The sequence below is a fragment of the Phyllobacterium sp. LjRoot231 genome (genome assembly GCF_964253365.1).
Taxonomy (GTDB): domain Bacteria; phylum Pseudomonadota; class Alphaproteobacteria; order Rhizobiales; family Rhizobiaceae; genus Phyllobacterium.
Genome location: NZ_CAXUQT020000002.1, coordinates 307,501 through 505,308, shown reverse-complemented (window position 1 = coordinate 505,308; position 197,808 = coordinate 307,501). Strand labels below are relative to the sequence as shown.

Below are 197,808 nucleotides of genomic sequence, written 5' to 3'. Positions count from 1 at the left end.
GGTGGCGACCTCAAGATCGAGGTGCTGCCGGCAGGCGCCGTGGTGCCTGCATTTGGCCTGCTTGATGCGGTGTCGCAAGGCACGCTTGACGGCGGCCACGGCGTACTTGTCTACCATTACGGGAAGCAAACAGCGCTGGCGCTGTGGGGATCCGGACCAGGCTTCGCCATGGATGCCAACATGCTGCTCGCGTGGCACAAATACGGCGGCGGGAAGGAGCTTCTCGCAAAGCTGTATGACTCCATAGGCGCCAATGTCGTTTCATTCCCCTATGGACCGATGCCGACACAGCCGCTCGGCTGGTTCAAAAAACCCATTGGCAAGGTCGAGGATCTCAATGGCTTGAAGTTCCGTACCGTTGGCATCTCCATTGATGTCTTCACTGGTCTAGGTGCAGCGGTCAACGCGTTGCCGGGCGGCGAAATCGTCTCGGCATTGGACCGCGGATTGCTTGACGCGGCCGAATTCAACAATGCCTCATCTGACCGGACGCTTGGTTTTCCGGACGTATCCAAGATCTGCATGTTGCAGAGCTATCACCAGAATGCAGAGCAGTTCGAGATCTTGTTCAACAAGACGAAATACGACGCTCTGCCCGAACAAATGAAGGCCATCATCGGCAATGCGGTCGAAGCGGCTTCGCAGGACATGCACTGGAAGGCGATTGACCGCTATTCGAAAGACTATGTGGAGATGCAGACGACTGACAAAGTCAAATTCTACAAGACGCCGGACGCAATCCTCAAGAGACAATTGGAGGTTTACGACGAGGTCGTGAAGAAAAAGGCGGCGGAAAACCCGCTTTTCAAGGAGATCCTCGAATCGCAGATCACCTTTGCCGAGCGGGCGACGCGATGGGAACAGGACACCGTTGTCGGCCGACGGATGGCGTTCGATCACTATTTCGGACAGAACGCGGCGGCGAAGAAGATCTGACGCGTAATTCGGGCAAAGCATCATTGAGATCATGATCTGGGGTGCTTTGTCCGCCTAAAATATCCTCTCGCCATCGGGGGCTTGCGTGAACGTTCAGCATTTTCTGCATACGGTCGATGCCATCAGCGTGTGGGTCGGAAAGGCCGCAGCGTGGCTCATCGTCGGACTGATGACGCTCGTCTGCATCGAGGTCTTCAAGCGCTATATCATGAACATGCCAACGGCGTGGATATTCGACGCCAGCAGCATGTTTTACGGCACGTTATTCATGCTCGCGGGAGCGTACACGCTGGCGCAAAACGCCCATGTGCGAGGCGATTTTCTCTACAGCTCGATGCGGCCCCGGACGCAAGCGGCGCTTGATCTGGTATTGTACATCGTCTTCTTCCTGCCGGGGATCGCCGCCCTCGTTTACGCAGGCTACGACTACGCAGCGCTCTCATGGCGGATCGGGGAGCACTCAACTGTGACGGCAGAAGGCCCGCCGATTTACTACTTCAAGTCGGTCATTCCGTTGGCTGGTGCCTTTGTGATGCTTCAGGGCGTAGCCGAAATCACGCGCTGTATCGTCTGTCTCAAGACCGGGGAATGGCCCAGCCGGCTCAAGGATGTCGCGGAGATCGACGTCGTCGAGGAGCAGCTCGCGCACAGCGAGCATGTGGATGAGGAAACGCGCAAAGTTGCGATCGAGCGCGCGCAGCAAATTGATGAGACCGCGCGCAAACGTGGTTCGGGGGGAGACCTGCAAACATGAGCGATCCTGTCCTCGGACTAACGATGCTTATGCTCATCGTGGTCGTTATCATGATGGGTTTCCCGACGGCCTTCACGCTGATGGGCCTTGGCATGTTTTTCGGCTTCTACGCGTTCTACAACCCAGCGGAGCACTGGATAGATAATCGCATCTTCGATCTGATGGTCCAACGCACCTATGGGGCCATGACCAACGACGTTCTGATCTCCATCCCGCTGTTCGTGCTCATGGGGTATGTGATGGAACGCGGAGCCTTGGTCGACAAGATGTTCTACAGCATCCAGCTTTCGTTCCGGCGCGTGCCGGCGTCACTCGCCGTTGCGACACTCATCGTCTGCACGTTCTGGGGCATCGCCAGCGGCCTCGTCGGCGCAGTGGTGGTCTTGATGGGGGTGATTGCCTTCAACCCGATGCTGCGTGCCGGATACGATGTGAAGCTCGCTTCCGGTGTAATCACTGCGGGTGGCACGCTGGGTATTCTGATCCCGCCGTCTGTCATGATCATCGTCTATGCGGCGGTCGCGGGGCAGTCCGTCGTGAAGCTCTACGCCGCTGCGATGTTCCCCGGCTTTTTCCTCGCCTTCCTTTATCTCGTCTACATTCTTGCCTGGGCGACCATCAATCCGAAGATTGCTCCACCCTTGCCGGAGGAACAGACAAAAGTCCCGGTGCCTACATGGATGCGAAGCTTTCAGGCAGTCTACTCACGCAACATGCTTGTCGGGCTTTTTTCAGCGTTGTTCGCACCATCCAGGGCTATGGCGCTGATGGCTGAGGATGGACCTCTTACGTATTGGAAGCTGCTCAGGAATTTCTGTGCCGCGCTGGTACCGTTCGCCTTGACAGCACTCACCCTTTTGCTGGTGTGGTGGTATGTCGTCATCCATCCGCAAGCCTCAGCCGACACCGAAGCAGCTGCTGGATTGGAGCAGCTTGGCTCACCGGTGGTGGAAGCTGGGCCGGCAACGCCTGTTGGGCCAGCGACCGGTTTCTATGTTTCGTTCGGGATCATTGCCGCGCTCGCCGCAATAGTGCTCGTTCGTTACTACCGGAATATGAATGCCGAGCGGCTAGAGGTCGTGAAGCTTCTGACCTCATCCGTGATGCCACTGGGTATTCTCACCGCCGTCGTGCTCGCCGTCATCCTGTTTGGAATCACGACGGCCACCGAGTCCGCGGCAGTCGGTGCCGCCGGTGCCTTTCTGCTGGCATTCCACGCCCGAACACTCAACTGGAAGCGCACCAAGGAAGCAGTGTTCCTCACCGCAAAGACCACGGCGATGGTGTGCTGGCTCTTTGTCGGCTCGGCGCTGTTCTCCGCCGTTTTCGCAATCCTCGGCGGTCAGGCGCTGCTCGAGCAATGGGTGCTGTCGCTTGACCTGACGCCAGTACAGTTCATGATCCTGTCGCAAGCGATCATCTTCATTCTCGGCTGGCCGCTCGAATGGACCGAGATCATCATCATTTTCGTGCCGATCTTTCTACCGATGTTGAAGCACTTCAACATAGACCCGGTTCTTTGGGGAGTACTCGTCTTCGTGAACTTGCAAGCGGCGTTCTTGTCACCCCCGGTCGCGATGTCGGCGTTCTATCTCAAAGGCGTCTCTCCGCCGCATGTCACACTCAACCAGATCTTCGCAGGCATGATGCCTTACATGCTGATCGTCATCGTTTGCATGATCATCATGTACATCTGGCCCGGCATAACGCTCTGGCTTCCGAACTACCTTTATGGCGGCTGATGGCGCCGTTCTTGAGACAGCCGCAGACCCGGTTTATTGTCAGGCAAATTGATCTGTGCAATACTTCTTGGTGTTGATTAAGACTTGCAAAGTCTACGCCCGGTGCGGAAAATTTCAAACAAAAACAAACTGCCCGCAGCGTAGTATCTGGTCCCTTGGGAGGATACCGTGATCAAGAAACTCGCTTTCGTTTTATCATGCGCAGCCGTCTTTTGTTTAACGTCCGCCTTTGCGCAGGACGCCAATCTCGAGAAACTTGGCGGCTTCAAGACCACCGGCACACCGATGATGGAGCCAATCCCGCAGACTGGGGAAAACGCTGAAGCCCTCAAAGCAATCGCGGCGAAAATCAAAGTTCCCGATGGCTTCAAGGTCAGTCTCTATGCCATCGTTCCCGACGCCCGTCATATGGCCGTGGGACCACAAGGTGTGGTGACTTTCGTTGGTACCCGCAAGGAATTGGTCTACTCGATGACCGACCGCGACAAGAACCGCGTCGCCGACGATGTGAAGGTGTTCGCGCCTTCGATCAAGATGGCGGTGCCGAACGGCGTTTGTTTCTCCAAGGATGGCCACCTTTATCTCGCGGAACAGAACCGCGTGCTGTGGTTTCCGGCGGCCGAGTTTTTCTATGAAGGTCCGGATGTCGCGGCGTTCGCCATCGTCAAGCAAGGTGAACTGATTCCCGCGTCCGATGAGAGCTACAACCACACCGCCCGCACCTGCCGCGTCGGGCCTGATGGCCGGCTCTATATCACTATCGGCCAGCCCTTCAATGTGCCAGCGCCCGAAGTACTCCCGGAGTTTCAGAGACTGGGCATCGGCGGTATCATAAGCATGAAACAGGACGGTTCCGACCGCAAGATCTACTCGCGCGGTATGCGCAATCCCCTCGGCATCGACTTCAATCCAAAGGACAAGACAATTTGGGTGAATGACAATCAGGTCGACGGCATGGGTGACACCATCCCCCCGGGTGAAATGAACCATGTTACCGGGCCAGACCAGAATTTTGGCTTCCCATGGTATGGCGGCGGCAAGACCCGCACCAATGAGTACAAGGACACCACAGTGCCCGAAGGCGTGATCTTCCCGGCGGTCGAGCAAGACGCTCACGCGGCCGACCTCGGCCTGTCGTTCTACACAGGCAAGCAGTTCCCCGAAAAATACCGAAGTGGCATTTTCTCGACCCAGCACGGTTCCTGGAACCGCGTAGATCCCGTAGGTGCTCGGGTACTGTTCACCTCGCTCAAGGCAGACGGCTCGGCGGACAAGACGGAAGTGTTCGCTGAAGGCTGGCTGAACGAGAACGGCGAGTATCTTGGCCGTCCGGTCGATGTTCAGGTGCTTAACGACGGTTCGCTGCTGGTGTCCGACGATTTGGCCGGAGCAGTCTGGCGGATTTCCTACGGCACTTAAGTGAACTTCGCCGGTTACACCTGCGGTCTGACTCATTCCCCTATCTGGGCATAGGAGGTTGATATTTACGGTTTGTTGGTGAGTCTTGCTGTTCTCATTACCTGTTCGACTGTTGCAAAGGCCGCAGGTGATGCGGCTTCGGGCAAAAAGGTCATGTTGAAGTGCCAAGTTTGCCATGGCAAGGATGGCCTTGCCAAGCTGCCTGAGGCGCCGAATATAGCTGGCCAAAAGGAGGCTTATCTCGTGAAGGCGCTAACAGCCTTCAAGGCAGGCGAGCGCAAGAACGAGCAGATGACGGTCGTAGTCAAGGGCTTGAGCGATGAGGATATAGCGAATGTCGCCGCCTATTATTCATCGATCAAGATCATCGTTCAAAATCCGCCATAAGACGAAGGAACCAATGGGTTGGCTTTCAAGCTCTGGGCCGCTCGATATCGCGGCGCAGCGTTCCGGCTGGTTTAGTCTGACATTCGGTCGAAATGATAGACTGACATCAATACCGATGGATCATGCAGCGCTGTGCCCTCATTCCCGTGTTGGGTTTGAGAATTCATACCAGACTCATACCAGACCGCGGACGACATGCCATTCGTGGATCCAGCGGCCGCTGTAATCCGCGATTTGTTCGTGTTCATCGAGCCCTGGCAGAATCATCACCCAGCCAACCGTGTCATCGGGCCTGCCGCCATCACGGATCAGGACGTTGATTTCCTTGTAGGCCTTGATCGCGGCGATGGTCTTGTCAACATCGCGCCCCCAATAGACCGGGTCGTTCAAGTCTTCGCTATAGACGATGACTGTGTAATCTTTCACGGCGTCCGTGATCATCGCTCGCAGAATTCTCATTGTTCGGCTCTGTTGCTGTGGCTTCGCGATAGAATTTGAATCTTGAATGTCGTCATCTGCGCGGCCAGCTGCGACGATGGAAGTGGCGCCTCGCGGCGAAACGTGCGACCACCGTCACCGCTCCTGCATGGCTTGCGACGAAATCTCCGCAAGCGGCGAAAATAGATATTCTAAGATCCGCCGCTTACCGGTTTTGACTTCTACCGTCACAGACATTCCCGGCGACAGGAGCAGAGAGCATCAGGGTTTCCCTGCTCTGCCGCTTTCCGATACCACTTGATTGCTTGGTTTTCATCCTGAGAAACACCCCACCCATTGTCATACAATACACCAAGTCCCGTTCTGCGCCTTCGCCTCCCGGTCCTCCGCGAGAGACTTCCACTCCCGAAAGGCTTCTGTGTAGTTTTTGGCTTGGAATGCTGCATCCCCTTCGGCCTGTCCCGCTAGACCTGCGGTTAATCGCATGACGGTAATAGCTGCAACAAGCGCATAGAGAACCAACTTCATGTTGAGATTCCAGTTTCATGAATAACGGGCCTTGTCGTCTAAAAAGTTCTCGAAGGCCTGGCGATCATGTGACAGCTTTGTGAGGTTTAGCAAGTCAGTATTTCTCAGTGCTAACAAAGAAAAGGCGTTAATGGTAACTGCTCTCTTGCCGATCTCATTAAGATAACGAAATAGACTTGGTCGGCTTTCTCTATGCGTATGCGTTCGTGTGATCCGGCGGCTGCGTTAAACGTTGGACGAAATCCCCGGGGCGCGACATCAAGACGGGCCATGCGTATTGGCAGGTGACGGCTGTCGATGGCACAACCCGCGCCACGATCGGCAATGGCCCGAACGGGTAGAAGTCAGATTGAAAGGCGATATGCTCTGTTTCTCTGTTGAGGATATTTGCTGATCAAAATCTGGTTCGCGCACGAATCTCACACCTAAGTATAATAGAGCTTCGATCGCTGCCTCGCTAAAAACTGGGACGAGTTGTGCACGGAGGCCCGGGAATGCGGAACTGGAATACACAGAAGGAGGTTCTCGCACTGCGGCGCGATGCCGGCCAGCGCTACGCCTGCGGCAAGAGCGTCGCCTTGGATGACCTCCCCCGATTCCTGGAAGCAGTCCTCCGGCCAGGTGATCGCGTCTGCCTGGAGGGCGATAACCAGAAGCAAGCCGATGTACTCGCCAAGGCCCTTGCCGATCTCGATCCCGGCAAAATCCATGATCTCCACATGGTGCAATCGGGCGTCGTGCTTCCGGAGCATCTCGATGTGTTCGAGAAGGGCATCGCCAAGCGGCTGGACTTCTCCTATTCGGGCCCGCAATCGGCGCGCATCGCGCGCATGCTGTTCGGCAGCAAGATCGAGCTCGGCGCCGTCCATACCTATCTGGAGCTCTTCGCCCGCTATTTCATCGATCTGACGCCGCAGGTGGCGTTGATCGCCGCGGTCAGTGCCGATCGGGACGGCAACCTCTACACCGGCCCCAACACCGAGGACACGCCGACCGTCGTGGAAGCCACCAGCTTCAAGAGCGGCCTGGTTGTGGCGCAAGTGGCCGAGATCGTCGACAAGGTGCCGCGCGTCGATATCCCCGGCGACCTCGTCCATTTCGTCGTCGACGCAAAGAAACCGTTCTATGTAGAACCGCTGTTCACCCGCGATCCGGCCGCGATCACGGAGACGCAGATCTTGACGGCGATGCTCGCCATCAAGGGGCTCTATGCGCCCTACGGTGTCCGCCGTCTCAACCATGGCATCGGCTTCAACACCGCCGCCATCGAGCTGCTATTGCCCACCTATGGCGAAAAACTCGGTCTGAGGGGCAAGATCTGCACGCATTTTGCGCTCAATCCGCATCCCTCCCTCATTCCGGCGATCGAGGCCGGCTGGGTGGAGCAGATCCACAGCTTCGGCTCCGAAGTCGGCATGGAGGATTATCTCTCGGCGCGCTCCGACATCTTCTTTACTGGTCCGGATGGATCGCTCCGCTCCAATCGCGCCTATTGCCAGGTCGCGGGGCTCTATGCCTGCGACATGTTCATCGGCTCCACTCTACAGATCGATCTCCAGGGCCATAGTTCGACGGTCACGACCAACCGCATCGCCGGCTTTGGCGGCGCCCCCAACATGGGGTCTGATTCGCGCGGGCGTCGCCATCCGAGCGAACCCTGGCTGAAGGCGGGCGCCGATGCCGATCCCGACGCCGCACCCGGCCTGCGCCGCGGGCGTAAGCTGGTGGTACAGATCGGCGAGACCTTTGGCGAAAAGAACGTGCCGCTGTTTGTAGAACAGCTCGACGCGCTGGAACTTGCGGACAAGCTCGACCTCGATCTCGCGCCGGTCATGATCTACGGCGATGACGTCAGCCACATCGTCACCGAGGATGGCATCGCCAACCTCCTGCTCTGCCGCGACAATGACGAGCGCGAACAGGCAATCCGCGGTGTTGCCGGTTACACCGATGTCGGCCGGGCACGTGATCGCAAGATGGTCGAACGGCTGCGCGCGCGCGGCGTCATCCGCCGCCCGGAGGATCTCGGCATCGATCCGCTCGATGCGGACCGCCGCATGCTGGCAGCGCGCTCGATCAAGGATCTCATGCTCACCTCGGGTGGTCTCTACCAGCCTCCGAGCCGCTTCCGAAATTGGTGATGAGGAGGATCAGCCCTTGGAAAAGCTCAGTTTCACAATGAAGCCGTCAACCGCCGCCGCCGGTACCCGTGCAAGAGCCATCGTCGGCGTCGTCGCCTCGGGCAATCTGGAGGTCCTTCTCGAGCGTGGTTTGCCAGCGAACGTCTGCGTAATCGATATCGCCACAGCAGCGCACGGTTTTGCAGCCGTGTGGGAAGCGGTGATCGACGACTTCGTGACGCGGCGGCCGGCGGGCGGCCTGCACATCTCCATCAATGACGGCGGGGCACGGCCAGATATGGTCTCCCTGCGTCTCGCCCAAGGTGTCCGTCTGATCGAGGAGCTTTGAAGCATGACATCCGCAACCAGTTGGTATGAGGCGGACGCTCGCCAGCGTGTCGCGGCTCTTCTCGACCTCGGCAGCTTCGTAGAATTCATCGGCCCCGAGCAGCGCGAGATCAGCCCGCATCTGGCGATCTTCGATCTGCCGGAACAATTCGATGATGGCATCATCGTCGGCCGCGGCACTCTCAAAGGACGCCGCATATTGGTAGCGTCTCAGGAGGGACGCTTCATGGGCGGTGCTTTCGGCGAAGTGCATGGCGCCAAGCTCACCGGCCTTCTCCGGGCCGCCCGATCGCTCGGAGAACCTGTGCTGATCCTGTTCGACACCGGCGGTGTCAGGCTGCAGGAGGCCAATGCGGGCGAGATCGCCATCGCCGAAATCATACGCGCACTCGTCGAGGCGCGGATAGCTGGCGTGCAGGTCGTCGGCCTGATCGGCGGCCGCGCCGGATGCTATGGCGGTGGCGGTCTGATTGCCGGTTGCTGCTCCGCCTTGATCGTTTCGGAACAGGGTCGCATCAGCGTCAGCGGTCCGGAAGTGATCGAGACAAACAAGGGGGTTGAGGAATTCGACTCGCGTGACCGCGCCCTCGTCTGGCGAACGATGGGCGGTAAGCACCGCTATCTGATCGGCGGGGCCGATGCCTTCGTCGATGACGATGTCCTGGCCTTCCGCGAAGCTGCGCTCATGGCGTTTGCCGGCAACGGCCGGCTTGATGCCGACGTGCTAGAGGCCGAGCAGCAACGTCTCGAACGCCGCCTCCACCGTTTCGGCAAGGCGCATGATGCCGTTGATATCTGGACAGACCTTGGCGTCAGCGAGCCGGCCGAAATACCGGGCCTTGCAACCGACGAATTTCTGCGACGCATCACGGGCAAGAGGGAGACGGCCAATGGCGCTCGATAATATCTTGGCTTCGCTGTTCCCGGGTGGCCATGAGGTGACTGTCACGGACAATCTGATCGCCGGTATCGGGATCATCAACGCAATCAAGGTTCATGTCATTGGCATCGTCGGTCAAAGCCCGCTCGGCTGCGACGGCGCGCTCATCCTAGCCGGCCATGTGCTGGAAATTACGCGCAAAGGGAACACTGCGCCCATTCTCGTGCTGATCGATTCCTCCAGTCAACGGATGAGCCGGCGCGACGAACTGCTCGGCCTCAGCGAATGCCTGGCCCACTTGGCCAAGACGCTGCTGCTGGCGGAGGTGCGAGGTCATAGGACCATCGGCCTGCTCTATGGCGGTAGCGCTGCCGGCGCCTTCATTGCCACCGCACTGGCCACCGGAACGCTTGTCGCGCTCCCGGGTGCGCACCCGGCTGTGATGGATCTGCCTTCGATGGCGCGTGTCACCAAACTGCCGATCGAGGTGCTGAAGGCGAAGGCCGAGAAGACGCCGGTGTTCGCGCCGGGTCTGGAAAACCTGGCGCAGACCGGCGCCATCCACAGCGTATGGAATGCCGATCAATCGCTTGCCGAACAATTTCTAGCACTCCTGGCCGAGCAGACCGGCCGCGACGCACGCGATCGCTTGGGAGAAGGCCGCGGCGGGCGCCCAAAGGCAGCCTCCATTGCTGAGCGCGTCGAAAAGGAGGCATCCCATGCCTGAGATTTTCCCGCGCCACACCATGGTAAAACCCTCGCCACGCGCATGGGCCGCATTGATGGCGCAGCGCCCCGACCTGGCGAATGAGCCCTTCGTCGCGGGATGGGCCGATGCGGACTATCCGCTTGTCGTCAGACGGCCCCTATGCAGCGACGACCCGCGAACGGTGCCCCTCGGCCTCCCCCTGCCACCTGCACAGGGCAAACACCGCATCGCGGTGACGCTCGATCCGGACGATATCCTGCGCGCGGATCCGCCGCCCTTGCTGTCCGCCGCCGCCGTATCGGCACCCGCCTGCTGGCGCCGATGCATCGACCAATTGATCCGCCTCGATCCGACTGCCCGGGTCTTCGGCAGCCTGGCTTGGCAGCACCTTACGGCGTTGCCCTATCTTTCCGCTGGTTCGGACCTCGATCTACTGTGGTATTTGCCGCCCGGTGGCGACGTCGACACCCTGCTTGAAGGCATCACGGCCATTGACGAGATCGCGCCGATGCGCATCGACGGCGAGGTACATAACGCCGCGGGCGCCGTGCAGTGGCGCGAACTGCGGGATGCCGGCGCTGACGGCGTCGTCGTCAAAGGACTGCGCGAGGTGCGGGCTGTCTCCCGAACAGATCTCTTCGCGGGAGGCATGCAATGATCGCCACAAACTTGCTTGCCTACACGCCCGAACCGAACTTCAGGAGTGAAGATGTCGGCAGTCTCGCAGCGCTCTGCCTGATGCTGGAAGTCGAGACCCATCCCAAGCCCGGCCTGGTCAGTCACATCGACAATGGCGCGCATTGTGACATGGACGCCGCGCTGCTGATCCGCAGCGCGGAAACGCTCGCCCCCTTTTTTGCCGACCTCGCGGCGGCGGGTGCCGCAGGCGCTGCCATGGATCGCCTGCGTGCCATCGGCATCGCCGCCGAACGTGCCATGCTTGCTGCGACCGGCGGCGTGAACACCCATCGCGGCGCAATCTTCGGCTTGGGGCTTCTTGCCGCCGCCGCAGGCTTTCGACATGTTTACGGCATCCGCCGCTCTCTGGGAGCGATCATCGCCGAGCGATGGGGGCAGGCCATCCTGACAGGCCCGGTTTCTTTGCACAGCCACGGCGCCGATGCGGCACGATGCTATGGCGCTGGTGGCGCTCGCGCCGAGGCCGTACAGGGCCTACCGTCGGTCTACGAGATCGCCCTGCCCACACTGCGAGCCGGCCGTGCTTTTGCTCGCGGCGACGAGGCAGCGCGCGTCCATGCCTGCATGGCTCTGATCGCTTCGGTCGAAGACACCAATCTCCTGCATCGGGGTGGATCGGACGGGCTGGCTTTCGCACAGGCGCAGGCGTCAACCTTCCTGGCGGAAGGCGGTGTTGCGCAGACGGACTGGCAAGCCCGGGCCGCTGCCATTCATAGAGCTTTCACGGTCCGCAATCTTAGCCCGGGCGGGTGCGCGGACCTCTTGGCCATGACGCTGTTTGTCGATCATTTGGAGGCATCATGTTAGCTCTGCTTTGCGGCGGGCAAGGCTTGCTGTCCGCGGATATGTTCGACCTCGTTGCCGACCGGCCGGAAGCGGCGACGATCTTCGAGGTAGCGACGCGCCTCCTCGGCGAAGACCCGCGCCATCTGGTGCAAAGCACCGGAAGCGATCGACTGGCCACCAACCGCACCAGCCAGATCCTCTCCGTGACAGCGGCGTTGACGATGCATGCCTGCATTCAGGATGCGCTGCCGGAGCAGCTCGCTGTCACCGGCTATAGTGTCGGCGAGATGGCCGCCTGGAGCGTCGCGGGAATCTGGACCGCCGCGACTGCCTTGAGGCTTACTGACGAACGTGCACGCGCGATGGACGTCGCAGGAGGCGTCGGCGGACGGCTAGGTTATGTCCGCGGGCTGCGCCGGCTGGCGATCGAGCGCTTGACAGAACGTCATCATTGCGCGATCGCGATCACCAATCCCGGCGATCTGTTCGTAATAGGCGGCCGTGAACCCGATGTCATCGCGGTCTGCGCCGCGGCCCTGGCGGCTGGCGCGGTGCGCGCCGATCTTCTCGCCGTGAAAATCGCCTCTCACACGACTCATCTCGCAACTGCAGTTGCCCCCCTTCGCGCGGCGCTGGCAGCCGAGACATCGGCTGGGCCGGTAGCCGGTCGCCTGCTGCTGGCCGGCGGCGACGGCGAACGCGTCGTCGCAGCAGCGACGGCAGCGGCGAAGCTGGCTGCCCAAGTCGCAACCCCAGTCGATTGGGCCACAACCCTTGAGGTTCTTTCCGAATCGGGCGTCGACCGCGCCCTGGATCTCGGGCCTGGACACGCGCTTGCCGAGATGGCGCGCGCAGAGCTTCCCGAAGTCCAATGCTACGCCGCCGACGCTTTCCATTCCATCGGAGGAATCCGCAAGTGGCTCACATCCGGATGAGCCACAAAAGCCTTGCATGCCAATCGATTTCTACCTCTCCGGGCAACCCTGAGCTGCATGCCCTCGCATTCGATCCATCAAACTCTTCAACGCAAGGAAACCAGATCATGACGATGAACAGACGCACTTTCTCAGCCGCCCTTGTTGCCGGCGCCGCCGCCCTCGTCTCGACCCGCAGCATGGCCACGACTTCCGCGCCGGCGAAGGCGAGCAACGTCGTCCTCGCGCACGGACTTTTCGCCGACGGATCATGCTGGTCCGAGGTGATCGCACGATTGCAGGCGGCGGGCCTCAATGCCACCGCGGTACAAAATCCCCTAACGACGCTGCCCGAAGCGGTTGCCTCCGTCCAGCGAGTACTGGCACGGCAGGATGGCCCGACGGTTCTAGTCGGACATTCTTTTTCCGGGATGATTGTCACCGAAGCCGGTGTGCATCCCAATGTCTCGGCGCTTGTCTACATCGCGGCGCGGGCGCCGGACGCAGGCGAGGATTACACGGCGCTGGCCAAGACATTTCCCACGCCACCAGCATCCGCTGGCATCGTTTTCGACGGCGATGAAGGACGCCTCAGCGAGACTGCGTTCCTGCGCGACTTCGCGGGCGACCTGCCGGAAGCAAAGGCCAAGGTGCTCTATGCAGTCCAGGAGCCGTTCCAAAAGGCTCTTCTCACCGGCAAGACCACGCAGGCGGCCTGGCGCTCGAAGCCGAGTTTCTATGCCGTTTCGACGGAAGACCGGACTATCAACCCGGACCTCGAACGCTTCATGGCCAAGCGCATGGGCGCCAAGACGATCGAAGTGAAGGCAAGCCATCTCTCGCTGATCTCCCATCCCGATGAGATCACCCAATTGATCCTGGAAGCAGCAGGGCTGCGTCCGTGATACTGCGACAATCGCGACATCGGCGGAGTTCCCGCCGCCCAGGCACTGCTCGACGACGAGCAATGCTTCGGCTCCTGGCACCTCTTAAAATAGATCAGTAATGAGTAGCCTAGGCTAATTCGCTCGGCTCGGGTCGTGCGTCTGAGAATCTCCACCCGAGCCTGTTTGACGTGTCGAATTGCGGTCGACCGGAGTGTTCGTGATAGGCTGGATCGTCGGCGGCGCTGCTGGGGGGACGTTTTTTGTGTTCCCGCTACTCTGAACTTGTGGAGCGTTGTCGGCTGCTCGCTATACAATTCAACCGTATCCCGTCGCTTAAACCGGCGTTGTACAATGTCGCCGGATACTGGAAATCGTTCCTTTGAAAAAGCCGATAAGGGCAGATTTCGATGGTGCCAAAATGTCTACAGTTGCGCTTGGACGCAAGGTTTCAAACTACGAATCGGGGGGCAGAGGTTCGAATCCTTTCGGGCGCGCCAAATCTTCGCGTTGAAAAACAAAGCTGGGGACCGACGTCCACTTTTTGGCCCAAAGACAAAGTTCGGGTCTCGCGCCCATGAGGTAGCTATGGTGGAGACCGGCCTTTCAGCGTGCCCGCAAACTCGGTCGCAGAAGTCAGGCTATTGTGACGATCGAAAGATGGCTTTCTGGAAGATCGCTCATACGGTGGATTACTCGGGATAAGATTCAACGCCCTCCGGCGTCGCCTTGTGGTAGAGGATAAATGCCAAGGGGTTGCCGGGCTCGGACGTTACATCGCTGCGCAGGCCCGCCACCTCTCCAGCCACGCTGCTGGTGTACTCCGCAACCACCTCGCCGAAGCTATTGCGCTGGACGGCCACCTTCTGTCCGGGCTCGACCTTGTCGTTGAGCTTGACCAGATGCTCGACGAATCCGCCCTCCGTAGCCAGAATCGGGAATGCGCTGTTGCCGACAAAGACATTCTCGTCCTTGCTTGTACGTCCCATTGGTCCGGCAAGGATGCCATGATGCTTCAGGACGTTCATCGTGCCTTCCACGAACAGGGAGATCATCTCGAGGTCCAGGACACGCGCAGCGCCGACCTCCGGGCAAAAGGACGGAATGCCGGCGTCGATAAACGCGTTATGCAGGACGCTGGGATATGTGTGATTGTCGAAAATCTGCCCGACGGGATAAAGATCCACGATTGCCTTGATCTCGGGCACATCCATGCTGGCAATATTGAATGCAGAGACATCGAAACCAGTTGTCCCGGTGTGGAAGTCGATCGCGACGTCGGCGTTTGGCCGGAAAAGCCGATTGAACAGCAGCCCGGCGTGTCGGCTAGTCGCGGTGGCACCGTTCTCGTTTCCGGGCCAGACCCGATTCATGTCGATGAGATCAATGCCCCTGCCCGAATTGGGCCATCTCCGCTGCATGGCTTCCATGGCCGGGCCAGACACGTCCGTGACCGCCATCACCATGCCGGACATCTCCGCCGGATCGAGTTGGTTCATGACGGTCTGGACCGTATGCACTGAACTCATCTCGTCGCCATGCACGCCGCTGACCAGAGTGACGCGCTTGCCCGGCCTTGCCCCCTTGGCGACAATCACAGACGCGTACCAGTGCTGCCCCGTGGGCATCTGCACACCCTGAAAATACAAGAAGTGCTTCTGTCCCGGCTCCAGATCATTGATGTCAAGCGCGGTGACGACCTTTTTCCCTTGGATGACATCGCCGGTATAGGCCGTTCCCGATGCCGGAGAGGGTGCCGCTGCGTCTTGGGCATTCGCAGCGCCAGCGTTGACGGCGAGGGCAGCCGACGCGCCGACCGTGGCAATGGATGCGATCATGAAGTCGCGGCGATCGAGGCCTTCTTTAGGCTTGTCCGACATGATGGAGGTCCTTTGTGATTTGAAAAGCTAGGTTAGAACAACGGCATGCACATCGGTCGCAAAAATCCCGCGCGACTTGAGCCACAACCATGTTCCTAACCTCGCAAAGTTGCAAGATTTCAGCGGAGCTATGTTGGGGCTTGCGATCTTGCGGCGTCGTTCGGCAAGGTCCGGAGATGGTGTAGACTGCGTGGAAACACGTTGATTTGGTGGAGTGATTCCCGATCAGCGGGGGTCCGGGATGAAGCGGTTCGTCGAGGGTGCGGATCGGTGGCAAGCGGCATTCCCGATAGCCTGGAAGACTACGTGACGCAGGACAATCCGGTCCGCGTCATCGAGGTTTTACGCGCACGTTGCGGCGAGGGTTCTTCTCTATTCGGCGTGTTGAGGTCAAGCGCTTTCGAGCTTTCCGTTTCACCGGCATCCGGCGTTCTTCGCGGGTCCTTGCTTCTCTTCGGGATCGGCTGCCTGGCCCTCCCAGCATGGGATCAGTAGAATGAGGCGGCCCAATCTGTCGCACGTTTCGATCGTGATGATGCGATTGAAACAAGAACCCTAAGCGAGCTCACCTCATCCATCGTCCCGCAAAGGACGTCTTTCCACCGGTAGGCGGAACTTTGTTGTCTCCTTTCCAACACTCCGTTCAGCTGGCTGCGGACATGCTTTCCTTTGTCCAGTGGAATTCCGTGCCGTCGCTCCACATGCGATGCATAATCACGGCCAGCCGGCGTGCAAGTGCGACGATGGCTTTCTGCCGGCCGCGCCGCTTGGCGACGTTCATCGCCCAGGCTTTCAACCAGGACCATTTCTTCACACGAGACAGCATCACCTGAGCCGCTTCATAGAGAAGAGCCCGCATCATTGCGTCGCCGCACAGCGAGATACGGCCTACGCGATGGCTTTCGCCAGACTGATTGAGGACCGGAGTCAATCCCAGCGCCGGACCGACAGCGCGTGAGCTCCTGAAGCGGGCCGGGACGTCGATGGTGCTGATGAACGCGAGCGCGCTGACAGGGCCAATGCCAGGGATCGTCATCAATCGTTGGCAAGCTTCATCCTTGCGCACGATTGACAGCAGTTTGCGGTGGAGAGTCATGAATGTCTCACGAAGTTTTTGCCGGGCCGCCAGCAAAGGTTCCATGATCCCGCCAAGTTCCGGCAGATCATCAATCAGCTCGCGGATACGATGATCGAATCCAACTGTTCCAACGACGCCAACCTTGAGACCGAAGTTGCGTAACAGACCACGAATATCGTTCTCGATTGCGATCGCCTTCTCCTGCAGCAACTTGCGCGCAGTCAGCAGGGCACGGCGTCGTTGGCTCGCCAGCGTCTTGACGTGTACTGGCCGGAATAGATTGACCCGCATCATCTGCGCGATACCGCGCGCATCATTGCGATCGGTCTTGTTCACCCGAGCTTTGAGAAATGCCTTCGTATGCCGGGTCTCGATACAAATGGTTGGCAAGTCGGCTTCGACGAGACCGCTGAACAGCCATTGCGACAATGGCCCGGCCTCTAGCCCGATCCGCACCAGCTGCCATGCGGGATCCTTCAATGTCTGGACAAGGTCTTCCGGGTGGCTGGTAACTTTGATCTCGCAACAGATCGCACCCGTTTCGTCCACGATACACACCGATGTCTCTTTCAACGAGACGTCCAATCCGGCATAATGTTTCATGCTGCGCTTCCTTCCCTGATGTTTGTGGCTGTTCGATCAGACCACGTTCTATCATCAGCCCGAAGCGCAGCACCTCAGCATCCCGTTCTCAGGGATGGGCTCAAGCCGAATATCCCATCTGTCGCAACTTTTTGGTTGCCCGCAGCATGGCAATAAACCCGTCGATCATTTTAGGGGGATCGTCAGAGAAACGGAGAAACCTGATCAAATCCGCACGCCAAAACGATTTTTTCACAGGTCGTTAACCGCTGGGCCGTTCGTTATTCGCCGTTGTTGCTGGAGCGCTTCAACCGGCACAAGCGTTGCGTCACCGGCAAATGGCACGTGGATGTGACCTACATCAAGGTCCGCGGGTGGTATGAACAGTGCGGAACCGGGTGCACAGTAGGCGTTCCGGATCAATTCAATTTTCTCGAAGCTTCGGAAAACAGTTGGCGAAATGTTGCAAGCTCCTCGGAACTAACATCGGAAACCGCCCAAAATGCCAGACCCTTGGCAGACCATTTGACAAGATTGTAACCGTCGTAAGAAGCGTTGTTGAGATCCGCCTTTTCCGTAGGCCAGATGAAAAGATTGATTACATGTGCGTGCCGACGATATATGAGAACCGCTACCACTTTGCCCTCAATATAATCCACACGCCCACCCACAAGTGGGAATCCCTGCGACGCGAGGTCAACGACCGGCGGTGAATAATCAATCTTGCCGTTAAACCAAGGTTTGACAGTGTGTTGGTCTGAAGTCTGCACATCCGTCAGATGATTGGCCAAGAGTGATCGAATATGACTTGCGACGAGTTGGTCCTGAAGTGACGCCTCCTGGGGTGGTAGGGAAAATACAAGAAACAGGCTCGCGGCTATGCCAGCAAGAGACGGGATATAGCTCCAACGCTTGATGAATTTGAGACAATTGGCGAATGCACTGGCGGCGCCTATGGCCGGCTCATTCCGTTGGGCATGGTTCTGTTCTAGCGATATAGCCGTTAGAATTCGTTCGCGGACGTCGGCAGGCATGCGCCATGTAACGCCGTCCTGGCCGATGACGTGTCGCAATCCCTTGAATTTCTCCAGTTGTTTGGAGCAACTGTCGCACGTTGCCAGGTGCTGTTCGAATGTAAGTGAATGGACGGCATCAAGTTCACCATCGATGTAGCCGTGCATCATAACAACCCAGTCGGGGCAAGTTTCGGCGGAATGTACCATAGTGCTTATTCCTCGCCATTGGCGGTATTATGCCACAATTTACCGAACACTCGCCGGGCGCGGGCCAGACGCGACATGACGGTGCCGAGCGGCAGGTCGATGATCTCTGCGATTTGCCGGTATGATAGTTGCTCAAGTTCGCGCAGCACCAATATTTCGCGCAAATCATCCGGCAACGCATTGATAACGGAACGAACGCATTCGGATTGGGACGTGCGGATCAGTGCGACCTCGGGTGTGTCATCTTCTGACGCAACTTCGTGTGCAGCAGATCCGGATGCTTCGTCGTCTTGGTATCCATCCACCAAAGGCATCTCGAACCGGCGCTTGCGCCTTGTCTCCTGGGACCAGGCATGGAAACAGTTCCTGACTATGGCAAATATCCAGGATCGGGCGTCGCCGCCGAGATAACCATCAAAGTTGCGATATGCACGCAAAAAGGCCTCTTGCACGATGTCCTGCGCTGCGTCCGCGTCGCGACTGAGATAGCGGGCGAAATTATACGCTGCATCGAGTTGAGGAACGATTGCAGCGTTGAATCGCACCGATCTGTCGGCAATCGCAGATTGCGCATCGACTTGATCCCCTGGCAGCGGCGCTGCCATGAGTGTTGGTCGGTCCCTGCCGATCGACAATATATCATCGGCATCGACGTTCTGGACCGTCACCGTCCGGGCGCGACTGTCGCTCCGGATGTTGGCGACGAAATGCGCAACGATCTTCGAAAAAGACGATCGCGGATAAAACGCGGATATGAACGGCGAATGCATAGCTATCATCATTTCTTCCGCCTGCTTGGGCCAGTTCTTGAGAGCCACGAGAGATTGCTTCCCATGGCACTACTGCCTAGATCGAACTAGCCTCCGAAATATTCCCTATTTCAAATATTTATTTTTGAAAGACCAATCGAGCCAACGCATCTCTCTCCAATCGTCGCCGGTACCCTTCTGTTTGATGCACGTTATAGAGGCGCACAAAGCTAGCGTTGCACGTTCAAAATATCTGTTTGAAGAAGCCTGTCGAAAACGACGGCGTGACTGGCGCATGTAAAAATTAACCTAGAGATTTCAGCATCTTATCAAATAAATTCGGCTTTCAAGAATAAGCTGGCGACTGGCGCAATCTACTTCATCAGCGGAGGCGCTTATCAAATCATGCTCCGCCTGGCAGAAGCCACTTCGATAAAGGAGAAACGTACATGCTTGATATGACACGCCGCACAGTTCTGGGATCCGCTGCAGCTGCGGCTGCGTTCGGACTATCGCGGAAACTGGAACTTGTCCTGCCGGCATCAGCCGGCGTGCAGATCGAACCAACGACCGGATTCTATAAATACACCGTCGGATCGATCGAAGTCACCGCCGTCTATGACGGAATCTGGCGCAAGCCGCACGATACGGCATTCATCAAGAATGCCTCCGTGGAGGAAACCAAGGATGCGCTTGGAAGGGCTGGCCTTACCACCGAGTTCATGCCCATCCCCTTGACCGTCGTTGTGCTCAAGATCGGCGATCGATTGATCATGATGGACGCAGGCTCAGGCGTTGGTCAATGGCAGGCCAATGCCACGCATCTGCCGGCAAATATGAAGGCAGCCGGCATAGACCATACCAAGATCGACACCGTCATCATTTCGCATTTCCATCCGGATCATGTTTGGGGTCTGATGGAAAAGGAGACGAACGCGCCTGTGTTCAGCAATGCGGAACTGATCGCCAACGAGATCGAATACAATTGGTGGACCGATCCAGGACGGGTTGAAAAACTCGCCGATGCGAGGAAGCCAGCGGGCAGACGGATCGCCAGTGTCTTTCCGACCTGGAAAAACTGGAACCTGATGAAGGATGGCGCGGAAGTGGTTCCTGGCGTCCATCTGATTGCGGCGCCTGGCCACACGCCGGGCCACTCTGCCTTCCTCGTAACTTCAGGCAACGAGCAACTCCTCGTCTCCGCAGATACGATGTATGTGCCTGCCCTGCTCGCGCCCCACCCGGAATGGCAGGGCAGTTATGATCAGGATGGACCGACTGCAGTCTCCACGCGGCGCAAACTGATCGATCGTGTGATCGCCGACAAGATCAGCATCTGCGGCTCGCATTTCCCCTTCCCCGGTTCAGGCACTTTCGTCAAGGACGGCAATGCCTACGGCTTTACCCCGACCGTTCAAGCCTAATAAATCAAGGAGACCACAACTATGAACAGGAACAAACTTGCCGGCATGCTCGGCTTGGCACTTGCCACTATTGCCTCGGCTTCGACCTACTCCCCCGCATTCGCCGTGGACAATATGGAAACACCCGCAACGCTCGATCTCAGTTCTGTTCGCGAAAAGATTGCTGCGAAAGACTACGTCAGCGCGTTGACTGAACTGCGTGGCCTGGCGGAAGACAATCAGCAGGCGGACGTCTATAACCTCCTTGGGTTCACATTGCGCAAGACCGGTGACTTCGATACGTCGCTGACTTATTATCAGAAGGCGCTGGAGCTCCAGCCAGATCACAAGGCCGCACGCGAGTATCTTGGAGAACTATACGTCGATACCGGCAAAATGGACAAGGCCAACGAACAACTCGCCTCGTTGACACAGCTCTGTCCGGCAGGTTGTGAAGAGTTGGGCGATCTTCAAAAATACATCGCATCGAAAGGCGTCAATTAAGGATGGTGCTGGCGGCGGATTGCCGCCTGCATCTCTCCATCAGGGAGCACTGCAATGAGCATATTGCCAAAAGGCATACGCGGCGTCGACGTCGCCATGATGATCAGCCGTCTGTTGCTGGCGTGGATATTTCTGCATGAGGGATATACCTTGGCGACAAACCTCACTGGCGCACTTCCAGCGATGGCAAGGTTTGGAGTGAACGCACCACTTGTCCTGGCAACCGTAGCGTTACAAATTTGCGCCGGCCTGTCGATTGCATTCGGACTTGGCACGCGGTTGGGAGCGCTGGCGCTCAGTCTGTTTTGCGTATTGACCGCGGTTTTATTTCACACGCATTTCGGCCAGCAAAATGAGCTGCTCCATTTCGAGAAGGACCTGGCCATCGCGGGCGGAATGCTGGCATTGGCCGTTGGTGGCGCTGGAAGAGTTTCCGTCGACAACAAACTGTCGAGATCAAACACGCCGTCCGAATGGCTTAGCCAGTTTGTGACGCGATGGATACACTAACCTATATCAAAATGAACAAGTCGCCAGGGAACCGGCATGAAAGTCATCTAACTGGCCTTCACCGCGATGACCAGCAACGCCTCGAATGCCGACGCCATTTCGCGCAGGGCAGCCTGAGACATCGGCCCCGCCTGCCGGGCGATTCCGTCGTCCTTGTTGAACATGTCGCGTTTTTGCGGGCGATTATTGTAAGGCGCGACCGTTGTGAAAAGATGCTCGCTGAGAGCGTCGGGAAAGAACAACTGACCGGTCATAACCGAATTGGCGTCGGGAAAGACTTTGAAGTGGATATGTGTGGTGCGGCCGCGGTACCAGCCGGGATAGATCGTCTTGAAGGAAACAATGCCCTTGTCGTCAGCATACTGGATGCCGCGCAGGAATTTCTGGCCCGTGGTGTCGATGTCGCGACTGTCACCCTGCCCCGGATAGCCGGAATAGATGCCTCTGGCGTCGCAATGCCAGATGTCGACCCTGGCCTTTGCCATAGGCTGGCATTGGTCATCGACCGCTTGAAGGCGCACTGTCAACGGCACGCCCTTGCGGCCCTCGGTGATGTCCTGTCGTTCAAGTTCGGGATCAAAATAGAACGGTCCCTCTGTCACTTCCGGTGTAATCGAGCAGACGCCGGCGCCAGGCATCAGGAGGGAAGCGCCCGCAAAAGGTGAACCTTCTGCCGCCCGCGCTTCGGGCGCGAGGAAAGCGCCGCCGGTAGCAGTAACAGCGATCAGACCGAGCGCCTGACGACGGTTTATTTGACTTCTGAACGGCTTGATTTTCATCGATGTTTCCCATACGCGTCGCCCAGACCCCGAGGGCCTATCCAAGCCGGGCGTCCACTGGTCGGCTTGTTGAGACCGAGATGGCGCATCAGGCAGGTCCAATTGTTTTCATATTTCTATGGTCGGTGCAAATAGTGTCCAAAGGACGCCAAGCTATTCAGACGTCCTAGAAACAGCACTTGATATGAGTGCTCCTGAGGCGCAAAGAGATTTGTTCGTCGAACTGACCGCAGGGTCGGTGGCCGCCTATGTCCGCAACAATGCGTTGCGTGCCGCAGATCTCACGGCGTTGATCCACACCGTGCACGCGTCGCTGGCCGATCTCGATACAACCAGGGACGAGCCGACCGTTGCGCCGGCCAAGCCAGAGCGGGCGGTAAATCCGAAAAGGTCGGTTACCCCCGACTACATCGTCTGCCTGAAGGACGGAAGGACGTTCAAATCGCTTGATGCCAGAACAGTCTCGCCGCGGGTGGGATCTCGATCCGACCTATTGTTGCCCCCAACTACAGGACACTTCGCTCGGCGCTTGCAAAGCAAGCCGGGCTCGGCGCAAGCCTAATTCTGCTCGTTCGCAAATTAACCTTGTACGATACTGGCAGGCAGCAGCTACTGTTCCGTTGAAAATGCCGATAAGGGCCGGTCTTTTGCCGATTTTGATTGGTACCTGAATGGTTACAATCGCCTTAGTTTCTTCTATCTTGACCAGTATTTCGATACAAAAATTTGTCAGTAGCCAAATAAAGTCGTCGCTGAGTCATCAACTGTCCTCCAAAGTTCCGAAGCGGCGCCCGGCATCGACAGTGAGGCCAAGCCCCAGTTGCGTTAACGAGTCTTGTCTGATTCATATCCCTTGCTCGGGATGAGCTGATTTGATTCGTTTCGGTATTTCGTCCGGCAATCCCATCCCGTGCCAAGTGTGCCAGTTCGCTTCAGGTAAAGAAGGACAAAGTGATGTCGAGCAACCCAAAGCATCCGGAAATCACCGAAATGAAGCCGAATATTACTGTGATCGGTGTCGGCGGTGGTGGCGGCAATGCCGTCAACAACATGATCCGCGAGGGTCTTCAGGGAACTGAATTCGTGGTCGCGAACACCGACGCCCAGGCACTGACCATGTCGAAGGCTGGCCGCTTGATACAGCTCGGGGTAAACGTGACGCAGGGACTCGGAGCTGGGTCGCAGGCGGAAATTGGTCGGGCCGCTGCCGAGGAAAGCATCAATGAGATCATGGACCATCTGTCGAAAACGCACATGTGTTTCGTAACCGCCGGCATGGGTGGTGGAACTGGGACAGGAGCTGCTCCTGTGATCGCACGGGCAGCGCGCGACGCTGGCATATTGACGGTAGCTGTCGTGACGAAGCCTTTCAATTTCGAAGGGACCCGCCGGATGAAATTCGCAGAAGACGGGCTCAAATTGCTGCGGGACAGCGCCGATACGCTCATCGTTATCCCAAACCAGAATCTTTTCCGCGTTGCAGATGCATCGACCACGTTCGCTGATGCTTTCGCAACTGCGGACCGCGTACTCTATTCCGGTGTTGCCTGCATAACGGATCTTATGGTTCGCGAAGGGCTAATCAATCTCGACTTTGCCGATGTTCGGGCGGTGATGCGCGACATGGGCCGCGCCATGATGGGTACCGGGCAAAGCTCAGGAACTGGCAGGGCGATAGCAGCCGCTGAAGCAGCCATTGCCAATCCCCTGCTTGATGTCGCTTCCATGAAAGGAGCCAAGGGCGTCTTGGTATCCATTTCGGGTGGCCGCGATATGACGTTGTTCGAAGTTGATGAGGCGGCAACGCGGATCCGCGAGGAAGTGGACGACGAAGCTAACATCATACTTGGAGCCACATTCGACAACGCTCTCGAAGGAACGTTCAGAGTCTCGGTGGTTGCTACGGGCATCGATCACATGGATGAAGCAGACGCGGCAGGCTCGATGGCCAATACCCACGCCAATATCTCATTCTTGCCACGGCGAGCGTTGTAGCACTGTAGGTGACCGCGATCACCTAAGACCCGGATAGCAATCAGATCGTATGTTGTCCCGACCCGTACAGCAAGCAGCCCGGAGTCAACGAAATGTAGCTTTGACGTTTTGATGAGCGGCCTGAAATCTCGTCCTTCAGCGGCCCGATAACCAATTCTTTTAGCCCATGTGGTCCGCCTAACCATTCGGTAAACGTCCGATTGAAAACGCAGACCAGGGCAAATGCTAATAAACAGGTTGCAAGCCGCCAGGTTGTCGCCAACCGGTCCATCTTGCTATGGTGCGGTTGGACGAGCTGAGAGCTCTATTGGAGGTTGCCATGACATCCGGAACCAGCGAGACAGACAGCGAGGCCTATGAGTTGGCAAGCAGGACAGCTGATGCACAGCGAGCAAAGCTTCACGAGTGGCAGCGCAATCAAATCAGCGACGTCGACATGCAAATTGGCGAAACATGGTTTGTTTGGGGCTTTTACAGCGCAATGACCAATGACATCGAGCGCCGGAAACGGCTGCTGGTGGCCTACATAAACACGAAGTATGGACACGGGCAAAATAGTGAACAGCTCGTGGGCGAGATCGCCAAAATAGCAGAAGAAGAAAACCGTTTGTTCGATGCAATAGCAGCAGCAGGCCGACAGGCGTACCGGGAGGGCGGTGACGCCCATCTGGCAACCATCGCGACAATCTTTCTGAACGTGATCAGGAACCATTAGGCATTCGCGTGTGACGCGACGGACCTCGCAAGGTTTGGCTAGCCATCGGCAAAAGCGACTGGGCGCCCGTACCCAGTCAGCCGCCAATCAGAATTGTCCGCTTCACCCAAACCCTCCTTGCTGCGAGCGTCGAGACGCACATGATCGAGAGCGTGCCAGTTCGCATCTTCGGGGTTGCCAAAACAGTTGCCGATTGCTTTCGCCACCGCCGAGTGGTGGGACTGCCTGTCGCAATCGAGGGCCTTCAGGAGGCGCTACGCCGCCGCAAAGCAACACCAGGCGAAATCGCCCGACATGCTAAACTTGGCGGTGTCGCCACCGTCATGCGCCCTTATCTGGAGGCTTTGACCGCCAATGCCTAAGGAGATCAAGGACCTCGGTGCTTCGGTGCGGGCGAGGTTGCTCAATCTGTCGAAGACAAGCGGCCAGACCTTCGATCTGGTACTCACACGATTTGCACTCGAACGGCTTCTGTATCGACTGAGTCTTCGCGCCATGCGGACAGGTTCGTACTCAAAGGTGCAATGCTTATGATGTCGTGGTTGGAGGATTTTGGCGGCTCGCCACGCGGTTTCACAGCCCGCTAAATGCCTGATTTCATTATCATGAGATTTTCTGCTTGGCGAGTAGAAGGCAGTATTCCGCGTTAACGTGACATCGCCGATCCGCATGCCACGGCCACGATTGTTAATATTTGGACCGAGCGGCGCGGGCGTTCTCATCGAGAGGAAAAAAATGGGGAAGATCTCGCCTGAGATTGAGCCCGTTGCGGCGAAACAATACATTCGCCGCAACGGGTCAAGCTGGGTATTTTCAGGAGCCATCATGCTGCGTCACCTTCAATCCTCGACGCCGAACCACCGGTTCCCTATTGCGCCGTCATAACGGATGACTAGGCAGGAACGTCGGTCGCCCTAAAATGGTTAGCGGGAAACCCGAAAACATCGACAGGTCGGTCAAGGCCTCTAAGCGGATAGGAGCCAAGTGTCTCCAATTCGGATTCAAGCCCAGCCAACTCGACGAAAGCCCTTGACAGGAGGACGGGATGTTTGACTTCCTTGGTCAGGCTTTCCAGACGGGATGCAATATTAACAGCTGGTCCAATGACCGTGAAGTCCAGCCGCGTTCGCGAGCCAATGTTGCCGTACATCACATCACCCGCGTGAACGCCAATACCGTATTCGAGCGGTACACGTCCCGCTCGAATATGCTCATTATTCAATGTGGTCATCGCGGTTTGCGCCTCACTGATCGCCTTGAGGAGATCGGCGCATGCCGCTGGGTTGCTGAGCGGGAATATCGCCAAGAGTCCGTCGCCCATGAATTTGAGAATTTCGCCGCCATGCTTCTGGATGGGTTCGGACATCGCGTCAAAATAGCCATTTAAAAGTTCGATCACGTCGTCGCGCGGCCACGCGTCGGATATGGCCGTGAAATCGCGGAGATCGCAGATCAGGATCGCGGCACCCACGGTCGCTCCGCTGCCCCGCCTGGTAGCGCCGGCAAGTATCTGTTCGCTTGCATGCGGTCCTACATAGGTTTCCAAAAGTGTGCGTGCTAGACGGTTCTTAAGCCTGATCTCGCTGACGAGAGCCAACGCCGGGAGGATGTCGGCAAACAAGGCGATGTTGTCCTCGCTGAAACCTTCCGGCTTATCGCTGACAAAGCTGACCACGTGCCGCTTGCCGAGGGTGTGGTGAAGCGGCCAAGCAACATATTCAGTTAGGCCCTCAGTGCGCAGCTGGTCATAGAGTGCATAACGCGATGCATCCTGGGTGCCATCGTCGAGACGTTGCCGTAGCTCGTTTACTCCATTTCTGATCTCGTATACCGGACTGTTGAGATACTCTGAGGTATCTTCCACACCGTGCTCAAAGGTGTCGATCTTCGCCTCTGTGACCCCTTTTTGCCACAAGATGCGGGCGCCGAACCACTGAGGATGCTGGATTGCGAAATGCAGCGTTGCGCGTGCAACTGGTACGTCTATGTCCAACAGCCGGTTGCACATTTCTACGAAAATGTTGTCGATGAACCGTTCGCCTTGCGTTTCGGTCATCAGCCAGTCAAGGACTTTTCTCCTTTTTACCGGCCAGACGCCGCTTTCGTCGGGAGAACCCCAAGCTGTGTTCACCAAAGACTGCATTATACCGCTCCATCAACATTTCGGTCTGACTAGAAATCTCCGTGCACACTGTCACGTCGGCGACCAGGCTACATGTGGCTACTCCTCGGGCGGATTATAAGACACTGGCAATGACAATACACGAGCTCAGTCTTTAAACGATCGGCATTGCCTGCAGCAGAAGGAACTGCCACGCAATCGCCAAGCGGATTGCGGCGATAGGCGTCGATGTAACCAGAAGTTGTAGCGACTACCGGTGAAAGAGCTTCGGGTAGAAGCGCCTTGGCGCACTTGTTGATTTAGAGCGGGAGCGGATGTAGGTTCATTTCGCATAAAAGAATGTTGTTGCGCATAAAGGAACACCAATCGGGCGTGACGAGCCGCTTGTGAACTGACACAAGCTACATGTGGGAGGAGCATGCGACGTGCGCAGCAAGCGACGACTGCTAGGAGCCGATGAAAGACAAACCCGGAAGCTACCGCGTTTCAGTCTGGCGTCGCCGCGGATCCGACCAGGCAGTATGGATTTTCATTTATCCCTTCCGGACCAGCTAGGCAGCCTCAACGATTCCTTTGTTCCTTCCGAAGGTAAGCTGGCACAGGCGCGAACTGTCGCGTCAATTTGGATTTCACGTCACTTATACAGGTTGCCGTCGGATTAACGCCTCGAAAGTAATTCTGCCACTCTCCAGCTGAATCACACAACCCATTCAGGAGGACTAGAATGACCTTGTTGCTGTCGAACGAAGACGCCGCCGAGGTGTTGACCATGTCAAACACCCTTGATGCGCTTGAGGAGCTGTACAGGGATCTGGGTACGGGCAGCGCCGTCTATCGCGGCCGCACTGATCTATTCGCTCCGACGGTCGCCGAAATTGGCGCCGACATACCCGCCGCCCATCAGTTCAAGACATTGGACGGCGCCATTCCACGTTTGGAAGTGGCATCTATTCGCGTTACGTCGGACGTAGTTGCGTTTCCCGAGGTGAACGGGCTGCGGCGACGGATAAAGATTCCGGCTGCAACAGGCAAATCCTATGTCGGGCTCGTTTTTCTGTTCAGCTCCGCGACTGGCGAACTCATTTCGATCATCCAGGACGGAATCCTGCAACGGTTCACCGTGGGCGCGATTAACGCCATCGGCGCGAAGTATCTTTCGCGGCGGGACTCCTCGGTGGTTGGTCTGATTGGCGCTGGCAGCCAAGCCGGGCCGCAATTGGCGGCCTTGAAACAAGTGCGGCCAATCCGACACGTTCGCGTCTACAGTCCGACAGCTGGGGAGGCTGACTCTTTCGCAACAAAAATGTCGGAGTTACTTGGCATTGAAGTTACCGTCGCAGAGAGCGCCGAGGCCGCCGTTACGGACGTGGACATCGCTGTCACAGCCACCAACAGCCGCGTCCCGTTCTTTCCTGCGGCCTGGCTCAAGCCCGGGATGCACCTCAGCTGCATGCAGCGCGACGAGCCGAACTCAGACTGCTTTAAAGAGGCGGATGTGGTCGTCTTCCACACACGCATGAAGGAGCACGAATACGTCTCCACGGACTTCGCCGAAACGGAGAAGCGCTTCAACTTCGTTATGCGTGACCATCCTCCGCGTGACCTTGACTGGAACGACTTCCCAGACCTCGGCGAGCTGGTCGCAGGAAAAATCAAGGGGAGGCAAAACCCGCAGGAGCGTACGTTCTTTCTAAACAGCACCGGTGTTGGCGCGCAGTTCACTGCGCTTGCTCATCTGATCTACAACGGATCACGCAAGCTCGGCCTGGGTTACGAAGTGCCGGCAGAGTTTTTCGTCGAGTCGATCCAGCCCTGACGTTCAACGCGACCACTCTTCCGCAACAGCACCATTGCTGGAACTGCGGTCATTCACGGTCTTGAGAGCGGCCAAAATACCGAGTGGTAAGCCCACAAGAAGCGCCAGTAGCAGGAATGATAAACCAAGCATTGCCGTCGTCGGCAAGGCCTCCACCATCGATTCGAAGGCTGGGCGGCTAACCGCAAAAGAAACGCCAAAATCACCTTTGACGACGCTGGCAAGGTAGAGCCCATATTGTTCGTAAAGCGGCCGGTCGAGCCCCCAAGCCTCGCGATAAAAGGCGCGGACATCTGGCGGCGTATCGATTGACAGCATGATGTCGGCCGGATCGCCTGCCATACGCAGCGCGACGAAGACACCTGAGACACATAGAAAAAGCGTAGAAATGGCGCGGCCGAAACGCATTGCTAGAAACTTCAACATTGTTGAGCTTGGGTGCCCCTAAAGTTCGCGAAGGAGGATATGTACAAACCCATCAGTGACAAGTTGATGATACGGATCAAGTTTGGCATCTTCGACGCACCACCACAGTGCGGAGACACCGCACTGCCCCTGTGATCAATCGCCGCGCGTCCTCCCCTCCCTATTTCTTTTGCCACCGCCTTTGCTTTCGCCCCGCGGGGAACGCACCGTTTTACACAAACCGATTATTTCGGTTCGGGCAATCAGCCCATCGAGAAGCAGACTTACAATTTTCTTTGCAATCAACATTTTCAACTTTCGATTTTCCCACGCCTCATTTGGCCATTGGTAAATACGCCCGCCAGCCGCCGAGATGAGTGATATCCTCAGCCCCACGGACAGCATGTGCCTCGCAGAGAAAGCCGGACACAGCTGAGCCATCATCGAGCACCACTTTGCCGATGCCGAGAGGAGCTGGTATCCTTTGTACGAAGCGGCCAAATGCATCCGGTGGAAGCGCCCAGATCTCGACCTCCAGGCCACTACCGCCAAAGCCAGGCTCGTGGATGAGACCCGGCTTGGGAGGCACTGTGTTAGGGAGAGCGAACAACCGATAATCGCCCCTGGTGCGGCAGGTCCTCACGAACCGCCCGCCAGGAGCGGTGAGTTCGTGATTGAGTGGCATCCCGGTGAGATGTGCCCCAACCACGACGATGGGAATGAACCCGTCATCCGGCGGCAGGAAGGCGCTTTGAGCGGGGATCTGCCTGTAGCGTTCGATCCCCATGCCCGACGCGGCCGCGCGGTGGAGTGCGTCGGCCACAGGCGCTAACGCATCGTCGGCAAAGGCTGGCGCTATCAATGTCACGCCTCCGGGCAGGCCATCCGCGCCGAAGCCGGCCGGTACGGCGATGGCTGCACAATCCAGCAGGTTGGCGAAATTGGTATAGCGTCCGAGGCGGCCGTTGAGGACGATCGGATCAGCCTTCATCGCGGCAACGGTGTAGGTCGTCGGCGCGGTTGGCAGGAGCAGGACGTCTGCCTTTTGCCATTCTGCCTCGGTCTCCCTGCGTAGTTCCTCAAGCTTGTAGCGGCCATTGAAGGCGTCGACCGCCGTCTTGCCTTTGGCCGCCTCAATGATCGTACGCACCGTGGGATCGAAATCCGCCGCGTTCGTCGCAAGGAACTCTTCAACCGCCGCAAGGCGTTCGGCCACCCACGGCCCGTCGTAGAGTAGCGCTGCCGCTTCGCGAAAAGGGGCATAGTCGAAAAATACAATCGTTGCGCCCAGCGCCCTCGCCCGCTCGATAGCCGCGCCGTATAGTCGTTCGACCGCCTTGTCGCCGAAAAATTCACGTTCGCTATCCGCTAGTACACCGATCCGAAGCCCGATGCCCGGCAACGAAACCGGCTTCGCACGACGCGAAAATGCGTCGGCGGCATCAAACCCCTCTGCCACCTTCCGAATAGCGAGCCCGTCTCCGACCGTCGCCGCGAAGATCGTCACGCAATCCACACTTTTGCAGGCGGGAACGACCCCGGTGTTCGGCAGCAGACCTGGCGTCGGTTTGATACCGACAAGATTGTTGAAAGCCGCGGGCACACGCCCCGATCCGGCCGTATCCGTACCGAGCGCGAAACTGGCAAGACCGGACGCGACAGCGATCGCCGATCCGCTGCTCGATCCGCCTGATATATAATCTGAATTGAAAACGGATCGCGGGGCGCCATGCGGCGAGCGCGTTCCATTCAGACCCGTGGCGAACTGGTCCAGATTTGTCTTGCCTATGACAATTGCGCCGGCGGCCTTGAGACGAGCGACAACAGTCGAATCCACGTCCGGATTGTAGGCGTAGGCAGGACAACCAGCCGTGGTCGGCAGCCCTGCGACGTCGATATTGTCTTTCACGGCAAAGGGTACGCCCCAAAGCGCAAGACTGTTTGACTCCGGCGCACGCGCCATCAGGTCGCGGGCGGCGGCGCGCAAGTCTTCATTCGATGCAGGAGTGATAAAGATCGCCGGATCGTTGGCTTCGTTGCGGCGGGCGATCACCGCCTCAACGACATCGAGCGGCGTCAGGCCGGATTGATAGGCGGCACGAAGGCCTGAAAGATCGAGAATCGTCGGCAGCATGTCAGCACTCCTCAAGAACGACGATGATATCGCCGGCTTTAACGTTTCGTCCGGGTCCCGCGCGCAGATCGCGGACGCGGCCGGCGGCATGGGCAGTAACGTGGATTTCCATTTTCATGGATTCGATGATGGCTAGCGTATCTCCAGCAGCAACAGATGCACCGGGTTCGACCAAGAGCTTCCAGACATTACCGGGAACGCTACTGGAGACCCCATAGCAGCCGGGCGGAATGTCACCGTCGAGGCTTTGTCCGGTACCTTCCTCGCTGACAAAGCTGTCAAGACCCGCTTCCTTCCAGCTTTGCCGTTCGGCGTCGAAAGCTGCCTGCTGCGTTTTCTTGAATCGACCGATCGAATGGGCATTGGCCCTCAACTCGTTCTCATAAGCCGCGTAGGAGAATTCCGTCTCTTCTATCCGGATCGGATAACCGCCATGCGGGAAGGCGGCGCGCATCTCGGTCAGTTCATGATGATCGACCGGAAAGAAGCGTATCTGATCAAAAAAGTTAAGCAGCCAGGGTTTGCCCTTTGCGAAGGCCGGCGTCCGCCGCCAGGTGTTCCAAACCTGGATGGTGCGGCCGAAGAGCTGATAGCCGCCCGGTCCCTCCATGCCATAGATACACATATAAGCCCCACCGATGCCGACTGCATTTTCCGGCGTCCAGGTTCGAGCGGGATTGTATTTGGTGGTGACAAGACGATGGCGCGGGTCGACAGGAGTTGCGACAGGTGCGCCGAGATAGACGTCGCCCAGACCGAGTACGAGATAGCTGGCGTTAAAGACGATGTTCTTCACCGCCTGTTCGTCGGGAAGTCCGTTGATGCGGCGTATGAACTCGATATTGGAAGGGCACCATGGGGCGTTCGGGCGGACGAGTTCCTGGTACTTGCGCATGGCAAGCTCCGCATCCGGATCGCTCCACGACAGCGGCAGGTGGACGACGCGGCTTGGAACGTTCACTTCCTGCGCCGACGGAGGAGCTGTTTCGATTTCCGCCAACAGTCCGAGCAAGCGCTTTCGGGTCAGCGTCGTGCCGTCGTAGTGGATCTGTAGCGAACGGATGCCGGGTGTGAGATCAATCAGGCCGGGGAGCCCGGCCTCCAACACCGCTGTCATCAGCAAATGCACGCGTAACCGGAGCGCGATATCGAGCACCATCGGGCCATATTCGACAAGCAGGTTGTCGTCGCCCTGGCGGCGGTAGACCACTGAGACGGGTCCATCCTCCCGTGTTCCGACGATCGCTGAACCAGCATCGGGAGTCCTGCGGTGTATGGCGGGACCCGCAATGGGATCATCCGGGCGGGCGACGGCATGAAAACGAATGCTGTCACCAGGCTTGAACTGGCCCATCTTCCACTGTTCGTCGCAGGCAATCACCGCAGGGCAAACGAAACCGCCGAGGCTCGGACCATCAGGTCCAAGGATGATTGGCATGTCGCCGGTGAAATCGATCGCTCCTACGGCGTAGGCATTGTCGTGCAGGTTTGACGGGTGAAGACCAGCCTCGCCTCCGTCGCTGCGCGCCCATTTCGGTGCAGGGCCGATGAGACGGACGCCGGTGCGGGCACTATTGAAATGCACCTCGTAGACGCAGGAGAAAAGCGTATCGATGTCTTCTGGCTGAAAGAAGTCCGGAGCTCCATGCGGCCCATAGATCACACCAACTTGCCAGTCGCGGGTGAGTTCGGCAGGCCGGTCGGCGCAACTGGAGGGCCCAGAGCCCGGACGGCGTGCCAAATGCAAGACATGGCCGGTTTTTAATGTGCCGGTGGCGTTGCCGCCGAACTGCCCCAGTCCGAAGGTAGCGCGCGAACCAAGGATGACCGGGGCGGCAAAACCACCCGCCACTGCAAGATAGGCGCGCTGGCCCGGCCCCTCGATAGCGCCAATCGAAAGCATTTGCCCGGCACGAATCGTTACTGCCTTGTCGTGCTGCAGCTCTTCGCCGTCGCAAGTCATGGCCATTCGTGCACCGGCAAGTGCAATCTCGGTGTCGGCGTAAAAGTGCAGTGTCGGACCGGATACTGTCAGTTCTAGTGCAGTCGTCGTGTCATCATTGCCGACAAGACGGTTGGCATGACGGAAGGATCGCTCATCCATGGGCCCGCTGGGCGGCACACCGACATTCCAGAGACCAAGCCGTCCTGGCAGTTCCTGAATGCTGGACTGAGCGCCCGGCGCCAGAACCTCGATGATATCTGGAACGAAAGCAAAATCCCGTAGTACAGTGGTTGCGACGTTGCCGCTGGCAAGCAACTCCGAAGCCGCGATTGCCCGCAGGTAATCCAGATTGGTTTCGACGCCGGAAATTGCCGTATTGGCAAGTGCCGCCTTCAACTTTTCGATCGCGGCGGGACGATCCTCAGCCATGACGATCAGCTTGGCGAGCATCGGATCGTAGAAGGCCGTCACCTCAGTTCCCGTCTCGATCCAGCCATCGATGCGGGCATTCTCAGGAAAGACAACTTCTGTCAGAAGCCCCGCACTCGGTCGAAAATCCGCATGGGGCATTTCAGCATAGACGCGGACCTCAATCGCAGCGCCCTTCGGCGTCAGCAGATCAGCGCCGGACAGGATATCCTCGCCTGCCGTCTGGCGGATCATCCATTCGACGAGATCGATGCCAAAGACGGCTTCGGTAACGGGGTGCTCGACTTGAAGCCGCGTATTGACTTCGAGGAAATAGAATTCCTCCCGGACCGGATCGTAGATGAATTCGACTGTGCCCGCCGATTCGTATGAGACCAAGGAACCGAGATCGACCGCAGCCTTATGGAGCCGCGCCCGCGTAGTCAGGGAAAGGCCTGGCGCAGGCGTCTCCTCTATGACTTTTTGATTTCGCCGCTGCAGCGAGCAGTCCCGCTCGCCGAGCGCCACCACCCTGCCCCTGCCATCGCCGAAAATCTGAACCTCAACATGCCGAGCATCAGCCACGAAGCGTTCGAGATAGACCCGGGCGTCACCGAAGCTGGCGCGTGCGGTTCGCTGTACACTTTCGAACGATGCTTGAAGGCTTGTGGCATCAGCGCAGAGCTGCATGCCGATACCGCCGCCGCCAGCGGTGCTCTTCAGCATGATCGGATAGCCAATTTCTTCTGCCGCGGAGAGTGCGTCGTCGACGCTTTCCATAAGACCACTGCCCGGAAGCAGAGGCACACCGCTTGCCTCGGCGAGTTCGCGCGCGGTGTGCTTCAGCCCAAATGCTGAAAGATGCTCCGGACGCGGACCGATAAAGGCGATGCCTTCGGCTGCGAGCCGCTCGGCAAAGCCGATATTCTCCGACAGGAACCCATAACCGGGATGGACAGCCTCTGCCCCGGTCGATTTGCATGCCGCGATAACTGCATCGACATTCAGATAGCTATCGCTGGCGGGTGCGGGACCGAGGCGGACCGCTTCGTCAGCGAGAAGCGCAGGCATGGCAAAACGGTCCGCATCGGAATAGACGGCAACAGAGGCAATGCCCATCTTTTTTAACGTCCGGATAACCCGGACGGCGATTTCGCCCCGATTGGCGATGAGGATCTTACTGAACATATCTTACGCCCCGGCATCGGGGGTTGTGTCCCAGATAAGGACCCGGATAGGCGTCGGGTCGAAGCCGTTGCATGGGTTGTTGATCTGCGGGCAATTGGAAATAACGCAAAGCACATCCATTTCGGCCACCAGCTCGACATAGTCACCTGGCGAGGAGATGCCGTCGACGATCGTCATCTCACCGTTCGGCTTGATCGGTACGTTCATGAAGAAATTGATGTTCGGCACGATGTCGCGCTTGCTCATTCCATGTTTCGTCACTTCAAGCACGAAATTATCCCGGCAGGCGTGAAGATATTTGGTGCCATGGCCGAAGCGCACGGTATTGCTTTCGCAGGAACACGCGCCGGCGGCGGTATCATGACGGCCGCAGCTATCGGCCGTCATCTTCAACATGATATTGCCTTCGTTCGACATGATCCTGGTGCCGGTACCGATATAGGCGGCGCCCTGTTCCCGCATCGTATCCTGGTTGGAGTAACGCTCGGAAAAATCATCGGCTCGATAGAAAAGCGTATCGACTGCCTGCTGGCCGTAGCTATCCTCGATGCGGATCGTTTGACCCTTGCGCACGATGCCGGACCAAGCTGCTTCGGCCGGGACGAAGTGATCCTGGACAGCATTTTCAAGACTGCGCGATTGAGCCGTCTGAGTGAAATCATTCATTGTCGCTTGCTCCTCAGGCTAATATCAGCGCGTTGTTTTCAAAGCCGCGGACGGCTTCGGCGGTGGCAGTGCGAGAAAGATCATCCGCGGTGGGCGGGGCGGAACGGAAGCGCGTTACAGTCACCGCCTTCGGCGCATAGACCGGATCTGGATCGAGAGGATGAGGGCAATTCGAGAAGCCGGCGATCAAATCCATTTCGGCGCGAAGTTCAACATAATCACCGCTATTGGAGAGTTTACCGCGCCACTGAAATTCGCCGGTATCGTCGATACGAACAGGCGCAAAGAGATTGAGAATGGCTGGGATGTCGCGCCGTTCGAGGCCAAGCTTTCCAGCGACAAGCACTAGATTGTCACGCGTGTTGCGGGTCTTCACATTAGGGTATTTGGCAGCATTCGATGCCGCCGTCGACCCGCCCATCAGGCAGTCGTGAGCGCCGGAGCTATCTTCAACGATGGAGAACATCACACGGCCCATGTCAGAGAAGATCACGCGGCCCTTGCCCAGCGCCGTCGTCCATTGCACTTTGACCGTATCCACGAGGTTCAACCTTTCGCTCGTATCAGCGGCATTCCAGGCGACCAAGGCAATGGTCGACGCGGCGTCCCCCTGGTCTATACGGATGGATTCGCCGCGTTTCAGCGCGGTCGACCAATACCAGCCGCCCGGAATCGTTTCACTGTGGATGATGGCACCAGCGTCGATTGCGGGCGCCGGCAACGGGCTTGGCTGAGGAAGCGCCTTCGGCGCGAATTCCAATCCCTTTCGTTGATGCTCCTCGTAACGCTGCCGGTTGGCGGCGATCTCTTCTGCAGAACGTCTGATGTGCATGGCAATTATTCTCCTGACAATGCCGGGTCGTCCCGGCGATACCCCAGGGAATCGACCGGGCCGTCCCGATCGGGGCTAAAGTTCGATGGCACGCCCGCAAGGCGAGGTGGCCAGATGGAAATGTCCTTGGTAATCGTCGCGCCGTAGCGTTGCTTTTCCTCGGGACGGTCCCGGCGCCGCTCGAAGGCAACGACGCGGCTGGCAAGGGTGAACGCCTCGCGGATATCGTGTGTAACCATGACGACGGTCATTTGCGTTTCATGCCACAGCCGCTTCATCAGCGTGTGGATCTCGGCGCGGATACCGGGGTCGAGCGCACCGAATGGCTCATCGAGCAGCAGAACCTTCGGCTTCATGATCAGCGCCTGGGCGAGCGCCAGACGCTGCTGCATGCCGCCTGAAAGCTGTGCAGGATATTTCTGTTCCGCACCCGAAAGGCCGACCTCCCCTATGAGCTTCCGGGCCTCATCGACAGCATTGCGCCGTGCAGCACCGAAGAGCTTCGCCTTGTAACGTGCGTTGGAAAATTCCTTTCCAAGAAGGACGTTCCCCAGCACTGTCAGATGCGGAAACACGGAGTAGCGCTGAAAGACGACCCCTCGGTCCCGCCCCGGTTCTGTCGGTATAGGTTCGCCGTCGACCAGGATCGTGCCCCTGGTGGGCTGCTCCTGACCAAGCAACATACGCAGGAATGTCGTCTTGCCGCAGCCCGATGGGCCGACGAGGGCGACAAAGGCGCGGGAAGCGACTGTCAAAGACACATTCTCGAGGACGATCTGGTCGCCATATTCCTTCCAGACATTCTCGATGACGAGTTCGCTCATACCTGCTTCTCCAGCTCTGACCAGGGGAAGACGGCAACACGGATGCGATCGAGGATGTAGTTGGTTACGACGGCAAGCAGCGTGATCCAGACCACATATGGAAAGATGATATCCATCGACAGATAACGCCGGACAAGGAAGATGCGGTAACCAAGGCCGGAGTCGGACGAGATCGCCTCGGCGGCGATGAGGAAGAGCCAGGCGGGACCGAGCTGCAGCCTCAGGCAGGTGATAAGCCGAGGCAGTATTTGCGGCAGCACAACACGAAGTGCGATCTGCCACGACGATCCGCCAAGCGTTTCGGCCTTGATGATCTGCTCCCGGGGTAATTCGAGGGCCTTGAGAGCAAGGTCGCGGATCATTGTTGGCGCGACGCCGATGACAATCAGCGCAATCTTGGAAGCATCACCGAGCCCCATGACGATGAAAAGGATCGGAAGTAGCGCCAGGGGCGGAACCATGGAGATGACGGCAACAAAGGGCGAAAGCAATGCTCTCAGATAGGGCAGCATGCCGATGGCCATGCCGAGAAGCAAAGCTGTCAGCGTCGAAATGCCCAGCCCCGCGAAAAGACGGATCAGGCTCGCAACGGTGTCGGACCACAGCAGGTATTCGCCGGTCCGCGGGTCCGGCAGGAAGGCCATGCGATTGATCGCATCCGCAAAACCCGCGAGATTGGGTAACAGCTTGTCGTTCGGATTTTCCGCCAGCCGCGCGACCGATCCTGCTGTATAGACGGCAATCAGTATTACGAACGGCAGCAGCAGCAATGTAAGCTGCGCGCCCCGGCCCGGCCTTGTATTGATCCATCGCATGACATGGCTCCTCTGAGGAGGGAACGGAAACGGCGCGGGCGAAACCACGCCGCTTGGTTATCGCTCAGAGCGCGCCGTCGGCTGCGGCCTTCATGTAGGTCTCGGTGAAACGCAGCTTGACGTTGCCACTGTCGCCGAGAACCTTGCCGTCCGGCATCTCGATGCCGATGACATCCGCAGACGCAGCACCATTGCCAAGCAGGCCTTTCTCGAACAGGAAGTTGCGTACGAGGTCCATCGTCTTCGGCAGGCTTGGCGAAGCGGTAAATTCGACCGCATCGCCCGGCTTGTCGAAGAGCTTTGTGGCCGCAAGCTGGGATTCGAAGCCCTTCAGATCAGTGCCGGATGCGGACCCCATCGCCTCGCGTGCCGCCTTCCCCTCATCGCTGTTTGCCGTCAACAGGGCCGCGGTTTCATACCAGATACCGGCGAGTGCCTTGCCGAAGTTCGGATTGTCCTTGAGGACGCCGGAATTCGCGACCATCAGATCGATGATTTCGCCGGGAATCTCTGAACTGTCGAATACCTTCTTGGCGGTCGGATCTTCGAGGATAGTCGAAACCAGAGGGTTCCAGGTGACGACAGCGGTCACATCGGCAGTCTTGTAGGCGGCGACCATATCGGCGTCAGACGTGTTAACGACTTTCACGTCGCGCTCGGCCAGCTTGATGCTTTCCAGCGCACGGGCGAGCAGATAGTGCGAAACGGAATATTCGACGAGGTTGACGTTTTGACTTTTCACGTCCGCAAGCGTGCTCTTGTCCTTCAGGATCACTGCGTCGTTGCCGTTTGAGAAATCGCCGACAATGACCGCTGTCGTATCGACGCCGCCAGCTGCGGGAATCGAGAGACCGTCCATATTCGTGAGCGTTACCGCGTCGAAGGCGCCGGCCGTGTACTGATTCATCGACTCGACGTAATCATTGAATTGGGTGACATCGATCTTGATGCCGTATTTATCCGCCCATTTTTTTACGATCCCATGGTCAGCCGCATAACCCCATGGCATCCAGCCGACGTAAATCGACCACGCAACTTTGAAATCGGTCTTTGGCGCCGCTTTGGCAATGGAGGTCACACCAAACGCCAGCGAGGCGGCAAGTGCGGTAATCGAGAGTATTCTCGAAAAAGTCTGCATAGAAATTCCCCTTTTTGCTTCTTTTTTCAAAAAGGGATCGGCATAGACCATCGCGCCGCCAATCCCTTGGCTAACGAGGTCTCCCGGGCTTTTGTCCCGCCGTGCACCCGGCGGGATATCTCCCCGACCGGTGGTAGCTCTCGGACCAGCACGCTGTCTGAAGCGCCGGAACCCTAGCCACCAACTCTACTATGAGTAAAGCAAGGAGCGTGCCAAACAGGAACACTCTGAAATTGTTTAGTTTTTCTCTTCGCTGGTTTTATCGTGCGCTTAAAATGTTCGCCGCTGTGCTTAGAAATTGGGCATTAGTCATTCACTACAGGAAGGAATTTATTTCCCCGCGGTACCTTAGCAGGCACTTTAATCGCGATCGACGATCGTGCTTGTGAGCGATATATCGAAGGCACGCTTCCTTCCTCTTCGGGCTCCAAAATCGCCACTCAATCCCCGCTTTTGAAAATATTTCAAAAACAGCTGCAAACGAGAATCCAATTCTCTTCTTCTGCATATTTTTACAACATAAATCATATACACTCGTGTAATTGGAACATTATCGGTTTGCCGACGGGCCTTGGCAAAACTCCTACTGTCAACTTTGGACCTGGAGATCCTGCCCAGGCGCATCAGCCGAACGAGCGTGTATCTGTGCGCGATCTCATTGATTGCACGAAGGCAATTGCACTCGCGATCGAGCAGTGGTGCCGTTGAGAATGCAACCGAGCGGCGCCGTAATGTGACTGTCAGCCGTTACCCATGAGGGAGACCCGTCCTCACTCAGAACCGTTTGTTATTCGGCCGCTTTACTCGCCGGAACAATTGGGCGGAGGGATGTCCTGTTCCGCCCCGACATCCAGAGGCTCAATCTGTCGAGGTAGAGGTAGACAACCGGCGTCGTATAGAGTGTCATTGCCTGGCTCAATATGAGTCCTCCAACCATTGCATATCCCAGCGGCTGCCGCAGTTCGGAGCCCGTACCATGCCCCAACATCAGGGGAACGCCGCTGAGGATTGCAGCCATGGTCGTCATCATGATCGGCCTGAAGCGCAGCAGGCACGCCTGCCGGATTGCTTCCTCTGGTCGCAAGCCCTGTTCCCGCTCCGCAGCAATAGCGAAGTCAACGATCATGATGCCGTTTTTCTTGACGATACCGATGAGAAGAATGACGCCAATGAGGGCAATTACAGTGAAGTCGAAGCCGAAGCTCCACAGCATTATGAGGGCTCCGAGACCTGCAGATGGTAGAGTTGACAGGATAGTCAACGGGTGGACATAGCTCTCATAGAGCACGCCTAAAATGATATAAATCACCGCCAGCGCAGCTAAAACAAGCAAGGGTTCGCTGGCTAAGGACGTCTGGTACGCCTGCGCATTGCCTTGGAACGTAGCAATGAGTGTTGGGGGCATTCCTAAGGCGGCCTCACTCTGGTGGATAGCCGAGACAGCCTGACTTAGCGCAATGCCCGGCGCGAGGTTGAAGGACAATGTCACCGAAGGAAACTGGCTTTGGTGGTTGATCGCCAGAACAGTTACCGGCCGCGTAGTCTGTTTGACAAGCACATTGAGTGGAACCTGCGCTCCCGTTAGCGGTGATTTGATGTAGAGCTCATTGATTGCCTGTGGTGAGCTTTGAGCCTCCGGTGGCAGCTCCAGAATGACGTGATAACTGTTGAGGTCGGTAAAATATTGGGTGACTTGGCGCTGGCCAAAGGCATCGTCAAGCGTGTCATCGATTGTTTGAGGCGAAATGCCAAAGCGCGCCGCCTGATCCCGGTCAATATCGAGTGTGACGGTTGTTCCGTTGGACTGCTGATCCGTGGCAACATCCGTGAGCTCAGGCAGAGTGCTTAACTTTGCCAAGAGCTTCGGTGCCCAGCTACTGAGTTCGTCCACATCGCCATCCTGGAGCGTGTATTGAAACTGAGTTGCAGTGCTGCGGCCGCCGACATTGATATCCTGAGCCGGTTGGAGAAACAGCTTTACGCCTTCGACCTTTGCAAGCTTGGGGCGCAGGCGGTCAATGATCTGGCTTGCCGTAGCGTCTCGCTGATCCTGGGGCTTGAGCGTGATGAACATACGCCCCGTATTGAGCGTGTTGCCGGAGCCGCCGCCGACCGCCATCCCCACCGAAGCGACCCCTGGATCGCTGGCGACCACCTTGCCTATCTCTACCTGATGGCGCGCCATATCGGCGAAAGAGGTATCCTGTGCACCCTGCAGAAGGCCTGTGATCAAGCCAGTATCCTGAATCGGGAAAAAGCCCTTTGGAATACTGACAAATAGGTAGCCGGTAGCAACGAGCGTCAACAGGAAAATGCCGAACGTGACGCGATGATGGTGCAAGGCAATATCGAGCGTAGTGCGATAACCGCTCAGGAGGCCGTCGAACGCGCGTTCGGAAAGCAGATAGAGCTTGCCGTGTTTTATGCTGCCTTCATTTCTCAGAAAACGAGCACACATCACTGGCGTCAGAGTTAGCGACACAAGTGCCGATACCGCAATGGTCACTGTTACGGTTATTGCGAATTCGTGAAAAAGCCGGCCAACGATTCCGCCCAAAAACAGGATGGGGATGAAGACGGCAACAAGCGAGAGGCTGATGGAGATAATTGTAAAGCCGATCTCTCTTGAGCCATCGATAGCAGCCTCCAACGCCGATTTGCCCTCTTCCATATGGCGCTGGATGTTCTCCAACATGACGATAGCATCGTCGACGACGAAGCCAACCGCAATGCTCAATCCCATCAGTGAAAGGTTGTCCAGACTGAAACCCAGCACGTACATCAGCGCGAAAGTACCCACGAGCGCGAGCGGGACGGTGACAGCGGGAATTGATGTCGCCCAGACGTTGCGCAGAAAAATGAATATCACCATGATAACCAGTGCGATGGTGAGAAGCAGCGTGAATTTTACATCCAGGATCGAAGCCCGGATGGTCGTGGTGCGATCACTCAAGCTAGATATGTGCAGCGCATGCGGCGCTATTGCCTGCAACTGCGGCAGCAATGCTTTTATCTGATCTACCGTCTCAATAACATTCGCACCGGGGAGTTTGGAGATTGGCAGCAAGATAGCCGGTTTGCCATCGGCCCATGCCGCTATTTGCGTGTTTTCCGGCGCATCGATTGCCTGGCCGATGTCGCTTATCCTTATCGGAGCACCATTCCGGTAGGCAATGATCGCGTTGTTCCAGGGACCTGCCGCCAGGAGCTGGTCATTATCGTAGAGCGTAAAGGTTCGCAAAGCTCCCTGGATGCTACCTTTTGGTGCATCCGTCGTGGTGGCGATGATTGCGGCGCGGATATCCTCCAAGGACAGCCCGAGGTCAGCTATCTTGCGCGGATCGACCTGCACGCGGACTGCTGGCTTTTGTTGGCCAAAGACCGAAACCTGCGCGACGCCCGAGACCTGGCTGATATGCTGGACAAGGACATTCTCGGCAAAATCATCGATCTGCGTCAATGGCAGTGTATCGGACGTAAGTGCAAGCACCAGTATGGGTGGATCTGCAGGGTTCACCTTGCGGTAGGTCGGCGGAGATGGAAGATTGCTTGGCAACTGGCCACCGGCGGCGTTGATCGCGGTTTGTACATCCTGCGCCGCGCCATCAATATTGCGATCCAGTTGGAACTGCAGGGTGATCGAGCTGCTGCCGAGTGTGCTCACGGACGTCATCTGCGTAACGCCAGAAATTTCACCAAACTGCCGCTCCAATGGTTGCGTAACCGAAGATGCCATCGTTTGCGGGCTTGCTCCCGGGAGCTGCGTGGAAACCTGAATGGTTGGAAAATCGACCTGGGGCAGCGGAGCTACGGGTAGCAAAGGATAAGTCGCTACGCCGATTGCGAGTATGCCCGCCATAAGTAGTGAGGTTGCGATCGGGCGCTGGATAAACCAGTACGAGATTGACATCAACGCTGCTCCATTTAACTTTGACCCGAACCAGCGGTCTGGTTTGCCGTATTCTGCACTGAAATTCTGGCGCCTGCCTCCAGGCGATATTGCCCCGAAGTGACAACGCGTTCGCCGGATGCCAGTCCGCTCTCGATCACTGCGCGACCATCGGCAATCTGGCCAGGTTGGATCGAGCGAACTTCCACAGTGTTGTCCGGCTTGATCACATAGACGAAGAAACCATCCTGACCTCTCTCAAGCGCCGCAGAAGGCACTGTAACGGCTTGATGAACAACCTTTTGCTGGAGGCGGATATCGACGAATTGCCCGGGCCAAAGCTTCTCGTCGATATTGGGAAACGTCGATTTCAAACGCATCGTGCCACTGGTCTGGTCTATTTCATTATCAATGACCGAGAGCGTTCCTTCACCGAGGTTCATACTCCCGTCGCGTGTAAAGGCAGTTACGGTAACGGGACCAGCTTCCTGCGCAGCACGCACTGCCGCCAGATCATCTTCCGGCAGTGTCGACACGACGGAGATCGGTTGCGTTTGCGTGATGACGACAATCCCGGTTGTGTCAGCCGCATGGACATAATTGCCCTGATCGACCAGTCTGATGCCTGTGCGTCCATCGACGGGCGCAATCATCTGCGTGTAGGAAAGCGATACGGCAGCGGAATCTTTGGCGGCTGCGTCTTGTGAAATTTGCGCTTGCAGTTGTGCGACGGTGCTTTGTTGTGTCTGCGTGGTCTCTACAGTCGTGAACTGTTGCGCCGTAAGCTTTTTGTCTCTCTGCAGAATTACCTTGTCGTTGTCCAGATTCGCTTGATCCTGGACCATTTTGGCTGATGCTTGATCGAACGCGGCTTGGAAGGGACGAGGGTCGATGACGGCCAGAAGATCGCCTTTCTTGACGCTCTGCCCCTCGGTGAAGAGCACTTGCTGAAGTTCGCCATCGACCTTGGCTTTCACGGTGACGGTATTGAAGGCCTGAACTGTGCCGAGACCATTCAGATAGACGGGCACATCACTCTTGACGGCTGATGCTGCCTCGACCGGTATGAGTGGTGAAGCGGGCTGACCTTTGGCGACAGTTTTGCCATCGCTTGCAAGCCAAAAGGCTCCAGCAGCGCCGAGCACAGCTATGCCCAGGACGATGCTGACTGTATTTCGAATTGAACGATGCATCGTATGCTCCAAGTCGATTTGCATGGTATTGGCGCGCCAATTCTTGAGGAATCCAGCGATGCTCTTCACGCCTGCTGCAGTGGGATTTAAGCTCAATTCTGAGGTTCGATATGCCCGTCAGTGTCGTGAAGCTTGCGAAGCGTCGCCAAATATGCGGGAAGCGAGTTCGCTTCGGTGGAAGCCGAACCAGGTTTGGTCTGACCGGTCATGCGATCGTGCACATGAGCTGGCCGTTCTACAGAGGGGCGCGCATCCTCGAATTTGCCTTGAGGATATTGCGGACCGGCAGAAGCAGCGGGAAGTTGAGCGGATACACATAAGACGGCGAGCGCGGTCTTAACAATCAAAGAGCGCATTTTTGCTCTCCCGGAATGTGAGGTGCGGCGGTGTTTGCCGACCTCCATTTGCCAAGCCGTCGGGTTCAGTCGAGTCGCGATGGTTCCATCGCCGGCAGTTCCCGGCTTGCGCAGACATGCTAGTTTCGAACATGCGGATTGGTATTTAATAATATTTAATTTGTCAGGTAGTTGAATTGCCATGATCAAATTCCTTTAACGGCGTTGTTTTGCTTGCAAGGTTAACGGGCGAAGCAGGCGGGCGTTCAGAATCATTTGCCGGCGTCAAATCGACGTGCTTGTTCCCGTGAAAGGATGAGGGCCGAGCCCCCAACGCTAGCCTCGTCCATGTCCGGAGACCCCTTACCCAGGCCTCCCGCATGCCCGCCGCGTCCTTCTTGATGGCCCAACGCCGTCGTCATTATCCTGCGCCTTTCGGTTAGATGGGTTCGTTGCAAGGCTCTGCATCAGTTTGTTGTGATCGATCTGTGACAAGTATTGCTACGCTCAGAGCTGGTTGCCGGTGGCAATTTTGCAGAAAACCAGTTCAGGCCGGCACATTCAAAGCTTACGCCTCTCCGTTCTGGCGATACTAACAGTCAATCTGGATTGCGAACACCCAAACCAAAGTATGAGTCTATCAGACGAGCGCATTATTCCCGTCCACATCTGTATGATGGAGCATTCTTCCCTGCCTCGTTAACCTACAGCTGACTGCTAATGCGCCGAAGAATCTTAACGATGTCGACCAGAGCCTTATTCGCCGACAGACTCCTCATTCTTCTTGCATTTGCCAGTTGCCGTCTTGATTACGCCTCTTGCGGACAGAACCGCTCAGGCCGAACAAATGATGGGTGGAACTCTTCCGCCCTCACTCTTCCTGCACAACAGGGGTTTCGGAATAGATATGGGTATAGTTCGGTTCGCACTGCGGTTTCCGCATACGTTCTATGTATTAGCCGCCTTAATACTTTTTCTGGGCGGAGTCGCAAGTTATGAGATGCGAACGGACGTCTTTCCGGAAATCAATATTCCGGTCGTAACAGTGATCTGGAGCTATGGCGGTCTTAGCACGCCCGAGATGGAGCAGCGGGTCACCACCTATAGCCAGTATGCAATCAGCTCCAACGTTAATGGCATCAAGGATATCGAAGCGCAGACGTTAGGCGGACTGTCGATTCAGAAAATCTATTTTCAGCAGGACGTGAATCTTGACCTCGCAATTGCGCAGATTGTGTCGGCAACGAACGCCATCCGTGCACTTTTGCCAGCAGGAATTCAGGCACCGCTTGTGGTGCAATTCAACGCCTCGAGTGTGCCAGTCCTGCAGATCAGCCTGAGTTCCGATACCCTTAACGAGCAACAGCTCTACGACTATGGCATCTATCGGATTCGCCAACAACTGGCGCCGATTCCCGGTGTTACGCTACCCACCCCCGTTGGGGGGAAATATCGGCAAATCATGGTCGACCTCGACCCGTCGAAGCTGCTTGCCAAAGGTCTCACCCCACTCGACGTCGTCAATGCAGTCAACACACAAAATCTGACCCTACCGTCAGGCACGGCCAAAATCGGCAATACCCAATACGTTGTGCGCACGAACGCGACGCCGGCGACCATCGATGAGCTCAACGACATTCCCGTCAAAGTGGTCAACGGAGCTACGGTTTTCGTGAAAGACGTCGGTCAGGTTCATGATGGCTGGCTTGTTCAACAAAACGTGGTTCGTCAAGACGGCCGCCGCTCAGTGCTTCTGAGTGTCATCAAGAATGGCAATGCTTCGACGCTGGAAGTGGTTAATGCGGTCCGGCGTGCCCTGGTTACTGCTCGCGCGTCGGCGCCTCCCGGTATGGAGATCAAGGAGATTTTTGATCAGTCGGTATTCGTCAAGCAATCCATTGCGGGTGTGCTTCGCGAAGGCGCCATCGCGGCCGCTCTTACCGCCCTGATGATCCTGCTGTTTCTAGGATCGTGGCGATCGACATTGGTCGTCATGATAACGATACCGCTTGCGATCCTTTCGTCGGTCGTAGCGCTGTATTTCCTCGGCGAAACGCTGAACACGATGACGCTCGGCGGCCTTGCGCTCGCAGTCGGCATTCTCGTCGACGATTCTACGGTAACGATCGAGAACACCCATCGATTGCTCACGGAAGAAGGACAATCGCTGCCGCAGGCGACACTGCACGGAGCGGCAGGTATCGCTGTGCCGACATTGGTGTCTACGCTCGCGATCAGTTGCGTCTTCACGTCAGTCGTCTTTCTCGAGGGACCGGCCAAATATCTTTTCACACCGCTCGGGCTCGCCGTCGTGTTCGCCATGCTCGCGTCCTATGGGCTTTCCAGGACGCTCACTCCGATTTCCATCGGTTTGTTGCTCAAGAACGAAAGGCACGGTACGTCGAAAGGTTGGTTCTCCCGGTTCCATGCCCGGTTCGAGCATGGTTTCGAGGCGATGCGCGTCCGCTATGTCGGACTGCTGACGTTGCTGCTTACACGACGGTTGATCATGCCCGTCGTCGCAATGCTGGTTCTTGCGCTTGGAACGACCTTACTGATTTTCGTCGGTCGTGACTTTTATCCTGCGATCGATGGAGGCCAGATTCAACTTCATATCCGCGCACCCGCTGGTACGCGGATAGAGGCGACGGAGCGGATTTTCCAGCAAGTTGAAGACAAAATCCGCGAGATCGTTCCCGACAGCGATCGACAGCTCGTCATCGACAATATCGGGCTGCCCGCCCGTGCGTATAACCTGGCGTTCACCGATGGGTCGACCATCGGGGTAAATGACGGCGTGATCCTCGTCGCCCTGAAACCCGGCCACGCGCCTACGGCCGACTATGTGCGCAAGTTGCGTTCAGCGCTACCGGAAGCCTTTCCAAACGTCCTGTTCTACTTCCAGTCGGCCGACATCGTCACACAGATTCTCAATTTTGGTCTCCCCGCACAAATCGACGTCCGCACTGTCGGATACGACCGGGCCACAAACCTGCGGGTGGCAACGGAGCTCCAGCGACGCATCGCTGCCATTCCGGGCATCGTGGATGCCCACCTCCAACAGGAAGTTAACGCGCCGGCGTTCGACACTACCATCGATCGCACGCGCGCAGCGCAACTCGGCCTCAATGCAGACACCATCGCCACGAACATCAATGTTAGCCTGAGTTCTTCCGAACAGGTCTCGCCCAATTTCTGGACTGATCCAACGACCGGTATTCCGTACTATCTGGCTGTTCAGACACCTGAATCAAAAATCAGTTCACTGAACGACCTCGGCAATACTCCTGTGTCCTCAACCATATCCACAGCCGGCGCTCAGATACCAGGACTGCTCAGCAATGTCGCAACATTCAAGCGGAGCGGCATCGCAACCAACAGTAACCAGGCGAACATCCAGCCTCTTTATGAAGTCTTCGCAAGCGTTCAGGGCCGCGATCTCGGGAGCGTTTCCAACCAGATCAACGCGATAGTGACGGATATGCAAAAGCAGCTTTCTCCCGGCAACTCCATTCAGGTCGCTGGCCAGATCCAGAGCATGAACGACGCTTTCTGGGATCTTGGCATCGGTCTCCTGTTCGCGGCGGTGTTCGTTTATATGTTGATGGTCGTGAACTACCAGAATTTCGGTGATCCGTTCGTCGTCATCCTGGCGTTGCCTGCAACCCTGTGCGGCATCCTGGTCATGCTCTTTGTCACGGGAACAACCCTTAATGTGCCATCCCTTATGGGGGCGATCATGGCCGTCGGTGTTGCCTCGGCCAACTCCATTTTGCTCGTAACCTTCGCCAGAGAGCAGCAATTAACGGGCAAGCCGGCGTTCCAGGCGGCGATCGACGCCGGTCATACGCGCATCAGGCCTGTGCTAATGACTGCAGCAGCGATGATTGTTGGCATGATCCCGATGGCCATAGGTGGCCCCGGCGAGGAGCAGAATGCCGCGCTGGCGCGCGCTGTCATCGGAGGTCTCCTGTTTGCAACTCCCACGACGCTCCTTTTCGTGCCCTACCTGTTTGCGATGCTTCGCAGGGGGCAGGACGGCAAGGCGGCCCACGGCGTATTCAACGAGGAACTAGCATGAAACCCTTAGAACCGTCGGATCGGCGCATCGACCAGATCTATAATCCACAACCGCAAGTGTCGCGCAGTTGGGGAGGCTGGCTTGTTGGGCTTGGCACGCTGCTCGTGCTTGTCGCGCTGCTTTGTTTCGGTGCGTGGGGATATCATTCGCGGGCGGAGGCGGTTATGGCCACTGCCGTTCAGCTCCGCGATTTCGTGCCATCTGTGCACGTCGCCGAGATAAAGCCGAGTACCGACACCGTAAACGTTAGTCTCCCGGCGACCACCGCAGCCTTCGACGACGTCGAAATCTTTGCACGAGCCAGCGGCTATATCGAACAACGTGAAGTTGATATCGGAGATCATGTAAAGAAAGGCCAATTGCTCGCCAAGATCGCCGTGCCGGAACTCGATGACCAAATCCTGGAAGCCCAAGCCACGTTGGGGCAACTTCAGGCGGCTTTGAAGCAGGCGCAGGCTAATTCTGACCTCGCACAGGTCACATGGGATCGCGACAAACCGCTGGTCTCCAAAGGCTGGATTACGCAGCAGCAGGGTACCATTGATGTGCAGACCCTAAAGGCGCAACAGGCGACGGTGGGCGTCGCGCAGGCAAATGTGAAGGCTCAGCAAGATCAACTAGAGGTGCTGAGCCAGCAACAACTCTATCAGCAGGTCGTCGCGCCCTTTGATGGCATCATTACCCAGCGTAACATTGACAAGGGTAGCCTTGTGCAGGCCGACACGACCAGCGGCACTTTCATGTTCTCCATCATGCAGGGAGACGTGATCCGTACGCAAGTCTTCGTGCCACAGGACGAAGCATTCGGGGTTAGCCCCGGTGACAAAGCCAATATCGAGGTTCCCGAGATTCCGGGCCGTATTTTTTCCGGGACGGTAACGCGAATAGCCGATTCATTGCAGCCTGGGACCCGCACTTTGCTGACTGAAATCGACGTGCCCAATCCTGATGGTCTCCTCACGCCAGGAATCTACTGCACCGTCCAGCTTCAAATTCCGCGCAAGACGCCAAGCCTGTCTGTGCCCGCTGACGCCCTCATCTTCAACGCAAACGGATTGCAGGTGGCCGTCGTTGAGAATGGCATTGTTCACATAAGAAAAATATCTGTGGCGAGAGATCTGGGAACGACCATCGAAGTTAAGGACGGCCTCAAGCAAGGTGACAAGGTCGTTCGTAACCCGCCAGTGCAACTGGTGGAAGGTAGTAAAGTCCGCGTCAACGCCGAAACCGTCGCACCAGCTTGATCAGGAGTCCGGCTCGCTCGATGACAATCGCGGAGAAGAATATGCAGAAGCCCAAGAGAAACGGTTTAGTCGGACGTCACCTCAAATCTGGCTTTTGCACAGCATTGGTAGCCATGACCGCTGCCGTTTTGCTTTTCGCTCCCACCGCTCATGCGGCTGAAGTTCCGGTAGGCTTTGACACGGATGGATTGACGGTTGTTGCGAATGTTCATGCCGAAGGTGTTCAGGTGTATGAGTGCAAGGGAGATCTTGAAGGAAAAACACACTGGCAATTTCGCGAGCCCCTTGCGACGCTCATTCAAGATGGGGTCACCGTTGGCCGGCATTTCAGCGGTCCATCATGGGAGTTTACCGATGGAAGCAGTGTTATCGGCAAAGTCGTGGCCGAGGCGCCGGGTGCGACGAAGGATGACATCCCTTTATTAGTGTTGCGGGTCGTGAAGCGGCGTGGTGACGGCGTTCTGGCGCACGTTACCACTGTACAACGGCTGGATACGCACGGCGGCATTTATTCGGGTCGTTGCGGGACTGAGGGAGCAGTTCATGTTGAACCCTACTCTGCACAATATGTTTTCCTCACCGGCCGTCGTTGAGTCGACGGTCTGCTTGCGGTACAATCGCAGTAATCTTATGTTTAAATATGCAATACATACGATTTAAATTTCCAAAAGTTGGTAATAAATTTATGTTATCATGCAATACATCAACTTATTGTGAATATTTTTATGGCTTTAATGAGTTATGTTTGTCAAAATATGTTCTACTCGAACGCATTGTGGCAAAATAAGTAACGTAAATATTATTTTTTGTTAATTGGACTTGTTTTCCATACTCTATATTATAGATTTGCGGACCGGGAACCGCCGGCGGTGGAGTTATATATCCAGCGTGACGCGACGGAACTGGACGGTCCAATAAAAGGAGGGCGTCAACTCGCCCTCAATCCTTTGGAGACACCAAAATGCGCTCTTTGATCTTTAGAACTGCAATCGCTGCCCTCTTCATCTCCACTCCGTTCGCTACCGCTTATGCCGCTTCGGGCGGTTCACACGGCTCCCACGACTCCGGCGGATCGCGCGCCTCCCATGAGGGGACATCCGTTAGCAATGCTCGTCAGAATTTCAACCGTGTAGAACTTGATGACGAGTCGAATGCGGGCACCACCAACCCGTCCTACCTCTTCGGGAGCCGCATGGATACGCATTCCATGTTTCACCTGAATTAAGTGAGGTATGGCACCAGTTAGGTGCGAAATCGCTCCCGGTACGTCCGGGGGCGATTTCGAGCTTGATATTCAGATACACGTATCGGTGCGTACGTTGTCACGGCACCTATGTGGTGGCCATGGCACGAGGGTTTCTTCGGTTGGTATGAATTACACAGCCAGAGCGTGCTCGATACAATCGATCATTGCCTGACTTTCAAAAGGCTTGCTGAAAAAGCCCTTAGCGCCTGCCGCCATCACCCGCTTGTGTATTCGTTCATCCTCAAAAGCCGTGATGAAAATAACCGGTATAGCGACACCAATTTTGCGCAGGATGTGGAACAATTCCACCCCACCCATTCCGTCCATTTGCACGTCGGTTATCAGGCAGTCGATTTCGATAAGATTCCTCTGCGCAAGGAATGATTCGGCAGAAGCAAAAGTATAAACATTGAGCCCATGCGAGCTGATGAGATTGTCCATGGCATCGCGCAGCGACGCGTCGTCCTCGACGACGGCTATGGATTTCGAATGGAACACCAGCAACCTTTTATAACGGTACTAAAAACCTGTAACTATCTGTGAGTTACATGCACCATCGAGAGACTGGATGATATCATACTGAGGTTTAGGTTCCGGCATTACTTGTTTAAGACAGGCCGAAGCGCCTCGTAGGCCTTGACGAGTTCGGCAAGGGTTCGCACACCCATTTTTTCCATCAGATGGCCGCGATGAATTTTTACAGTTATCTCGCTCACACCGAGCTTCCCCGCAATTTGCTTGTTCATCAGGCCGCTCGTCACCAGGGCGATTACCTCGCGCTCTCGAGTCGTCAGGCTTTCGTACCGCGTCATCAGCGCAGACAGTTCGCCATCGCTGGCCCGGCGGGTTCGGTCAAGGGCCAATGCATTTGAGACCGCATCAAGCATGTCCTGGTCGCGGAACGGTTTGGTGAGGAAGTCGATGGCGCCTGCCTTCATCGCCCGCACCGACATAGGGACATCACCGTGGCCCGTCATGAAGATGATGGGGATATTGTTGCCAAGGTTCGCGAGCTGGTTCTGGAAGTCGAGGCCGCTGACCCCCGGCAGTCGAATATCGAGGACAAGGCAACTTTCAGCGGTAACCTTGGCAGGGCGGGCAAGGAGTTCCGAAGTGGAGCCGAACAGCTCCACACGCATGCCGACCGATTCGAAAAGATTGCCTAGTGCTTCTCGCAAGTGTGCATCATCGTCAACCACAAAGACAATCGGCGTTGTGAACTCGGCCATCACCCGACCTCCTTGATAAATGGAATTGTGAATTCGAACGTAGTGCCTGCCCCCAGTTCGGAAGTTGCACTTATGCTCCCGCCGTGCGCGGTCAAAATTGAACGACATATCGACAAGCCCATACCCATTCCGTCGGGCTTCGTCGTATAAAACGGGTCAAACAGCTTATCGCGGACTTCAGGAGGAATGCCAGGACCCGTGTCATGGATTTTCAGCACGATGGCGCTTTCCTCTGCCAACGACTTCACCAGGAGCTCTCGCCTTCCGCCCGGGGCATGCGCCATCGCTTGAATGGCGTTCAAAAGCAGATTCAGAACGACTTGCTGCAGTTGTACCCTGTCCCCACTGATCTCCGGGAGTTGGTCTGCAAGATCAAATCTTAGAGTCACCTGATTGACATCAATTTCGCGTTGCAGCAGCGCGACTGTTTCCTCAGCGACCTCATTCAGATTAACGTTCACCGGGTTCGGAGACGACTTCACCGATAGCCCACGCAAATGCTTGATGACGTCGCTGGCGCGGGTAGCGTCGGCGACCATGCTCTCCATCGAAAACTGAACTTTTTTCAGATCGGGCACTTCCCTTCTGAGCCAGCGCAAGCCGGCTCCTCCGTTGGTGACCACGGCGGCTAAAGGCTGATTCAGTTCATGAGCGATCGATACCGTTAATTCTCCAAGAGTTGCCACGCGAGCGACATGCGCCAACTGACTTCGCGCCGCATCAAGTTCGTTCTCTGCTTCTCTTCTTGCCGTAACATCCAATATGCTGATCAAGACCATGTCGAGAGCTGGGCGATCGAGCGGTACAGCAACATTATAAAGAAAAATGAGTTGGCGGCCCTCCGAAGTTTTTATCGTCGTTTCGGCTTCATAGCTGTGGTTTCCAGCCCAGATTGACGCAAGAAACTTCCATACTTTCCCTTCCATTTCCGCACTAATGAGTGCCGGCAGCAGCATTTCCAGCGTGCCGATATTTGGGACGTTGAACATGTTCAGAGCGGTATTGTTGGCATTGGTCAGCTTGATCAATTTTAGCGCTTTGCGGACGAACCCAGGATCGAGGCTTTCAATACCCTCGATGCTTTGCACACCATCAGACTTATATTTGTCGATGGCAGTTTTTAGACCTGTAAAGTCCATCTGGAGGATTCCAACACCGGTGGCCAGAAAAATGGAGCGGTAACGCTGCTCGCTATCGGCCAAAATGCCGATCGCCGCCTTTACCCTGAAAGCAAGAAAAGTTGTTATTCCGATAGCAGCAAGGCTGACGAAGCAGCGTCCAATGGAGTCAGCCGGCAGTTCCACTCCATGCGACAGCAAAAAACTGAGGAGCGTCAGTCCCATGCAGCCAGCACCAATCGCTACAAGCTCAATTTGGTTGGCGAAATTGAGCGAAAGCAACACTACGACCACGTAGAGAACCGCAATGGCAATGTCAAAGGTCGTCAGTGTATCCAGCATGAAAACCGCCACAGCAATGACTGCTGCAGCGATTGGTAAAAATCTTGCCATGCAATTATCCCCAATAGTCAACTGGATTGGCTATAAACAGATCGGCTGCAAGGCACAATCTTAAGTAGCATAATCTCTTCCGTTTCCGGCAACCGCCGCGGTATTGCTGCTCGCCTCACTCACGCTAACACCCAAGCCGGCGGCAAATATCTGATCCTCCTATACTCAAGTATAACTTAATCGAAACGAGTATCCAATGTCTCCATGGGAAGGCATGGCATAGGCTCGATATAACAACCAGCCGTGATACTCCGTGGAGCATGAAAGGATCGTTGAATGAGCCTGTCAATCTATACAAGTCACCGTGTCAGGTCGCTTTTTCCAGGCGACGCCGTCGCCGAGGTTTCGGCGGCCCTGACGACCCTCCTTGCGGATACATTTGCGCTTTATCTCAAGACGAAGAGTTTCCATTGGCACATGGCCGCACCGGGTTTTGGTGGCTTCCAGCCGATGCTTGACGAGCAAGCCGAGCAAATACTTTCGATCACGGATATCATCGCGGAACGTATACGCGAGCTCGGAGGCACCTCGCTGCATTCCATTGGTCACATCGGACGGCTGCAGAGGCTTGCCGACAACGATGCCGATTTCCTTACGCCCGCCGAGATGTTGACCGAACTCGCCAGCGACAACAGACAAATCGCTTCTTTCTTGCGCTCCACCCGCGATGTTTGCGACGTGCACCGGGACTTTGAGACGGCTAACTATTTCGAGACCTGGATTGACGAGGCCGAAGGCCGGACGTGGTTCCTGATTGAAGCATGGCGCGCGCATGTCAGAACCATCCTGCCAACGGGTGTGACAACGCGGGTGCCAAACACAATGATACTATCGAAAGGCTGATAAGATGAATGCATTTAGCCGTCGTGAAGCGCTCGTGACACTGTCTGCAGGTGGCCTGGTCGCCGCCGCGGGGTCGACGAGCTATGCCGCAGACCTGCCCCAACCGCGCCGCCCAGGAGCAGGCGGCGATGATCCTGGACCACGCAACGTGGATCGGGACATCCAAAATCCGGATATCCTCAATCAGCCGATTACCGATGCCGGCACCTTGCCAAATCTGCGCTTCTCATTTGCCGATGCGCCTATGAAGCAATATCCGGCCGGCTGGACCCGCCAAATTACGAAACGGGAACTCGGAATTTCCAAGAGCATAGCCGGCGTCGATATGCGGCTGAATGCTGGAGGTGTTCGGGAATTGCACTGGCACAAGGAAGGCGAATGGGCTTACATTCTCTATGGGAATGCCAGGGTTACTGCTGTAGATCCCGAAGGCAAGAATTTTGTTGGTGATCTCGGTCCAGGTGACATCTGGTATTTTCCATCCGGCACACCGCATTCCATTCAGGGGCTTGGACCGGACGGCTGCGAATTTATCCTCGTTTTCGATGATGGAGGTTTCGACGAGGACAGCACGTTCCTGTTGAGCGACTGGTTCAAGCACGTACCAAAAAGTGTCCTCGCCAAAAATTTCGGCGTGCCTGTAGCAAGCTTCGATAAGCTGCCGTCTCCTGACGACCGTTACATTTTCAATCTCCCGATTCCAGGCAGCCTGGACAGTGACGAGATCGCTGGCGCGACGGCAGTCCCAAATGGTTTCGTGCATCGAATGAGTTCTCAGGTTCCGATCAAAACCAGCGGGGGCACCGTCCGCATTACCGACTCCAAGAACTTCCCCGCGTCAAAAACGATTGCCGCCGCGCTTGTGGAAATCGAACCGGGCGGCATGCGGGAGTTGCACTGGCACCCAAATACCGACGAATGGCAATACTACATTCAAGGTGTTGGACGAATGGGTGTGTTTGCAGCAAACGGCCACTCCAGGACATTTGATTTCGCAGCCGGAGACGTCGGCTATGTGCCCTTCGCCATGGGACATTACGTTGAAAACACTGGTGATAAACCACTCGTGTTTCTCGAGATGTTCAAAAGCGACCACTATGCGGATGTGTCTCTCAACCAGTGGCTGGCACTAACCCCACCAGAACTCGTCTCCGGACATTTGAATTTCGATAGAGCGACTATGAAGGCTTTGAAAACAACCAAGCAGCCAGTCGTGAGTTCGACCTAGCACGAATTGCGTCTCCCACGACCAGTCAGCGTTGCGGAACGGCAGCGCTGGGATCGCATTTACTTGACGCGGATTTCGATCCCATAGGGAACTGCCATGTACGAAGAAACAATCAATAAGCTCTCTGAGTCGGGCAGGTCCAAGTCCGCAATGCTTAAGGGTAGCCCGCTTGCCTTCTTGGTTGGTTCGGCCATGGCGGGTGCATATATCGGCTTTGGCGACATCATCATGTTCACGGTGGGCGCACATGCAGACCCTTCATGGGCTCATCTTGTAATGGGCACTGTTTTCGCCTCGGCACTGACGATCGTCATTTTCGCCGGCTCCGAACTTTTCACCGGTATGACCATGTATATGCCGCTTGCGCTTCTCAGCGGTAAAGCAAGTTCGCTCGATGTCTTCCGCGTCTGGGCACTTTGCTGGTTGGGCAATCTTGCTGGAGCTTTCATACTTGCTGTGCTTTTCAAACTTGGCGGCGGAGGTGTTCTACTCGGCGACGGCAGTTCGACATTCTTCGCGGCAGTTACCGCTAAAATTAATGCCCCGGCCTACGAACTTTTTGCCAGAGGCATCCTATGCAATTGGCTGGTTTGCCTTGCTATCTGGATGTCTTATCGAACCGACAACGATGCCGCAAAAGTCTTTTTGATTTTTTGGCCGATCATGATTTTCGTTGCTGCAGGTTTCGAGCACAGCGTGGCAAATATGTTCGCCTTTTCGTTGGCGCTCCTCGGCCCCCATCCTGCAACCATTAGTGTATACGGAGCTTTGCACAATCTGGTGCCGGTCACATTGGGCAACATTGTTGGGGGCGCGATCATGGTGGCCTTCGGATATTGGGTGCAATTTGCAGGCAATGTACAAGCGGCTTCCCCCCATCCTGGACGCCGGACCATCCCGCCGGCCAACAGGATAGGCTGAGACATACCCTATCAACATAGTTGGACAGGATTTGACGTGGCCAGGAAAAGACCCGACGGAATTGAAAAATATGATGCACCTGCCGGAGGCTGGGGCGCATTGAAGGCGGTGGCGGAAAGCCTTTCGCGACAGCAGGTCGTCGCACAAGGAGCCGCCACACTCTTGAAGGCAAACCAACCCGATGGTTTCGACTGTCCTGGCTGCGCCTGGCCCGATCCGAAGCACACGTCTTCGTTTGAGTTTTGTGAGAATGGTGCCAAGGCCGTCACGTGGGAATCCACCGCCAAACGCCTGACGCCGTCGTTCTTTGCATCTCACACCGTCTCAGAATTGTGGGATTGGCATGATCATGACCTCGAAAACCAGGGGCGACTAACACATCCGCTGATCTATGATGCGACCGTAGACAGATACGTAGAAATTGAATGGGACGACGCGTGCCGGACGATCGCCGAAGCATTGAATGCGCTCCCCGACCCGAACATGGCGGAATTCTACACCTCTGGCAGAGCCTCAAATGAAGCCGCTTTCCTTTTTCAACTGTTCGTGAGGGCTTACGGGACAAACAATTTTCCCGACTGTTCCAATATGTGCCACGAAGCGACGAGCGTGGGGTTGCCTCAATCGATCGGCGTCGGCAAAGGCACTGTCACACTTGAAGACTTCGATTATGCCGATGCGATCTTCAGTTTCGGACACAACCCCGGTACGAATCACCCGCGCATGATGACGACACTGCGTGAAGCCGCAAAGCGAGGCGTTCCGATAGTGGTCTTCAATCCGCTAAAGGAGCGGGCGCTTGAACGGTTTGCGTCGCCCCAGAGTGCCGTCGAGATGGCAACTCTGACATCCACAGAGATAGCCTCTGCCTATCATCAGGTGCGTCCCGGTGGTGATGTTGCCGTGCTGAAGGGAATGATGAAGCGGATTTTCCAGCGCGATAGAGAAGATATGGACAGTGGGGGCAACGGTCTGCTGGACCGCAGTTTTATCGCCGAACACACGGATGGCATCGAGACTCTGCGAACAGACATCGATGAAACGACCTGGGATCAGATCGAGACGATCTCCGGGCTCACGCGGGCGGCGATTGAAGGTGCCGGTGACGTTTACCTGAAGGCTAAGAACGTCATTCTCTGTTACGGGATGGGTATCACGCAGCACAGAAATGGTACGTCCAACGTTCAGCAAATCGCCAATTTTCTGATGTTGCGCGGGAACATCGGGCGTCAGGGAGCCGGCATCTGCCCATTGCGGGGCCATTCCAATGTTCAGGGGGACCGCACCGTGGGTGTCACTGAAGCGCCCAACGCTGCATTGCTTGATGGCATGGAACGCGCCTTCGGCTTTCGCCCGGTCGCCGACAAGGGCCACAACGCTGTAGAAGCTATCGAGGCTATCAGCGAAGGCCGTTCAAAGGCGCTGATCTGTCTCGGTGGCAATCTTGCTGTGGCAATGTCGGACCCTGACATCACTTTCGCAGGCATGCGGAAGCTGGACCTGGCGGTGCACCTTACCACCAAGCTCAACCGCTCCCATCTGCTGACGGCGAGAACGTCGATTATATTGCCGGTCCTTGGCCGCACAGACCTCGATGTTCAGGCGGCGGGTCCACAATCGGTCACGGTGGAAGACTCAATGTCGATGGTTCATGCATCGCGAGGCTTTTTGAAGCCGCCAAGCGACTCGGTCCGCTCGGAGCCAGCTGTGATCGCCGGCATGGCAAAAGCCACGCTTGGCAGCCGGCATGGCATTGAGTGGGACGCAATGATCGAAAACTACGACAGGATTCGCGACAAGATTGAAGTGGTCTTTCCGGATTTCCATGATTTCAACGACAGGATAAGGCGCCCCGGTGGATTTCGTCTAAGCGTGCCAGCTTCCGACCGTGATTGGCGCACGCCGGACAAGAAAGCCCAGTTTCTGGTCGCCGAAGGCCTTCACGAAGATCCGCAAGTTTCGGATCCTGATCTTCTCACATTGACGACCATTCGCAGTCACGATCAGTACAATACGACGATCTACGGCATGGATGATCGTTACAGGGGCGTGTTCGGACGACGCGACGTCATCTTTCTCAATGCCGCCGATCTCGCCCGAAGAGGGCTCTCCGACGGCGATACACTTGACGTCGAAGCAGCCAGAAATCCTGCTGAAGTCGATGATCGCCCACGGCTCGTCCGCCGTCTTACTGCGGTCGCGTACAATATCCCAAGCGGATCGGCTGCCGGATATTATCCTGAAATGAACGGCTTGATCGCCTTGTCACACTATGACCGTCGTTCAGGAACCCCTGGATTCAAGTCGATTCCCATCCGCATCAGGCTCGCGACACCAAATTAAGTATCAGCTCTCTACTGGCAGCAGCCATAGCATTTGAAGCACCGCCAGATCACAATTGGAGTTCGACAGATGTTCCATCGCTATGCCATGCGCCGAAGTACATTCTGTCTAGCAGGCGCGCTCATCATTGCCTGCTCGCAGGTCGCCTCTGCGCACGATCCGTCGCACGCAGCTCATGCCAAAGGAACTCCAACGCAATCGAATCTCGCTGATGAGGCACCGTTTCTAACCGAGAACGATGCCGCAATGACCAAGATGATGTCCGACATGACCGTCAAACCGACCGGCGACGTCGACCGAGATTTCGTCGCGATGATGGTGCCGCATCATCAGGGTGCTATCGACATGGCCCTGGCTGTCCTTCGCTACGGCCACAACGAGCAGCTTAAGCGACTTGCCCAGGAAATCATTGTCACACAGCAGCAGGAAATTGCTGCGATGCGCCTTGCGGTCGGCGAGCCCCTTCCTGCTTCAACCCCCTCGCCCACTCAACCCGAGGCGACCCCGGCATCCGCCGATCGGTCGAAACCTCATGACTCGACGATGATGATGTCCCCCGACATGAACATGAAATAGGATACAAGATGAAATCCCGAATTTTCATAGTGACACTCCTCGCCAGCTCGGTTCTTGCCAGTTCTTCAATCGCTTTCGCCGGTCAGGCTCCTGGACTCGCATCGAGCCCGGATATCCCGATAAGCCATCACGATCGCGTTTATGCAGCAGAACAGTTTTCCAACACCGTTTCAGTGACTGATCCAGTTGACAACAAGCTCCTCGGCGTTATCAGGCTTGGTGATCCGCAACCGGGTAACTTCAGCCCGCTTTACCGTGGTCAAGTCCTTGTCCATGGCATGGGCTTTTCACCCGACCACAAGACGCTGGCGGTTGTTTCCATCGGCTCCAATTCCGTAAGTTTCATCGATACGGCCACCAATGCTGTCAAGCATATCACCTATGTCGGACGTGCACCCCACGAAGCTTTCTTTACGCCAGACGGTAATGAGGTCTGGGCAACGGTGCGCGGTGAGGACTATATCGCGGTGCTTGATGCCCACACATTCGAGGAGAAAACCCGTATCAAGGTTCCGGCCGGACCTGGAATGCAGATATTTTCTCCTGATGGCAAGTACGGCTATGTCTGCTCATCCTTCAATCCCGAGACAGTGGTTATTTCGCTGGCCGATCATCAGATTATCGGTCATGTAAAACAGGAGAGTCCGTTCTGTCCCAACATCGCAGCCACCCCCGACGGTAGCCAGGTGTGGTTCACGCTGAAGGACACTGGGAAGACGCAAGTTTTCGAGGCGAAACCGCCATTCAATCTTCTCAAGACACTGGATACCGGCCCGGTCACCAATCATGTCAACATTGTCCGCAATGCCAAGGGCATGTTCGCCTATGTGACCGTCGGCGGCATCAATCAGGTAAAAGTGTTCCGCACCGATACATTCGAGCAGGTGGCAACGATACCTGTCGGCAATCTTCCACACGGCGTCTGGCCGTCCGGGGATGGAACGCGAGTGTATATCGGGCTTGAAAACGCTGACGCTCTGGCTGCAATTGACACGCTGACTAACAAGGTAATCGCGACGGTGCCAATCGGACAAGCTCCGCAGGCGCTGACCTATGTTCCTGGCGCCGTACCAGAAGGAAACGGAACCGGTAATCTTCAACCGCTTGGCATTTCCGGACAGGCCGCGCATTTAACCTTGGCCCCTAAAGCGAAAGGCAAGTCGGAAGACAGAAAGCCGACCAGCGTATCGCTCTTCGATCAAGGACTTTCCCAAGTTCTGCAGGCTTCGGTCACAGGACTCGAACCCAAACATTCCTATGTCCTCGCGCTGGCATCGCGAAAAGACGGCAGCGGGACACTGGTGGCGCTGGCAACCTTCACGACCAACCCGGCAGGCTCGGCGATCGTAAACGCCGTCGGTCCGATCCGCCAGCTGGTGCAGTCGGGGCAAGATGTCCCGCGTCGTTATCTGGTGATCGTCGACGGTACATCCGATAAACCCGGCAAGCCGATACAAGTGCAATCCCTTTGAAGCGCCGCCCGCATGCGAAGCGTCCATGTGCCTGCCAAAGGGAATTTCCATGTCCCGTTTTACTCGTACAGCCGCCATGGCTGCCTTCGTCAGTTTTGGGCTTGCTGGCCACGCCTTCAGCGCCTTGCAGCACAACGATTATGGCCAGTACGACACTCTGATAGACGTGTTAACCCCCGCCCTCGGCGTGGAGGGTCTCGACCACTTGAAAATGCTATTTGTGGAATTGACAAAACAGGCCGAGGGCAATCTGCCTGGAACTGACGGCCGAAGCGATGCAAGAGCATCCTATGAGGATATCCTCAATCTCCGAAAACGCGATCGAACCATACGAACAGCTCTGGAACAGATCGCCGATGCTCAAGGAGATGTAGACGCATTCATCGCACAGCAGGATGTGCAAGCGAAATCAGAACCAGCGGTCGCCGCAGAGATTGCCCGCAGGTTGGTGGCCTCCGGGCGACCGGACGAAGCGCTGGACGCCCTTAACAAGGCCGACCTCACAGACAGCCACCCAGTCCCTTTCGAATGGGACGCCGCGTACACGGAAGTACTGGAAGCTCTGGGACGCAAAGATGACGCCCAGGAATTTCGGTGGCAGTCTTTTGAACGAATGCTTAATGCCGATCATCTGCGGGCATTTCTGAAATGCCTGCCGGATTTCGACGACATGGAGGCGGAAGAGAAGGCGCTTGCGTACGTGTATCACTATCCGGATGCCCACCGCGCCTTGGCATTCCTGTTGTCGTGGCCAGCGCTGGATCATGCGGCGAGGCTTGCGATTTCGCGAGCGGCAAAACTTGATGGCGACCGTTATGAATTCCTGACATCCGCAGTCGAGGCGCTGCGGGACAAACACCCCCTGGCATCAGTCATCATGCTGCGCGCAATGATCGACTTCGCGCTCGACCGCGCACGGACTGCCCGATATAAGCACGCGGCCCGTAATTTAGCTGAAGCCAAGCGGCTTTCAGCGGAGATCAAAGATCGCAACCCCATCAATTCTCATGAAGACTATGTCGCGGACCTTAGATCCAGGCACAGGAGCAAAACCGGGTTTTGGAAGATTGCAGTTTAAAAATCCACACAAAGTCGATGTAAGCGTGCGTGATGGTGTTCCCACTTAACTGCAACCGTCCAAACGTACGTCATGAAACACCATCCTGGTTTGGTATAATAATTAAGGCCGAGAAGCGCGCTGCGTCCTGGGCAACGCCTCACCTTCCCGTGCGAAAGCCCTGTTCAGTGTTTTGGTGCCCAAAAGTCCGCAAGCGACGGCAATTTCGGTGAAATTCAGATCAGTCTCGAGAAGCAACTGCTTTGCCTTTCGTACCCTGAGTTGATCCCGCACTCTCAAAGGTGACTTTCCGAGTTCTTCCCTGAAGATTCTCTCCATCTGTCTGCGCGTTGTTCCTATACGCCGGGCAACGTCTGCCATGCTGATGGGATCTTCCATCGTGCTTTCAAAAACCCGCAGCGCTTGCTTGACAACCCGGTTTGACACCCCCGAAAAAATGAGCGCTGGTTGCTCATTTGTCCGTCGTTCGAATGGGATCATCAATATTGAGGCGCATTTTCTCGCGAGTTCTTCACCAAATTCAGCGGCAATGATTTCCAGACCAAGATACGCCGAGCCCATTCCCCCGGCGCAGGTATAGTGTCTGCCGTTCGCCCGGTAGAGGCTGATCGAATCCGCCGAAAACTCCGTAAATTCTACTCCGAACTCTTCCGTATGAAGCCAGCTGACACAACACTGGTTTTCCGGCAGGACGTCCGCCTCTGCCAGCGCAAAAGTACCCGTGCAAAGCCCGATAAGGCGTATTTGCCTTTTGTTGATCTTCCGGAGCAGATCCAGAAGCGCTGCTGGCGCTTTCTTGTGCGGACTGATTAATCCTCCAACGACAACGACATAATCACATTCCAAAATGGAGCCAAGCACCGCCGTTGGCTCGACAAACATCCCGGTGCTCGATTGCACGCTGGTTCCTGAAAGAGTGGTTATGTCCCAGCTGCATCTGATCTGACGGCTTTGGTCCTTTTCATCGGCGGCAAGCCGCAAGCAATCAAGAAAGAGGCTCAGAGCCGAGAGGGTAAACTGCGGAAGCAGTATTATCCCGAACCTTAATTTCTTTGTGGGAGTTCTAATTTCCACGCCGTCTCCCCGGGTTTTTCTGCGCCCAAGAATACCTTGGCTTGAGTACTATTATCCAGTGCCGATCTGCTCAGGAATAGCCCAATGGCGGATACCGGGCCATTATTGCGAAGGCTCGCGCTGTTCTGCCCATTTCAGCAGAGCATCGAGCGCCGGGCACAGGGCCTGCCCCCAATCGGTGAGGCAATATTCCACCTTTGGCGGGACCTGGTGGTGCACGATGCGCCGCACAATTCCATCTGCCTCCATCTGACGCAATTGCTGGATCAACATCTTCTGGGAGGCGGCGGGGATTGCACGTTCCAGATCCGAAAAGCGCAGGACGTTTCCTCCGAACAGGTGAAACAGGATTACCAGCTTCCAGCGACCTTCGAGGGGCAGCGGCGATCTATGAAACCAAGCCACTTTCTCTCCGGTCGAAATCTTTAGATGCTGTTCATTCCCACTGGAGGCAACGGTATGGGGACACCTGCTCCCATCGGAGCGATACATTGACTGGTATCGCGAAACCTCGAGCCAATAGCATCAATGATTCACGGGTGAAGCCTTCGGTGGAAGCTGGTAGGCCAACATGATGATCAGCAGAGGTATCAAAGTTATCAGCGCTATCATGGCCCATGCATCATTGATGGATTGGACCATCGCCGCCCTTGCAACCATTGGGCTGAAAATGCTCTGAGCAATCGCATCGAATTTGCTCGGCATATGCGCGACAACCTCACTAGCTGGCATTCCGATAAATCTTTCCGTCCGTTGATCGCCCGCCAGCAAACCGTTGGCAATTGCGATGCCGTGCGTTGTTGATCGCGTGTAAATTACCGTGTCAATCAGCGCCAGACCTATTGCGCCGCCAAGATTGCGCATCAGATTGAATAAGCCGCTGGCATCCGGAACCCGCTCATCTTGAAGATTACCAAGAGCAAGGCGCGTCGGCGGGAGCAGACAAAACATTATGGCCAGACCTCGGATGACTTGAGGCCAGAACATTCCGGCAGCATCGGTTTGCGGCGTTTGAAACGCGCTGCACCCGAGGCCAATTGCGAACAACAGAAAGCCTATGGTTGACAATAATCTCGCTTCAACCCGTTGTTCCAGCATGACGGCAAGGGGCGCGATCATCAGTTGCACAATGCCACCCACAAGCATTATCTCGCCTATTCGCAACGCGTTGTGGCCCCTGACGAACGCCAGGAAAACGGGCATGAGATATACCGACCCGAACAGACCGAATCCCAGAACGAAACTCAGAGCGCAGCCAATCGTAAAATTTCGGTCCTTGAAGTTATGCAAATCGACTATGGGGGTGAGCGACGTCCATGTTCGCCGGGTAAAGGCTGCCAGCATAACCGCACTGAACGCCGAAAGTGACAGAACGACGGGGCCCAGCCAGCCACGTTGCGGCGCTTCTTTCAATGCGATCTCCAAGGCGGCAAGACCCATCGCCATCATTGCCAGCGATTGAAAATCAATCGAACGGAAATACTTGAGTTCCAGTGGCTGGCGCGGAAGCAGCAAAGCTGCCAGTGAAGCCGCAACCAAGCCAGGGACCACATTGATTAGAAAGAGCCAGTGCCATGAATAGGTCTCGGTTATCCATCCCCCGATGATTGGTCCGACAGTCGGAGCCATGACTGCGACGACACCAGCGACGGTTGTAGCAATGCTTTGGCGTCGCTGGGCAAACAGCAGGAAAACTGCTGAGAAAACCAGCGGGATCAAGGTCCCACCCGCAAACCCTTGCAAGACGCGCCAGCACAGCAGGGCATTGAAACTATCGCTTTGTGCACATCCGACGGAAGCAGCGGTAAACAGGAAGGTGCCAGATACAAAAAGCCAACGCATACTGAGCAAGCGGGTCAAGAAGCCCGTCAGCGGGATCGCAACGATTTCGGCGATCAAATAGGCAGTCTGAACCCAGCTCATTTGATCTGGATTGATTCCCAAAGCACCCTGGATTGTTGGGAGCGAGGTGGCGACAATCTGGACGTCCAGAATGGCCATGAACATCCCGATGCACATTGCGAAAAAGCCCAGCCAAGTCGAAAAACCTGGCAACCGCGCTTCGCCTGCATCAGGGCTTTGCATCATGGCGCAACTCCGAAAGCGCGGAATTTTCTTCCCGAATCCTTACCGCCAGAACGAAGGCATTCAGCGCGGAGAATGCGAGAGCATACCATACAAGCCCAAAGCACAAGGGCAGCACCGCGATCTCTCCGATCACGACGACATAATTCGGATGCGAAAGGAAGCGGTAGGGCCCCGTTCTTACTAGAGGGCTTCCCGGCAAAACGATGATACGCGTGGTCCAGCGCTTGCCCAACGTCCCAATCACCCAGAACCGCAAGCCTTGAAGCAATATGAAAACGGCAAGCCATCCCGGTTCAATCGGCTTATCCCAGGCAAAAATCCACAAGCCGACAAGCCAGGCAGCATGCAGCGCCACGATGAACACATAATGACCTGGCGCAGCCTCATATGCTCCCTTCGCCAGCAGGGCTTTGGTGTTACGTCTGGCGAGCAAGAGTTCGCCAAGACGTTCGATAGTGACGAGAGCGAGAAGCATCGAAGCCGCGATCATGCGGCTCTCTTGAGTGAAACACAGCTGACGCTGAAGCCCGGGCCCATCGCCGTCAGCAACGTGCGGGATGGTAAACCCGCCTCAACGACGCGGTCCAGAACGAACAGTGCCGTAGGGGCCGACATATTTCCATATTTGGATAACACATCGCGTTCATGGTCCAAGCTGCCTTGACCAAGGGAAAGCGCAGTCTCCAGCGCAGTCACGACTTTGGCTCCGCCGGGATGACAGGCAAATCTATCGATATCCGCAAGTTCAAGATCCACGCGCCCGAGGATTCCGGAAATTGCCGGGGCGATGCGCTCTTCGGCAAAAGGCGGGATATCGCGATCGAAAATGACGCCGAGACCCTGTTTGTCAACGCTCCAACCCATTATGTCCAGCGTGTCAGGCCAAGTATGTTGGCCGGACATCTCGACGCCGGCAATTCCCTCATTTGCAACTTTGAGGACGCACGCCGCCGCTCCATCCCCGAAAAGTGCACTGGCAACGATATTGGCTTTTGTCAGTTGATCCAACCGGAACGCCAATGTGCAGAGTTCGACAGCGACCAGAAGGACGACGGTTCCAGGTCTTGACGTTGCAAGTCGGGAGGCAATGGAGAACCCGGATACACCGCCCGCACAGCCCAAGCCAAATACGGGCACTCGTTCGATATTATCGCGAAATCCCATTTGTTGAGCCACGCGGGCTTCCAGACTTGGAGTGGCGATACCCGTTGACGAAACTGTCACGACCGTATCGACGTCTTTTCCCCTGATGCCTGCCTTCTCCAAGGCGTCATTGGCCGCCGAGGAGAACAAACTGCACGCTCCCTCAATATAAGCGGCATTTCTTTCAGGCCACCCCAAAGGTTCCAGATACCATTCTAGTGGTTGGACAGCGTAGCGCGTGCGAATGCCTGAACTGTCAAAGACTTTCGCCAAACGATCAAAGTCTTTGAATCGGGCGGAAAAAGCCTGATGTGCGGCGGCGGCAGCGTCACGTTGCTGAATGATGTGGGCGGGCACTGCTGTGCCGATTGATATCAGTTTCACGGATTGAGACATCGACACTCCTTGGGGACATTGCCACTGCTATCGACGTGGCACAAGTGCTGCCACGAGGACCTTGCAGGACACATCTGTTCGACAACACTTGAACTGGTATCAATATTCGGGGGAATAATTATACCACTTGGGACTCGATATTCGGCGAAACCTGGCCTGACGCAGGCGATACGAGTTCCCGTTGCGGGGAGCTCGGTTTTGACGTGTCTGCGGTGGACTACTGGCAGTAGTAAGGGTCGCCGCCGCCGAAGAGAAACGGGAACCCGCAGGAGTAGTACGGATTGCCCCAGTAATAATCTTGATGCCTAAAGTGCCGGAAATGCCCTCTATGGAAACCATTCGTGAAGTGGCCGTGATTGCCACCAAACCCATGATGTCCCCTGAAGATTTCATGTCTATCGCCCCCGCCATGTCCGTGCGCCATCGATTCAGTTGCTGAACCGGCCGCCATCATTGCGCCTAATGCTGCTATCGCCAAGATCGTTGCCGATTTTCTCATGGTTTACTCCTGAATTCGAAGCTTCCAGATTTGTCGAAGCTATCCCAGATGTAGGTTCAGCATGACGGTTCCTGTATTATACGTTGGTTTAGTACCTGGAACTTTTAATGCTTGATCTGAGCACTGCTCGGCCTTTAGCGATCAGGTAAACCCGCGCTTTGCCTGTAGTGGATGCGGTAGTCATCAGCGGGGAGGCAGAGTTGACCTCTGTTGAGGATATTTGCTGATCAAAATCTGGTTCGCGCACGACTCTTGCACCTAAGTATAATAGAGCTTGGATCATTGCCTCGCTAAACTGGGACGTGTTGTAGACGTGCGGATCGGGTCCTACTCGAGCGCATTATCAGCGAGATGTGTTTACGAACACCCGCTTTGATGGCCGACATAATCGAATGGCGTGCAGGCATGCCTCTGCCGGGATATCAGTTCTTTCACCGTTCCGGATGACGTTGAGCAGTGTCTCCAGCCCATTGCGCCCTATGCCAGCAACGATGCCGAACTCAGCGAGATGCGCACGAATTGCATTGAGGAGAGCGGGCAGCGCTTGCCCTGATCGGAAAGTTCCCGGCCGAAGAAGTGATGGCAAATCTGCGTCGGTTAAAGCATTTCGTGGAAACGGGAAAGGGCATCGACACGAGCTATTCGGTGCGAGGAAAATTTTCCAATTGATCACCGTCGCCAACGGAAGTTCCTAGTGAAAGCTTGAAAGCGCGTCAACGTGATTGTGGTGGGTACAAGCTCCTTCTGCTGACCAACTAAACTAAAGTATGAACCGACCAAACCAGAGCATTATTCCTTGTTCGATGTCTCGCTGCCTATAGTCGGCCAAACTAACACCCCAAAAATGGAGCTACTGTTCATGTTGAAATCTGAACCTTTAAAAGTATGCATTTATGGCGCTGGAGCCATTGGGGGTACTATTGGTGTGTTGCTGGCTTTGGCCGGGGCCGAAATAAGCGTTGTCGCTCATGGCGCAACGTTGACGGCAATCAAGAATGATGGTCTTCAATTGACGAAAGATGGCAAGACGCATCGTGTGCAGGTGCGCGTCAGCGATGATCCCGCTAAACTGGGACCACAAGACTATGTGATTGTGTCCGTGAAAACCACCTCGCTCGAGGATGTTGCGTCACACATTGCCCCTTTGCTCGGTCCTGACACCAGTGTTGTTACTGCGATGAACGGAGTGCCGTGGTGGTTCTTCATCGGAACCCAAGGGGTACTGAGCGACTTGCGTTTGCCTGCAGTTGACCCGCGCGGCATTGTTGAAGGTGCTATACCGCTGGCGCGAACCGTTGGCTGTGTCGTCTATATGGCTTGCTCCGTCGACGCGCCCGGTAAAATCCGGCATAACGGCGGCAACAAGCTCATTGTTGGTTATGCGGACAACCGGCCGGTTGATGGATTGTCGGACATTAGTGACATATTCAACTCAGCAGGTTTTTCCTGTCAGGTCACAACCTCGATAAGAAATGCTATCTGGCAGAAACTCTGGGCCAACCTGAGCATGAACCCGATCAGCCTGCTTACGGGAGAGACAACCGACGTAATAATCAATGATCCCCTCGTATACGATCTGTCTTCACATATGATGGAGGAGGCAGCGGCCATTGGGGAAGCTATTGGTATCCCGATGACACAATCGACAGCGGAGGTGATCGGAATAGCCAAGTCAGTGGGTGTATTCAAAACGTCAATGTTGCAGGATTCAGAAGCGGGAAGGCCCGTCGAATTGGATGCACTACTCACCGTAACGCATGACATTGGACATCTCATTAAAGTGCCGACGCCCTTTATTGACAGTGTGCTCGGACTGTCGCGGCTGCGCGCTAGGAAGCTGGGACTTCTGGATCGGGCAGCTTAACCGAGCATCCTTCTCTTAGGGCGGGCGATCTTTGTCGACCCAGTTCGACACTCTCCGCCCTCCAATCCAATGGCCGCTTTGGGCCGATATCGTTGAAAAAGTCAGGGTGCAGAGCACTCTGGCCGGTTCTGTCGCAAATTTTTTTGGCGTAGAAATGATTTCGCGCATGCAGCCAGAATGAGGTACAAAGCATCAGTTTTGGGTGCCGCGGCGGAAGCCGCCTTGCTCTTTCCCAGGAATGCAAACCTGGCAGCGACGGTGGCAATGACGGGCTTGGGCTTCGCGAATACCCAAGTGGAGCTCGTAGCAGATCCGACCCTGCTTGGAAATTCTGGACGGGTAATCGCGAGCAGTGCAGTGAGTTGTCTCGATTTAACGGTCAGTGGTTCTAGCATGCCAGACAATCCGAGGACGTCGACGATAACAGCGATGAGTATACTGTCTGCCCTTGACGCATCGCAGGCCGTTATCACTTTTGTCTAAGTGAAACTGAAAGTGCTGTGTTGGATTAAGCCGCGCAGCTGTCAAATTGCATGTGCAGCCGCTCGTATTGCGATGGATAGTTGAGACGAACCCATTCGGTCGCGCCGCGCAGATATGCGATTTCGACGGCACTGTCGAGATTGGCTTCAAGGCCCTGGATTTTATCCTCGAGGTCCTTCATCCGGCTCGCGGCAGGCAGTGTCTTTCTGTCTTTTGAGTTATGTGTCATTTCATTCCATCCATTTGGCCGGCTCAGCAGGCGGTTGACGAGGTGTATGGATACGAAGGCCTGGAATTAGGTAAAATCGTTCCAGACCTGATCCTCCCAAATATTGTTCTCCCAACCCGGGAAGTTTTTACCGATGTCGCTTCCATAGTGCTCACAGCCATGTTGAAACGTCTGGCTTGGTGAAAATGTTCTTAATGAACGATGTGTCGTTTTAGAACAGTGGCAAACTTGCCAGGGCCATAAGCCCATGACCCGGTCACTAAGCTTCCGGACAGCAAGATAGAGAAAACAACGATAGCTATTGTGTGTTCCATTGTAACGCCCTTCTGTTGTTCTACGTTTTACATTCTTTTTCGAATAATAAAATTATACTTAGGATATCGCTGGCTAAACGTTGGTATGATCGGACACCTCAAAACCAGTTATCCGGCGCGCCGATGGAAGACGGAGAGGATGGCAAATCTTTCAACCCCCAAATTGCCGACGATCGGGCTCCACGCCCTAAGAGCGTCAGATCTATTGATCAATTTTGCCAATACGCACAATCGGCTTCAGTGTGCCGCTCTTGTAGAGAAGCGGACAACGGTTGCTGACGCAGCCGCGAAACGTCGAGCCGGCGAAAGATTGCCGCCTGTCTCGTGCGCTGGATGAATTAAACAAACTCTAGGGTCAGGTAGGCAATCAACCTTCGGGGGTCAATTTGTCCTGGGTCTTCGTTTCGAAGTCACTTGAATCATGACGCTCATGCAACTGGGTCGAGGGTTCTCCAGAGACGCGATTAACCATCCGGCCCCGCTGAACGGCCGGACGTTCGCCGATCTGGTTGGCCCAGCGCAACACGTTCTTGTATTCCTGCACCTGAAGAAATTCCGCCCCCTCATAGAGCCAACCTTTGACCAGTCCGCCATACCACGGCCAGACCGCGATATCGGCGATCGTGTACGCGCTGCCTCCCAAATATTCGGTTTCCGCGAGGCGACGGTCGAGCACATCGAGCTGACGTTTTGTCTCCATTGCAAATCGGTCAATTGCATATTCGATCTTGGTCGGTGCGTAGGCGTAGAAATGGCCAAACCCGCCCCCCAGATAAGGTGCACTTCCCATCTGCCAAAACAGCCAGGACAGACATTCGGCGCGAGCACCTGCTTCCGTTGGGAGGAACTCACCGAATTTCTCGGCGAGATAAGTGAGGATCGAACCGGACTCGAAGACCCGGATCAGCGACGGGCCACTGCGATCCAGCAGAGCAGGTATCTTGGAGTTGGGGTTGACTGCCACAAAGCCACTTCCGAATTGGTCACCGTCACCGATCCTGATCAGCCAAGCATCATACTCCGCTCCCTTATGACCAAGCGCCAGAAGCTCTTCGAGCATGATCGTAACTTTCACACCATTCGGCGTACCCAGGGAATAAAGCTGGAGAGGATGACGGCCGATCGGCAGATCCTTATCATGCGTCGGGCCTGCGATCGGGCGGTTGATATTTGCGAAGCGACCTCCGCTCTCTTTGTTCCAGATCCAAATCTTCGGCGGCGTGTAGTCGGATGAAGCACTCATTTTGCAAACTCCAGGCATTCGATGGTGGATTACGATCTGACCTTCGACTTATCCTTCTCGTTTGCAATGACCAGCCGAAAAGTTGAATTTTCGTGGTTAGCGAATTCACTTTTATGTCAAGGTGCTCATCGGTTCGCTTCAAGGCTTCACGCTTGGGCGAAGAAGGCTGGGCGCAGGCGAAGATTTAATTCAGCTGAGCAAAGCTCGATAAACGCAGTCGAGGCCAATCGCGAGAGCGACCGATACAACAACAACCACTAGAATAATGATCTCCGCCAGGTCCAAGTGCGGCATGTGGTTGTGACGAGGGCGATTACTAAACTTAGGCACTCGGGCCTCCATTGAAAGGGCAATCATTAAAACCGTTATTGGCCTGTGCAAAGAACCTCATCCAAGGTACGTCCCGCGGAAGGATATTGCATTTGCCATCAAGTATCCCATCCACTTTTAGCATTCGAACCCGGTCCCCAATCGATCTGGGGAGCCCTGATTCGAAGAGTACGCGGTGAATTAATCACAGTAATCATAATAGAGGGGAGAGTTCCAACGGAACGGGTACTCGCAGGAATAGTAAGGACCCCAATAATTATCGTCACGGCGGAAGTCCCTAAAGTGATCCCTGCGATCTGCAATCCGGCTATGGCTCGTCGCGAACCCACGATCACCCCCAAAGATGCCACCACCGCGGGAGTCACGACCGCTACCGCCGAAGTCGCCGCGACTACCGACAAAGCCATGACCACCACCGCCGCCGTGAGCCATCGATTCAGTCACCGAGCCGGCCGCCAGCATAGCGCCCAAAGCGGTTATCGCTAAGATTGTCGCCGATTTTCTCATAATTCACTCCTTGAAAGCTTCCAGTTATGAAAGCTAACCTGATATGGAGTTAGCAAGTCGGTGGCTGTATTATACGTTGGTTTATATACGTAGATCTTGTGGTTTTTTCGACGGCGACGAAGGGCGCCTGAGCGAGGCTGCGTTTTTGCTGCGTATGCTAGCTAGTGACCCCTGGGACGATTTACGGTATTTAGGAATGAGGTGGCGCTGCCGCCGATACCAGACGCAAAGACAAGCCAATCGCGCACTGCAATCGGAAGGGCATGATGATCAGAAATGGCGCTCTTATCTCCATTGTCTTTGCGATTATCCTGTGCGGAACTCGAGCAAAGGCTGAGGACGCTCCCCCGTCCTATTCAGAAACCACGCTCACGGGTGACTGGAACGATTATCGAAGTTGGCTCCGCGATAAGGGCGTCATCTTCACAATAACTCAAACCAGCGATTGGCTCGGCAACGTATCGGGCGGCGTGCGGACGGGGACCGCCTATGACGGCGTTTTCCAGTTGCAGGGCGATTTCGATATGGATCGGCTGGCGGGCTGGACTGGCGGCAAGATCCATATCTCGGGATATGCAATCCAAGGCGAAGGTCTGTCGAAGCGCAATCTCGACAACCTGTTGACCGTGACTTCGGTCGAGGCCGACAGCAGCGTCAGGCTCGGTGAATTTTTCATCTCTCAGAGCCTGATGAAAGATTCCGTTACGCTTAAGATCGGGCAGATTCTGGCAGACCAGAATTTTGCGATCAGCAACACAGCAGGTCTTTTTGTGAACTCGACGTTCGGCTTTCCCGGCCTTTTTGCTGTCGACCTCCCCGGAGGAGGTCCAGCTTATCCCTTCGCCGCGCCGGGGGGACAAATCATTGTAAAGCCCGACGATGCATGGACACTCCAGGCGGCGGTTTTCAACGGCCGTCCAACAACCGATGCCAACGGGTTCGGTGTTTCGCTTGGCGATGGAGTTCTCGCCATTGCCGAGGCATCTTATACTTATACGCCCGCCAAGGGTGATCCCGGCCTACCCGGCACATACAAGATTGGTATGTGGTATAATTCGGAAACGTTCGACAGCCTCTCCACCGCCTCGAACGGTGTTTCGCTAGCCAACCTCTTGGCGAGCGGTAGCCCGAGGCGACTGTCTGGAGATTACGCGATCTACGCCATTGCCGACCAAACACTCTGGCAGGAGCCCGGCAGCAGTGACAATGGTCTCAACGGATTTGTCCGCGTTGCGATCGCACCCGAGCAAGACCGCAACAGCATGGATTGGTACGTCGATATGGGTATGACCTACAAAGGGCTCGTGCCGGGTCGTGACAGCGATACCGCTGGGATCGGCTTCGCTTATGCAAGTATGAGCAAGAGTGTGTCGGATCTCGCGAAAGCAGACATTGCGTTCAGCGGCATGTCGCAGCCCATTCCGGATTACGAGGCTGTGATTGAAGTCACATACCAAGCGCAAGTTACGCAGTGGCTGGCAGTGCAGCCCTTCTTCCAATATATCATTCATCCGGGCGGCAATGCGTCCGATCCGAACAATCCTGGCTCGGCGATCGGGAATGCTGCCGTTTTCGGGCTGCGAACCGCCGTCACTTTCTAAAGAAACGCCGATCTGGGGCGGTAATGGGGGTTCTGTTTAGCGAGCAGCGTGATCTGGTTGCAGCCAAGCGCTTCCTGAAAAACGCGCTGGCTCGTCATGGCCGTCCCGATCGCATCGTCATTGACGGCAGCCGGACCAACCGGGAGCCGATCGTTTCCTGTGACACGGTAAATCGCTTGCAGGATCGTTCGCGGCGAAAGTTGCCGCAGATCCGGATCAGGCAAAGCCAATATCTCAATAACCGCCCAAGTTCATGACATGATCCTAAATGACGATGTCTCGCCTGCTGAAGCCGAGGATGCTACCATGAACGCTGGTCAATATCCCCATGGTGGCATAACTTAAACAAAAAGATCTCCGGCAACCCCGGAGTGGTTCACAACAACATCCCACGAGGTGCTCAATGCGTTCTCGAATAGCCTCATGTTCCTGCGGCCAGTTGCGCATTGAAGTCCAGGGCGAGCCACTCGGAGTGGGCGTTTGCCACTGCCTCGCCTGTCAGCGCCGGACGGGCAGTGTCTTCGCAGCACTGGCCGGCTTTGCCGCACCGTATAAAGTACTTGGCTCCGCAACTGAGTACCTTCGCGTTGGCGATCAAGGATCCAGGTTCAAGTTCCGGTTTTGCCCTGTCTGCGGAACAACAGTCTTCCACACCGAAGAAGGTCACGAGCAATCCTGGGTAGCTGTCGCAGTGGGAGCGTTCGCCGACCCAAACTTCCCGCCACCCGAAGATTCCGTTTATGACTGTCGCAGACATTCTTGGGTTCGCTTACCGCGAGGGACAAATACATATGAAAAGGACCCTGCATAGTTGCCAGCCCACCCCAATGCAGCGCTTTCGGGATCACCTCGATGTTAGCTGACGAATAATTCGAGGGTACTGTCGCACGGCAGCTGCCAAATTTGCCAGCGCGACCCTAGCAGGCATACGCTGGACGCCGCCGTCTCAGTTGCACCTGGTCGTCGGAGAAGGGGCGGCGTTGCAGCCCTTCGCGACAGGCTTTTTGGCTCCACTCTTCGGTCCAGCCAAAGCGCCGGCCTGATCTGCGTAGTTGTCTCTCGTATTCTGATCAACGACGGCAACGGGAGCGGCCAATATCAGTCCTGCCGCGCTACCGGCCGCTGCTGCCGTTCCGGTCGTCGCTGCGAGTATCTGGTCGCCTAGCCCCACTCTGTTGTCCGTCAGCGTCTGGCCTTCCGAAATGCGCGCCCCGATGAGTTGAACGACCTGCGGAGACTCGGCAAACTTGCTGTGATTGAGGTCGTCACTGACTTTGATTTTCGTGAGGTCGATCACGGCGATCCTGTTGTCTTCAAGTTCCTGTTTGTATGGAGCCTGTTCAGGATCGATCGACCCTAGCCGCGGCACGTCTCCCCAAACCCGGCGTGACAACGCCAGCGCGCGATCGTCGCGAGAGACGAACAGGGTGAACTGTGGATGCTGTTTTCCCATTTCCGCAATCTGCGAACGGAACACGTCGACATCGACATCGGGAGCGGCCAGCATGACGTTCTTGAATTTCGCGGGCAGCCTGCCATTGCGGATCGCCATCTGACGCAGCGATTCCAGAGCGAGCCAGTTGCCCATTGAATGGGCAAGAACCGAGACTTCCTTCACCTCGGGATCGCGCGCCAGATACTGGAACAAATTCTCCAGAGCATTCCGGGTGTAATTCGTGCTTTCTCGGTCATACCCATAGGCGAGCAGGCTGCCCCGCGATGGCCATGTCACCAGCACGGGTGCGCTATGCACACCCGAATCCTGAACGATCTGCGCGAAACGGTAGACAGAATCCTCAAACCGATTGTTGAACCCATGGATAAAGACAAGCACGCTGCGGTCCGGGCTCTTCCTGACTGAAGCACTGAGCCATTTCTTGGCCGCATCCAGTGTCAGCTCGTCCGCCTTCAGCGTTGCGAAATCGGTTGCCGGATTGGGGGGAAGTTTCTTTGGCCAAGCCACTTCGCCTTCCTTGCGGACACTCTTGGGCGGGATCGACACGGTAATGTCTGCGAATGCCGGCGTCAGCCCGCGTTCCCCCGTAAACATCTCTCCTGGAACGGCTGAGCGGCTGCGCGTCGTCGTCACCAGCATGTCGACCCTGCTCGACGAGGGAGCGGAGTCAGCGACAGGCAACAACACGTTTTTCGGATGGCCCGCGCAACCCGAAGCGAGGACAACCAGCATCCCGATCAATACCCACCGCCAGCATCCAATACACGCGACGTTGTTGCTCACTGGCATTGGCAGCACGGCCCCGGTTCACAGTCCTAACAATAATAAATCCCGACCGCGCAGCGCCGCACGGTGCGCCGAGCCACGCCAGCGACACTGACAGGCGTGAGCGGACGGCCGATCCTGGCCTCGGCGGATCCCACAAAGCTGTACAGACTCGGGGTCGACAACTCTGATCCCGCCTCCAATCCCAGCAATCCGATGACTCCGGCCAACACGACAATCTTCAGTTTCCTTGAAATGTTCATTTGGTGCCTCCTGGGGCAAAGTGATCTGGAAGTTCATCGATATTCACAAGTTTCTTCGGGTCGTCGACCTGCTTGGCGTCAGTGGAGTTTTTAAAGCCGAAATCCTCCGCAGCAACATCCGTGCCGGTCTTCCAGTCGCTGATCTGGACGCTGTATTGCGGCCCTTGGTCAACCTGTGTGGAAGTGATGACATATCTGCAGGGATAGGGGTGCTCGCCTTGGGCGATCCATATCTGCCAGTCGACTTCCTTGGTCCGGAACGCGAGATGGTCGCATTCAGTGCCGCCGATTACACCGCTGCCAAGATCCTTCACGTCGACCACGTCACGCATCAATTCGTCGTAGACATTGGACAGGAGGAGATCAGCGCCAGGGACAGGCCTCTGGTATTTGTTTCTCAACTCGTCGATCAGATGGTCGATTGTCCCCGGGACTTCGGCCTGAGCGTACAGATTGTCGTCCTTGCCGAGCAGCGTCAGGGTCTTTCCGTCGAAAGTCATCTCGACATTGGCAAAACCTCCAGACCGCGTGGCGCGGAACTTGTCGGGCCGGCCCATTTCAACTTTGCCCGAGCTTGCCAGCAGCAGTTTCTGATGCTCCTTGGTGACGACCTCAAAATTGGTATCGTAGGCGAATGAAATGGCCTTTTGCCCCGCCAGATAGTCGGACATCGCCTTGAGCAGATCCTTGGCTTCCGCCTCGCCGGCCCTCGCGCCTGAAGATGTTCCAGATACAATGACCAAGGCCAGGGCGGTAGCGGTGAATTGCATGACTTTTCGAGGTATCGTGTTCATCGAAGTATGCCTTTCTTTGGATTTCCGCACGTTCGTCGGAGTCGACCTGATCCAGATTCATTTTGGGCACGCATCGCATGCATCCCCCTTCCATCAGGACGACTTGCTCACTGAGCATGAAACACAATATGCGCCGCGGTGCCGTTACGCCCGTAACATCGGGTATGTTACATGTGTAGCGAGTTCACGCCGCTACCGCGGTTGCAGATCGGAACCACTGCTCGGTGATACGATGCTCGCTGCTGAATCCGCGGGTATTGGCAGACCCGCTTTGCGAATCCCCGCAATCATGCGGGCCTGATCCTCGGGTTGAATATTGCGGTTTTTAAGCTCCGCCGCGAGATTGGGGAGGAACCCCGGACGCATTGCCACAAATCTGGCACCCTCGCGCTTGGCATCTTCCATCAGCCCCCGCTCCGCATAGATGACGGCCGCAACGAGATGAAAGAGCGGAAACTTCTGCAGGTTGGCCTGCCTGATCTCGGCAACCGCGGTGTCGTAGTCCTGAAGCATGTAGGCAGCAAGCGCTCGGTTGCCGTGGTAATAGCCGGCCCCGCCGGGGTTGACGGCAAGGGCTTGATCCAACACCTCCGCACCGCGTTTCCATTGTCCGCCCATGGCGAGACGGACTCCGTATTCACCCATAAGTTCGGTATCATTGGGATTGGTCGCAAGCGCCTGCTCTCCCACTCGCATCGATTCCGCCAGCTGCTGGTTGAAGAACAGTGCGGTCATCAGGGCCTGAAGCGCTCGGACATTGCCAGGATCTAGCTCTACGGCACGCCGGGCAGCCCTGAGCGACCGCTCCAGGGGGGTGGACGGATTGGATTTCGGATTGTACCCGAACCGATCCTCATCGAGGTAGACTATCGACAGCATTGCCCAGGCAGTTGCGTAGGACGGATAGCGGGCAATGGCAGTTTCCAGACACTCGCGAACGTCCGCATGGCGTTCTACGCTCAACTCGGCACGATAAGCGTAGAAACGAAGCGTGCATCCGTAAGCGTCAAGGTCATCCGGTGGAGGATTGGCCGTGTCAATTTGCGTGATAATGCCGTAGGGCTGCGCCACAGCCTTCGCCACCTTGTCTGCGACGTCTGACTGAATGGCAAACAGTCCGCGCGAGCGGAGATCATCATCATAGGTCTGGGACCACAAGATAGCGCCCGTCGCAGTGTCTAGCAGGCGGGCTGTCACCCGCACCCGACTGTCGGAGACGCGCACGCCGCCAGTAAGCAAATAACGGGCCCCGAGTTTGCCGCGGACCTGCGACGCGTCGGCCCCCGGCGGCAAGGACTCGGATGTCTCGCGACCGAACACCTTTAGTTCCTTGAACCGGGGCAATGCCGTTAGCAGCTCCTCAGTAAGGCCCAGCGTGTAGAGATTGGCTTCCGGCCCCTCACCAAGATTGGCAAATGGCGCGACCACGAGGGTGGGTTCATTGGGGCTCGGGGCGTTTATTGCCCGCCCCGACGCATCGGATGTGGGCCACTCAATCCAGTAGCCAACGATGGCAACACCAACCAAGGCGATCAGCGCCAATGGGATCACCCATCTGGCGCGCCACGAAAAATATCTCGGAGAAGGTTCGATCTTGCCGGAAGCAGGCGCCTCCGCCACCGGGTCGTCATTCCAGGAGAAGAAAGGGACATACTTGCCTTTTGGGATGTCGATCCGGATCGGATCGTTCTGGCCAGCAACCAGATAATAACGCTCGAGTGTGCGTCGTAACCGCCCTGCCTCGATCCGCACGACGGGATCGTCCTGGTTGAAGCTTTCGTCGCGGTTGAAGACCTCGACTGCGATGGAATAGCCCTTGATGCGCTCGGCACGACCCGAGAGGGTTTCCTCCACCACGTATCGCAGGAATGCGTGCGCGTGCCCCGAATTTGGAAACTCCGGGCTGGCGGTTAAACGCTCCAGTTGGGCACGGACATCCTCGGGAGGGGGCGGCGGGCGCTGCACGCCGGCAACCTCATCAACCCGAATATCAATTGGGCCCTGCATTGTTTCATCCCCCGATGAGCAGAACGGCCGGCATTTTCTGTATGCTACCGTAACTTACTCCCCAAACACGGCTCCGTCCACGATAGTCAGTTGGCAACTCCGCCTGCTCAAGGAGAGGAGCACCGTGAGATGGACAAAGGCGTAGTGGCTGCCAAACGGCGGTTTCCCTTCCGAGGTCAGGCGATCGCGGAACGCGCTGCCCGTGACGAAGTGTTTCGCGATCTTTGCATCGACTTCGCGGACGCAGAGGCGGAGCTGCGCCGGTGGGAACAATCGATGGAGCCCAAGCGCGACGAGCGTTGCTCCGAGTACACGGAATTGGTGGATGATCTGGCGAGAGAGATCGAAACCGCGCTCGATACTGCCGCGATCATCCCATTCCATAAGCGTTGGCCTTAAGCATATAGATGAAATTGCATCCATCTATGCCGCAAAGCTGTTCCTGCGACCATGGTTCTCCGACAAGCGAAGCGCAAGTACGTAACTGTAACAAGACCAAAGACGGGAGATGCAGGACAACGCAACGGGCTATGTATGAACCATTCCGCAACGCCGGAAGCGCATTCCTTGCCGTAGTCATTTCCTATGAGCTCGAGCATCATGTCGAGACCTTCGAAGCCCGGTACAGGTAAAACCGCTTGCGATCGATGACAAACAGGTCACGGCGAAGATCGATGCCGGGAAACCCTTCCGTGAAGGCGGCTTATCCAGCCCAAATCTACACAATGACGGCTCATCAAGAATCGGTCGCTGGGGTTTCCTCCGTCAGCTCCGCCGCACCCGCCAGGCGAGATGTGCGAGTGCAGCGCCGACGCTGATCAGCTCAATTCCGAGAAGCAGTCCGATGAGCCATAGTGCCGTCACCGGGAGGCTTGCCCATAGCACCAGAGAGAGCAGGATTCCAACGAGCCCGCTCGCGAGTACCCACCCCCAATGGGGGAACGGGCGAATCGTCAGCGCAAAGACAATCTTGGAGATGCCTTCGATCATGAAGAACACAATCAGAAGGAGCGTGATCGTCAGCAGGCCTTGTCCCGGATCGCGCAGGAAGAGGAAGCCTACGAGCAGAGCGAGGATTACAGAAACGAGCTGAAGCCAATAGTGTGGGACGTGGCGAGTTCCCAAAAGACTAATGCCCTGTGCAACACCACTGATGATCAATAGCCAGCCCAAAAGGATGACGACCGCCACCGACGAGAACACCGGATAAACGATCGCCAGGATTCCCGCCGCAACGAGCAGGCCGCCTTGAATGAGATACCATAACGAGTGCCGCTTGACCGTTTCCCGCATAGCCTCGCGGAAAACCTCCGCTGCCGCATCCAATGACATAGCCATGATCCTGCTCCATTTTTTCCCGCTGCGCCCCAAACTTGCAAGTACCCGACCCAGCAAACCTGGCAATCGGCATCATGGGAATTGCTCTATCCGCAAATCATGAATCTTGACGTTCAAAACGCGCAAGTACGTAACGGTAACAAGTTCAAGGGGTAAGATTTACCAAGGTTGTCAGGCAGGCATGACCGACTACAACAAAGATCGAAATGCGTTCGATTTCATATCCGCGCACCCACACCTGATAGCTGCCACCATTTGAGGTGTTGCCGCTGGTCAAGATGCCTGTACCGCCATTTGCCGGACATGCAGCCAACCGAACCGCGGCACTGCTGCAATTGTGACTCTCATTCGTCGTTGACTTCGCAGGTTATGAGAGGAGAATGTCTTTTTATGCCTCACCACGCAACATTAGGGGCGCCTACGATGACAATCGCAACGAAACTTCGAGACTATATCGACGGCCAGGGCATCGCCTACGACACCGTCGCTCATCACCGTACAGCAACAACCAGCCAATCGGCGCGGGCGGCACGTGTTCCAGGCAGCAGGCTGGCCAAATCAGTGGTCGTGCATCACGAAATGGGATACGTACTAGCCGTTGTTCCGAGCACGCACCGGATCGAGCTCTCCACATTGCAGGATGTGGTGGACAGGCGGCTTGGTCTCGCCTCGGAGGAGGAGGTCAGTTCGCTCTTCGCCGATTGCGACATTGGCGCGGTGCCGCCCATCGGGTCGGCCTATGATGTGCCGGTGATCCTCGACGAAAGCCTCGGCGACGCCAGCGACGTCTATTTCGAAGGCGGTGACCACAAGACACTGGTGCACGTCAGTGGACCGAACTTTCGCAGCCTCATGAAGGATGCGCGGGTCGCCCGCTTCAGCCACCTGTCGTAGATGTCGCTATCCTGGTCGGGCGGCGGCCGACGCGGAGTTAATGCCTGTGGCGGTGGCCCAAGCCTGCCCAGCGACGACATAACTGTGATGGCATTGCATGTGGTGCGTCACCGTCGTACCGTGCAGCAGCGCAAAGTGCTGAATGTATAGCCGGAGCCAAAGTCCGGTCGCGTTTCAACCCGTTGAACAAGTAGTCGCGGATCATGGAACTTATCGTCGCCCTTGGCCTGATCGTCTTCAAGGTCGCGTTGCTGATTGCGATCCTGCTGCTGCTGCCCTTGCCGCTAACCTGGCTGGAACGCAAGATCGCCGGACACATGCAGCAGCGGATGGGGCCGATGCGCGTGGGGTGGCACGGGCTGCTGCAGCCGGTGGCAGACGGAATCAAGCTCTTAACCAAAGAGGACCACATCCCGGCCGAGGCCGACCGCTTCCTGTTCAAACTGGCGCCAATCCTGGCGCTCGCCCCGCCCTTTGTGGTGTTCGTTGCGATCCCCTTTGGCGAGACCGTCTCGGTCCTCGGCGCCGAGATCACGCTCTACGTCTCCAACATGAATGTGGCGCTCCTTTTCGTCTTCGCGGTGATCGGGCTCGAGGTCTATGGCGTCATCTTCGGCGGCTGGGCCGCTAACAGCAAATACGCTGTCCTGGGCAGCCTCAGGACCTGTGCGCAGATGATCAGTTACGAGATCCCGATGGGATTCGCGGTCATCGGCGTGGTAATGCTGGCGCAATCCATGAGCCTGCTCGAGATCGTGCGGGCGCAAGCCGATGTCTGGAACGTCGTCTACCAACCGGTCGGCTTCTTCGTGTTCTTCGTCGCCGGACTGGCCGAAGCGCAGCGCATTCCCTTCGACCTCGCGGAAGCGGAGGGCGATCTGGGGGCCGGGTTCCATACCGAATACAGCGGTATCCGCTTTGCGTTCTTCATGGTCAGCGAATACGCCATCGTGTTGCTGGTGTCTGTGCTGGTGGTGATCCTGTTCTTCGGCGGCTGGAACGGCATATTGGTCCCCCTGCCACCACTCCTCTGGTTTTTGCTCAAGGTCGCGTTCTTCGTCTATTTGTTTATCTGGTTCCGCTTCACTTTCCCGCGCTACCGCTACGACCAACTGATGGCGATCGGATGGAAAGTCTTGCTTCCTTTGTCGATGGCGAACATAATCATAACTGGTGTTGCTTTAGGGGCCGTGGCGGCTCCGTAGCGAGGCGGCGATGTCGCTTGCACGGGACAGAGTTGGAACATGGATCGGATGGGCGTTCTTCGCCGATCTGGCGAGCGCCTTGGCTCTGACCTTCGGCTACATGTTCTCCAGATCCGTGACCATGCAGTATCCGGACAAAGAAAAATGGTTGCCCTACTCGCGTTACCGCGGGCATCACTTCCTGAAGCGCGACGAAGGGGGCGAGATCAAATGCGTGGCCTGCGAACTCTGCGCGCGGATTTGTCCCTGCGACTGCATCGAAGTCATCCCCTACGAGGACGAGAAGGGCAACCGTCGCCCGGCAAAGTTCGAGATCGACATGGCCCGGTGCCTATTTTGCGGGCTGTGCGAGGACGCCTGCCCGGCCGACGCGATCGCGCTTGGCCAGCAATACGAATTCTCGAGTCTTGTCTCGCGTGATTTGGTGATCGGGCGTGACGATCTGCTCGGCAAGCCGGGCAAGGCGACGACCGGCGGCGGCGTAGTCACTGCGCGCCTGAACACCGAACGGGACGTTCTGGTCGAGACGAGCGAGTCGCAGGGGTACAACTGGTGGCGGAATATCCGGCGAACATGAACGCGCGCCAGCCGTCAAGCCGGAGCGCGCAGACAGGAGATTCAGATGCACGTCTGCCAAATCTTGAAGAGCAAATCTCCCGAGCTCATTTCGGTCACACCAGATCAGCCGATGGTAGAAGTCCTGCGGCTGTTTCGAGACAATAACATCGGCTTCGTGGTCGTCAGCCGTTCGCCCGGGGAATGCCTGGGCACGCTGTCGGAGCGAGACTGCTGCAATGCGGTGGCTGAATACGGAACCGAGGCGCCCAAAATGCGGGTCGCCGACATCATGAACCGCAGTGTCGCGACCTGTTCAACGGAGGATTTTCTGCCCTTTGTGATGGCGATCATGACCGAGCGGCGCACGCGCCATGTGTTGGTCATGGATCGCGGCGCAGCTGTCGGCGTGGTGAGCATCGGCGATGTGGTCAAGCACCGCCTCGACGAAGCGCTTCGCAACGAGCAGGCGCTGCATGAATACATTGCCGGGACCGCTCATCACTGACGTGGCCAGCTAGAGTTGAGGCGCGGGTCAGCGCAGGTGTTAGTGAGCCCCGTAATGCCTCAGCTCAGATCCCCAGGCCTCGCCCCGACTCCGACGACGGTGGCGATCTCGAAGGCCGCGTGCGCCTTTTGAACGTCCACCGGACATGGATACTCGCCCCGCCGCATCAGTCCGTTGAGACGCAGGGCTTTGTAGTTTTCCGGAACGAATACAAGGCCCTTGGGAAACCGCTTGTTGACCTTGAGTTGCGCGGTCAGCTCGCTTTGGGCGGATCGCACGACGACCTGATCGCCATCCGAAAGGCCTAGCTGCGCGGCATCCCGCGCGCCCATCTCGACATAGGGGTCATCGGCGACCGTATTCAGGATTTCCGAGTGCTCGGAAAGATATCCGTTGTGGAACAGGCAGTTGCCGGTGATCAGCATGAGCCGATCGGTTGCAATGGGGGCAAGTGGCGGGGCGAAGAACTCGCCAGCTGGCGGCACAGGGGCCACCTTGGTGAATGCTCCGTCGGCGCCAAGCCCGTCCTGCGTTAGCCCCTCGTAGGCCGGAACCAGCCGGGCAATCTCGTCGAAAATCTCATGTTGAACCGATGGCCTCAACGCTTGGTTGCGAAGCGCCGCGACGAAGTCGAAGATCGCCAGATTGCCCCGCGCCTCAAGGACCGGTTCGCGGAACTTGCAGACCTTTTGGGTCCGGCCTTCGTTGTTGGTGAAAGTGCCGGATTCTTCGCCATAACTCGCAGCTGGCAGCACCACTTCGGCCAGGCTCGCAGTATCCGTGAGGAACGCGTCCTGCACGATCAGGAGATCGGCGGCACCAAGCGCCCGCTGCACGAATTCCCGATCGGGATAGGACATCAGGGGGTCGCTTCCGGCGATATAGAGCGCGCCCATTCGCCCCGTGTCACAGAACTCCAGCATGGCGTCGAAATCCACGCCCGGTTCAGACGGGATCTCGCTGCCCCAGGCTCGCTCGAGCGTTGCGCGCGCCGCGTCATCGGCGACCGCGCGCAGCCCCGGCAGCGCCGCCGGCAGAACCCCCATATCCCAGGCGCCCAGCTGGTTGGCACGGTCAAAGAGGAACTGCATCGCAAGTCCCTTGCCGAGTAGGCGGAGAACCTGCAAAAGGTTGTTGAGCTGCTGCAAGGTCGCGCGCGCTAGTGGCGACCTCAGGAGGTCGGCGCTGACAAGCACGGTGACGCTCCGGCCTTCCAGCAGCGCTGTGGCCAGACGGACCGGTTCGTCACTGTCAGTGGCTGCTGCTGGCCCGCCGGTTGTCGCGGCGATGTCCGCAAGCACGTCGCCCGGCAAGGCCTGATCAGCCGCCGCCACGAGACCGGCCACCACTGCGGCAATGCTCGTAGCCTCACCGCCCGGCGGAACACGAACGACCACGCGGGCATCGGCGTCCAGACGCGATGGCCGCGCCGAGAGCATGAGCAACCCGGTCTGCCGCCGCCGCGCGCCATCCCGCAGCAGGTATTCGGTGACCGGGTTTTCGTCGGTCACGTTGCCACCGACAACAAGCACGCAGTCGTTGCCGATCACTTCCTCCAGCGGCATGCGGGTATAGAAGGCCGCCATCAAGGGGCCGAGCGTATCGAAAGGCGTGGACCAGCGCGATGCGCAGTCTATGTTGTTGGTCCGGAATACCGTCCGCATCATTTTCTGGAACTGATAAAGCATCTCGTTGGGAAGGCGCGGCGAGGCCAGCCCGCCCGCAGGCTTTCCCTCGACGGCCGACAGGCGCCGTCGCAGGTAGTCCCCCGCTTCTTCCCAAGAAACCGGAACAAGGGCGCCATCACGACGGACCATCGGCCGCTTGATTCGGTCCCGACTCTCGACGAAATCAAGACCAAAGCGCCCCCGCACGCAGAGCGTTTCGCGGTTGACCCCGTGCTCCGCTTTCGAGCGGACCCGCATGAACTCACCCTTGCGCGCTCCGACGGTCAGCTGGCAGCCGGTGCCGCAATGCGGGCAGACCGTGTCGGTCTCGGCCAGATCCCAGGGCCGCGCCTTGTAGCGATAAGGGAAGCTCATTAGCGCTCCGACTGGACAGACCTCGACGCAATTGCCGCATTGGTCGCAACTCGCAAGACTCCCCTCGAAGCCGGTCACGGCGGTATCCATGCCTTTTTCGACCGTGCCCAAGGCGACCGCGCCGACCACCTCCTCGCACATCCGCACGCAGCGCTGGCACTGGATGCAGCGGTTGACGTTCATGACGATGACCGGGCTGAGACGGATGTCCTTGGAGTGGAACACACGTTTGGCATCGCGGAACCGGCTTTCGCCGGGCCCGTATGCCATCACCATGTCCTGAAGCTCGCACTCGCCGCCCTTGTCGCAGATCGGGCAGTCGAGGGGGTGGTTGGCGAGCAGCATGTCGAGCATGGAAGAGCGTGTTTCGTCGATCAGCGGCGTATTCGTCCGCACGATCATGCCGTCGGCGACCGCGGTGGCGCAGGAAGGCTGCAGCCGCCGCTGCCCCTCGATCTCCACCAGGCACATCCGGCATGAGGCCAGCGCCGGCAGCCGCTTTAGATAGCAGAAGGTCGGGATGTCGATGCCCAAACGCTCGGCAGCCTGCAGCACCGTAGAGCCGGCCTCCACTTCCAGCGTTTGTTCATTTATCGTGACGCTAACCATGACTATCTTAAGGCCTTCTTCCTGCGCTCCTCAGTGAAACGGGCACCTGTGCTCCTCGATATGAGCGACGAATTCATGCTCGAAATGCGTCAGTGCCGCTCGCAGCCCCATAGCCGCGCCGTCGCCCAGAGCGCAGAACGTGTTGCCGAAAATGCCCTTGCAGAGCGCCTCCAGCTGTTCCAGATCGCCCGGCGCCCCCTGCCCCGCCTCGACCCGGCGCAGCACTTTTACAACCCAATTCAGCCCTTCGCGGCACGGGGTGCACTTGCCGCAGGACTCATGGTGGAAGAACTCGATGATCCGGGTGGCGACCTTGACCATGCAGGTCGAGTCGTCGATCACGATTACCCCGGCCGAGCCGAGCATCGAACCGGCAGCGGCCAGCGAGTCGAAGTCCATCCCAACGTCCAGCCCGCACGCCGGGATCAGCGGCGCCGAGACCCCGCCGGGGATCACTGCCTTGATCTTGCGCCCCGGTAGCGGCCCGCCGGCGCTATCTTCGATCAGTTCGCGCAGCGGTATACCCATCGGCAGCTCGTAAAGGCCCGGTTTCCGCACCTGCCCGCTGAGGCAATAGAGCTTCGGGCCGGGGCTTTTGTCGGGACCGATGTTGCGGAACCAGCCTGGCCCCCGCAGCACGATATGCGGGACGCAGGCCAATGTCTCGACGTTGTTGATCACGGTCGGGCTTGCGTAGAGCCCTTCAACCGCCGGAAACGGCGGTTTCAGGCGCGGCTGCGCTCGCTTGCCTTCGAGCGAGTCGAGCATTGCGGTCTCCTCGCCGCAGATATAGGCGCCCGCGCCGCAATGGATGTGCACGACGAAATTGAAATCCGAGCCCAGAATCCGCGTTCCCAGATAACCCTTCGCATTGGCCTCAGCGATCGCCTGCTCCAGCCGCCGGATCGCCAGCGCGTATTCCCCGCGGATGTAGACATAGGCGGTTTCCGCCCCGATCGCGTAGCCACTGATCGCCATGCCCTCGATCAGCTGATGCGGGTCACGCTCCATGATGATCCGGTCCTTGAAGGTGCCCGGCTCGCCCTCATCGGCGTTGCAGCACAGGTATTTTGGCTTGCCGGCCCGCTTCGGCACGAAGCTCCATTTCAATCCGGTAGGAAATCCGGCCCCGCCGCGACCCCGCAGGTTGGATTCTTTGACAAGGTCGATGATTTCATCAGGGGTGTATTCGTCAAGCGCCTTCGCCAGTGCCTGGTAGCCGCCGCCGGCCCTGTAGGTCGCGAGCAGATGGCCATCCGGCACGTCCACGTTCCTGAGAAGGACCGGTTCGAACATGGCGCTACGCTCCCGGCGGTGCTGAGGCGTCGAGACCGGCGCCAGTCGCTTGCCCCGCCACCGCCCGCAGCTTGTCCAGCAGCATGTCGATCCGCGCTGTGTCGAGGTCGCCGTGATAGTCGTCGCCGACCTGCATCACCGGGGCCATCTCGCAAGCGCCAAGGCATTCAACGGTCGAAAGCGTGAAGAGCCCGTCCGGGGTTGTGCCGCCCTTCTTGATCCCCAGCACCGCCTCTAGATGCCCCAGCAAGTCCTCGGATCCACGCAGCATGCAGGATACATTGTCGCAGAGTTGCAGGTGGAACATCCCCACCGGCTCGGTATGGAAGAGGGTGTAGAAAGTCGCCAGTTCGTAAACCCAGATCCGCTCGACATCGAGGATGTCGGCGACCTCTTCCAACACCGGGCCGGGCAGATGGCCATGTTCCTTCTGCGCGATCAGAAGCGCGGGCATGATCGCCGAGCGCTGGTCCGGATACCGCGCCGCCGCTGCTTCGATCTTTTCGCGCATGTTCATCGCGTCCAAATCTCCTGCTACTTGTCCACCTCGGCCATCACCGGGTCGAGGCTGCCCAGCACGGCTATCATGTCTGCCAGGTAGTGCGCATTGCTTACCCCGAACAGTCCCTGAAGATTGACGAACGACGGTGCCCGCACCTTCATGCGGAACGGTTTTTCCGACCCGTCGCTGATGATGTAAAACCCGAGCTCGCCCTTTGGCGCCTCGATCGCCGAATAAACCTCGCCCTTCGGCACCTTGAAGCCATACGCCGACAGGTCGAAGTGCTGGATCAGCGCCTCCATCGAGCAATGCACCTTGTCCTTGTCCACCGGAAAAGCGATCGTCGGCATGTCGATCTGGAACGGTCCCTCCGGCATCTGGTCGAGGCATTGTTCGATGATCCGGACGCTCTCGCGCATCTCCTCGACCCTGCATCGCCAGCGCGCGTAGCAATCGCCCTCGTCGCGGGTGATGACGTTGAAGTCGAGCCGGTCGTAGATCTCATAGGGCTCGTCACGGCGGATGTCCCAGTCGACGCCCGAGGCCCGCAGGTTCGGGCCGCTCAGGCCGAGATCGATACCGTCCTCCGCGGAGATCACCCCGATCCCCTGCGTGCGCTTCAGAAACACCCGGTTGTTCTCGACCAGCCGTTCATAGTCGCGGATCCGGTTCGGGAAGATGTCGCAGAACTCCCTGATCTTTGGGAAAAAACCGTCGGGCAGGTCCTCGCGCACACCGCCGACCCGGCAGAAGGAGGTGTGCATCCGCGCACCGCTGATCATCTCAAACAGGTCCATGATCATTTCGCGTTCGCGCATGGCGTAAAGCAACGCGGTCATTGCGCCCAGGTCCAGCGGCAGCGCGCCAGTGATCAGGAGATGACCGGAGATCCGCGCCAGTTCGGCCATCAGCACGCGGATATATTGCGCGCGGATCGGCGCTTTGATGTCCAGGAGCTTCTCCACCGCCAGCGCGAAGGCCAGATTGTTCGACGGCGGGCAGAGGTAGTCGAGCCGGTCGGTCAGCGGAAAAATCTGGGTGTAGGTGAAGCTCTCCGCCAGTTTTTCTGTACCGCGGTGGAGGTAACCGATGTGCGGGTCCACGCGCGCGACATATTCGCCCTCCAGTTCAAGGACGAGCCGCAGCACTCCATGCGTGCTGGGATGCTGTGGGCCGAGATTGAGAAGCACCTCCCTGGTGTCGGGCGCTTCGCCTTCCGGCCTGCTCAGTTCTGTGACTTCGGTCATCTCAAGTTACCGGTGTGGAGCGGCCTCCCTCATGGAATGCTCCTGGTGGCGAGGTCGGGCTGAGTTGGCGGCGGGCCTTCGACACCAAACGGGTTCAGCTTGTCCTTATAGCCCCGGAGCGGAAAGTCCTTGCGCTGCGGGAAGCCCTCGAACCCTTCCCACATGTAGATCCGGCGCAGGTCGGGGTGGCCCTCGAACCTTATCCCGTACATGTCCCAAGCCTCGCGCTCATGCCAATTGGCGGTGCGCCAAACTCCCGTGACCGAGGGAACCTGCGGGGGATCGCGAAGCTGGCACTTGATGCGAACCCGCCATTTGTTCGGCAGCGAATAGAGGTGGTACACGGCCTCGTAGCGCGGCACCTCAGGGTAATGATCGACCCCGCAGATGTCCGAGAGGAAATTGAATTGCAGCGCCGGGTGTTCCTTCAGAAATCGGCAAAGCTCGACGATCAACTCAGGCGGAGCGGCGAAGGCATGAACACCATGCGCGAAGCCAAGATCGTCGATTACCTCGCCGAAACGCTCCGTGATCGGGTTGAGTGGCATCTCCACGCTCATGGCACCGCGACCCGGTCCAGAGGAGTCCCGGCTAGCGCTCGGGACTTTTTGATCTTCTCCTGAAGCAGAAGGAAGCCATGCATCAGCGCCTCGGGCCGCGGCGGGCAGCCGGGCACATGCACGTCGACCGGCACGAAGGTCTCCGCTCCCTGCACCACGGCGTAGGTGTTGTAGACCCCGCCCGAGATAGCGCAGGTACCCATCGCGATAACCCAGCGCGGCTCTGGCATCTGGTCATAGAGCCGGCGCACGACGGGAGCGAATTTCCGCGTCACGGTGCCGGCGATAATCATCACGTCAGACTGGCGCGGTGAAGGCCGGAACACCACGCCGAACCGGTCGAGATCGTAGCGTGCACAACCCGCCGCGATCATCTCGATGGCGCAGCAGGCAATGCCGAAGGTCTCAGGCCACAGTGCCGACCTGCGGCTCCAGTTGATAACGCTGTCGGCCGTGGTGAACAGCACGCTGTCGCGGATCGTATTGTTCACGCCTCCCATTCCAGCGCTCCCTTCAGCCAGGCGTAGGCAAAGCCCACAATAAGCAGCAACATGAAGACGAACATCTCGACATAACCGACCAGCCCGATGTCTTTCAGGACGACGGCCCAGGGAAACAGGAACATCGTCTCGACATCGAAGACCACCAACAGGATCGCCAGTATAAAGAACTGCACCCTGAAACGGCCCCCGGCGGCCTCGCCGGCCGGGTCCATGCCGCATTCATAGGGCATGTTCTTAGCCGGATAGGGATTGGACGGGCGCAGTAGCGAGGAGACAAAAAGCGTCGCCCCCGCCACCAGAACAACTCCAGCGACCATGAAAAGAACCGGCAGGAATTCCATTGCAGTCATATCGCATGGCCTCGGTCACTCCGAGGGCTTTCCTCAGGCCGCTACCGACCCAATTTGGACCGGTAATGCGGTCACTCCGGGAAGCGACTTGGGCAACCCTTTCTTGGACTGAAAGTGTATTCCGTCGGACAGATCATTGCAAATCCAATCGATCAGCCGCCAAACACCGAATGCTGAGCAAGCCTTAGAAACCACGCCGGAAATAGGCCGATGCCGATAGTGCCGGCGGCGGTGAAGGCGAGCGTGGCGCGGACCAAGGGCGTCAGCGCCGGGTCGAACGCCCTCTTCGGCTCGCGCATGTAGATCACCATGACGATGCGGATGTAAAAGTAGGCGGCGACGACGCTCAGCAGCACTGCGATCACCGCCAGCATAACGAAACCTCGCTCGACGAGCGCGACCAGCACGTAGAACTTGGCGAAGAACCCGGCCGTCGGGGGAATACCGGCCAGCGAGAACAGATAGAGCAGCATCAGAAGCGCCAGCCCGGGATGCAACTTGGCGAAACCCGCATAGTCTTCGATAACCTCGCCGGAGAAATCTCCGTTCCGCATCATGATGACGATGGCGAAAATGCCGAGGTTCATGAAAGAGTAAATCAGCAGGTAGAGCATCACGCTGGCGATCCCATCCGCGCCGCCGGCCACCACGCCGAACATGGCGAACCCGGCATGGGCGATGCTGGAATAGGCCAAGAGGCGCTTGAAATTGTCCTGCACCAGCGCGACGAAACTGCCGAGCGCCATCGTCACCACCGCGATGACCGCGACGATGATCCAAACGTCCGAGGATGCGACCAGCGGGTTGAGGAACACCCGCAGGATCACCGCGAACCCCGCCGCCTTGGGGGCCACCGACATGAAGGCGGTGATCGTCGTCGGTGCGCCTTCATAGACGTCCGGTACCCACATATGGAACGGCACCGCGCCGACCTTGAAGACCAGCCCCGCGACGATGAAGACCACCGCCAGCAGCAATCCGGGATCGAGTGGATTGCCGGTCACCGCCGCGGCCATCGCGTCCAGTTGCGTCGTGCCGGTGAGCCCGTAGATCAGCGAAACGCCGTAAAGGAAAATCCCGGTCGAGACCGAGCCAAGGATCACGTATTTCAGCGCCGCTTCGTTCGACCGCCGCTGCTGCCGCAGGAAGCCGGTCAGCACATAGGTGCAGAGCACCGTCAGTTCGAGGCCCACATAAATCGACAGGAGATCGGTCGCCGAGGCCATGATCATCATTCCCGACAGCGCGAAGAGCAGCAGGACATAGTATTCGCTGTTCCCGATCCCTTCGATATCGGCATATTTTCGCGAAAGGAGAAACGTCAGAACGGTGGCCAAGTAGAACACGAACTTGAAGAAGACCGCGAAGCGGTCGGCTATGAACATGCCCGAGTAGGCCGGCCGCACCTCGCTCGCCAGCATGAGTGTCCCCAAGGCGGCAATCAGCACGATCGCCACGGAAGCACAGACCAGGAGATGTTCCTGCCCCTTCCGCACAAATTGTCCCAGGATCAGCAGGATACAGGCCCCAGTGACCACGACGATCTCGGGCAGGCTCGCCAGGATCGACTGGAAAAGCGCGGCGTCGGTCATTGGCCGCTCCCCTTACCGTGCACCTGTGCCAGCAGATGCTTCACAGAGGCGTCGATGATGTTGAGAAAGGGTTTCGGATAGAGCCCGACCCAAAGCACGAAGACGGCCAGCGGCAGGATCGCAACCATCTCGCGGGCGTTCACGTCGCGTATCTTGAACCGGGCGCCGACGCTGGCTGGACCGAGCGCGACTTTCCTGTACATGCCAAGCAGATAGGCCGCGCCCAGCAATGCCCCCGAAACGGCGGCCGCGCCGGCGGCCAGGTTGGCCGCAAACCCGCCCGACAGCACCAGCAACTCGCCCACGAATGAATTCGTTCCCGGCAGCGCCATCGACGACAGGGTGAACAGCGCAAGAAACGCGGTATAGACCGGCGCCACCTTCATCAACCCGCCATAATCCGCAATGCTGCGCGTGTGTGTTCGCTCGTAGATCAGACCGACGAACAGGAACAACGCGCCCGTCGTTACGCCATGATTGAACATTTGCAGGATGCCGCCCTCGAGGCCGCGGAGGTTCAGCGCAAAAATCCCCAGCGTCACGAAGCCCATGTGGCTGATGCTGGAATAGGCCACCAGCTTCTTCAGGTCGTCCTGCGCCAGCGCAAGCAACCCGCCATAGACGATCGCAAGCGCCGAAAGCGCCAGCATCAGCGTCGAATAATGCATCGACGCCTCCGGCAGCATCGGCAGCGAGAATCGCAGGAATCCGTAGGCACCCATCTTCAGGAGCACCCCGGCGAGGATTATGCTGCCCGCCGTCGGCGCCTGCACATGGGCATCCGGCAGCCAGGTATGGACCGGGACCATCGGCACCTTGACCGCGAAGGCGACCAGGAAGGCGAAGAACAGAAAGGACTGGACGGGGAACGGCAAATCTTGCGCTGTCAGGGCGAGGATGTCGAAGGTCTTGCCGCCGTGGAAATAGAGCACGATGACACCGATCAGGAACAGGAGGCTGCCCGCCAGCGTGTAGAGGAAGAACTTGATCGCCGCATAGACCCGGCCGTCGCCGCCCCAGACGCCGATGATCAGGTACATCGGGATCAGCATCGCCTCCCAGAAGACGTAGAACAAGAACAGGTCGAGCGCGCAGAACACCCCCAGCATCAGCGCCTGCATGACCAGCAGACTGACCATGAACTCCTTCACCCTGCGGTCGATGGCGACCCACGAGGCGAGCACGCAGATCCAGCCCAACAGCGCGGTCAGAAAGACGAAGAGCGCGCTGATTCCGTCGATGCCAAGCGCATAAGTGATCCCGAGCGCGGGCACCCACAGGTGCGTCTCGGTGAACTGCATCTCGTGGGTAGTGGTGTCAAAGCTGGCCAGCATAGCGATGCAGAGAGCGAGGTCGAGGACGGTGACACCCAGCGCTGTCCACCGCACCGCATCGTCGCTGCGCAGAAACATCAGAACCGCTGCCCCGGCGGCGGGCGTGAATACGATGAGGCTAAGCAGCGGGAACCCCATCGCACCCCCTACCGCCACGCCACGGCGAAGACGATGGTGGCTGCGATCACACCGACGATCATCGCCAGCGCGTAATGGGTCACGACGCCGGTCTGGAGCCGCCGCAGCGCCCCGCCGCCACGCAGGATCGAGTGGGCGACGCCGTTCACGACGGCGTCCACGCCGGTGATATCGATCCACAGTCCCACGCGTGCCGCCCCATGCAGGAAGGGCAGCGCCGCGGTCTCGGACACGTCGCTCACCGCCTTCTCGTAGCGCGCCAGCGGTTTTTCGGCGAACCACATGAAGTGCCGCGCGCCCTTGCGGTAGAACCAGTCGGTGTCGATGCTGATCGTGTTCTCGGGGTCGAGCGCCTTGAGGAACAACACGAACGCCAAGGCGGTAAACATCAGTACACCGAGGCTCTCGGTGACATGGACGCCGGTGTAGGGCTCGAAATCGACCGGATAGGGCAGCAATGCGTAAAGCGGCTGGGGGAACACCCCGATTGCAATGCAGAGCACCGCCGCCATGCCCATCGCAACCAACATGTTGCGGGGCGGTTCCCGCGCCTCCAGCCTTCGGTCCGTGCCGAAGAACATGTAGTACGGGAGCTTGAGTCCGGTGTGCAGGAACGTCCCCGACGATGCCATGGTGAGCGCCAGCACCACCAGCGCGCGGTGGTCCTGTCCGGCGGCGGCCACTACCATCGACTTGGTGACGAAGCCCGAGAAGAATGGAAATGCCGAAATCGCGAAGGCGCCGATCATATAGAGCGCAACGGTCAGCGGCATGGTCCTGTAGAGCCCGCCGAGCTCGGTGAGCTTGCGCCGCCCGGTGACGTGAATCACCGCCCCCGCACCCATGAACAGGAGCGCCTTGTAAAGGATATGCGCGAAGGCATGGCTGACTGCTCCGTTCACCGCCATCTCGGTCCCGATGCCGATACCCGCCACCATGTAGCCCACCTGGCTGACGATGTGATAGGCCAGGAGCCGCCGGCAGTCGTTCTCCAGTACCGCGTAGATAACGCCGTAGAGCGCCATCGCGGTGCCAAGCCAGACCAGAAGTTCGGTCCCCGGAAATGCCCGCGCCAATACATAGACGGCGGTCTTGGTGGTGAAGGCGCTCATGAACACCGCTCCGGTGACGGTCGCCTCCGGGTAGGCGTCTGTCAGCCAGGCGTTGAGCGGCGGCACTGCGGCGTTGAGGGTGAACCCGGCAAGGATCAGGTAGGCGGCCACGCCCATTTCCCCCTTGATCGGGCCGAAGAGCAGCGAGCCGGTGGCGAGTCCGTGGAGAATGATGCCACCGAGCAGAACGACGCCGCCGGTGATATGGACCATGAGATACCGGAATCCAGCGCGGATCGCCTGTTCGCTGCGCTGCGCGAAGACCAGACAGGCAGAGGCAAAAGCCATACCTTCCCAGAACAGGTACAGGGTCAGGTAGTCGCCGGCGAATACCACGCCGAGCGCGCTGCCGACGTAGATGAATGCGGCCACATGCTGGCCAGGGCGCGGCAGGTGCAACGCATAGACTATCCCGATCAGCGCCATGACGGTGAAAACGGTGGCGAAGACGATACTCAGCTTGTCGACCTTCGCGATCAGGATTTCCTGCCCGATGATCTGCGTCGCGCCGTAGCTGCCCGGCTGCATCGTGAGCACGGCGAGGATTGCCAATGCCGGGATCAGTACCAGATATGCCTTGCGGATTGAACCTTTCAGGAAGGGGATCGGCAGGGCGCCGAGAATGAACAGCAGGCTGGGATGGACGAAGTCAGTCATAATAGTCCTCGCGCCGCATGAGCCCGCACCGATGGCCGAGGAACTTGGAAAAGAAAATCAGCAGCACGCAGGAGCCGAAGCCGTAGACGGCGGACCAGCCAGGCAGGCGCTCCCACAGGTAATCGGCGTGTTCGCGGGAGACCAGAAAGTCGGCGATGACGATCAGAACGAGGACAAGATAGAACAGCCGGTGGCGCTGATTCACATATTTTCCGTCACCAAAGAAATCGACAATGCGTTTGATCATCTGACAACTCCTTCCGCCAGGGCGAGGAAATAATCGGGAAAGATGCCCATCAACACCGACAGGATGGCGGTTGCGACCAGCGGGATCGTCATCATCGGAATTTCACGGACCGTCGCCGGGCTTTCCTGCGTCTCCGTCCCGAAAAAAGCGACATAGCTGACCGGCAAGAAATAGGCGGCGTTCAGGACCGAGCTCACCAAGAGCACGATCAGGAACGGGATCTCCCCCGCCTCCACCGAGCCCAGCGCCAGATACCACTTGCTGACGAAGCCCGCGGTCGGTGGTACCCCGATCATACTGAGCGAGCCGACAAAGAACGCCCCCATTGTCCAGGGCAGCCTGCGGCCGATACCGGCCATGTCGCTGATGTTCCGCTTGCCAGATGCGCAATAGATCGACCCCGCGCAGAAAAAGAGCGTGATCTTGGAGAAGGCATGCGCCGCAATGTGGATGATCCCGCCGACCATCGCGACCGGCGACAGCAGAACCGCGCCTAGCACGATGTAGGAGAGCTGGCTGACCGTCGAATAGGCGAGCCGCGCCTTCAGGTCGTCCCGCGTCAAGGCGTAGATCGACGCCATCAGGATCGTGAACGAGACCAGATAGGCCGTGGCGATGCCGAGCCCCAGCCCGGCGACCAGCCCTGCGCCGAAGATGTGAAACACCACCCGCAGCACGCAAAACACGCCCATCTTGACCACCGCAACCGCATGCAAGAGCGCGCTGACAGGCGTCGGCGCCACCATCGCGGCAGGCAGCCAGGCGTGCATCGGCATCACCGCGGACTTGGCGAAGCCGAAGAGATAGCAGAAATAGACGACCGTCAGCAGGGGTGCCGAGGCATCGACCCGCGCCAGCAGCCCCCCCGCCACAAAGTCTAGCGACCCCGCAATGTGGTAGGTCAGCGCCAGCGCCGCGAGAAGCAGGCTTTTCGACGCGCCCATCAAATAGACGAGGTACTTGCGGCTGCCCGTCCATCCCTCTTGGTCCTCGTGGTGGTAGACGAGCGGATAGGTAACGAGGCTGAGCAACTCGTAGAAGATCACCAGTGTGAACAGATTGGCAGCGAAGGCGCCTCCGACGGCCGCCGCGAGGCTGGCGGCGAAACAGGCGAAGAATCGGGTCTGTGCGTGCTCGTTCAAGTGCCGCATGTAGCCGATGGAATAGATAGCCGCCACAATCCACAGAAGCGACGAGACTGTGGCAAACACCATACCGAGCGCATCGACGCGGAAAGCGAAGTCAATCCCCGGCAGAATCTCGAACAGACGCAAATCGACCGTCCCGCCCGCCAGCACCGTGGGCGCCATCGAGGCGACAATTGCGAACATGGCGATCGCGGCCAACGGCGAGACGACATCGCGGAGTTTCTCGCGGTTGTTCAGAAGGAGAACTGCAAGGGCCGCCAGACCTGCGACGGCGACGGCAAGCAGCGGCCGGATCGATACCACGGGGTCCAAGCCGCTATCCTTTCATCATGGTCACGTCGTCGACCTTGAGGGTGAACTTGTTCCTCGCGAGGGCGACCAGGATGCCGAGGGCGACGGCAACCTCCGCCGCGGTGATGGCGATGACGAAGATCGCGAAGATCTGGCCGCGGAAATCGTTGTAGTAATGCCCGAAAGCGATGAAATTGATGTTGACCGAGTTAAGCAGCAGCTCCAGCGACATCAGGACGACCAGAATGTTGCGCCTGAGCAGCACGCCCGCCGCTCCAATCACGAACAGGACCACTCCGAGCAAGATATACCACCAGAGCGGAACCATCACCCCGACTCCTTCCGCGCCAGCACGATGGCGCCGACCAGGGCCGCCAGCAGGATGACGGAGGCGGTTTCAAACGGCAGGAGATAGTCGGCGAAAAGTGTCGTGCTGAGCTGCCTGATCTTATCGCCGCTGCCCGCAGCGACGGGTTCCGTGAGCGAAAAGCGGCCGCTCCGGAGCACCAGCACAAACATCTCGACCCCAAGCACGACAACTAGCACCAGAGCCGGGAGGCTGCCGCCCGGCAAGAACCGCTGCAACACCGCTTCGCGCACATCGATCATCATGATCACGAACAGGAACAGGACCATGATCGCGCCGACATAGACGAAGATCTGGATGACCGCGAGCAACGGCGCTTCGAGCAAGACGAAGATTGCCGAGATCTGCAGGAAACACGCCATCAGCGCCAATGCGCTGTGAACCGGATTCCGCGCCAGGACCACGGTCACGGCCGTGATCACGGACACCGTAGCGAACAGAAGAAAAAACCCCTGATCCATCGACGCCGAGCCTCCAACGCGAACTGTCACTCGGCGCGAGACGGGCGGATTCGAGAGAGCGCCGCACTTCAGATGCGTTCACAAATTGTGCCCTAGTATCGGATTTTTCACAAGATTATTGTCATCGGCGGAGCAAAACCAAGCCGGTCCGGACTTGGAAGGCCGCTCACGGAGCGCGCTCTTCGATAGCCATAACGAGCGAGCGGCCGGCGGGATTTAGCGTCCGCGCCAGTAAAACTGGAGCCCGAGGCACCTGAGTTGCACAATGCTTTCGCGGAAGAGCCCAACCATTATCTATAACACCACCCATCGTACCAATGGCTACAGCGCGAATTTCGAGCAGTATCCACGAGATGTACAGATCAACGCGACAGACGATCAGGAACCATTTGTTTATGTACACTGTTCTTTCAAGCCCTCACCAGCCGGCGTAAGGAACACGAACATGTTTGCCACAACGATTGTGCCCGCAAGGAAATAAAAGACCGAGGTCAAACCATATATGTCAGCCAAAACTCCGCTGACGATTGGCCCGATCGCCCCTCCCACGGCCTGTACGGCGAAAAGAAAACCGATGGCAGTGCCGCCCATGTTCTTCGGTGCCGCGTCCAGCACCCATGCCTGAAGGACGGCCCGGATAGCGAACAGAAAGAAGCCGAGGATTGCCACAAAAAATACGAAGACCGGCGATTGGCCAGCGATCGCCATGAAGAGAAGCGTAAGGCCCGTCATCAGCATGCTGGACATCATGATACTGCGCCGCCCAACCTTGTCCGAAAGGTGGCCGGCAATCGGCGCGGCGAGAAAACCCGCCGCCTGGAGGCCGAACATGCAGGCACCCACCCATACGGTCGAATAGCCCATCTGCTGGCCGAGAAACATCGGAAGAAAGGCCAAAAGCGACCCTTGGGTCATAGATCGGAAGGCAGAACTCACCGACAGCAGGAGAAGCGTCTTGTTCATCATCAGCGACCCGAAACCGCGCAACGTGTCGGTGAGAGCCTCCTTCATATCGCGACCCTGCTGACGCGTATCATTCTCGATATTGAGGCGGCCAAGGTAAAACAGGATCAACGCCGACATCGCGATGCCGGGGATGACGTTCATCACGACGACCTGGCGCCATGAGAATAGAACAAGCATTGCGCCGGCGGCGAGCGGTGCGACTGCATCACCGACATTACCACCCATGCCGTGCATCGCCACAACCAACCCCTTACGGTCGGGAAAGCGGCGCGCCAGCAAGGGAATGGCCGTCGGGTGCCATAAATTGTTGCCGATGCCGATTAGCGTCGTGCAAACGACCAGCATCCAGAATGCGTTGGCAAAACCCATGATCAGATATGGAAACCCGATCCAGAAGAGCGACAAGGCCATCAGAAGCCCCTTGCGCCCGATGGCATCAACTACCAGGCCGCCCGGGATGTTGGACAACGCTCCAGCGATATACTGGACCGTGAGAACGGTTCCGATTTCGCTGTAGCTCAATCCGAGCTCTTTTCCGATTAGCGGCAGAAGCAGATAAAATGTAGCGGGATACCAATGCGTCAGCGCGTGACCAAGCGTGATGACCCAAGCCTCCAGATACGATCGCTCTTCAACGCCTCCCTCCGGAGGGCGGCTGATCACTACTCCTGCATCTGCTGCTGACGACTTACTCATAATTTTATGGGGAGGATATCGTTCGTAGGGCGTTTGCGATGAATTCACGGCGGTGGTGATGACGGGCAGATTATCGCCCGTCATCATTGGTCTTAAGGCTTGGCAGCAATGACGTCGTCAAAGATTTTCCGCCATTTCTGCCCTTCATCGAGGACGATCTTGGACTCGATCACGTTGAGCTTGAGATCCTCCGGTAGCGGGAAGAGGGAAATATTGGTTGGCGTGAAGCCGCGCCTGGCCAGGATCGCCTGTGCGTCGGTCAACTCAAACTCATAGAACAGAAGCGCAGCATGCGGGTGCGTTGCATGACGTGCGATCCCTATCCCGTTGACGCGAGCCGGTATCGGCGCAATGCCGAACCATTCAAGGGGGGCACCGTCCTGTTTGAGCTGCTGCGCCTTGTACTGATACACGGTCATCGACATCGGCACCTCGCCTGATGCCGTCAGATTCGTCAGCAGCGTGTGGCCCTTGCGCACGGAAAGGCCGTTGGTAGAGGCAAGCTTCTTGAAGAAATCGATCCCCTCCCCTTCTGAAGGAAATGTTTTCACGATGGCTGCGAGCCAGTCATAGTCCTCGGCCTCGATGCCGAGTTTGCCCTTGAATGCCGGGTTGAGAAAATCCGCCCACTTCTTCGGTACGTCAGCGGCCTGCACCAGATTGGTATTGTAGGCGGAGGTGATAACGTTAAGCCGCGTCCCGACCCAGCTGCGATGCTCGAAAAGGGCCGAGGGCAGAATCTGCTTGAAGGTCGGCGAGGAGACTGGCTGAAGGATATCCTCGCGTGTCAACGCTTCAAGTTCGGGGCCATTGGTTTCGAGAATGTCGACAGTATATCGGCCCGCGCGGGTTTCAGCGACTCCGCGCTGCAGGACATCTTCTGAACTGCCACGCCAAACCTCGACCTTGACGCCGTATTTGGCCGTAAAAGCCGCCGTGAGCGCGGTCATGTCGTCGACCGGCGCAGAGGTATAGATCGTCAGAGTGCCCTCTTGTTTGGCACCGTCGATGAGTTTCTGCATGCGGTCCGCGCCCTCATATTTGGCGAGATCCGCGATGCTTGTTTGTGCAACGACCGGCGTCGCATGCAACGCCGATGTCAGTGCCATGGCGGCTATGCCGAGACAGGCCCGACGGCGGGTTGTCCCGCGACCGGCGTAAAAAAGCTGTTTCATCATGGTTTTCCTCCCTGTTTGTTTCGATCGATCCCCTGACCGGCGACGAGCGCCGGTCATCCATTCCCCTCACTACGGCCGATTATTTTGTTGGCAGGTCCGCGAGCTCGGTCTCGTAGGCAGCATCCATTCGTGGCGACAGGCCGTTCTTGGCTAGCGACTCGGCAAACATTGTCCGGACCAGCGCACTCTCATCTGCATAGTCGATCTGATCGCCGCCAAGGCGCCGGCTTATCCATGCTTTTGGAACGCCTTGCGCATTGCGGATGGAAACAACCTCATGTTTGAACGCCAGGTATCTCGCAGGCGTCGTTCCGGTGTTGAAGTGCTGGTGGAACCACATGTTTGGCGGAACGATCAGCGTGCCAACCTCCCAATCGTAACGCTTGGGCTCTTCGCCTTCCGGCCACATCAATGAGTAGCCTTCGCCGCTGAGGATGATGACATAGGCGCCGGGGCCATGGGCGTGCCCCTTTTTGTAGGTTCCGACCGGAAACTGCGAAATGTGGCTGTTCATCGAGCCCTTCGCCATGTTGAACCGGATGTGCCCTCCTCCGGCACCGCGTTCCTTGGCGCTGATCAGCGGGAGGCTCACCGCATCAGCAACGAAGTTGGTTTCGAGCAGCAGGCCCTTTTGCTCGCCTTTGTTGCTGAAATAGTCCGGCTCCCCCGAGAAACGATTGGGAAAGTCGTGCTTCGAGTTGAAGACGAAATCCAGATCCTCATAAAGGTTGATGATCGGGGGAGCGTTTGTAACGCCGATATAGCGCGCAGGCTGCTGTCCCGAACCATTGAAATGCTGATGCCAGGCATTGAGCGGAATGGCGAAGAGCGACCCCGCTTGCCATTCGAAGCTTATCTTCTTGCCGGCATCGTTCCATACGGTAGTCGATCCCCGGCCCTCGAGTACGAGGATCATCTCCTCGTAGAGCTGGCGATGCGGCGCAAGCGACCCGCCAGCAGGGATCTCCATGACATAGCTGTCGTTCGAAGTGCGCGACGCATCGTGATTGACAAAGACGGCGTTTCCCCCCCGCCTTGCCCATGGCTTCAGCGGAACTGTCCGAAGGTTCCGCACATAGAGTGCGGGAATGATATCCAGCCCTTCGTCCCTTATCCAACGGGTGTAAGGCGTCTCCTTTTCGGTGGCGAACTTGTTCGCCATGTCCTCGGAAACGAGCGCGTCTTTGGCCATTTTGGCTTCCTTTCTTTATTGGTATCGCAATGTGCGTTGATCAGCGTTCCTTTACCGGAGCGTTCGTCCGTGCCCGGGACGGCTCGCCGTGGGAATGGCCGTGGTCGTGATGATGGTCATGGCCATGGTGATGGTGATCATGATGATCGTGATGGTGAGTAGAGCCATTCCCCGAATGCGAATGAGCTTGTGCGTCGGGTGTCCATTCGCGGTGATGAATGCGCTGTGGCTTGCCCGGGGTTGAAGCGCCTTCATTGAATACGAGGGACTTGACCGTAACCGGTACCGTCTTTGATGGGAGGCGGATGCGGCCGAGATCGACGAAATCGAAATCCCGAAGCGCCAGACCGTCGAGCACCAAAACCTCGACCGTTACGCCAAGTTCCTCTTTGAGTATCGCTCCAAGTGTCATGGCGATATCGCCATCGAGCATCACAAATAGCGGTTGACCGGCAGCGATCAGCGATGAGAGGCCTGCCTCGATTGCCTCTGCAAATGCGCGGATACGCTTGTATTCCGGTGAGCCGCCCCACTCGAAGGCGAGTGCGACGTTTGCACTGCCTGCATCGATATCGAACAATTGAAGGTGTCGCCGGATCGTTTTCCCGAGTTGGATCGTATCGATCGCACCGGCAAGATCGACTGGCGGACGCAGAACCTGAAGATTGCGCCGCGGCAGGAGAAGTCCTGGGTCGGATATGAACGAAGTGTTGCCACTAAGCTGGATGCTATATTCGGACGCCCCGAGAGCCGTAGCACGGATGCATTCGCCCGCCTCGACAAGCGGCCATGGCAAGGCTCCGGTGTCGAGCCTCAAACGCAAGGCATTGCCCAGACGACGGCCGAGGTCACCGAAATCGCGCGATTCCCGTCCATAAACGAATTCGCCGACGCCACCGGAGAAAACCAAGCCGTCAAGCTGACCAAGCGCTGGCAAACGTTCGGTAAGGAAGAGGTGTGCAACGTCTTTGCCGGGTTGCTCGCTGATAATGGCAGTGACCAGCGTATCGGCCATGATGTCAGCGACACGATCCAGATCCTGCGGATCGATCCGATCGCCCTCCGACCAGTCGAAGCCTGCCCGTCGCGCATGGTGGCGCCCTGCTGGATCAAGCCGTACAATTTGGCCGCTCGCATCCACCACCTGGAGGCGGCCACCGACATGGAAGGCTGCCGTGGACAGAATTCGCCCGTTATCCACAAGCGCAAGCTTGGTTGTGCCACCGCCAATGTCGATGTTGAGCAAGCGTGTCCCCTCATCGAAACTACGCCGTGCCGCACCAGATCCATAAGCGGCAAGCATTGCTTCCATGTGATGGCCGGCGGCGGCGCAGACGAATTGACCGCCCTGAGCCGCGAGGATCGAAGCGATCGCATTGGCATTCTCCCGGCGCAACGCCTCACCGGTCAGGATCACCGCCCCGGTATCGATACGGTCGGGATCAAGTTTCGCGGCAGCGTAGGCTGCGTCGATGATTGCTCCAAGGGCTGCGGCGTCTATCAGCCTTTCGTTCTCATAGGGTGTGAACCGAACCGGGGATTGGTAGAGCGTCTCCCGGGAAACGATGATGTACCGGCTGGTCAGGTCTTCGCCGCTGCGCCGCAAGTGAATCTGCGAGAAAATCACTTGTGTCCCGGAAGAACCGATATCGATGCCCACGCTTTTTAAAAAAACATTGTCCTGTATCCAGATAGGGTTGTTCTCGAGCGGCTCCGGCGGGCCATAGTCGTCATGGTCATGATCGGCATCCGGACCATGTTCGTGCGCCAGCGTATCGTCATAGAGGTGATCGTCCAGCCTATGGCGGCGTTCGGCGCCCGATTTATCGCGGTCCGTCATCATTATCTCTCCCAAGCAACCCGAAAGCGCGCGTCAGACAAACGCGGGCTTGGCCGCGATCGAAATTTCTCGCCTGCGTGACACACGCAATCCCGGTCGCGCTTCTCCTCGTTCACCCGTTCCACCCGCTCCCAGTGGTTCTTCTATACGGAACGTCGGTCCACATCTAGAAACGTATTTTCGTTTTGGGCATCTGTCAACGCCGGGTGGCACGCACTATTGCGTTATTTGGCTATTAGGTTGTTCGCCGGTCTAACGGATCACATCTCGTTCGTTGGGCGCCAGCAATCGAACTAGCGCCCGATCATCATCCTCAAGATGCTGGTCATGAGCGCTCCTGCCGCAGTGATGGGGATGATCCCGAACATGACCCGGTCCGTCTGGAAGGTGGCACCGCCACCGAAATCATGCGACCCACGCCAGCCTTGGCTGCATACATCTCGCCGACCCAGATAGCTCCGACTGTCTTCCCCTGCCGTGTGCCGTGTGAAATGACGCGGGTCCCAGACTTTGGAAAAGTACTACGTATCTAGTCACAATAATCAGCTAAGTATTAAGTACTATGGTCGATCCACAAATATATTAACCCACCCACAAGTTACTTGACACCGCTTTTTACCCAGCGTTTATCCTGTTGCAAAACAAACCGAGGATAAACGCTTTTCTTAACTTAGATTTGTACTTGTCTTCGGCTCGCCAGAGTCCGAAAAGGTGTATCGTGTCAAACAGCAATGTATCCCTGCTAGAAAATACTGCTCCGCTTGATAACCGGACTTTTATAGACCGCCATCCCGTAGTCGATCAATGTCAATCGGTATGGCAACAGTTTAGCCTGCGCATCCCTCAGATAGCATTCTATCCCGATACGATCATTCCTCACTCCCGTTACCTTCGCGAAGTGTTTTCTGTCGTCGATAATGATGACATCGATGCGGTTTTACTGACCAACGAGAAGCAATCATTCGGGTTGGAAAAGTTCCGCAGCGCAAGGGATCTGTTTCTTGTCCCAGTGGTGAACGTTTCCGGCAAGCCGAGCGTGGCCGCTGATGTCGATTTTAGCCTGAAAAATCCCAAGTCATGGGTGGAAACCGCGAGCTGCATCAGAAAATTTCGAGACCGCCGGGGTCGATTGTCGAGTAGATTTCTATCCCCTACCTCTCCAGCCGTGCGAATGATGGCTTATTTGTTCGTTTCCGGGGAAGATCTCACCCCGGTCAGACAGCCGAATTCCCCGTACTATTTCGCATACAAAGGTTTTCCGAATACACGTTCTGCGACAATGGTTGCCGAAGCCCTTGCCAATAAGGGTTGGCTTGAGCGTAGTTTTTTCGATAGGTACCATAAATGTGCCGGATGCCAGTCTCACCGATTGACGGTCAGAGAAGAATGTCCGGCATGCCAATCGCCGCAGCTGTCAGAAGTGGATCTGATCCATCACTACAGCTGTGCGCAATTGAGTCCCGAGGCGGACTTCCGTCGCGGAACAGCACTTGTTTGCCCCAAGTGCAGCAAGCAACTGCGCCACTACGGTAAGGACTATGACAAGCCGGGACGCGTTCATGTGTGCGCCCAGTGCAAGAACACCACGTCCGAGCCCACCATTGGTTTTCTATGCCAGGATTGCGGGATGCATGTCGGTGGGGACACAGCTAGCGTATCGGATGTGTTCTCCTATTCCCTGTCTCATCAGGCTAATACTCTGCTTGCTAACGATGTCGATGACGTAAATCGATTTCCGGTTGCTCAACTTCGTTATCTTCCGGAAGAACTCCAAAAGAAGATTACGCAGCTTTCTTCCTCCACCGGGGCGGCATCCGATTTCATCCTGGCAGAGGTGCAATATGGTGGCCGTGAACAAGTGCTTAGAACTCGAGGTGAAGCTAACTTCATTTCAATGCGGAAACTACTCGCGGACAATCTTCAGGGCATTCTTGGAGAAGTGGCGTCAGTACATTCGTCTCGTGAGCGGGAGTACGTCCTCTTTCTCGGCCGCGACGAAGCCGGTTTCACAGCCTACTTACAAGAGGCTCTTGACCATTCCGAATCCGTTCTATCCGACAGACTGAATCCCACATTGCTCGTTTTGTGGGGCACGCGCGAAAAAGCGCTGTCGTGAACGACCTTGATTTCGGCCTGTCGTTTCTTCTGGCTCAAACGGGCTCGAGTTTGGTTACCGTCTTTTGGTACACCCTGATATTCGACGTTCCCAGGTACGTCGTGCCGTTTGCGATAGCCGCCATGAGCTTGCGACACTTGGAGAAGGACAACGGCGCTCGTCGCAATTCCCAATCTCCAAGCGTGAGCATCGTTCTTATTGGCCATAACGAGGCTGATTCAATTGGCGCATGCGTTAATTCCCTAATGGAACAGTCTTTTTTGGATTTCGAGATCGTTATAGTCAGCGACGGCTCAACGGACGGAATGAACAAAGTTGCCAGAGAAATGGTCCAAAAAGGCCTGGGATCCTGTATCCTTTCTACAGGAGTTCGAGGCGGCAAGGCGAGCGGGACCAATCTAGCATGCGAAATAGCACGCGGTGATATCATCATTAATATCGACTGCGATTGTTCGTTTGACCGATTTGCAATTGAACGTCTCCTGGAGCCCTTTACCGACAAGCGGATCGGAGCGGCGTGCGGGGACATCGCACCACGCAACGCCGATGTGAGCCTTGTTTCACAGTTTCAGGAAATCGAATATCTGGAGTCTATTTCGGTCGGAAAGCGGTTCAGCGCAGCGATTGGCCAAATAACATGTGCATCCGGCGCTTTCAGCGCCTTTCGCAGGACCGCTCTCGATGAGGTGGGTGGGCTCGATGTTGGTGGTGGAGAAGACCTCGATGTGACGCTGCGGCTGCGCCGGGCTGGCTGGCACATCGGATATGTTCCAAATGCCGTGTGCTACACAGACGTGCCAACAACCTTTTATGCCTACATCAGGCAGCGGCTGCGTTGGGAGCGTGACGCAGTATGGATCCGCTTCCGAAAGCACCGGCGGCTGCTCAATCCGTTTGATCGCAAGTTTAGACCTGCGGAAGCGTTTCACCAGTGGGATTTTCTAGCGTTCAGTGTTGCCGGCGCTGTCATTTTCCCAATCTATATATCGTGGCTCGCAATCAACTTCGGCGCGCTTGCCATCCCAATTCTAATAGCGATGCAAATCGCGTTACTGGTTCTGGATATCCTTATGCTTGCCTTGGCTTGCTGGACAACAGGCCGCGCCAGTTTCTGGCGCAATCTGTTGTTCCTTCCTGGCTACTCCATCTTCATGTCTTACGTCATGCGGTTAGTCCGCTTATTGGCTTATATCGATGAGTGGTTTTTTCGCGGTTCTCATCGCGACAACTATACGCCGGAAAAAGTGCGCCATGAGCGTGCGTGGTGAGGTGACCAAATGAAATACATCCGCAAACGCCCTCGCATAGACAATCTCGACCGGCAACAGAGAAAGGGGTCCGGCCGCCTGAGCAGATCGATATATCTTTTGATACTCGGAGCGCTGGTCCTTTCGCTTGCGAACTATCTTGTCGGCGGCATGTTCATCCTGTCAGCCGACGGCATCGTACTGGCGCAGCGGTACATCGTTTCCGCCGGCTATCCGGCAACCGTGGACAAGGTGCTGGTCAGTGAGGGCGATAGTGTCACCCAAGGAACGCCGCTCGTCGAGCTCACTTCGTTCGATATGGTGAAGGAGATCGCAGAACTCTCGGTACGGACAAGTGAACTTGCGGTGCGGGAGGGAGAATTGCACGGCAAGGCAGTGACGATTACGGCGCTGTTACCCCTGGCAGAGCGTTCAGCACATGAAAGCAATGATGCTATTTTGCGTCTTGACCGGGTCTCGACGCGAGGCCTTGTTCTTGCAAACCGAAGAGATGAGGCCTTGACGGCCAACTACCAGGCAGCGGAGCGGTATGCCCAACTGCGGGCTGAGTCACAAGTCACCACGAACGAACTCCAAGTTGTAGAAGAGTCGCGACAGGTTGCATCCGACGCGGTTCGCAAAATGAAAACAATTTATGGGGAGGGTAAGGTAACTGCGGCGGTCACAGGTATTGTGGGTTCAAAAATTCCTGTTCCGGGTCAAGTCGTACGTTTGGGTGATGAAATGCTGCAAATTAACGGAGGAAAGGCCTACCTGTTTGCTTATTTGCCGGATGAGTATCTTTTTCCTGTTACCAAAGGCATGAAGGTTCAGGTGAGCGGCGGGAACGAGCGTTCGACGGGAACAGTTGAAAAAGTGTTGCCGATCGCCGACGCTCTACCAGCGGAGTTTCAGAATTTGCTGCGGCCACGCGATCGATCTCGGCTGATCCGAATTGCGCTGCCGGAAGACCATCCCTTTGCCGTGACCCAGAAAGTCGTCATCAGAGGATGTGTGTTCGGTTGGTGTTGGGTTCGATAGCACATTGATAACGGAGCCTTTGAAAACGCCGACGAGAGCGCTTTTTCGACTGGTGCCTAAAATGTCCGCAATACCTGCCGAACAAGAAAGTCTGGCAAAAGCGTTTGGATAAAACGGGGGATGATTGCTTTGTTCCATCTACGCAATGCCGGTTGCGCAGCCTCCCTTACTTCGGCAATAGTCAGCTTGCACGTTTTCGTGAATGAAATAGTCGAGGCAGCAACGTGATTGGACATCACGATCCGTTGGAGTCACCTTTACCTTGGGTATAATTGGAATGGGCGGACCAACTATTGTCAGAATAGGAGGCCAAAATGAAGCATCATGCACTCGAACAACTGCAGATCGTCGCCGAGGTCGATCTGGACTACCCGCGCCAAACCCTGTCACGAAGCCAACGTCTTGAACGTTGGGCTGCGCTACTCGAACAGAACCCCGAGCGGCGCCTCTCGACGTTGCACCAGACAGAGTATCAGCCGATCAGCCAACGCGCGGCCATGCGCGGAGAGGGCTCTCCGATCTCAGTTGCTTTCGAAGACCCTGTCCTCCGGGCCGCCGGGTTGGAAAACGATAGTTATGGCGAAGCGAAGCGGTTCTTCGAACTGAACGACCGGCAATTGCACAATGTCATTTGCTATTGCCATTTCGGCGCGACAGTGAACGCCGCGACAGCCGCTTATTATATCCGTCGGCTTGTGCCCACAGGGTCAAAGCGGGGCATGTTCGCCCGGTTGCGTGAGATGTTTGCCGGATAAAGCCGGCCGCGTTTCGCAGGTTCATTTTTAAAGCGGCTCGCTCTGGTCGTCGAGCGGCCGTGCGGGTAAGATTATGCCACGGAACATATATAAGAGGCGCCATAACAGTATGTAATTGCAATGCCAACTCGGCAGAAAAGATCCGGCGCATGCAACTATTGCCTGCCTGTTCCCCATTGCCTTCACAGCACTAAACGTGTTTCGATTAATATCTTGTTTAGGTTAATGTTTTTTCTCATATAGCAGCTAAATAACGATTAACTTCACCTCATTGGACTTCCAGCCCCACGCCATCTGCTCATCTATTCGCCGATGGCAACCGGTATATATCGCCAGCTCTCCGATTTTCCGGAATTTTATCGCTCCTGATGCTGGCTTCTCACCCAATTTTGGCGTTTACAATCGTCGTTGCAAAGACCTCCTGCTCCGTTAAACACGCTCGGTATACGAGAAGCTTGCCTTTGGGACATCGGAGATCGCACAAGTCTCATCATTTCGCGGTCACCAGGCGGACATGCGAGCCGTTGGCTCTGAGCTGTGCCAGAAGCATCGGCCAGACAGAAAATTCTCCCCTCGCCGCCTTGTCGGTGAGCGACCTCAAATAGCCGCCGGCCGAATTGATCTGCTCCGCCCTTTCAAGGATGCAGGCCATGGCGATCGCAGCGTTCTCCTGCCCGAGAATATCGCAGGCTTCTTCATAGGCTGAGGGGCTGACACCGAGCATCGAGCGGACGACCACGGCCGCACCCATCAGATCCGACCAGTTGGCGATACCGCTCCTCGCATAGGCCACGATTTGCGGACAGGCTTGGCGCACAAGGCCGATCGGCACCGGTTTGACATCGGGAAGCCCGGCGTCTGCACCATCGCTTCCCACCCTCCCCATTTGTATTGCAATTGCTTCGCTGCCCTTTGTCTCACCTACCACTTCGGTTTCAGATTCTGGTTCAGTTTTCGGCCCTTGGGTTTTTCTAAAGCCAGGTTCAAGATCAGAGGCGGATTGGGTGTTTGAATTTTGTTTGTGGCGCTCAGAATGAGACTCTTTGGCGCTCATTTTTTGAGGATTAAGCTTGTCTTCCAATAGATTGGATATCTCCAGCTGGATACATTCCAACCCGTCGACAGCGGGCTCCAGATCATCGATAGTCGCCTGGCGTGGGATATCGTCTATCACCGCGCGAAACCGCGTGTACTCGGCGCTCCAATCGATATGCGGCAGTTCCTCAAAGCCGAGCTCGATGAGTTTGACTATATCGCGGCGCAGAAGCGTAACGCGCTCTTTCATCAGCTTCAGTTGCAGCCGTTCCGACCGCACCTGTTCAGCCATAGCCTCGAACTCGGTGGCACGCGAAACCAATGGAGCCAAGGAGAACCCGAACGCCTCCCCGCCCTCCCCTGCCCTCGCCTTGCGCGCAAAGCGCTTGCCGTTGGGGCTATCCTTGCGGAAGATCAGTCCAGTCTCCACCAGCGCGCTCAAGTGCCGTCGCAGTGTCGCCGGCGCCATGCCGTGCGCGCGCAGTGACAGTTGCACATTTGATGGAAACACCACGAGACCGTTGGCCTCACGGAGCTCCGTCTGCGGGTAGAATGTCAAAAGCGCGTTAAGAACCACAAGCGCCCGATCGGAAATCCCGATCAGCGCCCTCGCCTCACACAGGCTGCGAAACAGTTTCCATTTGTCGATCGACGCTTCCGGATCGATCTCCTGCGCCTGTGCCTGCGTTGCCAGCATGCCAAGCGACAGCGACCGCCGCCCGAAGGGCGTCGTGAATGCATTCCCCGTCTGCATTGTCTCTTACCTTTCTAAAGGCAAAAGAAATCCGCTCGCCAGAACGACGTCAAAAAGTCTTGACACTGATTCGGGGAAATGCGATTCTCGATCCTGCTAGAGATATGAGAGAAGCCTTCCGAGACAGCGATGTTGAGGTGGGCTTTTTTCTTTTGCGGATTAATCTCCTGTTTTGGTTGAAGTTTGCGATTCCTGGAAAGCCCGATAGAGCTCATCCAGGTTATCGGCAATGTATGCACCGAAGCGGGAGGCATTCTTCGCCTTCAAGGCCAACGTGAATGCCTTGCCGCCATCCTTGATATCCACGCTTACGGATTTGTCTTTTGCCGCCCAAGCCTTCGCCGTCGATATCACAACCTTCGCCGGGCGCTTCGATTTTGTCAGGAAATCGAACAGTAAAGTGAAGCGGGCATCGCCGGTTTCATCCGCGAAATCATCAGATTTTACAAAAGCTGCCGCCTTCTCAGCATTACCCGGCACCTGCAGCAGCTTTGACAGCTGCCACCAGCGATCCCGTCCCGTCGCCTTCGCCGAACCAATCGAGAGTATGATCGCCTCGGGAACATAAGCTGCGACCGACTGCATCTTCGAAAATGTCGTGGCATCCAGCGCGAGCGCAGACTTGATGACGGTCTGATCGTAGCTGAGGTCAGAGAGCCGCTTGGCAAACAATGCGCGTTCGATAAAGGACAGGTTCGACCGGGCAGCGTTTTCCTGCCCCTGGGCAATCACATGATCCTGGTCCGCCATCGGCTTGACGACGGCACGAACCTGTCTTCCCAGCTGCTTGGCCACCTCGACACGGCGATGCCCGAAAACAACCTGATAGCGGCCCGATACAGCAGGATGCGGCCGCACCAGAATGGGGGAGTCTTGCCCCCTCTCCTTCACAGCGACGAGCAGATCCTGAAAGGCTTCGTCGTCGTCATCAATCCGGTCCGATACGAAAGAGCCGTCGACAAGTTCCGGATCGAGTTCGACAACGCTGCCTTTGGCGAGTTCTTCGAATGAGCTTTTGATCGAACGCGAAGCGCCGCTAACGACATAGGACAAAGCGTCATTGCGCTCAGGCTTTGCCGGTACCGGGTTCATTACACTGCTGAAAATGTCCTTACGGGCCATCTATCTGCCCCCGCTTCCGTTTAATGGTCTGATTTCGCAAGAAAAAACCGCTGTTTTTACTGCAGTAAACGCGTTTGCCATGTCAGCGTCCCCATGCTCTGTGGACGAGTGCCGTAATTTCGGAATTCACGGCATCCAGCGATTCAATGGCGCGTTCATAGGTCGTGCGCGTGAAGCTCGTTTTCTCGACTTCATAGAGTGTCTGCTTGGTCAGGCCCGCATCCGAAACAGCGGTCGATTTCAGCATCGGATTAGTGAGAATCTCCTCCGCCAGCATGGACTGCATGAATCCGACCATTTGCGCCTGCGGGATATCCATTGGCTCGTAGCGTGTGATGAGGTAGCGGAACCAATCGAGTTCCACGCGGGCACCGGCCTGCTTGACAGTCTTGAGGATGCCGCCGAGCATCAGCAGGAATTGCGACATCGACATGAGATCGAGCATCTGCGGATGTACGGTGATCAATACGGATGTCGCAGCCGACATGGCAGTCAGCGTCAGATAGCCCAGTTGCGGCGGGCAATCGATCACCACCACATCGTAGCGGTCGTCCACTTCCTCAAGCGCATTGGCGATACGCGTGAAGAACTGCCTGCCCTCGCGCGAAACCTTGTCCTGCATGGCAAGCGGCGTGTCGTATTCATATTCCTGCAATTCGAGATTGGCCGGGATGATATCGAGACCCGGAAAGTTGGTCGAGAGAATGACCTCGGAGATGGGTTTGCGCTCGTCGTCATAACGGATGGCCTCGTAGAGCGACAGGTTCCGGTCAAGCTCCGGCTGGAACCCGTGCAGCGCAGACAACGACGCCTGAGGATCGAGATCGATGGCAAGGACGCGGTGGCCCGTAAGCGCCAGGTATTGCGAGAGATGCGCAGCAGTGGTCGTCTTGCCCGATCCGCCCTTGAAGTTGACAACAGCGATAACTTGCAACTTGTCGCCCGGCTTACGGTGCGGAACATATTTCTTCACTTCGGTGCGGCCATTGCGGTCGAGATAATGACGAAGCTCCAGCATCTGCTCTGCCGTATAGGAACGGCGGCCAGACGACGCCTGGGCCGGGACAGGACCTTTTCCTTCCAGATGCAGGCGCTTGAGATTGTTCTGTGTCACGCCAAGATAGTGGGCCACTTCGGCCATGGAAAATTGCCGCAATGTCTTCTTTGCATTCGGTGGAAATTTTTCCATCCGAAGCTGGTTCAGCCGGCGAGAAATCTCCGCACCCTGGTCGAGGATCTTGTCATCAAACTCGAACTTTGGCAGAGGCATTGCGATATTCATCGGAATCGAAACCTCTAATAGCGCTTTTTCAAAGCAATCCTTTTAAGAACCGCTATTAAGCTCCGATTCGATTGATCCGGCAAGATTTTTTAGGTCAATAAAAGGTTAACGCGCGTGAAGCTAACAACTTTACTGCAAAAACGAGCATTTCGATTTCTGGACTCCTGAGTGACACTCGTTTGTTTTCACTCAGGAAATTTGCCCGTTTTACCGCAGTAAATTTTGGTGAACCACTGCGGCAGAAGGGGGAGGGGCCGCGGACTACTCCCCGGCCGTTTTCTTTCGGGATTTGTCGTCTTCCACCAACTCGTACCACATCGCATTCAGCACAGCGAAGGCGGCGGCGAAAGGCAGTCCGAGAAGCCAGGCAAAGTACCACATTGTCTAATCCTTTCGTTAGTATGCGTGACCGCTCTCGTCGTTGATCACAGCTTCATCGACCTTGCCCCACAGGACGCGGTAGACCCAGCTCGTATAGGCGATGATCAGCGGAATGAAGATCGCCGTGACGACCAGCATGATGAACAGGGTCAAATGGCTCGACGATGAGTCCCACACGGTCAGGCTGGACCTGGGATCAAGCGAGGAGGGGAGGATGAACGGAAACATCGAGACGCCCACCGTCGAGATGATGCCGAAGATCGACAGCGCGCTCGAGAGGATCGTCGCGATCTCCCGTCTTGCCGTCAACCCGAGAAACGCCCCTGCCGCGCCAATGAAACCGAAGACCGGAGCCAGGAGAAGCACCGGATAGCTGCCGTAATTGGCAAACCACGCTCCGCTTGCTTCCACGACGGTTTTCGTGAGCGGGTTCGACGCACCCATAGGGTCGACAACGCTGGTTATGCGGTAACCGCCGAACCCGGCCCATACCCAGAGCCCGGCGACAACAAACAGTGCGATGGTGACCAGAGCTGCAAGACTGCCATATTTCCGAGCACGATCCGCCACAGGTCCCGAGGTCTTCAGCACCAGCCATGCGCCGCCGTGCATGACCAGCATTGCCACAGAGAGGAGACCGCACAGAAGCGCGAACGGGTTCAGCAGGCCGAAGAAGGAGCCCTCATAGAAGATGCGAAGGTCGTTGTTAAGCCGGAAAGGAACGCCCTGCAAAACATTGCCCATGGCCACACCGAAGATCAACGCCGGCACAAAACCGCCAATGAACAAGGCGCAATCCCAGGCGGCGCGCCACGTATCGCTGTCTCGCTTGGACCGGTATTTGAAGCCGACAGGGCGAAGGATCAGCGATGCCAGAATGATGAACATGGCAAGGTAAAACCCGGAGAAGGATACCGCATAGAGCGGCGGCCAGGCCGCAAAGATCGCGCCGCCGCCAACAATGAGCCAGACCTGGTTGCCTTCCCAGATCGGACCGATCGTATTGATGACGATGCGCCGCTCCATATCGGTTTTTGCAACGAACGGCAGCAGCGTACCGGTGCCGAGATCGAAGCCATCGGTGATGGCGAAGCCGATCAGGAGGACGCCGATCAGCAACCACCAGATCACGCGCAAGGTGTCATAATCGATAAGTTGATGCAGGATCATGATCGCTTACTCCGCTGGAACGATGTGAGGTGAAATCAGGGTTGCCTCCGGCTCGATATCGGGTTCCGGTCCCTTGGCGATTGCCTTGAGCATCAGGCCCATTTCGACGATGAAGAGCGTGGTGTAGATAACGACAAACCCGGCGATGGTTATAAGCAGGGAGGCCGCTCCGAGACTGGAAACCGCTGCCGCCGTGGGCAATATGCCTTCGATAGTCCACGGCTGGCGGCCCGATTCGGCGACGACCCATCCGAGTTCCGCTGCTATCCAGGGGAGAGGGATAGCAAACACCGCAATGCGCAGCAGGAAGGGATAGGAATCGATCTTGCGCCGCACCGAGAGAATGAAGAACGTCGCCGTCAACAGGATGAAGAAAATACCCAGTCCCACCATGATGCGGAATGCCCAGAACAATGTTGGTACGCTCGGCACGGTATCCCAGGCGGCCTTCTCGATCTGTTCATCGGTTGCCTGGCGCGGGTCGTCTACATAGCGCTTCAGCAGCAGTGCATAGCCAAGGTCGGCGCCATTTGCTTCAAAGGCGTCGCGCACCTCTTGGCCGACAGCGGTGGTGCTGCCCGCTTCGCGGATACGCTGGAGGGCATCGTAGGCAAGCAATCCGCTGCGAATATTCGTCTTGGCGCGATCCACCAATTCCTTGATGCCCGGAATTTCGGTGGTCAGCGACCGCGTACCGATCAAACCCATGACCCAGGGCACGCGCACAGCATAGTGGGTCTCGCGCGCGGCGGTGTCGGGAAATCCGAAGACCGTGAAGGCCGCTGGCGCCGGCTCCGTTTCCCACATCGCCTCGATCGCCGCGAGCTTCATCTTCTGGTGTTCACCGGAGAGATAGCCGCTCTCGTCGCCGAGGACCACGACCGAGAGCGCGGAGGCAAGGCCAAACGACGCTGCAACAGTCATCGAACGCTTGGCGATCTCGATGTGCCTGCCTTTGAGGGCATACCAGGCCGAGACGCCGAGCACGAAGATCGATGCCGTGACATAACCCGCAGACACCGTGTGAACGAACTTCGCCTGCGCGACCGGATTGAACAAAACCTCATAGAAATCAACGACTTCCATGCGCATCGTCTGCGGATTGAAGGCGGACCCAACCGGATTTTGCATCCAGCCATTGGCGATGAGGATCCACAGCGCCGAGAAATTGGACCCCGCCGCCACTGCCCAGGTCGCCGCCAGGTGACCGACCTTCGAAAGCTTTTCCCAGCCGAAGAAAAACAGCCCGACAAACGTCGCTTCGAGGAAGAACGCCATCAATCCTTCGATCGCCAGCGGTGCTCCGAAAATATCGCCGACATAATGGCTGTAATAGCTCCAGTTCATGCCGAACTGGAATTCCATGACAATGCCCGTGGCGACGCCAAGAGCAAAATTGATGCCGAACAGCGTGCCCCAGAATTTGGTCATCTGGCGCCAGATGACGCGGCCGGTCATCACATAGACCGTTTCCATGATCGCAAGGAGAACCGACAGTCCGAGCGTCAATGGCACGAAGAGAAAATGATAGAGAGCTGTGATCGCGAATTGCAGGCGCGAAAGCGCCACGATATCGAGTTCCATTGCTTTTGCCGGGTCGCCCCGGTCCCCTGTTAGCGGCATTCACCTCGAGCGAATGCCGAATGAAATGCCTGTCCTCAGTCCGGCCTCAGCGCGGCGAGGGCAGCGTCGAATTCCTTCTCTCCACGGCGCGGCGCGCCGACAATGCGCCCGCGTTCGAGGATGAGCAGCCGGTCAGCGATCATCGCCTCCCGCCTGATATGCGTGGCGATGACCACGGAGCGTCCCTGCATCTGCGTTTGAAGGCACTGCAGCACATCGCGCGCAATTTCTCCGTCGAGACCCTCGGTCGGTTCGTCTAGCAGCCAGACCTTTGTATCGCGCAGGAGGAGCCGCGCCAGCGCCAGACGGCGCGCCTGACCACCGGAAAGGCCAAATCCAGCTTCGCCAAGCCGCGTATCGAGACCTTCCGGCAAAGCGGCAACGAATTCTCCAAGGCCCGCCGTTTCCAACACATCCTGCAAACGCGCGTCGTCGGCACCTTGATCGGCAAGCCGGAGATTGTCGCGCAGACTGTCCTGAAAGAGTTCTGTCTTCTGGGTGAGAAGGGTAGCGGGAAGGCATTCAACGCGGCCCGCCTCAGCTTCGATCTCCTGCGCAAGCAGTGCCAGCAGTGTGGATTTGCCGGCCCCGCTCGCGCCGATGAGCGCGAGACGTTCACCGCGACGAAGAGACAGCGACAGATTCTGGAGTGAGGGGAGGGGGGAACCATCGTAGCAGACGGAAACATCCTCAAGCTGAACCGCCAGTTCATGCCCTGATATAGCTCGCAATTCGGGGGAGGGGAGGGGAGCTATGTTCGGACCGATACGCTTGGCCGCCAGAACCGTACGCCCGAGTTCTACCGCGCCGCGACGCAACCCGGCGAAAGGCTCCAGCGCTGCAAGCGCGATCAGAAGGCCGAGGGCTGCCACCGGACCACCGATCACCCCGCCGCTGACCAATAACGCGACCGCATAAAGCGTACCGCCGAGCAGGATTGCCGAGGCTATGCCGAAACCGGCTGTGACGAACATCTCGATACGATTTAGCGCATCATCTGTTTGCAATAGTCGACGATCGGAAGCCATTACCGCATTCCGCTGGGCGGTAAGCCGTCCAGCCATCACGAGATCGGTCTGTCCCGCGACAAGATCAATCGTGCGTGAGCGCAGGGTTTCCAGCGCATGAGCGCGGCGGCGTGATGGTTTTGCGGCAAAGCGGACGGCAACGAGCGGAATACCAAGCCCCGTCAGCAGCAGCCACGATCCAGCGCCAAGCCCCAGCAGCGGATGCATCAGCCCGAGCGCGACGCTCACGGCGAGCGCCGTGCAAAGCGCGACCGCTGCGGGAACGAGGATGCGCAGATAAAGCGAATCGAGAGCATCGATATCGGCAGTCAGGCGGAAGAGAATCTTTGCCGGACGCTTCAATAGCTTCTGTGCAGCCTGCGGTTGCGACCAATTGCGGAAAACCTGCTCGCGCAATCCTGCCAGTACACCAAGCGTCGCATCGTGCGTGGTCAAGCGTTCGCCATAGCGCGCGGCAGTGCGGGCCAGAGCCAGAAAACGGATCGCTGCCGCAGGAGCAAAAACGTCGAAAGCGAACGCCGTGGCTGACGAGAGCCCAGCAATCGCCGTCGCGGTGATGAACCAGCCGGAAAGGCCAAGCAGGGCGATACCGGCAAGCACGGTTGCCGCCGCCAACAGAGCGCCCGCCAGAAGCGCGGCGCGCCGTTGAACGAGGAATAGCGCCAATATAGGCCGGAATGCGCTCCACAGGGCCATTACACGTCCTCCTGCGATGTTTTCGACGGCAGGACGACGATCCTGTCCATGCGGCTCGCCAAGACAGGATCGTGCGTCGCGACGATGAGCGTCTTGCCGGCAGAAATCTTCAGCAGGCTATCCATGATCTCATTGGCGGTGATCGTATCGAGATGTGCGGTCGGTTCATCCGCAAGGATCAGGCCCGCATCCGGATTGGCCGCGGCACGCGCCAGGGCAAGCCGCAGGATTTCGCCGCCGGAAAGGCCTGATCCGCCTTCACCAATCGGCGCGTTTCCGTGCGCATTGGCTACGTCTTGCAGGGCTGCCTTGCGAAGTGCGGTTCCGACTTCAAATGATCCAATTTCCGGGCGACCCAGCGCGACATTGTCCGAGACCGTACCAGCGAAAATATGCGGCTTCTGTCCGACCCAGGCGATGCCGGTCCGAAGCTCCGCTGCAATGGCTGTCGTGAGAGGGATGTCTCCAATTGCGATCCGCCCGCTTTCATAAGGCGCAAGCCCGGCAATCAATGCGAGAAGCGTGGATTTTCCCGAGCCGCTGGGACCCAGCACCGCAATATGCTCAGCCGGCAAAACATCGAAATTGAACTGGTCGAAAACCAGCGAACCATTGCCCCTGTGGTGGAATGTGAGGTCTTCAACGTGGACGCCCGCAACTGGCGGCATTGCATGCTTTCCTTGCTTGCCTGCGCCAGGCATGACCACACCATTTTCTGAAAGCCGATCCAGAGCCTCCATCGCAGCTTCTCCCGCAGCCCGGTCGTGCCAGACCGAGGACAACTCACGCAAAGGCTCGAAGAAAGCCGGCGCGAGCAAAAGAATGAAAAGGCCCTCGGTCAGGCTCAAACGCCCGCCCCAGGCACCGAAATTCAACTGGCCAAGCAGATGGAAACCAATATAGACGGCCACCATTGCAACGCCCAGTGCTGCGAACAACTCGAGCACCGCGGACGACAGAAACGCGATCCGAAGCACCGCCATCGTACGTACCCGCAGCGATTCCGCATTGTCGCGCAGGCGATGCGCGGTCAAATCCACGGCATCCAGTGAACGAATGGTCGCGAGTCCGCGCAGCCGGTCGAGCAGGAACGCATTCATACCGCCCATTTCGACAAGCTGTTTCTCGCTCGCCGCTTTGGCACGCCAGCCGATCAGCGCCATGAACACCGGGATCAGAGGAGCGGAAACTAACAGGACTATAGCTGCCGCCCAGGAGAGCGGCAGAACACAAAACAGAATAACAATCGGCACAATCGTCGCCTTCAGCCGCGCCGGGCGAAAGCGTGAAAGATAGGGCACAATGGCCTCTGCCTGCTCGGCAAGCACACTTGCCGCAAAGCCGGAAGCAGGCCTTTCCATGTCCAGCGGCGAGCGCTGAACGAGCGCTATCACAGCTTTGTCGCGTTTTGCCGACAGGATATCGCGGGCCGCACGAAAAGCGAGGCGGTTACCCATGGCGTCGAGCAGCGCCCGGACTGCGCCGATCACGACGACGCCGAGAACCAGCCAGTGGATATTCGCCATTCCTTTGCCGGCAACGATCCCGCCCACGCCCATGGCGAGCAGTGCGGCTTGTGGCAACCACAAGAGAGATGCGAGCACTTGAATGAATGCCGCTGCCCTCTCGGCGCGGCTTTTGTTGGCGACGGCATCGTCGGATCTTGTCGCAGTGATGTGCTGCGTGTCCTGGCCAGGCACAAATTCGTTCTGCGTGCGAAGCGCTATCGAAGACGAATGTGCTGCGGGTCCCATGCCATCAACCTTTTTCGGTAGTACGCTTCGACCTGCCGAGGGACACGATCTTGTCCTTCGCCTCCAGCAGTCTTGTGACTTTCGCGCCCAGCGTCAATAGGGTTGCCAACCGGTCCGTTTCGAGTTTTTTGACGTCGTCATACCAGTTGGTCAGCTGTTCGATGAGACTGTGCATCTCACCCATACGTGCTTGCGCATGGCGTTCGGCATCGCTGGCGGGCTGTTGCATCAAAATTTCACGCAGGACCGACAGCGTCGGATCGACTTCGCGCTTCTTCCGCTCTTCGGCCAGCGTACGCAGGATTTGCCAGACATCGTCGGGCGTCGTGAAGAAATCCCGGCGATCATCGGGCAGATGTTTCAAGAGAACGAGGTTCCAGGCCTGCAACTCGCGCAAGCTCATCGACACATTCGAACGGGAAATTCCCAGCGCGTCGACGATCTGTTCGGCATTGAGCGGATCGGGCGAAACATAGAGCAGGGCATAGATCTGGCCGACGGTGCGGTTGATTCCCCACCGGCTGCCCATCTCGCCGAAGTGCAGAACAAAGGACTGAACGAGAGGCGGTAGATTCATCGGTTTATCCCGTTGCAACTGTCATTTCAGTAATTACTGAAATCACGATATTTAATAAATCGTAAATTTGCAAGAGGCAGATTTTGGACCCCACAGAAAAGAGAAGGGGCCGTGATGACGCCGCCTCTTACCCTCCCCCTTATGAGGGCCGAAGGCGGGCGAGACCCGCGGCTCGCCCCGAAGACGGACCAAAGGTCCGGGGAGGGGTCTTTTTGGGATGTTGGTCGCCGCTAGCGCTAGAAGATCTAGTCTCGCAAAAGCCCCTCCCTGCTGCTGCGCAGCCTCCCTCCCCACAAGGGGAGGGCAAGAAGCGGCACCGTTGGAGCCAAATTCTTGAACGTGCAATCGCCGCTCAACAAAAAGCCCGGCCCGATCAGAACGATCGAGCCGGGCTGCAAGAGTGGCGCAGAAGCGTTTTGAGAATTCAGCCTGATGAGTCAGCTGGTGTGGTTGTCGAGAACTGGAGCGCAGCGGACTTATCGGTCCGTGAGCACCGGAAGCGCAGAAAACCGCATCAGATGCCCATCAGGGTGAAGAAATCAAAAGGCTGTTAGTTGAGACCCAACTTGCCGCGCAGGGTCGACAGATCTTCGGCAAGCGTGTTGACGGCAGCGGCCAGCACGGCGCGGTCATCATCGGTCAGCTTGTCATACAGCTCATAGCCCTGAGCAGTCTTGTACTTGGCCAAAGTCGTGTCGACCTTGTCGAAATTACCCGATACCTTGGTGACGAACGCGCTATCGTCCTTTTGGACCAGCGGACGCACGAGTTCGAAAATCTTGCGCGAACCATCGAAGTTCGCCTTGAAATCCCAAAGATCGGTGTGGCTGTAGCGGTCTTCTTCACCCGAAATCTTGGTCGCGGCGACTTCTTCCATCAGCGCGGCCGCACCACCGACAACTTTTTCCGGCGGCAAGGTCAAATCGGTGATGCGCTTGTTGAGTTCGGTCACATCGGCCATCAGCTTGTCGGCAAATGGTGTCAGGTCCTTGGTGCTGTTCTCGGAGAAAAGACCGTATTCGATGCGGTGAAAACCGGTGAATTCCGGATCCTTCTCGGCCTTTTCATGGTCGTCGGCGCGCGAATCGATCGAACCGTCGAGGTCGCTGAACAATTCGGCAATCGGCTCGATTGCCTCATAACTCATGCGCGTCGAGCCGAAGAGCGCCTTGGCTTTGTCCACATCGCCTGCCTTGACGGCATCGGTGAACGCCTTGGTGTCGGTCACGAGTATTTCAAGGTTTTCCGAGACATAGATCTTGTAGTCGGCAATCGGGCCGACCAGATCGAGCGGCGAGACATCGGCCATTGCGGCGCGCGGCATAATCGCCGCGGCGAGTGCAAACAGGCTTGCGGAGAGTGTCACTTTCAGTTTCATCGTTGGTGGTCCCCTTAAGATTTAACGCGGGTCACGGCGTGCCCCGCTGCTTCCAATAATGTTCGGCCGACAAAATCGCTTTCGTCCTGCGGGCCGGGTGGTGTGAAGAAAAAGCCGCCGCCAATCGGCTTGATGTATTCCTCGAGCGGCTCGCCATCGAGCTGGCCCTGCACCGCGATGAAGCCCTTCTCCAGATCGGCCTGATAGCAGATGAACAAGAGCCCCTGTTCGAGCTGGCCGGATTTGCTCACCCCGTTCGAATAGTTGAACGGGCGGCGCAGGATCAGGTTTGCCTCGGAAGCCTTCGTGCGAAAATTGGCGAGCCTTATATGCGCGTCGAGCGGCGTTATCGTCCCTTCCGGATCCTTGGAATAGTCAGGCACATCATGCTCGGTATTTCCGCCATGCGGCGCACCCGTCGCTTTTTTGCGGCCAATGATCCGCTCCTGCTCGCCCAGCGGCGTGCGGTCCCAGCGCTCGACGAAATTGCGGATGATGCGCACCGCCTGATAGGACCCGCCGCGCGTCCATGCGGGCTCGTCCCCGCCTTCCGGCACCCAGACGATCTTGTCCATCAGCGCCGCATTGTTGGCATCGGGATTGGCCGAACCGTCACGGAAGCCGAGGAAATTGCGCGCACTTTCGTGGGTTCCGTCCGGCTTGGGCGGCTGGACGGGCACCGAGCCTTCCTGTTTCCAGCGAAGCACCATCAGATCCGGCAGGTTTTTCAGGATATCGCGCAGCGCGTGGATGTTCGTGTCGGGCGTGTTTGAACAGATCTGCAACGCCAGATCGCCGTGGCACAGATCGGCATCCAGCGCGTCATTGCGGAATGCCTTCATACGCGAGAGGCGCGCCGGTTTGTGCGGAGCCAGCCAATCGCGCTGGTCGAAGAATGAAGAACCAAGCGAGACTGTGATTGTCAGATTGTCCGGCGGAACCACCGGTCCCAGCAGGCCTGAGTCGGAGGGCGGCAGCTTGTCGTCGAGTTGCGGCGGCGTGCCGCCCTGCATCAGGAAGGCGATGCGGCTCGATAGCGTCCGGAACAGTCGCTCGACATCCGCCGGGGTTTCCGCCAGCACGTGAAACGAAGCGATCATGCCTGCCGCCGGGCGCGGCGTGACGATGCCCGCCTGGTGCGGACCGTAGAACGACTGCCGCTCCTGCGTCTTGTCGCTGACCGGCGCATCGGTGACCTGTCCGCCCTGCTTTTCCGCTGCGCGTGCGGTCGTCAATCCTGTGGCCAAGGCACTGCCTGCGGCACCGACTCCGAAGAGAACGTTGCGCCGTGTCGTGACCAGTTTGTTGTCGTTCGTTGTCATCGCCGTTACTCCAGTCCCACTGCCGCATTGAGCTTGCCGATCGCCTCGGCCAGGCCTTGCATCTTCTGCGCCAGCGCCTTGCGGCTATCGGCACTCACCTTGTCATATGCCGGATAGCCGTCCGGACCCTTGAGCGCAGTCAATGCGTTGCCGGTATCTGTCATGCGGCTGTCGATATCGGCCACAACCTGCGGCGCAGCCTGCACCGCAACGGGCTTGAACAGCGCCATCATCCGGGAAACGCCAGCGACATTGGCCTCGAAGTCGGCAAGATCAGTCTGCGCGTAATGGTCTTCACCCGCGGTGATCTTCGTATCGGCAATCTGCCCGACAAGCCGCCCCGCACCCTTGGCGATCTGTTCGGGCGGAATGCGCAGGCCGCGAATCCGGTCCTTCAGCGCCGTCACATCGGCCAGCAGTTTGCTCGAGACCGGCGCCAGTCCATCAAGGCTTTTCTTGGCATAAAGACCGTACTCGATGCGGTGAAAGCCGGTGAAACCTGGATCGTCTTCGCGCTTTTCGAGATAATCCGCCACCGGATCGATGGCGTTGTGCAGATCGGCAAAGAGGTCGGCCATGGGTTCGATCTGCTTATAGGGAGCGCGCGCCTTCTGATAGGATTCCCGCGCTTTCTCCAGATCGCCGGCCTTGATCGCGTCATCGAGTGCCTGCGTCGCCTTCACCAGCGAATTCGCCTGCATCACCATGAACACCTGGAATTCCGCCAGCGGCCCGACAAACGAGACCAGCGCCGGACGTGCCGCCTCCGCTTCGGACTCGGCGGATGGCGTAACGTGCAAGGTCCCGCGCGGATTGTTGAGAAGGCCGCAGGTGATCTCGTAGGTTCCCGTTTTCAGCTTTGCCTGCATCGTCTGGGTGAAACCCGGCACGATGTTCTCGCGCTCTTCCAGCACCATCACGCCATCAAGGATCTCCCATTCGAGCGCACGGTTGGACTTGTTGACGATGGTGAATGTCGAACGCCCGGCCGGAACGGTAATCTCGTTGGGATCGCATGCGCTGTCGTTGATGGTGACAGTGATTGCCTCGCCTGAACCCGCCGATTTCAGACCTTTCGACGCATAGTAGAAAGCCACACCGCCTGCGACGACGAGAAGGGCGGCCCCGGCGACCGCCAGCTTCATCAGCTTTTGCGATGAAGGGCGGGGAGAACTGGAGCCGGCGGTTTGCGTCATGAAGTGTTTCTTTCGGTCAATGAGAGGCGGTCAATGAGAAGCCTGGGCGGCGGCCGTGCGCCTGCCCGCTGGACGCAGGAACATGAAAATGCTGATGGCAAGGAAGGCGACATAGACGATGACTTCGCCCAATGTCGGCATGTCCTGGTAACCGAACATTCCGGAAAGCAATGTGCCGAAGGGGCTGCTGACCGGCAGGACGTTGCTCAGATCAATGACAACGGTCTGCAGGCTGTTCCAGACACCCGCCTCGTGGAAGTGACGCAACGTGCTCGCCAATATTCCGGCAGCGACCACGAGAATGAAAAGCCCCGTCCAGAAGAAGAACCGGCGCAGATTGAGGCGGACACCGCCCATATAAATGCCGTATCCCAATACGATCGACACGAGAATGCCGAGCAGCGCGCCAAGCGGCGCATCGCTGTTGGTACTCTGCTGGAAAATGGCGAGCAGGAAGAACACGGACTCCAGACCCTCTCGCGCCACAGCGAAGAACACCATGGCGATCAGCGCCGGAGCCTGTCCGGTCGAATGCGAAAACGCCGAGTCAATTGAATGGTGGAGGTCGGATTTGATGGAGCGTGCCGCCTTGCGCATCCAGAACACCATCGACGACAAAACGATAACGGCAATCAGTCCGACAATGGCCTCGAAGAATTCCTGCGCCTTTTGCGGAAACTCGGCACTGACCATCTGCAGCCCGGCTCCGACGAATAATGAAAGCGCAATGGCAAGCAGAATCCCGAGCCAGACGGCCGGCATCCACGCGCCTCTTCCGGTCTGCTTCAGATAGCTCGCAACGATACCGACGATCAGAGCCGCCTCGATGCCTTCACGCAGCATTATCAGGAATGGAACCAGCATAAATCACACCCTCGGCGAACCATTGACGTCTCTTTTAGACGGGCCCTGGCGCCGCGGGAGTCATAGACTGTCGCGAAAAACGAAGCAATAACAATATATTAGAAGAATTCTAAGGAATAACCGGAGGAAATTTGTCAATTATTCCAATAAGTTGATTGTTTTAATCCACAATCGAATGCAACCTGATGTCGATAACGTAGCCTGCATCGCCACATTCTTTCCACAATTACACAACGCTGACCGCTACCCTCCCCCTTGTGGGGGCCGACGGCGGGCGAGACCCGTGGCTCGCCCCGGAAGACGGAGCGTAGCGACGGGGAGGGGTCTTTCTCTTTTTAGAGACGGAGATTCAAAATACTCCTCCCTGCTGCTTCGCAGCCTCCCTCCCCACAAGGGGGAGGGTAAGGGGGCGCACGCTATGCCAGATCACCTGTCATAAACGACTGGCAACTCAACGCGCAACGCTCGCGACGCCGAGCAGCTGATCGACCGTATCGCGATCACCCGCCAGTTGCTCCGATGAACCGTCCCAGACGATGCGCCCGCGTTCGAGAATGATCACCCGTTCGGCAAAATCGAGCGCGCTCTGGATGCGCTGTTCGACGAGGAGAATGGTCACCTCGCCGCTGGAGGCAAGGCGTGAGAAAGCCGCCATCAGTTCCTCGCATATCACCGGCGCCAGCCCTTCCAGCGGTTCGTCGAGCAGGAGTACCGTCGGCCTGCCGAGAATGGTGCGGGCCGTGGAGAGCATCTGCTGCTCTCCGCCGGAAAGCTTGGCCCCGGAATTCGCCCGCCGCTCGTAGAGCCGCGGGAACATGTCATAGGCCTCCTGCAACGCACTACGCGGCCTTCCCTTCAACCCGACGAAGAGGTTCTCCTCGACAGTTAGCGATGGAAAGATGCTGCGCGATTGCGGCACGAAGCCAAGCCCCCTCCAGGCCCGGCTGGAGCTTTCCATATGGGTGAGGTCCGCATCGCCCAGCTTGATCGTGCCGTCATAGCGCCGGGTCTGCCCGGCAAGGGTGGCGAACAGCGTTGTCTTGCCGACGCCATTGCGCCCCAGCACGGCAATGCGCGATCCTGCCTCTGCTGTGAATGAAATATTCTCCAGAACCCGCGTCGGCCCATAACCGGCGCTAAGGTTTGTGATCTCAAGCCGCGCTGCTGGCATTGTACCCTCCGAGATAAGCCTCGCGCACCCGCACATCGTTTGTTGCGTCAACCGGCAGTCCGTCGAAGATGATTTCGCCCGCCGCCAGCACGATCACCCTTTTGGCAAAACGAAAAACCAGATCCATGTCGTGCTCGATCATCAGTACCGCGAGGTCGGCCGGAAGCTGAGCCAATGCGTTTTCGATCAGGAATGTATCGCTATGCGGTACCCCCGCCGCCGGTTCGTCGAGCAGCAGGACCTTCGGCCGCAGCGCCATCGCCAGCGCAATCTCCAGCAGGCGCTGTTGCCCATAGGCGATCTCGCTGACCGGAACTCGCGCCAGCGCCGTCAGATTGAGGGTCTCGAGAATTTCATATGTCTCGCGCATCACCTCCGGCATGGCCTGAAACGAACCGGCCATCCGTCCGGACCTGCCCTCCCGCTGCAGGATGGCGAGCGCGACATGCTCTTCCGGGGTCATCTCGGCAAAAAGCCGTGTCACCTGAAATGAGCGAACCAGCCCGGCTCGCACGCGCTTCATCGGATTGAATTTCGAAATATCTTCGCCGCCCATCAGGACCTGTCCAGAGTCCGGACGCAGATGGCCGGTTACCAGATTGACGAAAGTGGTCTTCCCGGCGCCGTTCGGGCCGATCAGCGCCACCCGGTCACCGTTGCCGAGCGACAGCGAGACATCGCGCGTGACGTTCAGTCCGCCGAAGGCCTTCTGCAGATGATCGACCTCGAAGAGTGCACTCATTTGCCGCCCTTCCTGTATCGTTCAACGAAAGTCACAGCAGTGCCATAAAGGCCCTTCGGCGCGAACAGCACCACGGCGATCAACAACGCGCCGACGATCGTCAGCCAATGGAACGGATTGGCGGCAGAGACCAGATCTTCGATCCATACAAAAGCAATCGTGCCGATCAGCGCGCCGTAAAGCGAGCCCACTCCGCCCAGAACCAGCATGACCAGCGCTTCGGCGGAATTGGTGAAGCTCAGGCTGTCGAGGCCGACAACCTGTGTCGATACGGCATTGAAGGCGCCGCCGACACCCGCGACCAACCCCGAGATCACATACATCTTGATCAGGGTGAGCTTGACCGACGCGCCCATCGCGCTGACCCGAACCGGATCCTGCCTGATGCCGCGGCACAGCATGCCGAAGGGTGATCGCACCAGGATGCGCAAAAGCACAAAAACCAGGACAAGCAACACAATGCCGAAGACATAGGCGGTACGGCCCCAGAGATCGAACTCGAAGAGGCCAAGGATAGGATCCGGCGAGATACCGGCGAGTCCATCGCTGCCGCCCGTATATTCGGATGCCTTGTTGGCCGCCTCGTGGAAGAGGTGGATGATGGCGATGGACAGGACAAGTTGAGCGAGGCCATGTCCGCGCAGGATGACGATTCCCGAAATCAACCCCGCTACAGCACCGCCAACTGCGCCGATGGCTATCATGGTGATCGGTTCGGTGATCCCGAAATGCGCCGCGGCAATCCCCGCCGCATAAGCACCACTGCCGAACAGTGCAGCGTGGCCGAGCGTCGCGACGCCGCAATACCCCGTCACCAGATCGAGCGACAGCACAAGCAGCATGATCGCGATCATGCGCGTCAGCAGGGCAAGGTTGTTGGGAAACAGGAAGTACCCGGCTATGGCTGCAATCAAGATCACAGCCACACCAAGCAGATCACGCTGCCACCCGCTGCCTTGCGCTGGCAGTGCTCTGACGGACACCTCGGCACTCATTTTGCTCTTCCCATCAGACCACGCGGGAATACCCAGACGATGGCGATCACTGCGAGATAGAAGAAGAACTCGCCATATTCCGGCACGAGATAACGGCCGGTCGTATCGATGGCGCCGAGCAGCAGGCAGGCGATCAGCGCGCCGGGGATGGAACCCGCACCGCCGACCGAGACGACGACGAGAAACGTCACCATGTAGCGCAACGCATAATATGGTTCGACCGGCAGGAGTTCCGCACCGATCACCCCGCCAAAGGCGGCAAGCCCGACGGCCAGAGCGAAGCTTGCCGCATAGACGATCTTGGTGCGCACGCCGAGCGCCGCCGCCATCGCCGTATTGTCCACCGATGCCCGCAGTTTGACACCGAAGGAGGTCCGCTCGATCAGGTACCAAAGCCCCAAAGCAACGACCACGCCGCAGCCGATGGCAAAGAGCTTGTGCGCCGCGATCGTGCGGAAGCCGATATCGACCGGACCTTGCAGTTCCGCGGGGAGGGGGATCGTCTTCAGCGTTGGCCCGAACACGTAGTTGGCAAGGCCGATGACGCAAAAGGTGATACCGATGGTCATCAGCACCTGGGTCAATTCCGGTGCACCATAAATCCGCCGGTAGAGAAAACGTTCCAGCGGAATGGCAATGACAATCGTGCCAAGGACCGCAATCACGATCGCAAAACCATAGGCAAGCCCGAGGTCGCGCGCCGCATAGGAAGCGATATAGCCGCCGATCATGGCGAACGCTCCGTGGGCGAGATTGATCACCCGCATCAGACCCATTGTCACCGACAGGCCAATCGAAATGACGAACAGGATCATCCCGTAGGCCAGGGCATCGACGCCAATGCTGAAGAACGTTTGCATCAGATCATCCCGGACAGCGGCTTTTGCACCGGGCTACTTTGCAGCCGCCAATCCCGGATCCGGCTGCTTCTCAAACGTCTTGATCTCCTTGTTGAAATAAACGCCATCAGCACCCTTCGATACTTCTCGCAGATAGATGTTCTGGGTGATGTGGCGCGTTTCCGGATCGATCGAGACCGGCCCGCGCGGGCTTTCCCAGGCAAGACCTTTCACCGCATCGACCGCCTTCTGTGCATCCTGCTTGCCGCCGGTCGCTTCGATCATCTTGCTGATGACATACATGCCATCATAGGCGCCGACCGAAGGGAAGGAGAGTTCGGCCGGGTTGCCGATCGCCTTCTGGGCGGCGGCGACAAATGCCTTGTTCTCGGGCGAATTGTGCGCCAGCGAATAATGGAACGTCGTCAGGATACCGAGGCCGGCATCGCCAATCGCCGGCAGATCGGATTCCTGCGTCAGGTCACCCGGCGCTAGGAACTGTATGCCCGCCTGCTTCAGGCCGTTCTCGTTATAGGCCTTGACGAAACCGAGAGTGGTTGGACCCGACGGCAGGAAGGCAAAAACCGCCTGCGCCCCGGAATTGCGCACCCGCTGCATGACAGGGCTGAAATCATTGGTCGACAGCGGCATGCGGATGGATTCGACAACCTTGCCGCCCTCTTTCTCGAACGTCGTCTTGAACGCGTTCTCCGCATCGACGCCCGGGCCATAATCGCTGACCACGGTGATGGCTTTTTCGACACCGCGTTCGCGCGCGATCTTCGCCATCGGCGCGGAGGTCTGCCATGTCGTGAATGAAGTACGGACAACCAGCGGGCTCTTGGTGACGATGGCCGACGTCGCCGCGTTCATGATGACCATCGGCACATTCGCCTGCTTGAGCAGCGGTGTCACCGCCATGGCATCCGGGGTGAAATAAAAGCCGGCAAGATATTGCACGCCTTCCTTGACCACCAGTTCCTGCGCCAGAGCTTTCGACTGCGCCGGGTCGGCCTGCGGCACATCCCGGTAGAGGATTTCAATCGTGTTTTCGCCGACCTTGTCACCGTGGGTTGCAATGTAGGCGTCGATGCCCGCCTTGAAGTTTTTGCCCTGTATTGCGAACGGTCCCGAGAAGGGTCCGACGACACCGATCTTGATGACTTCGGCATAGGCGCTTGCGCTCATCAGAATTGATGCGGCGACGGCCAGAATCAGCTTTTTCATAGTTCCTCCCTCAATCGAAAATGGCTTTTTCAGAACATTGCACACGACCTGCGCTTTCCAAAACAAGAATGAAACGAAAAGATGCGATTCTTACTCAAGACAAGGCGATTCTCATGCAAGAAATGTCGATTCTGGCGCAAGTTTTTCCACTCGCAATTGCATTTTAGTTGCGCGTGGTTGAAGTTATGCGCTGCCAAACCTCTCAATCGAACCAAGCAGGCTGCTCGCCGAGCGCAGCGCGGTCGTCGTCGTTGCAACCATGGATGGCAATATCATCCACTCCAACGTCCATGCTGCGCCCGAACGTTCCTGCTCGTGGATCAAGGCGTGATGCATGCCGGATACTTGCGTGGCGTTGTAACGAGCAAGCGCAACCAGAAGTTCAGCGAGGACCGGATTTTGCTTGTGCGGCATCGCGGATGACTTGCCGCCACCGCTCAATTTGATCTCTTCTCCTCCTTGCGCCAGAAGCGCGACGTCCTGGCCTATTTTGCCAAGCGAACCGGAAATCAGCGATAAAAAGTCAGCAAATTCAACGATGATGTCGCGCTGGCTGTGCCATTGCGGCATGTCGTGAAGGCCAAGAAGCGCGGCCATTTGCTTGCGCACGGCTGGTCCTTTATCCCCGAGCTTCTCCAGCGTTCCTGCAGCGCCGCCGAACTGGATGACCGGTAATTGAAGCTCCAGCGTATCAAGGCGCTTGCGGTGACGGAGGAGAGGCGAGCGCCAGGATTCGATACGGTCGTTGACTGTGATCGGGATGGCCGCCTGCATGCGGGTACGCCCCATCAAGTCATTGTTGCCAAATGACTTTTCAAGCTGATCCAGCTTTGCGATGATATCGGACAATCCGGTGTCGAGGCGTGCCACTACCGGCTTCAACCGGATCATCAGGCTCGTATCGATCACGTCCTGGCTGGTCGCTCCCAGATGCAGGGACGCGCGATGTTGTTCAGGAATAATTTCACGCAATTGCCGGATAAGTTCCGGAACGACAACACCATCCGACGCAACCGCCGATTTGAGCGCGGCTATATCGGGTGAGAAAGCCCCGCACGCCTTTTCGATCACCTCCGCGGCCGCGCTTTCTATAATATTTTCAGTAACTTGCGCCTTGGCCAAAGCGATTTCGAATTGAAGCATCGCCGCAATATCGCTCTCCGTCGAGAACCATTGCGCGGCCTCTTCATCGCCGATCAAGCCGGACAGAAACGGATGATCGAAAGGAGAAATACTCATCGCTTACACATCGAAGAAGATGGTTTCCTTGTCGCCTTGCAGATAGATATCAAAGACATAGCTCGATCCGTCGCGCTTCGCGATCAGCGTCGGGATACGATTTTTGTGCTCGATGCGTTGCAGTACCGGGTCCTGGTCATTCGCCGCTTTCTCATCGTCGAAATAGATCCGCGTGTGCAACCCTATGTTGATACCGCGCGCCACGATCCAGACCGTGACATGCGGCGCCATCAAACGTCCGTCCTTGAACGGAACCTGACCCGGCTTGACGGTCTCGAAGTGATATTCGGCCGTTTCCATATCCGTCGGGCAGCGTCCCCACCCGGTGAAATTCGGATCGGCGGTGCCGCGCAACTCCGAAGGACTGTTGTAAAGCCCCTTGCTGTCAGCCTGCCAGATCTCAAGCAAAGCATCGCGCAGCGGCGTTCCGGTGCCGTCGAAAACCCGTCCACGGATGGTTATTCGCTCGCCCAGCGTCTTGTCATTGACCATCGAAATGCCAAGATCATTCTCGTAAACACCTGTAATATCGCAGAAATTCGGCGTGCAGCCGATATGGACATAAGGTCCTGCCGTCTGCGATGGTGTTTCCTTGAGGTACCCCAATTGTTGAACCATCAGTTGCCCTCCATGCGATTCTCGAACAGGGTCGAGCGGCGGCCGCGCAAGACGATGTCGAACTTGTAGGCGCGTGCATCCATCGGAATGGTGTTGTTCATATCGAGCGCCGCGATCAGCTGTTCGATCGCTGCCTTGTCTGGAATGGATTTGACGATCGGGCAATTCCAGATCATCGGATCGCCCTCGAAATACATCTGCGTTATCAACCTCTGCGCGAAACCATGGCCGAACACCGAGAAGTGGATATGCGCCGGGCGCCAGTCATTCACGCCATTGGGCCAAGGATATGCTCCCGGCTTGACCGTGCGAAAACGATAGTAACCGTCCTCGTCGGTGATCGTCCGGCCGCACCCGCCAAAGTTGGGATCGAGCGCCGCAAGATACCCTTCACGCTTGTGCCGATAGCGCCCGCCGGCATTGGCCTGCCAGAATTCGAGGAGCGCACCGGCAACACCCTTGCCGCGCTCGTCTACAACCCTGCCGTGAACAATGATCCGTTGCCCAATGGCGCTTTCGCCCGGCTTCGCATAATTGTAAATGAGATCGGCGTCGAGCTCGCCCAGCATCGAATGGCCGAACACCGGCCCGGTGATCTCCGACAACGTATTATCGAATGAAATCAATGCCCGTTGCGGCGAACGCACGACGCTCGTCTTGTAATCGGGCGTATAGGCAGGCGGATGCCATTGCCTGTCCCGCTGAAAGAATGCGCCGGTTTCCGGCTTCCTGTTGGACATTGTCTGCCTCCCGTCAGGCTGTCTTTTCGGCCGCAGCGAGGTCTTTATAGACCTGCTTCGCCAGTTTAATCGCATGGTTGGCCGCCGGAACACCCGCATAGATTGCAACGTGCAGCAGCGCCTCGCAAATATCATCCTGGGTCGCGCCGGTGTTTGCCGTCGCTTTGATGTGCATGACCAGTTCCTCGTCCTGCCCCAAGGCGGCCAGCAATGCGATGGTTACAATTGAGCGCTGCCGCTTCGTCCAGCCTGGCCGCGACCAGACATGACCCCAAGCCGCTTCAGTAATAAGCTCTTGAAAAGGCTCGTCAAAGTCTGTCTTGTTCGACTGTGCGCGATCGACATGCGCATCACCCAGAACGATCCGGCGCGTTGCCATGCCCTCGGCATAGCGGCGGGAGGGAACAGCCACAGCCGTCATGATTTCTCTCCAAGTTGGAACTCGTCGATGAATGCACGTATCACCGCAGTCAGCGCTTCCGGCTGTTCGACGCAGGGGATATGTCCCGCATCCTTGATCACCTCGTAGCGCGAGCGCGGAATGAGCTTCGCCAGCGCAAGCACAACTTCCGGTGGCGTCGACCCGTCCTGATCCCCCACGATGCAAATGGTGGGAACCGCAATCCGCGATGCTTCGGTTGTAAAATCGGCATCGCGCAGCGCCGCACACGTACCGGTATATCCAGCTACCGCCTGCCGGGTTAGCATGTTGCGATATCCGGCAAGTTCGTCGCGACGCTGCTTGTGGAAGGGCGGTGTGAACCATTTTTCGAGTACGCCGTCAGCAATGGACTCGATCCCGCCTTGCTCAAGCGCAGCGATCCGAGCACCCCACATCTCTGCCGAGCCGATCTTATGGGCGGTATCGCAAAGGATCAGCGCACGCACCAGGTCCGGCCGTGTCGCATAAAGGCCTTGCGCCACCAGCCCGCCAACCGACAGACCACAGATGACTGCATTCTTCACCTCGAGATAATCGAGGAGCCCGGCGAGGTCGCCTGTGTGATCGTTGATGGAATAGGGCGGTGTCCCGATATCTGAAAGGCCGTGTCCTCGCATGTCATAGGTTACGATAGCGAAATCGCCGACAAGCCGAAGGATCACATCGCGCCAGATACGAAAATCGGTACCGAGCGAATTGGCAAAGACCAGCACAGGCTTGCCTTCCGGTGCGCCGATCAATTGATAGTGCAGCGCTACGCCATTGACAGAAACGAATTGCACAGAAGCCTCCCATTCAATAAACCATCATGGATTACCCATTTGGTTAGGTAAAATGATATTCTATCGCATTCTCTTAACTCATGGGTTATGAAATACCATGATCGACAGTCGTATCAAATTTCGCCACCTTCAAACTTTTCTGGAAGTCGCCCGTCAGAAAAGCGTGATGAAGGCAGCAGCAATCCTTCATATCAGTCAACCGGCTGTCACCAAAACAATCCGTGAACTGGAAAGCGAGCTTGGTGTTGCCGTATTCGAACGCGACGGCCGCGGTATCAGAATCACGCGTTATGGCGAGGTGTTCCTGCGCCATGCCGGCGCCGCAATCACGGCATTGCGCCAAGGCATCGATTCTGTTTCCAATGAACGGTCGGGGGAGGGCATTCCCATCCGCATCGGCGCTTTGCCTACCGTATCTGCACGCGTGATGCCGCATGCCATCAGCCTGTTTCTGCAAGAGAAAACGCAAAGCCGCATCAAGATTGTTACCGGCGAAAACGCGGTCCTGCTGGAACAGCTTCGCCTCGGCGATCTCGATCTCGTTGTTGGCCGCCTTGCAGCACCGGAGAAGATGACGGGCTTTTCCTTCGAACATCTCTACTCCGAGCAGGTGGTTTTCGCTGTCAGCGCCGGACATCCCCTCTTGAATTCACAAGAGGATATCTTTTCGCGTCTTGCCGAGTTCCCCATACTCATGCCAACGCGTGCATCGATCATACGGCCCTTCGTCGACCGCTTCCTCATCGCTAATGGCGTTGCGACCTTGCCTACACAGATCGAGACAGTCTCAGACGCGTTCGGCCGCGCCTTCGTTCGTGCGAAAAATGCCATATGGATTATCTCATCGGGCGTCGTCGCCAACGATATCGAGGCCGGCACTCTGGCACTCCTGCCTATAGACACGAGCGAAACCAAGGGACCGGTGGGCCTCACAATGCGCGCTGACATAACGCCGTCTCTACCCCTCATGATTCTGATGCAAACGATCCGCGAAGCGGCAACTGGCGCATCCCGAAACTAAACCAACAGGCCCGCAAGCGTATCGCGAGTCGATTGCATCACCGGCAGATAGCTGGCGACCATTTCGTCGACAGTCACTCGCGCAGCCTGTGCGCCGACATTGAGCGCGGCAATTGTAGTACCCCGCATGTTGCGCACCGGAATGGCGATCGAGCAGAGACCAATCTCCAACTCCTGATCGATGACTGCATATCCCTGCTCGCGTACCAGTTGCAGCTCAGCCATCAAATCGGCGAACGTGGTTTTTGTATTCGGCGTATTCGCTCTACGGTTGCTATTCTCGAGAACCTTCCTCGCCTCGTCTTCACTCATTGCGGCAAGCAGAACCCGCCCCATGGACGAGCAATAGGCGGGCAGCCGGCTTCCTGGATTGAGGTTGATCGACATTACCCGCTTGTGCGATGCCCGAGCGATATAGACGATCTCGTTACCATCGAGCACAGAAGCCGATGCGCTTTCGCCGGTCTTTTCCGACAGTTGATCAAGAAAAGGTTGCATCAGGCGGGGCAGTGGTGTCGATGTGAGATAGGAATGGCCGAGCCGCAATATACGTGGTGACAGCGAGAAGAATTTTCCGTCGTAATCGGCATAGCCAAGCTGTGCCAAGGTCAGCAGACAGCGACGAGCAGTGGCACGCTCCAAGCCGGTAATCCTGGAAATATCCGTAATCGACAGGCGTGGGTTTGCAGCATCGAAAGCTTCGACCACTGATAAACCTTTGGCAAAGCCACTTATGAAATCCGTTTCCCGCATGGTTGAGCACAATAGCACGTTTTGTGCGATATACGAACAAAAATCACATACCGCACAAATGGATTGACCGACCAGACCGCAAAGGATTACGCAAGGCGACATACAAAACAGGGAGAGAAACCGTGGCGCGGATTTGCACGCTTTCCGAAGCGATCGAAGAAAATGTCAGGGACGGCGATTCAATTGCGATGGAAGGGTTCACTCATCTGATCCCCTATGCGGCCGGCCACGAGATCATCCGACAGGACCGCAAGGAGCTTTTCCTCATTCGCATGACACCAGACCTGATCTACGACCAGCTGATCGGCGTTGGCGCAGCGCGTGGCATGAAATTCTCCTGGGGTGGTAATCCTGGCGTTGGCTCGCTGCATCGCTTTCGCGATGCGGTCGAGAACCAGTGGCCGCGGCCGCTCGAAATCGAGGAGCATTCCCATGCTGCCATGGCAAACGCCTATGAGGCTGGCGCCGCAAATCTGCCCTTCGCCATGCTGCGCGGCTATATCGGTGCGGACCTGGCCAAGGTAAATCCGAACATCAAATCAATAACCTGCCCGTTTACCGGAGAAGTATTGGCTGCTGTGCCGTCGATTCGCCCGGATGTCTCGATCATTCATGCCCAGCGCGCCGATCGCAAAGGCAACGTGCTGATCGAGGGCATCTCCGGCGTCCAGAAAGAGGCTGTGCTGGCGGCGAAACGCTCCATCGTGACGGTTGAAGAAATCGTAGACGAGCTGGACCCACCATCGCCCAATGCAGTGGTCCTGCCGACATGGGCGGTCAGCTCTGTCGTCCATGTGCCGGGTGGCGCGTTCCCATCCTATGCGCACGGTTATTATCCGCGCTCCAATGCATTCTACATCGCCTGGGACAAGATTGCCCGCGACCGCGACAGTTTTACGGCATGGATCAAGGAAAATGTTATTGGCGGAAAGCCTGAAGATTTCGCCCGTCATGTAGGCAAGCGTACGGCCAAGGCGGCATAGGGAGCATCGTCATGTCGACTGAATTTACACCAACAGAGATGATGACGATTGCAGCGGCCCGCGCATTGACCAATGATGACGTGTGTTTCGTCGGCATCGGTGCGCCATCGGCGGCCTGCAATGTCGCGCGGCTCACCCATGCACCGGATATCACGCTGATCTACGAAAGCGGTACTATCGGAACCAAGCCCGACGTTCTGCCGCTTTCGATCGGCGATGGCGAATTGTGCGATACCGCCCTGTGCACGGTATCCGTGCCGGAGATGTTCCGCTACTGGCTGCAGGGCGGACGCATTACCACCGGCTTTCTCGGCGGCGCGCAAATCGATCGCTTCGCCAATCTGAATACGACCGTCGTCGGTGATTACGACAAGCCAAAAGTTCGCCTTCCGGGCGGTGGCGGCGCACCTGAAATCGCCAGCAATTGCGGCCAGATCTATATAACGATGGCGCTCAACAAGCGCGGCTTTGTCGATCATCTCGACTTCATTACATCGATGGGGCATGGCGAGGGCGGCGATCATCGGGCGCGGCTTGGGATGAAAACCAAAGGTCCGACACGCGTTATCACTGACCTGTGCATATTCGAGCCCGACCCTTTGACCAAGGAATTGACCGTCGTTTCAATCCATCCGGGCGTGAACCGTGCAACAATCGAAGAGAATTGCGGCTGGCCGGTACGCTTCGCCGAAAAAGTAGCCGAAACGCCGGTCCCGACGACAACCGAAATCTCCGTGCTGCGCGACATCAATGCGCGCACCAAAAAAGCGCACGAGGCAGCCTGATGTCTGAAGTTTACATTTGCGATTATATCCGCACGCCCATCGGCCGCTTTGGCGGCGCGCTTGCCTCTGTCCGGGCTGACGATCTCGGTGCAATTCCGCTAAAGGCGCTGATCGAACGCAACAAAAGCGTCGACTGGGAAGCAATCGACGAAGTGATCTATGGTTGTGCCAATCAGGCAGGCGAAGACAACCGCAACGTCGCGCGGATGGCGCTGCTCCTCGCCGGACTCCCTGTCAGCGTTCCCGGAACAACCATGAACCGGTTATGCGGCTCTGGCATGGATGCCGTCATCACTGCCGCCCGCGCAATCAAAGCCGGAGAAATCGAACTTGCGATCGCCGGCGGTGTCGAGTCCATGTCCCGCGCGCCCTTTGTCATGCCTAAGGCTGACAGCGCATTTTCCCGTCACGCGGAAATCCATGACACGACGATTGGCTGGCGTTTCATCAACCCACTGATGCTGCAGCAATATGGCGTCGATTCAATGCCCGAGACTGGCGAGAACGTCGCCGAAGACTGCCATGTTTCGCGTGCCGATCAGGACGCATTTGCCGTACGGTCACAACGAAAGGCTGGAGCGGCAATGGAAAATGGTCGTCTGGCGCGGGAAATCACGCCGGTCACGATCCCGCAGCGCAAGGGCGATGCAATCATTGTTGATCGGGACGAACATCCGCGTCCACAGACCACGATCGAGCAGCTGGCCAAACTGCCGACGCCATTCCGCAAAGGCGGGTCGGTTACGGCCGGGAATGCATCGGGCATCAACGACGGCGCGGCGGCCTTGATTGTCGCTTCCGAAGCGGCCGCAAAGAAATATGGCCTGACGCCGATTGCCCGTATTGTCGGCGGCGCAACGGCCGGGGTCCCGCCACGCGTCATGGGCATCGGTCCTATCGCCGCTACGACAAAACTCTGCGCGCGGCTTGGTGTTACGCCGAAAGATTTCGACGTTGTCGAACTCAACGAGGCTTTCGCCTCGCAGGGTTTGGCGACGTTGCGCGCGCTTGGTATTGCCGACGATGCCGATTTCGTCAATCCCAATGGCGGCGCCATCGCGCTGGGTCATCCGCTCGGCATGAGCGGTGCCCGCATCACAGGCACCGCCGCGCTTGAGCTCAATCTGCGCGGTGCAAAACGTGCGCTTGCCACCATGTGCATCGGTGTCGGGCAGGGGATTGCCGTCGCCTTGGAAAGGGTCTGATCAGACGATCTGGCGGGCTCGCGGATCCGGAATAGGAACCGCGGCCATCAGCGCGCGCGTATACTCGTCCTTGGGACTTTCGAACACTTGACGCCGCGTGCCCATCTCGACGATGCGGCCCCCTCGCATGACGGCGACATTGTGCGACATACGCTCGATCACGGCCATGTCGTGCGAGATGAAAAGATAGGCAAGGCCCATCGTTTCCTGCAATTCGAGCATCAGATCGAGAACGCGAGCCCGCACCGAAACATCGAGCGCGGCCACGCTCTCGTCCGCAACGATCAGTTTCGGCTCCAAGGCGAGAGCCCGCGCTATGCAAATACGTTGGCGCTGACCGCCGGAAAATTCGTGCGGATAACGGCTGGCGGCGTCAGGCTGCAGACCAACGCGTCGCAGCAGTTCGGCTACCCGGTCGTCGCGTTCACCCTTGTTGGCGAGACCGTGAATGATCAGCGGTTCCGCAATCGCAGCGCCGACCGCCATGCGTGGATCGAGCGATGCATAGGGGTCCTGAAAGATCATCTGCGCCGAACGGCGGATAGGCTGCATCTGGCGGGCGCTCAGCCCGGCAATGTTGTGACCGTCGACCACCACATCACCGGTAAACGGGATAAGGCCGAGCACGGCCTTGCCGGTCGTCGATTTGCCTGAGCCGCTTTCACCGACAAGCCCGAGCGTTTCGCCGGGCCGAAGTTCGAATGATACATCTGCAACAGCAGAAACCGGAGGTTTCCCCTTGAACAGCCAACGAGCTGGGCTGCCATAGGTGACGTTCAGGTCACGGACGAAAAGAATGGGTGACCGGTCGGTCACGTCCACAGTGGTCGTTTGAGGACCGACGCGCGGCGGGCCTTCCGTTCCGGCATGAGCACCGAGGCGAGGGACGGCGGCAAGCAATTGCCTCGTATAAAGTTCCTTTGGCCGCTCGAATACGGTCAGGGCGCTTCCTTGTTCAACGACGCGCCCGTTCTGCATGATCGCTACGCGATCAGCCATCTCGGCGACCACGCCCATGTCATGGGTAATCAGGATAATGGACGCGCCGAATTCCCGTTTCAATTCGCGCATCAGTTTGAGGATCTGCGCCTGTACGGTGACATCGAGCGCCGTCGTCGGCTCGTCGGCAATCAGCACCTTCGGTCTGCATGAAAGAGCCATGGCGATCATGACCCGTTGGCGCATGCCACCAGAGAGTTCGTGCGGATATTGCGTCAGGCGGCGGCCGGGCTCCGTGATGTGGACCGCGTCGAGCATCTGCCGCGCTATCGCTTCAGCATTACCGGTTGCCTGATGCTCGCGGATTGCTTCGGTGAGCTGCGTTCCGATCGACAAGACCGGATTGAGCGACGTCATTGGTTCCTGAAAAACCATGGCGATATCGCCGCCGCGAACTCGCCGCATCGCATGATTGGAAAGCTTGGTCAGCTCGCGATCGCCGAGTTTGATGCTGCCTGATGCAATCTGCAGCGATGCCTTCGGCAGTAGTTGCATGATTGACAGTGACGTCACGGATTTGCCCGATCCCGACTCCCCGGCGATGCATAGTGTCTCGCCGAGATTGAGATCAAAACTGACGTCTTCGAGAACACGCCGCCTGCCTTCCGGCGTGCGGGCATCAACACACAGATCACGTACTGACAGGACTGGCATGGATGCTGGTGTAACAAGTTTCACGCGAACACGATCCTCGGGAAGTAGAACGAAACAACCCAGTTGGGCGCGTCAACGATTTCGCTGATCCGCAGATCGCCGCAGACCGAGCAGAGCAGATAGGCGTCGATCGGGCTCATGCCGTGTTCAGCCCCGAGCAGATCGATCATACGCATCAGGCTTTCGCGGGCGCCTGTCATGAGATCAGGCCCAACACCTGTAGTCACCTCGTAGCCCGCGCCATCAAGATGGCGGGTGACCGGCTCTGTAGTCGTAAACCTTGGACTTTTCAGACGGGCATCCTTAACGAGTTCAATGGTGGCTTCGACCTCCATCTGGCTTTCGATGGCCGTGCCGCAGACCTCGCCATCGCCTTGTGCCGCATGCGTATCGCCGATGGAGAACAGGGCGCCTTCCACTTCCACGGGAAGATAAAGCGTCACGCCAGCTGTCAGATCGCGGATATCCATATTGCCACCGACGCGACGCGGCGGCACGACCGAGTGCAACCCCGGTTCTGCGGGAGCAACGCCGATCGTACCAGCAAAGGGCTTCAGGGGAACGCGTCCGCCCGGGCCATAAAGCGAAGGCGTCATGGCGACCGGATCATAGGTCCACATATGCAAAGCCGGCTCTTTGAACTGATCTGCAAGCAGGCCGAATCCAGGGATATTGGCCGTCCAGCCGCCGCCCGATGGTACGAACCGCCGCAGCGTGACTTTCAGCGCGTCGCCGGGCTGCGCCCCCTCCACATAGACCGGACCGGTCACCGGATTGATCTTGCCAAAGTCGAGATTGGAAAGGGTTTCCAGTGTCGCGCCCTTGGCGAGTTGTCCGCCTGAGGAATCCAGACACTCGAAGTGAATGGTCTCGCCAGCCTTGGCGACAAGTGCCGGTTCGAAGTCGCGGTTCCAGCCGAAATGATGTCTCGCACGATGGATGGTGTGGGTGCAGGCAACGCACATGGCAGCTCTCCAGAAAATTGAATGTCATTCCCCGGGACTTTGCATCCCGGGGATCACACGAAAGCGATTATTGCTTCACGTAGATGGCGTCGTAATTGATGACGCGGGTTGGATCGATGTAGATATTGTCGGCACCGCCCATACGCAGCGACTTGGCAACGACGCGGCGCTCATTGATGAGCGGAATCCACGGGGCATCGGCCATGATGTCCGTGAATATCTTGCCCCACGTGGCTGAACGCTCGACCACCTTGGACGGATCGGACATCGAGTCCGCCGCAACGGCGCGCTTGTCGATATCCTGATTGCAATACCATGACCAGTTCCAGCCGCCGGCTACAGCGCCGGAGCAGCCGAGGATCGGTCCATAGAAGTTCGACGGATCCGGAAAGTCTGCGATCCAGGCCATACCGCCGGACCAGATCATCGGTGCTTCACCCTCGGTCCCGCCTGCTGCAATAACGTTTGCTTGCGCCAACGCGCGAACTTCCGCCTTGACGCCGACCGCCGCCAGATCCTGCTGAATTGCCTGCGCTATACGCGGCTGTGGATCGGTGTTCGTAGAATAGAGCACGGTTTCGAAGCCGCTCGAGAAGCCCGCCTCAGCCAAGAGCGCCTTGGCCTTTTCGACATCGTATGCATAGCCGGTAAAGCTCTTGTCATAACCGGGCATCAACGGCGGCAGTGGCTGGTTGGCAGCCGTCGCACGGCCATTGAGGATACGCGTAATACGATCCTTGTTGATTGCCATGTTAAGCGCCTGGCGAACCTTCACATTGTCGAACGGCTTAACCTTTGTGTTCAGCGTGATGTAACCGGTTTGGAGTTGCTGGCCATCGACAATCATATTGGGGCCGTCTGGCGAATTCTTGATCTCGAGAAATTTCGCCGGAGGTATCCCGTCGCCGGCGATATCAACTTCACCCTTTTGCAGCCGGAGCAGCGCCACGAGCGGCTCCTGACCGACCTCAACCGTGAACTTGTCGATATGCGGCATGTCCTTGACGAAATAGTCCGGATTGCGTTCGAAGACGAGATGCTGACCGATTGTCCAATCCTTTAGAACAAAGGTACCGGAGCCCACAGGCTTTTTGCCGAAATCCCCACCAGCGGCCTCGACTGCTTCGTGCGGGACAACAGAAGCGAAATTAATCGCGAGGACGTGAAGGAAAGTCGCGTCAGGACGCGAAAGGTGGAAGATGACCGTGGAGACATCCGGGGTCTCGATCCCTTCCAGCGTCGTTGTCTTGCCGCCGGATACGTCCTCATATCCCTTGATCGAACCAAAGAAGCCAGCGCCTGGCCCTTGGGTCTTTGGATTGACGGCCCGCTCGATCGAATACTTCACGTCGGAGGCCACGACTTCGCGGCCGTTGGTAAATTTTACGCCCTTGTGAAGCTTGAATGTGTATGTGAGGCCGTCATCGGAAACTCCGAACGTCTCGGCCAGCGACGGGATAAGATTGGCGGTCCCCGGCGTATAGTCCATCAGCCGCGAATACAGGCTCTTGATCATTGACCAGTTAACCCAGTCATAACCGATTGCAGGATCCAGCGTTGCGATATCGTCCTTGTAGGTAACGATGATATCCCCGCCCTGCTGTGGCGTGTCCTGCGCCCACGCCGGCAATGGCGCGAATGCCAATACCGTCGCTATTGTTGTGTTTCTAAGCCAGCGTTTGAACATTCTGTTCCCCTTTTTGGTTGTTGAAAGTCAGCGCGCACGAATGCGCGGATCGATAAGCGGTGCAATGATGTCTGCCACGAGGTTGCCGAGAACGATGGCGAGAGCCGAAACGAGCGTCACGCCCATGATGATCGGAATGTCGACCTGCTGGATCGCCTGCCAGGCGAGCTGACCGATGCCGGGCCAGCCATAAACCGCCTCTACGACGACAACGCCGCCCATGAACTGGCCGATATCGATCCCGATCATGGCAATGATGGGCAGTAGGGCATTGGGCAAGGCGTGCCGGAGGATGATGCGCGCGGACGACAGTCCCTTTGCGCGGGCAGTCCTGACATAGTCCTGATTGAGAACGTCGATCATGGCCGAGCGCACCATGCGGGCGTACCAGCCCGCGCCAAGGATACCGAGCGTTGCGGCTGGCAAAACCACATGGGCTGGCGTGCCGAAACCGCTCATCGGGAACCAGCCAAGCGTGACCGCGAAAACATAAAGAAGCAGCAAGGCAACGACGAATTGCGGAGCGGAAACACCGACAAAGGACGCCATCATGACGACCCTGTCGATGGCCCCGCCACGGCGAAGCGCCGCAATAATACCGAACGTCAAACCGAGCACGACTTCGACCAGAATTCCCGCCGCCATCAAAACAAGTGTGGCTGGAATACGGGCTGCGATTAGAGCGCCGACATCTGTCTTCTGTGCGTAGGAACGGCCAAGATCCCCATGCACGATACCCTGCAGATACGCCCAGAACTGAACCAGGAGCGGTTGATCAAGACCGAGTTCGCGGCGGATATTGGCAACCGTCTGCGCGGTCGCACTGCGCCCGGCAATCATGCGTGCCGGGTCAGCCGGCAGGGCGTAAAGAAGCAGGAAGGTGATGGCCGCTACGCCAAGAAGGATCAAAGCGGTCTGCACGAGGCGACGCAGGATAAGGAGTGCCATATCAGCCGCGCCCCCGCTGCGTCGGATCGAGAATGTCCCGCAACGCATCACCGACGAGATTGAACGACAGCGCCGTCAACAGGATGATCGCGCCAGGAAAAAACACGAGCCATGGCGCCGCCTGAAAATAGCTTTGGCTTTCGAAAATGATATTGCCCCAGGACGGCTGTGGTGGCTGTACCCCGATGCCAAGAAATGACAAGGTCGCTTCCAGAAGCACCGTAGTGGCGATGCCAAGCGTTCCCCAGACAATTGCTGTCGGCATCAGATGCGGGAGAATGTGCATGAACAGAATACGGAAATGTCCGGCGCCGAGCGAACGCTCCGCGAGGATGAAATCCCGTTCGACGAGGCCTCGCGTCTCCGTGTAGACGATGCGCGCGACCTGCACCCAGTTCACCAGCGCGATAACCATCGCGACGATCCACAGACTGGGGCGGAGCAAGGCCGCAAGTACGATTGCAAGCAAAAGGGCCGGAAACGCCATCATCAGATCGGTGAAGCGCATCAGCAGGCTGCCGACGACGCCGCGCAGATAGCCGGAGAGAATGCCGATGAACAATCCGATCGCGACGGCAATTCCGTTGGCGACGAGTCCGATGACCAATGATGTTCGCGCACCGAAAAGCAGCCGCGAAAACAGATCACGCCCCAACGTATCTGTTCCAAGCAGAAACTGGCCGCTTGGCGGCATGGGAGCACCCTCGAGCGTCAGCCCGTCGAACATCTGGTTGTCCGGGCTATAGGGAGCAATGAGCGGTGCCGCAATCGCCATCGCCATGACAGCCACAACGACGATGAGCCCAAAAAGCGCCGCCGGCTGGCGCAATATGGCTTTCAGTACGCGCATCAACCAGCCTCCGGCAGGGGTTCTGCACCGCCGACAATCGAGGCCGCGACCTGTTCCATCGGAAGTCTTTTCTGCATCGCACAGTTGCGCAGGATGCTGTAGGCATGCTCTTCGTCGATCTGGCGCGCCGCCATGATTCTCTGTACCGCAGCATGAACCAATGGGCGGAGGCGAATGCGTTCCTCCAGATGTTGAAGCCTGTTGCGAACCGCTTCGCGTTCCTTGTGGATGCTCACTGCCATGACTAGCGCAGGATAGATCGCGGACGCAGTGATCGGTTTGGATATGATCGTGCAGGAGCCTTGTTCCATCGCCCAAGCGATGCGGCCAGGCGCTTCCGAACCGAGGAGCGCGACAACTGGCAGGGGTGCGTCGGCACCACTCCAGGGCAAGAGCTCATCCCAGCCCTGATCGGCATCAACCAGGACGATGTCTGGCAGTTCCCCGGCATCGAGAACGGCCCATTGCACAGTCACGCGGAAACCTAAGAGCTTCAATTGACGTGTCAGCCGCTCCGTCGTGGCGTCGGATCGATGCAGGACGGTAACCCGCCAACCGGTGAAATTCGGCGTCTCCTTCATGACACGATCCGCAATTTTGGCGATGAGCGCTTCCGGCGTCCGGTCAGATAGGGATCAGCCGCGATTGCAGGCTGCGAGGCGATGATATCGAAACCGTTATCCGCGGTGATCCGGCCAAGATGAAATGGCAGCGCTGCATGATTGGTTTCGGCGTCGATCCGGATAGTGCCATGCACCGTTGACAGGGGTGCTCCCGACAGTCTGCGACGAACGATTTGTGGCTCGTCCGTTCCCGCGGCCAGAATGGCTTCGCCGCACATTTTTACAGCCGAGTACGCGCTGGCGAAGAAATTGGAGATGCGCCGTTCCGCTCCGAAATGCTTGGTAAGACGAGCTTTAAAAGCCAGGTTCTCGGCCGAGTTCAGGCTGTCGAAATACGAAGCTGCCGACAATTGTCCCGTAGCAACGCCGCGACCGACTTCGCCGAGTTCGCATTCCGTCAGATCGCAACTGACGACGGGGCAGTTCTCGGGTTTGAAGGCCGGGTCGCGATCTCCAAGCTGCTTGAAAGCTTTCAGGAAAGCATAGCTCGCCGGACCGATCAGATTGCTGAGGACGAAACTCGGTCTGCGCTGCTCGATGTCATTGATGACGCGCTCAACCGCCGTTTCTTCGAACGGCAAATAGCGCTCGCCCAAAATCTCGCCGCCCGCCTCGTTTATGAGTTCACGCGAAAGCCTGTTCATCTCCCAGCCCCAGACATAATTGGCACCGACAAGATACGGCCGTTTGCCGTAGCGTGGCAGGAGATAATCGAACAAGGGAATCAGGTGCTGATTGGGACAGGCGCCGGTATAGATGACATTCTCATTGGCTTCGAAGCCCTCATAGGGACACATATACCAAAGCAAACCGTCGTGCTTTTCCACAAGCGGAATGACTTCCTTGCGCGCCAGAGACGTGATCGTTCCGACGATGTGGCGGCAACCGGAATCGCGCAACATTGAACGTGCGCCTTCGAGATATTCCGGGATATTGCCATGCGGATCGATGAAAATTGGCTGGATCAAATCGCCATGCGCAGCGCTCAACTCTTCGATGGCAAATTCGGCGCCGTCGCGGGATTCGCGTCCCATTGCCCCGTAGGGTCCGGTTGTCGAATAAAGAATGCCGATTTTCACCGCGTCCATTAACCTGCCAATACAAAAAACCCCACGACGCCTGCTCCCATCTAGGACGGGGCGTCATGGGGCGAAACTGCCCGTCGACCATCGAAGTCATGTGATTGCAGATATCATGCTCAATCTGCAGGCACGATTAAAATACGGGCAAGCAATTCTTGTCAAGCAGCAATTAGACGAAAGTCAGAAGACACGTATTGGTGTATCGCTATGCGGGTCTGGCCACATTCGCCTGGCGTGTTTTCTGTGCACGTAAACGCGCCAGCGTCTTCTCCGCCCATTGCCAATCCGGCGCAAGTTCAGTGCTCCGAACTGCGGCGTCGATAGCCTTATCGCGCTGCCCGTTCACCTCGTACAATTGCGATCTCAGTATGTAGACTTCGGCGCGTTCGCGCGCTTGGAAGAGTATTTCGAGCAGGCGATCTGTCGCGATCAAACCCTGTTCCGGGTTGGTCTTGCTGTGGACGCGAAGATTGGCGAGCTTGAGCAGCGGCCAGGTCCATTCGGGCTTGGCATCGGATGCCCGCACGAAGGCTTCGGCCGCATCTTCGATATTGTTCAAAGCTTCGTAGCAACGCCCAAGCAATTGCCACGCATCGGACGAATCCGGCCGACGGGAGATATATTCGCGCAAGGCATCGGTGCAGGGATCGTATTTTTGTTGCCGGAACAGCACCTGTGCCAGCTGGTAGTTCCACCAATCGACACTGCCATCGAGTTCGATTGCTTTGCGCAGCTGAGCCTCAGCTTCTTCAGGCTGTTCCAGCCGCATCAGGGTCAGCGCCAATTGATGCCGCGCGCGCGCATTCCATGGCTCAGCGCTGACTGCGCGTTCCGCATAGATTCGCGCCTCATCGAGCTTCTCACCAAGCCGGGACAGTTCGACCGAGATCATATGTTGTGCTTCTGGGTTGTCCGGATGATGGTTTTTCAGCTCCGCAACGAGATCGGGAAGAATGGCCCTGCCGCTATGTGCGGATAATAAGCCTTGGTAGACGGCACGAACCGGGAAGATGGCAGGTTCGATGCTGGCCGCCTGTTGTGTTGCGAAAGCCAAATCTTCTTTCGACAGAAGCTTCAGCTTGGTACGAACCACTGAAGCGTAGGTGAAGCGCGGCGTATCAATGGGTGGCTCGATCAAGAAGCGCTCGACAAATTGCGACAAGACAACGTCCGGCTGATAAGCCTCAATCAATTCCCGATCGAAAGACTTGCCGTAAACATAGACGAGAGTGCTGAAGCTCTCCTTGAGGAAAGGCAGCAAGTTTCCACCAAAGGAATCGCCGAACATCACGCAGCGCGGCAGTGTCGTATCCTTGTTGACGAAAACTCTGATCCTTCCGCGGTTTGGAATTCGGTTGTCGAAGGCAAGCCGCCCAGCGGCGCCTTCAATGCGGGCGGATAGGGTGGGCGCAGAGACTGGAGGCTCGAACTTGATACCGAGATCACCGACATAGGGCACCTGTTCGAAAGCCACTCTGGAGCCTTCGACCCGCAACGGCTCTATGCCGCTTTCCGACAGGCCCGAGCAAAGGGCCTGATAGCCGATATAGGCGCCAAACCCACTCCAATGCGTGTCGGTCTTCGGATAGGTTAGCCCCTGGGCCTTGGCAGCGCGGATCGCGCTGAGGGGATAGATGATTTTCCTTGCACGTTTAGGACCAAGCGCCGCCATGATCTGCTGGATAGGGCGCTGTTCAGCGATCTCGACCCAGTCCGGAAGCTGTTCCGAATAGACAAGTTCCTTGTTGGGAGCGACGAACATCAGATGTTGGGCTCCGAGCGAAGCTACATATTGGTCGCGGTCGAGGATCAGCTTGCGCCAAGCGTCGATACTCTGCTGATCCAGCAAATGGCGGCCAGTGATCTGGTCGATAACGCGATTTGAATCATGGTCGAGAAAAATCCAGCCATCCTTGCCCAGGAGATATTTCTTGCTTTTGTCAGCGCGTGACGTGGAAACGAAATCATCACTCATGAACACCTCCAGAGCGGCACGTCCTGCCACTCGCTGTTTTGGAATACGCGAATGCTTTTGACCGAGGTCGCCGCGCGATCTACATCGCCGTCATCTTTGCCGGCGAAGGACGCGACTGCATTGCTGAAGAGAAGCTGCGCAGGCGTGTGTGCGAAGGTGTTTCCGACCTCGTAGATTTTCCGGTCATCAAAGAAGAACTGGAACCGCTCCTTGCTCCACAGCATGCCGTAGCGATGGAAGGCATCGGCCAGTTTCAAGCGCGGGCGATAGGTTTTAGATAAAACCTGCCTGTCAGGTAGCCAGCGATGCGCTGTCACCTGAACCAGATTGGGGTATTTGGCCTCTGCTACATCGAGCTCAAAGCGCGTATCGCCTTCACTCTCACGAACGGAGGTAAGCCAGAACGCGTTGTTGACGCCGGGCTCATTGGCGATCTTCATTTCGCACTCGAAATAACCGTAGCACTGGCGGAAATCGCGCGTTCGCACATACCCGCCCGTGAACGGCCGCTTGTCACTGAGCTTGCCCATGTTCCGGCCAAGTTTCAGTGAAAGCCCGGCACCCGAGATCGCAACATTCCCGGGTATCCGGACGCTCTTTGTCTCTCCGCCGTTGTCATTCACCTTGATCCAACGCTGGTCGAAGCCGGCATTGTCGGTGAAATCGTCATTGAACGAGAGTTGCCATTTGCCTTTCGCGCGTTGCAGCGGAGCGGGCAGATCCGAACAAAGTGCGTGAGCAAGGGCCGGCCGCGCCAGCAATCCAGCCGAAGCAATCCCGAAACCCGCAAGGCTAAGGAAAGAACGTCGGCTGAATTCCGCGCGGCTCTGCCTCATACAACGGCCTTGGCTGGAGCTTCCTTGAGGCCGCGCAGGCTGGTTTCGAGATTCCAGGCACGGTTGCGCAAGGTTTCCACCTCTCCGGTCATGAAATCGATCTCGCTGCGGAACCACGCCACAGCTTCGTGGATATTGTGCGGAACCTGCACCAGATTGGGTACCGACAGCGGCTTGTCTGCAGGTGCGGCTACCGGCTTTGGCAGCACGTGGTTCAGTTTGTTCTCGGTCAGGAAGCGATGGTACTCGGCATAGTTCAGTCGATAAACATGCTGGACCTTGGAGAAGTCCGCCTTCTCAAGCATCTTCTCCAGATTGATTGGCAGATAGTCCTCGATCTCGATCGACGGAATCGCAAACAGCGATGACAATTCCCGGATGCGCGAATCGTAGGTGAAGAAGACCGCTGGAATTCCTTGGTGCAGGGCGATCACATTGCCGTGCAGCCGGAAGCCAACCATCACATCCACATTCGCAGCAGCGTCGGCCGCCCATTCTTCGATATCGAAAAAGGCGCTCATGCGGTTGTTAAGCATCTCTTCAGCCTCGGCGTGGCCAAGCAGATTGAACTTGGTGAGGATAGCCTTGATGTTGTCCTGCTTCTCCTTGCCGGAGGAGAAAATTGCGAGTGTCTCTTCGCGTTCGCCCTGCGAATAGAGTTTGCTCGAAGGGCGCTTGGCGACCGCATCGATCAGCGCGCGCTGCATGCGGTTGGTCTTGGTCGCATTGCTTGCGTAGTCAGCAGAAAGATATTTGTTCAGCGTCAGCCCGACGCGCGCAGTAGCCGGATCGATAGATTTGATCGTGATCGAGGGGCGTAGCGAACGGTAAAAGCTCGGGCAGCCGATCACACGCACGTTCTTGATGCCGAGATCGTTGAATATCTCCGCACTGTAGAAGCCGCGGACGCCGATCGTCTCGCATTTGTCAGCGATGATCTTCCACGCCTCGACGGTTCCTTTCGGAACGTTGAGCTTCTTGTACTTGCCGGCTTGTGCACCAACGCCGATGGCGACGACAGGGCCTTTCAGCTTCTTGAGCAATGGTACGACATGGGCGAGATCGACGGTTTCCGTCAGATAGTTCGAACCGCGTACGACCGTGGCGTCATAAGTTCCATCTTGCGGCCAGAGCTTTTCGTTGCCGGCGTGCGAGAATTGCACGTTCTTGATATCGTCATAGGCAAGCGCTTTAAGCGTGGCGTCATAGACGAGAACGTCGCCTGTATTGATGCCGCCCTTGTTGAAGGCTGCGAGCGGATCCTCGAACTTGAGATAGGCGGACTTGTTGCCAGGCTTGACCGCGGCGCCACCGTTCAGAACAAAAAGTTTCTTCATCGTTAGTTCCTCAAATTATTCATGTGGGCTGATCCGGCAGCAGCGATCTGCAGCGGCCTGATTTCGGAAATTTCGTCACGTTGTTTGGGTCCCACCTCACGCGGGAACCGTTCAACAGAAGGTATTCGCTCGGGCGAAATCGATGGAACCGTTTGTTCGACGAGCTTCAGGGTCGTTTCCACCGGGCGCGTGGTAAGCCGGTCTGGGAACCACGACTTCAACTGATGCACCAAGGGCTCGACACTTTGTTCCCAAGCGAGAGAACCGCCGCGTTCCGCGGCTGCTTCGGAGAGCCGGCGCAACGCTGCTGGATCCTCGGACAAAGCCATGATGATTTCAGTCAGCTCCCGGCTGATGACGTTATCGTCAGCCGACTCGATCAGCAGGCCATCGACACCATGATCTATGAGTTCGCCGACTGCGCCGACTGACGTCGCGATTGGCACGCAACCCAGACGCTGCGCCTCGATAATGGTCAGTGGTGCGCCTTCCCAGCGCGACGGCAACACCACCACATCGGCCCAGGCGAAGGCTTTGTTCAGATGTCGGCTCGAAAAGACCGGCGGTTCGACATGAACACCAATTTCGGCGAAGCGTTCTTTCCAGGAGCCTCCGGCACCGGCGTCCATGACGTCACTGCCGATGATTTTCCAATCGATCGGCGCTGAGCGTTGCCGCAATTCGCGAACGGAAGCGAGCAATCGCTCAATACCCTTTTGGGCATCGAGCCGCCCCAGGAAAAGGACATTGAGCCTGTCGCGCTGCGGCCTGTTGCGGCGCGCCGTAAGAATGGCATCCTGATCTTTCGGCGATAGGGCGTAGCTCGCAGCATTCTGGATATGCATCAGCTTGGCATCCGGGACGCCCATGGCGTGCAGCCACTCAGCCATATCCCTGGAACAGGTCAGGATGGTGTCGTAGACGTGCTCGAAGGCGAGCGTGAGGTACGGATGGCCTGCATCGCGTCCCATCTTCGATTTGTCGAGCACGTGAACATAGTTCAGGACCTTCATGCCGCGGCGGCGAAGTTCGCCAAGCATGGAATTTACCGGGGCTGCCTGATTGTTGATCACCACATCTAGCCCGGCGAGAAATCCCATGATCTGCTCGGCTTTCGCGGCCTCGTCATGCCCCATCAACAAATCATGCCCGGCAAACTGATTGGGACCGCCCCAGAGCGGATAATCATCCGCGAGGAAGTTAACCGTCTTGAACACCCCGTCATTTTCAGGAATGCGATTATAAACCGGCTTGCCAAGCAGGAAGAGATGGACTTCACAGCCCGCATTCTTCAACGCCTGCGCCACAGCATAAGCAACTTTTTCGACGCCGCCGAAACTGCCGATAGGCAAAAGGAATCCGACACGCAGCGGATTGGAGGCTTGGGCGAGCCTTGGCATCACCGGTCGTGCCCCCACGGCATGCCGCAACAATTCGAAATAGCGGCTGCGGTTGGGGAAGTAGACCGACCGCCAGAGCCAGCGGTTTTTGGACTGCAATCGATAACCGGAATCGCGCAGCGCTCCCAGGGTAGCCAGAAGGGCATTGGTTGGGGACAAGGCGGTACTTTGCATTTCTCTCGATGTGAATGGTCCGCTGATGACGATCTCGATCACATTGGGGCTTGGAACCGGCTTGTGCAGCGAGCGCGTCCAATCGTCGGATGCGTCATCTGCGCAGGTCGAGAAAATATCGAATGTGCACATCCAGCCAAAAGGCTTGTCGGCAAGCGGTTCCGCATCGCTGATCTTGCGTATGTCAATACCGACCTTGGCGTTATTCCGCTCGAAGCGAATGGCGACAAAATGGTGCTTCTGGGAAATTCGCTCGCCCAGCCACAGCAGATTATGGATCAAGCCGAGGCGGGTCAGAGCCTCCCTGTGTGCTGCGGTCATCCACAACAGGAACGGCGGAACACCGAAGGTTTCCGGCTCGGCCTTCGCTGCCCAGAAACGTGTGACAAAATCCTCCAGGCTGCATTTGGCATGCTCGACTGTCGGATCGGTGAACAGATCCACCGCATAGGTGCCCATGCCGATCGCAGCATAGCGCGGCGTTTCCTCATGTTCCCAGGCAAGCAGAGTTTCGGCGGCAAAGAGCTTCTTATGCTTTTGGCGGATATAGGTCAGGATGCCCTCACGCGTACGGTTTGAATCGCGCAGCATGCTTTCGGCGCGTTGCCGGTATTCGAAACCGAAGAAGGGATAGTTCGCACCAAGGAAGCCGCGTCCAATCGCTTGCAGCCAGAAGTCCCAGTCCTCAAAACCAGCTTTCATGCTCTCATCGAAGCGAACGCCAGCGTCGAGCATACGCCGCGAAACCAGACTGCCGGCTTCGCATATATTGTCGAAAGTCAGGTGCAGAAGACGTGAGTACTGCGTCGTGTAGTTTCCATTCCACTCGATGCCGAACTTGTCGATATTGGGATAGATCCAGTCGACCTTGTCGTCAGACTTCATGAAGCCGAGAATGTCGCGGATCGCCGTGGGCGTAATCCGATTGTCGGCATCGAGGAAATAGACCGCTTCGAGGTCCGGGAAATTGCGCAACGCAAATTCGATGCCGTAGTTGCGGGCAGAACTCAGGCCCCCATTGGCCTTGCGCAGGTAAAAGACGTTTGAATGAGCCAGCGCGTAGGTCCGTCCGATTTCGCCCGTTTCCGGATAAGGACAGCCATCATCGATGATCACCGCGGCAATATCGAAAGGTGCTTCCTGCGCCAAAACGGATTCGACAGCCTCCGCGAGAAGTACGGAGTGCTTATAAGCGGGGATGAGAACCGCAACCCTTGGAGAGAGTGCATGGTCCGCGCTAATATCGGATGGCAATTTTGTCGTGATCTGTTCCCGAAGGCGGTTGATCTGGTCCAGCATGAAATTATCCGTTGACCATGAGGCTGATGTTGCGGAATTTCGCCCAAGCGAAGGCGTTGTCTCCCGGATTGTTCTTCATCCGGGTCGCGATATAGATGTTCTGCCACACACCAACCTGCTCGGTGATGAAGGCGTTGAGCCGCGGCTCCTCGCCGGGTGCGACGCTGACCCAACCTGAAAATCCTTCTCCGGCGCCAGCGATCCGTTGCTCATCGAAGAGCTGGCGGGCGCTGTGAACATCGCTTGCAATAACGATGGCAAAATCGACATCCTTCGATTCTTCATTATCGATGACTGCACTGGACGAGACACGCAGAATATTTGGGGGGCAAGCCGCCGGTATATGGCCGATCGTTATGCCAGTTGATGGCGGATGACAGCCGATGGCCCTTTCCTCCGGCAGAGGGAGGATGGCTGCGAACTCAAATGAAATTTCGTCCGTATTGGACAGGCCCGCCAGCTCGAGAATGCCGGTTGCCATTGGCATTTCCCGGAAACCTCCGTTTTTTGCCTCCTGGGATTGAGCCGGCAAATAGTTCGCCCAGCTCGGAAGCAGAACACCGGGCATGCCGCACCAGATCTGCATTGCTAGGCTATTCTTCAGTAGTGGGGTATCGTTTGCCGCATCTCGAACCTGAAACATCTCGAGCGGCTGAAGCCCGCCAAGTGACAATAAAGGCATTTCGTCATCCATGCCCTCGATACGAAGGCGCAGGCTCAGCGTCCTTCGCAAGCCGGCAAGCGTTCGCGAAAGGCCCAGATAGTTCCAGCCCTGACCGAGTTTTGAAAGCGGTACCACCCAGCTTTCGACGATGCACATGTCCTCAAGCGTGACAAGTTGGGCATGCAGGGTAGCGTCGTCACGTTGTATCAGACGTTCGAAATGGATGGCAACAGCGCTGACGCCGGCACTGGCGACGGGAAGGATTTGCGATACGCCTTCGAACGACGCATCGGCCAGAACGTTGGAACGTGAGGAACTGCTGATCGGCTCGTTTGAAAAAGCGATATCGAAGGGCTGCAATCCTTGCCTGTCGACAAAACTTTCGACTGCAGCAAACCTGTTCTGCAGATTGTCATTCAAGGTGCGCAAGGCAAGCAGTTCGCGATTTGACTGGGTGATTTTCCGCGCGTCGAATACCAACAGGCCTGCAAGCTTCTGGATGATCAGACCTGCCGTCTCAATCTCCTTGCCAGGATGCCACTCGAAGACCGTTGGTTCGTCGACCACACCACGGCTTTTCAACCAGTCGAGCAGCCGCTTTTCCCGGCCCCGGTGAACGGGATTGATGAGAACAGCCAGCGTGCACAAGGGCGCCTCATGCATCTCGAATTTCCTTCCGGATGCATCCGACAAGATAGCCGCGTCATCCTTGACACCCTCAAAGCCCAGAATTTTCACGGCTTTTGACAAACCATCCGGAAGTTCATCATGGTCGATTCCCATGCGAAGCAGGATCGGTTCTTTCAATAAGTCGATTTCCCTCAAGGATTTCGTAGCTGGCGAAAGCTTGTACGAAGTCTGAACCGTCATTTCCCTCATCCTTGGCCAATCATAGGCGTCGAACCATGTTTCTAGACAAATATAATGGCAACTTGATGAAGCTTGTCACATAACTATATTGCAGCGCAACAATAAAAATATTTCGATTAAATGATTTTATTCTTCACTTAACTTAAAATCATTGTTGAAGTAATTTACTTCAAAATTCAAACTATTTGAGCAATTGTTGCATACTATAAGGCACTGCGCCGGCGTCTTTCGAACGCCGGCGCAGTCATAGAAAACTCAGGGTCCATCGCTAGACGGCGATGCGATCTTCCGGTTCATCTGCTGCTTTCATCGATTGCAGCTTTCGTTCCCAAGCGAGAGCGTCCCCGACGATCAGATCGAGATCGGCACGCCTGGGTGAGAAACCAAATTCATTGCAAACCCGATCATTGCCAGCCACAAGAATGGCTGGATCACCGGCACGCCGGGGCGCCATGCGTACCGGAAAATCAACGCCCGATACGCGTTTGACCGCATCAATGATCTCAAGCACCGAGTAGCCGTAACCATATCCGCAATTGGCGGCCGTGCTTTTGCCGCCAGCTTCCAGATAATTCAGCGCATAGAGATGTGCCTGGGCCAGATCGCTGACGTGGATATAATCGCGGATGCAGGTTCCGTCGGCCGTCGGGTAGTCCGTACCGTAGACTTCGATATGCGAGCGTTCGCCCGTCGCAGCCTGGCTGGCGATCTTGATCAGATGGGTTGCGCGCGGGAACGATTGTCCGGAACGCAGTTGCGGATCGGCGCCGGCCACGTTGAAATAGCGCAGCGCAACGTAGTTGAAGTCAGGGTGAGCGACTGCCGCGTCGCGCAGCATCCACTCCGTCATCAGTTTTGACGTGCCATAGGGCGAGATGGGCTGATGCGGCATCTCTTCGGTGATTGGCGTCTTCTCGGGCTCGCCATAGACGGCGGCCGTCGACGAAAAAATGAAATGCTCGATACCTTCGGCGATAGCCGCTTCGATTAGCGCACGCGATTGCACTGTGTTGTTGCGGTAATAGAAAAGCGGATCGCGCACGGAATCGGGCACAACGATCGAGCCGGCAAAATGCAGGATCGCGGTCACTTCGTGACTGCGGATCAATTCGCGCACGAGCGCCTGATCACCGACGTCGCCCTCGATGAGCGGGACATCCTCCGGCACCAGCCAGGAAAAACCACAGCTCAGATCATCGAGTACGACAACGGACCTGCCCGCATCTTTCAAAGCGAGCACCATGTGACTGCCTATATAGCCTGCACCACCTGTAACAAGAACGGTCATGGGGGAAACTCCTGGAATTCTGCTTGAGGGATTGTTTGTAAGAACCTGGCTTTTGCCAATTAGCGAATTTTGGTTAGACCTCCCCAACCCTGCTGCGTTCCTCCCATGAAAGTCGTGCTGGTATCATGCGACCCTGCGAACCGAATCCGGCACCTGCTTTTCAGTCTCCACCATTTTGTGATCCACACCGTTTTCCGTCAGAAACCGGTACATTTCGCCATAGGTCCGGTACCAGGCCCGATTGTATTTGTCGAAGAGCGACTGGTCCCAATAATCTTCCAGCCTGAATTTCCCGTCGCTGAAAACATCGAAGCTTGGAATTTGATAGGTCTCGGCAAACTCCACAGTGCGGCTGTCATAGGTGAAATAGATCGACGGCACGCCATTGGCCAATGCCATGAGATTGCCATGCAAGCGATAGCCAAGAACGAGGTCCTTTGTCCGGACAAGGCTCTCATAATCAGCAACGACATCGGAGTAGAACATGCGCTCGCGGTAGAGCTTCTCGACTGTCTCATCCAGATACCAGTCGGAAGCCCATTTGTTTGCTTTCAGAGCCGCAATCGCTTCTTCTTTCTGGTCATCGGTCCCGAGAACCAGTTTCTTCTCCTCCACTTCGCCCTGCGCCATCAGGGTCGCGTCAAAGCGCTCAGCCATTTCCTTGACGAGATCGCGATGAAACGTCAGGTAACGCTCGATATCCTGGGCGTAGGTCGGTGAGACCTCACGCCGAATGGTGATCCCGATATCGCGCACCTCCTCAAGCGGCGTCAGCTTTACTCGCATCTCGGGCTCGTTGCGGCGGAATGCCGTCGGGCAGCCAATAATGCGAACATTTTTGATGCCGATATCACTCATGACCTGCGCGGAATAAGCTCCGCGCACGCCGACCGAAACTGTTGAGTCCGCCATCACTTTCAGCACCGTCTTCGTTTGTTCGGAGAGTTCCAACTGGCCTTTGACCGGAGCCTGAGCCCCGATACCAAAGGCAATCACCGGCAAACCGAGCCGCTTCAGGACCGGGATGGCGTTGGTCCAGTCCATGTGCTGGTGAACGTAGTTCGAGCCGCGAAGAATGACATAGTCATATTCCTGCCGCAGGCGATCGATGTGATCCATGTTCGGATTCATGATCGGCAATTCAGCGAGCTTTTCGTAATTCATCAATTTCAACGACGAATCGAAGACAAAAGCGTCGCCGATATTATGGTAGTGATTGATATTACCCTGCACATTGCTGTGCTGGTACCAGCGAACACTGTCGTGATCGTAGACCTCGCCTGATGGGATCATTACGAGTACACGTGCCATGGGGTTTCCTTCTCGTGGCGTTGAAAGCTGAAGGAAATTCAGCTTGCTTGCGAAAGAACGACGTCGGTCCTTGCGGCTATGTTGATTGGCTCTTGCCGACCAGATTTGAGCAGGTCGCCATAGAGAGCGACATGTTCTTCGGCGCAGTCGATATAATTCGTCGGCTGGCGAGCACTGTGATGAAGACGGTCCCAGATCAATGGATCACTCAATACCTCTGTAAAACGGTCGGCAAGATCTTCGGCGCTGCGAACACGAAAATGCAGGCCATCCTCACCATCGCGTACTTTTTCGGCCATCCCGCCAATATTGGAGCAGATAATCGGCCGGCGATGATGCAATGCCTCCTGAATAACGATCGGCGAATTTTCCCACCAGATCGAAGGCATCACGACCCAGTCGACCGATTGCATGAGGCGTGGCATTTCAGCGTTTTGATAGGCCCCGTAGAACCGTACGCGCGAGCCGGCTTCTCCGATCAGCTTTTCCATACGTTCCTGAAATTCGCGTGGCTGTTTTTCGAGATTACCGCCAAAAATCATCAAGCGAGAATCCGCGCCCCATATTTCATCCGGTACACGGGACACGGCGTCAACCAGGACATCTATGCCCTTATAGGGTGTCATCTGTCCGAAATAGGCAAAACGGTTGCGACGCGGCTTTGGGCCCGTCAATTCCCGTGGCGGCGTCACGCTCTCGACGGAGATGCCGTTCTCGATCACGTGTAGCTTGTCGGGATCAAGACCCCATTCCGCATATTTCCGGGCGAGAAAGACACTGGGCGCAACAAAGGCGTCGGCAAGTTCGAGCATTCCGCGGACAAATCGTTCACGCTTCAGAAAGCGGGCAGGCGGAACGTCGGGAAAACAGGCGTGGCAGTCGATCGGCGATGCCTCGTTGCAGAGCTTCGACGAGCCGGCCTTCACCATCTGGCCGTCATTGTTGCAGATCGACAGATACTCATGGAACGTTACCAGGATTGCCGTATCGGGCAACGCCTCGCGGATGGCGTAAAGCGTCTCGAGACCAAGCCCCATCACGTGATGAAAGTGCACGACATGCGGATTGAGATCGCCGACAAAGCGCAGGAGGTCGCGCCGGATTTCATCAGTATTGTTATTCGACAGGTAGAAATGGTCGTATTCGTCCGCGTGGAACAGGATTTCGTCGCTGCTGCGGCGCAGACTCATCAGAGCGGTGGTGCCATGACGCGGTATTGGATGACTGGCCCGAGCCAGATAGACGGACTGCAAGCCGGGCAAGGTGTTCAGCCCTTTATGTAGATTGTAAGATGCGATCTCGCCGCCGCCCAGTGAAATACTGGGATGGGCGTGCGAAATCACCAGAACCCGGAGTTGTTCGGTCATACCGCTGCCTCCGCTGTTGTTGTGCGATCTTTTGTAAGGATGTTTGCCCAGCGGGCATCGAAGACCTGACGGTCGATACGCTCGATAAGCGCAATGGTCGACGCCTTGTCCGCAACGGAAATGTCGTCGGAGCCCAGCATTTGCGCGGATGGCAGCCAGTAGGATTTGAGGCCGGATTGCTTGAGCTTCAGACCGAGATCCAGACCTTTTTCATGCGTGCCGAGATATCCGCGCGTAAACCCGTCGACGGAAAACAAGGCATTCCTTGGCATGACGCAACATTCGAATGTCGCGGTCGCCACTTCGGTCGTCGCCATACCGGTTACGGCGTCGATGGGATAGCCGGCATAACGGCTGATCAGAGCACGGTCGGATTGTGCGCCCGCAACCCATGTGCCGGCCCAACGGATCGAATCGTCTTCGTAAGCAAGGGTAGGGGAGAGGACGCATTCCTTGCGCGCCTCATAGGCCGCCAGCAACTTGTTGAACCAGCCCGCATTGCGTGGAAGCAGCGACGCAGCCAAGAAAACCACCGTCTCGGTGGAAACCGCCCGGGCGCCCACTTCCAAGGCATCGTAAAGGTCTTCCGAGCCGCTCGCCGAAACAAGACGCAGATGCAGACCATAGAAATCGGCAAGCCTGCGCACCTGCACACCGATGCGATCGACAATCTCGGTTGCCGCGGCAATAACGATAGGTGCCCGGCGGGTTTCCGGATCAAGGGCGAGCAAGGCAATAAGCGGCGCGATCTCTTCCACACGCTCATCGACGCCAATAATCAGCGTTGGTCCAAGAACTTCCTCGAAAGAACCTAGATCGACCACACCATAGATTTCAGGGGCAGGGCGATTCACTCCTCGCAACAACGGTACCAGCTGCTGATCGACAATATGCCGAAGCGCCCATGCATTGGGGTCTATTGCGCGGATCTGCCGGACAACTGCATCGCGCGACGTGATCCGCGTCGGCGTCAAAGGCATGAACGCGCGCCGCCCATCGCTCAGACCAAGCTCCACATAGAAGGGTGCCGTGCTGTCACCTTCGAGTTCCGGTGCGAAGGCAACGAACCCATGTGCATGCCGATTAGGATCGAGCCCGGCATTGAACGGCGGTTTGTTGTCGAATTCGCGTGTAACATCGGGCCTGTCGATACGCGTCCAGTTTGCATCGAGCTGCGTTTCGCCGCGATGCCGGCGCAATTTGACATCCCCCACATGATTGTCTGGATCAAGCAACCAGCCGGAGACAAGAAGGCCACTACCCTCGACACGAAATACATGGTCGATGCCCATACGAACCGGAAATGGCAAGCTGGAAACCGTCTCTGTTCCATCGAAACGATTGGCGGCCGAGCGCATGCGAAGGAGAATCTCGGTCGAACTGCGAACGCGAGGCAGGATTGCTCGCACATGGCTGGGAGTTTCGCGAGCGCCCGCAATCAGGCGCCGATCATAAACTTCGGTGAAGCGCCAGCCACGGCGGCCGCGAAACAACAGACGCTCGATATCATTCGGCTCAACGATTTCATTCGCGAGCAACAGACCAGCGAAACCCGAAGATTGCTCGTTCAAATCTGGCCGCGCAAAGACGCTGATCGCACATTCCGCGAGGGACGGCGACCGGCCGCTGATCAGGAGCCGTGTCACGGAAGGTGTCAGGTCCTGCGCCCAGCCTTGTACAAAGATCTCACCTTCATCGCTACCGCCGATCAGTTCGATGCAACCGTCGGAACGTGCACCCGCCTGCAACAGAACGGTGATCGCCGAAAGTTTCTTGCGGCCGATCGGTCCTGAAATCAGGCCTTCCACCAGCCCATCGATCACAGAAGGCAAGTTGGAACCGGCCAGATCGGTGATCATGGCGATCAATTCGCCGGTCGAGGCTGCACGGCTTGCAAAGGCGTAGCGTGTCACGTTGGCCTTGTGCTGAAACATGATGGTCTTCAGTGAACCACGGCGCAGAATATTGGTCGGAACAATCGCCACAAATCCGTGGGTACCGGCGGGCGACGCATCTTTAAGCGGCCAGCTGACAAGGGTCACCTTCACGCTCATGGCGGGATCGCCATTGAGGAAAACAGTGGCCTGTTCCGAGGTCAGGCTGCCGATGCCGAGAACAAGAACAAGCGTATCGTCAATGGGGCAACCAACGACCATCTCGCCTTGCATCACCACAGGAAGACGTTCCGGGGTTTTACCGGTCTTTGTCGGCAAAACGTTTTTGTCGTCTCGAAGCATTCAGATCTGCTCCATGATCAAGGCATGACCGATATTGACAAGACAGCCCCGGCAGCAAAGCCAACCAGAACGAATAGCAGCAGCAACAATGGTTTGACGTCGCCATTGGATCGTTTTTGCAGCGACTCCATGCGCTTTTCCATTCCCGCGACGACGCCGTCCATTCGCATCAGATGAACATCGAGTTCCGTCAGGCGCTGGTTGACGTCACCGCGCAGATTTTCGATCGAATTGCTGACATCAGCGGCGTCGACAGCGGCACTGCTGCCCGTTCCGTCTATGACAGGCGCAACACGCTGCAGCGAACGCTGGTTGACTTGCAATTGCCTCTGCGCCGCCATCAGCATATCGAGCTTGTCGAGAATGCGTGTCATCGGAGCGGCGATCAGTGCTTCAGCGGCTTGCTCATCAGGCTTTGGAACACGCAAGGCCTGTTCGACACCTGCGCCGCTTATGGCAACGACCACCAGTTCGCCGGCGCGCATCGCGGCGAATTGCGGAAGCATCACGTCGAATGCGTGCGCGCCATCGCCAATACCGGAACGCTTCAGGTCTGGACGGTCCTTGTCGGCTACGGCCTCGGCAATAGGCTTGCCATCCAGAAGCACGCGAATGGTCAGTCGCTTGGTTGGAGCTGCCGGATCGAATGCCCAACCGAACAAACGGCCGTCATCGATTGCATCGACGCGTCCCTTTGTCGGTTCGACCTTTGGGGGCTGTTCATTATTCTGCACAGGAATGGCACTCGGCTGCACGGGAGCCTGTGCCGACACTTTTGTCACAATAGACATAATGGTCCTTTCAGGCTGCTTCGACATGTGCCGGACGCAGCGTCTCGATCAAATCAAGATAGCGCGCGGCCGTCGTGTCAATGGTGGCGGGGTGGCGAGCCCCCAAGGCAAGATTCTGGCGCAGTTCAGAATCTTCGGCGATACGCCGCATGGCGGCCGCCAGCGCCATAGGATCATTTGGCGGAACAGTCAGGCCGTTGACGCCGTTTTCGATCATTTCGGCCATGCCGCCGATATTGCTGGTAATCACCGGGCAATTCTGGCCCTGCGCTTCCTGGATCACCAGCGGTGCATTTTCCCACCAGATTGAAGGCATGATCGCGCAATCGACCGTGGCGATCAGATCGACGATATCTTGCCGACGGTAGGCGCCGCGGCGTTGCACGGTTGGCGACGTTTCAGCAAAAAGGCGATCGATATCGGCAACGAAGCTTTCGCTCTGGAAAGGAGCCGCGCCGTGCACCCGCAGCTCGAAGTCGAGACCTTCGGAAATCAGCTGCTTTGCTGCTTCGAGCAGCACAGTCGCACCTTTCCATGGATTGAGATTACCGAAATAGCCAAAAACCGGCTTGGTACGCTGTGTGGTCTCCGGCTTTTTCACCTTAACCCGCTCGGGCTGGCCATTGGGGATCACGCTGATCAAATTTTCGGAAATACCCCAATCGACATAGCGCTGCTTGAGAAATGTGCTCGGCGACACGAAACCATCGACAGCACTCAAAAGAGACTTCAGATGGCGCTCGCGCAGAACAAACTTGTCGAGGGCAATATCCTTGAAACAACTGTGGCACCGGTCCGGACTCGCACCGTGGCATAGTTCCTTGCTCGTTGTGCGTACCATCAAGCCGTCATGGTGACAGATCGGATAATAATCATGCAGCGTCATGACGATGCGGCATTCGGGCAGCGTGCGACGCACGATATGCGGAAACTCCGCGCCCAAAAGCAGGAGATGATGCAAATGCACGACGTCCGGCCGGAAATCGCGAAGGAGTTCTACGATGTCCGGCACGATCCCATAAAGATCGACCTGGCTCATGAAGAACCTGTCGAAGTGCCCCGACCACAGCAAGATTTCATCGCCGTTGGTGCCGATACTCTGAAAGCTTGTTCCCGGCCGCGCCTCACGGTGAATGTGGTTGGTTGCGCCAAGGAAGAGAGCTTCGCATCCAGCCCGCTGATAGGCACGGAAAAGGTCGTGGGCGAATATTTCCGTGCCACCTGGATGCAAAGCCGGGTGATTATGAGCAGCGACGAGGACGCGCGAAGTCATCGGCTATCCTCACTCAGTTCTGCAACGAAGAGATCCTGATAGTGATCCGAGGGGATACCGCGCCAGTGACCGAATGACTTGGTTGCGATCGACAGACCGGCACGCGTTAGCGCACCATCCAGAAATCCATCGTCGAAACCCACCGCAGCCAGTGGCGGCAGCTCTGGAACGAACCAGCACGGACCTTCATCGTAACGCTGAAATCCGAGCCGCGCATCACGCTTCTTCAATGGATTCTCTGCGGCAACCGTATCGACAACAAAGCAAGTCATGAACAGGCGGCCACCGGGCGCAAGAACCCGTTCCACCTCGCGGAGATAGGCGCTCACCTCTTCATCCGGCAGATGAGTGACGACAGACGTCATGATAATGAAATCGAACTGCCGGTCTTCATATGGCAAGACGAGTTCGAGCCCGTCGATCGCACCCTTCGGATTATACAGCGAGTGGGCGATATCCAGGTGGCGGAATTCGAAGTTGGAATAGACCGGACTGATCATCTGCCGGCACCAGTTGATGCCGCCGGCAACCGGATCGATGCCGCAATAGCTGCCTTTTGCAAAGTCGAGATACTGGGTTAGCGGGACAGCCATGCGCCCGATGCCACAACCGATATCAAGCACTCGGCTTTCCGGAAGCAAGCAGCCCTTGCGGATGAAATGACCGAGGAACTCCGCGCCGACGGCCTGGAAATTGCCGTCTCCGACGAAAATGCTGTCTGGGTCAGGACAAGGGAGAAACCGATTGCGCAGGACGGCTTCCATCAGCCATTCGACGTGATCATTATTGAATGCGGGGGCAGGTTCGGTAAAAGCTGTCTTGAGTGCAATAACCTCAGTCAAGCGGCGCTCCTTTCAGACTTTTCCTTGACGAAGGAAGTGACGGTGTTCCCGTTCATTTGATCGGGCACCGCTTCATCGAGATAGGTCGTCATTAATTCGGCAATGTCGTCGTCCCAGCGCTTTGTATGAAGCCAGGAATTATATTGGCTCGCGAGGCCCCGCATGTAGTCGCTGCTACGGCGGATAGACCGGCGTTCGAAGTGATAGAGAGCAACGCTTGGCTCGTAAGCGACCTGAAAACCGATCTGCCGGATCTTCAGGCAGAGGTCACTGTCTTCGTAGTCCCCGATGACGTAGTCCTCGGTGAAGCCGCCAACCAGATCGTAAATGTCCTTGCGGGTTACAAGGCACGCGCCGGTAACACCCGGCACTGTACGGGCGATCTGAGCCGGCGAATAATAGCCCGGCATGCCCTTGTAGAAATGATGGTTGAGCCAGATGCCGCGCTGATCGCGGGCGAAGTATAGTCCAGCATGTTGCAAGGAGCCATCTTCGAAAAGCAGTTTCGGCCCGATCGCACCCAGCTTCTTCTGTTCGAACAACGGCCGGGTGAGTTCATCCAGCCAGCCAGCCTTGCAGGGAACGACGTCGGAATTCAACATCACCAGGATGGTGCCTGTCGCAAGGCTCGCACCGGCGTTGCAGGCACGGGCATACCCGCTGTTGCGATTCATGGTGGCAAGCTTCATCGGCAAATCGTGCAGGATGTGCAGCCCGCCAAGCATGTGCTCCGTATCATCCTGGATTTCAGGAGAATCGAGCACAAAGATCACTTCTGCATTCCCGACAAGCCAGGGATCGGTTGCCATAGCCGAGAGCTGGAAGCGCAAAAAGTCGAGGTTACGGTAGAGGGGGATGACGATCGAGACCAGAGGCGCAGCCGATCCTTGGCCGTATTCCTTGACATCTGCAATACGCACCGTTTGACCAAGCTTTTGCTCGACCTCTTCCAGGGCTGGCGCAAGAATGTTTTCGAACACCTGGCTACGTGCGTGCTGCGGCGGTACCGCCCGCAAAATGCGGTTACGCTGCGCCGAAGGTTCAAATGGCTGCATTGGCGGCACCAGCATCAACGTCGCACCTGAGACGAGCCGCATCTGAAAACGCGGCTGCAGCAATGGGCCAAGATTCTTGGCCTGCGGCAGCCAGGCGACAAAACCGGTTACATCGGCGCCAAGCCCATCCTCGCGTTCGCCCGTCTTGCCAGGAAATTTGTAGAAATTGGGCTGGAGTGGCAGGGCACTTCCATCTTCCGCAAGATATTCGATCCGGGAAAGCATGGCTGCTGGATCATGGGTCCAGCCGCCAACGAGCAGACCGCCATCGAGTGCCAGCGCGAGATCGATTTCGGCCGCAGGATGCGTCGCCGACTTTGCGATCTGGCGGACCGGTAACGGCGCGCGCATCTGCATATCGATAGCCGTGGCGGCGCCAGCGCCAGGCACTTGTGCCAATTGACGCACGAGGAACTCACGCAGTTCCACATCGTGCTGCCGCTTTGCCCACCACTTCGAAAAATCAATCGGGCCGCCGCTATCGGATAATTTGCGAACGGCGACACCGTTTTTCCCGCAGAGCACGAAGAGCAAAGATTGCGGCAGCGCCCGAGCGGACTCCACAAGGAGATGGCACGACTGCCAGCCTTTTTTGGATTGGCCGCCCATAACCAGCTTCGTCGGCAAGGTAGTTACGGAATTGGCGCTGATTGCATAGATGGCTGTCACATCGCCAAGGTCCGGATCCAGTGCGGTTTCCAGCAGGTGCTCCCCGTCAATCGGCTGACCACAACCGCGCACTTGCCGCGGCTCCGGCGTCAGCGCCAGGGTGATTTCGCGAACAACGCTGGCAAAAATCTGGTTCTGCGACAGGCGAAAGGCGCTGCGCCAGGTGCTCAGCATATTGTTGAGCAGCTTGATATGTCCGGCAGCCGCGAGATTATCGACGGCGCGATCCACATTAAAAGAGCCAAGTTCAACTGCCGGATAAAGAACAGCCTGCTCGGTCGGCCCGAGCGCACCTGCAGTAAGGGTGAGACTGATCGGCTCCTCCTTGGTGCGCATGGCCCAAAGAATACGCTGGCCGCCCGTTTCAAGGGGAATGCTCAGGCTGATGAGCGGAACGAGCGGTTCCGGCGCCTCGAGCGTGCATTTCGTCGACGCCCGCATGGAACCCGGAAGGTCCCAGATCACGACGGCCACATCTGCACAGAGACGCGAGATTGAAATGGCCTCGGTGTCGCCTGCAATATCCGTCGAATGGTCGAGGTTCAACACGTTGCCCTTTCATTCACATCGGAAAGAAAGCGTGCCCGGCCGGAAGGCAGGGCACGCCGTAATCGCTATCAATGGACGACGAAGTAGTCGCCTGGATGTTCTGTGACATCGTCGGCATTGACGCCAACGAGTGTAACTGAATCGCCATGACCGAGATCGACGACAACGTTGCCACCAACCTGCGTAACGCGTGAGGCGAGGTCATCAGCCGAATGAATGTCCTGCCCGTTGATGCCGCTGGAGATCTGGAGGACGTCTTCACCAGGGGTAAAATCGAGCACGACGTCGTTACCGCCGCCGCCAGTGAACAGGAATACATCACTGCCTGCGCCGCCAATGAGTGTATCATTGCCTGCGCCACCAAAGAGAGTGTCATCGCCGGCACCACCGGAAAGAACATCGTTTCCAGCATCGCCGAACAAGAGATCCGAACCGGCACCGCCGGAAAGAACATCATCTCCGTGGCCACCGAAGAGAACGTCATTTCCCTCGTTACCGCTCAGTACGTCGTTACCATTGTCGCCGAAGAGGATATCGGTTCCCTCACCGCCGAAGATGGAATCACTGCCATTGCCGCCGAACAACAAATCGTCGCCGGCGTCACCAAATATCGAATCATTTCCGTTCGAGCCAAAAACAACATCATCACCGCCATTGGCGTGGATGAAGTCGTCAAAACGCGAGCCAAACAAAACGTCGTCGTAGGCGCCGCCTTCTAAAGTGGCCATCTGCTTCTCCTTCTGTCCTGCTTTGAGTCTACAAATTGCCGGAAAGGTTCCGACGATCGATGCCTTAACGATTGTGCGCTGCACCAAATCGAAATGCAATCTAGACTAAGAATATAAATGTGGCAATCCATAGTAACAAATTATTACGCCCATGTATTATGACATTTTTATATTAGTGGCTAATTCCTGATTAAAGCAAAACTACTTGTTATATCATTTTGTATTAAGCGTAATTTAATTCGAAATTTGAAATATCGCCAAATATGGTGCGCTGCGATGGGAATCTTCTAACTAATCCTCTCTGAACGCACGGTTGAAGCTGTCGGAGATCGGGGAAGTGATGTACTCGATCGCTTTGCGTGGCTTGTGGACGATCAGCACCTCGGCCGGCATGCCTGGGTAGAGTTTGATCGTAGGGTTGGCGACAAGTGATTGAGGTGCGATTTCCGCACGCGCAACAAAGTAGGCCGTATCGCTTTTTTCATCGATAACCTGATCCGCGGCCACATAAGTGATCTTGCCGTCGAGCGGCGATAGCGAACGCTGGTTATAGGCCGTGAGGCGAACCTGCACCGGCGAGCTGACAACCACACTGTCAATGTCGCGCGGGCTGATCTTCATTTCGACAACCAGCGGTTCATTTTCCGGTACGATATCGAGTATGGCTTCGCCAGCGGCCACAACGCCGCCAGGTGTCCGCAAACGTATGTTGGCTACGATGCCGGCTTGCGGCGAACGTATTTCGACGCGGCGCATGACGTCCTTGGCAGCCACAATGCGCTCTTCCGTGTCGGCCAGGTCGACCTGGCTCGTAGTAATTTCTCCGGCAATCTCCGACTGCAGATCGCTTTCAATGCCCGTGAGGGAGAATTCTGCGCCTGCCTTGGCCTGCTCGGCCTTCGCCTTGTCACCCGCATACTCACCGCGGGTTCCCGCGAGCTCGCTCAACCTGGTATCGATCTCGGTCAACTTCGATTTCTGGGCAAAACCCTTTTTGACAAGGCCGGCAATCGCCTCTCGTTGTTCATTGATCAATTCGATCTGCCGGTCAGTTGCCGCGATCTGGGCATCCGATGACTTCGCCTGCTCTGTATATTGCTCAATGGTCTTTTGCTGGATATCGATGCGGCTCATTTTCTGGGTGTAGCGTTTCTCAAAAAAAATCTTTTCCGCCCTCATTGCACTTTCAGCAGAAATATCACCCATCTCACCAAAGTTTTCCGGAAACCTGATTTGCGTTTCCCCTGCCTGCTCGGCACGCAGTCGCGCCAACTTGGCGATTAGACCGACCCGGCGGCTTTGCAGGGATTGCAACTCGGAGCGTGCCTTGGTGTCGTCAAGCCGGACCAGCGGCTGACCTACTTTCACCTCGTCGCCTTCCTGCACCAGGAGACGATCGAGAATGCCTCCCTCAAGATGGCTGACTGTTTTACGCTTCGAATCGACGATCACAGTCCCAAGTGAGACTGCGGCACTGCCAAGTTCTGCCGAATAGGCCCATCCGAAAAAGCCGCCAAACGCTATTAAAATCGTCGATGCGCCGGCGATGATCAGCTTGCGCAGCGGTGATTTTGCGTCTTCCTGTTCCAGGTCGGTAACCCATTCCGGACGAACGGACCCAAACTTGGTCGGCACGGCTTCGCCGCCCGATACGGTACGTGGCGCCAATAGCTGAGGGGCGCGCTTTTGTAGATTTGTATTGCCGGTCATGATGCTGTGGCTCCCATTTTCGGACCGGTCGGGGTGATGGACGAAACAACATCCGTTCGTGGGCCGAACTGCGTGATGCGCCCGTTCTCCAGCACAAGCAGCTTGTCGGCCACCTGCATGATTGTTGGGCGGTGGGCAATCATCACCACGATTGCTCCATCATCACGGGCTTGTTCGATCGCACGCATCAGCGCTCTTTCGCCGACTGCATCGAGATTGGCATTCGGCTCATCGAGCACGATGAGCCGAGGGCGATTGTAAAGGCATCGGGCAAGGCCGATACGTTGACGCTGACCGCCGGAAAGCGTCAACTTCCCGTCGCCCACCGGCGTGTCGTAACCAAGTGGCAGGCGTCCGATCATTTCATGCACATCGGCAAGCCGCGCCGCCTCAAGAACCCGGTGAGGATCGCTGTCGCCCATGCGCGCGATATTATCCTGAATGGTGCCTTCCAGCAGTGCCACCGATTGCGGCAGATAGCCGGCAATCTCTCCGAAGGACCCACGTTCCCAGAGATAGACATTGTTTCCGTCGAGGAATACGCCGCCCGATGTCGGCTTTACGATCCCGATCATGAGCCGAGCCAGCGTCGACTTGCCGGCAGCGGATGGGCCGACAATGCCAAGAACTTCACCTGGCGACAGGCTGAAGGAAATGCCCTTGATGATCGGCATCTCGACGCCCGGAGCCGCATAGACAAGCCTGTCGATGATCAGATCGCCATGAGGCCTTGGCGTAGGCATGGTCTGGCGCACGGCCAGGTTCTGCGCGAGCAAGGCCTGGATCCGCTGCCAGTTCCCAACCGCATTCACCCACTGACGCCACGTCTCGACCACATGGTCGAAAGGCATGAGCAGACGGCCAACGATAATGCTCGTTGCGATCATCGCTCCAGGCGAAATTTCCTGCTCCATCGCCAGCAGGGTTCCGCCACCAAGCGTCGCGACCTGAATCATGAAGCGCAGGGTGCGCGCAATCGATGCCATTGCACGGCTGCGGGTACCTCCAAGATCGAGTAGATCCAGTGCATTCATCTGCAGACCACGCCAGCGCCTCGCCAGAGCGGGCAACATTCCCATGGCCTCGATCGCCTCGGCATGACGCAGCGTTGCACCGATTTTTGAAATAGCCTCGATATTGGCCTGATTGGCGTCCTTGAGCAGGCTGCGGGTTAAGAGATCAGTAACCACGCCACAACAAATAAGGATGATTACGCCCACGACGCCGATGATCCCGAAAACGGGATGCAGCAGGAAAAGCACGGTGAGAAAGACGGGCGACCACGCAGCATCAAGCGGGGCGCTTACGGCCGAAGAAGTCAAAAAAGTTCGCAATTCAGTGAGATCGCGCAACGATTGCGTGGCCTTGGGAAGGCCCTGATCCACTGATGCCTGCACGGCAGCGGTCAGAATCGGCAGATTTAGCCGGCGCACAAGCGCGCTACCCATCGCCTGGAAGGACAAAGCGCGGATAAATTCGAGAATGCCGTATACCAACAAAGCGCCTACAGCCAAGACCGTCAGCATGAGCAGAGTGTCGGTGCTGCGGCTGTTCAGTACCCTGTCATGCACCTGCAACATGTAAAGGGGTACCGTAAGTTGCAAAAGGCTGATACAGAAACTAAGCAATACGGCGTAGAGGAGACCTGCCAGAAAAACACGGCGGGCCTTGAAAATCAGCGTTTGCGGCGTCGGGACCCCCGGCGTCGTCGCTTTTTTTCCAACATGGCTCTTGCCATTTGCATCGATTTGACGAGTATCACTCATGTGTAATCTGCCTTGGAAATGACACAGCTGCCAGTTAGCCCCTACGACCTTGGTCTAAGACCAGAGACTAGTAAAGTAATACCGTGCAGAATGTGACAGAAAAAAGATCATATGGTGGGGAAAAAAGCGAAGGAGAATCGAAAATACACTCGCAACTTACTTCAAATTTTGAAGTAAAATGACCATGGAGACAAAGATGATACAGAAACTTCTGCACGAAGGAGTGGAAGTCGAAGCATCTATTGATGGATATTACGCCGCCGATTTCCCCGAAATTACTGCGGAAAAACAGGGACATAGACACCCAGTTCATACGGTCGTAGTTACACACTTCGAGCTAGCTCGAATGATTGAGAGAGTAAATCGTCGCTTCGCAAGTCTGCTCAGAACAGAAATGACGAAGCTGGGGATTGAAGACGTCGGTCCGGCGCAGGCAATGGTCCTGATGGCTATCGGCGACGTCGAACTTTCCGTCGGGGAATTGCTGGACCGGGGGCACTATGTCGGTTCGAACATTTCCTACTATCTGAAGCAGCTTGCCGATGGGGGTTACATCGGCAGGGTCGCATCCCAACGGGACAAGCGGTCTGCAAGGATTCGATTGACGGAAAAGGGAGAGCAGCTTTGCGCCAATCTGCGTGACGCTGGCGGGGCATATAATCGTGTTCTTGCCAGGGATGCCGATGATCTCCGCAATCTCGAAATCGCGTTCCAGACGCTGCACAGGCTCGAACTGGTTTGGGGCAATGCCGCACGTTACGGCATCTGATTCCCGTTCGAACAGTGTCTTGAGTCCCGGAAGGGGCTGAACTCATGCATGTGGCTTTTGTTCATAGGCGTGGCTTTGGCCAGTTCGCAGCCTTGGCTGAGCATCTCGCAACGAGCGGGCATGACGTCAGCCTTATTTGTGAGACCGTGGACCGGCGCCTCCCGTCAGTCCGCGTGATCTTGCACCGAGTGGAACCAGGACCCCGGGCTGATGCCCAGATGGCCAGGCATCTGGGCATTCCGGACCACCATGTTCGCATTGGTCACCGTGTGGCGGAAACATTCGATGCGATGGTGCGCCACGGCGAGCAGCCGGATATTGTCATCGGTCATATTGGCTGGGGCAGCATGATGTTCGTCAAGGATATCCTGCCAAAAGTGCCGGCTATCGGTTATTGCGAATTTTTCTACAAGGCCGAAGGCGCTGACGTGGGATTTGCTCCCGACGACAATCCGGATGCTGAAACGCGTAAACGATTGCGCCTGCGCAACGTTGCGCAACTTCTCTCACTGGAAACCATCGACGGCGGGATCAGCCCCACCCGTTGGCAAAAGAGCCTCTATCCGGCATCAGCTCAGAGCCGGATCGCTGTTTGTCATGAGGGTGTCGATACGCAGATTTTCCGTCCCGACCGGCATGCGTCGCTCAGGCTGCCTGACGGGCGCGTGTTGAAAGCGGGCGATCCGCCGATCATCACGTTCGTCGCGCGAGACCTCGAACCCTATCGCGGTTTTCCGCAAGCACTCGAAGCGGCGGCGAAGGTCATACGCCAGAATTCAGACGCGCTTTTCATTTTCGTCGGCGGCGATGGCGTGAGTTATGGCACACCGCCGCCCGGTGGTGGATCGTGGAAGGATGCGCTGCTCGCCAGCCATGATATTCCGCCCGACAGGATCCTGTTTCCGGGGGCCATTTCGCACGATCTCCTGCGCCAGCTCTACCAGATATCGACGGCGCATATTTATCTGACCTATCCTTTCGTGCTGTCGTGGTCGGTGATCGAGGCGATGTCATGTGGCGCCCTGATTATCGGCTCCGATACTCAGCCGGTTCAGGAGATTATCCGATCCGGAACGAATGGCCTCCTCGTGCCATTCTTTGATACCGATGCTTTGGCCGATACGATCCTTCGAGTACTGCAAAAGCCTGACGATTTTCTGCCTTTGCGCATTGCCGCACGGAAGACGATCGAGAATCGCTTCCGGCTGACGGATTGTCTTTCACGGCAGAAAGCTCTTATCAATTCGGTGGTCAGAGCTGCGCCCAGCGGATCGCTTCGCTGAAATAACGCGAAACGCGCACGCGACACTGGAAATATTGGATTCAAAATCATTACGCCTAAATCGATATGAATAATTTCTGGGAATTACATTTACGTTCAAAAAAACAGGGTATAAAAAATTAAGGTCACTCGAAAATGGGTCTCAAAAGAGCCTTACAACACAATGCGAGTATTTAGTTGAGCTATTTCTCTCAATGGGACTTAAGTATTATGAAATCATCATTGAATGCTACTAAATCGGGAAATTTTAAGCGGTTTACAATGAGTTAGGTTGCATTTTCGCTCCTATATTTATCGTTGAAAATACTGGAAATTCCGGCATTGTTCGCCAATCACAATCTTTGTCAAACAATCGGAACGTGTTACCCCTCGGTGATTAGCAGTGTGAGCGCGAAACCATGAACGAAGCCGGTATCGTAGAGATTGAAGCCTGGCTAGATCTGCAAGGCTTGTCGGGCATGTCCGAAATGGATCTGATCAACGGCTTCTGCGCGCGATGCCTTGCTGCAGGCATCAAGCTCGAACGTGCGAGCGCCTTTGTTGATACGCTTCATCCGATATATGAGGGCAGGGCGTTCCCGTGGCGCCGGGATGGCGAAGTCGAGAAAACCATCATCGAATACGGCTCTTCGCAGCAAGGCGAAAGCGCTGACAACTGGCAAAATTCGACTTTCTACCACCTCCTGCAAATCGGTGAGGACGAAATGCGCCACCGGCTTGCCGGCGTTGAGGATATCAGCTTCCGCCATCTCACCAGTCTCAAAAGCGAGGGTTGCACCGATTATCTTGCTTTCATGAACCGGTTTTCGAGTGAAGGCAGCATCGGAGAGATGGACTGCTTCTACTCCTCGTGGTCGACCGCTGATCCAGAAGGTTTCTCCGAGGATGATATCGATGTGCTCAGGCGATTGGTGAGGGGTCTCGGTCTCGCTGTCAAATGTGCTTCGCTCACGCGCATCGTCAAGACGCTGGCCGACGTGTATCTCGGCCGTGACGCAGCAAAGCGTGTGCTTGCGGGGCGGATCAACCGCGGTTCGGCCGAACGCATCGAGGCGGTGCTATGGTATTCCGACTTGCGGGATTATACGCGTATTTCCGATGCTGCTGCACCTGATGCAATCATACCCATGTTGAATGACTACGCCGAAGCAGTCATTTCATCCGTGCAAGAGGCGGGCGGCGATGTATTGAAGCTGATCGGGGATGGCATACTTGCGATTTTCACTGAAGGGGATTCAGCAAACGCTGCCACCGCCGCGTTGAGAGCGCAGATGCATCTGCGCAAGCGCGTGGTTGTACTCAACAAGACACGCAAAGCCAGTGGTGAGCCCGCCACAGACGTCTATCTTGGCGTTCACATTGGCGAGGTCTTCTATGGCAATATCGGCAGCGATACCCGGCTGGACTTTACCGTTGTGGGACCGGCAGTAAACGAAGTCAGCCGTATTGCGTCCATGTGCCGGTCGGTCGATCAGGACGTTCTCCTTTCCGACCGCTTCGCCGCGGCCCTGCCTGAAGAACTGCGCGGAAAGCTGGTCTCAGTTGGCCGTTTTGCTCTGCGCGGTGTGGGCAGGGCGCAGGAATTGTTCACGCTGGATCCGATAATTCTCGAGAAATATAGGGCCGCCGGCCGGGCGACACACGCCGCCCAGTCTCAATAGGCAAATTTGCATGTCACGCCGCACTTCAATTTGAACACACCCATGCATTCTTCTCCAAAGCTAACACGTTGATATCCTTAACGTGTCGCGCTTCGAAATAGAACCCACCTGGCTACATACAATGTGGCGGCCAAGTTGAATTGTCCGCCGTTGCGCAAAGTAAAGATGTCACTTTGCGCTGCTACGCGGCGCGATGATCAGCCCCGATCTGGCCGGCTGGTCCGGGTTGCAAGGACAGATCGGGGCGGGTGAGGGGCACCCTTCGGCTTTCTTTCAGGGTTTCAATCAGCGCGCTCCTGGGGAATGATCTGGATCGGATCGACACTCCAGTTCTGCCAGGATTACGCAATGCTTCCCAAAATTGAGCTGCTTGCCGACGTTGATGTACTGACCCTGTCACCGCTGGTTCGCGGCATGATCATGACCGTATCCTATGCCAACACCGAAGGGGGCATTGGACTGACAGTGACGGGCGCGATGAACCGCAAGTTCGTGCACTGGGCCGCTGTTCACTTCGAGTGGCCTGACTACACCTGTGAGGACCTGTACAGCGTCAACAAAGTTCTCAATGAAGCTGACATGCCGCCGCTTTGGGTGGTCCGAGACATGCTCAGCCATTTAAAACTTCTTCGGCGAAAAAAAGACACCCTGCTTCCCACCAAACGTGGCCGGGACTTTCTGGCAAGACCGCAGGCCTTCTTCAATCTGATCGCGACGGTTTATCTCTATGCTTATATCCACGATGGGCAGACGCAGCAGGATGTCCATGAGCGGATGCGTTGGTGGCACGTCTTTCTCAATCTTATCAATATCAAGGCAGGAAAGGGCTGTTCGCTGAGCGATCTGGTGAACGAGTTATACCCGAGCGAGTCATACCCGGCGGCGCCAGCAGAAGTGACTGTCGAAGCCTGGACGGAAAAGTCGGAGTTCCGCTACGACGTCATTCGTCCCCTGTGCTGGTTGGGATTGCTACACGAAGATCGCGAGGGACTGACTATTCTGCAGGACGGAACCTACCACAAGACACCGTTGTGGGCTGCCTGTTTAAGGCTGGAATCAGACGCGCAATCCGAATTTACCCTCCATTGAACGGTGTCGGGTAAGACTGCCCTTCATCCATTGCACTTTGCCGGGAAAGCGCCCGTTGACGTCGAGCGATCACGGCCGGATCGTTCCCGAAATCTTTCGTCCGTCCGGGCTTTTGACCTCGCGGCTTATAGCCATTCTTCTCGCTATTGGTCTTGACCTTTGGCGTCTGCAACTCCTGCCGCTCCTTGATATAGGCCAGAACGTCGCTGAGGCGCTTGTTCTCGATGATCGCCGCATGCGTCACCCGTTGGTCCTTGTCGAACGTCCTGTAGGGCAGGGAATGCCCCTTCCAGCGAATGTCGAGTCGGCCGTCGGCGTCGGCGTAGGTCTCGACATAGCGACCGACCAGCCCGCGCGTCACCTCATTCTCCTCGAGCATGATCCGCTTGCGCTCGAACGAAAACGTCAGCTGCGCGCCGACGTAGCGCTGCTCGCGCTTGCACAGGATCTCCCGGAGCCGATCCAGCGCAAGATTGACGGGTCGATGCAGGTCGCCGGACCGGGCAGGGGTAACCGCAAACCGGGCGTTATAGCGCTCCATGAAGCCGGGCAGGAAGGCGTTGCCTTCTGCCATGTCGCAGATGCCGGCTAGCCGCAATTCCTTGACCAGCCGATCCTGTAGCGTCCGGTTCATCCGCTCGACACGGCCCTTGGCCTGGCTCGAATTGGCACAAAGAATCTCGATGTTTAACTCCGACAGCGCCCGGCCGAACTGGGTCATGCCCTGACCACCTTTGGCATCCTTCTTCGCCACCCGAAACACCGAATGCTTGTCCGAATAAAAGGCAACCGGAGCGCCATGCGCCTTCAGATAAAGCTCCAGCGCCCCAAAATAGCTAAACGCACTTTCTGACCGCACGAAGCGCAACTGCATCAGCTTGCCGGTCGCATCGTCGATGAACACCAGCAGCGAACAGGGCGGCCCACGATCTTCAAACCAGCGATGCTCGGACCCGTCGATCTGCACCAGCTCGCCATAGGCTTCGCGCCGCAACCGAGGCTGATGAAACGTCCGGCGCTGCTGGCGTGACAACCATAATCCAGCCTCCGTCATCCAGCCTGGCGCGTGCTCAGCGCCAGCACACGGGCGGCCGAAATGATCGTCGTTCGGCCGTCGATGACCTTCGACAAAACCTCAATCCTCTGCAGATCACGCTCGCTCATCGCAATCAATCCCATCCGCAATCTCCCACGCCATTCAAAACGCGGGGAGAGTGACATTCTTACTTTGCAGGATCAGGACACTTCAACTTTGCGGCTACACACAAAAATCACATAAGCTTAATTATGGAACTCATATGATTGAGCCATCCGACCTTATTGGCCGAACGGCTCTTAAATGGACACTTCACAGATTATCCCTTTATGGGCGATACTTTATCAATATAGGGATAATCAATTATAAATCAGTATTTTAATTCAAGAAAAGTGTGATATTATCCCTTGCGCATTCTATTTTCTTTATAATAGGGATAAGATGAGTAAATTCAATGAATTATCCTCTGAACAAATCCGCCAGTACGTCGATAGCGAACAGGCTTACGAAGTCTATCGGACCAGTCTGAAGGAATATGAGCAGCGCTTTTCCGGGTCGATGTCGTGGAAGAAAAGCACGAATGACAAGGAATATCTCTACAAAAAGACCGGCAGCATCTGGAAGTCTTTGGGACCGAAGTCCGCTGAGACCGAAACGATCTACAATCAATTCCATACTGGCCGCGGCAATTCCAAGGCGCGTGTAACGCATCTGGCACAACGTCTGGATGAGTTGGCCCCGGTCAATCGAGCCATGGCATTGGGCCGTGTACCACTTTTGACGGCACGTATTATCCGGGCGCTAGACAGGCTTGGGCTGATGGGCACGGCGGTCGATGTCGTCGGCACCAATGCACTGTTTGTCTACGAGCGTCTGGCCGGTGTCCATATTACAAGTGGATTACTTTCGACGCAGGACGTTGATCTGCTGATGGACTCGCGCCACAGCCTGCGGTTGATAGCCAAGGATTTTTCCAACAAGGGATTGATCGGTCTTCTGCAGAAAATCGACCACTCCTTCGCGCCACTCGCCAAGAACAGCTACCGGGCAGCGAACCGCGACGGTTTTCTTGTTGATTTGATCAAGCCGACACCGAAAAACGTCATGTCATCAAAAGAAAAGACGCGGTTCAGTGCGGATGCCGATGATTTGCAAGCTATTGAAATCGAAGGGCTTTCATGGCTCGTCAACAGCCCGAAAACGCATGCTGTGGTGATCGATCAACGGGGCTATCCCCTTGGCCTTTCCAGCCCGGATCCGAGAGCTTTTGCGCTTCACAAATTGTGGCTGTCGCGGCGTGCCGATCGCGATGCGGCCAAGCGCGTACGTGACGAGCAGCAGGCACGGGTCGTAGCCGAGCTCATCCACACTCGATTGCCACACCTTTCATTTGAATCCAATGACTTACAGGCCCTTCCCCTTGCCTTGCGGCAGTTTGCCACGGAGCTCCTGCCCGTTACGACCGCTAGCAATGAAGAACTGAACCTCACACCAAACTGGTGACCTGATTAAAGGGGCGCCAGATATAAACCGGCGCCCCTCGCGGCTAGCTGTACGCCTGCATCGGCGGGCAGGAACAAACCAGATTGCGGTCGCCAGCAACATTGTCGATGCGCGAAACCGGAGGCCAATATTTCGGGTTTTCCTCGCTTTCGCCAGCGGGCAGACTTGCCTCGCTCCGGCTATAGGGATGCGACCAGTCGTCGGCCAGAACATCCCCCGCCGGATGCGGCGCATTGACCAGCGGATTGTCGTCCTTGGGCCACGCGCCGCTCGCCACCTTTGCCGCTTCGCATGCAATGGCAATCATCGCGTCGCAGAACCGGTCGATCTCCCGCTTCGATTCCGACTCTGTCGGCTCGACCATCAGCGTCCCGGCAATCGGCCAGGACATGGTCGGCGCATGGAAACCATAGTCGATGAGGCGCTTGGCGATATCCTCGACACTGATACCCGCGCTGTCCTTCAACACCCGCGTATCGAGAATGCATTCATGTGCCACACGGCCGTTACGGCCCTGGAACAACACCGGATAGGTATCCTTCAACCGCTCGGCGATGTAGTTGGCATTGAGGATTGCCATCTCAGTCGCGCGCTTCAACCCGGCGCCGCCCATCATGCGGATATACATCCACGTAATCGGCAGGATCGAGGCACTGCCGAACGGCGCAGCCGACACCGCATGCCCTGAACCGTTGGCGACATGCCCAGGCAGGAATGGTGCCAGATGTTTCTTCACGCCGATCGGCCCGACGCCCGGCCCACCGCCGCCATGCGGAATACAGAACGTCTTGTGCAGGTTCATGTGGCAGACATCAGCGCCGATATCGCCGGGACGAGCCAAGCCAACCAGCGCATTCAAGTTCGCGCCGTCGAAATAGACCTGTCCACCGTGGCCGTGGATAATTGCGCAGATATCCTTCACACCTTCCTCGAACACACCGTGCGTCGAGGGATAGGTGATCATCAGCGCGGCAAGATTGGCGCTGTGCAGTTCCGCCTTGGCTTTCAGATCGTCAAGATCGATGTCGCCCGCCTCTTCGCAAGCCACGACAACGACCCGCATGCCCGCCATGTGGGCGCTGGCGGGATTGGTGCCATGCGCCGATTCCGGAATGAGGCAGATATCGCGATGAGCATCGCCGCGATCGAGATGATAGCGGCGGATGGCGAGCAGGCCGGCATATTCGCCTTGGCTGCCGGCATTCGGCTGCAGGGAAACCGCGTCGAAGCCGGTAATCTCGGAGAGCCACGCTTCGAGATCGTCAGTCAGTGACCTATAGCCGAGCGCGTGATCGGCTGGCGCAAAGGGATGGACATTGGCAACGCTTTGCCAGCTGACGGGCAGCATTTCCGCTGCAGCGTTGAGCTTCATCGTGCAGGAGCCGAGCGGGATCATGGCCCGATCAAGCGCCAGATCCTTGTCGGCAAGCCGGCGCAGGAAGCGCATCATTTCGGTTTCGGAACGCTGCTGATGAAACACAGCCTGAGTCATGAACCCTTCAGCCGGTCTCGTGCCAGGCAGCTTTACGCCCGAATCATTCGGCAAGCTTGCACCGAACAGCGCTGCCAGTACGCCGAGGTCTTCGTCCGTTGTCGTCTCGTCAACGGTAATACCAAGCCGATCCTGATCAATGATGCGAAGCAAGCGCCCGCCCTTTTCGGCAGCGCCAGTGATGGAAGCTGCCTTGCCCGGTACACTGACCGTGATCGTATCGAAGAACTGGTTGCCGCCAAGTTTGAGACCTTCTGCCTGAAGACCTGCCGCGATGCGCGAGGCCTGTGCATGGACACGCGTTGCAATCGCCCGCAGGCCCTGCGGACCATGCCAGATAGCGAAGGACACGGCCATATTGGCAAGCAGTGCCTGTGCGGTGCAAATGTTGGACGTCGCCTTGTCGCGGCGGATATGCTGCTCGCGTGTCTGTAAAGCGAGGCGATACCCTGCCCTGCCCTTGCTATCCACCGATTGGCCAACCAGACGGCCCGGAATGAGGCGCGTCAGCGCATCGCTGACGGCCAGATAGGCCGCATGCGGCCCGCCATAACCGACCGGCACGCCGAAACGCTGCATGGAACCAGCGGCGATATCCGCCCCAAGCGAAGCGGGGGAAGCTGTGATCGTCAGTGCGAGGGGATCAGCGACCGCAATAACCAGCGCACCTGCGGCTTTGGCCGCCTTGATGATGGCGGAAGGATCGCCATAGACACCATAGGTATCCGGCCAAGGCACGATAATCGCGGCGACGTCAGCGTTGATCTCGCCGCCATTTACCGTCATGCCGAGCGGCTCGGCGCGGGTCCGCACGACGTCAAGGATTTGTGGATGTACGTCACCAGCAAGCACGACACTGGTACGTTTTTCACGATGATGACGGTATGCGATGCCGACGGCTTCCGCGACGGCGGTCGCTTCGTCGAGCAGCGAGGCGGATGCCACCGGCAAGCCCGTCAGTTCCGTAACCAACGTCTGGAAATGAAACAGCAGCTCAAGCCGTCCCTGACTGATTTCGGACTGGTACGGCGTATAAGCCGTATACCAGGCTGGATTCTCAAAGAGATTGCGCTGGATCACCGCAGGTACATGCGTGCCGTGATAGCCTTGGCCGATAAAGCTCTTATGGGTTTTGTTCTGACCCATCTTGAGGCTAAGTTCCGCCAATGCTTCCGCCTCATTGACGGCTTCGGGAATGTTCAGCGGCCGTTCCAAACGTATTGATTTCGGCACAGCCTGCGAAATCAGGGTTTCCAGCGAAGGAATGCCAAGCGCGGCGAGCATTGCGCGCGAGCCCTGAATGCTTGGGCCGATATGGCGGTCGGAAAAAGGAAAAATGCTTTTATTCATGATGGATCAGCCAATAATCGCTTTGTAACCAGCTTCGTCGAGCAAACCGGTCAACTGGTTGGTGTCGGACAGTTTCATCTTCCATAGCCAGCCATCGCCGGTCGCCGACGAATTGACCAGCGCGGGGTCACTTGCCGTCGCTTCGTTGACTTCAATCACTTCGCCGTCCAGCGGCGCATAGACATCCGAAGCTGCCTTGACCGACTCGACCACAACAGCGGCGTCGCCCTTCGACAGGGACTGACCTACATCCGGCAATTGAACGAAAACGAGATCGCCGAGCTGGTCCTGCGCATGATCGGTAATGCCGACGGTGGCAATGCCATCCTCGACACGGACCCATTCGTGATCTTCAGTAAAATATGTGGCTGCCATCTGTATTATCCTTTGTGGTAGCGATGTGGGGTGAAGGGAAGCGGGTGGACATGGAGCGCGATGCGATTGCCTCGCACATCCGCGAAAACCTGGGTACCAATGGGGGCGAAGTCCTTGGCGACGTAGCCCATAGCGACCGGATAACCGGCCGAAGGACCAAAGCCGCCGGATGTCACGACGCCAACCGCATTTCCATTGATGTCAACCAGAATGGTATCGGAGCGCACAGGCTGTCGGCTATCAGGCTTCAGGCCCACGCGTTTGCGCCTCGGGCCCTTGGCGATCTTGTCGAGAAGCGCCTTGGCGCCGATGAACCCGGCCTTTTCACGCACCGGCTTGGCGATCGCCCAGGTGAGACCAGCATCGACTGGATCGATCTCCGGCGTAATATCATGACCGTGCAGGCAAAGCCCGGCCTCCAGCCGCAGGCTGTCACGCGCCGCAAGGCCGACCCAAGCGACGCGCTCGTCGGCGAGAAGCGTCCCCACGAGTTCTCGCGCTTCATCTGCCGGCAGGCCGATCTCGAAACCGTCCTCACCCGTATAGCCCGAGCGGCTCATGAACCAGCCAGGCTTCGGCTCGAAGCCATGCATGAACGCAAGCTCTGTTCCGGGAATTCCGGCCACGCGCAGCACATCCGCCGCTTGCGGCCCCTGAATCGCCAGGAACACGCGATCCAGCGCATTGATCCTGCAGTCAAAGCCTTTCGCAACTTCGCGCAAATGCGCTTCGTCAGCGGCAGCATTGCCGGCATTGGCGACGACCATGAAATGGTCTCCGCCCAACCTCGTGACAATCAGATCATCGAGAATGCCAGCCTGCTCGTTGAGGAAGAATGTATATTTAGATTGCCCTATCGCCAGCGCATCTGCATCCAGCGGGCAAGCATGGGAAAGCAGCGCCACTGTTCCGGGTCCCGCGACATCGAACAGCTGCATATGCGAGATATCGAACAGCCCGGCCTTTTCGCGCGTGTGCAGATGTTCCTTCATCACCCCCAGTGGATAGGTGATCGGCATGGACCACCCTGCAAACCCGCCAAAGCGCGCACCGGCAGCTTTATGCAGATCGTCAAGTGGCAATGATTCCAGGTTTTCTTCTTGGGTGCCCATTTTTACTCCAGAGTCGTGCAAAGATCTCCGCCACAAGGACGGACCGTTTCTTTGCCCCTCTGTCGGAAGCCTGAGAGACTCGCACAGCGTAGGACTTGCATCCCGGCTGAACTTACACCTTCGGCGCGAGGTTTCCCTCGACTTTCCAGAGTTGTCTTATCCTTTTGCGGTTCTTGCTACCTGAGAGATTTCGGGCGATTTCCCCTTCGGTGGACCTGCACATCGCTGCACAGGACACTCTCCCGCAAATTGACAGGGCCCTTGATTCTGCAATCGCAGACCCTCGACAGGGTAGACCATATCGCACCGCACAAGCGCTGTCACCGCCCAATCCGTCGATTTGACGCTTTGTGGACAGAAATTGTCGAGGAGAGGATATAGGCCTTGGTTCGTACAACTTGGCCAAGCCTTGACCAACTTGGCGCAGGCCTCTATCTTATTACTCAACATAAAGGATATTGCCATGACAATCAGAGTCAAAGTTGGTGAAGCCAAAACGCACCTTTCAGAACTTCTGGCCAAAGTCGAAGCCGGGGAGGAAGTGGTGATTTCGCGTGGCGATAAGCCTGTCGCAAAGCTGACTCCCATTGAAGATCGATCAGATGTAGCGGATGTGATCCAAGAAATACTGGCCGCCAGAAAAACCTATAAAAGAACGACGCCTGAAGAGATCAGGGAATGGATAGAAGAGGGTCGCCGATACTAATGGCGGTCATTGTAGACGCGTCAATTGCAGCTGCTTGGGTATTGGTTGACGAGCAGAATGATGCAGCCGACGCCATCATGTTTGACTTGAAAACTAAACCAGCCTCGGTTCCGGCGCTGTTCTGGTTTGAAGTCCGCAACCTGATTGTTATGGCCGAGCGGCGTGGTCGAATCGGAACTGGCGGAGCAATGACTGCCATTGGGCGCCTGCGTCGTCTGAATTTGACCGTGCAAAATGCCGATAGCGATCATGCGGTTCTTTCGCTTGCGTTCAAACACAATCTTTCTGCCTACGATGCATCGTACCTCGCCTTGGCGATCAACGAGAATTTCCCCTTGGCCACGGCTGACAAACGCCTCGCAGCAGCGGCCGTTTCGGAAGCTGTCGAATTGTTAGGCCCGCTTCGCAACAAGCTTTAGCGCCGGCTTCCCCCGTGACAAAGCCATTACCCCTAGCGATTGACCCCTGCCCCGTACGGCATGCATGCCAAGGTACTCAGCCCTGAGAATGCCGGTAAAATCCATGTGTTTCGCGAGATCGCTTGAAATAAGCACCGGCGCATCCAGCGTGCGGCACAGGCTTTCCAGTCTCGCTGTGGTATTCACAGTATCGCCGAAATAGGTGATCTTGTGATGATCTACGCCAATCTCCGCAGTAATAATCGTGCCTCCATGCAGTGCGGCTCGCAAGCGTGGAACTTGGCCAAACTTTCGTATCCATTTTTCCGAATTGGCCTCGATCGCGTCCAGGATGTCGAAGACACAGTGAACGCAATTGGCATTCTTTATCCCGCGCGCCATAGGCCAGGTAATGATGGCGGCATCGCCCACATAATCATCGATCGTACCGTTGCGGCGTCGTACCGGTTGCGCAAATGTGGTGAACAAAGCGCTCAGGAGTTGCTGGGCACGCAGATCGCCAAATTCTTCGGCGAACGAGGTCGATCCTGCAAGATCGATGAACAGGAACACCCTCTCTTCTTCGATGGGCTTGCGATAGCGGCCGATCAGCAGACTTGAGAAGATGTCGCGCCCGAGAAGTTCGCGCACACGAGCAACGAAGCTCAAAATAGCGGACACGCCTAACGCTGAAAACAAAGCGCTGGGCGGCAGGACGGCAACTTCGCTCCAACTCTCGTATGTCAGATATCCCAGCGACCAAAGGAGCAGGCGGCAGGCGGCAGAACCGAGATACATGAGGACGTATGTCACGAGCAGCGTGGCGAGGATATAATATGGTGTCGAAAGCGCTGCGAGTCGCGAGTACATGCGTGGAAACAAGGCGCCACGCTCGAGCGCAATGATCGGCACGCAGGTGAATAGCGCAAAGACTGCTCCGAGAGGCGACGGCTGGCCGTAGAACACCCAACTGAAAAACACGCCGCTCGCGGAAACCGCGCACAGTACGAATATCCAGAAACCGAACGAATATCTGTTCATGCGACCCGACCAAATTGACTCGAAACAAATGTCTGCCGGCGTCTTTGAGCATCGAAGCCGCCGGCATTATGGCGAACAGACGGCATTCGTCCAATCTATAGATTGAGCACGGTCCCACTTTTTGCGCATCAACGTCTCCTGACAGCATTCAGCTGCGACACTTTGACATCAATCGCCATCATTGCTATCAGTGCCGCCCTCAGTCCGCGAAGAAGCGCGCCGATGATCTGCTTGACGGCTTTTGATCTTGCTGACGCTTCAGCCAAACAGGTGAAGGATTATTCCGGCGGCATGCGCCGCCGGCTCGATATCGCGGCCGCCCTCGTCGTAACGCCGGGTGTGCTGTTTCTCGACGAGCCAACAACCGGCCTTGATCCCAAGGCCCGCAAGAGCGTATGGCGCATGATCCGGTCTCTTGCCGAGGCGGGTGTCACTATTCTTCTGACGACGCAATATCTGGAGGAGGCCGACCAACTCGCCGCGCGTATCATCGTGATCGACCACGGCAAGAAAATCGCCGAGGGAACCAGCCGTGAATTGAAGGCGGCAACGGGATCAGGGTTTCTGCACCTGACACTGGTCGAGCCCGACCGGATCGACGAGGCAAAGCGTCTGCTGGAGGAGAAAATCGGCGGCAATGTCCAACACAGTTCGGAAGGTGCAACACTATCCACCATGGTCGACACGCCGCAAAGGGCCAATCGCGCACTGGCCGCGCTAATTGCAGCGGACATCGAGCTTGCCGATTTCTCGATGGGCGCGCCAAGTCTCGATGAAGTGTTCTTCGCCATCACCGGGCAGACCACAGAGAACCAGCCTACCGCGGGAGATGCCTGATGGATGACCAGAACGCCGTATCCACACTCATCTATGCGGAGCGTCCGCCCCAGCCTTCGGCCCTGTCCAACGCGCTGGTCTTTGGTTGGCGCGCCGTGTTGAAATTCAAGCACGTCCCTGAACAGCTCTTCGACCTGGTCATGACCCCGATCATGTTCACGCTGTTGTTCACCTTCGTTTTCGGCGGTGCCTTGTCGGGATCGACGGATACCTATCTGCAATTTTTCTTGCCGGGCATTCTGGTGCAGACAGTGGTTTTCAATTCGATGTATTCCGGCATGGGGCTGAGCACCGATCTCGGCAAGGGACTGTTCGACCGCTTCCGCTCCCTGCCCATCTGGTCGTTGTCGCCGTTTGCCGGGCTGATGGTCGGCGATATCCTGCGGCATCTGATTGCGTCAATGATCATCCTTTTCATCGGCATCCTGCTTGGCTACCGGCCGGAAGCAGGTATTGCCGGCGTCATCGCCTCCCTGATCCTGCTCGTGTTGATCGGCTTTGGCTTCGGCTGGATCTTCCTTGTGCTTGGATTGGTCATGCGCACGCCCAGCACCGTCATGACCATGGCATTTACCGGCATTATGCCATTGGTTTTCGCGTCGAATATCATGGTCGACCCCGCGACGATGCCAAGCTGGCTGCGTGCCTTCGTCGAGGTCAATCCGGTGTCGCTGATGACGACCGCCATGCGCGGTCTGATGGATGGCAATGCAACCGCAGCCAAGTTGGCAGCGGCGCTGATCGCGCCAGTGTTATTGACCGTCGTGCTCGCTCCATTGACGCTCTGGCTTTACCGCCGCCGTAAGTAGGCAGTGATTATTCACATGCTGGTTGAGAATTCAGACTGATGAGTCAGCTGGTGCGGTTTTCGAGAACCGGAGCGCAGTGGACTTTTCGTCCATGAGCACCGGAAGTCGAGAAAATCGCATCAGATGGCCATCAGTATGAATTCTCACTCGCCGTAGGGAACCCAGATGTTTTTGACCTGCACAGCCCTGCGCAAATAGTCCCTGCCCTGCCCCTGTTGATTGCTCAGCCAATCGCGCTGGCGGCCATTGTTGACCCAGGTTGCCTTGAGATTGCCGCACGATGCTTTCTCGACCATGGCGCTGCCCTCTTTCGAGCCCACATACCAGAGTGCATCGACCTCGTCGTGATCGGCCAGCGTCTTGGCCAATACATCACGCTCGCCGGTGACGATATTCACCACACCGCCAGGCACATCGGACGTGTCGAGTACCTGATAAAGGTTAGTGGCGAGCAATGGATGGCGCGTCGAAGGCACAGCCACGACGCGGTTGCCCATGGCGATCGCCGGTAGCACCAGCGAGACGAAGGAAAGGAGCGGCATTTCGTCGGGGCATAGGATGCCCATGACGCCCCAAGGCTCGTTCATGGCGAGCGTCACATGGCGTGATTTGGTCGAATGCACCGCGCCATCATATTTGTCGGCTTGGGCGGCATAGTAGAAGATGCGGCGCAGTGCGACCGCAAACTCTTCAGCGGCAGCCTTTGCTGAAACCCCGGTGCTTTCCACCAGTAGCGCTTCGAACTCAGCCTGACGGGCACTGAGGTTTTCGCCGAGATAATACAACACCTGCGCCCGGTTATGAGCGGTTGCGGCGCCCCAGGAACCAGCCTTGGCTGCCGCTTCCACGGCGTTGCGAATATCCTTGCGATTGCCGAGACCGGCCTGGCCCATGACCTGACCGCCCTTGCCGGTGACCGAATAGGAATAGCCGCCATCCGGACGCGCCTGCTTGCCGCCGACATAGTTCTTCGCCGTGCGATCAATCGTGCCGGTGGCTGCGATCTTGGCATCGCCATCGGGCGCAGCGGAAGGCTTGAAGGCAGGCTCCGCCTTGGCCAGGGGCAGGCGCTTCTCCCAATCGGCAGTCAGATACTCGTAGAGGCCTTCGCGCCCGCCTTCGCGGCCAAAGCCGCTTTCGCGGTATCCGCCGAAACCGGCGCCTGCATCGAGCAGGTTGGTCGAGTTGATCCAGACGACGCCAGCCTTCACCCGCGCCGCCATGTCGAGCGCCAGATTGACATTCTCCGACCAGATCGATGCCGCGAGACCGTACTTGGTGTTGTTGGCGAGCGCGATTGCCTCGTCCGGCGTGCGAAAGGTGGTCGCGGTGGCAACGGGGCCGAAGATTTCGACTTCGCAAACTGTCGACGCTGGCTCTACATCGGTGAAGAAGCCGGGGGCAAAGTAGCTGCCCTTGGCTGGTAGCTCGACCGGCGCCTGCCACAGCGTGCCGCCCTCAACCTTGCCTTGTTCGACCAGCGCGGAAACGCGCTTCAACTGCCCGGCTGACACAAGTGCACCGATATCCATGGTCTTGTCGAGTGGATCACCGACACGCAGCGTCTCCATGCGCTTCCTGAGTTTCTTGTAAAAGCGTGGCGCAATCCCTTCCTGCACGAGGATGCGCGAACCGGCGCAGCAGACCTCGCCCTGGTTGAACCAGATGGCATCGACGACACCTTCCACAGCGCCATCCATGTCGGCATCTTCGAACACGATGAAAGGCGACTTGCCGCCGAGTTCCAGTGACAGCTTTTTCTCCGAGCCCGCAATCTGTTCGCGGATGATACGGCCGACTTCGGTCGAGCCGGTAAAGGCAACTTTGTCGATGTCGTCATGGCCGCAGATCAGGGCGCCCGTCTCGCCGTCGCCATGGACGATATTGACCACACCCGCCGGAAGACCGATCTCGTGGCAAACTTCTGCAAAGGCGATTGCCGTCAGCGGCGTTAATTCCGCCGGCTTGAGCACGACCGTATTACCGGCCGCCAGCGCCGGGGCAATCTTCCACGCCAGCATCAGCAGCGGGAAATTCCAAGGTATCACCTGACCGCAAACACCCACCGGCGAGAAACCTTCGAACTCGGTCTCGACCATCTCGGCCCAGCCGGCGTTGTGATAGAAATGCCGGGCAACAAGCGGGATATCGATGTCGCGCGTCTCGCGGATAGGCTTGCCATTGTCCATCGTCTCGAGCACCGAGAAGAAGCGCTCGCGCTTCTGGATGTGGCGGGCGATAGCGTAGAGATATTTGGCGCGCTCATGTCCCGGCAGCTTCGACCATTTGCCGAAGGCGACGCGGGCGGCTGTCACAGCCGCATCGACATCTTCAGCCGTGCCGTGTGTAACCTTTGCCAGCACCGCATCATTGGCCGGATTGATCACGGCGAAGGTTTTGCGACCTTCAGTACCGGTAAACTTGCCGTTGATGAAATGGGCGAAACCCCTCGTATTGGCATCTAACCATGCCTGAACGTCGGTATTGCTCTCCGGTGCTGGCCCGTATTCCATGGTGCGGAGGATATCCTTGATCTGTCCCATATTGGTTCCCTCAGGCTAGCGCGTGGCGCGACGACGCGGCGTAGCGGCCCGTCACATAATGTTCGAGCTGCCGCTCGATATCGGCGAGCATCGAACTTGCCCCGAGACGGAACAGATCCGGCTGCAGCCACGGCAGGCCGAGCTCTTCTTTCATGAGGATCAGCCAATTCATCGCATCCTTGGCGGTCTTCATGCCGCCGGCCGGCTTGAAGCCGACCGTCTGGCCCGACAACTCGCCATAGTCGCGCAAGGCGCGCAGCATGATCAGGCTGACGGGAAGCGTCGCGTTCACCTCTTCCTTACCGGTCGATGTCTTGATGAAATCGGCACCAGCCTGCATCGCCACCATCGAGGCACGGTAGACATTGCGCAGCGTGTTGAGATCACCGGTCGCCAGAATGGCTTTCATATGCGCGTCGCCGGATGCCTCGCGCATCTGTGCGATCTCGTCGTAAAGCGCTGACCAGTTCTGCGTCAGCACATGCTCGCGGGTGATGACGATGTCGATTTCTGCAGCGCCCTCATCCACAGCGTATTGGATTTCGGCAAGGCGTTGCGGCAACGGCGTCAAGCCAGCCGGAAAACCGGTCGCCACCGAAGCCACAGGTATGCCCGATCCCTGCAATGCTTTCACCGCATGCGGGACCATTGTCGGATAAACGCAAACAGCGCCCGTGGTGATATTCTCATCGGCCAAGCCGAGAGCCTCGAGGATATCCTCCCGCACCGGACGCTTGGCCTTGGCGCAAAGCCGGTGAACACGGCCGGCCGTATCGTCGCCGGCAAGCGTCGTAAGATCGATGCAGGTAATCGCCTTGACCAGCCAGGCCGCCTGATATTCCTTCTTCACCGTCCGGCGTGTCGTCAGCGTCGCAGCACGGCGCTCCGTCGCCGAGCGGTTGGCGGCAATATCCTCGAACCAGTCAAGCGTGAGCTTGGTGCCTGCGTTGCGTGCATGGGAATGCTGCACCAGCAAGTCTGTTCCCTTCGAAACCAATATTTCCTGGCGGTTCATCCCCGACCCTTCCTGTGATCGATACGGCAATTCATCGTCGAAAGCGCGTCATGCATCATCTCGGTTGTCCAATGCGTAGAGCGCAGTTGCTTCATCGGTGATGATGACCGACGCATAGCCCGCCTTCAGCGCCGCAACTGCAACCCGGTGCTTGTCTTCACCCGCGACCACGCCGATGGCGAGCTGTTTGGTCTTCAAATGTTCGAGGCGCATGCCCACGGTGCGATCGTCGATAGCCTCATCGATGATCCTGCCATCCTCACCGACAAAACGCCCGAGTATGTCGCCAACGGCGCCCGCATCCTTCAGCCTATCCATATCGGCCTCATCGAGATAGCCATTGCTGAGCAGTACCGACTGATGGTTGATACCGCCCATGCTGAAGCACACGACCTCCGCTTGCATGGCAAGTTTCAGCACCCGCTCGATGATCGGATCTTCTTCCAGCACCTCGCGAGTGCTCTTCTTGCCGACGATCGCCGGCACCGGAAGCAAGGTCGCACTACCGTTACCCGCGCGGGCAAATTCTTCCGCAACGGCGCTTGAATGCGTCGACGTCGAGCGCAGATTGGTCGCGCCGTTGACCAGCACCACATGCACACCCGGGTTCCAGTTGTTCGGCAGGAATTGCGCAACGGCAGACATGGTGCGGCCCCAGGAGACACCGATGAGGTCGGATTTCGGCGTGAGTCCGGCAAGATAAGTCGCCGCGGCCTGCGCCACGCGTTGGGTCAGAAGTGCTGAATCCGTCATGCCGCCGGACGGAACGACAATAGCGTCCCTCAAGCCGTACTGCTGCTGCAACCGCACTTCCAGATCGGTCCTGCGCATGGCCCGCGGCGTGATTTCAATACGGACGACGCCGAGCTCCCTCGCCTCGGTCAGTAACCGTCCAACCTGCCAGCGGGTCAAGCCGAGTTCAGCCGCGATATCGCCCTGTGTCCATTCAAGGTCATAATAAAGCTTGGCGACGCGCACCATCAAATGTTCGCGCTGCTCGTCCGAAGGAAGCCTGTTCGATGATTGAAGACGAATTTCATTCATGCTCGACCTCCCTTCGCCTCAATTCAAATAACAACAAATGTGATTTTCTCGCTCTTTTGTGATTTCGTACTCCTGGACAACCTTTGAGTCAATGATGGTTTCACTGCGTTTAGGTATCGATCAACCGTTTGCACTTGCTTCCCGTCCTCCCCCACCATTATTCTCGGCACCTGTCCTTCCGAGCGAGAATCGCATGAATTCCCTGATCACACCCGAACGAATTGCCGAGATAGAGCGGTTGACCCGCCCGCATATCCGTCACACGCCAACCTTGCGGGTCGACATGACCGATTTCGGACTTGCACCGCGTCCGGTTGATCTCAAGCTGGAATATTTGCAGCATTCGGGTTCGTTCAAGGCGCGCGGTGCTTTCACCAATCTCCTGACCCGCTCCATTCCGCAGGCTGGCGTCGTGGCGGCATCCGGCGGCAATCATGGCGCCGCGGTCGCCTATGCCGCGATGCGTCTCGGCGTACCCGCGACCATCTTCGTACCGGGCGTCACCTCCCCGGCCAAGGCTGAACGCATCCGCGGCTATGGTGCAGATCTCGTCATCGGCGGCGATCGTTACGCCGACGCCTTGGCCGCGAGTGAGAAATTTGTCGGAGAAACCGGTGCTCTTGCCGTCCACGCCTATGACCAACCCGAGACGCTGCTCGGTCAGGGCACCCTCGGTGCCGAGATCGAAGCTGATCTTCCTGATATCACAACACTGCTGGTTGCGGTTGGCGGCGGCGGACTGATCGGCGGCATCGCTGCGTGGTTCAGAGGTCGAGTGAAAGTCATCGCCGTCGAACCGGAGGGCTCCCCGACACTTCATATGGCGCTTGAGGCCGGTCAGCCTGTCGATGCGCCGGCGGAAGGTATTGCCGCCGATTCGCTCGCACCGAAGCAGGTGGGCAAACTGATGTTTCCGATCGCCCAGGCTTACGTCGAGCGCTCGGTGCTGGTTTCCGATGATGATATCCGCGCCGCGCAGCGTGCGCTCTGGGACAAGGTGCGCATCGTCGCGGAACCGGGCGGTGCCGCCGCCGTCGCCGCGCTGCTTTCCGGCAAATATGTTCCGGCACCAGATGAGCGCGTGGCCGTCCTCGTCTGCGGTGCGAATGTAGATGCCCCCGAAAGATCGGACAGTTTCACGGGTTGATTTGGTCAGCGATGAACTCTCGGGGTGAACGATATCCGAGAGCTTTGTGCGGGTGAAGAGCATTGTAGTGCTCGAACCACAAAGGCAAGGATTTAATGACGGTTTTTGCGTCTGGCGCTGGATTAACGTCGGCGTAGTCGCGCTTGAAGGTTTTGACGAGGGCTTCGGCCATGCCGTTCGATTCCGGGCTTCTGACCGGAGTGGTTCGTGCTTCCATGCCAATGTCCTTGAGCAGGGATTTGGTGTCTTTGGCAATGAAACAGGAGCCATTGTCCGTCAGCCATTCAATGGAGTGCGGCAATGTATTGACCTGGCCGAAGCGGCTTTCGACAGCAAGGATGGCGAGGTCCTGCACGTCTTCGCTCTTGATCCCTTCTGTGGTTGCGACATGGCCGATCACTTCCCGATCGCAGCAATCGAGAGCGAAGGCGACACGGACTTTTTCGCCATTGTCGCATCCGATCTCGAAGCCGTCGGAACACCACCGCAGATTGGATTGGTCAACGCTGACACGGCCGTCATGCTTGCGGCTTTCGTGATTGCCGGTATGGCGCTGAAGCAAGAGGCCATGAACCTTCATCACCCGGTGAACCCGCTTGTGATTGGGCCATGAACGGTTTTCCGCCTTGGCATTTCGGCGCAAAACTGCATGAACACGGCGATAGCCGTATGTCGGCATGGCACTAATAATGGCTTTGATCTCTTCGACCAAATCAGCATCGGGTTGTGGCGGACGGCCGCGCCGCATGGCCGGTCTGCCGGATGAGCGTTCGGCAATATTAGAGCGGGAAACATTCAAGATATCGCAGATGGGGTTCATCGGGTGCCGTCCTTCGGCCACGACAAGGACCGCAATGTCTGTTTTTTTGAATCCGTGGCGACCTCAAGGGCATCCTTGAGGATTTCCGTTTCCATGGTTTTCTTGCCTAGAAGCCGCTGAAGTTCACGGACCTGGTTCTGAAGGGCGCGGTATTGCGAAGCTGGCACAACTTCTTCTTCCGATCCCGTTGCCATCAAGGCACCCTGAGCTGCCAGCTTGCGCCAGCCAAACAGCTGATTGGGCGCAACACCCCGGCGACGGGCAACGAGACTGACCGTAGCGCCAGGCTCGTAGGTTTCCTGAACCATTTCCAGCTTCTCGGCTGTCGTCCAACGACGGCGCCGTTCCGGTCCGTTCAAAATCTCAATATGGGGCATGCGACTGGTCATATTCCTAACAATACTCCTACCACTTAATTAAGTGTGAGGGACTGTCCGGATAATTCGGGGGCTATTTCAGCGAATACAACGGCAGTGAAGTTCGACTGAGCTTCTGCACCCTCTGTTTTAGAGACGTCTACAAACGCAAAAACCCCGCTGATTGCGGGGTTTTGTTTGTGTTTTTGTTGAACGGGAAGCTGGGCTTTGGCGCGGTCGGCTGTTAATTGTTGCTTGTGTATTGGTTGCGGGGACAGGCTTTGCCGGTTCGGGTCTTCCATCGGTCCACCGGACCGATTGACCGGCATTGCCGGGCGCCCCTCACCCTTCAGGTTATGAGCCTGACGGTGGTGGATGTTAGAACGTCGTATTATCTTTGAAGAGTGTTTGGTTGCGGGGACAGGATTTGAACCTGTGACCTTCAGGTTATGAGCCTGACGAGCTACCGGGCTGCTCCACCCCGCGTCACCAAATACGGCGATTGCCGTTGATACAGCCCGGATTTCTCCGTTTGTCCGGCCTTTCAAAGCCTTGACGGAGGCTTTGCCGGCTTCGGACGGGGTGCTGCTCCACCCCGCGCCACCACATCGGCAAATGCTTGCCGGCGTTTTGTGCTTTTGCATCTTGTAAGTATGCTCTTACGCTTCGGGATTTGCAAAGCAAAAGGCGTTTTGTTGCAAAAGCAAAAGGCCGCCCTGATTGCGTTAAAAAGGAGCGGCCTGATGATGGTTGTTCCGAGTTCTTGAGAAGATATTTTGTATCGCATGCGGCTTACATGAAAGTCCGATGGCTTTTTGCGCGCATGCTTTGAACGTTGCGTTTGGCAGACCTGGCAGCGACCTACTCTCCCGCGTCTTGAGACGAAGTACCATTGGCGCTGGGGCGTTTCACGGCCGAGTTCGGAATGGGATCGGGTGCAGCCACCCCGCTGTAACCACCAGGTCAGCAAAGCGCAACGTTCATGAGAAGCTGGGAGTTTTTTTGTCTCACGCGCCGTATCGCCCCTGCCGGGGCGGGCGCTGCGACGGCGCGGCCAACAATGGCCGACGCGCTATCGCGCTGTATGGGCGATAAGACGTCACGCTCTGTTATTGGCACCTTATCCTGAAGTTTTCAGAAGGGAGTGCCCGTACAGACCGCTAGGTCGTCGCCGGTCGTCCGGCGCCCTCGCGGAGCATAGGGTCGTAAGACCCGCTCATGCGTGAGCGCTTTTAAAATCAAATTCCATCGCTTTGCGATGGATATTTGTAATGAGAATGATCAAGCCAATCGAGCTATTAGTACCGGTAAGCTTCATGCGTTGCCGCACTTCCACACCCGGCCTATCAACGTGGTGGTCTTCCACGGCTCTGATAGGGAATACTCGTTTTCAGGTGGGTTTCCCGCTTAGATGCCTTCAGCGGTTATCCCGTCCGTATATAGCTACCCTGCTATGCGGCTGGCGCCACAACAGGTCCACCAGAGATACGTCCATCCCGGTCCTCTCGTACTAGGGACAGATCCTGTCAATATTCCTACACCCACGGCAGATAGGGACCGAACTGTCTCACGACGTTCTGAACCCAACTCACGTACCGCTTTAAATGGCGAACAGCCATACCCTTGGGACCTGCTCCAGCCCCAGGATGCGATGAGTCGACATCGAGGTGCCAAACAACCCCGTCGATATGGACTCTTGGGGGTCATCAGCCTGTTATCCCCGGCGTACCTTTTATCCGTTGAGCGATGGCCCTTCCACGCGGGACCACCGGATCACTATGACCGACTTTCGTCTCTGCTCGACTTGTCAGTCTCGCAGTCAGGCGGGCTTATGCCATTGCACTCGACGACCGATTTCCGACCGGTCTGAGCCCACCATCGCGCGCCTCCGTTACTCTTTAGGAGGCGACCGCCCCAGTCAAACTACCCACCATACACTGTCCTGGATCCGGATAACGGACCGCAGTTAGACATCCATATAGGTAAGGGTGGTATTTCAAGGATGACTCCACCATGGCTGGCGCCACGGCTTCAAAGTCTACCACCTATCCTACACATGCCGACACGAATGCCAGTGTAAAGCTATAGTAAAGGTGCACGGGGTCTTTCCGTCTAACCGCAGGAACCCCGCATCTTCACGGGGAATTCAATTTCACTGAGTCTGCGTTGGAGACAGCGGGGAAGTCGTTACGCCATTCGTGCAGGTCGGAACTTACCCGACAAGGAATTTCGCTACCTTAGGACCGTTATAGTTACGGCCGCCGTTTACTGGGGCTTCGATTCAAAGCTTGCACCTCTCCTCTTAACCTTCCAGCACCGGGCAGGCGTCAGACCCTATACGTCGTCTTGCGACTTCGCAGAGCCCTGTGTTTTTGGTAAACAGTCGCTACCCCCTGGTCTGTGCCACCCTCCTCGACTTGCGTCAAAAAGGGTCACGCTTCTTCCGAAGTTACGCGTGCAATTTGCCGAGTTCCTTCAACGCAGTTCTCTCAAGCGCCTTGGTATGCTCTACCAGTCCACCAGTGTCGGTTTAGGGTACGGTCTATACGCGGGAGCTATTTCCTGGGACCGCTTCGAAGCCCCTCCAATCCAATAAGGAGGAACAACACACGCGATCCGTCACTACCCGCAGGCCCACGAATATTAACGTGGTTCCCATCGACTACGCCTTTCGGCCTCGCCTTAGGGGCCGGCTAACCCTGCTCAGATTAACTTTAAGCAGGAACCCTTGGACTTTCGGCGAGGGAGTCTCTCACTCCCTTTATCGTTACTCATGTCAGCATTCTCACTTCTGATACCTCCAAAGGCCCTCACGGGTCCCTCTTCAACGGCTTACAGAACGCTCCGCTACCACTTGCCTATTGCTAAGCAAATCCACAGCTTCGGTGTATGGCTTGAGCCCCGGTACATTTTCGGCGCAAAGACCCTTATTTAGACCAGTGAGCTGTTACGCTTTCTTTAAATGATGGCTGCTTCTAAGCCAACATCCTGGTTGTTTTGGGATCCTCACATCCTTTCCCACTTAGCCATAACTTAGGGACCTTAGATGGTGGTCAGGGTTGTTGCCCTCTTCACGACGGACGTTAGCACCCGCCGTGTGTCTGCCGATCAGTACTCTTCGGTATTCGGAGTTTGGTTAGGTTTGGTAAATCGGTGAGATCCCCTAGCCCATCCAGTGCTCTACCCCCGAAGGTATAAAATCGACGCTCTACCTAAATAGATTTCGCGGAGAACCAGCTATCTCCAAGTTTGATTGGCCTTTCACCCCTAGCCACAAGTCATCCCAATCTATTGCAACAGATGCGGGTTCGGTCCTCCAGTAAGTGTTACCTTACCTTCAACCTGCTCATGGCTAGATCACTTGGTTTCGGGTCTAATCCAACGAACTGAACGCCCTGTTCAGACTCGCTTTCGCTGCGCCTACACCTACCGGTTTAAGCTTGCTCGTCAGACTAAGTCGCTGACCCATTATACAAAAGGTACGCTGTCACCCAGAACAAATCTTGGGCTCCAACTGTTTGTAGGCATTCGGTTTCAGGATCTCTTTCACTCCCCTTGTCGGGGTGCTTTTCACCTTTCCCTCACGGTACTGGTTCGCTATCGGTCATGCACGAGTACTTAGGCTTGGAGAGTGGTCTCCCCATGTTCAGACAGGATTTCACGTGTCCCGCCCTACTCAAGGACTTGAGTTCGCATTACGTGTACGGGGCTGTCACCCACTTTAGCCACCCTTTCCAGAGTGTTCCACTTGTCTCACTCAAGCCACTGGCCTGGTCCGCGTTCGCTCGCCGCTACTGACGGAGTCTCGTTTGATGTCCTTTCCTCCGGGTACTTAGATGTTTCAGTTCCCCGGGTTCGCTTCTAACCCCTATGTATTCGAAGGTCAGATACCTTATGTTGATATCTAGAAATTAGTTGGGTTCTCGCCGTTTTTTATAAGCGCTCACGCACGTACGCCCGTTCCGGGCTGTGCTCCGCGAGGGCGGCCAAAAGTGGCCGACGCGCAGTCGCGCTTGCGAAGCTTCGCTTCGATCCTCATCCTCAAATGTTTGAGAAAGAAGAAAGAGGCTGCACTTCACACAGCTTCAACCAAACTAATTTTCTAGATATCTAAGGTGGGTTTCCCCATTCGGAAATCGTCGGATCAAAGGGTATTCGCACCTCCCCGACGCTTATCGCAGCGTATCACGTCCTTCATCGCCTGTGCATGCCAAGGCATCCACCAAATGCCCTTAAGACACTTGATCATTCTCATTGCCAATAT

Annotated in this window: 169 protein-coding genes, 1 tRNA gene, 2 rRNA genes, 6 pseudogenes and 2 riboswitches; of the genes and pseudogenes, 63 read left to right on the top strand and 115 right to left on the bottom strand. The window is 57.1% G+C overall.

Annotated features, from left to right (window positions below):
• The 5 genes from ACSQ3H_RS25960 to ACSQ3H_RS25940 form a co-directional block, all read left to right on the top strand.
• A partial coding sequence (locus ACSQ3H_RS25960; RefSeq protein ID WP_436119987.1) for a TRAP transporter substrate-binding protein occupies positions 1-936 on the top strand: 936 nt, incomplete at its 5' end.
• Between the two features lie 85 nt (positions 937-1,021).
• Positions 1,022-1,690 (top strand): TRAP transporter small permease subunit, encoded by a 669-nt coding sequence (locus ACSQ3H_RS25955; protein ID WP_436119986.1) that lies wholly within the window; start codon positions 1,022-1,024, stop codon positions 1,688-1,690.
• Positions 1,687-3,432: a TRAP transporter large permease gene (locus tag ACSQ3H_RS25950; protein WP_436119985.1), complete on the top strand. Its 1,746-nt coding sequence runs from the start codon at positions 1,687-1,689 to the stop codon at positions 3,430-3,432. The genes ACSQ3H_RS25955 and ACSQ3H_RS25950 overlap by 4 nt, the downstream gene beginning before the upstream one ends.
• Positions 3,433-3,600: 168 nt before the next feature.
• Positions 3,601-4,851: a PQQ-dependent sugar dehydrogenase gene (locus tag ACSQ3H_RS25945; RefSeq protein ID WP_436119984.1), complete on the top strand. Its 1,251-nt coding sequence runs from the start codon at positions 3,601-3,603 to the stop codon at positions 4,849-4,851.
• A 78-nt stretch (positions 4,852-4,929) separates the two neighbouring features.
• A complete protein-coding gene (locus tag ACSQ3H_RS25940; protein WP_436119983.1) occupies positions 4,930-5,238 on the top strand; it encodes a c-type cytochrome in 309 nt (102 codons plus the stop codon).
• 174 nt (positions 5,239-5,412) lie between these two features.
• Here the strand turns inward: ACSQ3H_RS25940 and ACSQ3H_RS25935 are convergent, their stop codons facing one another.
• From ACSQ3H_RS25935 to ACSQ3H_RS25925, 3 genes are all read right to left on the bottom strand, one after another.
• Positions 5,413-5,697 carry a hypothetical protein gene (locus ACSQ3H_RS25935; protein ID WP_436119982.1) on the bottom strand — a complete coding sequence of 95 codons (285 nt, stop codon included), beginning with the start codon at positions 5,695-5,697 and terminating at the stop codon, positions 5,413-5,415.
• Positions 5,698-5,903: 206 nt separating this feature from the next.
• A complete protein-coding gene (locus ACSQ3H_RS25930) occupies positions 5,904-6,023 on the bottom strand; it encodes a hypothetical protein (RefSeq protein ID WP_436119981.1) in 120 nt (39 codons plus the stop codon).
• Complete coding sequence (locus tag ACSQ3H_RS25925; protein WP_436120008.1) at positions 6,016-6,204, bottom strand: hypothetical protein; 189 nt, start codon at positions 6,202-6,204, stop codon at positions 6,016-6,018. The genes ACSQ3H_RS25930 and ACSQ3H_RS25925 overlap by 8 nt, the downstream gene beginning before the upstream one ends.
• Before the next feature lie 494 nt (positions 6,205-6,698).
• Here ACSQ3H_RS25925 and mdcA point away from each other — a divergent pair, with 494 nt between their 5' ends.
• The 8 genes from mdcA (at position 6,699) to ACSQ3H_RS25885 (ending at position 13,565) form a co-directional block, all read left to right on the top strand.
• Positions 6,699-8,345, top strand: a complete 1,647-nt coding sequence (mdcA, locus tag ACSQ3H_RS25920) for a malonate decarboxylase subunit alpha (protein ID WP_436119980.1) — start codon at positions 6,699-6,701, stop codon at positions 8,343-8,345.
• 16 nt (positions 8,346-8,361) lie between these two features.
• Positions 8,362-8,673 (top strand): malonate decarboxylase acyl carrier protein, encoded by a 312-nt coding sequence (gene mdcC / locus ACSQ3H_RS25915; RefSeq protein ID WP_436119979.1) that lies wholly within the window; start codon positions 8,362-8,364, stop codon positions 8,671-8,673.
• 3 nt (positions 8,674-8,676) lie between these two features.
• The gene (locus ACSQ3H_RS25910) at positions 8,677-9,576 is read left to right on the top strand and encodes a biotin-independent malonate decarboxylase subunit beta (RefSeq protein WP_436119978.1); all 900 of its coding nucleotides are present in this window, start codon (positions 8,677-8,679) and stop codon (positions 9,574-9,576) included.
• Positions 9,563-10,279 carry a biotin-independent malonate decarboxylase subunit gamma gene (locus tag ACSQ3H_RS25905; protein WP_436119977.1) on the top strand — a complete coding sequence of 239 codons (717 nt, stop codon included), beginning with the start codon at positions 9,563-9,565 and terminating at the stop codon, positions 10,277-10,279. Before ACSQ3H_RS25910 ends, ACSQ3H_RS25905 begins: the two co-directional genes overlap by 14 nt.
• On the top strand, positions 10,272-10,919 hold the full coding sequence (mdcG, locus tag ACSQ3H_RS25900; RefSeq protein WP_436119976.1) for a malonate decarboxylase holo-[acyl-carrier-protein] synthase: 648 nt from the start codon (positions 10,272-10,274) through the stop codon (positions 10,917-10,919). Before ACSQ3H_RS25905 ends, mdcG begins: the two co-directional genes overlap by 8 nt.
• Positions 10,916-11,767 carry a triphosphoribosyl-dephospho-CoA synthase MdcB gene (gene mdcB / locus ACSQ3H_RS25895; RefSeq protein WP_436119975.1) on the top strand — a complete coding sequence of 284 codons (852 nt, stop codon included), beginning with the start codon at positions 10,916-10,918 and terminating at the stop codon, positions 11,765-11,767. The genes mdcG and mdcB overlap by 4 nt, the downstream gene beginning before the upstream one ends.
• Positions 11,761-12,681: an acyltransferase domain-containing protein gene (locus ACSQ3H_RS25890; RefSeq protein ID WP_436119974.1), complete on the top strand. Its 921-nt coding sequence runs from the start codon at positions 11,761-11,763 to the stop codon at positions 12,679-12,681. The genes mdcB and ACSQ3H_RS25890 overlap by 7 nt, the downstream gene beginning before the upstream one ends.
• Before the next feature lie 107 nt (positions 12,682-12,788).
• A complete protein-coding gene (locus ACSQ3H_RS25885; protein WP_436119973.1) occupies positions 12,789-13,565 on the top strand; it encodes an alpha/beta fold hydrolase in 777 nt (258 codons plus the stop codon).
• 671 nt (positions 13,566-14,236) lie between these two features.
• Here the strand turns inward: ACSQ3H_RS25885 and ACSQ3H_RS25880 are convergent.
• Positions 14,237-15,424: a M14 family metallopeptidase gene (locus ACSQ3H_RS25880; RefSeq protein WP_436119972.1), complete on the bottom strand. Its 1,188-nt coding sequence runs from the start codon at positions 15,422-15,424 to the stop codon at positions 14,237-14,239.
• 270 nt (positions 15,425-15,694) lie between these two features.
• Between ACSQ3H_RS25880 and ACSQ3H_RS25875 the strand changes: the two genes are divergently transcribed.
• Complete coding sequence (locus ACSQ3H_RS25875) at positions 15,695-15,919, top strand: hypothetical protein (RefSeq protein WP_436119971.1); 225 nt, start codon at positions 15,695-15,697, stop codon at positions 15,917-15,919.
• A 148-nt stretch (positions 15,920-16,067) separates the two neighbouring features.
• Here the strand turns inward: ACSQ3H_RS25875 and ACSQ3H_RS25870 are convergent, their stop codons facing one another.
• Positions 16,068-17,105 (bottom strand): IS110 family transposase, encoded by a 1,038-nt coding sequence (locus tag ACSQ3H_RS25870; RefSeq protein ID WP_436119970.1) that lies wholly within the window; start codon positions 17,103-17,105, stop codon positions 16,068-16,070.
• Positions 17,106-17,345: 240 nt separating this feature from the next.
• On the opposite strand from ACSQ3H_RS25870, the pseudogene ACSQ3H_RS25865 reads away from it, so the two are divergent.
• Positions 17,346-17,459: pseudogene (locus ACSQ3H_RS25865) on the top strand (IS6 family transposase); the annotation flags it as partial.
• A gap of 44 nt (positions 17,460-17,503) precedes the next feature.
• Here ACSQ3H_RS25865 and ACSQ3H_RS25860 read toward each other — a convergent pair.
• Together ACSQ3H_RS25860 and ACSQ3H_RS25855 are read right to left on the bottom strand one after the other, a co-directional pair.
• A complete protein-coding gene (locus tag ACSQ3H_RS25860) occupies positions 17,504-18,307 on the bottom strand; it encodes an anti-sigma factor family protein (protein WP_436119969.1) in 804 nt (267 codons plus the stop codon).
• A 5-nt stretch (positions 18,308-18,312) separates the two neighbouring features.
• The gene (locus ACSQ3H_RS25855; protein WP_436119968.1) at positions 18,313-19,125 is read right to left on the bottom strand and encodes a sigma-70 family RNA polymerase sigma factor; all 813 of its coding nucleotides are present in this window, start codon (positions 19,123-19,125) and stop codon (positions 18,313-18,315) included.
• A gap of 380 nt (positions 19,126-19,505) precedes the next feature.
• Here ACSQ3H_RS25855 and ACSQ3H_RS25850 point away from each other — a divergent pair, with 380 nt between their 5' ends.
• From ACSQ3H_RS25850 to ACSQ3H_RS25840, 3 genes are read left to right on the top strand one after another with little or no spacing between them, the layout of a single operon-like run.
• Entirely contained in the window at positions 19,506-20,480 is a 975-nt protein-coding gene (locus tag ACSQ3H_RS25850) for an MBL fold metallo-hydrolase (RefSeq protein ID WP_436119967.1), read from the top strand.
• Between the two features lie 21 nt (positions 20,481-20,501).
• Complete coding sequence (locus ACSQ3H_RS25845) at positions 20,502-20,963, top strand: tetratricopeptide repeat protein (protein ID WP_436119966.1); 462 nt, start codon at positions 20,502-20,504, stop codon at positions 20,961-20,963.
• A 54-nt stretch (positions 20,964-21,017) separates the two neighbouring features.
• A complete protein-coding gene (locus tag ACSQ3H_RS25840) occupies positions 21,018-21,473 on the top strand; it encodes a DoxX family protein (RefSeq protein WP_436119965.1) in 456 nt (151 codons plus the stop codon).
• Between the two features lie 47 nt (positions 21,474-21,520).
• On the opposite strand, the gene ACSQ3H_RS25835 is transcribed toward ACSQ3H_RS25840, so the two are convergent.
• A complete protein-coding gene (locus tag ACSQ3H_RS25835) occupies positions 21,521-22,252 on the bottom strand; it encodes an intradiol ring-cleavage dioxygenase (RefSeq protein WP_436119964.1) in 732 nt (243 codons plus the stop codon).
• A 184-nt stretch (positions 22,253-22,436) separates the two neighbouring features.
• On the opposite strand from ACSQ3H_RS25835, the gene ACSQ3H_RS25830 reads away from it, so the two are divergent.
• The 5 genes and pseudogenes from ACSQ3H_RS25830 to ACSQ3H_RS25810 all read left to right on the top strand — a co-directional run.
• Positions 22,437-22,814 carry a MucR family transcriptional regulator gene (locus ACSQ3H_RS25830; protein ID WP_436119963.1) on the top strand — a complete coding sequence of 126 codons (378 nt, stop codon included), beginning with the start codon at positions 22,437-22,439 and terminating at the stop codon, positions 22,812-22,814.
• Positions 22,815-23,206: 392 nt separating this feature from the next.
• Positions 23,207-24,247: a cell division protein FtsZ gene (ftsZ, locus tag ACSQ3H_RS25825; protein ID WP_436119962.1), complete on the top strand. Its 1,041-nt coding sequence runs from the start codon at positions 23,207-23,209 to the stop codon at positions 24,245-24,247.
• Between the two features lie 319 nt (positions 24,248-24,566).
• On the top strand, positions 24,567-24,962 hold the full coding sequence (locus ACSQ3H_RS25820; protein ID WP_436119961.1) for a hypothetical protein: 396 nt from the start codon (positions 24,567-24,569) through the stop codon (positions 24,960-24,962).
• A 23-nt stretch (positions 24,963-24,985) separates the two neighbouring features.
• Positions 24,986-25,324, top strand: a pseudogene (locus tag ACSQ3H_RS25815) (type IV toxin-antitoxin system AbiEi family antitoxin domain-containing protein); the annotation flags it as partial.
• Positions 25,317-25,513, top strand: a pseudogene (locus tag ACSQ3H_RS25810) (nucleotidyl transferase AbiEii/AbiGii toxin family protein); the annotation flags it as partial. The pseudogenes ACSQ3H_RS25815 and ACSQ3H_RS25810, both read left to right, overlap by 8 nt.
• Before the next feature lie 341 nt (positions 25,514-25,854).
• Here ACSQ3H_RS25810 and ACSQ3H_RS25805 read toward each other — a convergent pair.
• A complete protein-coding gene (locus tag ACSQ3H_RS25805; RefSeq protein ID WP_436119960.1) occupies positions 25,855-27,105 on the bottom strand; it encodes an adenylate/guanylate cyclase domain-containing protein in 1,251 nt (416 codons plus the stop codon).
• Positions 27,106-27,808: 703 nt separating this feature from the next.
• Here ACSQ3H_RS25805 and ACSQ3H_RS25800 point away from each other — a divergent pair.
• Complete coding sequence (locus ACSQ3H_RS25800; protein WP_436119959.1) at positions 27,809-28,900, top strand: ornithine cyclodeaminase family protein; 1,092 nt, start codon at positions 27,809-27,811, stop codon at positions 28,898-28,900.
• A 3-nt stretch (positions 28,901-28,903) separates the two neighbouring features.
• Here ACSQ3H_RS25800 and ACSQ3H_RS25795 read toward each other — a convergent pair whose 3' ends face one another.
• The 11 genes from ACSQ3H_RS25795 to ACSQ3H_RS25745 all read right to left on the bottom strand — a co-directional run bounded on the left by ACSQ3H_RS25795 (position 28,904) and on the right by ACSQ3H_RS25745 (position 44,876).
• Positions 28,904-29,326 (bottom strand): hypothetical protein, encoded by a 423-nt coding sequence (locus tag ACSQ3H_RS25795; protein ID WP_436119958.1) that lies wholly within the window; start codon positions 29,324-29,326, stop codon positions 28,904-28,906.
• 313 nt (positions 29,327-29,639) lie between these two features.
• On the bottom strand, positions 29,640-31,439 hold the full coding sequence (gene atzF / locus ACSQ3H_RS25790) for an allophanate hydrolase (protein ID WP_436119957.1): 1,800 nt from the start codon (positions 31,437-31,439) through the stop codon (positions 29,640-29,642).
• A gap of 1 nt (position 31,440) precedes the next feature.
• Positions 31,441-34,980 (bottom strand): urea carboxylase, encoded by a 3,540-nt coding sequence (gene uca / locus ACSQ3H_RS25785; protein ID WP_436119956.1) that lies wholly within the window; start codon positions 34,978-34,980, stop codon positions 31,441-31,443.
• A gap of 3 nt (positions 34,981-34,983) precedes the next feature.
• Positions 34,984-35,646: an urea amidolyase associated protein UAAP2 gene (locus ACSQ3H_RS25780; RefSeq protein ID WP_436119955.1), complete on the bottom strand. Its 663-nt coding sequence runs from the start codon at positions 35,644-35,646 to the stop codon at positions 34,984-34,986.
• 13 nt (positions 35,647-35,659) lie between these two features.
• Positions 35,660-36,478, bottom strand: coding sequence for an urea amidolyase associated protein UAAP1 (locus ACSQ3H_RS25775; RefSeq protein WP_436119954.1), 819 nt, complete (start codon positions 36,476-36,478; stop codon positions 35,660-35,662).
• 5 nt (positions 36,479-36,483) lie between these two features.
• A complete protein-coding gene (locus ACSQ3H_RS25770; RefSeq protein WP_436119953.1) occupies positions 36,484-37,302 on the bottom strand; it encodes an ABC transporter ATP-binding protein in 819 nt (272 codons plus the stop codon).
• A complete protein-coding gene (locus tag ACSQ3H_RS25765; protein ID WP_436119952.1) occupies positions 37,299-38,117 on the bottom strand; it encodes an ABC transporter permease in 819 nt (272 codons plus the stop codon). The genes ACSQ3H_RS25770 and ACSQ3H_RS25765 overlap by 4 nt, the downstream gene beginning before the upstream one ends.
• Positions 38,118-38,181: 64 nt before the next feature.
• The gene (locus tag ACSQ3H_RS25760; protein ID WP_436119951.1) at positions 38,182-39,255 is read right to left on the bottom strand and encodes a putative urea ABC transporter substrate-binding protein; all 1,074 of its coding nucleotides are present in this window, start codon (positions 39,253-39,255) and stop codon (positions 38,182-38,184) included.
• 78 nt (positions 39,256-39,333) lie between these two features.
• Positions 39,334-39,443, bottom strand: a riboswitch (guanidine-I (ykkC/yxkD leader).
• Positions 39,444-40,042: 599 nt separating this feature from the next.
• On the bottom strand, positions 40,043-43,165 hold the full coding sequence (locus ACSQ3H_RS25755; protein WP_436119950.1) for an efflux RND transporter permease subunit: 3,123 nt from the start codon (positions 43,163-43,165) through the stop codon (positions 40,043-40,045).
• A 14-nt stretch (positions 43,166-43,179) separates the two neighbouring features.
• Positions 43,180-44,337: an efflux RND transporter periplasmic adaptor subunit gene (locus ACSQ3H_RS25750; RefSeq protein WP_436119949.1), complete on the bottom strand. Its 1,158-nt coding sequence runs from the start codon at positions 44,335-44,337 to the stop codon at positions 43,180-43,182.
• 92 nt (positions 44,338-44,429) lie between these two features.
• Entirely contained in the window at positions 44,430-44,876 is a 447-nt protein-coding gene (locus ACSQ3H_RS25745) for a hypothetical protein (protein ID WP_436119948.1), read from the bottom strand.
• Between the two features lie 703 nt (positions 44,877-45,579).
• Here ACSQ3H_RS25745 and ACSQ3H_RS25740 point away from each other — a divergent pair.
• The 4 genes from ACSQ3H_RS25740 (at position 45,580) to ACSQ3H_RS25725 (ending at position 51,222) form a co-directional block, all read left to right on the top strand.
• On the top strand, positions 45,580-48,753 hold the full coding sequence (locus ACSQ3H_RS25740) for an efflux RND transporter permease subunit (protein ID WP_436119947.1): 3,174 nt from the start codon (positions 45,580-45,582) through the stop codon (positions 48,751-48,753).
• A 164-nt stretch (positions 48,754-48,917) separates the two neighbouring features.
• Complete coding sequence (locus ACSQ3H_RS25735) at positions 48,918-49,997, top strand: efflux RND transporter periplasmic adaptor subunit (protein WP_436119946.1); 1,080 nt, start codon at positions 48,918-48,920, stop codon at positions 49,995-49,997.
• Between the two features lie 41 nt (positions 49,998-50,038).
• Entirely contained in the window at positions 50,039-50,590 is a 552-nt protein-coding gene (locus tag ACSQ3H_RS25730) for a DUF3455 domain-containing protein (RefSeq protein ID WP_436119945.1), read from the top strand.
• Positions 50,591-50,958: 368 nt separating this feature from the next.
• Positions 50,959-51,222: a hypothetical protein gene (locus tag ACSQ3H_RS25725; RefSeq protein ID WP_436119944.1), complete on the top strand. Its 264-nt coding sequence runs from the start codon at positions 50,959-50,961 to the stop codon at positions 51,220-51,222.
• 150 nt (positions 51,223-51,372) lie between these two features.
• Here ACSQ3H_RS25725 and ACSQ3H_RS25720 read toward each other — a convergent pair whose 3' ends face one another.
• From ACSQ3H_RS25720 to ACSQ3H_RS25710, 3 genes are all read right to left on the bottom strand, one after another.
• Positions 51,373-51,741: a response regulator transcription factor gene (locus ACSQ3H_RS25720; RefSeq protein ID WP_436119943.1), complete on the bottom strand. Its 369-nt coding sequence runs from the start codon at positions 51,739-51,741 to the stop codon at positions 51,373-51,375.
• A 101-nt stretch (positions 51,742-51,842) separates the two neighbouring features.
• Positions 51,843-52,472 (bottom strand): response regulator transcription factor, encoded by a 630-nt coding sequence (locus tag ACSQ3H_RS25715; protein ID WP_436119942.1) that lies wholly within the window; start codon positions 52,470-52,472, stop codon positions 51,843-51,845.
• Positions 52,472-53,983 (bottom strand): sensor histidine kinase, encoded by a 1,512-nt coding sequence (locus ACSQ3H_RS25710; protein ID WP_436119941.1) that lies wholly within the window; start codon positions 53,981-53,983, stop codon positions 52,472-52,474. The genes ACSQ3H_RS25715 and ACSQ3H_RS25710 overlap by 1 nt, the downstream gene beginning before the upstream one ends.
• A 276-nt stretch (positions 53,984-54,259) precedes the next feature.
• On the opposite strand from ACSQ3H_RS25710, the gene ACSQ3H_RS25705 reads away from it, so the two are divergent.
• The 7 genes from ACSQ3H_RS25705 (at position 54,260) to ACSQ3H_RS25675 (ending at position 62,444) form a co-directional block, all read left to right on the top strand.
• Positions 54,260-54,826, top strand: coding sequence for a Dps family protein (locus ACSQ3H_RS25705; protein WP_436119940.1), 567 nt, complete (start codon positions 54,260-54,262; stop codon positions 54,824-54,826).
• A gap of 4 nt (positions 54,827-54,830) precedes the next feature.
• On the top strand, positions 54,831-56,054 hold the full coding sequence (locus ACSQ3H_RS25700; RefSeq protein ID WP_436119939.1) for an oxalate decarboxylase family bicupin: 1,224 nt from the start codon (positions 54,831-54,833) through the stop codon (positions 56,052-56,054).
• Positions 56,055-56,150: 96 nt separating this feature from the next.
• Positions 56,151-56,975: a formate/nitrite transporter family protein gene (locus ACSQ3H_RS25695; protein ID WP_436119938.1), complete on the top strand. Its 825-nt coding sequence runs from the start codon at positions 56,151-56,153 to the stop codon at positions 56,973-56,975.
• Between the two features lie 36 nt (positions 56,976-57,011).
• Positions 57,012-59,318 carry an FdhF/YdeP family oxidoreductase gene (locus ACSQ3H_RS25690; RefSeq protein WP_436119937.1) on the top strand — a complete coding sequence of 769 codons (2,307 nt, stop codon included), beginning with the start codon at positions 57,012-57,014 and terminating at the stop codon, positions 59,316-59,318.
• Positions 59,319-59,387: 69 nt separating this feature from the next.
• Positions 59,388-59,894 (top strand): DUF305 domain-containing protein, encoded by a 507-nt coding sequence (locus tag ACSQ3H_RS25685; protein WP_436119936.1) that lies wholly within the window; start codon positions 59,388-59,390, stop codon positions 59,892-59,894.
• 8 nt (positions 59,895-59,902) lie between these two features.
• On the top strand, positions 59,903-61,366 hold the full coding sequence (locus ACSQ3H_RS25680) for a YncE family protein (protein WP_436119935.1): 1,464 nt from the start codon (positions 59,903-59,905) through the stop codon (positions 61,364-61,366).
• 49 nt (positions 61,367-61,415) lie between these two features.
• On the top strand, positions 61,416-62,444 hold the full coding sequence (locus ACSQ3H_RS25675) for a DUF6880 family protein (RefSeq protein ID WP_436119934.1): 1,029 nt from the start codon (positions 61,416-61,418) through the stop codon (positions 62,442-62,444).
• Between the two features lie 102 nt (positions 62,445-62,546).
• On the opposite strand, the gene ACSQ3H_RS25670 is transcribed toward ACSQ3H_RS25675, so the two are convergent.
• The 6 genes from ACSQ3H_RS25670 to ACSQ3H_RS25645 all read right to left on the bottom strand — a co-directional run bounded on the left by ACSQ3H_RS25670 (position 62,547) and on the right by ACSQ3H_RS25645 (position 67,644).
• The gene (locus ACSQ3H_RS25670; protein WP_436120007.1) at positions 62,547-63,551 is read right to left on the bottom strand and encodes a GlxA family transcriptional regulator; all 1,005 of its coding nucleotides are present in this window, start codon (positions 63,549-63,551) and stop codon (positions 62,547-62,549) included.
• A gap of 69 nt (positions 63,552-63,620) precedes the next feature.
• The gene (locus ACSQ3H_RS25665; protein WP_436120006.1) at positions 63,621-63,941 is read right to left on the bottom strand and encodes a winged helix-turn-helix transcriptional regulator; all 321 of its coding nucleotides are present in this window, start codon (positions 63,939-63,941) and stop codon (positions 63,621-63,623) included.
• 102 nt (positions 63,942-64,043) lie between these two features.
• A complete protein-coding gene (locus tag ACSQ3H_RS25660; protein WP_436119933.1) occupies positions 64,044-65,606 on the bottom strand; it encodes a DHA2 family efflux MFS transporter permease subunit in 1,563 nt (520 codons plus the stop codon).
• Positions 65,590-66,096, bottom strand: coding sequence for an isoprenylcysteine carboxyl methyltransferase family protein (locus tag ACSQ3H_RS25655; RefSeq protein ID WP_436119932.1), 507 nt, complete (start codon positions 66,094-66,096; stop codon positions 65,590-65,592). Before ACSQ3H_RS25655 ends, ACSQ3H_RS25660 begins: the two co-directional genes overlap by 17 nt.
• Positions 66,093-67,145, bottom strand: coding sequence for a type III polyketide synthase (locus ACSQ3H_RS25650; protein WP_436119931.1), 1,053 nt, complete (start codon positions 67,143-67,145; stop codon positions 66,093-66,095). Before ACSQ3H_RS25650 ends, ACSQ3H_RS25655 begins: the two co-directional genes overlap by 4 nt.
• Before the next feature lie 217 nt (positions 67,146-67,362).
• Positions 67,363-67,644: a hypothetical protein gene (locus tag ACSQ3H_RS25645; protein WP_436119930.1), complete on the bottom strand. Its 282-nt coding sequence runs from the start codon at positions 67,642-67,644 to the stop codon at positions 67,363-67,365.
• A gap of 859 nt (positions 67,645-68,503) precedes the next feature.
• On the opposite strand from ACSQ3H_RS25645, the gene ACSQ3H_RS25640 reads away from it, so the two are divergent.
• Positions 68,504-69,508, top strand: a complete 1,005-nt coding sequence (locus tag ACSQ3H_RS25640) for a 2-dehydropantoate 2-reductase (RefSeq protein WP_436119929.1) — start codon at positions 68,504-68,506, stop codon at positions 69,506-69,508.
• A 177-nt stretch (positions 69,509-69,685) separates the two neighbouring features.
• The gene (locus tag ACSQ3H_RS25635; RefSeq protein WP_436119928.1) at positions 69,686-69,991 is read left to right on the top strand and encodes an aspartate dehydrogenase domain-containing protein; all 306 of its coding nucleotides are present in this window, start codon (positions 69,686-69,688) and stop codon (positions 69,989-69,991) included.
• A 25-nt stretch (positions 69,992-70,016) separates the two neighbouring features.
• Here the strand turns inward: ACSQ3H_RS25635 and ACSQ3H_RS25630 are convergent, their stop codons facing one another.
• Positions 70,017-70,220, bottom strand: a complete 204-nt coding sequence (locus ACSQ3H_RS25630) for a hypothetical protein (protein ID WP_436119927.1) — start codon at positions 70,218-70,220, stop codon at positions 70,017-70,019.
• A 681-nt stretch (positions 70,221-70,901) separates the two neighbouring features.
• Positions 70,902-71,777, bottom strand: coding sequence for a glutathione-dependent disulfide-bond oxidoreductase (gene yghU / locus ACSQ3H_RS25625; RefSeq protein ID WP_436119926.1), 876 nt, complete (start codon positions 71,775-71,777; stop codon positions 70,902-70,904).
• A 1,100-nt stretch (positions 71,778-72,877) separates the two neighbouring features.
• Between yghU and ACSQ3H_RS25620 the strand changes: the two genes are divergently transcribed.
• The 3 genes and pseudogenes from ACSQ3H_RS25620 to ACSQ3H_RS25610 all read left to right on the top strand — a co-directional run bounded on the left by ACSQ3H_RS25620 (position 72,878) and on the right by ACSQ3H_RS25610 (position 75,026).
• The gene (locus ACSQ3H_RS25620) at positions 72,878-74,215 is read left to right on the top strand and encodes a carbohydrate porin (protein ID WP_436119925.1); all 1,338 of its coding nucleotides are present in this window, start codon (positions 72,878-72,880) and stop codon (positions 74,213-74,215) included.
• Between the two features lie 23 nt (positions 74,216-74,238).
• Positions 74,239-74,460, top strand: a pseudogene (locus ACSQ3H_RS25615) (IS6 family transposase); the annotation flags it as partial.
• Between the two features lie 158 nt (positions 74,461-74,618).
• Positions 74,619-75,026 carry a GFA family protein gene (locus tag ACSQ3H_RS25610; protein ID WP_436119924.1) on the top strand — a complete coding sequence of 136 codons (408 nt, stop codon included), beginning with the start codon at positions 74,619-74,621 and terminating at the stop codon, positions 75,024-75,026.
• A gap of 135 nt (positions 75,027-75,161) precedes the next feature.
• Here ACSQ3H_RS25610 and ACSQ3H_RS25605 read toward each other — a convergent pair whose 3' ends face one another.
• The 4 genes from ACSQ3H_RS25605 to ACSQ3H_RS25590 all read right to left on the bottom strand — a co-directional run bounded on the left by ACSQ3H_RS25605 (position 75,162) and on the right by ACSQ3H_RS25590 (position 79,500).
• A complete protein-coding gene (locus ACSQ3H_RS25605; RefSeq protein WP_436120005.1) occupies positions 75,162-76,403 on the bottom strand; it encodes an alpha/beta hydrolase in 1,242 nt (413 codons plus the stop codon).
• A gap of 83 nt (positions 76,404-76,486) precedes the next feature.
• The gene (locus ACSQ3H_RS25600) at positions 76,487-76,699 is read right to left on the bottom strand and encodes a hypothetical protein (protein WP_436119923.1); all 213 of its coding nucleotides are present in this window, start codon (positions 76,697-76,699) and stop codon (positions 76,487-76,489) included.
• Positions 76,696-77,493, bottom strand: coding sequence for a DUF2092 domain-containing protein (locus ACSQ3H_RS25595; protein WP_436119922.1), 798 nt, complete (start codon positions 77,491-77,493; stop codon positions 76,696-76,698). The genes ACSQ3H_RS25600 and ACSQ3H_RS25595 overlap by 4 nt, the downstream gene beginning before the upstream one ends.
• A 192-nt stretch (positions 77,494-77,685) precedes the next feature.
• Positions 77,686-79,500, bottom strand: a complete 1,815-nt coding sequence (locus ACSQ3H_RS25590; RefSeq protein WP_436119921.1) for an adenylate cyclase — start codon at positions 79,498-79,500, stop codon at positions 77,686-77,688.
• A gap of 129 nt (positions 79,501-79,629) precedes the next feature.
• Between ACSQ3H_RS25590 and ACSQ3H_RS25585 the strand changes: the two genes are divergently transcribed.
• The gene (locus ACSQ3H_RS25585) at positions 79,630-79,899 is read left to right on the top strand and encodes a hypothetical protein (protein ID WP_436119920.1); all 270 of its coding nucleotides are present in this window, start codon (positions 79,630-79,632) and stop codon (positions 79,897-79,899) included.
• Between the two features lie 119 nt (positions 79,900-80,018).
• Here the strand turns inward: ACSQ3H_RS25585 and ACSQ3H_RS25580 are convergent.
• Positions 80,019-80,203 (bottom strand): annotated as a pseudogene (locus ACSQ3H_RS25580) (GlxA family transcriptional regulator); the annotation flags it as partial.
• Positions 80,204-80,265: 62 nt separating this feature from the next.
• A complete protein-coding gene (locus ACSQ3H_RS25575; protein WP_436119919.1) occupies positions 80,266-80,838 on the bottom strand; it encodes an HdeD family acid-resistance protein in 573 nt (190 codons plus the stop codon).
• 423 nt (positions 80,839-81,261) lie between these two features.
• Here ACSQ3H_RS25575 and ACSQ3H_RS25570 point away from each other — a divergent pair, with 423 nt between their 5' ends.
• The 4 genes from ACSQ3H_RS25570 (at position 81,262) to ACSQ3H_RS25555 (ending at position 84,000) form a co-directional block, all read left to right on the top strand.
• A complete protein-coding gene (locus tag ACSQ3H_RS25570; protein ID WP_436119918.1) occupies positions 81,262-81,732 on the top strand; it encodes an aminoacyl-tRNA deacylase in 471 nt (156 codons plus the stop codon).
• Positions 81,733-81,935: 203 nt separating this feature from the next.
• Complete coding sequence (gene nuoH, locus ACSQ3H_RS25565; RefSeq protein ID WP_436119917.1) at positions 81,936-82,937, top strand: NADH-quinone oxidoreductase subunit NuoH; 1,002 nt, start codon at positions 81,936-81,938, stop codon at positions 82,935-82,937.
• 10 nt (positions 82,938-82,947) lie between these two features.
• A complete protein-coding gene (locus tag ACSQ3H_RS25560; protein WP_436119916.1) occupies positions 82,948-83,514 on the top strand; it encodes an NADH-quinone oxidoreductase subunit I in 567 nt (188 codons plus the stop codon).
• Positions 83,515-83,559: 45 nt separating this feature from the next.
• Positions 83,560-84,000: a CBS domain-containing protein gene (locus tag ACSQ3H_RS25555; RefSeq protein ID WP_436119915.1), complete on the top strand. Its 441-nt coding sequence runs from the start codon at positions 83,560-83,562 to the stop codon at positions 83,998-84,000.
• A gap of 59 nt (positions 84,001-84,059) precedes the next feature.
• Here ACSQ3H_RS25555 and nuoG read toward each other — a convergent pair whose 3' ends face one another.
• From nuoG to ACSQ3H_RS25465, 18 genes are all read right to left on the bottom strand, one after another.
• A complete protein-coding gene (gene nuoG, locus ACSQ3H_RS25550; RefSeq protein ID WP_436119914.1) occupies positions 84,060-86,651 on the bottom strand; it encodes an NADH-quinone oxidoreductase subunit NuoG in 2,592 nt (863 codons plus the stop codon).
• Positions 86,652-86,681: 30 nt separating this feature from the next.
• On the bottom strand, positions 86,682-87,947 hold the full coding sequence (gene nuoF, locus ACSQ3H_RS25545; RefSeq protein ID WP_436119913.1) for an NADH-quinone oxidoreductase subunit NuoF: 1,266 nt from the start codon (positions 87,945-87,947) through the stop codon (positions 86,682-86,684).
• Positions 87,948-87,951: 4 nt separating this feature from the next.
• On the bottom strand, positions 87,952-88,464 hold the full coding sequence (gene nuoE / locus ACSQ3H_RS25540; protein WP_436119912.1) for an NADH-quinone oxidoreductase subunit NuoE: 513 nt from the start codon (positions 88,462-88,464) through the stop codon (positions 87,952-87,954).
• Positions 88,465-88,481: 17 nt separating this feature from the next.
• Complete coding sequence (gene nuoD, locus ACSQ3H_RS25535) at positions 88,482-89,696, bottom strand: NADH dehydrogenase (quinone) subunit D (RefSeq protein WP_436119911.1); 1,215 nt, start codon at positions 89,694-89,696, stop codon at positions 88,482-88,484.
• Between the two features lie 29 nt (positions 89,697-89,725).
• Positions 89,726-90,256 (bottom strand): NADH-quinone oxidoreductase subunit C, encoded by a 531-nt coding sequence (locus tag ACSQ3H_RS25530; protein ID WP_436119910.1) that lies wholly within the window; start codon positions 90,254-90,256, stop codon positions 89,726-89,728.
• A complete protein-coding gene (locus ACSQ3H_RS25525) occupies positions 90,253-90,756 on the bottom strand; it encodes a NuoB/complex I 20 kDa subunit family protein (protein ID WP_436119909.1) in 504 nt (167 codons plus the stop codon). Before ACSQ3H_RS25525 ends, ACSQ3H_RS25530 begins: the two co-directional genes overlap by 4 nt.
• Positions 90,744-91,109: an NADH-quinone oxidoreductase subunit A gene (locus ACSQ3H_RS25520; RefSeq protein ID WP_436119908.1), complete on the bottom strand. Its 366-nt coding sequence runs from the start codon at positions 91,107-91,109 to the stop codon at positions 90,744-90,746. The genes ACSQ3H_RS25525 and ACSQ3H_RS25520 overlap by 13 nt, the downstream gene beginning before the upstream one ends.
• A 152-nt stretch (positions 91,110-91,261) precedes the next feature.
• A complete protein-coding gene (locus tag ACSQ3H_RS25515) occupies positions 91,262-92,701 on the bottom strand; it encodes an NADH-quinone oxidoreductase subunit N (RefSeq protein WP_436119907.1) in 1,440 nt (479 codons plus the stop codon).
• Positions 92,698-94,173 carry an NADH-quinone oxidoreductase subunit M gene (locus tag ACSQ3H_RS25510; RefSeq protein ID WP_436119906.1) on the bottom strand — a complete coding sequence of 492 codons (1,476 nt, stop codon included), beginning with the start codon at positions 94,171-94,173 and terminating at the stop codon, positions 92,698-92,700. Before ACSQ3H_RS25510 ends, ACSQ3H_RS25515 begins: the two co-directional genes overlap by 4 nt.
• Before the next feature lie 8 nt (positions 94,174-94,181).
• Positions 94,182-95,942 carry a Na(+)/H(+) antiporter subunit D gene (locus ACSQ3H_RS25505; protein ID WP_436119905.1) on the bottom strand — a complete coding sequence of 587 codons (1,761 nt, stop codon included), beginning with the start codon at positions 95,940-95,942 and terminating at the stop codon, positions 94,182-94,184.
• A complete protein-coding gene (locus ACSQ3H_RS25500) occupies positions 95,935-96,189 on the bottom strand; it encodes a hypothetical protein (protein WP_436119904.1) in 255 nt (84 codons plus the stop codon). The genes ACSQ3H_RS25505 and ACSQ3H_RS25500 overlap by 8 nt, the downstream gene beginning before the upstream one ends.
• Positions 96,186-97,649, bottom strand: a complete 1,464-nt coding sequence (locus tag ACSQ3H_RS25495) for a monovalent cation/H+ antiporter subunit D family protein (protein ID WP_436119903.1) — start codon at positions 97,647-97,649, stop codon at positions 96,186-96,188. Before ACSQ3H_RS25495 ends, ACSQ3H_RS25500 begins: the two co-directional genes overlap by 4 nt.
• Positions 97,650-97,653: 4 nt before the next feature.
• The gene (gene nuoK, locus ACSQ3H_RS25490; RefSeq protein WP_436120004.1) at positions 97,654-97,956 is read right to left on the bottom strand and encodes an NADH-quinone oxidoreductase subunit NuoK; all 303 of its coding nucleotides are present in this window, start codon (positions 97,954-97,956) and stop codon (positions 97,654-97,656) included.
• The gene (locus ACSQ3H_RS25485) at positions 97,956-98,456 is read right to left on the bottom strand and encodes an NADH-quinone oxidoreductase subunit J family protein (protein ID WP_436119902.1); all 501 of its coding nucleotides are present in this window, start codon (positions 98,454-98,456) and stop codon (positions 97,956-97,958) included. The genes nuoK and ACSQ3H_RS25485 overlap by 1 nt, the downstream gene beginning before the upstream one ends.
• 393 nt (positions 98,457-98,849) lie before the next feature.
• Entirely contained in the window at positions 98,850-100,085 is a 1,236-nt protein-coding gene (locus ACSQ3H_RS25480) for an MFS transporter (RefSeq protein WP_436119901.1), read from the bottom strand.
• A gap of 125 nt (positions 100,086-100,210) precedes the next feature.
• Positions 100,211-101,296, bottom strand: a complete 1,086-nt coding sequence (locus ACSQ3H_RS25475) for an ABC transporter substrate-binding protein (RefSeq protein WP_436119900.1) — start codon at positions 101,294-101,296, stop codon at positions 100,211-100,213.
• Positions 101,297-101,375: 79 nt separating this feature from the next.
• Positions 101,376-102,488: a cupin domain-containing protein gene (locus ACSQ3H_RS25470; RefSeq protein ID WP_436119899.1), complete on the bottom strand. Its 1,113-nt coding sequence runs from the start codon at positions 102,486-102,488 to the stop codon at positions 101,376-101,378.
• A 40-nt stretch (positions 102,489-102,528) separates the two neighbouring features.
• Positions 102,529-104,331, bottom strand: coding sequence for an ethanolamine ammonia-lyase reactivating factor EutA (locus tag ACSQ3H_RS25465; protein ID WP_436119898.1), 1,803 nt, complete (start codon positions 104,329-104,331; stop codon positions 102,529-102,531).
• A gap of 715 nt (positions 104,332-105,046) precedes the next feature.
• Here ACSQ3H_RS25465 and ACSQ3H_RS25460 point away from each other — a divergent pair.
• From ACSQ3H_RS25460 to ACSQ3H_RS25445, 4 genes are all read left to right on the top strand, one after another.
• Positions 105,047-106,444, top strand: a complete 1,398-nt coding sequence (locus ACSQ3H_RS25460; protein WP_436119897.1) for a hypothetical protein — start codon at positions 105,047-105,049, stop codon at positions 106,442-106,444.
• Positions 106,441-107,712: a glycosyltransferase gene (locus ACSQ3H_RS25455; RefSeq protein WP_436119896.1), complete on the top strand. Its 1,272-nt coding sequence runs from the start codon at positions 106,441-106,443 to the stop codon at positions 107,710-107,712. Before ACSQ3H_RS25460 ends, ACSQ3H_RS25455 begins: the two co-directional genes overlap by 4 nt.
• Before the next feature lie 9 nt (positions 107,713-107,721).
• Positions 107,722-108,732, top strand: a complete 1,011-nt coding sequence (locus tag ACSQ3H_RS25450) for an HlyD family secretion protein (RefSeq protein WP_436119895.1) — start codon at positions 107,722-107,724, stop codon at positions 108,730-108,732.
• A 314-nt stretch (positions 108,733-109,046) separates the two neighbouring features.
• Complete coding sequence (locus ACSQ3H_RS25445; protein ID WP_436119894.1) at positions 109,047-109,487, top strand: hypothetical protein; 441 nt, start codon at positions 109,047-109,049, stop codon at positions 109,485-109,487.
• Between the two features lie 490 nt (positions 109,488-109,977).
• On the opposite strand, the gene repC is transcribed toward ACSQ3H_RS25445, so the two are convergent.
• The 23 genes from repC to pcaD all read right to left on the bottom strand — a co-directional run bounded on the left by repC (position 109,978) and on the right by pcaD (position 134,464).
• On the bottom strand, positions 109,978-111,276 hold the full coding sequence (gene repC / locus ACSQ3H_RS25440; RefSeq protein WP_436119893.1) for a plasmid replication protein RepC: 1,299 nt from the start codon (positions 111,274-111,276) through the stop codon (positions 109,978-109,980).
• Positions 111,277-111,435: 159 nt separating this feature from the next.
• Complete coding sequence (gene repB, locus ACSQ3H_RS25435) at positions 111,436-112,398, bottom strand: plasmid partitioning protein RepB (protein ID WP_436119892.1); 963 nt, start codon at positions 112,396-112,398, stop codon at positions 111,436-111,438.
• An 82-nt stretch (positions 112,399-112,480) separates the two neighbouring features.
• On the bottom strand, positions 112,481-113,680 hold the full coding sequence (gene repA / locus ACSQ3H_RS25430) for a plasmid partitioning protein RepA (RefSeq protein ID WP_436119891.1): 1,200 nt from the start codon (positions 113,678-113,680) through the stop codon (positions 112,481-112,483).
• Positions 113,681-113,941: 261 nt separating this feature from the next.
• Positions 113,942-114,061: a cytochrome bd-I oxidase subunit CydX gene (gene cydX / locus ACSQ3H_RS25425; RefSeq protein ID WP_436119890.1), complete on the bottom strand. Its 120-nt coding sequence runs from the start codon at positions 114,059-114,061 to the stop codon at positions 113,942-113,944.
• A 15-nt stretch (positions 114,062-114,076) separates the two neighbouring features.
• Complete coding sequence (gene cydB / locus ACSQ3H_RS25420) at positions 114,077-115,231, bottom strand: cytochrome d ubiquinol oxidase subunit II (RefSeq protein ID WP_436119889.1); 1,155 nt, start codon at positions 115,229-115,231, stop codon at positions 114,077-114,079.
• Between the two features lie 6 nt (positions 115,232-115,237).
• A complete protein-coding gene (locus ACSQ3H_RS25415; protein WP_436119888.1) occupies positions 115,238-116,815 on the bottom strand; it encodes a cytochrome ubiquinol oxidase subunit I in 1,578 nt (525 codons plus the stop codon).
• 74 nt (positions 116,816-116,889) lie between these two features.
• The gene (cydC, locus tag ACSQ3H_RS25410; protein WP_436119887.1) at positions 116,890-118,578 is read right to left on the bottom strand and encodes a thiol reductant ABC exporter subunit CydC; all 1,689 of its coding nucleotides are present in this window, start codon (positions 118,576-118,578) and stop codon (positions 116,890-116,892) included.
• Positions 118,578-120,332 (bottom strand): thiol reductant ABC exporter subunit CydD, encoded by a 1,755-nt coding sequence (gene cydD / locus ACSQ3H_RS25405; RefSeq protein ID WP_436119886.1) that lies wholly within the window; start codon positions 120,330-120,332, stop codon positions 118,578-118,580. Before cydD ends, cydC begins: the two co-directional genes overlap by 1 nt.
• A 4-nt stretch (positions 120,333-120,336) precedes the next feature.
• Entirely contained in the window at positions 120,337-120,909 is a 573-nt protein-coding gene (locus ACSQ3H_RS25400; RefSeq protein WP_436119885.1) for a GbsR/MarR family transcriptional regulator, read from the bottom strand.
• A 550-nt stretch (positions 120,910-121,459) separates the two neighbouring features.
• Entirely contained in the window at positions 121,460-122,287 is an 828-nt protein-coding gene (gene efeO, locus ACSQ3H_RS25395; protein WP_436119884.1) for an iron uptake system protein EfeO, read from the bottom strand.
• A gap of 14 nt (positions 122,288-122,301) precedes the next feature.
• Positions 122,302-123,609 (bottom strand): iron uptake transporter deferrochelatase/peroxidase subunit, encoded by a 1,308-nt coding sequence (gene efeB, locus ACSQ3H_RS25390; protein ID WP_436119883.1) that lies wholly within the window; start codon positions 123,607-123,609, stop codon positions 122,302-122,304.
• A gap of 5 nt (positions 123,610-123,614) precedes the next feature.
• Entirely contained in the window at positions 123,615-124,805 is a 1,191-nt protein-coding gene (gene efeO, locus ACSQ3H_RS25385; protein WP_436119882.1) for an iron uptake system protein EfeO, read from the bottom strand.
• Between the two features lie 30 nt (positions 124,806-124,835).
• Entirely contained in the window at positions 124,836-125,669 is an 834-nt protein-coding gene (gene efeU, locus ACSQ3H_RS25380; RefSeq protein ID WP_436119881.1) for an iron uptake transporter permease EfeU, read from the bottom strand.
• Positions 125,670-126,120: 451 nt separating this feature from the next.
• Positions 126,121-126,840 carry an ABC transporter ATP-binding protein gene (locus ACSQ3H_RS25375; protein ID WP_436119880.1) on the bottom strand — a complete coding sequence of 240 codons (720 nt, stop codon included), beginning with the start codon at positions 126,838-126,840 and terminating at the stop codon, positions 126,121-126,123.
• The gene (locus ACSQ3H_RS25370; RefSeq protein WP_436119879.1) at positions 126,821-127,582 is read right to left on the bottom strand and encodes an ABC transporter ATP-binding protein; all 762 of its coding nucleotides are present in this window, start codon (positions 127,580-127,582) and stop codon (positions 126,821-126,823) included. The genes ACSQ3H_RS25375 and ACSQ3H_RS25370 overlap by 20 nt, the downstream gene beginning before the upstream one ends.
• Positions 127,579-128,577: a branched-chain amino acid ABC transporter permease gene (locus ACSQ3H_RS25365; RefSeq protein ID WP_436119878.1), complete on the bottom strand. Its 999-nt coding sequence runs from the start codon at positions 128,575-128,577 to the stop codon at positions 127,579-127,581. Before ACSQ3H_RS25365 ends, ACSQ3H_RS25370 begins: the two co-directional genes overlap by 4 nt.
• On the bottom strand, positions 128,574-129,437 hold the full coding sequence (locus ACSQ3H_RS25360) for a branched-chain amino acid ABC transporter permease (protein ID WP_436119877.1): 864 nt from the start codon (positions 129,435-129,437) through the stop codon (positions 128,574-128,576). Before ACSQ3H_RS25360 ends, ACSQ3H_RS25365 begins: the two co-directional genes overlap by 4 nt.
• A 33-nt stretch (positions 129,438-129,470) precedes the next feature.
• Positions 129,471-130,643, bottom strand: a complete 1,173-nt coding sequence (locus ACSQ3H_RS25355) for an ABC transporter substrate-binding protein (RefSeq protein ID WP_436119876.1) — start codon at positions 130,641-130,643, stop codon at positions 129,471-129,473.
• A gap of 183 nt (positions 130,644-130,826) precedes the next feature.
• The gene (locus ACSQ3H_RS25350; protein WP_436119875.1) at positions 130,827-131,882 is read right to left on the bottom strand and encodes a 3-carboxy-cis,cis-muconate cycloisomerase; all 1,056 of its coding nucleotides are present in this window, start codon (positions 131,880-131,882) and stop codon (positions 130,827-130,829) included.
• A 3-nt stretch (positions 131,883-131,885) separates the two neighbouring features.
• The gene (pcaG, locus tag ACSQ3H_RS25345) at positions 131,886-132,500 is read right to left on the bottom strand and encodes a protocatechuate 3,4-dioxygenase subunit alpha (RefSeq protein ID WP_436119874.1); all 615 of its coding nucleotides are present in this window, start codon (positions 132,498-132,500) and stop codon (positions 131,886-131,888) included.
• Positions 132,500-133,240, bottom strand: coding sequence for a protocatechuate 3,4-dioxygenase subunit beta (gene pcaH / locus ACSQ3H_RS25340; protein WP_436119873.1), 741 nt, complete (start codon positions 133,238-133,240; stop codon positions 132,500-132,502). Before pcaH ends, pcaG begins: the two co-directional genes overlap by 1 nt.
• 13 nt (positions 133,241-133,253) lie before the next feature.
• Complete coding sequence (pcaC, locus tag ACSQ3H_RS25335) at positions 133,254-133,661, bottom strand: 4-carboxymuconolactone decarboxylase (protein WP_436119872.1); 408 nt, start codon at positions 133,659-133,661, stop codon at positions 133,254-133,256.
• Positions 133,658-134,464 carry a 3-oxoadipate enol-lactonase gene (gene pcaD / locus ACSQ3H_RS25330; protein WP_436119871.1) on the bottom strand — a complete coding sequence of 269 codons (807 nt, stop codon included), beginning with the start codon at positions 134,462-134,464 and terminating at the stop codon, positions 133,658-133,660. Before pcaD ends, pcaC begins: the two co-directional genes overlap by 4 nt.
• Before the next feature lie 97 nt (positions 134,465-134,561).
• Here pcaD and pcaQ point away from each other — a divergent pair, with 97 nt between their 5' ends.
• A complete protein-coding gene (gene pcaQ / locus ACSQ3H_RS25325) occupies positions 134,562-135,485 on the top strand; it encodes a pca operon transcription factor PcaQ (protein ID WP_436119870.1) in 924 nt (307 codons plus the stop codon).
• Here the strand turns inward: pcaQ and ACSQ3H_RS25320 are convergent.
• Positions 135,482-136,237 (bottom strand): IclR family transcriptional regulator, encoded by a 756-nt coding sequence (locus tag ACSQ3H_RS25320; RefSeq protein ID WP_436119869.1) that lies wholly within the window; start codon positions 136,235-136,237, stop codon positions 135,482-135,484. The genes pcaQ and ACSQ3H_RS25320 overlap by 4 nt on opposite strands.
• A 122-nt stretch (positions 136,238-136,359) precedes the next feature.
• Here ACSQ3H_RS25320 and ACSQ3H_RS25315 point away from each other — a divergent pair, with 122 nt between their 5' ends.
• Genes ACSQ3H_RS25315 through pcaF form a run of 3 tightly spaced genes read left to right on the top strand, consistent with a single transcriptional unit; the run spans position 136,360 to position 139,210 of the window.
• Positions 136,360-137,220, top strand: a complete 861-nt coding sequence (locus tag ACSQ3H_RS25315; RefSeq protein ID WP_436119868.1) for a CoA transferase subunit A — start codon at positions 136,360-136,362, stop codon at positions 137,218-137,220.
• Positions 137,221-137,231: 11 nt separating this feature from the next.
• Entirely contained in the window at positions 137,232-138,005 is a 774-nt protein-coding gene (locus tag ACSQ3H_RS25310) for a CoA-transferase subunit beta (protein ID WP_436119867.1), read from the top strand.
• Positions 138,005-139,210, top strand: coding sequence for a 3-oxoadipyl-CoA thiolase (gene pcaF / locus ACSQ3H_RS25305; RefSeq protein WP_436119866.1), 1,206 nt, complete (start codon positions 138,005-138,007; stop codon positions 139,208-139,210). Before ACSQ3H_RS25310 ends, pcaF begins: the two co-directional genes overlap by 1 nt.
• On the opposite strand, the gene ACSQ3H_RS25300 is transcribed toward pcaF, so the two are convergent.
• From ACSQ3H_RS25300 to ACSQ3H_RS25190, 23 genes are all read right to left on the bottom strand, one after another.
• Positions 139,211-140,863, bottom strand: a complete 1,653-nt coding sequence (locus ACSQ3H_RS25300) for an ABC transporter ATP-binding protein (protein ID WP_436120003.1) — start codon at positions 140,861-140,863, stop codon at positions 139,211-139,213.
• Positions 140,864-140,883: 20 nt separating this feature from the next.
• Positions 140,884-141,828, bottom strand: coding sequence for an acetamidase/formamidase family protein (locus ACSQ3H_RS25295; protein ID WP_436119865.1), 945 nt, complete (start codon positions 141,826-141,828; stop codon positions 140,884-140,886).
• A gap of 67 nt (positions 141,829-141,895) precedes the next feature.
• Positions 141,896-143,515, bottom strand: coding sequence for an ABC transporter substrate-binding protein (locus ACSQ3H_RS25290; protein WP_436119864.1), 1,620 nt, complete (start codon positions 143,513-143,515; stop codon positions 141,896-141,898).
• 27 nt (positions 143,516-143,542) lie between these two features.
• Positions 143,543-144,463, bottom strand: a complete 921-nt coding sequence (locus ACSQ3H_RS25285) for an ABC transporter permease (protein ID WP_436119863.1) — start codon at positions 144,461-144,463, stop codon at positions 143,543-143,545.
• A 1-nt stretch (position 144,464) separates the two neighbouring features.
• Positions 144,465-145,313, bottom strand: coding sequence for an ABC transporter permease (locus tag ACSQ3H_RS25280; protein ID WP_436119862.1), 849 nt, complete (start codon positions 145,311-145,313; stop codon positions 144,465-144,467).
• Positions 145,313-145,894, bottom strand: a complete 582-nt coding sequence (locus tag ACSQ3H_RS25275) for an ANTAR domain-containing response regulator (RefSeq protein WP_436119861.1) — start codon at positions 145,892-145,894, stop codon at positions 145,313-145,315. The genes ACSQ3H_RS25280 and ACSQ3H_RS25275 overlap by 1 nt, the downstream gene beginning before the upstream one ends.
• Positions 145,891-147,024: a transporter substrate-binding domain-containing protein gene (locus tag ACSQ3H_RS25270; protein ID WP_436119860.1), complete on the bottom strand. Its 1,134-nt coding sequence runs from the start codon at positions 147,022-147,024 to the stop codon at positions 145,891-145,893. Before ACSQ3H_RS25270 ends, ACSQ3H_RS25275 begins: the two co-directional genes overlap by 4 nt.
• Positions 147,025-147,223: 199 nt before the next feature.
• Positions 147,224-148,993, bottom strand: a complete 1,770-nt coding sequence (locus ACSQ3H_RS25265) for a CDC27 family protein (RefSeq protein WP_436119859.1) — start codon at positions 148,991-148,993, stop codon at positions 147,224-147,226.
• On the bottom strand, positions 148,990-149,829 hold the full coding sequence (locus ACSQ3H_RS25260; RefSeq protein WP_436119858.1) for a glycoside hydrolase family 16 protein: 840 nt from the start codon (positions 149,827-149,829) through the stop codon (positions 148,990-148,992). Before ACSQ3H_RS25260 ends, ACSQ3H_RS25265 begins: the two co-directional genes overlap by 4 nt.
• The gene (locus ACSQ3H_RS25255; RefSeq protein WP_436119857.1) at positions 149,826-151,166 is read right to left on the bottom strand and encodes a polysaccharide pyruvyl transferase family protein; all 1,341 of its coding nucleotides are present in this window, start codon (positions 151,164-151,166) and stop codon (positions 149,826-149,828) included. Before ACSQ3H_RS25255 ends, ACSQ3H_RS25260 begins: the two co-directional genes overlap by 4 nt.
• A gap of 2 nt (positions 151,167-151,168) precedes the next feature.
• Positions 151,169-154,039: a glycosyltransferase gene (locus ACSQ3H_RS25250; protein ID WP_436119856.1), complete on the bottom strand. Its 2,871-nt coding sequence runs from the start codon at positions 154,037-154,039 to the stop codon at positions 151,169-151,171.
• Between the two features lie 4 nt (positions 154,040-154,043).
• Positions 154,044-155,573, bottom strand: coding sequence for a DUF6212 domain-containing protein (locus ACSQ3H_RS25245; protein ID WP_436119855.1), 1,530 nt, complete (start codon positions 155,571-155,573; stop codon positions 154,044-154,046).
• A gap of 268 nt (positions 155,574-155,841) precedes the next feature.
• Positions 155,842-156,861 carry a UDP-glucose 4-epimerase GalE gene (gene galE, locus ACSQ3H_RS25240; protein ID WP_436119854.1) on the bottom strand — a complete coding sequence of 340 codons (1,020 nt, stop codon included), beginning with the start codon at positions 156,859-156,861 and terminating at the stop codon, positions 155,842-155,844.
• A gap of 123 nt (positions 156,862-156,984) precedes the next feature.
• Positions 156,985-158,172: a polysaccharide pyruvyl transferase family protein gene (locus tag ACSQ3H_RS25235; RefSeq protein ID WP_436119853.1), complete on the bottom strand. Its 1,188-nt coding sequence runs from the start codon at positions 158,170-158,172 to the stop codon at positions 156,985-156,987.
• Between the two features lie 38 nt (positions 158,173-158,210).
• Positions 158,211-159,539 carry a glycosyltransferase family 4 protein gene (locus ACSQ3H_RS25230; RefSeq protein ID WP_436119852.1) on the bottom strand — a complete coding sequence of 443 codons (1,329 nt, stop codon included), beginning with the start codon at positions 159,537-159,539 and terminating at the stop codon, positions 158,211-158,213.
• A complete protein-coding gene (locus ACSQ3H_RS25225) occupies positions 159,536-161,776 on the bottom strand; it encodes a hypothetical protein (protein WP_436119851.1) in 2,241 nt (746 codons plus the stop codon). Before ACSQ3H_RS25225 ends, ACSQ3H_RS25230 begins: the two co-directional genes overlap by 4 nt.
• A gap of 17 nt (positions 161,777-161,793) precedes the next feature.
• Complete coding sequence (locus ACSQ3H_RS25220; RefSeq protein ID WP_436119850.1) at positions 161,794-162,567, bottom strand: hypothetical protein; 774 nt, start codon at positions 162,565-162,567, stop codon at positions 161,794-161,796.
• A gap of 10 nt (positions 162,568-162,577) precedes the next feature.
• The gene (locus ACSQ3H_RS25215; RefSeq protein ID WP_436119849.1) at positions 162,578-163,840 is read right to left on the bottom strand and encodes a glycosyltransferase family 4 protein; all 1,263 of its coding nucleotides are present in this window, start codon (positions 163,838-163,840) and stop codon (positions 162,578-162,580) included.
• Entirely contained in the window at positions 163,837-164,682 is an 846-nt protein-coding gene (locus ACSQ3H_RS25210; protein ID WP_436119848.1) for a class I SAM-dependent methyltransferase, read from the bottom strand. The genes ACSQ3H_RS25215 and ACSQ3H_RS25210 overlap by 4 nt, the downstream gene beginning before the upstream one ends.
• The gene (locus tag ACSQ3H_RS25205) at positions 164,679-166,952 is read right to left on the bottom strand and encodes a glycosyltransferase family 2 protein (protein WP_436119847.1); all 2,274 of its coding nucleotides are present in this window, start codon (positions 166,950-166,952) and stop codon (positions 164,679-164,681) included. Before ACSQ3H_RS25205 ends, ACSQ3H_RS25210 begins: the two co-directional genes overlap by 4 nt.
• A 71-nt stretch (positions 166,953-167,023) precedes the next feature.
• Entirely contained in the window at positions 167,024-167,683 is a 660-nt protein-coding gene (locus ACSQ3H_RS25200) for a calcium-binding protein (protein ID WP_436119846.1), read from the bottom strand.
• A gap of 291 nt (positions 167,684-167,974) precedes the next feature.
• On the bottom strand, positions 167,975-169,393 hold the full coding sequence (locus ACSQ3H_RS25195; protein WP_436119845.1) for an HlyD family type I secretion periplasmic adaptor subunit: 1,419 nt from the start codon (positions 169,391-169,393) through the stop codon (positions 167,975-167,977).
• Positions 169,390-171,159: a type I secretion system permease/ATPase gene (locus ACSQ3H_RS25190; protein ID WP_436119844.1), complete on the bottom strand. Its 1,770-nt coding sequence runs from the start codon at positions 171,157-171,159 to the stop codon at positions 169,390-169,392. Before ACSQ3H_RS25190 ends, ACSQ3H_RS25195 begins: the two co-directional genes overlap by 4 nt.
• 199 nt (positions 171,160-171,358) lie before the next feature.
• Here ACSQ3H_RS25190 and ACSQ3H_RS25185 point away from each other — a divergent pair, with 199 nt between their 5' ends.
• The 4 genes from ACSQ3H_RS25185 (at position 171,359) to ACSQ3H_RS25170 (ending at position 175,960) form a co-directional block, all read left to right on the top strand.
• Complete coding sequence (locus tag ACSQ3H_RS25185; RefSeq protein ID WP_436120002.1) at positions 171,359-171,928, top strand: MarR family transcriptional regulator; 570 nt, start codon at positions 171,359-171,361, stop codon at positions 171,926-171,928.
• A 44-nt stretch (positions 171,929-171,972) separates the two neighbouring features.
• Entirely contained in the window at positions 171,973-173,211 is a 1,239-nt protein-coding gene (locus ACSQ3H_RS25180) for a glycosyltransferase family 4 protein (RefSeq protein ID WP_436119843.1), read from the top strand.
• A gap of 397 nt (positions 173,212-173,608) precedes the next feature.
• Entirely contained in the window at positions 173,609-174,871 is a 1,263-nt protein-coding gene (locus tag ACSQ3H_RS25175; RefSeq protein ID WP_436119842.1) for an adenylate/guanylate cyclase domain-containing protein, read from the top strand.
• Positions 174,872-175,219: 348 nt separating this feature from the next.
• Entirely contained in the window at positions 175,220-175,960 is a 741-nt protein-coding gene (locus ACSQ3H_RS25170) for a hypothetical protein (protein WP_436119841.1), read from the top strand.
• Here the strand turns inward: ACSQ3H_RS25170 and ACSQ3H_RS25165 are convergent.
• Positions 175,947-177,139 (bottom strand): annotated as a pseudogene (locus ACSQ3H_RS25165) (ISNCY family transposase). The gene ACSQ3H_RS25170 and the pseudogene ACSQ3H_RS25165 overlap by 14 nt on opposite strands.
• Before the next feature lie 298 nt (positions 177,140-177,437).
• Between ACSQ3H_RS25165 and ACSQ3H_RS25160 the strand changes: the two are divergent.
• On the top strand, positions 177,438-178,499 hold the full coding sequence (locus tag ACSQ3H_RS25160; RefSeq protein WP_436119840.1) for a GSU2403 family nucleotidyltransferase fold protein: 1,062 nt from the start codon (positions 177,438-177,440) through the stop codon (positions 178,497-178,499).
• A gap of 43 nt (positions 178,500-178,542) precedes the next feature.
• On the opposite strand, the gene gcvP is transcribed toward ACSQ3H_RS25160, so the two are convergent.
• The 3 genes from gcvP to gcvT are packed head-to-tail and all read right to left on the bottom strand — an operon-like array spanning position 178,543 to position 182,828.
• Entirely contained in the window at positions 178,543-181,341 is a 2,799-nt protein-coding gene (gene gcvP / locus ACSQ3H_RS25155; protein WP_436119839.1) for an aminomethyl-transferring glycine dehydrogenase, read from the bottom strand.
• A 6-nt stretch (positions 181,342-181,347) separates the two neighbouring features.
• The gene (gene gcvH, locus ACSQ3H_RS25150) at positions 181,348-181,716 is read right to left on the bottom strand and encodes a glycine cleavage system protein GcvH (RefSeq protein WP_436119838.1); all 369 of its coding nucleotides are present in this window, start codon (positions 181,714-181,716) and stop codon (positions 181,348-181,350) included.
• Positions 181,717-181,721: 5 nt separating this feature from the next.
• The gene (gene gcvT, locus ACSQ3H_RS25145; RefSeq protein ID WP_436119837.1) at positions 181,722-182,828 is read right to left on the bottom strand and encodes a glycine cleavage system aminomethyltransferase GcvT; all 1,107 of its coding nucleotides are present in this window, start codon (positions 182,826-182,828) and stop codon (positions 181,722-181,724) included.
• A gap of 157 nt (positions 182,829-182,985) precedes the next feature.
• Positions 182,986-183,083, bottom strand: a riboswitch (glycine riboswitch).
• Positions 183,084-183,291: 208 nt separating this feature from the next.
• Here gcvT and ACSQ3H_RS25140 point away from each other — a divergent pair.
• Positions 183,292-183,534 carry a type II toxin-antitoxin system Phd/YefM family antitoxin gene (locus ACSQ3H_RS25140; RefSeq protein ID WP_436119836.1) on the top strand — a complete coding sequence of 81 codons (243 nt, stop codon included), beginning with the start codon at positions 183,292-183,294 and terminating at the stop codon, positions 183,532-183,534.
• Positions 183,534-183,953 carry a type II toxin-antitoxin system VapC family toxin gene (locus ACSQ3H_RS25135; RefSeq protein ID WP_436119835.1) on the top strand — a complete coding sequence of 140 codons (420 nt, stop codon included), beginning with the start codon at positions 183,534-183,536 and terminating at the stop codon, positions 183,951-183,953. Before ACSQ3H_RS25140 ends, ACSQ3H_RS25135 begins: the two co-directional genes overlap by 1 nt.
• On the opposite strand, the gene ACSQ3H_RS25130 is transcribed toward ACSQ3H_RS25135, so the two are convergent.
• A complete protein-coding gene (locus ACSQ3H_RS25130; RefSeq protein WP_436119834.1) occupies positions 183,927-184,973 on the bottom strand; it encodes an adenylate/guanylate cyclase domain-containing protein in 1,047 nt (348 codons plus the stop codon). The two genes, ACSQ3H_RS25135 and ACSQ3H_RS25130, sit on opposite strands and share 27 nt — an antisense overlap.
• Before the next feature lie 222 nt (positions 184,974-185,195).
• On the opposite strand from ACSQ3H_RS25130, the gene ACSQ3H_RS25125 reads away from it, so the two are divergent.
• Together ACSQ3H_RS25125 and ACSQ3H_RS25120 are read left to right on the top strand one after the other, a co-directional pair.
• A complete protein-coding gene (locus tag ACSQ3H_RS25125) occupies positions 185,196-185,810 on the top strand; it encodes an AAA family ATPase (RefSeq protein ID WP_436119833.1) in 615 nt (204 codons plus the stop codon).
• A complete protein-coding gene (locus ACSQ3H_RS25120; protein ID WP_436119832.1) occupies positions 185,810-186,619 on the top strand; it encodes an ABC transporter permease in 810 nt (269 codons plus the stop codon). Before ACSQ3H_RS25125 ends, ACSQ3H_RS25120 begins: the two co-directional genes overlap by 1 nt.
• Positions 186,620-186,762: 143 nt before the next feature.
• Here the strand turns inward: ACSQ3H_RS25120 and ACSQ3H_RS25115 are convergent, their stop codons facing one another.
• The 3 genes from ACSQ3H_RS25115 to ACSQ3H_RS25105 are packed head-to-tail and all read right to left on the bottom strand — an operon-like array spanning position 186,763 to position 191,221.
• Positions 186,763-189,162 (bottom strand): aldehyde dehydrogenase family protein, encoded by a 2,400-nt coding sequence (locus ACSQ3H_RS25115; RefSeq protein WP_436119831.1) that lies wholly within the window; start codon positions 189,160-189,162, stop codon positions 186,763-186,765.
• Between the two features lie 10 nt (positions 189,163-189,172).
• The gene (gene deoC / locus ACSQ3H_RS25110; RefSeq protein WP_436119830.1) at positions 189,173-190,177 is read right to left on the bottom strand and encodes a deoxyribose-phosphate aldolase; all 1,005 of its coding nucleotides are present in this window, start codon (positions 190,175-190,177) and stop codon (positions 189,173-189,175) included.
• Between the two features lie 48 nt (positions 190,178-190,225).
• Positions 190,226-191,221: a sugar-binding transcriptional regulator gene (locus tag ACSQ3H_RS25105; RefSeq protein ID WP_436119829.1), complete on the bottom strand. Its 996-nt coding sequence runs from the start codon at positions 191,219-191,221 to the stop codon at positions 190,226-190,228.
• 193 nt (positions 191,222-191,414) lie between these two features.
• On the opposite strand from ACSQ3H_RS25105, the gene ACSQ3H_RS25100 reads away from it, so the two are divergent.
• Entirely contained in the window at positions 191,415-192,368 is a 954-nt protein-coding gene (locus ACSQ3H_RS25100) for a threonine/serine dehydratase (protein ID WP_436119828.1), read from the top strand.
• On the opposite strand, the gene ACSQ3H_RS25095 is transcribed toward ACSQ3H_RS25100, so the two are convergent.
• The 5 genes from ACSQ3H_RS25095 to ACSQ3H_RS25075 all read right to left on the bottom strand — a co-directional run bounded on the left by ACSQ3H_RS25095 (position 192,358) and on the right by ACSQ3H_RS25075 (position 197,791).
• Positions 192,358-193,577, bottom strand: a protein-coding gene (locus tag ACSQ3H_RS25095; protein WP_436115654.1) for an IS3 family transposase whose coding sequence is annotated in 2 segments (ribosomal slippage) — positions 192,358-193,238 and positions 193,238-193,577 — 1,221 coding nt in all. Because the reading frame shifts where the segments join, the coding sequence is not laid out codon by codon here. The two genes, ACSQ3H_RS25100 and ACSQ3H_RS25095, sit on opposite strands and share 11 nt — an antisense overlap.
• A 23-nt stretch (positions 193,578-193,600) precedes the next feature.
• Complete coding sequence (locus tag ACSQ3H_RS25090; RefSeq protein ID WP_436119827.1) at positions 193,601-193,846, bottom strand: hypothetical protein; 246 nt, start codon at positions 193,844-193,846, stop codon at positions 193,601-193,603.
• A 107-nt stretch (positions 193,847-193,953) separates the two neighbouring features.
• Positions 193,954-194,030: transfer RNA gene (locus ACSQ3H_RS25085), tRNA-Met, on the bottom strand.
• Positions 194,031-194,392: 362 nt separating this feature from the next.
• Positions 194,393-194,507: ribosomal RNA gene (gene rrf, locus ACSQ3H_RS25080) — 5S ribosomal RNA — on the bottom strand.
• A 314-nt stretch (positions 194,508-194,821) separates the two neighbouring features.
• A 23S ribosomal RNA gene (locus ACSQ3H_RS25075) occupies positions 194,822-197,791 on the bottom strand.
• Positions 197,792-197,808: the final 17 nt, after the last annotated feature.

Excerpts from the sequence above, each read along its gene's own strand:
- ACSQ3H_RS25950 (WP_436119985.1), top strand. The coding sequence starts at position 1,687 with ATGAGCGATCCTGTCCTCGGACTAACGATGCTTATGCTCATCGTGGTC.
- ACSQ3H_RS25935 (WP_436119982.1), bottom strand. The coding sequence starts at position 5,697 with ATGAGAATTCTGCGAGCGATGATCACGGACGCCGTGAAAGATTACACA.
- ACSQ3H_RS25925 (WP_436120008.1), bottom strand. The coding sequence starts at position 6,204 with ATGAAGTTGGTTCTCTATGCGCTTGTTGCAGCTATTACCGTCATGCGA.
- mdcA (WP_436119980.1), top strand. The coding sequence starts at position 6,699 with ATGCGGAACTGGAATACACAGAAGGAGGTTCTCGCACTGCGGCGCGAT.
- ACSQ3H_RS25910 (WP_436119978.1), top strand. The coding sequence starts at position 8,677 with ATGACATCCGCAACCAGTTGGTATGAGGCGGACGCTCGCCAGCGTGTC.
- ACSQ3H_RS25905 (WP_436119977.1), top strand. The coding sequence starts at position 9,563 with ATGGCGCTCGATAATATCTTGGCTTCGCTGTTCCCGGGTGGCCATGAG.
- mdcG (WP_436119976.1), top strand. The coding sequence starts at position 10,272 with ATGCCTGAGATTTTCCCGCGCCACACCATGGTAAAACCCTCGCCACGC.
- mdcB (WP_436119975.1), top strand. The coding sequence starts at position 10,916 with ATGATCGCCACAAACTTGCTTGCCTACACGCCCGAACCGAACTTCAGG.
- ACSQ3H_RS25890 (WP_436119974.1), top strand. The coding sequence starts at position 11,761 with ATGTTAGCTCTGCTTTGCGGCGGGCAAGGCTTGCTGTCCGCGGATATG.
- ACSQ3H_RS25885 (WP_436119973.1), top strand. The coding sequence starts at position 12,789 with ATGACGATGAACAGACGCACTTTCTCAGCCGCCCTTGTTGCCGGCGCC.
- ACSQ3H_RS25880 (WP_436119972.1), bottom strand. The coding sequence starts at position 15,424 with ATGTCGGACAAGCCTAAAGAAGGCCTCGATCGCCGCGACTTCATGATC.
- ACSQ3H_RS25870 (WP_436119970.1), bottom strand. The coding sequence starts at position 17,105 with ATGAAACATTATGCCGGATTGGACGTCTCGTTGAAAGAGACATCGGTG.
- ACSQ3H_RS25860 (WP_436119969.1), bottom strand. The coding sequence starts at position 18,307 with ATGGTACATTCCGCCGAAACTTGCCCCGACTGGGTTGTTATGATGCAC.
- ACSQ3H_RS25850 (WP_436119967.1), top strand. The coding sequence starts at position 19,506 with ATGCTTGATATGACACGCCGCACAGTTCTGGGATCCGCTGCAGCTGCG.
- ACSQ3H_RS25845 (WP_436119966.1), top strand. The coding sequence starts at position 20,502 with ATGAACAGGAACAAACTTGCCGGCATGCTCGGCTTGGCACTTGCCACT.
- ACSQ3H_RS25840 (WP_436119965.1), top strand. The coding sequence starts at position 21,018 with ATGAGCATATTGCCAAAAGGCATACGCGGCGTCGACGTCGCCATGATG.
- ACSQ3H_RS25835 (WP_436119964.1), bottom strand. The coding sequence starts at position 22,252 with ATGAAAATCAAGCCGTTCAGAAGTCAAATAAACCGTCGTCAGGCGCTC.
- ACSQ3H_RS25830 (WP_436119963.1), top strand. The coding sequence starts at position 22,437 with ATGAGTGCTCCTGAGGCGCAAAGAGATTTGTTCGTCGAACTGACCGCA.
- ftsZ (WP_436119962.1), top strand. The coding sequence starts at position 23,207 with ATGTCGAGCAACCCAAAGCATCCGGAAATCACCGAAATGAAGCCGAAT.
- ACSQ3H_RS25820 (WP_436119961.1), top strand. The coding sequence starts at position 24,567 with ATGACATCCGGAACCAGCGAGACAGACAGCGAGGCCTATGAGTTGGCA.
- ACSQ3H_RS25805 (WP_436119960.1), bottom strand. The coding sequence starts at position 27,105 with ATGCAGTCTTTGGTGAACACAGCTTGGGGTTCTCCCGACGAAAGCGGC.
- ACSQ3H_RS25800 (WP_436119959.1), top strand. The coding sequence starts at position 27,809 with ATGACCTTGTTGCTGTCGAACGAAGACGCCGCCGAGGTGTTGACCATG.
- ACSQ3H_RS25795 (WP_436119958.1), bottom strand. The coding sequence starts at position 29,326 with ATGTTGAAGTTTCTAGCAATGCGTTTCGGCCGCGCCATTTCTACGCTT.
- atzF (WP_436119957.1), bottom strand. The coding sequence starts at position 31,439 with ATGCTGCCGACGATTCTCGATCTTTCAGGCCTTCGTGCCGCCTATCAA.
- uca (WP_436119956.1), bottom strand. The coding sequence starts at position 34,980 with ATGTTCAGTAAGATCCTCATCGCCAATCGGGGCGAAATCGCCGTCCGG.
- ACSQ3H_RS25780 (WP_436119955.1), bottom strand. The coding sequence starts at position 35,646 with ATGAATGATTTCACTCAGACGGCTCAATCGCGCAGTCTTGAAAATGCT.
- ACSQ3H_RS25775 (WP_436119954.1), bottom strand. The coding sequence starts at position 36,478 with ATGCACATCAGACGTTCTGCAGAAGAGATCGCCGCCAACCGGCAGCGT.
- ACSQ3H_RS25770 (WP_436119953.1), bottom strand. The coding sequence starts at position 37,302 with ATGAGCGAACTCGTCATCGAGAATGTCTGGAAGGAATATGGCGACCAG.
- ACSQ3H_RS25765 (WP_436119952.1), bottom strand. The coding sequence starts at position 38,117 with ATGCGATGGATCAATACAAGGCCGGGCCGGGGCGCGCAGCTTACATTG.
- ACSQ3H_RS25760 (WP_436119951.1), bottom strand. The coding sequence starts at position 39,255 with ATGCAGACTTTTTCGAGAATACTCTCGATTACCGCACTTGCCGCCTCG.
- ACSQ3H_RS25755 (WP_436119950.1), bottom strand. The coding sequence starts at position 43,165 with ATGTCAATCTCGTACTGGTTTATCCAGCGCCCGATCGCAACCTCACTA.
- ACSQ3H_RS25750 (WP_436119949.1), bottom strand. The coding sequence starts at position 44,337 with ATGCATCGTTCAATTCGAAATACAGTCAGCATCGTCCTGGGCATAGCT.
- ACSQ3H_RS25745 (WP_436119948.1), bottom strand. The coding sequence starts at position 44,876 with ATGGCAATTCAACTACCTGACAAATTAAATATTATTAAATACCAATCC.
- ACSQ3H_RS25740 (WP_436119947.1), top strand. The coding sequence starts at position 45,580 with ATGGGTATAGTTCGGTTCGCACTGCGGTTTCCGCATACGTTCTATGTA.
- ACSQ3H_RS25735 (WP_436119946.1), top strand. The coding sequence starts at position 48,918 with ATGGCCACTGCCGTTCAGCTCCGCGATTTCGTGCCATCTGTGCACGTC.
- ACSQ3H_RS25730 (WP_436119945.1), top strand. The coding sequence starts at position 50,039 with ATGCAGAAGCCCAAGAGAAACGGTTTAGTCGGACGTCACCTCAAATCT.
- ACSQ3H_RS25725 (WP_436119944.1), top strand. The coding sequence starts at position 50,959 with ATGCGCTCTTTGATCTTTAGAACTGCAATCGCTGCCCTCTTCATCTCC.
- ACSQ3H_RS25715 (WP_436119942.1), bottom strand. The coding sequence starts at position 52,472 with ATGGCCGAGTTCACAACGCCGATTGTCTTTGTGGTTGACGATGATGCA.
- ACSQ3H_RS25710 (WP_436119941.1), bottom strand. The coding sequence starts at position 53,983 with ATGGCAAGATTTTTACCAATCGCTGCAGCAGTCATTGCTGTGGCGGTT.
- ACSQ3H_RS25705 (WP_436119940.1), top strand. The coding sequence starts at position 54,260 with ATGAGCCTGTCAATCTATACAAGTCACCGTGTCAGGTCGCTTTTTCCA.
- ACSQ3H_RS25700 (WP_436119939.1), top strand. The coding sequence starts at position 54,831 with ATGAATGCATTTAGCCGTCGTGAAGCGCTCGTGACACTGTCTGCAGGT.
- ACSQ3H_RS25695 (WP_436119938.1), top strand. The coding sequence starts at position 56,151 with ATGTACGAAGAAACAATCAATAAGCTCTCTGAGTCGGGCAGGTCCAAG.
- ACSQ3H_RS25685 (WP_436119936.1), top strand. The coding sequence starts at position 59,388 with ATGTTCCATCGCTATGCCATGCGCCGAAGTACATTCTGTCTAGCAGGC.
- ACSQ3H_RS25680 (WP_436119935.1), top strand. The coding sequence starts at position 59,903 with ATGAAATCCCGAATTTTCATAGTGACACTCCTCGCCAGCTCGGTTCTT.
- ACSQ3H_RS25675 (WP_436119934.1), top strand. The coding sequence starts at position 61,416 with ATGTCCCGTTTTACTCGTACAGCCGCCATGGCTGCCTTCGTCAGTTTT.
- ACSQ3H_RS25660 (WP_436119933.1), bottom strand. The coding sequence starts at position 65,606 with ATGATGCAAAGCCCTGATGCAGGCGAAGCGCGGTTGCCAGGTTTTTCG.
- ACSQ3H_RS25655 (WP_436119932.1), bottom strand. The coding sequence starts at position 66,096 with ATGATCGCGGCTTCGATGCTTCTCGCTCTCGTCACTATCGAACGTCTT.
- ACSQ3H_RS25650 (WP_436119931.1), bottom strand. The coding sequence starts at position 67,145 with ATGTCTCAATCCGTGAAACTGATATCAATCGGCACAGCAGTGCCCGCC.
- ACSQ3H_RS25645 (WP_436119930.1), bottom strand. The coding sequence starts at position 67,644 with ATGAGAAAATCGGCAACGATCTTGGCGATAGCAGCATTAGGCGCAATG.
- ACSQ3H_RS25640 (WP_436119929.1), top strand. The coding sequence starts at position 68,504 with ATGTTGAAATCTGAACCTTTAAAAGTATGCATTTATGGCGCTGGAGCC.
- ACSQ3H_RS25635 (WP_436119928.1), top strand. The coding sequence starts at position 69,686 with ATGAGGTACAAAGCATCAGTTTTGGGTGCCGCGGCGGAAGCCGCCTTG.
- ACSQ3H_RS25630 (WP_436119927.1), bottom strand. The coding sequence starts at position 70,220 with ATGACACATAACTCAAAAGACAGAAAGACACTGCCTGCCGCGAGCCGG.
- yghU (WP_436119926.1), bottom strand. The coding sequence starts at position 71,777 with ATGAGTGCTTCATCCGACTACACGCCGCCGAAGATTTGGATCTGGAAC.
- ACSQ3H_RS25620 (WP_436119925.1), top strand. The coding sequence starts at position 72,878 with ATGATGATCAGAAATGGCGCTCTTATCTCCATTGTCTTTGCGATTATC.
- ACSQ3H_RS25610 (WP_436119924.1), top strand. The coding sequence starts at position 74,619 with ATGCGTTCTCGAATAGCCTCATGTTCCTGCGGCCAGTTGCGCATTGAA.
- ACSQ3H_RS25605 (WP_436120005.1), bottom strand. The coding sequence starts at position 76,403 with ATGCTGGTTGTCCTCGCTTCGGGTTGCGCGGGCCATCCGAAAAACGTG.
- ACSQ3H_RS25600 (WP_436119923.1), bottom strand. The coding sequence starts at position 76,699 with ATGAACATTTCAAGGAAACTGAAGATTGTCGTGTTGGCCGGAGTCATC.
- ACSQ3H_RS25595 (WP_436119922.1), bottom strand. The coding sequence starts at position 77,493 with ATGAACACGATACCTCGAAAAGTCATGCAATTCACCGCTACCGCCCTG.
- ACSQ3H_RS25590 (WP_436119921.1), bottom strand. The coding sequence starts at position 79,500 with ATGCAGGGCCCAATTGATATTCGGGTTGATGAGGTTGCCGGCGTGCAG.
- ACSQ3H_RS25585 (WP_436119920.1), top strand. The coding sequence starts at position 79,630 with ATGGACAAAGGCGTAGTGGCTGCCAAACGGCGGTTTCCCTTCCGAGGT.
- ACSQ3H_RS25575 (WP_436119919.1), bottom strand. The coding sequence starts at position 80,838 with ATGGCTATGTCATTGGATGCGGCAGCGGAGGTTTTCCGCGAGGCTATG.
- ACSQ3H_RS25570 (WP_436119918.1), top strand. The coding sequence starts at position 81,262 with ATGACAATCGCAACGAAACTTCGAGACTATATCGACGGCCAGGGCATC.
- nuoH (WP_436119917.1), top strand. The coding sequence starts at position 81,936 with ATGGAACTTATCGTCGCCCTTGGCCTGATCGTCTTCAAGGTCGCGTTG.
- ACSQ3H_RS25560 (WP_436119916.1), top strand. The coding sequence starts at position 82,948 with ATGTCGCTTGCACGGGACAGAGTTGGAACATGGATCGGATGGGCGTTC.
- ACSQ3H_RS25555 (WP_436119915.1), top strand. The coding sequence starts at position 83,560 with ATGCACGTCTGCCAAATCTTGAAGAGCAAATCTCCCGAGCTCATTTCG.
- nuoG (WP_436119914.1), bottom strand. The coding sequence starts at position 86,651 with ATGGTTAGCGTCACGATAAATGAACAAACGCTGGAAGTGGAGGCCGGC.
- nuoF (WP_436119913.1), bottom strand. The coding sequence starts at position 87,947 with ATGTTCGAACCGGTCCTTCTCAGGAACGTGGACGTGCCGGATGGCCAT.
- nuoE (WP_436119912.1), bottom strand. The coding sequence starts at position 88,464 with ATGAACATGCGCGAAAAGATCGAAGCAGCGGCGGCGCGGTATCCGGAC.
- nuoD (WP_436119911.1), bottom strand. The coding sequence starts at position 89,696 with ATGACCGAAGTCACAGAACTGAGCAGGCCGGAAGGCGAAGCGCCCGAC.
- ACSQ3H_RS25530 (WP_436119910.1), bottom strand. The coding sequence starts at position 90,256 with ATGAGCGTGGAGATGCCACTCAACCCGATCACGGAGCGTTTCGGCGAG.
- ACSQ3H_RS25525 (WP_436119909.1), bottom strand. The coding sequence starts at position 90,756 with ATGGGAGGCGTGAACAATACGATCCGCGACAGCGTGCTGTTCACCACG.
- ACSQ3H_RS25520 (WP_436119908.1), bottom strand. The coding sequence starts at position 91,109 with ATGACTGCAATGGAATTCCTGCCGGTTCTTTTCATGGTCGCTGGAGTT.
- ACSQ3H_RS25515 (WP_436119907.1), bottom strand. The coding sequence starts at position 92,701 with ATGACCGACGCCGCGCTTTTCCAGTCGATCCTGGCGAGCCTGCCCGAG.
- ACSQ3H_RS25510 (WP_436119906.1), bottom strand. The coding sequence starts at position 94,173 with ATGGGGTTCCCGCTGCTTAGCCTCATCGTATTCACGCCCGCCGCCGGG.
- ACSQ3H_RS25505 (WP_436119905.1), bottom strand. The coding sequence starts at position 95,942 with ATGACTGACTTCGTCCATCCCAGCCTGCTGTTCATTCTCGGCGCCCTG.
- ACSQ3H_RS25500 (WP_436119904.1), bottom strand. The coding sequence starts at position 96,189 with ATGATCAAACGCATTGTCGATTTCTTTGGTGACGGAAAATATGTGAAT.
- nuoK (WP_436120004.1), bottom strand. The coding sequence starts at position 97,956 with ATGGTTCCGCTCTGGTGGTATATCTTGCTCGGAGTGGTCCTGTTCGTG.
- ACSQ3H_RS25485 (WP_436119902.1), bottom strand. The coding sequence starts at position 98,456 with ATGGATCAGGGGTTTTTTCTTCTGTTCGCTACGGTGTCCGTGATCACG.
- ACSQ3H_RS25475 (WP_436119900.1), bottom strand. The coding sequence starts at position 101,296 with ATGATGAAACAGCTTTTTTACGCCGGTCGCGGGACAACCCGCCGTCGG.
- ACSQ3H_RS25470 (WP_436119899.1), bottom strand. The coding sequence starts at position 102,488 with ATGGCCAAAGACGCGCTCGTTTCCGAGGACATGGCGAACAAGTTCGCC.
- ACSQ3H_RS25465 (WP_436119898.1), bottom strand. The coding sequence starts at position 104,331 with ATGATGACGGACCGCGATAAATCGGGCGCCGAACGCCGCCATAGGCTG.
- ACSQ3H_RS25450 (WP_436119895.1), top strand. The coding sequence starts at position 107,722 with ATGAAATACATCCGCAAACGCCCTCGCATAGACAATCTCGACCGGCAA.
- ACSQ3H_RS25445 (WP_436119894.1), top strand. The coding sequence starts at position 109,047 with ATGAAGCATCATGCACTCGAACAACTGCAGATCGTCGCCGAGGTCGAT.
- repC (WP_436119893.1), bottom strand. The coding sequence starts at position 111,276 with ATGCAGACGGGGAATGCATTCACGACGCCCTTCGGGCGGCGGTCGCTG.
- repB (WP_436119892.1), bottom strand. The coding sequence starts at position 112,398 with ATGGCCCGTAAGGACATTTTCAGCAGTGTAATGAACCCGGTACCGGCA.
- repA (WP_436119891.1), bottom strand. The coding sequence starts at position 113,680 with ATGAATATCGCAATGCCTCTGCCAAAGTTCGAGTTTGATGACAAGATC.
- cydX (WP_436119890.1), bottom strand. The coding sequence starts at position 114,061 with ATGTGGTACTTTGCCTGGCTTCTCGGACTGCCTTTCGCCGCCGCCTTC.
- cydB (WP_436119889.1), bottom strand. The coding sequence starts at position 115,231 with ATGATCCTGCATCAACTTATCGATTATGACACCTTGCGCGTGATCTGG.
- ACSQ3H_RS25415 (WP_436119888.1), bottom strand. The coding sequence starts at position 116,815 with ATGGAACTCGATATCGTGGCGCTTTCGCGCCTGCAATTCGCGATCACA.
- cydC (WP_436119887.1), bottom strand. The coding sequence starts at position 118,578 with ATGGCCCTGTGGAGCGCATTCCGGCCTATATTGGCGCTATTCCTCGTT.
- cydD (WP_436119886.1), bottom strand. The coding sequence starts at position 120,332 with ATGGGACCCGCAGCACATTCGTCTTCGATAGCGCTTCGCACGCAGAAC.
- ACSQ3H_RS25400 (WP_436119885.1), bottom strand. The coding sequence starts at position 120,909 with ATGAATCTACCGCCTCTCGTTCAGTCCTTTGTTCTGCACTTCGGCGAG.
- efeO (WP_436119884.1), bottom strand. The coding sequence starts at position 122,287 with ATGAAACTGAAAGTGACACTCTCCGCAAGCCTGTTTGCACTCGCCGCG.
- efeB (WP_436119883.1), bottom strand. The coding sequence starts at position 123,609 with ATGACAACGAACGACAACAAACTGGTCACGACACGGCGCAACGTTCTC.
- efeO (WP_436119882.1), bottom strand. The coding sequence starts at position 124,805 with ATGACGCAAACCGCCGGCTCCAGTTCTCCCCGCCCTTCATCGCAAAAG.
- efeU (WP_436119881.1), bottom strand. The coding sequence starts at position 125,669 with ATGCTGGTTCCATTCCTGATAATGCTGCGTGAAGGCATCGAGGCGGCT.
- ACSQ3H_RS25375 (WP_436119880.1), bottom strand. The coding sequence starts at position 126,840 with ATGCCAGCAGCGCGGCTTGAGATCACAAACCTTAGCGCCGGTTATGGG.
- ACSQ3H_RS25370 (WP_436119879.1), bottom strand. The coding sequence starts at position 127,582 with ATGAGTGCACTCTTCGAGGTCGATCATCTGCAGAAGGCCTTCGGCGGA.
- ACSQ3H_RS25365 (WP_436119878.1), bottom strand. The coding sequence starts at position 128,577 with ATGAGTGCCGAGGTGTCCGTCAGAGCACTGCCAGCGCAAGGCAGCGGG.
- ACSQ3H_RS25360 (WP_436119877.1), bottom strand. The coding sequence starts at position 129,437 with ATGCAAACGTTCTTCAGCATTGGCGTCGATGCCCTGGCCTACGGGATG.
- ACSQ3H_RS25355 (WP_436119876.1), bottom strand. The coding sequence starts at position 130,643 with ATGAAAAAGCTGATTCTGGCCGTCGCCGCATCAATTCTGATGAGCGCA.
- ACSQ3H_RS25350 (WP_436119875.1), bottom strand. The coding sequence starts at position 131,882 with ATGAGTATTTCTCCTTTCGATCATCCGTTTCTGTCCGGCTTGATCGGC.
- pcaG (WP_436119874.1), bottom strand. The coding sequence starts at position 132,500 with ATGGTTCAACAATTGGGGTACCTCAAGGAAACACCATCGCAGACGGCA.
- pcaH (WP_436119873.1), bottom strand. The coding sequence starts at position 133,240 with ATGTCCAACAGGAAGCCGGAAACCGGCGCATTCTTTCAGCGGGACAGG.
- pcaC (WP_436119872.1), bottom strand. The coding sequence starts at position 133,661 with ATGACGGCTGTGGCTGTTCCCTCCCGCCGCTATGCCGAGGGCATGGCA.
- pcaQ (WP_436119870.1), top strand. The coding sequence starts at position 134,562 with ATGATCGACAGTCGTATCAAATTTCGCCACCTTCAAACTTTTCTGGAA.
- ACSQ3H_RS25320 (WP_436119869.1), bottom strand. The coding sequence starts at position 136,237 with ATGCGGGAAACGGATTTCATAAGTGGCTTTGCCAAAGGTTTATCAGTG.
- ACSQ3H_RS25310 (WP_436119867.1), top strand. The coding sequence starts at position 137,232 with ATGTCGACTGAATTTACACCAACAGAGATGATGACGATTGCAGCGGCC.
- pcaF (WP_436119866.1), top strand. The coding sequence starts at position 138,005 with ATGTCTGAAGTTTACATTTGCGATTATATCCGCACGCCCATCGGCCGC.
- ACSQ3H_RS25300 (WP_436120003.1), bottom strand. The coding sequence starts at position 140,863 with ATGCCAGTCCTGTCAGTACGTGATCTGTGTGTTGATGCCCGCACGCCG.
- ACSQ3H_RS25295 (WP_436119865.1), bottom strand. The coding sequence starts at position 141,828 with ATGTGCGTTGCCTGCACCCACACCATCCATCGTGCGAGACATCATTTC.
- ACSQ3H_RS25290 (WP_436119864.1), bottom strand. The coding sequence starts at position 143,515 with ATGTTCAAACGCTGGCTTAGAAACACAACAATAGCGACGGTATTGGCA.
- ACSQ3H_RS25285 (WP_436119863.1), bottom strand. The coding sequence starts at position 144,463 with ATGGCACTCCTTATCCTGCGTCGCCTCGTGCAGACCGCTTTGATCCTT.
- ACSQ3H_RS25280 (WP_436119862.1), bottom strand. The coding sequence starts at position 145,313 with ATGCGCGTACTGAAAGCCATATTGCGCCAGCCGGCGGCGCTTTTTGGG.
- ACSQ3H_RS25275 (WP_436119861.1), bottom strand. The coding sequence starts at position 145,894 with ATGAAGGAGACGCCGAATTTCACCGGTTGGCGGGTTACCGTCCTGCAT.
- ACSQ3H_RS25270 (WP_436119860.1), bottom strand. The coding sequence starts at position 147,024 with ATGGACGCGGTGAAAATCGGCATTCTTTATTCGACAACCGGACCCTAC.
- ACSQ3H_RS25265 (WP_436119859.1), bottom strand. The coding sequence starts at position 148,993 with ATGAGTGATGATTTCGTTTCCACGTCACGCGCTGACAAAAGCAAGAAA.
- ACSQ3H_RS25260 (WP_436119858.1), bottom strand. The coding sequence starts at position 149,829 with ATGAGGCAGAGCCGCGCGGAATTCAGCCGACGTTCTTTCCTTAGCCTT.
- ACSQ3H_RS25255 (WP_436119857.1), bottom strand. The coding sequence starts at position 151,166 with ATGAAGAAACTTTTTGTTCTGAACGGTGGCGCCGCGGTCAAGCCTGGC.
- ACSQ3H_RS25250 (WP_436119856.1), bottom strand. The coding sequence starts at position 154,039 with ATGCTGGACCAGATCAACCGCCTTCGGGAACAGATCACGACAAAATTG.
- ACSQ3H_RS25245 (WP_436119855.1), bottom strand. The coding sequence starts at position 155,573 with ATGACGGTTCAGACTTCGTACAAGCTTTCGCCAGCTACGAAATCCTTG.
- galE (WP_436119854.1), bottom strand. The coding sequence starts at position 156,861 with ATGACCGTTCTTGTTACAGGTGGTGCAGGCTATATAGGCAGTCACATG.
- ACSQ3H_RS25235 (WP_436119853.1), bottom strand. The coding sequence starts at position 158,172 with ATGGCACGTGTACTCGTAATGATCCCATCAGGCGAGGTCTACGATCAC.
- ACSQ3H_RS25230 (WP_436119852.1), bottom strand. The coding sequence starts at position 159,539 with ATGACCGAACAACTCCGGGTTCTGGTGATTTCGCACGCCCATCCCAGT.
- ACSQ3H_RS25225 (WP_436119851.1), bottom strand. The coding sequence starts at position 161,776 with ATGCTTCGAGACGACAAAAACGTTTTGCCGACAAAGACCGGTAAAACC.
- ACSQ3H_RS25220 (WP_436119850.1), bottom strand. The coding sequence starts at position 162,567 with ATGTCTATTGTGACAAAAGTGTCGGCACAGGCTCCCGTGCAGCCGAGT.
- ACSQ3H_RS25215 (WP_436119849.1), bottom strand. The coding sequence starts at position 163,840 with ATGACTTCGCGCGTCCTCGTCGCTGCTCATAATCACCCGGCTTTGCAT.
- ACSQ3H_RS25200 (WP_436119846.1), bottom strand. The coding sequence starts at position 167,683 with ATGGCCACTTTAGAAGGCGGCGCCTACGACGACGTTTTGTTTGGCTCG.
- ACSQ3H_RS25195 (WP_436119845.1), bottom strand. The coding sequence starts at position 169,393 with ATGACCGGCAATACAAATCTACAAAAGCGCGCCCCTCAGCTATTGGCG.
- ACSQ3H_RS25190 (WP_436119844.1), bottom strand. The coding sequence starts at position 171,159 with ATGAGTGATACTCGTCAAATCGATGCAAATGGCAAGAGCCATGTTGGA.
- ACSQ3H_RS25180 (WP_436119843.1), top strand. The coding sequence starts at position 171,973 with ATGCATGTGGCTTTTGTTCATAGGCGTGGCTTTGGCCAGTTCGCAGCC.
- ACSQ3H_RS25175 (WP_436119842.1), top strand. The coding sequence starts at position 173,609 with ATGAACGAAGCCGGTATCGTAGAGATTGAAGCCTGGCTAGATCTGCAA.
- ACSQ3H_RS25170 (WP_436119841.1), top strand. The coding sequence starts at position 175,220 with ATGCTTCCCAAAATTGAGCTGCTTGCCGACGTTGATGTACTGACCCTG.
- ACSQ3H_RS25160 (WP_436119840.1), top strand. The coding sequence starts at position 177,438 with ATGAGTAAATTCAATGAATTATCCTCTGAACAAATCCGCCAGTACGTC.
- gcvP (WP_436119839.1), bottom strand. The coding sequence starts at position 181,341 with ATGAATAAAAGCATTTTTCCTTTTTCCGACCGCCATATCGGCCCAAGC.
- gcvH (WP_436119838.1), bottom strand. The coding sequence starts at position 181,716 with ATGGCAGCCACATATTTTACTGAAGATCACGAATGGGTCCGTGTCGAG.
- gcvT (WP_436119837.1), bottom strand. The coding sequence starts at position 182,828 with ATGGGCACCCAAGAAGAAAACCTGGAATCATTGCCACTTGACGATCTG.
- ACSQ3H_RS25140 (WP_436119836.1), top strand. The coding sequence starts at position 183,292 with ATGACAATCAGAGTCAAAGTTGGTGAAGCCAAAACGCACCTTTCAGAA.
- ACSQ3H_RS25135 (WP_436119835.1), top strand. The coding sequence starts at position 183,534 with ATGGCGGTCATTGTAGACGCGTCAATTGCAGCTGCTTGGGTATTGGTT.
- ACSQ3H_RS25130 (WP_436119834.1), bottom strand. The coding sequence starts at position 184,973 with ATGAACAGATATTCGTTCGGTTTCTGGATATTCGTACTGTGCGCGGTT.
- ACSQ3H_RS25125 (WP_436119833.1), top strand. The coding sequence starts at position 185,196 with ATGATCTGCTTGACGGCTTTTGATCTTGCTGACGCTTCAGCCAAACAG.
- ACSQ3H_RS25120 (WP_436119832.1), top strand. The coding sequence starts at position 185,810 with ATGGATGACCAGAACGCCGTATCCACACTCATCTATGCGGAGCGTCCG.
- ACSQ3H_RS25115 (WP_436119831.1), bottom strand. The coding sequence starts at position 189,162 with ATGGGACAGATCAAGGATATCCTCCGCACCATGGAATACGGGCCAGCA.
- deoC (WP_436119830.1), bottom strand. The coding sequence starts at position 190,177 with ATGAACCGCCAGGAAATATTGGTTTCGAAGGGAACAGACTTGCTGGTG.
- ACSQ3H_RS25105 (WP_436119829.1), bottom strand. The coding sequence starts at position 191,221 with ATGAATGAAATTCGTCTTCAATCATCGAACAGGCTTCCTTCGGACGAG.
- ACSQ3H_RS25100 (WP_436119828.1), top strand. The coding sequence starts at position 191,415 with ATGAATTCCCTGATCACACCCGAACGAATTGCCGAGATAGAGCGGTTG.
- ACSQ3H_RS25090 (WP_436119827.1), bottom strand. The coding sequence starts at position 193,846 with ATGGAAGACCCGAACCGGCAAAGCCTGTCCCCGCAACCAATACACAAG.